Genomic DNA, 230,686 nt, shown 5'->3' on the forward strand with positions numbered 1-230,686 from the left:
ATGCACGAGTCAGGAGACCTGCCTGCCCTCGCTAAAAGTTTCTTTTTCTTCGGGGATTGAGAAGATGAAACGATAGCCTCAGCCGGATGAGCCTGACGTTGGTTCATCTTGTTGTCCTGTCGTTTGATCCGTTTCTCTTTCCCAAATGGAAGAGGAACGGGTTTTTTTATTTTAGAGGAGGTTATCACATGACAATCGTTCAAAAAAGTACGGGGATTTACGCTGTTTTAGAAGAGGCGCATAAAGAGTATCCACATCTTGAAGTAGAGAGATTAGGTAGGCTTGCCGATCAGTTGATCCAAACCAAAAGGATTGAATCCTATCATCAACTTTACAACGAGTTGATCTTAAAAGGGTTGGACCAAATGGATGAAGAAGAGCCGGATTGGACATTTGTATGTGCGCGAATTTATGCTCACTATTTGTATGAACAAGCTGCTCTTCATCGCCACCATACAAAGGAAGAAGACTATCCCGACTTTTATTCTCTTATTCAGTCGCTACATACAAAAGGTATTTACAGTGAACGTCTGTTAACAAGTTATACGAAAGAAGAGGTTGAACAATTAGGAAGTGAAATCGTTCCAGAGCGTGACACGTTCTTCACCTACATTGGGTTGAAAACACTGGCCGACCGGTACTTGGCAACAGATCATGATGGGCGCTTATACGAGCTTCCACAAGAACGATTTATGATTATTGCGATGACGCTCATGGCGGAAGAAGATACGAATCACCGTCTTCCTCTTGTAAAAGAAGCCTATTGGGCGCTCAGTCATTTGTATATGACCGTGGCGACACCGACGCTTGCTAACGCAGGGAAAAGCTACGGGCAGTTATCGAGTTGCTTTATAGATACAGTCGATGATAGTTTGCAAGGCATATTTGACAGTAATACAGACATTGCCAATCTATCGAAAAGTGGAGGAGGACTAGGTGTTTACCTCGGAAAAATTCGCTCTCGAGGCAGTGATATTAAAGGCTTTAAAGGTGTAAGTTCGGGTGTAATCCCTTGGATGAAGCAGCTGAATAATACGGCCGTAAGTGTCGATCAGCTTGGACAACGCCAGGGTGCCATTGCTGTGTACTTAGATATCTGGCACCGTGATATCTTCTCTTTCCTAGATGCCAAGTTGAATAACGGGGACGACCGTCAGCGTACCCACGATTTATTTACGGGCGTCACATTACCCGATTTATTTATGGAGGCGGTAGAGAACCGGGAAGATTGGTATTTGTTCGACCCTCATGAAGTACGGACGGTGATGGGCTATAGTTTAGAAGACTATTATGATGAAAAAGAAGGTGATGGCAGCTTTCGAGAGAAGTATTGGGATTGTGTGAATGAACCTCGTTTAGAGAAAAAGAAGGTTCCGGCAATCGACATTATGAAACGGATTATGGTCTCACAGCTCGAAACAGGTACACCGTTTATGTTTTACCGTGATGAAGTGAACCGTAAGAATGCCAATAGCCATAAAGGAATGGTGTACTGCACGAATCTATGTACGGAAATTACGCAAAATCAAAGTGCAACAACGGTGAAAGAGCACTACACGGAGGATGGTCAAATTATCACTGTGAAAGATGCTGGGGATTTTGTTGTCTGTAATCTATCGAGTATTAACCTTGGTAAATCTGTCCCAGATGAGGCACTTGAACGCTTGATCCCGATTCAGGTGCGTATGCTCGATAACGTCATCGAGCTGAACAACATCCCTGTCTTACAAGCACAGCTCACGAATCAGCGCTATCGGGGGATTGGACTTGGAACCTTCGGATGGCATCACCTTCTCGCTGTACAAGGGATTCGCTGGGAGTCAGAAGAGGCTGTTCAGTACGCTGACTCGTTATATGAAAAGATTGCGTATCTTACCATTCAAGCCAGTCATGAGCTGGCGCGAGAGAAAGGGGCTTATCCTTACTTTGAAGGGTCGAAGTGGCAAACGGGCGATTACTTTACGGAGCGAGGGTATGACAATGAAGAATGGACGGCTTTAAAGGATGGGGTTCAACAAGATGGCGTACGAAATGGGTATCTGATGGCGGTTGCGCCAAACTCCTCGACTTCTTTAATTGCGGGTAGTACAGCGAGTATTGATCCAATCTTCCAGAAATTTTACTCGGAAGAAAAGAAAGATTATAAGATTCCCGTCACGGCACCTGACTTAACACCGACTACTTATTGGTTTTATAAATCTGCGTACGAAATCGATCAGAAATGGAGCATTCGTCAAAACGCTGCCCGACAGCGTCATATTGACCAATCGATTTCGTTTAATATGTACGTGAAGAACACAGTTCAAGCGAAGGAGCTACTAGACATGCATCTAACAGCTTGGAGAGAGAAATGTAAAACGACGTATTATATGCGTTCGACAAGTACAGAGGATCTTGAAGACTGTGAAAGCTGTTCATCTTAAGGAGGGAAAAAGCATGAAGACTCAATTACAGAAGAGAAACCTATATGACATTGATGCTCCCAATCGTTCAACGGGCATTATAAACGGGAGAAGTTCAAACGTATTAAACTGGGATGATGTACGATTCAGCTGGGCCTATCCAATGTATAAAAATATGCTAGCAAATTTCTGGATCCCAAATGAAATCAATATGGCGAACGACCTGAGGCAATGGGACGAACTGAGTGATCAAGAGCAGGATACGTTCAAGAAGATTATTGGACTTCTAGCCTTTTTGGATTCGATTCAGACTGATTACAGCGGGAAAGTAGCTGATTATTTAACAGACTCCAGTTTAACAGCTCTTATGCAGGTGCTCTCCTTTCAGGAAGTTGTTCATAATCAATCCTATTCCTATGTATTATCTTCACTTGTTGATAAGCAAGAACAAGATGCCATCTTTGAATACTGGAAGCATGATGAAGTCCTGCTAGAAAGAAATGCATTCATTGCAGAAGGGTACAGAGACTTTGTCGAAGAGGAATCGGTTGAGTCATTCTTAAAGTCGATTGTGTATGACGTGGTATTAGAAGGCCTGTTCTTCTATGCAGGGTTCGCTTTCTTTTATAATTTAGCTCGTAATCAAAAGATGGTTTCAACGAGTACGATGATTAATTATATTAACCGAGATGAACAGATCCACGTTAATTTATTTGAGCATATATTTAAAGAAGTGATCGCTGAAAATCCTGAATATAATACCGGTGAATTGATGCAGTTTGTGACGGATACATTTAAAGAAGCTGCCGACCTTGAAATTAAATGGGGGCGCTACATTATCGGTGATGACTTTGAAGGTTTATCGATGCAAGAAGTTGAGGACTATATCAAATTCATGGCCAATAAACGGTGCAAAGAACTCGGTGCCGAGAAACCATTTGATGGCTATTCCAAAAATCCTCTTAAATGGATAAAAGCCTATCAAGACGTCAACAGCGGAAAATCAGACTTCTTCGAACAGAAATCACGCCAGTACACCAAAGTTCACTACCAAGACAACGGATTCGATGACCTCTAACATGGTACACTAAACCATAACAAACAAAACCGTGCCAGACATCCTTTAGCAGAATAAAGGGTGTCTGGCACGCGCTGTTGCTTTAGAGCGATGAAGGGTGTCTGGCACCCTTTCACTCTTTAGTGTTGTGCAGTGATGAGGGGGATGTTTATATGGTGGATGAAAAGTTAAGGGAGATTGAGAGGGAGTATGGGGTGAAGGTGTTGTACGCGTGTGAGGCGGGTAGCCGGGCGTATGGGCTTCAGAACGAAGCGAGTGATTATGATGTGCGATTTATTTATGTACATCCGCTTAATTGGTATGTATCTATTGATCAGAAGCGCGACGTCATTGAAAAGCCGATATCAGAGCAATTGGATGTCAGCGGGTGGGAATTACGAAAGGCGCTCAACCTACTCAGAAAGTCAAATCCTTCGGTTCTTGAGTGGCTTCATTCTGACGTTGTTTATGAGGAGGATGGAGCGTTTATGAATGCATTAAGGGACATCACTCAGAAAGCGTTCAACCAGGTATCTGTTCTGCACCATTATCACAAGATGGCAAAGCGGAATTTGAAAGAACTGGGGCAGGGGGAGGAGGTAGCGGTTAAGAAATATCTCAATGTAGTGCGACCCGTTTTGATGTGTTTCATGATTATGAAATCCGGTCAATTTTTTGGGATTAATATCTGGTACGCTGTGGATACGCTGGCTCACAATAAACGTCTAAACGAAGAATTAAGATCTCTATTAGAAACTAAGGTCCATCGTCCGAGTCAAACAAAGTTGCATCGACTTTGTCATGTAGATGCTTTCATTGAAGAACAAATGGAAGAAATAGAAATCTATTTGCAGAATGCCAAAAGAAGAAGTGTAGATGTTACAAAGGATTTAAATGATCTTTTTAGAAGTACAGTTAAAAAGTATGGACAATAAAAGGCGTAAATGAATGGTGTATCCAGCGTGTGTGTACATAAGTTTAACCCTTCAAAAGCTTGAGTATATGGACTAATACTCAAGCTTTTTTATTTAAAGAACTAATTGAAGGAGAGAATAGAAAGCTTGTCACAAATCAAATAACATTTTTCCGGTAATTGTAAACCAAACATTCTCTACAAATCCAACCAGTATCACGGCTGCAAGGAATGCAAATATGGACAAAACGATTTTACTTCGTTTATTGATCTTTATAAAGGGGTTATATATCCTATCTATTTGATTTATAAAAGGAAAGAAAATTAAGGAAGCAACCATTATAGCTATGACGTCCACCTTATTAAATGGTGGGCTAATGTAATGGTTAAGTAGGACATTTAGTACAAAGCCAACGCTAAAGATAAACATCTGAAATAAAAAGAACTTCTTCATAACATAACCCCGATCTTTTATAGATAGGTTCATTATACATAAATGAAAATTTCCAAAAAACCTCTTTACCTTAACGTGACGTTAAGGTTTACGATAGATTTATAAACAAAAGGGGGAATATGTTTTGAAAATAAAAGAAGCCGCTAATCGTTTAAATACGACGCCGAGAACGATTCGTTTTTATGAAGAAAAGGGATTGATTCAGCCTGACAAAGGAGAGAACGATTATCGCTCATACAATGATCACCATCTATGGAAGCTCCAAACGATCTTGTCATTAAGAGAAGTGGGTATGTCCACGCAGCAAATTAAACACACGCTTCAAAATGAAGAGGAAGTAGAGCGCTATTTAAATGTGCAACGCTCTGCTTTGTATGAACAGTGGCTAGAAATCAAAGATATGATAGGAACAATTGATCAAATGCTAAATAAGAGTACGGGTGAAGGATTTAGTGAAGAAGATATCTTCGCCCTAGCTGATCAGTTGAAGAACGTGAAAGAGAAGCGTAAAGGATGGGAGGATCAATGGGATTTTAACAGCAAGGCGCGTGACTATGATAGGAGTCTGAAGATGAATGGCTATCGTTTTAATGTTCATAAACATTATGAAGAAGCTCTAGCAAAGGCCATTGAGGTTGTCCAACCAAAAGAAGGGGAAAAGGGTGTTGATATTGGCGTTGGCACAGGGAATCTTGGTTCACAGTGTATCCCAAAAGGGGCCTCTATCATAGGTGTGGACCAGTCGGATGAAATGCTTAGCGTGTGCAAAGAAAAACACCCGCAGATCGACGTTCGTCATGGACATTTTCTCGCGCTTCCCGTCATGGAGGGTGAGGTTGATTTCATTACGACGAGTTATGCTCTTCATCATGTGACAGAAGAAGAGAAAGAGCTGGCACTCAGGGAGATGGACCGTATTTTAAAGCCTAATGGACGGATTGCAATTGTGGATCTTATGTTTGCTGATCAACATGATCGCGAACGTGTTATTGGTGATTTCAAAGATGCTGGCAACCAGGAAGCGATTTTTGCTATTGAGGATGAATACTATGCGAATCGATCGAATTTGGTGGCTTGGTTTGAACAGCTTGGGTACAAGGTACACACCCATCCATTTAACGACATTTTGCATATGGTGTACGCAGAAAAACAGTAGCTCCTTACTCTAAAAAACACTCAGACTTTAAAATCTGAGTGTTTTGTGGCTTTGCCATGATATTATTCGCAAAAATCCTCCCCATTCGCCGTTCCCCAATCATGCATCGCATGAAGAATAGGCATTAGCGTGGTCCCTTTATCTGTTAATGTATATTCAACTTTCGGAGGCATTTCATCGTATTGTTTTCGATTAATAAATCCGTCAGTTTCTAGTTCTTTCAGCTGCTGCGTTAACACCTTATGTGACACCCCTGGTAACAAACGTCTGAGCGCATTGTATCGATAAGCCCCTTCTGTTCCGAGATGCCAGAGGATCACCGGCTTCCATTTCCCGCCCATTTTCTTTAATGTATATTGAATCGAACATTTTAATTTTCCGTGTTCATCTGTTAAGAGAGTCTCGTCCATTTGTTGCCCTCCTTTTCTTACTTTTAGGTTAGTCTCTAACCTAAAAGTGCATACTTACATACTGAACTATACTTATATACAATAACAATTGTCAAAAGAAAAACAGGAGGGAAAAGATATGCAACCATATCCAAGAAATTTCTCACACATTGGACTATCCGTACCTAACGTTGATGAAGCGGTTAAATTTTATACAGAGGTATTTGGATGGTATGTCATTATGGAGCCATCTCCGGTTTACAATGACGATACACCAGTAGGCCAAATGTGCCGTGATGTTTTCGGCAATGACTGGGAGGAATTCCGTATTGCCCACTTATCTACAGGAGATCGCATTGGAGTTGAGTTATTCGAATTTGGGAACAATGAAACCCCAGAAGACAATTTCGAGTATTGGAAAACGGGAATCTTCCACTTCTGTATTCAAGACCCTAACATTGAAGACATGGTAGAAAAAATTAAATCCTACGGCGGTAAGCAGCGCATGCCAATCCGTGAATACTACCCAGGCGAGAAGCCTTACAAAATGGTATATGTAGAAGATCCATTTGGAAATGTGTTTGAAATTTATACGCACAGCTACGAGTTAACATACTCTGCTGGTGAATATTAATAGTAACAATATCCCCCTAGTTAAAGACTAGGGGGGTTTTTAGTATGGAAAGGAATTTTTAATCCGTATTAAACTATTCATTGACTCTCACGTTACGTCATAGCTTATTGTTTTTATTAGGAAGGAGGTAACAACCTTGCTAAAAGTAAAAGAGGTTGCAGATCTAACAGGAATTAGTGTGCGTACGCTTCATTATTACGACGAGATTGGCCTTTTGCCCCCTAGTAATACGACAGATGCGAGGTACCGGATTTACTCCGATGCTGATCTTGAAATGCTTCAGCAAATTCTCTTCTTTAAAGAGATGGGCTTTCCGTTAAAGAAGATCAAAGAGATTACCCATTCATCTGACTTTGACCGCATCGAAGCACTTGAGTTGCACCGAAACCTTCTGATTGAAAAGCGAAGTCGGTTGGATCAAATGATTAAGACAGTGGATAAAACAATTCAGCACGCCAAAGGAGACACGACTATGACAAATAAAGAGAGATTTGAGGGATTTGATTTCAGTCAAAATCATTATGAACAAGAAGCAAGAGAGAAGTATGGGGATCAAGCAGTTGATACGTCTAAACAAAACATCAAGAATATGGATCCGGAGAAGATTAAAGAAGAAACGGGTACAATCTATACGAAACTCGCTCAATTACGATATGACGCGCCTGATACAGACGAAGCGCAAAGGGCAATTGGCGAGTGGTATCATTTTCTGAACCGAATTGGTGAATATCCCCTAGAAGCTTTCAGAGGACTGGGGCAATTGTATGTTGATGACGAGCGATTCACTAAAAATATTGATCAGTACGGTGAAGGCCTAGCAGTTTTTATGAAAGATGCCATGGCACATTACGCGGACAGAAATAAGGAATAGAAAAACTGCTTCTCTGTACAGAGGAGCAGTTTTTTAGTCTGAGGAAACCTATGTCGTTTATAATGGAAAAAAGAAACAAAAAGGGCCCGTCTATATCTTGAAGCTTTTGTTAACTTAAGGAGGGGAAGTATGAACATAATGGTTGTTACTGTATTTGTATTCATAATCGTCGGTATGGTCGTTATGGGTAACCTGAAACAAGTAGATAAAGAGCATAAACAAGTGAAAAATAAGGTGGATCGAATAAAGAGGGACGTGGATGTGTCAGAACCTGAGGTAAATGAGGAAATTCGAACGCTCATACAAAATGGCGAAGAGATTAAAGCAGTCAAAAGAGCCCGCCAAGCTTTGGGGTTATCTCTCTTAGAAGGAAAGCGCTACGTAGATGTGTTAAATCGAGAAACAGAATGAAAAAAGATCAGAAGTTTATAGAAATTTTATATTTTGTTTATACATTGTAAATAAGTTCTCCTTAAGCTACTGATAAAACGTTTTGAAAGAATGCACTGCTTATGGAGATGTTGAATAGAGACGGGTGATGGTATGAGTTATACAATTTTATTAGCAGAGGACGATGAGAATATTATTGATGTCTGTAAACGTTATTTAGAGAGAGAAAAGTATTCTGTTGTTGTTGCTAGAGACGGTCAAGAAGCTACAGATAAATGGAAAGAATCGAAACCGGATGCTGTTATTTTAGACATTATGATGCCAGTTAAAAGTGGGCTTGATTTAGCAGAAGAAATCCGATTCGAAGAAGAAACGCCGGTTATTCTATTAACAGCCCTAGGACAAGAAAAAGATCGCCTCGCTGGCTTATCCATTGGTGTGGATGATTATATAACAAAGCCATTCAGCCCTCGTGAACTCGTTTTGAGACTCAAAAATGTCATGCGACGTTATGATCTTCACGGCAAGGATCAGGTTCAGCAATTTGGCTCGGTTACAATTGATGCTACAAAAAGAGCAGTATACAGAGCTAATCAACTGATTGATACAACAGCTAAAGAATTTGATTTGCTTTGGTTTCTTGTTCAACACGAAGCCCAAGTTTTTTCGAGATCGCATCTATTAGAGAGGTTATGGGGATTTGATTATGAAGGAGATACCAACACCATTAACGTCCACATTCGAAAGCTTAGAGAAAAAATAGAAGAGGATCCAGCTAAACCTGTCTATATCAAAACGGTCTGGGGCATTGGTTATAAGTTTGAGAGGCAACCTTTATGAAACTTAGGACCATATTAATCTTTTCAAACTTGTTATCGATCTCGATTATTATCATCTTTTTGCTTATTAGCTATGTGCATATGTTCCTTTCCACAGATGTCATCTTACTATTGTCACTGATTACAATTGGAGCCGGCCTTGTCTCAATTGTTTCACACTTGATTGTGACCCATCCCTTACTAAAAGGGGTGAGAGAACTGTCTGAAACATCTAAAAAGCTAGCAGAAGGTGAGTTTAATACTCATATTGAGGAGTCAGGGCCTAAAGAGTTTAAGGAATTAGCAGCAAGTTATAATCGAATGGCCGATGACTTGAATCAAATGTTCCAAAAAGTAAAAGAGTCAGAAGCATTTAAGCAAGAATTAATCGCTAATATGTCGCATGATCTCAAAACTCCTGTTGCTTCTATTAATTCGTATGTAGAAGCTTTGCAAGATGATGTTTTAGAAGATAAAGAAACAAGAGATGCTTATTTAGCTACCATTCATACTGAAACGCAGCGAGTTTCTCAACTTATTCAAGAATTATTGGAATTATCCCAGTTAGATAAGAATGAAGGAGCTTTAAAAGCGGAATGGATTCATCTGGACCAAGTAGTTATCGAAACCCTAGAGGAGTTTGACATTCTGTTACGAAATAAATCTTTACAACTCGATGTAAACTTAGAGGAAGGATTGAAACCTATTCAAGCCATTCCAAATCAGCTAAAGCGTGTGTTGAGTAATTTGGTTGAAAATTCCATCCGTTATACGCAAGATGGGGATCGTATCACGCTGCACATTTCACAAAGCATGAGTGAAACACGTTTCACACTAGATGATACAGGTCCTGGCATAGAAGAAGATGATCAGCAGCATATATTTGAAAGATTTTATCGGGTAGAGAAATCAAGGAATAAAAGTTACGGTGGTTCTGGTCTTGGACTGGCGATTTGTAAAGAAATCGTTGAGCGCCATGGAGGAGAAATTGGTGTGAAAAGTCAGATCCATGAAGGGGCCACATTTTGGTTCACACTACCATTCAACATGAAGGAGGAAGCAAAAGAATGAAATTAAAGTGGATTCTTTCTGCCGTGGTTGTTGCCGTATTGGGGATTATTTTCATTCCGATGGGTTATAAATATGTGTTTGAACGATCAACAGGAAGCGAAGCGGTAAATGCTGATGAATATGAAGCAGTAGCCACATTCGCAGGCGGTTGTTTCTGGTGTATGGAGCCTCCTTTTGAAGAGTTAAATGGAGTAAGCGAGGCCATTTCGGGTTATACAGGTGGAGATATGGAGAATCCATCCTATAACGATGTATCATCAGGTTCTACCGAGCATATTGAGGCGGTGCAAGTGCATTATGATCCGGATGTCATTAGTTACGAAACCCTTCTTCAAGTCTTTTGGAGGCAAATCGATCCAACTGATGATGGAGGTCAGTTCGTAGATCGAGGATATCAATACACGACAGCGATCTTCTATCATAACGAAGAACAAAAGAAAGCAGCCGAAGCTTCTAAGAAGACGTTAGCGGAATCAGATCGATTTGAGAAAGAGATTGTCACCCCGATCCGTGAAGCAAAAACGTTTTATAAAGCAGAAAATTATCACCAGGATTATTATAAGGAAAATTCCGTTCGTTATAAGATTTACCGAAGTAACTCTGGACGGGATGACTATTTAGAAAATACTTGGGGGGAAGACTTAAAGGTTGAAATCCCAGGTAACTATTCAGATGAAGAGTTAAAAGAAATGCTTACAGATATGCAGTATAAAGTAACTCAGGAAGATGGCACAGAGCCGGCGTTTGATAATGCCTATTGGGATAATAAAGAAGAAGGCATTTATGTGGATATAGTTTCTGGGGAACCATTGTTTAGCTCTAAAGATAAATACAAATCAGGCACAGGATGGCCGAGTTTCACAAAACCGCTAGTCGAAGAAAATGTAATAACCAAACCTGATCCAGGCCTATTTGGAACACGCACTGAAGTTCGAAGCAAACAAGCCGATTCCCACTTAGGGCACGTGTTTGAAGATGGCCCTGAACCAACGGGTCTTCGGTATTGTATGAACTCCGCCGCACTAGAATTTATCCCTAAAGAGGAAATGGAAGAAAAAGGGTACGGAGAATTCTTGGATCAATTTGAAGAATAACATGGATAAGGGGCAGTTGGAGTAGTATTTCGGCTGCTCCTATTTGTTTTGTGGATAGGATTTCTTGGTAAGGATAGAGAAGTTATATAGGTAAGGGGATAGACAACGTAAATGCTTTACGGGGAGTGACAACCCCTCTAGATAAGAAGTAAAAAGGTTTAGAGTTCCGCTAAATAAAGTCTGAATATTCGTTCTTTTCGTCGCCTCTTCATTATATTTATAGAGTAAGAGAATAGAAGGAGGGGAAATAGAAGTTATATTACATCGTTAACGATTAGATGATCGTCCATTGTCTTTTGTCCTGAATGTAGAGTAACAATGAGGGAGGAAAAAGATGAAAAAAGTCGAGATCACTGAGCGTGTGGTAGGGAAAGTGAATGGAGATGGCTTTGAACTGTTTTTTAACAAGGATCGTATTGGTGAAATAACGTTTCGAAATAACAAGAAAGAGTATGTGCTTCGATCCGGATTTGTTGCAGAAGGTCATCGCATATATAAAATGGAAGAAGCAGGTGAGCCTGTCACTCAATTCGTTCATGATTGCGACTTAGGTTGGTGCTAATCTAGTGGGGGCTCTAGCGAACGCTGCAGAGCCCCACTTTATTATGCTCTGATGATGTTTAATAGTTTTGTCCATATAAGCCGCCTTATATGGAACAATCGAAACTGAGAGAGTGTTTCCGTTAACTTTAATCGTGCGTAAGGTGGGCCTGGAAACCACTCGCTTTCCTGTGGGGAGCTGGTGAGCCTGCCCACGGGAGTCTCGCAGTTTCCAGGCCCACCTTTTCCATATTGGGGGATACGGAAACAAGGCAAATGTAGAATCAATTAGGCAACAGCAACACTCAAGCAGCGGGGCCGTTCTACTACTTTAATAAGGGGGTGTCTGGGGAACGGGGAGACTCCTACGGGAGAAAGAGGTCGACGAGACCCCGGAATGAGCAAAGCGAATGAGGAGGCTCGACAGCTCGCCCGTGGAAAGCGAGTCGTTCCCCAGACACCCCTAGCTCTCCATAAACGTAACGGCCTCACACAAAATAAAGTGTCTCAGCTTCGAGTCTTCAAGATTACTTCCTTATTATGAAAACTTTGTTCCATTTAACAAACCTAAATGAAAAAGGAGTCTATTCCATCATGAATACATTACATCATGGATTTTGGACGTATGTCGCATTGCGTAAGAAGAAAGAAGCTGTTCCTTATGCGATTGTAGGGAGTGTGTTTCCTGATCTGATTTACTATATTATGTTCTTTTATATCTTAATCTTTGGCGATATTTTTACTGCTAATGCGATAGAAGAGATGGGGTGGGCTGGGGTTGTGCATGATCTGGCTCATGCTTTATTTGCTCATCCGGTTGTGGAAGTATTAAGACAGGCGGGGCATTCAATCTTTATTTGGGGAATTACGTTTGCTTTGGTTGTTTATTACAAAGGATGGAAGTTGAATAAATGGACCGGTTTTATGTATGGTTGGCTTGGTCATGTTGTTATTGATCTACTTACGCATGTTAATGATGCTATACCTATCTTTTATCCAGTTAGTGATTGGATTATAAGAGGACCGATTTCATACTGGGACAAGCGTCATTATGGGGATATCTTCTCTTTAGTAAACGGAACCCTAATTGGTTTGACTATCATTTATTTGACTATAAAAAAAGTGAACGCTAGTAGAAAGCGTTCACTCTAATACCGAATCTTGTTTTTTGGAAGCTTTAGAGTGACTGAGTCGTTCTACAAAGCCTGTTATCTCATAGAAGTATTGGATAATAGGTCCGAGGAATAAGGCAGTAATGACTGTTCCTAGTCCAACTACATCCCAACCACCTAAATAAAGACCTAGGCCAGCAAGGGCGAATTCAAAGAGAATTCGTACTACTCGTTTCGATTGGTTTGTCTTCTCATTTACAATCATCATGAAGTGATCGACAGGAATATGAGGGAATGGAGCGCGTAAATACATTCCAATTCCAAGCCCCATGAATACGACACCAATAACGAATACACCCCATTGGGCCCACAACACATCAATGCGTGTATTGTTTAATACGTTGTACAACCATAGATTTAACGTCCACCCTCTTAAAAGGATAGGTAATAAGGATTCAAAACGAGGTCGTTTCCCTTCAATCTTGGCATTTACAAGGACAAGGGCTATAAATCCAATGATAAGTAAATAACCAATTTTGATATCAAATCGCTTAGATAAACCAAGTGCTACACTATCCCCGGGGGCTACCCCGACAGCTGAGATCACAAGAAGAGCTAATCCTAGGCTAGAGATTACAATACCGAATAAGTAAAGTGAAAATTGTAACCACTTTTGTTTTGAACCTAGGTAATGATGATACATTTCAGAAAGTTTAGACATGTTGAATCTCCTTTTTTCAGATTCGCCTTTTGAAACGTCTATGGAAAGGGTATACATATCAGTATGAGCAATTGATGATGCTTACTGTACTAAGGATAAAGCAAAATCAGTAAAAATTGAACTCAAATGTATAGATTATCCCTATTATACCCAATGAGACTTTTGTTTAGATAGAGAGAATGATTTTCATTTTAGGGTCTTTCAAATGATTTTGTAAACATATAACGGTTGTCCGGTAAGCGGAGATTGGCAGTTGAACGAAACTATTTTGATGAGGGGGAAAAGGGATGTATCCTCGAAATTATCGTTTTTTAGAACTGGCTAAGGAATTTGTTCAAAATGAGCTTGTATATAGCACATACGCCGTTTTAGTTGGTTCTGTTGCTAGAGGGGAAGCAGATAAATACAGCGACATCAACATTATTTGCTATACAGGCAGAGAGCAGTATTTGGGAGATCGCGTTATTTTTTATAGAGGTGAGTATATTCAACTTCATACAAAATCGATCTTAGAATTTCCAAATAAAGAATTGCTGGCATACAATCCGTGGCATTATCGCTTCCTTAGTGAGTCTATTATTTTAAAGGATACAAATGCAGAGTTGAGCAAATTGCAGAACTGGGCCAAGTCTTATTTTTCTTCGATTAAAGGGGAAAAAGGATCGATCCAGGATGTTGAAAGGTTGATTGAAGGGCGTATAAAATATGCAGAAGACCAAGTTGGAGCAGGACGAGCATTTGGGGCGACGCATGCTGCGCTTGCAGCTTTCACGGAAAGCATGTTATTACATCAATTCATCTATGAGAACAATGTAAGCTTAGGCCATATCGTCACGCACTTAAGGAAACTTGATCGATCGTCTGAGATTATGGATGTATTACCATTTTCTCCTACTTCAACAGTTACCTTTGAGAAAGTAGCTCAAGTGATGACTAAGCTTCGTGAACATCTTCGTAAATCTGGTTTTAATCATGTAGGTGGTTTATCAGAACTTGAAGATGATCTCTGGTCAAGAAAGGCTAGAAGAAAAGCGGAAGAGGGCGACGAAGCAAATGTGTTATGGCATGCTTACAATAAGGCTTTCTCTCTCTTACTTGAAACGTCTCAGGATAAGGAATTTGAAGACTATTTCAGAACATTGCCGTCCCAACTTAAGAGGAGTTTAGAGGATATTGGATTTATTTCCTTACCACCTCAAGATATTGAAGGACTACTAACCTATACAAAATACGTTATAGATGATTCTAAGCACAAGCTTAAATTGGAACAAAAATAAAAGGCCGCTAAAAATGCGGCTTTTGTCATTTTCCTGAGAATGATTTGTTTGAGGGAAAGGTCCGTAGGGAAAACGTTCTTAGTCAGAAGAAAATCTCTTGAAAAGGAGATCATTATGAAACCTCAAATACAACTTACTTTACTCGTCTTACTAGGCATCGCTTTTTTAGGTGTATTTTTACTTCCGCTTAGCTTTATGCTTCAACTGATATTCGCTCTTTTTTACATAGGAGCTATTTTAGTCATATCTTTTTATATAATTTTGGAGCGTAGGTCATCGACAAATACACTTGTGTGGATCCTTTTGATTCTCCTTCTCCCGATAATAGGTTATTTCTTTTACATTTATTCAGGGCAACTTTCAAGACAAGGGATTTTATTCCAGGAAAAGAGAAGGAAAGCTCATGAAGTGTTTGATGAAGAAGAGCCGGAAACAGAGAAGAAGGATATTAAACCATTAAATGGTCCGCAAGAGCGCATTCGTAAAATAGTAGAATCCTATGCACAAACGCCTCTCCGTAATGAGAATCACGTCAAGATTCTAACAAACGGTCAAGAAGCTTTCCCTGAAATCATGGAAAAGCTAAAACAAGCGAAATCATTTATTCATATGGAATACTATCTATTTAACAGTGATGAAACAGGGCGTGAAATAAAAGAAATTTTGAAACAGAAGGCGCAAGAAGGAGTTACTGTTCGTCTTCTTTATGATTCCGCTGGTAGTTTAAAACTAAAGAAAAAAGACGTGAAAGATATGCAGGAAGCAGGGATTGAAGTACATGTGTTTCTGCCAATTGCTAGTGGGCTTGCAACTCAAACATTTAACTTCCGAAACCACCGTAAGATTATCGTCATTGATAATGAAGTTGGATTTGTCGGAGGGATGAACGTCGGGGATGAATACCATGGAATCAGTGAGGAATTTCCAGACTGGCGTGACACACACATGGTCCTACGGGGTGCTGCCATCAAGGACCTACACTTAATCTTTCTTGTTGATTGGTGGTATATCACAGACGAGAACTTGGTGAAACAATATAGTACAGAAGCTATACCAGAACCTGAACAATCTAATACAAATACACAAGTGGTTCCAAGTGGTCCTCATAATGAACACCAGATTATGAGAGATGTGTACACAACGCTGATCCACAGTGCCAAAAAATCTGTAAAAATTGCTACACCTTACTTTGTACCTTCAAGAGAGATTCATACAGCCCTTCGAGTTGCAGCTCAGCAAGGTTTAGATGTGAAATTACTCATTCCAAAACCTTCTGATAACTGGCTTACTTATTATGCTGGTCACTCGTATTTTCCTGAACTGCTTGAAGACGGAATTCAAATTTATTTATATGAGAAGGACTTTATGCACCATAAAATTATGATTATCGATGATGAAACAGCTTCTATCGGTACGGCTAATATGGATTTAAGAAGTTTTTACCTAAACTTTGAAGTTAATCTAATTTTATATGACGGAGAACCAGTCGATAAGTTGATTGAGAATTACTATAAAGACTTAGAAGAGTCTAGTGAAGTGATTTACGATGAATTTGCGAAGCGAAAGACTTCAGAGAAATGGAAAGAAGCCTTCGCCCGACTCTTCGCACCTCTCCTATAGAGAAAAAGAGCATCACATTGCCAGCAGCAATGTGATGCTCTATTATGTGGGAGGTTCGATATTGAGAGTAAGGTGGTTCGGGAAAGCGAGTCGTTCCCCAGACATCCCTACCACTCCATAAACGCAAACGGCCCCACCCAACTTAGGTGTCTCACTTCCCTACAGGTAGTGTGTTACTGCTTTCGGGATGGTTGTACTAAAAACGTTAGTACAAAAAACAATGCAAAGCTTACTAATACAAGTGTTCCTCCTACGATGTAGAAGACGGTTGTGAAGCCTTTGGCAAGTTCTAAAGGGTTAACCATGTACAACCACATACCAAGTGTTAGGCCGGATGTGCCGATTATGGCGGTCCAGGCGTGGGTTTTTGCTAATTTTATAAATCGGGTTTCGAATAGTTGGTAAAAGGCGGACCAGGCAAATAGGGATAGCCACCCTACGACTAAGATGTGAGCGTGAATAGGCCGAAGGGCATACGCGCCTCCTTGTGAACCGGCCATGTGTGAGCCGATGAAGGCTCCGATTAAACCAAATAGGCCTGCGAAACGTAGTAACAATAGACTTATAGAATTCATACACCATTCCTCCATATCATCAATCTTCGTGATTCTAACTTTATCATAGTTGTAAAGTCAGAAAATATGCTAGTCTTAATGTTCAAGAATTCGACAAAGGTTTAATAGCCTAGTCAACCAATTGTGAATGAAAGAAGGGATCGAAAGTGAGTGTGTTTATCCAGGTCGTTTTCCCAGTGCTTCTTGTGTTTTTATGTGGGTTTGGCATTCAGAAGTGGAAGCAGTTAGATATTAAATCAGTATCCACCGTTGCCATTTATATTTTAACGCCGTGCTTAGTGTTTGAGACATTTTATGATGCGAAGCTAAATGGGGAATACATCATTATTGTAGTCTTTTCTGCATGTCTTCTTACGGCTATTATAATCATTAATAAAATCACAAAAGTCATAAAGGGGTATGATCAATCTGTTGAAAGCGGTATGATTTTATCTACTGCATTTATGAATTCAGGGAATTATGGGGCTCCCATTGTTCTGTTTGCGTTTGGTGAGGAAGGGTTTGCTTATTCAGTATCCTTTCTTGTCTTACAAGCCATTATCATGAATTTCTTTGGTGTGTACTACGCGGCAAGGGGACAATCCGGCATGAAGTTAGCTGCACAATCGGTTATGAAAATGCCGGCTACCTATGCGGTCATTATTGCATTACTTATGAATGTATTACATATTCCAATGCCAGAGAACCTTTTTTCCCCGATTCACCTTATTGCTGACGCTGCTATTCCTGGAGTTATGATTGTCTTAGGGATGCAGTTGGCTGATATATCAGTGAAATCGATGGAGTGGGGGAAAGTTAGCTATGCATCAAGTCTTAGGCTTCTGGTTTCACCTCTTATTGCTCTACTTCTAGTATGGCTGATGCCAGTGGATCCTCTGCTTGCTAAAGTGTTAATTGTTTCTGCAGCTATGCCTTCTGCAGCAACCACGACGATGTATGCAGTCGAATTTAATGCCAGGCCAGAACTTGTTTCAAGCATTACGCTTGTGACGACATTAGCGAGTATTGTGACGATTTCAACATTGCTAACATTTATTTCGTAAGTGGTTAAAATGCTCGTTATTTTATATAGTGAATATTATTTAACAATAAATTAGAGAAGCGGTACTGGCTATGAAATGCCAGTGCCGTTTATTATTCTAAAACAATAAAAGGGTTACATTTCTAGCAAAAAAGGGAATGGTCTAGGTAAGAATAAGGAGTGAACTAAAATGTTGATATCTTACGTACCTTTTGATGAGACGAGCGGTTATATAGAAGATGTAGTATCTCTGTCTCTTGAAGTGTGTGAAGGTGAGGAAACAAGTGAGTCTATTCGCTCGCAAATTATAAAGGATGCTTATGAAGAAGGTCATAAAGGTTGGATTGCTTTGTGCAAGGGGAAGGTCGTTGGCTATGCGTATGGCTATCATTGTGTAAAGAAGGACGTGAAACGATCTGATTTAGAACCTGCAGGTGAAAATAGAGCCGAAGGCATTTATGATTGCTTCGAATATGTTGAGTTGACCGTATCTCCGAAATATAAACACGCAGGAATTGACTCCACGTTAGAGAAGCGCTTACTAGATGAAACGTTCGCACATAAAAAAGAAGAATCCGTTTAAGTTGATTACAAGAATGTAAATATATCAACCATGCTATTGCCTCCAAAGATGCTTCCCTATAAAATGAGGGAGATGTTTAGTGAAGGAGGCAATTGTGTGAAGACTTACATAGAAATTTTGCTTGTCGCTTTTCGGTTAGGTTTGACCTCGTTCGGTGGCCCTGTTGCTCACTTGGCGTACTTCCAAGATGAGTATGTGAAAAGACGGAAATGGCTTGATGATAAAAGTTATGCAGACCTTATTGCGTTGTGCCAATTTCTACCTGGTCCTGCTAGTAGTCAGGTAGGCATCTCTATAGGGATGGTTCGTGGTGGGATCTTAGGTGGAATTTGTGCGTGGGTTGGGTTTACCCTTCCGTCTATTGTAGCTCTAATTCTCTTCGCGCTTACCGTTCATTCTTTAGGAATCCAAGACGCTTCCTGGGTGAAAGGGTTAAAAGTCGTTGCCGTAGCAGTAGTGGCTCATGCGATTATGAATATGGGCAAGAAGTTAACACCAGATCGTCCTCGTATTACAATTGCGATCCTAGCAGCGATCGCCCTGTTGTTCTATCAAACTGCTTTATTCCAGATTGTTGTCATTCTAGCTGGTGCAATGAGTGGTATTATTCTTTATCGTCATGCTGAGCTACCTGAAGGACAGGATGTAGGGCTCAGGTTTAAAAAACGAACAGGAATTATATCTCTATCGATTTTTGCAGCCTTGCTTGCTGTTATTCCCATAGTGGCGAATGCTAGTTCTTCCATATATGTGACGATTTTTGATATCTTCTATCGAGTTGGTTCGATTGTATTTGGGGGAGGCCATGTGGTTCTGCCTATGTTAGAAGCTGAAGTTGTCTCAGCACTTATTTCTAAGGACCTATTCTTAGCGGGATACGGGGCAACACAAGCTGTACCTGGACCTATGTTCACGTTCTCAAGTTATATCGGAACAGTGGTAAAAGGGGTTCCAGGCGGGATTGTGGCATCTATAGCGATGTTTCTGCCATCATTCTTGCTGTTGATTGGCGTGCTACCGTTTTGGAACTCACTGCGAAAAGTAAAACGAGTACGTGCGGCCTTGCTAGGTGTAAATGCTGCTGTAGTTGGTCTATTGCTTGCAGCATTCTACGATCCGATTTGGACAAGTGCGATCGAAGCACCTAAAGATGTAGCAGTAAGCCTGGGCTCATTTGCGTTATTATATTTCTGGAAGCGCCCAGCTTGGCTCGTTGTAATCCTAACCGTGCTTGCCTACGTGGCTGTATCGGCGATTGTATAAATATTGTTGAATTGAAAAAGATATGGGGGGACCATATCTTTTTTTGTACACGAAGCTGAGATATTTAAAGTGATGGGCCCCTAATTTAATAAAAAATTATCAGACTTGTCAGATAATTAAAAGGTGTGTTATGATGGGTTCACGATATGAAACCGTTTACAAAAGTGGTGATTAGATCTGATGGAAGAGACCAAATTGCGTAAACAGGCCATGGTATCACTCACGGGAAGAGAGCAACAGTTTTCGAAAGAGAATAACTTCTTGTTTAACTATGGAACACTTGTCCTTACATCACTCGCACTTCTTGTACAACATTATTTCATGTAAATCTACATCGTAATCGTTACCCCCTAAAATGATAGCATAAAAAAGATCCCCTGACGCTCAGCGCCAGGGGATCTTTCATTCTTTTAATGGCCAGATGCTTTGGCATTTGGTTTATCATGAACAGCGAGTTTGTTTACTAAAGTAGAACTTGCGTCATTAAGTCCCATAATTTCCACGTTCGTACCTTGTTCTTGGAATTTCATCACGACTTTATCAATCGCTCCAACCGCTGAATCGTCCCAAACGTGTGTGGCACTGAAGTCAATCGCTACTGTGTCCACTTCTTCTTTATAATCAAAGTAATCGGCGAATTCGGAAATAGATGCGAAGAACATTTGACCTGTTACACGGTACATACGCTTACTATGCTCAGCATCTAATGTTTTCTCAACGTGAATATTAGAGATTTTTGCAACGAAGAAGATTGCACTTAAGATAATACCTGCAAATACACCAAGAGATAGGTTGTGTGTGTAAACAACTGTTCCTACGGTTACAATCATAACAGCTGCGTCAGTAACGGGCATACGATGTAGCTTCGTTAGAGAAGACCAATCGAAAGTACCGATTGATACCATAATCATAACACCTACAAGAGCTGCCATTGGGATTTGCACAAGGATATCTTGTAAAACGAGAATCAGGAATAATAAGAACAAGCCTGCTATTAAAGTGGAAAGTCTTCCACGTCCGCCAGATTTTACGTTAATGACAGATTGGCCAATCATCGCACAGCCGGCCATACCGCCAAAAAATCCAGCAACGACGTTAGAAACACCTTGCCCACGAGCTTCTTTGTTCTTGTCACTCGGCGTGTCTGTCATGTCGTCCACAATTTGAGCTGTTAGTAACGATTCAAGTAGTCCCACAATGGATAATGCAAATGCATATGGGAAAATAATTTGAAGCGTTTCGAAATTCAGTGGAATATCAGGAATTAAAAACATTGGTAGTTCACTTGGTAATGTACCCATGTCTCCAACTGTTCGAACTCCTACGCTTGTTGTTAAAGCAATTACTGTCATAACGATAATGGCAACAAGAGGAGCAGGGATCACAGTCGTAAAGCGTGGTAGGATATAAATAATTGCAAGAGACCCTGCAACCATTAGGTACATCGCCATTCCTTCACCTTCAAAGTGTTGAAGCTGAGCGGTAAAGATCAGAATCCCCAAAGCGTTCACAAACCCGATCATAACTGAACGGGGGATGAACTTCATAAATTTGGCGACCTTCAATACACCAAACAAATACTGCAAAACCCCGGTTAAAATCGTAGCGGCTAATAGATATTCTAAGCCATGATCTTTAACCAGTGTCACCATCAAGAGCGCCATAGCACCTGTGGCCGCTGAGATCATACCAGATCGACCGCCAGTAAAAGCAATGACAACCGCAATACAGAAGGATGCGTACAAGCCGACTTTAGGATCTACACCTGCAATGATAGAGAAGGCAATTGCTTCAGGAATCAGAGCAAGAGCAACAACAATACCAGAAAGTACGTCTCCCTTAATGTTTCCAAACCATTGTTGTTTTAGAGATTGTACGTTCAAATCGACACCTCTTTCTTCAATTTTTAATGTTGGCTTTCGACCGCGCCGAAAGCAATCCGATTGCAACGAGAGTGATTATAACACGAAGGGGGCAAAACAAATAACCCCGTGTAAGCGTTTAATTAAGGTTTTTTCTTCAGATATCTCGTATATGCTTGTCTATAGACCCCCGAACCATAAAAATGACATTTTTTTGTCTGAATATTTAATGGTCCTTTAGAGATTAAAACCGTGGTATGATTAGAAGTGTAGCCATATATTAGGGGGGAGTTTTGTTATGTATCAACGAATACTTCTAGCCACAGATGGATCTGAATCTGCTCTGCGAGCTGCTCATAAAGCTGCACATCTTGCTAAGATTGAAGCATGCGCAAGGGTAACCATCGCCTATGTCGTCGATCCAGCCGCCTCAAAACACGACGTTCTTACAGAAGGAAGCAGCATGAGTCTCCTAGAACAAAAAAGGCACGAACGAGTTAAACCGGTTGAAGGTTTATTCGATCGCAAAGAAGTAAGTTACGATTTTAAGCTGTTAAAAGGTGATCCAGGAACAGAACTTACTCGCGTAGCCAATGAAGAGGAATACGATGTCGTCATCATGGGAAGTCGAGGTCTTAACGCACTTCAGGAAGTCGTTTTGGGTAGTGTTTCTCACAAAGTGACCCTTGGAGCTCAATGTCCGGTGATGATTGTGAAATAATAAATAAGGAAGAAAGTAGTATCAAAAAGGCAGAATCCGTAGCGGGTTCTGCCTTTTTTGTAGGTATAGATTACTTGGAATGACGTAACGGTCAACGGAATGTCGTAAGAGTGGGGAGCAGTGACCAAAGTCATGCGTTGAATGACGAAAGCGTAGTCTGGAGTGACGAAACGGTCAACGGAATGTCGTAAGAGTGGAGAGCAGTGACCAAAGTCATGCGCTGAATGACGAAAGCTTAGGCTGAAGTGACGAAACGGCTATAGGAATGACGTAAAAAAGCACGCAGTTCTAAACTGCGTGCTACTCCACTATCTCTTTATACATCAATTCTTCATCTAAATAGTGACCCTCTTTAAGCTTTATAGCACGTGGTTCGTGTCCGTATTTAGTGAAACCGTATTTTCGATAAAGGTCGATCGCTGGTTGGTTCGTGGCGACAACGCTTAGATGGAGTTGTTCAATATGTAGGGATTGGGCTTTTGCTGTGCAGGAATCTAATAAGGCAGTACCTACACCAAGACCTCTTGTTTGCGGGGATACGTACATGGCTAGTATGTGTCCTTTATGTTTGAACTTTGTGTGGGTTTCTGGGTGAAGGGTAACCACTCCACGAAGATGGCCATCTATAAATGCTCCGTATGTGTGTGTGCTTTGGTTGCTTAATTGATCAGCAGTGCGTTCTACAGGACTTGTCCTTTGCTTCGCTTCATCGTAAGTGGTAATAAAGGCTTCTGGGTTTGTGAGTAGAGATTCAAGGCGTAGGTTCCAATAAATTTCTGCGTCAATGGAGCCTAGTCGTTTAATGTCCATATCATACCTCCTCATTAGTAGCAGTTGATCTTATTATACTGTTTTTATTCGAGTGGCGAAATACCAATATAATTTATTCCTTATAAGCCCCCTTATACGGAAGACTTGAAACTGAGATATTTCCTATTTTGTGATAGATAGAGACGTTTCCGTAAGCTTGATTAGAGCGTAAGGTGGGCCTGGAAATCACTCGCTTTCCGCGGGCGAGCTGTCGAGCCTCCTCGGGAAAACCACCCTGCGGGGTCTCGTCGACCTCTTTCTCCCGCAGGAGTCTCGCAATTTCCAGGTCCACCTTCGCCAAATAGGGAGATACGGAAACGCGCTATATTTGTGAAGTAGGGGGCTTAAGAGCAACTTGTATAAGCGGTCCGTTCACCTAATTAATGTCAGGGTAGGCTTGGGGACTGCGAGACTCCCGCGGGAAGAGGAGCCTAGGGGAGACCCCGCAAAGCGCGGAGCGATTGAGGAGGCTTCCCAGCTCCCCGCAGGAAAGCGAGTTGTCCCCAAGCCTGCCCAATCACTCTGCTTGGCAACGGACCTAACCTGACCCAGTGTCTCAGCTTCGAGTCTTCAACAACCCTGCCCTATTCTTAAACACTTTGTTAGATGGAATTGCTTTTTTGGGGTGAGGGAACTTAAAAAGAAAATAGCACCTGGCCAATGCCAGGTGCTTATTGTATATGGTGAAATTCATTTTTAGCGAAAGAGCGTAACAAGCGTTGGGATAGGTAAATGGCGATGGATATTCCTAATAGAAGCAATCCCATGGTGGTTGCTACGCTTGTAAAAGGGAGTTTCCATACGACCACCAAAAATATTCCAAAACCGCATGCTTGTATTAGCATACTCTGTAGTGGTACAAATCTTGCTTTGAATACTTGTTGTTCATCGCTCCAATTAAGCTTAGGCTGTTTAGCGTCTAGGTACACACCAAACAGGTTAGAGAACCAGCTCGTTCCTAAGGCTAAACATAACCACAGGATTATATAAATCCAAGGAATGTTAATGACAAAGGCGAATACGGCCATAAGAATAATGAGTGAGATCCCTTGAATGAGGAAGGCGGAAAATGCCTTGCTGAAAAGAATGGTTTTCGGGTGAACGGGCATGTATAAGTTTGTAAACCAACTTCGACCTTCGCGTGAGATGGCAGTTGTAGCCGTTGGGTTGGTTCCAAGTACAAATAAAGTAAATCCAATCATACCTATTAATATATATTTTCCATCAACGGAACCAATTTCAGCGGTGAGTTCTGAAATTCCATTATCGAGAAAAAGCATGATGGCTAAAAAAATCGGCGCAAACAAATTTTGAACAACGCAATTAATAAAGAAAGAGGGGGTACGAAAAACAAGTTTAACCTCTTTCCTTGTATAGCTCCAAAATGGTGAGAGATTCTTGTTACTTGAATGAATATCAACCGATTTCCGGCTCTTGCTTCCTCCTGAGACTCCTCTAACACCATGGTAGTAAAGCTTCTGTCCGGCTAGTAAGAAGATAGTTACGCTCACCAATGTAATCAGGATAAATCCGATGAAAGCGAGTAGAGATTGCCACAAAGGGAGTTGACCATTTAGCGCTTCTGTAGCTAAGAAGACATTTGGCAGAAATTTAGTGGTATTCCATAACACATGTTCTTGCTCTGCTAGCCACTTTCCGGCATCTTGAGAAACATTGCCTGCATCTTGGTTAAGTCGAATAACCACATTAACTCCAACAATAAACACTAGCGAGAAAACACCGGCAAATACTTTAGTGCGATCTTTATTCTTTGCAATATTGGCATAACGCATAACAATCATCATGAGTAAGCTAGCAAAGATAAAAGGAACAATCGGGAATAAAAGCAACGTTATCAAGGCAGTTAAGTAATAACCGATTGAAGCACCTGAATACATACCATATAGCAAAAACACAGGTCCAAGGCCAAATAATGTAAAACCATATACTGATACAAGAGGCCCGATTGATTTCCCTAATATGATTTGATAAGGGTGCAAAGGGAGTGGAATGTAAGTTTCGATGTCATCAGAGAAATAAAAGGATGTCAGAATTGAAGGAAGACTAGTAAACAGTAATAAAATGCTGACAAGTAATAGAGCGATAGCTATGATCATGTTGGATAGTCCCGCTGGCGATAATATCGTGTGAAGACCAGCAATAATACTATCTAAAAACCAAAACCAAATGACCAACATTATTAACGTCAGGGCGCTAATGATGGCTGCGTTCACTTTCTGACCGCTACTCTTACTAGACCAAGAGAAATGCATCTTCATCATGATCTTACTAAGTTGGATCATTTTATTCATGTTCAGTCAGCTCCAAGAAAATGTGTTCAAGCGTCTCATCTGACTGGTATTTCTCTCGCATAGCATCCATTGTGCCGTAAAATTGAAGTGTACCATCTTGTATAATCGCAACTTCATCACACAGCTGTTCGACAACTTCGAGAACGTGAGTAGAGAAAAACACCGTTTTGCCTTTTGCTGCATGCTCGCGCATCATTTCCTTTACAGCATAAGATGACTTGGGATCGAGTCCTGTAAGAGGTTCATCAAGTATCCATACATCAGGATCGTGAAGGAGGACACCTGTAATAACAATCTTCTGGCGCATCCCATGGGAATAGGTTTGTATGGTGTCATTTAAGACATCATAAATCCCGAAGGTTTTCGTCATCCGCTCAATTTTCTCTTGGCTTATATGTTTTGGAACTTCATACATATCTCCTATGAATTGAAGGTATTCTATTCCTTTTAACCGCAAGAATTGGTCGGGATGGTCTGGCACGTAGCCGAAGGAGCGCTTAGCTTCAATTGGATTTTCTGAAATATTATGTCCATTGATTGTAATGGATCCTTCATCAATCGGAAGAATGCCTGTAATCATTTTGATTGTTGTTGATTTCCCTGCTCCGTTAGGTCCTAGAAAACCAATGATCTTTCCGTCTGGAATGGAAAGATCAAGTTGGCTAACGGCGGTTTTATTTTGATTATACTTTTTAGTAACCTGATTGATTTCAATCATAAAGCCCCACCTTTATAAACTATTACTCGTACATACGAATGAGTGAAGATAATGTTTCGTAATTTATCATAGCAGATAAAGAGGAGGGCTTACTATTAAAGGTTAAATTATTGGTTAAGTGAAAGCTCCGTCATTTCTAGTGTATCTACTGTTGCTTCCTGGTCTCCTGGGGTAATCCGGTAAGCAGCTGCTTCTGGTCGTGATGCAATGGCAACATGGATATCGCTTCCTACAAAATGAATGGCAGCTCCATCATCTAGAGCAAATCCTGTTAGAATATGCTTTTCTTGAATAAAATCGAGATAGTTTTCTTTCCATTTTGGATCTCCGTTATAGTGAGGGCACAGACTCCCGGGTAAGAAATCGAGTCCTTTAACTGTACTCATTCCACCTGGTGTGGAGTCTGAAAGTCCTTCATTAAACCAACATATGGCTCCCGCGCTTAGACCAGCTAGAATGATGTCGTCATTCCAAGCTTTCTCCAAAATTTTATCGAGTTCCCATTCTTTCCAAAGGGCTAGCATGTTTCGCGTATTTCCACCACCTACATAAATGATGTCCTGTGATAGGAGAAATGCCTCATAGTCCGTTACTTCTGGTTTAAGTAAAGATAAATGAGTCGGTTCGCACTCTTCTTGGTTAAAGAAATCATAAAACTTTTGGATATACGCTTCGTCATCTCCGCTCGCCGTTGCTAAAAAGCAAATCTTCGGGCGAAGTTGTTCAGATTGATTTAAAATATATCGGTCTAGCAGGGGGTTACCGTCTTCTGCAGAAAATCCGCCACCGCCCATAGCAATTATATTCATGTTACTTTCCTCCTCTTCGAAGTTCGTGTTTACTACCTTAAATGTTATAATATTAAGAAAAATACTATATGAAGTTCCCTATCTAGTGCAAGCTATATTATTTAATTCTTTTAATCGGTTAACGTTTAAGCTTGTTATTTATTCAAGTACATGTGAATGTTTTTCTCAAGTTTGAGTCTTCTAATTAAGAAGGCTTATAGGCTGGGACCCACATGAATAGAATCTAATTCAAGTAGAAAGGAGAACGATTATGAGATTAATGTCGATCTGTCCGAGTAATACAGAACTTCTTGCTTACCTTGGATTGACCGATCAGTTGGTCGGTGTGGATCAATATTCTGATTGGCCTGAGGGGGTGAGTGAGTTGCCACAACTTGGTCCTGATTTATCGATTGATATGGATCATGTCGAAAGCTTACAACCTGATTTGGTGATTGCTTCTTTAAGTGTGCCAGGAATGGAGCGGAACATTGAAGAGTTAGAAAGGCGGAACGTACCCTATATTATTCTTAATCCAAATTCTCTTGAAGAGATAGCAGAGGATTTGATTAAGGTTGGGGCTCATACGCAAACAGAACAAAGAGCTAAAGAAGTGGTTCATGCTTACCGCACAATCATTGCGCAATACCAACAGTTAACAGACACAATTAAGGATAAACCAACACTATATTGGGAATGGTGGCCGAAGCCTATCTTCTCACCAGGGGGACCAAATTGGTTAACAAAGATCAGTGAATTAGCCGGGGGACAAAATGTATTTTCTCATGAAAAGGAAGCAAGCGTGAAGCGATCGTGGGAAGATGTACGAATGATTGATCCAGAGGTTATATGTATGGCTTGGGTGGGAGTGAAAGAAGAAAAAATGAAGCCAGAGGCTATTCGTAAACGCCCAGGATGGGAAGAGGTGCAAGCTGTAAAAATGAATCGGATTTTTGTGCTGCAAGAAGCATTATACTGTCGCCCGTCTCCTCGTTTGCTATGGGGATTACAGAAATTAGCGTATCTTCTTCATCCAGAAGTGTATCCAGTTCCTGATGATAAAGATCCGTTGCTGAAGATTTTGGTGAATCGTTAAAGGAGAGGTTCTATAATTGAGCATGGGAGAGGGAGTGGGAGAATGGGGCGAGAAGTTGTTATTGTCGAGGCTGTTAGAACACCAGTAGGAAAGAGGAAAGGTGTTTTTCGAGAGGTACACCCTGTTCATATGGCGAGTACCCTATTACATGAACTTGTTCAACGAGCGGGTGTTAATAAAGAACATATTGAGGATATTGTGATGGGATGTGTATCCCCGATTGGGGAGCAGGGATATAACATTGGCCGTCTGGCGGGGCTAGAAGCAGGCTTTCCTGTAGAAGTTCCGGGGGTGCAATTAAACCGAATGTGCGGATCGGGTCAGCAAGCAATTCATTTCGCAGCTCAAGAAATCTTGGCTGGGGATATGGATGTCACGATTGGAGCAGGGGTTGAAAATATGTCGAAGGTTCCTATTTTAAGTGATGGGGATGAACGAACGATTCCTGACTCTCTACAAGATAAATTTGAATTTATTCATCAAGGCCTTTCAGCTGAGCGGATCGCCATGAAATATGGTTTCACAAGAGAGCAGTTAGATGAATACGCCTATGAAAGCCATCAGCGTGCGATTCATGCGATCGATTCTGGCATATTTGATAGGGAGATGATGCCTTTAAACGGATTATCGAGGGAAGGGGAATCGATACTAGTCCAGCAGGATGAGGGCCCTCGTAGAGGTACATCAATCTCAAAGCTTCAAAAGCTGCAACCAGTCTTTAAAGATGATGGACGGATTACAGCAGGAAATGCAAGCCAGATGAGTGACGGGGCAGCAGCAGTTCTATTGATGAATAAAGACAAGGCCAATGAGCTAGGTTTAAAAGCAAGGGCTCGGATTGTTAAGCGAGTTGTAGTCGGGTCTGATCCGACGATGATGTTAGATGGGGTTATTCCTGCTACCAAGAAGGTTCTCCTTCAAGCTGGACTAACGATCGATGATATTGATTTGGTAGAGATCAACGAAGCGTTTGCACCTGTTGTCCTTGCATGGCAAGAAGAGTTACAAGCAGATTTAAAAAAGGTTAACGTCAATGGGGGAGCAATCGCATTAGGCCATCCTCTTGGTGCAACCGGTGCGAAACTTATGACTACGCTTCTTCATGAGTTAGAACGTAGAAATGGTCGTTTCGGACTCTTAACGATCTGCATAGGACACGGTATGGCAACCGCTGCTATTATTGAACGGTTATAATGGTTATGGTGTTCGTTATTCGTAATCCCAGAGATTTCACATAAAAAAACCTGCCAATTCGGCAGGTTTTTTGCTTATTGTTCTAGGGCATCTGTGCAAAGGGCAGATAGAATGGTTTGCTTAAATTGAGGGGTTCGCTCTCGTAAATCTTTAACACTATATATCCCTGTATAGTATTGAACAACTAATCCGTCGACGAACGCTACTAGAAAAGATGCGCCGAGGTTATGGTGAATCATAGGATACTTATTGTCTTGGTCGAGTTCAGTCAATTTAGATTGAAGGTGATCGACCATCTCGTTAAAAGCTCCTGCAAAAGTAGTTTGATAAACCTTACCTTGGGTGTAACGGCTCATTACGGATTTAATCATATCAATGTTCCGGTCATTATAGTCCCAAGAATCGTATAAGAATTGCTCAATAAAGTCTTCGACGTTTTCACATTGGTTATTGTTTAACGCGTGGATATAGTCGTCCTCTAGTTGTTTTAATAGATCATCCATATTTTCATGAGAAATTCGGTGTTCCATGTATAGCCCTCCTTGAGTCTGATGGAGAGAAGATACCCGGAAGTATTGAGAAAGAAACGTAACTTTCATTATCCTACTTCTCATATCCCTTGATCTGGATTATAATGGTTTAAATTTGAAAGGTGAAGAGGGATGAACGTGCAGGCAAATTCAAAGGTTGTAGAAAGGACTAATGCGGGAATTAGCCATTCTTTAAAAAGGGGGGCAATGGCTGGGCTTCCGATAATGTTTGGGTATCTTCCGATTGCAATAACATATGGTGTGTTAGCAAGTGAAGCAGGTTTAAATCTTTTTGAGATTACGATGATGAGTGTGATGGTTTTTGCAGGGGCAAGCCAGTTTGTAGCGACCAATATGATTTTAACTAGTGTAAGTGCAATTGAGATTATACTAGCTACCTTTGTTCTTAACTTCCGTCATTTTGTGATGAGCTTTTCATTTATGAATCAAATTCGCATGTTTTCACTTAAATGGAAAATCCCCCTTTCGTTAGGGTTAACAGATGAAACTTTTGCTGTTGGTTCATTGCATAAGAAAGAGTCCAAAGGTTCTTATGGAGGTTGGTTTTATGCGGCAATGATTCTAGTATCTTATTCTTCATGGGTTGGAGGTTCATTTCTGGGGGGGGTTCTTGGAGAGGTGATCCCAACGGCTTTAAGCCAAAGTATGGTCGTGGCCTTGTATGCGATGTTTATTGCTCTTTTGGTACCATCTATCAGAAGGGAATGGAAGATTGGGATTATTGCTATTATTAGTATGGGTGTAAATTATATACTATCAGCTTTAGGGGTTAGTAATGGATGGTCCATAGTTGTAGCGACTCTTGTCGGTGGAGCGAGTGGTATTGGATTGTTAAAGGAGGAAGAAGCATGATGTTGGTTATCATTGGTATGGCGATTGTTACAATGGTTCCTCGTCTATTGCCTGCGTTTGTTGTAGATCGATGGACGTTCCCTAACTGGGTTTCCCGTTGGCTTAATGCGATTCCATACGCTGCCCTTGGAGCTCTTATTTTTCCTGGTATTACTACTGTCATTGAGGGGGAGCCTCACATTGGCCTCCTAGCAGGCGGTGTAGCAATAGCGCTTGCGTTCTTTGGTGCACACACCATTCTAACCGTGTTGGCGGCGATTGGAACGGTATATGTCCTCACCATTATATAAAAGGCTTCTGTCACGCTGTAGGGCTATGAGCATATAGTATAGTGAGCTTATTACGGAAGGAGCCAGACAGCATGGATTATAGACAGAATAATGGGTTAAGTTGGCTTGTGGGTCAATTACTCCCAGGTCAAGGCGGATTCGGCGGTGGTTTTGGTGGGGGATATCCTCAACAACAGCCACCATTTGGTCCACCACCTGGTCAAGGAGGAGGCGGTCAGCCACCATTTGGTCCACCACCTGGTCAAGGAGGAGGCGGTCAACCGCCATTTGGCCCACCACCAGGTCAGGGTCAGGGACAGTTTAATGGTTACGGAGGTCAGCCGAGTGTCTTTGCAGTAGACCCAGGCTCGTTTTATGGGTGTTTGTACCGTTACACACGTGTTCGTCTAAATAATGGGAGAAGGTTCTGGTACTATCCAACCTACATCGGAAGAACGTCTGTTGGAGGGTATCGCTGGCGTTCAAAACAAAATCGTTGGGTATATTTTGTTATTGATACGGACCGCATTGCCTCATTCTCTTGCTCATAAAATAAAAAAACGTCATCGAAAGGTGGCGTTTTTCTATACATAATAACAAATACCGAATACAATAAAAGTAAGCGCTTGCAAATGTTTGATCAGGGGAGGGGAAGCAGTTGTATACAATTCGAAGAGCGACCCGGGAAGACGCTAGAGCAATAGCTTATGTTCATGTGGAAAGTTGGAGAACGACCTATAAACCGCTTCTCGAAGAAGAGGATATTCAGAGTTTAACACTTGAGAACCGCATAACGTTATGGGAAACAATCTTAAAAACTCCTATTAACAACCAAACCATTTTTGTGGCCACTGATAAAATGGATCGTGTGGTAGGATTTATATCTGGTGGAAAAGAACGTACAAAAGTATACGGATATGATGGAGAGATCTATGCAATTTATTTACTAGATGAAGTGAGGAAGAAAGGGCTTGGTACAGAATTATTAAAAGCGTTCACGAATGATATGGCTCAAAAAGGATACGGGTCGATATTAGTTTGGGTGCTAACGCGTAATCCGAATAAGCGATTTTATGAACGGTACGGAGCTATTGCGGTAGAAGCAGAGAATATAACGATTGGGAAAGGTACTTACGAAGAAACAGCGTACGGATGGAAACACCTCGATCACTTGCTTGAGACGTTACCCGCTTCCTCCTAATAAGATTATTGAGCGTGACAAACGAGTTTGGTCATGCATACGTTAAAAGAGCTTGGGATATCCCAAGCTCTTTTGAATACGAATAAAAAATAATGAAAACGTCCAAAGGGAATTTTAGATCGAATGGATGGGTGTAAGCTTCTATAAATGTAGATGTCTATTTTTCTTCTTCGTGATACGGCTCAATGTGAATATGTGCATAATGAATACCATGTTCATCAGCTAATGAGTTTTCAAGGCGATCTGTAATATCATGACCTTCTTGAACACTTAGCTGTGGATCGACTAAAATCGTTGCATCAACAAGCACTTGGTTTCCATGTAAGCGTGCTTTGACATCTTCTACGACTTTTACCTCGGTATCTTGCTTGAGTGTATCTTTTACTTGATCAAGAAGTTCCTCATCAACACCGTCTGTCAACGTATGGGAAGCATCACGGAATATTTCATAAGCGGTTTTGCAAATAATGAGTCCTACGAAGAAACCAGCTACTGGATCCAGCCAATAGGCTCCAAATTGTGCACCAATAATACCGATGAAAGCACCTATACTAACAAGGGCGTCGGATCGGTTGTCTTGAGCTGCTGCATAGAGGGAATGACTATTAATCCGTTTAGATAAGCGTAGGTTATAGCGATAGACACCGTACATCACCACAGCTGCACCAGCTGCAGTCCAAGCGGTAAGTAAACTGGGTTGTTCGTCGTGACCGGCAACTATTTGTTGAATGGTTTCGTATATAACTTGTAGGCCGACTGTCATCATTATGAAAGCGGCAATGAGTGAGCCGATTGTTTCGGCGCGGAAATGTCCGTAGTGGTGGTCTTTGTCAGGTGGCTTTCTGGAGATTCGTAACCCGATTAAGACGGCTAAAGATGCAATGACATCTGTTACGTTGTTCAAACCATCTGCGCGTAATGCTTCAGATTGACCGACTGAAGCAATAATTAACTTTGTAGCAGACAATATGAGATAAGCACATATGCTAATCCATGCACCCTGCTCACCTTTTTTTAGGTTCTCATATTCATTCATAAATTGATCCTCCGTTCCCTTTCAATAAACCTTATATAGCTTACCAAAAGGGGTTCATATGAGTCTAGAGAAAAAAACGTTGCTATCTTCACTTCTATTGTCACCATAAAATAATGTTTCCTTAACCCAATATTATATCCTGAATCAAACAATGGGTAAAAAGGCCTGATTTTTGTCATATTTGTAATCAAAATGTCGAATAGGGGATTAATCTACTCTCAAAAGGGTACCTGCTTATTAAGATATTATTTATATGTTTTAGATAACAGAAACAAGATCGGTAAACCGCAGATTCGGCTTTTGGAAATTTCAATGACAAAGGAGTGAGGCTATTGGTTAAGGAAACGGTAATCATTGAAGGCTCTGTACGTGGTATGAAGTTCTCAAAGCCTGTGTTATTGCAGTACAATCCTGCTGAGGAGAACATAGAAGAGGCTATTATTAAATTTTTTAACAGTAGTGCCCAATCATTCGAAGAACTAGCCGTGCAACGTGGTTGGAGAGATTCATACTGGACGTTCCCACAATATTACGAACTCGTCATTTAATACATTATTAAGTAAAGGCAACCCTAATAGGGTTGCCTTTACTTATGCTTGTTTTTTAACTCACGCTAATTTTTGATTCTTCCATTGCATTAGTTAGAGGAACGTTTCCGTTAGCTTAAATGGAGCGTAAGGCGGGCCTGGAAACCACTCGCTTTCCTGTGGGGAGCTGGTGAGCCTCCTCAACCGGCAAAGCCGGTCTCCGGGGTCTCACCTAGGCTCTTCTGCCCACGGGAGTCTCGCAGTTTCCAGGCCCGCCTTTGCCAAATAGGGTGAGACGGAAACGTGCCATATTTGGGTGATAGAGGCTTATGAACATCTATAGTAAGCGGGGGCCGTTCAACTAATTAAAGTCAGGGCAGGATAGGGGACTGCGAGACTCCCGCGGGGGAAGGAGCCTATCTAGTTCCGTAGTGGAGGACCTAGCGAGATAAGCCATCTTTTTTACAAAGGCTAATCGCCTTTTCCAAAAAGCTGACTTATCCGTACGGTCCTAGGCACCACTCCTGCACTTTAAATCTAGGGAAGACCCCACAGAGAGCGAAAGCGATCGAGGAGGCTTCCCAGCTCCCCGCAGGAAAGCGAGTTGTCCCCTATCCTGCCCTATCCGCCACATATGGGAACGGCCTAATCTTACTAGGGTATCTAGTAAAAAAAATATCTCGATATTGAAACTCTTTGTTTTGAAGTAAGTGTGTGGTGGGTATATACTATAGGTATCCCAATTATTTCATGATGTGGAAATGATGGGTAGACTATACTGATTGGATAAAAGGAGAGATAAGTTTGACAAACATTGCAGTGATCTACTACAGTTCGACCGGTACGAATTACAAATTAGCTAAGTGGGCTGAAGAGGCAGCTAAGGAAGCTGGTGCTGAGGTGAAGCTTGTTCGTGTTGCAGAAACGGCACCTGAAGAAGCGATTGCTCAAAACCCAGCTTGGAAGCAGCATATAGAAGAAACGAAAGATGTACCTGTCGCTTCAAATGATGATCTTGAATGGGCTGATGGTTTTATTTTTAGTGTACCAACTCGCTTTGGTAACGTTCCAGCTCAAGTGAAATCATTTTTAGATGCAACAGGTGGCCTATGGTTTAACGGGAAACTTGTCAACAAAGTAGTAAGTGCAATGTCTTCCGCTCAAAACCCTCATGGCGGTCAAGAGCAAACAATCACAAATCTTTACACCACGATGTTTCACTGGGGAGCGATTGTAGCTGCACCAGGTTACTCAGATCAGTCTGTCTTTGCGAGTGGCGGAAATCCTTACGGGACTTCCGTAACCGTTGATGGGGATGGCAATATGCAAGAAGATGTAGAAGCGGCTGTAAAACACCAAGCGAAACGCACGGTTGATATTGCGAGCCGTATTCATGGTAAATAAATGAAGCATGCTAGGCCATCCCCTGAGGGTGGTCTTTTTTACATATAATCGCTTACTTTTCCAAAGTAAACATTTCCTCTGTATTGGGGTAAATTACTATTAAATTGAATCCATATAGGAGCTTCAGAGAGGAGTGGATTCATTTCTACTAACCACCGTTCTCCGTAAAAGATCCCTTTAAGAGCCGTCCCCATCTCGCGCATAAAAATTTGATAACGAATGTCTTGTTGAGTTTCTGGAAAGGCTTTTGTCCCCACTAATACGCTTCCTTGAAATAGTACAGAGGTGTTTGGCTGTAATGACCACCAGCCAAACACCTCGTCACGCATTTCGTTGGTCTGATCGACTGCTAGTTCCTTTGAAATTGTCAGAAATAAATCGCCTGTTTGATCCGAGTGGGTGAGTGTGTAAGTGCGTTCAGAAAATGGTGTGAAGTGGGCGATATCAGGCCGATACTGAGTGTAAACTTTGTAAGGAGAGAAACTCATTTATTGTCCCCCTATTCTTTGAGTTGGAATGATTTGAAAGATTGATGTACATTATCTTATTCACGTTACTGTAATAGGGAACAATTTAGAGTGAAAACATACGTATTTCAAAGGTTTAATAGAGAAAATCGTGGGGAAAATAGAATTAATAGTTATTTTATCAGAAAATTGTTTCAATTTAGAAAGATCTATCATATACTACTTAAAAGGGGGAGAGTTCCATGAGAAAGGAAAAAGTGTCGTACGCCCTAACTTGGTTCCCGATGAAAGATCGAGATGTGATTCATGCCAAACGTGATGTGCCTTACGAGATTAGATTAGCAAGCACTTTAGTATTAGATGAGCTTTGCTACAAGTGGAACAAATCAAACCTGGAATCTCAAATCAACGAAGCAATTGACCAAGGTGATCATGAACGACTCGTTGAATTAAGTGAACTCTACAGACCATACACATATGAATAATCATGTATACATGCGAAAAGCGCTTAGAGTTTGGTTCAAACTCTAAGCGCTTTCTTTTGTAGAATATAAACGTTTACTCAGGGTAGAGGTTCCCTTCTTGATCTAGAAGAGCTTTGAAAGAAATGGAATTCAAGTAATTATATTGAGCTTCCTTTTCTTGTGCTGAATATGGACTGATTTGATCGTTCTTTATGACGAAAGGGTGAAACCTCATGGATACACGTTCCTCTTTAAGGGTCACTTCAAGAACTCCTGTTTCTGCTGTTTTCCCAGTTACATAGTTTGGGAACAGGAAATTCCCTAGTGAGTAGGCGATCGGTTTTCCGTTATACACCTCAAAACCTTGGAGTACGTGAGGGTGTGAACCAATTACGGCATCCACTCCATGGTCAACCAACGTGTGAGCAATGTGGGTTTGGTCTTTGTTCGGTAAATGAACCTTCTCATCACCCCAATGGTAATAGACGAGCACATAATCGACTTCTTTTTTCACTTTATCTACGATAGAGAGCACTCGATCAAGTTGATACCCGCTTGCGACCCCGGGAGTATGCTTCCCTGCATACCAGCTTAGGTCAGGTAAAACTTCAGAAAAGGCTAATACGGCAATGGTTTGATTCTTTATTGAGATTCGCTGCTCCTGATAAGCTTCTTTTTGATTGTGACCAGCGCCTATGTAATCGATGTTTTTATCTTCTAGTGCTTTGAAGGTATCTAAAAGTCCTTGTACGTTATAATCCAGTGTATGATTGTTCGCAAGGCTAACCAGATCGACTCCTGCATGTGATAACCCATCTAACAGAAGAGGAGAAGCTTTGAAATTATACAACTTCGGGAAAGGGGTTGTTGCACTTGTGATAGGTGTTTCTAAATTGACCACGGTATAATCGCTCTTTTTAAATAAAGGAGCAACATGTTGGAAAGGGTAATCTGGACCTGAATCTTTCATTGTGGTCACTAGGGAATACTCCATTAATACATCTCCACCAAATGTAATAGAGATCGGGCTTTTTGATTCAGAAGATACATGTAATAAATGACAAAGGGGAGTCCAACTTGATAGGAGCCATCCGTATTCTGCACAAGCTAATTGCAAATCATCGCCATTCTTCGCCTTTGCTTCAGAGAACGTAGGAAGGAAAAGGATAAATAAAAGTAGGGAAAGTATAATGGTAATGTTCGATTTCCGTTTCATAATGATGATAATCCTCTCTTAAGTGATGTAGGAAAAATAAACCAACGAATTGTTCAAATGTATTATAATAAAATTCAAGACTCTGTGGTATGCGGAATTGGACCTATCCATTAGCGCCTATTCTTCCTAATCCACAAGAAATGAGTATAAATGGGAATCTTGATAAACGTATAGAATTTAGCAAATTTAGGTCTATAACCTCTTTATTTCCAGTGCATGCTGTGATGTAATAGATAGTACAAATGAACGATTTAAAAAGGTGAGGTTGTAATTTGAGCGATCACGCTTTCTTTATAGAGTAATAGATTAAGCAAAAGAAAGAGTTTGTTCTCCTTTTGCTTCTTTTTTTTAAAATTAAACCGAACATACGTTCTTGTTTTGGGGGTGGAGAATGAGAGAGGTAGAAGAGAAGTTTTATAAGGAGTTCCCGAATTTACGAGGGAATCGAGCTGTAGAGGCATTTTTGCGGAAGCCGGAACACCAGGAAATGTTAAAGGAATTCGTTGATTCACCTAGTCAAGCTAAGAAAGAACATTTAGATTATGCTTTTAAGGTGTATTACTTTGACCTTCGCTTCACTTCTTATTTAAACACATCCTTATATTTTCAAAGTGTGAATTATGATAAGAGGATGAGGCGATTCGCTAAACATCATGCGCTCACTCTTGATCAGTCGGTGGGCGATGAGGGCGGAACAACTTTTAAGGATCTGCTACTGAATGAAGGGGAGATTTTGTATATGGAATCTCCTACTTCTTTCAAAGATTGTATAGAGGATGATCGATTGCTCGAAGCTTATTTTTCTTTAACGGACAAGCAAAGAAAGGTTCTTGATATGGCGTATCTCTTAGAACTTAAGGATACAGAAATTGCCAAACGAATGAATGCATCTCAACAAGCTGTGTCCAAATCCCGCAAAAAAGCTTTAAAAAAATTGAGGTGCTTATTAACGAAATGATAAGAAAGGGGGGATCTTTTGGTTGCTTTATACAATTGGGTGCAGGAAGCACAAAATGGATATGGGACAGAGGAGAAAATTATTGATACGTTTATACCAAAAATAAAAAAATCTCTCCGGCTGACGAATCCGGGTAACAGGGAGGATCTTGAGCAAGAATTGAAGCTGTGCGTCATCCATTACGTTAAGAGCTATCCATTAGATAAAGTCCCGGGATTAGTGGATTTGAATGAACAAAGGAATTCGTAGAAAGGGGGGATAGTGATGGATTATTTGGTTTTTATTCAGCTACTCGGGAACTTTGGTTTTCCAATTGCAGTGACGATGTTCTTACTAGTAAAGTTTGATAAAAAGCTCGACAAATTAGAAGAGGCCGTGTATTCCCTTCCCCGATCAGCAGATCGATCAGCAGATCGATTTAAAGAAGAGAAAAAGTCATAAACAGAGCGTTCTCCTTAGGGGAGGACGCTTATTTACGATGCACAAAGTGGAGTAATTGTGTTGCTCTTGTTAATATTGTCACATGTTTTGAAAGGAGTGCTTATGGAAGTAAAAGGGGAGAATAAAGGCCTTTATTCTTTTGTCATCTTTTTCTAAAACGTGTTATATTGTATAGTAACTTGATACAGAAAGGAAACACATCATGAGGAGAATATTTCTGATCGGGTTCGTTAGTATGTTAGCTCTGACCGCGTGTCAAACCAGTACAGATGAAACCCAACAAGCAAAAGAAAATGCATCAAAAAATACGACTATAACACAAAAAGAAAACCGTTCTGAAGACGATTCAAACCAAGATCAAGATGATTCAGATGAGAATGAACAAGGTGAGGATCAAGAACAAACACAAAAAGAAAATGAATCGAATGAAGAGAACAATGGATCTGAACAATCGGATGCCAATGAAGATGCTGACTCGGAAGAAGAAACGCCAAAGCAAGATGATTCGAATCAGGAAGGATCCAGTGATTCAAATACAGTGGTTGTTGATAACCCGGAAAGTGTGGAGGTCGTTGTGAACAAACAACGCAAACTTCCTGATGGGTATACCCCTTCTGATTTAACGGTTCCGGAAGTGCCATTTTATTTTGATGAGTTTCATCAAAAAAAGCAAATGCGAGGAGTTGCCGCGAGTGCTCTTGAGGAGTTGTTTGAAGGAGCAGAACAAGCTGGGATTGATTTAGTGGCTGCTTCTGGATATAGAGCTTACGAGAGACAAGAAACCATTTTTGCGAGCAATGTAGAAAAGCACGGGGAAGAACATGCTAGGCAGTTCTCAGCTGTTCCAGGACACAGTGAGCACCAAACAGGACTTGCAATGGATGTTACAGTTGCCAAGCTGTCATTTCAGTTGAGTCAAGACCTTGGAGATATGAAAGAAGGGGAATGGCTGGCGGAGAACGCTCATAAATATGGCTTTGTTATTCGTTATCCGGAAGGAAAGTCGCATATTACAGGATATGAATATGAGCCATGGCATCTGCGTTATATTGGAAAAGATGTAGCGACTAAAGTATATAATCAAGATGTTACACTCGAAGAATTCTATAACATGGTCCCGTAAACGGAAAAAACCAGTCATTCTAGCAGAATGACTGGTTTTTTTAGTCTTCATATTAGTAACAGATGCCCACTCTTTTTTTGAAGAAAGAAGGAGAGTCAAGAACATCGTAGGCAAAACGGGCAGTATCATTTGTGGATATCTTCTTCCCGTCTTTAGGCAGGAGGTCAAACTCGAATCGAACCCCACCTTCTTCTTCTCCATCTGGTAAATAAGTGGGGCATATTATCGTCCAGTTTAAAGATGATGACTGAAGTTCCAAATAAGCTTTAAGATGTTCTTCAGCTGCAAATGTTTTGGTTCGTTTAGATTCTGAGGATTGGAATCGGTATTTCCCTTCTTCCTTACGACTATTAAGAATTCCAGCTGTTCCTATGGTTACAAGTCGGTTGATCCCCTGCTTTTCCATCACGCTTCGAATGAGCGGAATGCTTTCTGATAGCGTGGTTGTCTTGTCTGTTCCTAAACTAGAAAAGACTACATCGCAGCCATTAATAGTAGCTTGAATATCATCTTCTTGAGTGGCATCCCCGATTACATGTGTTGCTTCAGGGATAAGCTCCTGTGCTTTCTCTTGATCGCGAACGAGTGCTTGGATCGTGTGACCTTGATGGACGGCAAAACGGATAAAGGAGCTGCCTACACGTCCTGTGCCTCCGAATACTGCAATTTTCAATATACTCACCTCATGTTCATTAATATTGTGTTAAAATTTAGAAAATAAAGCGTTCTCTTAAAACGGTTTCTGCTAAGCTAGTTTTAAACTATAACGAAAGCGTGGGGGCGGGGCAAAGATGAATCCTAAATTAATCCGAAGCTGGGCTCTTTATGATTGGGCAAACTCAGCATTTGCTACAACGATTATGGCGGCTGTTTTGCCAATTTTTTATCAACAGGTAGCTGCCTCTAATTTAACAGGTAATCAAGCTACGAGCTACTGGGGATATTCCCAGTCTATTGCGGTTTTAATCGTAGCGATCCTAGCTCCTATACTAGGGGCCATCGGTGACTATTCAGCTGCTAAGAAGAAATTCCTGCGTTTCTTCGCTTATATGGGGATGATCGCGAGCGTTATGCTAGCCTTTGTAGATAGCGGTGAGTATATATTCGCATCCCTCCTTTTAATAATAGGTACGATTGGATTTTCAGGGGCAAATATATTTTATGACGCATTTCTCCCTGAAATTTCAAAGGGTACGGACATGGATAAAGTATCATCCCGAGGATTTGCCTTTGGATATATCGGCGGGGGATTGCTCTTAGCTCTAAACTTACTAATGATTCAAAAATATGAATGGTTTGGCTTCCCCTCAGCAGAGTTTGGTACTAAACTAGCCTTTGTTTCTGTTGGAATTTGGTGGTTTGTCTTTTCAATACCTCTCTTTAAAAATGTGAAGGAAGAGAAGAAAGGGGGGCAAGTTAAAAGAGATCAATCTTATGCACGGATAGGCTTTTCTCGCGTAGCAAATACGTTTAGAGAGATTAATCAGTACAAACAACTTTTAGTTTTCTTGCTCGCGTTTTGGCTATACAATGATGGAATTTCTACCATCATTAAAATGGCGACGATTTACGGAAGTGAAATAGGGATAGGCTCTAGTCATTTGATTGCAGCTCTTTTAATTACTCAATTTGTGGGGATTCCTTGTACGTTTTTCTTTGGCTGGCTTGCGACTAAAATCACGGCGAAGAGGGCATTGTCGATTACGCTGTTTGTTTATATAGGGATTGTCATTTTAGGTTATTTCATGAGTTCAGCTGCTCACTTTTATGCATTAGCAATATGTGTAGGCGTCGTGCAGGGGGGAGCTCAGTCTCTGAGCCGATCGATATTCGGTCGAATGGTCCCTGATGATCGGCATGCAGAATTCTTTGGTTTTTATGGTATTTCGGCTAAATTCTCTGCGATTGTTGGCCCTGCTTTATTTGGATTCGTAGGTAGTGTAACGGGGTCTAGTAAGTTTGGGATCTTTAGTCTAGTGGTCTTCTTTGTAGTCGGATTACTATTACTTCAAAAGGTTAATATTACAAAAGGGATGGAAGAAGCGAAGAAGAAGACTGTATCTAATGATAGAGTAGATGTGCATCTATAAAAGGAGCGGGACGACAGACGAAATGTTGTCCCGCATTTTACATAATGATTAGACGATGGGGTTGCTGAACTGGTTAACAGCTTGTGCGTCCAAGTGCTTGCCGGTATCATACGAAATATTATCAAGGAGTGAAGCAATCTTATTAAGTGCTCCATCCGTTGGTTCATCCCAGTAAAGGAGTATTTCAGAGCAGATCTCGAGACCTTCACGTCGTGCTTCTTCATAAAGATCAAGGAAGCTGTCTTTTAGAGGTTCGTTCGTCGCTGAGTGATACCATGTGTTTCGGTCTAAATTTAAGTAGTCCTTATTATACCTCAGAGGTTGGTGAGAAAATGGCGATACAAGGTTACCAAGAAGTGTGTTTTTCCATCCATATGGGTCATATAAAACGTGAAAGGCTCTCTTCATATCTTTGTAGGCTGCGTTCACGAAATTCAGAGGAATACGACTGACCACCGATGGGAAGAAAGATATAATTTTTTTGGTTAGCAATGATGACACTTCTACGTCCAGCGAAGGGCCAACATCAATTTCCTGATAAACGGGTGTTCTCCATGTCTTTAAATGCCGGTAACGTTCCATCATAATCGTATCAAGAATAACTTCAAATTCCTGATGTTTATTGTTCTCATATCCTGAAAAGTAATGGACGAATGGATGAGTATTACGATCTAATATATGGTGAGTTACAAACCCCATTACATAAGCCCTGGCATATTTATTTAAATTTTTAGATGCAGCAATAAGATCTATAAGAAAAGGTCCACAAGCTTCGTGGTGAAGTACGTTCCCTATTTCATTAATGGAAGTGTCTTTTTTCCAAGGCCAAAAATTGTGATAGAAGAATGGATCTGGACCTTGAGCTCCAAGATTTAAATAGTTTCCTGTTGCTTGATATTCTGTCGGAACGTTTATTCCATCTATGATATCCTCAGCGAACAAGATGTGTGTCCATATATTGGGCATGAAGATCCCTCCTTTATAAGCTACTTCCATTATAAGTCATCATTTTAAACCTGTCTTTTGATTGTGTGAACAAAGGAAGGAATTTTACTTCTTGTGGAGAATACGTAAGGGATAGAGTCTATCTCTATGAAAACAAGTTTTAATTATGGACATCTGTGGTATAAACATGGAGTGTGAGAAAGGGAGGATCTTGATGGATTATCGTATTGAAAAGGATACGTTAGGCGAAATTAAAGTACCATCTGATAAATATTGGGGAGCCCAAACACAGCGAAGTAAGCAAAACTTCCCGATTGGCAACGAAAGAATGCCGAAAGAGGTTGTTCATGCGTTTGCTATCCTTAAGAAGAGCACGGCAAAGGCCAATTACGAACTAGGCCTTCTGGAAAAAGAAAAGGCGGATGCGATTGCTCATGCAGCGGATCGTATTACGAATGAAGAGCTTGAAGAGCATTTTCCTCTTGTAGTATGGCAAACCGGAAGCGGCACACAGTCCAATATGAACGTTAATGAAGTGATGGCGTATGTAGGGAATGAATGGCTGCAACAACAAGGGTTTGAAGCACGTCTCCACCCTAATGATGACGTGAACAAATCGCAAAGCTCAAACGATACATATCCAACAGCTATGCACGTTGCTTCAGTACTTAAAGTAAAAGAAGCAGTATTACCTGCGTTGGCAACATTAAAGAAAACCTTAAAAGAAAAAATGGAAGCGTATAACGAAATCGTAAAGATTGGTCGCACGCATCTACAGGATGCCACACCTTTAACACTCGGCCAAGAAATTTCCGGTTGGCATCGTATGCTTGAAAAAACGGAAAAGATGATTGAAGATAGTTTGACGTATGTACGTGAATTAGCGATTGGCGGAACAGCAGTTGGAACAGGTTTGAATGCTCATGTAGACTTTTCAGACAAAGTTTGTAAAGCCATTAGTGAATTTACTTCAGAGGAATTTGTTTCAGCATCCAATAAGTTTCATGCGCTAACAAGCCACGATGAGCTCGTCCACACCCACGGAGCTTTGAAAGCGTTAGCAGCAGATCTGATGAAGATTGCTAATGACGTACGTTGGTTAGCTAGTGGCCCTCGTTGCGGTATTGGTGAAATTACCATTCCAGCAAATGAACCTGGAAGCTCCATTATGCCTGGGAAAGTGAACCCTACTCAAAGTGAAGCTGTTACAATGGTGGCCACTCAAGTGATGGGGAATGATGCTACAATTGGCATTGCCGCGAGCCAAGGGAACTTTGAACTGAATGTCTTCAAGCCAGTTATTGCTTATAACTTCCTGCAATCATGTCAGCTTTTAGCAGACAGTATGGAGTCATTTAACGAACGTTGTGTTGAAGGTTTAGAGCCGAACCAAGAGAAGATTGATCAGTATTTAAAAGATTCACTCATGCTCGTTACGGCGTTAAATCCACACATTGGTTATGAGAAAGCAGCTACGATCGCGAAGCATGCTTTTAAACATGAACAAACGTTGAAAGAAGCAGCAGTAGATACTGGCATTCTTACAGCAGAACAAGTAGATGAGTATATTGATCCAAAAGCGATGACAAAACCTACCCAATAAACACACGAAGGAGCCCTCCGAGATGACTCGGGGGCTCTTTTCCATACTTATTCAATTATTTTCCGCCATACTGTTGTTCAGCCATTTGTACAAGACGTTTAGTGATTTCTCCGCCTACTGAACCGTTTTGACGTGCTGTAGAGTCTGGACCTAAGTTTACGCCGAACTCCTGAGCAATCTCATACTTCATTTGGTCAAGTGCTTGTTGTACACCAGGTACTACAAGTTCGTTAGAGTTGTTATAAGCCATGTGTGTTCACCTCTTATCATCATGTATTGGTGGGCTCTTCTCTGGATGTTTACCATGATGGCCCCTGTTTGAAAGTTGAGGTTTGTGTTTCTGTGTAATCCTATTGTGTGAAAAACGAGGGTTCTTATGAGAGGTAATTATCTCCAATGGTTTTAGAGGAAATTACCATTTCATTTTGTTCATAGTTTTTAGGAGTAGGGTCACAATAGATATCACAGGAGGTGAAAACATCATGGCTTACAACAACTCAAATGAATTAGTAGTACCAGGTGTACAACAAGCATTAGACCAAATGAAAACTGAAATTGCTCAAGAATTTGGCGTTCAACTTGGTCCAGACTCCACTTCCCGTCAAAATGGATCTGTTGGAGGAGAGATCACTAAGCGTCTAGTACAGATGGCTGAACAGCAGTATGGTGGTTCTCAACAACAATAACAACTTCATACTATGGCTGAAGAGGGATGGGCAACCATCCCTCTTTTTATGGTAAGCTTGCACTTCTTTCTTATTATGAATTAAAGCAGGTGAGAACATGTTCATTTGTCCAGCTTGTAATGGATTTGAAGTCCTTTCTTTTTCTTGTCCTGAGTGTGAAGGAGAAATGACGGACCGTGGCAGATTAGTGGATTATTTAGATGAATACAGCCCGTATCTAGATGATGAAGGGCTAAAATTAGTAGATGGTTTAAAGCATTCAACAGATGAGCATACGTGTCTTCATGTACTCTATTGTTCACAATGCGAAACAACAAGTGAGTACGCTATTCAAGAAGAACAACAATAAGTGTAGGTTAGAGGAGTGGGCTTAAGAAAAGCTCACTTTTTTGTGGGAGAGCATCGTTACGCGTATCGAAAGTGTCGGGACGGGCGCCCAAAGCGTCGGGACGCGCGCCCGGAGTGTCGGAACGAGCGCCGGGAGTGTCAGGACGTGCGCCCGGAGTGTCGGAACGAGCGCCCGGAGTGTCAGGACACGCGCCGGGAGTGTCAGGACGTGCGTGGAAAGTGACGGAATGCGCGCCGGGAGTGTCAGGACGTGCGTGGAAAGTGACGGAATGCGCGCCCGGAGTGTCAGGACGCGCGGCCGGAGTGACGGAACGCACGCCCGGAGTGTCAGGACGAGCGCCGGGAGTGTCAGGACGTGCGTGGAAAGTGACGGAATGCGCGCCCGGAGTGTCAGGACGCGCGGCCGGAGTGACGGAACGCGCGCCGGGAGTGTCAGGACACGCGCCCGAAGTGTCGGGACACGCGCCCCAAGTGACGGAATGCGCGCCGGGAGTGTCAGGACGTGCGCCCAAAGCGTCGGGACGCGCGCCCCAAGTGTCGAGACACGCGCCCCAAGTGACGGAATGCGCGCCCGGAGTGTCGGGACACGCGCCCAAAGCGTCGAGACACGCGCCCCAAGTGACGGAACGCGCGCCGGGAGTGTCAGGACACGCGCCGGGAGTGTCAGGACGCGCGCCCAAAGTGACGGGACGCGCGCCCCAAGTGACGAGACACGCGCCCCAAGTGACGAGACGCGCGCCCAAAGTGACGAGACGCGCGCCCCAAGTGACGAGACGCACGCCCCAAGTGCCAGGACACGCGCCCAAAGCGTCGAGACGCGCTTCCTAAGCGTCATAACACCCCCATTACACAACAAACACAAAGAGGCTGCCTCCCAAAAGGGGCAGCCTTTCATGTGTTTACCATTTAGCGAATACGGATTTCAGTGTCTTTGTCGAAGAAGTGTGATTTGTTCATATCTAAAGCAAGATCAATCTTCTGTCCGCCAGTAATGTCAGAACGAGAGTCGACGCGGGCAATGAATTCTTGGCCTTTAACGGAAGAGTATAGGTAGGATTCAGAACCCATAAGTTCAGCTACATCAATCGTTGCGTTAATTTTCGTATCCTGGCTGGATTCGATGAAAACAGGCTCATCGTGAATGTCTTCTGGACGAATTCCAAGAACAACTTCTTGATTCACATATCCACGTTCGCGTAAGATTTTCATTTTCCCTTCAGGTACTTTAATACGATAATCATCAATATAGAAATCGCCATCTTTTAGTGTACCGTGGAAGAAGTTCATGGCTGGAGATCCGATGAATCCACCTACGAATACATTTTCAGGCTCATCGTACACATCTTTTGGACGGCCAACTTGCTGGATGAATCCATCTTTCATAACAACAAGACGTGTAGCCATCGTCATAGCTTCTGTTTGGTCGTGTGTAACGTAGATCGTAGTTGTTTGGAGGCGCTGGTGAAGTTTTTGAATCTCAGCACGCATCTGAACGCGAAGTTTTGCATCAAGGTTTGATAAAGGTTCGTCCATTAGGAATACTTTTGCATCACGAACGATCGCGCGACCTAGTGCCACACGCTGGCGTTGACCGCCTGATAGTGCTTTTGGTTTACGATCTAAGTATCCTTCTAGTCCTAAAATTTTAGCAGCATCTTGAACGCGACGATCGATTTCATCTTTTTTAAATTTACGAAGCTTAAGGCCAAACGCCATGTTATCGTACACGTTCATATGTGGATAAAGCGCGTAGTTCTGGAATACCATCGCGATATCACGATCTTTTGGAGCTACGTCGTTCATTCTTTTATCGTCAATCATGAAGTCGCCACCTGAAATTTCTTCAAGTCCAGCAATCATACGAAGTGTAGTTGATTTCCCGCAACCAGAAGGACCAACGAATACAATAAACTCTTTATCTTTAATATCAAGGTTAAAGTTATCTACTGCTGTGACTTTATTATCATAAACCTTTTGGATACCATTTAATTTTAATTCAGCCATTTGTTCTTCCCCCAATTTATGAAAGCGTTTTATTTACTAACTTAAGTGTAGATAATTCTGTTAAATTGGTAAATGGAAGAAGTGCACAAAGATCGTTTAATCGTTTGTGCACTTTACCGAAGGCTAGTCCTTATGTTGAAGATTAAGAATGGCTAAGTAGGTGATAAGTGCACCTTGGAACTGTTTTACATCAATGCCTGTTTTCTCAATAAACTTATCAACACGGTACTGAAGACTGTTTCGGTGCATGTATAAATTCTTAGCAGCAAGAGTAGTGTTTGAGTTGGATTCAAGAAAGACTTGAATGGTATGTAAAAGATCAGAATCTTCGATGACGGGTTGGAGCAATGTGTATGTAATGTTAGCTGCTTGTTCTTGGCTTAAACCATCTAAATACATATATGTAATCGCATCTTGATACGTAACGACAGGCTTGGGGTGATAGCGTAGCATCTTCTTAAAAAGCGTCTCGCCCCATGAATATGCATGGCGAATATCATTCTTGGAATGATAGTACGGCGTAATATAAAGGGTGAGTTTTGTGTAGAAATCACTCATTAAAACGTCAATCATTTGCTCATATTCGATGTATTCCCTTTCTTTCTGAAATTGTTCTTCAATGATTATTCCCTCGTGTTGATTGTTCCAGATAATAGGCATCTGGTGAGGGAAGAGGCCTTGGATGGCTTCACGAAATACGTCTGAATCAATTTCTTGATTGGTTAATGAGAAATAGACAAATCGAAATGAGGACGGAAATAGAGTGTTTTCATCGGGGTATTCGTTACCAAGAATCCATCCTTGCCAAAGTTTTTCCCTGGTTGTAAGAATTGGATGCTGTTCAACAAAAGGCGTGAGGAATGTATTTAATAGTTCGTATTCTTTTTTAGTTATCGTACTTTTAGGGATGCCAATAATCTCTTGCTCGGTGGCTTTGAACCAGTGGTACCGATCCCAGTCATCATTTGATTGGCTTAGTAAAACGGCTTTGGGGAAGATCGCATGGATTTGTTCAAACATTAGAATCCCTCTTTCTTGTAGTAAGTGGGTAGTGAGTTATCTCTATATAACCCATTATACCAATTGGATTAATAAGGTGACAGGCTATCGCTTTTTTTCCAAGCGATGGTAGTGTATAATATACTTATAAGGGTACTAAACCAATAAGCTTTTTATAGATAGATTTTTGAAAAGGGGGTACTTGACCATGGCAGATCAAGAAGTACAAGACATGAACCAATATACGCAAGATATGAAAAATCGCTTAAAGCGTATAGAAGGACAAGTTCGCGGTGTATTGAAAATGATGGAAGAAGATAAAGAATGTAAAGACGTTATTACTCAATTATCAGCTGCTCGCTCCGCGATCGATCGTTCTATTGGCTATATTGTAGCAAAGAACTTGGAGACGTGCCTGCGAGAATCTCAGGAAAATGGAGAACCAGCAGACGAACTTATTCAAGAGGCCGTTCAAATGATTGTAAAGAGTCGTTAGTATAGGGAAAAGGCGATCCGTTATGGATCGCCTTTTTTGTTGGACGGGAGCTACTGCTTTTGGTTTTAATGTTTTTGGTGTTGGGTTTTATTTGAGAAGGCTTCGTTTTGCTTTGGTAGCTCGCGTGCCTCTTCGATTTGAGCTCGGTTATATCTGGAATTAACCGTTCCACCGGCCATTCCTTCATTAATCATACGGTCGACATCAACCTCATAGTTTTCCCGGCTGTCTCGTTCTCTTTCATTTTTTGGATGTGCCATTTCTTTAATCATCTCCTTTCTGTTTCTAGTTTTCCGTCGTATGAGAAGGGCTATGCATAGCCCTTCTCTTCTGTCATACATTTAGAAGTAGAAGGAGAGGTGATCTGCGTTGGATCAATCTGATTTTATGAAAAACTTAGAAGCTGCCATTGAAGATGAGTGGACAGCTAATGATTTCTATAAACGATTAAAAGAAGAGACACCGAACCCGCTTTTTAAGGAATTTATAGAGCATGCTGAAGACGATGAAGAGAAGCACTACCATAGCTTTCAGAAACTGTATTATCAGCTGACGGGTCGCTATTATGAACATCCAATGAAGCGTATTGAATTTGAGTCTTTTGAAGATGGAGTGGTCGAAGCTCTTAAAGATGAATTAGAAGCTTCGGAATTATATAGGGATATGCTCTTTCATATGCCGGTACAATACGCCTATGAGCCGTTATTTGTAGCTATGACAGATGAAATGGAACACGCAACGAGGTTCTCGACCATATACGGTCGCTTGAGATAAATCGAAAGGTCTGGAGTACGATAAAGGGGTAAAGCGTGCCTGGCACGCTTTACCCCTTTAGTTTGTGAAAGATGCGCTCTTCGTGTGAGGGAGGGCGTATCTTTATGTTTTTGAGATTCGTTGTTGATAAAGAAATTTGGCGTATCGATATGGATAGGAGAGGATTACATTTTGTTCGCGTTTGAAGGTAGGGTGGTCATAAAGAACATACCCCGGCTTAGAGTTCGCTTCAAACATCCAAACTTGGCCCTCCTGATCGATCCCAAAGTCAAAGCCAATCTCTCCGAGTGGTCCTTTAAGGGTACGATCTAGCACTCGACTTATCTCTAGAGCGGATCGTTCGAGCTTCGTGTATACCTGTTGACTTTCATGGTCGTCGAATAACTCCTCTAACGTATGAAGAGATCCTCCTCTACGTACATGAGTGGTTAAGCTGCCTTTACCAGCAAACTTCGTGCAGATTGCTGTCACTACCCATTCGTTTTTTTCGTTTTTATTTGTATGCACTCTGTAGTCCATAGGGGTGGAGCGTTTTGTTTTGAGTTCTATTTCTGGTTGTACAATATACCCATACAGGCCGTTAGGGAACTGCTGATTGATCATAATTTGACCATCTTGGTAGCGCTGATGGACGAGCTTTTCACCTTCGTAGTACTGACATTCAATTTCTCCTGTTTCCTCTCTTAAGCGACAGCGTTTAATCCCAGTCCCCTTACTTCCGTGAATAGGTTTAATATAAAGCTTTTTCTCTTGTTGAAGCATTTCAAGCACACGTTCTGGTGATGGGTGTAATGTTGTTTGAGGAAGGAAGTGAGAGACCTGATAGGTGCGCTTTAATCGATCATAAATTTTCCACTTGTTAAAGAAACCTGAGTTGAACCAAATCGTTCGGCTTTGTAATTGTTTTCTTATACGGATGACGAGGGGGTGATGTTCAATCTTACGGTTCGGGATTCGGTCATAGATAACATAGGGGAAAGGGTAGGTTTTTCGTTCCCATACGCCATTATGAAACACATAGCCATGTATCGTTTCGTCTTCCATGTTTACATGCTGATAGCCAAATACAATGGTTTCAAACCCGTAAGATTGTCCGGTTATAGACATGGCTTCAAAGATAGGTGTCCGATCACCAATGGGGGTCTCTCGATTTTCTGTGAAACCTGCTGTGAATATACCAAGTAGAGGCTGAAGCCATACATTTGCCTCTTCGACAGAACAAGAAAGGGTAGAAAGATCAGGTAACTTTAGTACTTCTTGTAATTGAGATGACAAATAAATGGTGTCGTCATTTTTTTGATGGGTCATCACTTCTATATCGTTTGATCTAACCCCGCACCAGATGGTTTGGACTTTGTGAAAGGCAGGGTACACTTCTTTAGGCACAATGATTCTCATCTTTTGACTTGTATACGTTTTAGCATAAAAATAATAGGTTTCCATGGCTTTCTGGCCTCCTAGATCACCGTTTCCCTATCATTTTATGAGGAGAGAAAACATTTCATGCGAAGGCTTTTCTTACCTTATTGATTTGGGTATACTATACTTTTAGTGAAAAGATGGAAGAAGAAAGGTAGATCTCATGAATACATTTTTATTAATCCTGATGATGGTCGCAATTGGAGCCCTAATTGGTGGGATGACAAACTCCCTTGCGATTCGCATGTTATTTCGCCCGTTTAAGCCGAAATATATCTTTAACAAACGAGTCCCTTTTACACCTGGTTTGATTCCAAAACGCCATGATGAATTGGCGGAGCAATTGGGGAAAATGGTAACGGACCATTTGTTAACACCAGAAGGAATACAGCGAAAACTAGAAGATGATGCGTTCAGGCAGCAAGTTGTAGAGTACGCACAGAAAGAGGTTACATCGTTTTTATCTAGTGATCGGTCCTTGCAACATGTATTAAATGACTTTCACATCCCTGTAAATCAGCAAATGATTGAAAGTAAACTAAAAGACTTTACAGAAGATAAAGTCGAAGCCTATATGAAAGATGCCAGAGCTAAATCAGTTCGGGAATTAATTGGTGACAATGCTTTCTATAAAGGGAAAGCGCAAGTGGGTAAAGCGAGTGAATACATTTTAAAGCAGATTGATGATTTCATCTCCAGTGAAGAGGGCAGAGCTAAGATCGGCGCAATTATTGAAGATTACCTAGAAGGACAAGGGTTCCTTGGTAATATGATCTCGTCCTTCATGGGGAATCAAGGCCTAGCTGATAAAGTGCAACCTGCTGTTTCTGATTTCTTAAACTCAGAAGATGCGCATTACTGGTTAAAAGAAGTGCTTCATACAGAATGGGATAAATGGATGGAAAAACCGTTCTCCGTATATGAAGAGAAACTAGGTATAGAAGGAATTCCTGATAAAATTAGTGAGCAAATTGTATCATCCATCCCCACTGATGTATGGCTTGAGCGTTCAATCGCTGAACATACCAAGAACCTTCAACCTTATATAGTGGAGACTCTCGTACCTCAGCTCGTTGGTCAGTTGGGAGCAGCCCTTTCGTCTCGTCTACCATCCATTATGGAAACCTTACATTTATCAGAAGTTGTTCGTAAAGAAGTGCAAGCTTTCCCGGTAGAGCGTCTAGAAGATATTGTATTAGGGATCTCCAAGCGTGAATTTAAGATGATTACGTATCTTGGAGCGTTACTCGGTGGGCTAATCGGTCTTATCCAGGCTGGAATTATTCTTTTACTAGGATGAATAATGGGAATTGCTATACACAGCTAGTCTCGTTTGTTATAGTGGAAAGGAATGAGAAGAAAAACAATTGTAGGAGGCTTATTCATGGCTAATATCTATGATCACGCTTATGAGCTAGAAACAGCTCTACGCAACAGTGAAGAATTCACACAATTACAAGAAGCATACAATGCAGTAATGGCAGACGAAGCTGCGAAGCAAATGTTCGATAACTTCCGCAACACTCAAATTGAACTTCAGCAGAAACAAATGCAAGGTCAAGAGATCTCTGAGGAAGAAGTTGAGCAAGCTCGTAAAGTAGTTGAGACTGTACAACAACACCCTCAAATTTCTAAACTTATGGAACAAGAGCAACACTTAAACCAAGTGATTAACGATGTTAGTCGCATCATCACGAAGCCTCTTGAAGACCTATACGGCGCTGGAGAAGGCGAACAACAATAAGACTATTAAACCCGCTAACCTTTAAGGTTAGCGGGTTTTTTATGTTGGTTTTGTTCATTTTTATTGTGAGTTTGTTCAAGAATAGGTCAGTAATCTTGAGGTCTCGAATCTGAGAGAATGTTTCCGTTAGCTTTAGTTGAGTGTAAGGTGGGCCTGGAAACTACTCGCTTTCCTGTGGGGAGCTGGTGAGCCTCCTCACCCGGCAAAGCCGGGCTCCGGGTCTCACCTAGGCTCTTCTGCCCACGGGAGTCTCGCAGTTTCCATGCCCACCTTTTCCATACTAGGGTGAACGGAAACATGTTGCCATATAGGACATCAGATCCCCTGACGTGAACCTCAAGCCCAACCACTCACCAAACATACCAGCCCCTCCCGACTCAAACATTCAACTTTAATTCCTCCATAAAAGGTGACTTATATGAAATAAAAAAATTTAACAAGATCAAGCCATTTAGACATCATGACAAGTTCTCGAGAGGCTATTAAGGCATACATACCTCACATACCTCAAAAAAAATACAAAACAGATAATAAACTTAAAAATCAACGCCCCATAGCTCAGCGCCTAGTGATTTCTCATCTAATCTCTTCTTCATAAAAGTTCAAGCAAGGTTGATAGAAATATGGTGAACTTCTTGAACGATTCATTTTCCGCAATATTGCACTAAGTTTAACGAATTCCCATACTATGTAAATTTTTAGATAAAAGCAGGATTTTTTAAGAAGTTCCTCGAATGTTGTTTGTACGATTGTAGCGGTTTATGACTTTATTAAACGAATGGAGGAGCTTTATGAGTTATTTTACGATAGAACGGGCAGATGGGATTACGCATTTGAAATTAAATCGACCGGATAAAATGAATGCTTTAAACCAAGAGAGTCTTAGGGAGCTAAAGCATCAACTGCAAAGTATTGAAGATAACCAGGACTCCATTGTTATCCTTTCTGGTACTGGAAAAGGGTTCTGTGCTGGTGGGGATTTGGCGATGATGCAGGGGACACAGGATAAACAAGCTTATGAGGAAGTGATGGATGACATAGAAGAGGTTATGATGCGCTTATTTTTAATGAAGAAACTGGTTATATCTGCAGTCCATGGTCCTGCTGTTGGATTGGGGCTTAGTTTAGCGTTAGCTTGTGATTATGTGCTTGCTCATAAAGAGGCGAGTCTATCTATGAACTTTATTGGTGTTGGTTTATTACCTGATGGAGGAGGCCATTTTTGGCTTCAAGAGCGGTTGGGTACTCAAAGAGCTAAATTGTTTGCATGGGAAGGAAAGGCTTTGTCTGGAGAAGAAGCTCTTACGCAAGGTTTAGTAGATGAGGTGTGTGAAGGGGAAGTAGAAGATGCTGCTCAAAATCTTGCAGCTTATTGGAGTAGAAGGCCATTACAAGCTATGATTCGTTCGAAGCGTGTGTATCACGGACAGTCGGTTCAACGTTTGAAGCAATTGATGGATCAGGAACGCATCCATCAGTATGAATTACGTCTTACAGATGATCATAAAGAAGCGGTAGCAGCATTTATGGAGCATCGTTCCCCTGTTTTTAAAGGGGAGTAACAATAGAGCGCCTGTCCTGGTTTGATCCAGGCAGGCGCTTTTCGATTTAACGATGGAATAAAACCATACGACCATCTGGAGATACACAACGGTGGGTATGTTCACTATACCCGTTGTCTTCAAGAAGGTTTTGGCCAATTTTCTTAGCATCGTGATCGTCTTGTGCTTCAAAGGACTCTTCTAATAATTGAGTCCCATCTGGAGCGAAGACTGTTAAAATGTATGCTTCCACAATTCATTCCTCCTATCTTCCTAACATATTCGTAATTGGTTGATTTTTTTCCTTCTTCCTAAATCATGAAACCTTTCACAGATTTATACGTATTCATAAAGGAGAAGGGGGAGTACAAGTATGACATTATCATTAGATCAAGTAACAAAGCACTTCGGATCTCATACAGCTGTTGATCATTTGTCTCTAACGATACCAGAGAGCCAAATCTTTGGCTTCTTAGGCGCAAATGGAGCGGGGAAAACCACTACATTCCGAATGATTCTAGGACTAATGGACACGAGTGAAGGGTCCATCCAATGGAACAAGGAGACAATTGACTACAGTAAAAGCCATCTTATTGGCTATTTACCCGAAGAACGTGGATTGTATCCGAAATTAACTGTGAAAGACCAATTGATTTACCTTGGAAAACTAAGGGGCATGTCGAAGCAAGAGGTGTTAAGTGAATTAGATCATTGGTTGGAGCGTTTTCGAGTTCCGGAATACAAAAATAAAAAAATCGAAGAGTTGTCTAAAGGAAATCAGCAAAAAATTCAATTTATATCTGCAGTCATTCATAAGCCGAAACTGCTTATATTAGATGAACCTTTCTCAGGGCTAGATCCTGTTAATGTTGAGCAATTGAAGCAAGCGGTGGTGAACCTTAAAGAAAACGGAACATCGATTGTGTTCTCATCTCATCGTATGGAACACGTTGAAGAACTTTGTGAGCACTTATGTATTTTACATAAAGGGAAACCTGTGGTTCATGGTGGATTAAAAGAGATCAAACGCTCATTTGGAAAGAAAAATCTCGTTGTGCATGCGGATTTCGATTTAAACTATCTACGTGACATTCCAGGTGTTGTATCGTATCGGGCTGTTGGAGAAGGTTGTGAACTGCAGGTAGAAGCAGAAGAGATAGCGGAGCGTGTATTTGAAGCGTTACAAGGAAAAGGATTTGTTCGCACATTCGACCTTGAAGAGCCTTCTTTAAACGATATCTTTATAGAGAAAGTGGGGGCTTCTTATGAATAAGTTCTGGATTGTTATGAGTCATACTTATTTCAGTCGACTAAAGTCTAAGACGTTTCTAATTACTACAGGTATTATTTTATTGCTTATAGTTGCCTTGACAAATTTCCAAAGTATTATGGACTCGGTTGGAAGTAGTGAGGAGGAGAGTACTCAGGCTCCAAAAGTTGCCGTGGTTGATAAAACAGGGGAGTTCATTAATCCTTTAACAGAACAACTAAATGCCCAACAAGCTGAATTAGAACTCGAATCTTACACCGATGGTGAGGAAGAAGCGAAACGAGCTGTTCAAGAAGGCGAATATAGAGGGGTGTTAACGCTTCAATCGAGTGGAGACGGCATTCCTACCGGTACCTATTATACGAAACAAATTGCTGAGAACAGCATTAGTGGACGTCTACAGCAGGCTTTACAACAAGTGAAAATAGCTGTCGCTACAGAAAGAGCAGGTATTGATCAACAAACGGTAAATGGAATATTTGCTCCAGTACCATTTGAGAAAGTTGCTCTTGATAAAGAGGCAAAAACCGAGGAAGAATTAAGTGAAGCTCGTGGTCTTGTATATGTAATGCTATTTCTTCTTTATATGGGAGTTATCATGTATGGAAACATGATTGCGCAGGAAGTAGCGCAGGAAAAGTCTTCTCGTGTAATGGAAATTTTAATTTCAAGTGTGTCGCCTGTTACGCAAATGTTTGGGAAGATCATTGGAATTGCTTTATTAGGGGTCACTCAATTTGGATTGATCTTAGTTGTTGGGGTTCAGGCTGTCACAGCTAATATGGATAACCTACAAGGTGGCATATTCACCTACTTTGGGCTTGGAGATGCCAATACCTCAACGCTGATCTTTGCTGGTGTCTTCTTCTTGCTAGGATATCTATTATACGCAACGCTCGCTGCAATGCTAGGGTCGCTTGTAAGTCGTACAGAAGATGCTCAACAAGTTGTCACTCCGATGATCTTACTTATTGTCGCTGCATTTATGATCGCGATGTATGGATTAAATGCTCCTGAGACTACGTTAGTCACCGTAACATCGTTTATTCCATTCTTTGCACCGATGTTAATGTTTCTTCGCGTAGGAATGCTAGATATTCCTTGGTGGGAAGTAGGAATTTCAATCGGCTTACTTATTGGCACGATTCTCCTTCTGGCTGTTGTTGGAGGACGTATTTATCGTGGTGGTGTATTAATGTATGGAAAAGGAAATATGATGAAAAGTTTCAAGCGTGCTTTCCAGTTATCGAAAAAAGAATCGTAGTCAAAAACATAAAAAACACGGCCGGGGGTTATTCCCCAGCTGTGTTTTCTTTTTTATACTGCATGTTTGTTGTTTGGTGATCAGGATCGTCACGGAAGCGCTCGACTGGACCGCTATTAGGAGATCCTTTAACACTTGCTGCGCTTTTTGCACGCTCTGATGGATTCTTTTTTCGTTTAGCCATTGAAGTCACCTCCTCGATTAGCTTCCCCAACACGTAGTTGAATTATGAGGCGAACGTGCATTCGATGGTTGCCTTTGGTAAAATACAAGCAAGTAGCATAGGAAGGGAGTTTTTTGTTATGAAGCCACCACTGCGTTTTATCCATTGTGCTGATCTTCATTTAGACAGCCCTTTTAAAGGGATCGGTTCAGGACTTTCATCTCGTCTTTCTCAGGATATTATAGAAAGTACTTTTCAAGCCTTTGAACGTGTAATCTCACATGCATTAGAGAATAAAGTTGATTTTGTATTAATGGTTGGAGATTTGTTCGATCAGGACGGTAGAAGTTTAAAGGCGCAAATTCGTCTAAAGAAAGGGTTTGAAACCTTACATAAAGCAGGCATAGAAGTATTTCTATCCCACGGAAACCACGACCATACTGGGGGCAGTTTCTATCCCGTCCAATACCCAGCTAACGTGACGATTTTTAAAGAAGAGTCAGTCTCTACAGTTCCTTTCTATAAAAAAGGCGAGCATGTTGCCAATATTCAAGGATTTAGTTACTCGAGGAGGGCTATTTATGAGGAGAAAGTAGCTGAGTATGAGCGGACTAGTGAAGATGTTTTTCATATCGGTCTTCTTCACGGGAGTATTGCAACAAATACAGATCATGATGTTTATGCGCCCTTTCGAATTTCTCAATTAAATGAAACAGGACACGATTATTGGGCTCTTGGTCATATTCACAAGCGACAGATCTTGCAAGAAGAGCCGCCAGTTGTCTATCCGGGGAACATACAAGGGCGTCATCATAAAGAGGATGGGGCTAAGGGTTGCTACCTCGTTGACCTAGAAGATACGGAGACAACCCTTACATTTTTACCCACGCATTCTGTACTCTTTCAGCAAATTACATTTGATGTAAATCATATCCATACGTTGTCTGAACTTCACGATGAAGTAGATAAATGGAAGGAAGAGAATCGGAAGGTGTATGGTCCAATGATTTTCAAAATAAAGATAGAAGGCCATTTAGATGGAGATGAAATGAGGGAAGAAGCTCTTCGTAGCCTTGTAGATGTTTGGAATGACAAAGAAGAAGAGGAAGAGGCATGGATGTGGCTTCAAGACATTGTCGTCCATTCTATCCCTTTCTGGGACCGGGAAGAATTAAAGCAAGGCTCTCATTTCGTCGCTGATTTAATTCGCCATTTTGATAAGAGTGACGAGATCGAGTCTATGCTGACTGAACTCACAACTCATAAGCAAGGTCGAAGATATGTAGGGTCTTTTTCAGAAGAAGAGAAGAAAGAAATAATAAGCGAAGCTGAATCATATTTGCTCACGTCCTTGTTGCAGGAGGAGCGATCTGAATGAAACTAAAACAAGCATTGATTTATGGTTTTGGCAAATGGCAGCACAAAACCGTGGATTTCCAAGATGATGGGTTAACGGTATTCTATGGGAAGAATGAAGCGGGGAAATCAACTTTTAGGCAATTTATCATGTATGTTCTATTTAATCTTCCACCGAAAAAAGTGAAATCTTATGTGCCAAAAATGGGGGGGACGGTCGGGGGACGTTTAATGATCACCGATTCTCGGTATGGCACGGTATACATTGAACGTGATTTCAATCAGAACAACGGAGAGGCCAAGTGTTACTTTGAGGATGGAACGGAGCAATCTGAAGATTGGCTTCGTCATTACTTAAAAGGAATGGATAAGAACACATTTGAAGCTATTTTTTCTTTTGATTTACATGATATCCAGCACATTCACACAGTAGGTTCTAAAGCTATTGGGGATGTCTTATTTGGGGTAGGGATGACAGGGTCCGAACAGATCTATAAACTTGAGACGAAGCTTGAGAAGGAACTTGAACGTCTCTTTAAGAAACAAGGGAGGAAACCGGTCTTAAATGAGCAGTTTGCACATGTGAAAGAAATGGAGCAGACTCTAGCTCTCCTTAAACAAGAAGAACAAAAGTATGCTGGTTTAAAAGTGGAGGAGCAAGAGGTACAAGAGGAGCTTCATCAATTGAAGGAGAAGCGTCAAATGTACATGGTGAGAAAGGATCTCTTAGAGAAACATCACCAAGCCTCACACATGATCTTTCGTTACCAACAACTCAAAGCTAAGCGTTCTTCCTTACCGGAAACCGTTCCTTTTCCGGAACAAGGATTAGAACGTTACGACAAACTTAAAGAACAAGAAATGCCGATCCGTAGTGAAAAAGAGGTTGTTAAGCAGGAATTGCAAAGAGCAGAGGAAAAGAAAGAAGAAGTACCTTCATACGACATAACGTGTGTTGAAGAACTATCGGAATGGATTGGTCATAAACAGGAGTACGACATCAACCGTGCACGCTTAAACGAGCTCCTGGCTGAATCTGAACAAGAGCAAGAACGACTGGCCAACAAGATAAAGGAACTTGGTATACATCTTACTTTTGAAGATGTATTAGAGCTCTCATTACCGTTCTATATGGAAGAAGAATGGCAACGAATGGGTCGTGAAAAAGAAACACTCGAGGAAGAACGCGCTCGGCTAGAGCAGGAATTGCGGCTTAATCATGAAGAAGAAAATCAGCTCCACGATCAGAGTAAGCGTGTGGAAGACCAAATGCTCTCAGAAGATGATGAAATACACTTGAGAACATCCGCTGAGCGTGCTCGAGAAAAAGAATGGAAAAAAGAATTAGAAGAAGAACAAGTGAAAAATAGCCGCCATATGGTGGATCAGCTATCAAGGTTTGCAAACCAAATCTTTTTAGTTGGGGCCCTACTGGCCTTGGCAGGAGCAGTTGGGGGATGGATTCTATCTGATCCTATATGGTTTATATTTAGTGCTTTGTTATTACTTTCAACATTGTTTCTCGTTCGACAATTTAAACAACCTTCAATGAAAAGCACATCAAATGTAGAACGTACAAACGTGGAGGATTCGATTGGAAGTGCGTGGGAGTGGGAAAGGCAGTTACAAGAACAAGACCAACGAGCTCAAGACCTCAAGCGATATGAACAAAGTATTCAACAGTGTAAAATGCGTGAAATTCAAATTGAAGAACAGTTTCATACCTTAAAGCAGCGTCAACAAAGAATTGATCAAATGATAGAGGAGAACCTCGATCATTACCCATTCCTAAAGCAAGTGTCTGTGTCCTACTGGCCCAAAGTGTATCAACGACTTTCAAGTGTACAAGTAAGGCAACAGGAATGGTTAAAAAAACAAGAACAAATAGAAACATTCGCCGCGCGACAGAAAACGATAGAAAATCAATTATTTTTATTTGCAGACCGTTTACGAATAGAGCGAGAAGGGGAAATAGATTCCATATGGAACAACTGCATAGAAATTGTTAACAAGGTTGAGGAGCATAAGCGGGACCTTCATAAATTAGGTGAGCGTATAAACAATTTACAGAGCCAAATGAATCAATTAGAACAGAAACAGATACCAATTCAAGAAGAGTTACGTCAGCTGTATGAAAAAGCAGATGTTTCAGACTCAGATTCTTTCATTAAGCAAGGTGAACAAGTAAAGCATATAGAAGAAATAGATGAAGAACTATGGCAGCTTCAGAAACAGATTGATGCCGTCTATATGAACGAAGTGACATCCTCCCAAGCCATTCTTTCAAGTATAGATGAGCCCTCTCTAAAACGAGATTTGGCCCTTGCGACAGAAGAATTGGAGAATACAGAGAGAGAACTAGAAGCTAAGCGTCAGCAATTAGCTGACCTCAGATCCAACATCCAGCTACTTGAAAAAGATGAACGCTACTCAATGAAAAGGCATGAAGTGAGGTTAGAGAAAGACAAAAGCAAGCAAATGGGTAAAGAATGGGCAGTATATAAAGTAGCCCACACTTTATTGAAGCAAACGAAAGAAATGTATCAAAAAGAAAGAATGCCTGCAGTAGTTGAATATTGTAGTCACTTTTTCTCCATCCTAACGAGAGATACTTATTTACGTGTATGGCTGCCAGATGAAGAAGAAGACATGACGGTTGAACGAAAGGATGGAATACGTTTCTCTGTAGAGTCCTTGTCTCAAGGGACAAAAGAACAGTTATATGTTGCTTTAAGGCTGGCTTTAAGTCAGACTATTAGAGATGAACATCCTTTACCGTTTATTATTGATGATGCGTTCGTCAATTTTGACGATGAACGAACCTGTGAGGTGCTAGAGCTTTTACAACAAATTTCACAGGATCAACAAGTCATTCTGTTCACTTGTAGTGATACAATTAATCAAAAAATAACAGAACGTAAAAAAATTTTTTTATAAAAATTAAGTTTTTATTTGTCATGACCTCGCACTTTTGGAATAATAGTGATAAAATACTTGAGGACAATGTCGAATAAAGCTAGTGGAGGGTCGTCCATTGGTAGATAAAGAAAGAAGTCAAGAATGGACAGAATATGAAGAAACAATCGAAAAATTTATTCAAGTGATCGCCAAAAATATGAGCCTGTACGGAATCACCTCTTCTGTTGGTCGATTGTACGGAACGCTTTACTTTGCAGATCAGCCAATGACGCTAGATAATATGCGTGATGCGCTTGAAATGAGTAAGACAAGTATGTCGACTGGTGTGAGATCCTTATCAGAGATGAAGATGGTCGAACCAGCCTTTCGAAAGGGTGTGCGAAAAGATCTATACAAATCTGAAGAAGATTGGTATAAGTCTTTCACATCATTATTTGGTAACCGCTGGAGACACCATACTGAAACGAACATCGAAGAAGCTGATGAAGCGATCTCCGAACTTCGTGCCATTATGGATGACACAGACGACGAAGAATTACAAGGCATGATCCAACGCGATATCGACCGATTAGAGTATGCGAAAGAATACTACCGCTGGCTCATGAAGTTTATACGTGTCGTTGAATCAGGCGAAATCTTTAAATACGTACCAAAGGGAGACTAATTCTCCCTTTTGAAGGAGCATGTCTATAAAAGGACATGCTTTTTTTATGGCTACGTTAATGCTTACAGCCTTCCATATAAGCCCCCTTATTTGGAACACTCGAAGCTGAGACACTTATGTGAAGATAGGTCCGTTACGCTTGTTGAGTGGTTGGGGTGTATGGGGAACGACTCGCTTTCCGCGGGCGAGCTGTCGAGCCTCCTCGTTCGCTAGCGCTCTCTGTGGGGTCTCGTCGACCTCTTTCTCCCGCAGGAGTCTCCCCGTTCCCCATACACCCCTGGCTATGTTTATACGAACGGCCCTGCAGCTTGAGAGAGATTGGGGGTGGAGAGCAACTTTATATGGCATGCTTCCGTTACTCCATATATGGCAGAGGTGGTTCGGGAAATTGCGAGACTCCTGCGGCAGTAGGAGCCTAGGGGAGACCCCGGAGGGAGCGAATGCGACTGAGGAGGCTCCCCAGCTCGCCGCGGAAAGCGAGTGATTTCCCGAACCGCCTTACTCTCAAATAACGCAAACGGAAACATTCTCTCATTTTCGAGTCTTCAACAATCCTGCCTTATTCTTGAACAAGCTAGTAGAGTGGGCTGGAATATTCACCTTGAGTTCTGCATAGGCTTGTATTAAAAGGGGACAAGGGGGAGATTCCATGATTGCAGGGATTCCATGGTGGGTGTTAGCAATGGTAGTATTTATTTTATTTAGTGGATATATGGCACTTCGAGCGATGAAGGCGGAACAGGAAATGGAACAAAAGTTTATTGAACAAGAAGGGAAGAAGTATATGGACCGAATTGATGATGCGAAGAAGAGGAAGCAGTCGGTCTCTAGTTAAATATAGATAAAAAAAGGCTGCACCTTAGAAGGTGCAGCCTTTTGAAATGAGATTAGCCTTGGTCAGAATTTGATTCTGTTTCACCGGAAGTAGATTCTTCTTTAGCTTTTTCTAAGATATCCTCTAAACCTTCAGCTTTAACTTCTACCTCAGCTTCTTCAATGAGCTTGTCGATTGTTTTCTTCGCATTTTCTTGGTTAAGCTGGTTTGCTTTAAGATCTTCTTTAATCTGGTCTTTCATTTCTTCTAGAGGTTTTACGTCTTCTTTTTCACGTTTATCCGTAACTTTGATGATGTGGAAGCCGAACTCTGTCTTTACAGGTTCACTTACTTCACCTTTTTCAAGATCATATGCAGCATCTTCAAAGGCAGGCGTCATCTTACCTGGGCCAAAGAAATCAAGGTCGCCGCCGTTTGAAGCAGACGGTCCTTCTGAGTACTCTTCAGCTAGGGCTGCGAAGTCTTTGTTACCTTCTTCAATTTCTTGTTTAACTTCTTTTGCTTTTTCTTCACTACTTACAAGAATGTGGCTCGCACGGATTTCTGTTTTCATACGATCATAGTAGTTCTGTACTTCTTCATCTGAAACGTTGATTTCAGCTTTTGCAGCTTTTTGTTGCATAAGGCTTTGTTCAACTACTTTTCTGAAGTCTTCTTCAGTTTTGAAGCCCATCTGAGATAGAGCTTGATCGAACTGACCGCCAACTTGTTCTTTGTATTTTTCAACTTCTTCTTCAATTTCTTTTTCAGTTACTTCATATTTATCGTCAAGAACTTCTGTCACAACCATTTCATGAAGAACTTGTTCACCATAGCGATCCTTCAGCTCTTGGTAAAATTCATCTTTTGTGATATTTCCGTTCTTGGATTCAACGACTAGTTCTTTGCTCGCCTCATCGTCCCCTTGTGTACCGGAACATGCGGATAAAGCTAATACTCCTGCAGTTAGCGTCGTTGCCAAAGCAATCTTTTTCATCAGGTAAACACTCCTAATCATTTAATTGTGTCAAAAGTTTAGAGCCTAACGTGCTCTTCATGAGGCGTTTGGAAGCTCTTTGAATGTAGCTCCTAGACAACCTAATCCTTGAAATAATATAACATACTGAGGGTATAAAACACTAGGGCTATCGGGAATTGGAGGAAAACTTTTCAAAACCGGGTCATTCGCCTATCCAGACCAAGCCTCCCCTGCATATGATACGGTAGTAAGTTAGAGAAGGGGGTGGCTTCATGAGCAAAGGAGGTTACGGCGGCGGTTTCGCTTTAATCGTCGTTCTATTCATTTTGTTAATCATCGTTGGTGCATCTTGGTTGTACTAATCATCCCTGAGATCGGATATGAACACAAAAAACCTCTGCCATTTGGCAGAGGTTTTTTGTGTTCATATCCAATCTAGGGAGGGTCCGTTGCGGAGAAAGTGCCTGGGCTGGCTGGAGGACCACTCGCTTTCCTGCGGGTAGCTGGGAAGCCTCCTCGTTCGCTATCGCTCTCTGCGGGGTCTTCCCTAGGCTACTTTTCCCGCGGGAGTCTCGCGGTCCTCCAGCCAGCCCTACTTGTAAATGGGTTAACGGACTCGATTTTAGAAATGGATAGGCGACCCTTTAGCATAGCATGTTTCCGTTCCTTCTACATATGGCAAAGGTGGTTCGGGAAATTGCGAGACTCCTGCGGCAGTAGGATCCTAGTAAGTGGAAACAGAAGTTCGACTAAGACCGTCACGTCCTGTGACAACGTCGAACGACCCCACCTCGTGTGGGGCCGCGGAAAGCGAGTGATTTCCCGAGCCACCTTACACCAAACTAAAGCAAACGGAAACTTCTCAGCCAAACAAAAAAACAACGTCTTCTATGCAAGAGACGTTGTTTTAGGTATACAGGATTTCGACGTAAGACGAAATCAGTAGTATGGTGATTAAAATGTTAATCGTTCGAAACACTTTTGGTTGCTTTTCAACGGCCATTTCCGTTTTAAGACAAAGGGAATGGGTTAAAGAGTTAAAGACGAATAATATAAAAAGCGCAAATGGTACAAAGAATACTGACATAAATAGAAACCTCCTTTTGCACCTATGAAATTACTGTATCAAAAAAACAAAAAGTTGAACAGTAAAAATGCTTATATGTATAGAAAAACCCTTTTAAATGCATTAGCAATGAGTACCATTCTGGAATAGTCTTCATTCCCTGCATCTAAAAGGGTTTACTGGGGTTACTTTTTGTATTTGTCAATTAAGATATCATACCCATCTCTTGCATTCTCAATAATGCATTTTTTTGGTGCGCGCATAAATTGGTTAACGCACAAGAAATCTGTAAATGATAGTCCTATATTTACAGCTGTGAACAGAATGATATAAGCGAAATAATTTGGGAATACAAAGCTTGTAATCAAACCTGGTACAGATAATAGGACTGTTGGTGCTAGAGCTACCATAATGGACGTCGTTTTTGATAACGTTGAGCAAGTTCTATAGGAAAACGTCGGCATAACGCCTTTTTTTAATTTCCAGCGAACACGAACACGTTTGTTCAAAAGCACAAGTGGAATCATATGCATCAATTTATGAATCGCTGGCAACAAGAATAGCGAAGCTGCAAGCGGAAATAATCCGTAATCATGAACTTGATGACTTTGATGGACCATAGCCAATGGTACATATAGCAGGATAAAAGAAATGACCCCTAGAATTGAGCTCAATAAATATATACGGTTAGAGCCAAATTCTTTCGTGATGTTAAAGGATTTCCAGCAGTTAAGATTCATAATCAATAACCCCCTTATTTGTGACAAGAATAGTCTTGTATAGTAAAATTTTTATAGTGAATGAATCGCTCAAATAAGATTGGCATATCGAATGATACGATGTTTTATAGAAGAAATCAATAGGCTTTTTGTAAAAAAATAAAAAAGTACTCTAAGCCTTGGGGGATGTGCCCTGAAAAGGGATTGAATGATAGGTGAATAGAGGGGGGAAGTCTTCATGCATGAACTGGATTTAAACATAAAAAAAATAGCCTTTCAAGTGCAGCTGTTAACGAACGCTGAGCAAATGAAAGACTATCCTTTTACACGAATGGTAATTGAACGAGGATTAACAGAAGAAGAATGGCAGGAGGTAATGAAGTTACTAGCTACTTTAGACACTTCTTTTAAAAAAGAAGTAGAAGAAGGTTTGCTAGATTTTACGGACCTCCTGATTCACTTTGCGGGGATGTTAAACATGAAACTTCATCCGGACGAGGCCATTTCAGCCATAAAAAAAGAAGGATATTATACGGATCTCATGACCGCATTTGAAAATGTTCCGAAGGAGGACTAGTTCTCCTCTTGATCTTCTTCACCCTTAACGGATTCAGTGAAATGGCTCTCTTTTTGAAATTCGGATTCGATATTCGTCATAGAACGATCGAGAATTTCCATGTATTCATCTCCGTAAATCTCCCGAACCATTGAGATTAATTCTATTAATTCAGGGTATTTCCCGTAAATGTCTTTTAATGGCATACTGCCACGAATAACGGAATTGTTCTCTGGATTATAGGACTTCATCGTTTCTAAAAGAAGCTCTTCTCCTTCGTCAGTGAGCTGAATGTACGTATTACGCTTATCATTTTCCCGTTTGGAAAATGAAAGTAAACCACGCTCTTCAAGCTTTTTGGAAAAGTTGAAGGCGGTGGAGACGTGCATAACCCCGAACTTAGAGATTTCAGAAACGCTTGCCCCTTTCAGATGATGGGCAATCCACAATATATGATGTTCATTTATATTTAAATGAAACGGTTTGATCCATTGTTGCCAATCTTTTTCAATCATTTTCCATAAGGCCTTGCTAAGCTGGGCCATTTTATGACTATAAAGAATGGCTTCTTGGATTGTAGTATCATCTCTCATAGCCTTCCCCCTCTCTTGATGATTACTAGATTTTTAGCTTTATATGGACAGTATTCACCATTATTATCGCAAGAAAACCCTTATAAGAGAAGATATAATATGCACTCAAAATAGGAAGTTTTACGCAAAAAAGCGTTTAATCCCGTCATAAAGGGGTATTTTAAAGTAAAGTTTTTTTGTGATATAGTTAAAAAATTTTTTTATGATAAAAAAAACCCCGGTTCTACTAGAGAACCGGGGAAGTTTTTAGGAATCAGAAGTAGACGGATCTAGTTCTGAAAAGGCTTTCGAAATCAAACAGTGAAAATCGATCATTTCATGTAATTTTTCCTCTAAATGATCTGCTTCCCCGCTATTAATCTCTTTTCTCTCTTTACTTAATAACAATTTCGTTTCTTCTAATGAATGTTTTTGGCGATTGGCAGCGTCTAGCCATTTGTGGATGTATGAGGACATAAATTTATTGAACAAGTCTGAGTTTGCGGTATAGAGGTCTTTGCGCACGCCCTTTTTCCAGACACGTTCAACTAAGTTGAGGTCAAGCAAGCTTCTAATACCTGTGCTCATCGACGTTTTGCTTTTTGCCAGTGCTTCACTCATTTCATCAAGAGTCATCGGTTCGCCTTCTATATAAAGGGTACTAAACAGTAGCGCTTCTGAAGGTGTAAGACTAAACATCTCAATGGTTTTAGAGAATTCTGTTATTGCATGATACTGAACTTCACTCATTATACTGTTGTTCTCAGTTTCAGACATGAAGGAACCTCCTTCTCGTATACTACCCAACACATTACACTATTGCGATAAAATTTGGAAATAACAGATTGGGTAGCATTTAGGAGCAAAAAGGAGGAATTTAAAGGTTTTATTCGTGTCAGTATGTTCAGTTTAAACTGTACGAAAAATATGTTCTTAAATCAAAGAATTTATCGTTTGTACTAAACAAACAGACAGTATATAGTATAAAAGGTGAGTGATTGAACGAAACACAACAGAAAAATAGTTCATTAGAAATAGTAAAAATGTTTTAGAGGGGTGAAGTTAGGTGCCGATCATCAAGGTAGAAAACTTGTCAAAGATTTTCGGTAAGAATCCTTCTCAAGCACAAGAGCTGCTTGATCAAGGACTAAAGAAAGAAGAAATTTTAAAGAAAACAGGGAATACAGTCGGTGTAAATAGAGCTTCCTTTGAAGTTGAACAAGGCGAAATATTCGTTATTATGGGTCTTTCAGGGAGTGGTAAATCAACACTAGTTCGTTTGATTAATAGATTAATTGAACCGACTGAAGGTAGTGTATACATTAACGAAGAGAACTTAGCTGCAATGGATAGTAAAAACCTACGTCGTGTACGCCGTGAGAAAATGAGTATGGTTTTCCAGCGTTTTGCTTTGTTCCCTTATCGCACAGTGCTTCAAAACACTGAATTTGGTTTAGAAGTGCAGGGCATTGATAAAACAGAACGTTCTAAAAAAGCAAAAGAGTCCTTAGAACTTGTAGGGCTTGGAAGCTTTATTAATCAATTCCCAGGCCAACTATCTGGGGGAATGCAACAACGTGTAGGGCTTGCGCGAGCTCTAGCAAATGATCCTGAAGTTCTATTAATGGACGAAGCGTTCTCTGCTTTAGATCCACTTATTCGTAAAGAAATGCAAGATGAGCTTCTTGATCTCCAAGAACGCATGCAGAAAACAATCCTTTTCATTACACACGATCTTGACGAAGCACTTCGAATTGGTGATCGTATTGCGCTAATGAAAGATGGATCTATTGTACAAATCGGTACCCCGGAAGACATTTTAGTAAACCCGGCAAACGATTATGTAGAGAAATTCGTTGAAGATGTAGATCGTTCGAAGGTTCTAACAGCACAACATATTATGAAACGTCCTGAAACGGTTAACATTGAAAAACACGGTCCTCGCGTAGCCTTAGAGCGTATGCGTGAAGAAGGTCTTTCTAGCATTTATGTGACAGACAGATCCCGTAATCTAAAAGGCTATGTAACAGCTGAGAATGCATCTCAAGCTATAGACGAGAATGTGAAAGATTTAACCAACGTTATTGAAACAAACGTACCAACCTGCGATCTTGATACACCAATGAATGACATCTTTGATATGATTCATAATTCTCCTGTACCGATTGCAGTAGTAGAAGACGGAAAGTTACGAGGTATTATCGTTCGTGGAGCCGTCATTGGAGCCCTAGCAGGAAGCGAGGTGTCGATCAATGAGTAACACATTATTGCCAATGATTCCGGTTAAAACATGGGTCGATCAATCTGTTGAGTGGATTACAGATACATTTGAATTTGTGTTTGATCCGATAAAGAACAATTTAGATACCTTTATTGAGTTTTTAAGTGAAACGTTACAAATGATTAACCCATGGATCTTTATAGCAGTGATTGCGATTATTGCTTTCTTTGTAACAGGAAAGAAAATTGGTCTAGCTGCGTTTTCTATAGTAGGTCTTTGGTTTATTCTCAACCAAGAGATGTGGGAGCAGTTAATGGATACGTTCTCACTTGTCATAACCGCCAGTCTGATTTCAGTCATAATCGGGGTTCCGTTTGGAATTTGGATGGCTAAGAGTAACATTGTGCAGGCCATTCTTACACCTGTTTTAGACTTTATGCAGACAATGCCGGCGTTCGTTTACTTAATTCCTGCCGTAGCGTTCTTTGGTATTGGAATGGTTCCAGGGGTATTCGCATCTGTTATTTTCGCAGTACCACCTACAGTGCGTTTTACAAACTTAGGAATTCGTCAGGTTTCGACTGAGTTAATCGAGGCTGCTGATGCCTTTGGTACAACAGGCATTCAAAAGCTATTTAAAGTTCAATTGCCAATGGCGAAAAAGACGATCATGGCTGGTATTAACCAAACCGTCATGCTAGCTCTTTCCATGGTTGTTATCGCATCCATGATCGGAGCAGAAGGTCTTGGAAAAGAAGTAATCACAGCCTTACAGCGTAATGATGTAGGTCTTGGTTTCGTAGCGGGTGTATCTATTGTAATCCTTGCGATTGTTATTGACCGCTTCACGCAAAGCCTTAATACGCAAAAAGGTGAATAAACAAAGTTTGTCACTTCCTATTCAAGGAAGTTCAATAGAGTTCAATTAGTTATTATTTTATTAAAGGGGAGTTTATTAGTATGTTGAATCTTAATTGGAAACGTCTAGGTATTGCAGCAGGTCTTTCCTTGTCGCTTGTCGCAGCAGGTTGTGGCTCATCAGAGGATGAGTCAGAAGAAAATACATCAGGTGGCGACGGTGAAAGCACAGAACAAGCCGTTAATTATGGTGAAGAGCTTGACTACACTATTACAGGGGTAGACGCAGGAGCAGGCGTTGTAGGCTCTGCTGAAAAAGCCATTGAGACATACGGACTTGATGGCTGGGAAGTTCAAACGTCTTCTGGTGGTGCCATGACACAAGCACTTACACAAGCCATTGAAGATGAAGACCCAATCATTGTAACAGGTTGGACACCACACTGGAAATTTGCTGAGTTTGATTTACACTACCTTGAAGACCCAGAAGGTGTATTTGGTGGGGAAGAACAAATTAAAACAATGGCGAAGCAAGGTTTGAAAGACGAGAAGCCAAACCTTCACAAAATCCTGGACCAATTTAACTGGACAACAGAAGATATGGAATCCGTAATGCTCGAAATCCGCAACGGTACTCCAGAAGAAGAAGCAGCGAAAAACTGGATCGATGAAAACCAAGATAAAGTAGATGAGTGGACAAAAGATACTGAAGAAGTCGACGGTACAACAGCAACTCTTGCATACGTAGCTTGGGACTCTGAAATTGCTTCTACAAACGTTGTCGGTGAAGTTCTTCGTCAGCAAGGATTTGATGTAGAACTGAGCCAATTAGATAACGGTGTTATGTGGAAAGCCGTTGCTGAAGGCGAAGCTGATGGTATGGTAGCTGCTTGGTTACCAGGTACACACGGTGACCTTTATGAGTCTTATGAAGATCAACTAGAAGATCTTGGAGCGAACCTTGAAGGTGCTAAGATTGGTTTAGTTGTTCCTGATTACATGGATATCGACTCAATTGAGGATCTTCAAGCTGAATAAGAAAGCTTCATAAAAATAGCCTGCCTACCTTTGTAGGTGGGCTCTCTTTTTAAACGGTTTACATTAAATATTAACAAAGGGGTTATATCATGAATTGGAAGAAGCTTGGATTAACAGCAGGTCTATCGTTGTCTCTAGCGCTTGCTGCATGTGGTTCAACAGAAGATGATTCTAGCGGAGACTCGGGGGATACAGAAAATTCAGTAGGTGAACAAATTGATTACACTATTACTGGAATCGAATCAGGCGCTGGTATTATGGTCGCAACAGATAATGCGTTAAAGGACTATGAGAACCTGGAAGGATGGGAAGTTTCTTCAAGCTCATCAGCCGTTATGACTGAGCAGCTTGGGAATGCTATTGATAACGAAGAACCGATTATCGTAACAGGGTGGACGCCACACTGGAAATTTGCTGAATATGATTTAAAGTACTTAAAAGATCCGAAGGAAGTATACGGCAGCACTGAACACATTAACACGATTGTACGTAAAGGGTTCGAGGAAGATATGCCCGATGCTGCAAAAATCCTTGATAACTTTAAATGGTCTCCAGAAGACATGCAAAGTGTAATGCTTGAACTTCAAGAAGGTACAGAACCTGTCCAAGCAGCTCAAAACTGGGTTGAAAATAACCAAGATAAAGTAGACGAGTGGACAAAAGGTATAGAAGATGGAAGTGGCACAGTTAGACTTGCTTATGTACCATGGCAATCAGAGATCAGTTCAACCCATGTCATTTCGGAAGTCTTAAAGCAAAAAGGGTTTGAAACTGACCTAACTCAAGCAGGAATCGGACCAATGTTCCAAGCTATTGCTGAAGGGGATTCTGATGCTATGACCTCTGCATGGTTGCCACGTACCCACGGCGATCATTATGAAAGCTTTGAAGACGAATTCGTTGATTTAGGAGAAAATTTAGAAGGCGCAAAAATTGGTTTAGTTGTACCAGATTACATGGATATCGAATCCATTGAAGACCTAGAGCCAAAAGAATAACCTAAACGTAAAGGTGTACTCCCTATATAGGGAGTACACCTTTTTTACGATTAGTAACTATTGTTGTTTAGCTTTGTCCTCAAGCTCTTTTAAGCTTTCTTCAATTTCCTGTAGGTGTTTTTGGATGTTTTTCTGATGGGGTTCAATCGTTTGCTTCCAGCTTTCAATTGATTGTTTTACTTCCGTTGAGAGGTCTCGCAATAACGAAGCACCTTCTTTAGATGTTTTCGCAATTTGTTCAGTTAATTGTTTGCCTTCACCTTGCAAGTTTGCAAGGGTAGTTTTAAGTTGGTCACTAGAATCTTTAACTTGTTGACGTACTCTGTTTCCGGATGAAGGAGCAGACAGTAATGTAGCTGATGCACTTACGACTCCTCCTACGACAAATCCAAGTAGTAATGATTTCCCTTTACCCATAATCACAACTCCTTTCCTTACTATCTCCTATTATATCCGTTTTTCCTTTTTGTGTTGAGGTATAAACTTTATTTCTTACAGAAAAGTCATGACAATTCAGGAACTAAGGTGACTAAAAACGAGCGTGGAGTGACGAAAGAGGGTGTAGAAGTGACTAAACACGAGCGCGGAGTGACGAATGAGAGGATCGAACTGACTACAGAGGAACTTGAACTTACGAACGTCCGTGTGAATGGTCCGAAGGTAAGTTGGTTTTCTGTAATCAAAAAAAGAGTGCGCTCCTTATCAGGAACACACTCTTAACGTTTTTATGCAGTTGCGATGCGCGATCGTTTTGAGATCTTTTCAACGATCGGGTAAATAACCGTCATGGCTACAGTGTTGAAAGCTGCAGTCGGCAGGACGATCGTTGCGTACATAATCATAAAGCTTCCTTCTACAAGTCCAATAATGTTCACAGCTACAAATAGGAATATAGCTCCGCTAATTAGCGTACCTACAAGCGTTACACCAGCAGCAAGAACTTTCTTATTTGTAAATTTACCTGCAGCCAGTACAATTCCGAAAGCGACAAGCGCTGTTAAAGGCTTATCAATTAAGTTTGCAATCTGACCTCCAGGTAATCCCGTAGTTAAAGCAGCAATCGCTCCTGTAACAAGGGATAGAAGCATTACATATTGGAACTTAGGAAATAGAATAATTCCAAGAAACATCATGATCAAGAGCATATCAGGCTTCATCCCATTCACGATAGGGGGAGCGAAGATATGCAATACAGCACCAATCCCAACAATTAACGACAACAATACCAACACACGCGTGTCTAGACGACTCTTCACGTTACATCTCTCCTCTTCTAAACTAGTCTCAACTTACCTTCCAGCTGTGTCCTTTTGACCAACTGCGAAAGTCTGATTCTATTATAACAAAACTCTCTCGAAAGCTAAACATCTCAGATTCTGACAGTTCGAAGTCTAACCGATGTTTGCGGCAATATCCCCAGCAATCGCCTGTAGTTGCTCAGGAGAATATTCCTTAGAATGTTCTTCCCATTTCGCGCCAAATCCATCATTCTTCCCGTAACGAGGAATAAGATGAATATGTAGATGGAATACAGACTGCCCTGCTGCTTCCTCGTTATTATTTAGCACATTTAAGCCAACGGGTTCGTAGGTTGCTTTTATCGCATTGGCGATCTTTGGAACACGAGCGAACACTTTCTCGGCTACGTCAGAAGACGTTTCGTAAACGTTTTTTACGTGCTCTTTAGGGATAACAAGCGTATGGCCTTTTGTAACTTGACTAATGTCTAGAAAAGCATACACGTCTTCATCCTCATACACTTTCGCAGAAGGAATCTCTCCATCACGAATTTTACAAAAGATACAATCTTGGCTCATCTAATCTCCTCCATTTCAGCCCATGGCTATATTGTGTATATATCGTATCAGAAAATAGGACAACTTCCAATTTGCAAGACAGCAAATCAGGCTCCTTATATCATGTTTATGGGAATGGGGCCATTACGTTTGTTGAGTGGAGGGGGTGTCTGGGGAACGACTCGCTTTCCGCGGGCGAGCTGCCGAGCCTCCTCGTTCGCTACGCTCTCTGTGGGGTCTCGTCGACCTCTTTCTCCCGCAGGAGTCTCCCCGTTCCCCAGACACCCCTTGCCATAAGGGATATGAATGGCCCCGTAGCTTTAGCTTCCGGGAAGAATTTCAGATGTGGCTATGTTTCCGTTACTTCTAATATGGATGGGTGGTTCGGGAAATTGCGAGACTCCTGTGGCAGTCGGAGCCTAGGGGAGACCCCGGAGGGAGCGTTAGCGAGAGAGGAGGCTCCCCAGCTCGCCACGGAAAGCGAGTGATTTCCCGAACGACCTTACGCTGAATCAAGCAAACGGAAACATTCTCTGCTATATAAGAGCTAATAAAAACCAAAAAGCAGAGTGCCTCATAAGAGACACCCTGCCTGTAAGAAGGTTTGGGAGACGTTGGTATCCTTAACGGATGTTTGGGAAACACTTTGACACGCGTGGGGCTGCCACTAGTGTACAGAGATCATCGGAATGGACTCTGTAGAATCGTGTCTAAAGCTCGCGAATATACCTGCTGTCAACACCTCATTTAGTGAATGCGTGTTTTTATAAAGCTCTTACCAGATGGTGGAGTTTATCTCAGCTTGGTCTTTCACAGACACCTCATTTCAAATTTTAAGAAGAACTTAAACCTTGAACTTAGTGAACAGTGATTTGCTCCTGGACAACGTCTCCCGTTGCCTTCAAGAGTATTATGAGCAGAATGGACAGGTCTTATACAAAAAAGTAACGATTTTTTTGGCAAAGTGTCAGGGGAATGATAAAATTTGGAGAAGAAGAGAGGGATACAAATGAAATCACTATTACATATTCAAGATCTTGTAGGTGGATACACGCACAAAAATGTTTTACACGGCATTTCATTTGATATACAGCCGGGTGAAATTGTTGGCTTAATTGGATTAAATGGCGCCGGTAAAAGTACAACGATTAAACATATTATTGGATTGATGCAAGCGAAACAAGGAAGTGTTACAGTTAACGGAAAAACGTTTCAGGAGGATCCTGAAGGGTATAGAAGTCAATTTTCCTATATTCCAGAGATGCCGATTCTTTATGAGGAGTTAACACTGCGGGAACACCTTCGTTTAACTGCGATGGCATATGGGTTAACAGAAGAGGTTTTTGAAAAACGCTTACAGCCATTGTTGAAGGAATTTCGTTTGGAGAAAAAATTAGATTTCTTTCCTGTGCATTTCTCTAAAGGGATGCGACAGAAAGTCATGATTATGTGTGCCTTTTTGGTGGAGCCTTCTTTATATATTGTGGATGAGCCTTTTGTTGGGTTGGACCCGTTAGGTATTCAATCGTATTTGCAGTTAATGAACGAGATGAAAGACCAGGGGGCAGGCGTACTCATGTCGACACATATACTAGCCACAGCAGAACGTTATTGTGATCGATTTGTTATTCTTCATGACGGAGAAATTCGTGCAAAAGGAACGCTTGAAGAACTGCGAAAGTCTTTCTCTATGCCAGATGCGACGTTAGATGATCTCTACGTGCAGCTTACAAAGGAAGATGATGATGCTTAAGATTGATCCTCAAAAGCTGTGGCGGGCCAGGCTCGACTCTCATACCAAAGAGATGGGTCGGTATTTACGATTAATGTTCAATGATCATTTTTCATTTGCTATGTTTTTCTTCTTAGCGGGATTGACATACAATTACCAGCAGTGGTTGGCTGCGTTAGACTCAAGTTTTCCAACAGCTCTTGTGATGGGAGTCGTGTTTGCAAGCCTTTTGACGTATAGTCCCATTCGTACATTTTTAAGGGAAGCTGACTTAGTCTTTTTACTTCCTGCTGAACATCGCTTAGCGAGCTTCTTTAGGAGAGGTATTCTTTATAGCTTTTTCTTACAGATCTTTGGATTGTTTTTTGTTGTGGTCGCTTTTGGTCCGCTTTACTTTGAAACGTATTCAGGGAGGGCAACATCTGAATATATTTTATTTGGAATTGTGATTTTGATTCTAAAAGGATGGAACACGCTCTCTCATTGGTGGGAATTGAATAGCCGATTTGGAATGAGTGGAATCATTGATCCAATAGTGCGCTTTTTATTAAACGGTCTGACGATTTTCTTCTTCGTTCGAGGAGACTGGCTATTTGCAGGTGTAACCACCATCCTTTTCTTCGCTGTGATGATGTATGACTACAGCTTAGCTAAGAAGCGTAAGGGAATTGCTTGGGACTTGTTAATTCAAAAGGACCAGCAGCGCATGCAAGTGTTTTACCGAATTGCCAATATGTTCACTGATGTACCACACCTAAAGAATAGTGTGAAGAAGCGACATTGGCTCGTTCGTTTAATTAAGAACCCAATTCCATTTTCAAGTGATAAGACATTTGACTACTTGTATAGAATTACATTTATCAGAAGTAGTGATTATCTTGGGTTATACATTCGTCTTGTCCTCATTGCTGGAGCGTTCGTTTATTTTGTGCCGAACATTTGGATGAAAATTGCGTTTAGCTTCTTGTTTCTTTATTTAAGTGGCTTTCAGATGGTTACGCTTTGGCACCATCATAGAGATGTATTGTGGCTTGATCTTTATCCTTTGCGAATAGAATCGAGAAGGAAAGCTATTACGAAATGGCTATTTCAACTGTTGATGGTGAAGACGTCTTTATTAGGGGTTGTTTTCCTTCTTCAAGGGAACTTAATGGGGTTAGCCATCGTATTAATAGGTGGGGCGCTATTTAGTTACTTTATGTCTCACAAGTATTTAACAAAACGATTAACATAAACGTAGCCGGCCCTTTAGATATGATTGGGTCGGCTTTTTGTATAGGAGGAAGTGTAATGAGAACGCCTTATGAAGAGAGGAAGTACCAGGAAGCCCTTCGGTTTGTAAAAGGGATGGAGAAGCGGAGCTCGATTGTTCAACGGAAATCGAAGGTGATTCAAACTACCATGAACAATTGGGTGCCAGAGCGTATTCATAAAATAGTGTCAGGAAGCGTGAAGCAAATGATTGAGCTTTCGTTAACGGGCTCTCATTATATCTATCCAATTCAGGTGAACGATGCGTGGACATTGAAGGAGCGGGAGGAGCAAGTTGAAGGAAGATTAAAGGATTATAAGCGTACCGCTGCCTTAGAAGGAGCTGGGACAGGAGCTGGTGGCATTGTGTTAGGGGTAGCCGATTTTCCACTGCTCCTTAGTATAAAGATGAAGTTTCTTTTTGATACAGCTCGGATCTATGGGTTTTCGGTTGAGGAGTATGAAGAACGGCTTTTCGTCCTGAATGTGTTTATGCTTGCTTTCTCAAGTGATGAGAAGCGGAAAGAGATTCTTCAGCGTGTGTTAGATTGGGAGCATGAAAAAGAAGCGGTAAAAGATGTGGATTGGAAATGCTTGCAACTGGAATACAGAGACTCAATCGATTTCGTTAAAATGTTACAGTTAATCCCTGGTTTTGGAGCTTTCGTCGGAGCGTGGGCAAATACGAAGCTGTTAGAACAATTAGCGGAGACGGCTCAAAATGTATACCGCCTCCGCATAATGGATTATTGATGATGTTGTTGATAGACGGCGTAAGATTGAAATAGTGTTTTCGCAGCAATAGGAAGGGCGCGTTCATCGATATCAAACTTCGGATGGTGATGAGGGTAAACGTGTCCTTCTTTTTGTGCGCCTGTAAAGAAAAAAGCACCTGGTCGCTCGAGAATATAGTAGGAGAAATCCTCTCCTGTCATGACGGGCTCAACATAATGGGCTTTTTCTACGCCTGGTGTGTTAGAGGCCCCTTCGATCACCATCGCGGCTTCCTCAGGGTGGTTCACGACTGGAGGATACCCTTTCATATAGTTGAATTCGTAACTTGCGTCGTGAGTGGTGCAAACCCCTTTGATGTGTTTTTCCATCTCACGAATAACAAGTTCCTGAACATCAGGACTAAATGTCCGCACGGTTCCTTTTAATGTAGCTGTATCAGCGATCACGTTAAAGGTAGTTCCTGCTTCAAATGTACCGACTGTTACAACGGCTGATTTCAACGGATCGAGTTTACGGCTTACAATTTGCTGGAGAGAAGTTACGAGTTCTGAGCCAATAATTATAGAGTCCTTCGTCTGATGAGGCTGTGCCCCGTGGCCGCCTTGACCTTGAATCGTAATTTCAAAAGCATCTGCTCCGGCAAAGAAAGCTTCAGGAGCAGTTTCAATGGTTCCTACTGGTGTATTACTCCAAAGGTGTGTACCAAATACAGCATCAACGCCTTCAAGAGCACCGGCCTCAACCATTTGTGTGGCGCCACCAGGTGGGGTCTCCTCGGCATGTTGGTGTAAGAAAATGATGGTGCCTGGTATGTCGTCTTGGTGAGACTTTAATGCCTTGGCAAGGCACAGTAATGAAGCCGTATGTCCATCATGTCCGCAAGCGTGCATTACATTTGGTACTGTTGACTTGTAAGGGACATCTTTTTCATCTTGTATAGGAAGCGCATCAAAGTCAGCGCGTAACGCAACCGTCTTACCAGGTTTTCCGCCTTCTAAAGTAGCTAGAATTCCGTTTCCTCCAACTCCTGTTTGGTGAGGAATGCCTAATGTTTGATAAAAATTTGAGATATATTTGGATGTTTCTGTTTCTTGGAATGATAACTCAGGGTGTTGATGCAGGTAACGGCGAATATCGACCATTTCGTCGTATTGAGCATCAATGTCTTGTAAGATTTTCTGTAGGTTCATGGATTTCCCTCCTTGTGTTAGCCATATTATAACAAAGACGAAAAACTATGAATATACAGACAACTCGAGAGCCTGTTTAATGTTTCCGTAGCGCTAGTGGAGAGTAAGGTGTGCCGGGAAACTACTCGCTTTCCGCGGGCGAGCTGACGAGCCTCCTCGGGCAAAAAAACGCCCTGCGGGGTCTTGTTGGCCTCTTCTTCCCGCAGGAGTCTCCTAGTTTCCCGGCACACCTTTTCGATATTAGGAGTCACGGAAACAAGCTACAATAGAGCCTAGGGGTTCTAACTTCATTTCGGTTCTTTTATATACACCCAAAAAAAAGCCGTTCCGCTTTATAAGCGGTACGGCTTTTTTATTATAAAGAATAATCCTTATTGCAAACGTGGATCTGCTAATAGACGGTCCATTTCTTCCATGTGGCCCGTTTCGTCTGCAATCATGTCGTCTAGTTTGACAACTAGTTCTGTGTAACCAAGTTCTTCGGCTTGTTGTTTGCGCTCTTCATAACGACGAATTGTGTCTTGTTCTGCGCGTTTTGCTTCTTCAAGCATATCTTTAACGTCTGATAGTTGTTTAACTTCAGCTGGTTGTGTTGTTGGTGTGCCACCTAGAGTTTTAATCTTTTCAGCTAGGTAAAGTGCATGTCCTTGTTCATCACCAATTTCAGATTCGAAGAATGGTTTTAACACTTGATAGTAAAGTCCTTGAACGGTAGCAGCATTATATGTGTACATAATGCTTGCCGCATATTCATGTGCTAAGTCTTCGTTTAGGCCATCAATTAGATTTTGTACTTTTTGATCCATCATAATCACCCCTGTTTAGATTTGTTGATTGTGTATATCATGTCGCACAATATAAATGTACCCTGGTGAAGAAAATCTAAACATATGGTTAAAAGCTTAGTAAATTAGAGAAGAGTTTTATGTTTGGCTTCATATTTGCGGGGTTATGGATTCTATTGGTCGAATATATTAAAAGGATAGTTAATCTCCGTCTAGAGGCGGAGGGCGGAACCACCCCTGGCATGTTCTTAAAGTAAAGAAAAAGCGCTAAGATAGTTATAGTACTTTCTCTTATTAAGAAAAGGGTGGATACGATGAAACGAGTTAGTTTTACAAAGTTTATCTTCGCACTTCTATTGATTGTTGGTGGAACAGTCATATTATTGGCGAATCTTGACGTTATTTCCCTGGAAATGTGGCAAATATTTTCTTATAGTTACCCGTTTATACTCCTTGTGATAGGGCTTAAGTTTATTTTAGATAGTTTAATCGGAAGAGACGATCGATGGGGGCTAGGTGTTTTCACTTCTGTATTTGCTGGTCTTCTTATTATGGATCGTTTTGAGTGGATGACCTTTACAGCATGGGATATTTGGTTGTTATGGCCGTTACTTCTCATTATTATTGGAATTAGGATGTTTGGTTCTAAAGGAAAAGAAGAGAAGATAGAAGTTCAGTTTGGCCAAGGAGATACACACAAGAAAAAAAGTACGATCGGTGATCTATCCTATACGAAGAATGATTGGACAGTAGAACCGATGAACTTATGGAATGCTATAGGCGATTACAAACTTGATTTCACAAAAGCCTTTATTCCCGAAAAAGATACTCCTATTCGAATCTCCGGTATCATTGGAGATGTTAAAATCATTATGCCAGAGAACGTTGACTTCCGGATCGAAGCCAGGGTTAAGATGGGAGACATTCGAGTTCTTCACGAAAAAACAGATGGGATTAATCGCACGATGAGTTATGAAACGCCTGATTACCAAACAGCTAGTCAAAAGGTTACATTATCTGTTGATTTAAAAGTAGGCGATATTCGCCTGGATCGGGTGTAGGTGATGTTATGTTAAAACGACTAAACAGTATTCGTTATACGTTTGTACGTTCTCATTTATATGGGTTATTTTTGACCGTACTGATTGTGATGTCTGTTCTTTTAGGGATATATGTGCTGAGGGAACCAGAATGGCTTACTTCTCAAGCGATTTTTTTCTTTATTGCTTTGTTTACCATTACCGCTTGTCTTGTGTCAGTCTTTATAGGATTTCAATCGAGTAGATTTATGAGAGAGAAAATGTATGCCCTCTCTATGATGGTACGTGCACTTAAACAGGGCAGTTATGAGGCTTCTGTACACATGCCTACTAACGATGAATTTGGTGATATGGGCGGAGAGCTGAATGAGTTGGCTCAAAAGTTGCAAAATCAGGTGAAGTCTTTGCAGCGTATGGCTGATGAGAAATCTGAATTTGCCAAAACAGCCCATAAGGCAGCTGCTATAGAAGAACGACAGCGTTTAGCAAGAGACCTCCATGATGCTGTGAGCCAACAGTTATTTGCTCTAACCATGATGGCTCAGGCGACTCAGCGCATGTTTGAGCAGGACCCGAGCAGAGCAAAGACTCAGTTGGATGAGATTACATCGATGGCTCTTCAAGCGCAGACAGAAATGAGAGCATTGTTACTACATTTGCGTCCTGTTCATTTATCAGGTGAATCATTACATGAAGGAATTAAGACCCTAATTGATGAACTACAAAAGAAGTGCCAACTAAATTTTTCGGTTGAGTTAGATGAAACAGTCGGACTATCAGATGGGGCAGAGGAACACCTCTTTCGTATTGTTCAGGAGGCACTATCCAATATATTGCGCCATGCAGAAGCAGAAGATGTTCAGTTATCATTAAAAAGAAAGAACGATCAAGTCTTTTTACATATACGGGATAACGGGAAAGGGTTCCATGTGGACCAAAGTAAGAAAACGTCTTATGGCTTAAAAACAATGCATGAACGAACGGATGAGCTTGGTGGAACGTTTGCGATTCATTCAAAGCCAGGAGAAGGGACCTACATTGATATAAGAATTCCAAACCAGGAGGCGGATGAGGATGAGTAAAGCGATCAGATTGGTGGTTGTAGATGACCATGACGTCGTTCGAAAAGGCGTTATTGCCTATTTAATGACAGAACCAATGTTGGATATTGTGGGAGAAGCGTCGAGTGGAAATGATGGCGCCAAACTCGTCCTTAAAGAGAAACCAGATGTCGTGCTTATGGACCTGATGATGGAAAATGGGGATGGTATTGAAGCTACAAAGCAGATCATGGCCGAACACCCTGATTGTAAAATTATTATTCTCACGAGCTATTATGATGATGAGAAAGTGTTCCCGGCCCTTGAAGCTGGAGCATTTAGCTATATGTTGAAAACCTCTTCAGCAGATGAGATTGCTTCAGCGATTAAGAAGGCTGCAAAAGGTGAGACACACATTGAACCTAAAGTTGCCAACAAAATGATGACACGCTTTCGTTCTAAAGAAAAGAAGCTCCATGATGACCTGACTGGCCGGGAGCTAGAAGTGTTGATGTGTATTGGTAATGGATTAACGAACCAAGAAATTAGCGAAAAGCTATTCATTGGAATTAAAACGGTTAAAACACATGTAAGTAATGTTTTAAGTAAGTTAGCTGTACAGGATCGCACTCAAGCGGCTGTATATGCGCATAAGAATGGGCTGATTCGCTCATCTAATGAATAGAGCCTGAGGGTTAGCAATCGAGTATAAAATCGCTGTAATTGTATGCTCTATTTTTTAGTGGAAGGCTCTGTTAACAGAGCCTGGTGGAAAGAAGAAATAATGAAAGGGTAGGATAAGTGGTAAGAATGAACGTCCTCATCTTTTACTAGAATCCGTGATTCACCTTTATTATACTGAAGGGAGAATGTTTTTGAATTGGGGATGTTTTAATGAATGAACGTGTGCAGAAGGTGCTCTTTTTTACCTGGTTAACGTCTGTTTTAGCGACGTTTGGGAGTCTGTTTTTTTCAGAAGTAATGGACTTTATTCCTTGTGAAAAGTGTTGGTACCAACGGATTTTGATGTATCCACTTGTGTTACTGTATGGAATTGCCCTGGCTCGTAAGGATCTTAGATATGGAGCAGCTGGACTTTTTATGAGTGGGTTAGGTGTATTAGTAGCAGCCTATCACTATGGAATGCAGAAGCTACCTTTTTTAAAGGAGGCAGGGGATGGATGTAGCGTCGTTTCTTGCGGAAGTACGTATATTAACTGGGGAGGATTTATTACAATCCCGCTACTATCCTTACTAGCTTTCATGATTGTATTTGTATGCCACCTATGGATGGTACGGAACAGTAAATAAAATGGCCCTGTGCTTTTTTCGAGCACGGGCCGTTTTTTTAGTTTTTATTATTTTTTATGAAAGTCATAGTGCGCCTCGAGCCGCTCTTGGAAAGAGGCGATAATAATACAAATAGGCCAGTAGATAAAGGCTACTAAAAGGTAGAGCGTCATAGCGTCACCTGTTCGGCCGATTACGGTTTGAGCACGTTGAATCATTTCAGGTACGGAAATAACTGCCGCTAGAGAAGTGGCTTTTACAAGGTCAAGCATCACGTTTGTTAGGGGTGGGAGAGCAATGCGTGTCGCTTGTGGAATGATCACGTGGCGAACCGTCTGCCAATAACTAAATCCTAGCGCTCTTGATGCTTCCCATTGTCCTGTTGACACACTTTTTAGTGAAGCTCTAATAATTTCGGCGTTGTAAGCCGCGCTGTTTAAACCAAATCCTACAACAGCTGCTGTTACAGCGGATAACGTCAGTCCGATAAACGGTAGTCCGAAATAAAGCAGGAAGAGGAAAACGAGAATAGGAGTCCCTCTCATAAAGGAAATGTATAACCGAGCTGGCCAACGTAAATAGATTGCTGTTGAGGATCGGCCTAAGGCTAGAAAGAAGCCTAGTAATAAACCAATTGCCATCCCAGCGAGTGAGATGGCAAGGGTATAAGGCAGTCCCTCTAAAACAGTAGGTAAGCTTTCCCACGCAAGGCGCGGGTTAAAGAGCTTATCGTATTCAATGTCTTGGAATAGTGTAGGACTGATCATAGAGTATCAACGCCTTTAAGATTCTATGCCTTCGATTTTAGTGATTTCACCTTCAGGTTGCTTCGATGCATCTTCTCCAAGGAAGAACTTCTTCGACAGCTCAGTTAATGTGCCGTCTTCACGTAACTCTGTTAGTGCTTCATTCATTTTCTTCTGAAGTTCACTGTCTTCTTGTTCAAGAAGAATAGCTTGTTTCGTAGGGTGCACCTTAATCTCTGGGTGAAGAACTAGGTCAAACTGAGGAAAGGCATTAATCCCAAGTTTGGATAGGTAATAGTCGTTAATGATGACATCTGTACGACCGTTGTCAACATCACGAAGGTACACATCGTTCGTTGCGTTATCATACGTGATTACTTCAGCATCGTAATGACGAGCGATGTCACTAAATACAGATGTAGCAGCACCACCGGCTTTCTTTCCTTCAAGATCTTCAAGTGTTTCAATGCCACTTAGTCCGTCTTCACGAACAACTAATGTTGTATAAGAGTATTTATATGGAGTTGTAAACGCATATTTTTCTTCACGTTTATCTGTTACTTCTATGTCGTTAATACCTGCATCGATGCGGCCACTGTTCATAGCTGCAAATATAGCGTCAAACCCCATTTCCTGAAACTTCACATCCACGCCAAGCTTTTCACCAATCGCACGCATAACTTCGACGTCATAGCCTGATAATTCATCAGAATCTTTAGGGTAGTAAGAGGTTGCTACAAGGGTCCCCGATGTCCCGACTACAATCTCCCCTTCTTCTTGAACTTTATCCCATGTAGTTGTTTCTTTTGCCTGATCATTATCTTCTGTTGAACCACAAGCAGCTAAGATGAAAACAAAAGCCAAACTTACTACAAACATAAGTTGTTTTTTCATAGTTGCACGTTCCCTTCATGTTGATATGATATAAAAACCTACCTAACTATAACAACATACTCTCTCAATTTCAAAAGAAAGAAATTTACAATTCTCACAAATTCCTCACCACTGCTCTACAAGACTAAAGCGTGCCAGACACGCTTTCATGCTGTGAAGTAAGGCAGGGTGTCTGACACGCTTCTTTGTTTTAGAGTGGGAAAGTGTTTCGGCATTAGAAAAAGCCAGCTTTTTGCTGGCTTTGTGTATGTTTAGTCTGGTTTTGTCATATGATATTTCGTTAAGTAGGCTGGTCCTGCTGAGAAGGAAGGTTTCTCTTTACTTTGAGGGCCGGAATTTTTGTGAGCCTTTTGGAAGGCTTGTGAATTCTTCCAGTCTTCAAAGCTTGATTCATCTTTCCACTGAGTGAAGACAACATAGGTATTGCCTTCTGCTGGACGTAAGATTCGGATTGCCTGAAACCCAGGGGAATCTTCGATTGCGCCTGCACGGTTTTTGAAGCGATCTTCAAAGAGTGGGCGCCCTTCATCTGTTACAGGGATGTTGTTCATGACAACAAATCCTTCTTCTTGAAGCTCTCCTTGGTGATCAACCGTTTCATAAGAACGCGGCTCTTGGAAGATGTTTTCCCCTTCTGTATAAGCAAGAGCAGAACTTTCACCTTGCATAAGAAAGATCTTTTGGTCGTGCTTTTCAGTTAAAGAAGCCAGGTAATCATAGGTGCCAAGTGTCATATATACATTCATGAAAACGTCTCCTTTCTATTAAGTTTAGTGTAGCAACGAAAGAATTTAAAAAGCAAGCAAGAAGGAAGCCTTTTTCTAAAACTTTGTGTTAGCGTATAATATTGGTAAGTACTCAAGCACTCCAATGTACAATAGGACGAGGTGAACGTTATGAATTGGAGAGAAATAAAAATCCCCGACTGGGTAAAGAGGTGGCGCTGGCTCATCATTGTTGTAGCAAGCATGGTGGTACTAGCTTTCGCGGGCTACCTTACTCTATTAATTGGTGGGAAGAGGATCGTAGATGAGCGTCTGCTTGTGTTAGATGAAGCATCTGTGATTGAAACAAGAAACGGTGATGAATTAACAAAATTATATAAAGAAAATCGGACAGTTGTCCCGATAGGTGAAATACCAGATCATGTGGAGGATGCGTTCATAGCGATTGAAGATGGTCGTTTTTATGAACACGCAGGTGTTGATGTTATCGCTACAGCAAGGGCGTTATACCGTGATTTAATCGCAATGGAAAAGGTGGAAGGCGGGAGTACGATTACTCAGCAACTCTCGAAGAATTTATTCTTAACTCATGACAAGACCTGGACAAGAAAGATCAAAGAAGTGATGGCATCTTTGTACTTAGAACGAAACGTGCCGAAGAAGAAAATTCTAGAATACTACTTAAACACGATCTATTTCGGAAATGGATTATACGGTATTGAATCTGCCTCTCAATACTTTTTTAGTAAACCTGTTTCAGACCTTTCCGTCACAGAAGGAGCGTTACTAGCAGCTTTGCCAAAAGGACCGAATTACTATGACCCGATTGATCACCCAGAACGGGCGAAGGGTCGTCGCGATATCGTCATTAGCCGCATGCATGCTGAAGGTTTCGTAACTTCAGAGGAAGCGGTGCAGCTACAGCGAAAGAACTTGGGTATCAATCATGGCAGTCCTGAAGAGAAACCTTGGCTGAATAGCTATCTTGATTATGTCGTAACAGAAGCTAAAGAAGAATATGGACTCAGTGAAGAAGAATTGTTTCAGGGGGGGTACCGCATCGTTGTGAGCATGGATGACGACATTCAACGTATTTCGCACGAAGTGATGCAAACGGATCAGTACTTCCCTGGATCTACTGAAGGAGTACAAGGAACGTTTCTATTAATGGATCAGGAAACAGGTGAAATTTTGGCTGCTCAAGGGGGGCGTAATAACGAGCGGGGAGACTTAAACCGTTTGTTAGAAAAACGTCAGCCTGGTTCTGTTATGAAGCCCCTAGCTGTATATGGGCCTGCTCTAGACCTAGAACAGTACACACCATACTCCCTTTTAGTAGATCAAAAGCTGTCATACGGAGATTACACTCCTACTAATTATGATGGTACGTATGATGACTATACCTCGATTTACAAGTCACTGATGTTATCTAAGAATGCTTCAGCAGTATGGCTGTTAAATGAGATTGGCATTGATTACTCCAAGAATTATTTAGAAAAGCTAGGCATGGACATTGAAGACAATGGGTTGTCCATTGCACTAGGTGGCCTTAAAAAAGGCGTGACACCGGTAGATCTGGTTCGGTCTTACAGAACATTTATTCACGACGGAGAAATGATAGAGCCTCATTCCATTGTAGAAATTTATGACAAGGACGGGGAATTAGTCAATAAGTATGAACCAAAGCCAGAGCAAATCTTCAACCCACAAACTGCTTGGTCCATAACAAGGATGCTAGAATCTGTAGTGACTGAAGGGACAGGACGAAGCGGTACGTATGAGAAAGCTTTAGCTGGTAAAACCGGTTCCACTCAACACCCTTATGTGGATAAGAAAACAAAAGACGCCTGGTTTGTTGGCTTTACCCCTGAATATGTAGGTTCTGTATGGATGGGCTATGATCAATCTGATGAGAAGCATTATTTAAATGGGGGAAGTGCCTATCCTACAAAAATAATGAAAGAGGTACTCACTCGGGTCGATCAGGTAAAACAACTAGAAGATTCATTTACGCAACCAGATGGAGTAGAAGACGTACCACCACCGATTGATTTGCCTATCATAGATGACTTAGACGGAACCCTTTCATTTGGCTCCTTAACCCTTCTCCAAGCAGAACTGACATGGACCCAAGCACAAGATGACCGTGTCGTCTATCGCATTTACAGAGAAGAGGATGGACAAGACGAACGAATCGGTGAAGTAGAAGGAAAAGGCCGTTATACAATCAAACGCCTAACACTATTCCATGACGAAACCTATTACATCGTTCCATATGACCCCCTAACCAACACAGAAGGATCACCTTCTAACCAAGTAAGAGTTGAATGGTAATATCAAAAGCGCAAGTCACCCGTTTAGCAACGTACAGACTGGACTGAGCCGGCGTGAGATCAAGGAAACACGAAGAGCGAAAGCGAATCGATGTTGACTGATCGATCAGAGGTGAGGGAAGTCTGCTAGTTGCTGGGTGACAGGAGCTAGCCGAATCAAAAGCGCAAGTCACCCGTTTAGCAACGTACAGACTGGACTGAACCGACGTGAGATCAAGGAAACACGAAGAGCGAAAGCGAATCGATGTTGACTGATCGATCAGAGGTGAGGGAAGTCTGCTAGTTGCTGGGTGACAGGAGCTAGCCGAATTAAAAGCGCAAGTCACCCGTTTAGCAACGTACAGACTGGACTGAGCCGGCGTGAGATCAAGGAAACACGAGGAGCGAAAGCGAGTCGAGAAAGCCACATCAGAGGATATTTGCCTCTAGATGTGGCTTCATTTATGAAAACGTTCGACAATATTTTTCATTTCGCATCAATGTTGTGTAAAATAGGAATAGGAAATAATTAAGTAATCGACAAAATCATGACAATCTGCTTCATAATCTATACATAAAAACCGTCAATGGGTATATTGGTAGATAGACAATTGATCACTGTCGACGTGCAAATGATCAATGTGAAAGGTGAGAACGGTATGACAAATTCATTTAATGACACGATTTTAAAAGCCTTCAGAGGCGAACAAACAGATCATGTACCTGTATGGTATATGAGACAGGCGGGACGTTCCCAACCTGAATACAATAAATTAAAAGAGAAATACTCTTTATTTGAGATTACTCATCAACCGGAGTTATGCGCTTACGTGACTCGTTTACCAGTGGAAAACTATAACGTTGATGCGGCAGTTCTTTATAAAGATATCATGTCACCTCTACCGGCGATTGGGGTGGATGTGGAAATTAAAAAAGGAATCGGTCCAGTGATCCATAACCCAATTCGTTCCTTAGCGGATGTGGAGAAACTTGGGGAAATTGACCCGCACTCCGATGTTCCTTACGTCTTAGACACCATTAAACTTCTAACAGAAGAGCAACTAAACGTTCCGTTAATTGGCTTTAGCGGAGCTCCATTTACGCTTGCAAGCTATATGATTGAAGGTGGACCTTCTAAGAATTATCATAAGACAAAAGCGATGATGTACACAGATCCAAGAGCTTGGTTCTTATTAATGGACAAACTTGCTGATCTTGTGATTCGCTATGTAAGAGCTCAGATCCATTCAGGAGCTAAAGCTATCCAAATCTTTGATTCTTGGGTAGGGTCGCTAAGTGTTCGAGACTATAGACAGTTTATTAAACCAGTAATGGAGCGAATCTTTTCAGAACTTCGTGAGGAGAATGTGCCACTAATTATGCATGGTGTTGGAGCCACTCACCTCGCAAAAGACTGGAATGACCTTCCGTTAGATGTTGTAGGTCTTGATTGGCGTACGACTATAAATGAAGCACGTGACATGGGAATAACCAAATCGTTACAAGGCAATCTTGACCCGGCCCTATTGTTAGCCGATTGGGAGACGATAGAAGAACGCACAAAGGCTATACTAGATCAAGGAATGAGTCAGCCAGGTTTTGTGTTTAACCTTGGACATGGTGTTTTCCCTGACGTGAAACCCGAAACACTAAAGCGTTTGACGCAGTTTATTCACGATTACTCTAAGAGATCGTAGGAATCAACAAATTTTTTAAAAGAGGTGTTAACGAATGGCAAAGAAAACAATGGGACTTCTTGTGATGGCATATGGTACACCCTATAAAGAAGACGATTTAGAACGTTATTACACGCATATTCGTCGTGGACGAACTCCTTCTCAGGACATGATTGACGAATTGCGCGAGCGCTATGAAGCCATTGGAGGGATCTCTCCACTTGCCCGGATTACGCAAGAACAAGCAGACGCCTTAACAGCAAAGCTAAACGAAATTCAAGATGACGTTGAATTCAAACTGTACTTAGGGCTTAAGCATATTGATCCATTTATTGAAGACGCTGTGGAGCAAATGGCGAACGACGGAATTGAAGAAGCTGTTTCAATTGTACTTGCTCCTCACTATTCTACGTTTAGCGTGAAATCATATAATGGGCGTGCTCAGGAAGAAGCCGAAAAGCATGGCGTAACAACCATCACCTCTGTTGAGAGCTGGTACGACGAGGAAGGTTTTATCCAATACTGGACAGAATCACTGCGTAAAGTATACGAAGAAATGACGGCAGAAGAGCGTGAGAAAGCGGTTCTGATCGTTTCTGCGCACAGCCTGCCTGAGAAGATTATTCAAAACGGTGATCCATATCCGGACCAACTTAAGAAAACAGCTGATCTAATCGCAGGCCAACTACAAATTCAAGACTATGAAATTGGCTGGCAAAGTGAAGGGAACACACCTGACCCTTGGATTGGACCGGATGTACAAGACTTAACAAGAGACTTATATCACGAAAAAGGCTATCGCACATTTGTCTATGCTCCCGTTGGGTTTGTCTCTGATCACTTAGAGGTACTATATGACAACGATTATGAGTGTAAAGTGGTATGTGATGAGCTAGGAGCATCTTATTACCGTCCAGAAATGCCGAATACTCATCCATTATTTATTAGCACATTAGCGGAAGTCGTTTTAAAACAAGCTAAAAAGTAGGGGATAGCGATGTCTGAACAGAAAAAAGTTGTTGTAATAGGCGGAGGGATCACTGGATTATCAACAGCCTATTATTTGCAAAAAGAAGCAAAAGAGCATAACCTGCCGTTAAACGTGCAGGTACTTGAAGGAAGTAACCGTTTAGGTGGGATGATTGAAACAGAGAAAAGGCAAGGGTTCACGATTGAAAGAGGTCCTGATTCACTCTTGGCACGTAAGCCAAGCGTCTTTAGGTTAATTGATGAAGTTGGATTAACGAGTGATCTTGTGACGGTTTCAACAGGGAAATCATACGTGTTGGCAAAAGAAAAACTTCATGAGATCCCAAGTGGGTCTTATATGGGAATTCCTGTTCAAGTCCGTCCATTTGTCTTCTCTAGTCTTTTCTCTCCAAAAGGGAAGCTGCGCGCGGCGGGGGATTTCATCAAGCCAAAAAGTAAGCCTCAAACGGATCAATCATTAGGGCACTTTTTCCGGAACCGCCTTGGAGACGAAGTGGTTGAAAGTCTAATAGAGCCACTGTTATCAGGGATCTATTCAGGAGACATTGACAATTTAAGCTTAATGGCTACGTTTCCGAACTTCTATCAATTAGAGCAAAAGTATGGTGGAATTGTAAGAGGTCTTCAAAAAACCGTGCCAAAACCTTCTGATAAGAAAACTGGCAAGAAAAAAAGCCCATTCCGTACACTTCAAAATGGATTAGGTTCTCTTGTTGGTGCTGTGTCCGATTCACTAGAGGAAGGATCTGTTCAATTAGAGACAAGCGTCACTCAAATTGAGAAAAAGGCAGAAGGGTATGAGCTAAAGCTCCGTAACGGAGAAGTCATGCACGCCGATAGTGTAGTCATTACTACTCCACACTATGCTGCTCAGTCGATGTTAAGCCAGTACTCCTTTATGGATTCCTTTAAGGATATGCCTGCTACTTCTGTCGCGAACGTAGCAATGGCCTTTGATCAATCCGCTATTCAACAAGACATTAATGGTTCAGGCTTCCTCGTTTCAAGAAATAGTGATTATCGAATTACAGCTTGTACGTGGACCCATAAGAAATGGCCACATACAACACCAGATGGAAAAGCACTCCTGCGCGCTTACGTAGGGAAACCTAGTGACCAAGGAGCGGTGGATCTATCAGATGAAGAGATTGCTGACATCGTTTTACAAGACTTAAATAAAACGATGAACATTACACAAAAGCCAGAGTTTACCGTGGTGACACGCTGGAGAGACTCCCGAGCGCAATATACAGTGGGTCATAAAGATCGCCTGAAACAAATCCAAGCCGACATGGCCGATGAACTACCCGGTGTTTACCTAGCAGGAGCCTCATACGAAGGCCTAGGCATACCGGACTGTATCGACCAAGGTGAAAAAGCTGTAGAAAACGTATTGGACTATTTAAAAGCTAAATAACTTTCATAACAGGGCAACTCATTATAATGAGCTGCCCTGTTTTTAATATGTATAACATTGGAGGATGGGATGGGGCCGTTACCAGATTGCGGAAGGTTCGAAGCTGAAAGAATGTTTCCGTTTGCTTTGATTGAGTATAAGGCGGGCCTGGAAACCACTCGCTTTCCTGTGGGGAGCTGGTGAGCCTCCTCAGACACCCAACCACTCAACAAACGTAACGGCCCTGTCTATACTGAGATGTCTCAGGTTTATGTCTTCGCTTATATCAACTACTAATAGGGACAGAGCTTATAAAATAGAAACCTCATATAAGATTCAAACGGTTGCACTTTATTCCGATGTTGCAAGAACTTCCAAAGACTAGTAGAATCATTAATATGAAAACGATTTCATTTAAATGGAATCGATAGCTCGGATATTATCATCAGGGGGTGTTTACAGTGGCAACTATTGAGGATGTTGCAAAGTTTGCAGGGTTGTCTAGAACAACCGTTTCTCGAGTAATTAATGATCAACCGTATGTATCAGAGGATAAGCGTGTACGAGTAGAGGATGCGATGAAGGCTTTAGGGTATGTACCGAATTCCTCTGCAAGGCGCCTACGTAGTCAAAAGACTGAAACAATCGCCGTGTTACTTCCGAGGATTACGAATCCTTTCTTTAATCATTTAATCGAATCTATGGAAATGAAAGCCTCAGAATGGGGATACCAAGTCATTATTTGTCAGACTCATAACTTACCAGATAAAGAAAAAGATTATTTAGAACTCCTTCGTAAAAAACAGGTGGATGGAATTATTATGACCTCTCTTGAAAACGATTGGGAAGTTGTGGAGGAGTACTTACAGTCTGGGCCTATTGTGTTGTGTAACGAGAATGTAAGTACAGCCCCTGTCCCGGTTGTCCATATTGATCAAGAAAAAGCGGCATACGAGGCAACGATTCATCTTATTGAGAATGGTGCATCAGAGATTGCCTTCTTACAAGGAGGGCAAGATAGTTATGTATTTCGGGATCGTGAAAAGGGTTTTTTGAAAGCGCTTAACGAAAGCGGGTTATCGCCAATTGAGACTGAGTCGTTCAGCTCCGCTGTTGATGTAAAAAGTGGACGAGAGTTGTTTCATCAAATCCAAGCGTATTACCCATCAATTAACGGCGTATTTGCAGGCTCTGACGAGATGGCTGCTGGGTTTATTTATGAAGCTGTTAAGGCGGGGGTTAAGGTACCAGAAGATATCCTTGTCATTGGATTTGATAATCAAGCCATATCTATGTTGATGAACCCTTCGATTACAACGATCGAACAGCCCTTTCAGAAAATGGCCGGGCGTTGTGTAGAGCTTTTAGTACAACAGGTGGAACAAGGGTATAATTTAAAGCATGAAGAGTATGTCTTTCCTCACCGTCTTCAAGCGAGAGTATCGACAAGCCGTCAATCCAATTTAGTACCTCTATAGGGAGGTCGTTCTGTTTTGTTTTAATACATGAGATAATGAAAAAGCATTCCAATATAATTGGGGTGCTTTTTTTATGGAGAAACAGCCCAAATCTGTATTAGTACTGTTTCACATGAAGACAAGAAAAAAGAACAGCGGTTGCTGTTCTCTAGAGTAGAGTTTGTTATTGTTTGTTTAGGTTGTTAATCGTGAGGTACATTAAGTGTAGAAACTGTTGGGGTTAGCGAGCTGGGTCGTCGCATTCTTCACAAACATCGCCATAGCAGTCAGCTTGCTCTTGGATTGCGTTGCCACATGCTGTGCATTTCTTTTCAGGAAGTGTCTTAAAAAACTCGATTGGGCTCATCATCGGAAAATCCCTCCAGTTAGTTTGTGTACCTTTATTGTATTATAACAGAATGGATAATACAACACTTTGTTTTATAACAACTTGTACTTTTTTTACTATCCAATAGGAGGATTAATAAACATGAAAATAACAGTAAATGGATTTTGGGGTGGATACCCTGCTGTAAACAGTGCAACTTCAAGTTATCTCGTAACTTCTGGAGATTTTACACTACTCGTTGATTGTGGGAGTGGGGCGTTAGCGCGCTTGCAATCTAAAGTAAATGTTATGGATATCGATGCTGTTATCTTATCTCATTACCATTTTGACCACGTAGCTGATATCGGTGTGATGCAGTATGCGTGGAAAGTACAGAATATCTTAAGGGAAACTGAAGAAGTGTTACCAATCTATGGACATAAAGAAGATAAGGCAGGATTTGAAGCACTTACACATGAACGTACGGAAGGGATTGGATATGATCCTGACCAAACACTCGAGATAGGGCCCTTCTCGATTCAATTTATGAAGACCGCACACCCTGTGCCGTGTTATGCAATGCGTATATCGGATGGATCGTCTTCGTTTGTTTATACAGCAGATTCAAGCTACTTAGATGAATTTATCTCATTCAGTAAAGGAACGGACCTACTTATTACGGATTGTAACTTTTATAAAGGGATGGATGGAACAAATCCAGGCCATATGACGAGTGAAGAAGTAGGGAAGATTGCTCATGAAGCAGGGGTAGGCAAGCTTTGGCTCAGTCACCTTCCGCACTTTGGTAACGTTCAAGATTTAAAAGATCAGGCTGCTGAACAATACAAAGGAGAGGTTGAGCTAGCACAAGAAGGGTTAACCTTCGAGTCCTAGGCTTAGCTAATAGAATTGAATAGAGGAGAGGAATCTATTACAATAAAGTCGATAGAGACCGATAGGAGGAACAGACTATGATGCTTTTTGTAGACCATGAGGGAATTAACGATCCGCGCATTAACTTAGCGATCGAAGAATATGTACTTAAGAATTTGGAGATTGATGATGAAACAAGCTATCTGCTGTTCTATATCAATGAGCCTTCCATTATCATTGGTAAGAATCAGAATACTATTGAAGAGATTAATACCGATTATGTAGAGAACAATGGTATTCATGTTGTTCGACGCCTTTCTGGTGGTGGTGCGGTGTATCATGACCTTGGAAACCTGAACTTTAGCTTTCTAACGAAAGATGATGGGAACAGCTTTAACGACTTTGCTAAATTTACAAAGCCTGTAACAGATGCGTTACAGAAACTTGGTGTTAAAGCAGAACTATCAGGGCGTAACGATATCCAGCTAGAAGATGGCCGTAAAATTTCAGGGAATGCTCAGTTCTCTACCAAAGGCCGCATGTTTAGCCACGGGACATTAATGTTTGACTCGGAGATCGAAAACGTCGTTTCGGCTTTACGCGTGAAGTCGGAAAAAATCCGTTCTAAAGGAATCAAGTCAATCCGAAGCCGTGTAGCTAACATTTCGGAATACGTAACTGAAGATTTATCAATGGAAGACTTCAAAGCGATGATTCTTCGTTATATCTTTGATGTAGAGAATGTTGAAGATGTCCCTCAATACAAATTAACAGAACAAGATTGGAAGAACATTTACGCTCTTTCAGAAGAACGTTACCAGCAGTGGGATTGGAACTATGGAAAATCCCCAGCATCTAATATCCAGCATTCACATCGGTTCGACGGAGGTACAGTTGATGTACGTCTAGATGTGAAAAAAGGCATGATTGAAAATGCGAAAATTTATGGTGACTTCTTCGGTGTAGGAGATGTAAGTGAAATTGAGAATCGATTAATTGGCACCCGCTATGAGCGTAGTGCAATTGATGAAGCGATTCAGGACTTAGATATCTCACATTATCTTGGTCGTATTTCAAAAGAAGATTTCCTGTCACTCATCTACTAAACATGAAAACCGCTTGAGAACAACGCTCAGGCGGTTTTATTTATACGTGGTGTTATCAAACGGGCTTCATAAGGAAGATTTTGAGTCATGAGAGATCACCTAATTCTTCCAACATAGACTTGCTCAATAATTGTCAGTATTTTATAATAAGTATGACTGTTTTTTTACTTAAAATGAATGATCGTTCATTCATGACGAAGGGGAGTGGGCTTTTTTGAACATAAGTGATCAACTGTCGATAACAGCAAAGGGGAATCCATCAAAGACGGCTTATATTTTTCAGGGTGAGAAAACAAGCTACATGGAGTTAGAAGGTGCAGTTACGAAGTTTGCGTCCAGTTTGAAAGAGTTAGGGTATAAAAAAGGGGATCACATTGCACTTGTATCGGGGAATAGCCCATACTATGTTATTGGCTTGTACGGGGCATTGCGTTTGGGACTTACAGTCATCCCGATTAACCCGATTTATACAGTAGAAGAAACGCGCTATATACTCAAAAATGGTGACGTAAAAGGCGTTATTACAATGGATTTGTTTATGGATAAGTTCGTGGCTTTGGCTTCAGACTTTCCAGAGATTCACCACTATATTGTGGGAGACACAGGAGCAGATGTCTCAAATGCTCAAGAAATGTTAAACGATAAAATGAAATCGTTTACAAACTTAATCCGAACAGCTGAGCTTTCACTGGAGAAACCGGCAATTGACGATGAAGACATTGCGATCATCCTTTATACGTCTGGTACAACAGGAAAGCCAAAAGGAGCAATGCTTACACATAAGAATGTGTTTTCTAACGCAAAAGACGTGGCCGATTACTTGAAGTATAGTCCTGAAGATAAAGTCATTGCGACTCTTCCTATGTTTCATGTTTTTTGTTTCACGGTAGCTTTAAATGCTCCTCTAATGAATGGAGGCACCGTCTTAATCCTTCCAAAGTTCTCTCCTCTGGATGTGTTTAAGGTGACGAAGGAAGAAAGGGCTACCGTATTCGTGGGAGTGCCTACGATGTACAACTATTTGCTTCAGGGAGGAGCGGCACACAAGACAGATTTCGAGAGTATACGTCTGTGTATTTCAGGAGGAGCCTCCATGCCAGTAGCATTGCTAAAGCAATTTGAGCAGGCCTTCCAGGTCATTGTTTCAGAAGGGTATGGCTTATCTGAGGCATCTCCAGTTACATGTTTTAACCCTCTTGACCGTCCTAGAAAAGCCGGTTCCATTGGTCAAAACATATGGAATGTAGAAAATAAGGTAGTAGATGAACTCGGGGATGAGGTTCCAGTCGGAGAAGTAGGGGAACTTGTTGTTCGTGGACCGAACGTTATGAAAGGTTACTACAAGCTCCCAGAAGAAACAGCTGTAACATTACGTGACGGGTGGCTGTATACAGGAGATATGGCCAAAGTTGATGAAGAGGGGTACTTCTACATCGTTGATCGAAAGAAAGATATGATACTCGTTGGAGGCTACAATGTCTACCCACGTGAAGTAGAAGAAGTTCTATATCAGCACCCGAACATAACAGAAGTTGCCGTAGTAGGCGCACCAGACCCAAATCTCGGAGAAGCGGTACAAGCCTTTGTAGTTGTAAATGAAACGATTACAGAGGAACAGTTACTCGACTACTGTAGAGAGCACTTAGCCAAGTATAAACTGCCAACAGTGATTGAATTCTTAGATGAACTACCAAAGAACACCACTGGTAAAATCCTAAGAAAGAACCTACGCGACCGGGTTACGCAATAATGCGGTATCGAAAGAAGCAAATATGTCCTAAACGAGTATGAAATCCATTTTGGGTTTTATACTCGTTTTTTTGTAGTGAACGTTACTATTTACATTCAATCTAAACTGGTATCATTTGAGACTATTGACTCTACATTTGTTCATTCGGGGGCCGGGCTTGAGCCGTTTTTCTTTAATCTTGAGCCTTTCACTCTCATCTTGAGCCTATATCGTATGAACTTGAGCTGTTATTTTAACCACTTGAGCCGATTTTTCAAAAACTTGCGCCAGTATGATTAGTCTTAAGCCGTCAAACTGTATCTTGAGCCGTTCCAGCTCGGTTTTACCCGCGCAGTGTCTGTTATTAGCCAGTGCATTCACAAACCCATAACAGAACGGGGAATAAATCTCATGAACCGAGTAATCTTTGCTATACCAAACGTAATTTGTAAAATTTCGTTCAAAATCGTGCTTGCCCGCGGAAAGCGAGTCGTTCCCCAGACACCCCAATCACTCAATAAGCATAACGGTCCCATCCACATTAGATGTCTAAGCTCCTACCCTTCAGAACCTCAAAAGGGTCATTTTCCAACAAGGAAAATGACCCTTTCGAAGTTAGTTCACTAGGTCCATCACGGTATTGTACACTTGGTCTTTATTAAAGGCTTCTCCCATTGGGAATTTGCCAACGAGGTAATTGTCCTTGTCGAGGAGGTAGGCATAAGATGTGTGGACAAGGTATTCCGTACCGTTATCTTTGAATAAAAACCGGAAAGGTTCTGCTAATTTTTTGGTGTCTTCTATTGAGCCTCTTAAAAAGATCCAGGACGGATCTTCTTCTGCGCCAAAGCTTTTCATATACTGTTGTAGGCGTTCATTTGTATCATTTTCTGGATCGATGGTAACGGTGACAAATTCAACTTGGTCTCCGTAAATCCCGTCGTCTTTAAATTGTTCTTTTAAGTGCATCATGCGTTGTGTGGTTAGTGGACACACGTCTGGACATTTAGTGTACATAAATTCAACTATGCGAACTTTTTCATCCAGAGAACCTAAGTTGTATTCTTCACCTTGGGCGGTGCTCATGCGAACATCTGTGGGTAATTGTATCCCAGCATCGCGCCAGAATTGTAAATATGATATTCCAAGACCAACTCCAATTACTAATAAAGAAATAAAGACAATGTACCATTTCTTATTCATATCCATTCCCCCTGTAACCGTTCTGCTTACTTTTATATTACAAGAGTAAATACGGTGGTAATAGGGCTTTAGGTGAACAACTGGTTACAATATTATGGCAACAATTTGAATTTTTTGGGGTGATATCTGTACAATAGAGTTAAGAATGGGAGAGGATGTTTTGAGGAAGTTACTTGGAGTTTATGCTATCTTTTTAGTTGTGTTATGGATCTATTTTGGCTGGGTTTATGAACTTGATACGTATGCTGATTCACGATACGGAGCTTATCGTCATGCCTATTCTTTTACCCAATTAACGTTCCCGTGGATTGTATTATTGTCATTCATTATAATGGGGTGGCACAAAGGGATATTGAATCGTATAGAAAAGCGGTTTAAGAAAAAGTGGGTTCAGTCTTTTATCTTTGGAGTTGTATTTATGACAGCTCTTCAACTCATCTCATTGCCACTAGATGGGCTCGGCTATTTAATGGCTAAAGCCTATTCCATTAGTCATCAGCCCATAGGGGATTGGCTTGTGGAATGGGGTATTCAAGGTGGACTTTTTATTGCGGTAATGGCGTTATTGATTGCGGTCTTTCGCAGTACGGTCCGCAAATTTTCGCAAAAATGGTGGCTTGTATTGTGGCTGACTTCTCTCCCGGTCGTTTTTTTCATCATTTATGTGCAGCCGATTTGGATTGATCCGTTATTTGAAGATTTCACATCGCTTGAATCAGGGGGCTTAAAAGATTCCATTGTTGAACTGGCTGGTGGAGCCGGTATTGAAGAGAATCACATCTATCAAGTGAATATGAGTGAAAAGACAAGTACCTTTAACGCCTATGTGACCGGAATTGGCGGGCAGGAGAGGATAGTCTTATGGGATACAATGCTGAATGGGATGAGTGAAAGTGAAGTATTGTTTATACTGGCTCATGAAATTGCGCACTATGTGAAACATCATGTTTATATAGGGGTAGCTGGTTATTTATTATTAAGTTTTGTGCTTTTGTGGAGCCTAGCGTGCATTTATTCGTTTATCTATCGAAATGGGAAAGATCGTTTAGGTTTACGTGAACGTTCTGATCTCCGAAGTGTACCGGTCTTATTACTGGTTATTACGCTATTGATGTTTGCTACCCAACCCCTTAGCTTGTATGTTTCGAGGGTGATGGAACACACAGCAGATACTTATGCTATTGAGCATACGGACGATTTGCAACCAGCGCTTGAAAGTTACCAGGCTTTAGCAAGAGAATCAAAAAGTGACCTCTCCCCACATAATTGGATTGTTTGGCTGCGGTATACTCATCCACCGCTTGGACAAAGAATTGAGCGTATTCAAAGTGAAATGGAACAAGGGGGACAAAATAATTGACATTTAAAAATCGTTATACTAATATAATTTGTAAATATTATCACGAAATGATAAACATTTACAGTGTAGAGGCATTCTCTTTTAACCGCCCTAGGTATAGTTGTTGGAATATTATGTTAAAACCGCAAACGGTTGCGTGATACCGCAAATGTTTTTCGGTTACTTTTGACTAAGATTATATTAGAATAGACTCAAGACAAATTAAACGACACCGCACTTTTGTAAGACATTCGCTGTCTGCAAAGCTCGGGGGTTCGTTTATGGAGTCTTGTTGCATGTTTGTTGTTGAGCTTACATGCACTGTGAACGAGGTTTGTCGTCATGGACTAATCGTTCACAAGTAATTCCCTCACTCAAAAGTTAACCAGTCGTCTCTTTTTGGCCAATGCCTCGATCGCATTGGCCCTTTTTTTATGCTTTTTTATGCTTTTTTAAGCTATGCATGCTGGAAGTGGGGCCGTTTCTGTTTATTGGGTGCTTGGGGTGTCTGGGGAACGACTCGCTTTCCGCGGGCGAGCTGTCGAGCCTCCTCGTTCGCTAGCGCTCTCTGCGGGGTCTCGTCGACCTCTTTCTCCCGCAGGAGTCTCCTCGTTCCCCAGACACCCCTGGCTTTATTTGGTTGAACGGCCCCCGATGGCAAGAGTAGAAGCTGGAGCTCAATCAAAACATGAAATAGGAAGTGAGTACATTGTTTCAAGACTTAATCCAAAAGGAGGGTAACTTTTTATGGGGGTTTCTGTTGATGCATTGTTTTATATTTACTTAGGATTGATAGGTGTCATTAGTTTTTTGGGTGGTCTTTTTGTGGTGAAGAAGTGGCGGAGTGATGCGAGTGGGTTTTGGGTAATGGTGGGCACGAGTGTTTTATTTCTGGTGTTTCTTTTTAGGTGGTTCCAAGCGGCTGCGTCAGAGGTGTATATGGGAACTGTTCCCTGGATTTTCAATCAAGGGATTGCGATTACCTTGTACGGTGTATGGATGATTATTGCGTGGATTGCGTTTAAGAGGTTTGGTAAGAAGAGCTTCTTGAACGTAAAATAGCTCCAATTCGTAACGTCGTAGGTTAGTCGGGTACTTGTTTAAGAATAAACAACCCAGACCAGAGCTATAATACGAATGGAGCTAGATGTTATATAGGTTATCCCTTAATGCATGAGTTTATACATAAAAAGTTTTTAGGATATGTTGTGTCGGGCCGTTCATCTATTTTTGGTCAGGGGTGGATGGGGACTGCGAGACTCCCGCGGAAACAAGAGCCTAGGGAAGACCCCTCAGAGAGCGCAGCGAGCGAGGAGGCTTCCCAGCTCTCCGCAGGAAAGCGAGTTGTCCCCAGCCAGCCCAAGCACTTGTGTCGTAACGGACCCTCTCATGACAGAAATTCTATTTCTCCGGGCGCTTGTACGTAATCATGTGCTCGTCATCGGTAATGTAAAAATCTCGGTCTGGTCTTTCATGTATGAGACCGGCTTTTTCGAGTTTAAAGTAATTTACCTTAAAGTACGGGTCGTTATCAATGATGGGCAGTTCTTTGTTCTGAGTAATGTAATGATCGACAGCACGTTGGATATAATCTAGATCGAGCGCGAGTTGTCGGTCTTTCTCTTCAAATAATTCGTACGTTTCTTTAGACATGTAGAACGTTTCTTTGGGGATTCCTTTTAGGTAAGGCGCTAAGAGGTTGTAATCGAGTGTTAGGTCTTCGTTGATAATTGTGCGTAACTCCACACCGTCTGGTAAATGATCAGTGAATTCATGAATCGCTTTTCGAACTTGTGAGAGCGATAAATCTTTTACTTCAAGCTGTTCTTGTTTCTTCTTTTTCTTATTCCACCACATTTTGTGTCACTCCAATTTGGTTAATTGTATTTGGAACGCGCAACCTAAGAGGGAGAAAGGAGGTGCGCAGTATGGGAGAAAGCCCTCTAACGGAACTTGAGATTAACACGGCATTGAATCCGGATTTTGGTATGAACGATGATGGGTACTTATTCCACGTAAAAGATGTAGAAGAGTGGGATGTGCCCGCTGATTCTCATCAAATTGGGGTCTAGTTCTCAGTATAACAGAAATTTTTACCACTTAGGGTCTTACAGAAATTCAATTTCTGTCTGATTTTCATATATCCACTTCTTTAATGGTTAATTTTGGTATAATAAAGAAGCATCTTATTTTAAAAGAGAGGATGAATGTATGGATATGTGGAAAGACAGGTTTGAAGTTTCTCCGTTCACGCAAGCGATTATTGCTGATGAACGGGCAGATGGAAAGATTATCTCACTTGTTATGGAAGAGGAGGAATCTTTTTATGTTAATCAATCTCCAAAGCGCATAATTGATTATGCATGTAAGTACTTTGGATCGAGCTTGAAAGGCCGACAAGCTGGAACAAGAGATGTTACTGGTATTACGCACAAAGCCCCGATTGCCATTGATCCAATGAGTGGCATGTATTTCTTCCCAACGATTTCCCCTCAGAATGTGTATTGTGCCTGGGTCGCCCATTCCCATGTTGATCTAATCGAATCAACAGGGCATCAGCAAACACGCTTAGTCTTCAAAAACCAACGATCTGTTATATTGGATGTTTCAAAGGGAACCATTTGGAACCAAATTCAGCGCACAGCGCAGTTCCGCTATAAATTGAATGAGCGGCTTCAGTACGTGACAAAGCCTAGTTTCGATCATGTAGCTGAATCAGTTACGTTTCATCCAAAATCATAAAAAACGAGAAGGAGACGCCTTTTTGGCCGTCTCCTTTTTTGAGAAGAAATGAGGGGGGGAGGTTATGGTGAGTCTTCCATACCGCTTGAGGCTAATTTCCCTTGGGAAGGTTGAAGCACTTTGCGCATGAGTTCATACATAATGGTTTCTACATGCTTACGAATGGCAGGATTAAAGTAATTTCTTTTTTCTTCATGACCTCCTGATACAAAAAGATAGGAGGAGAAGGATTCGTTTTTTGATAAAAGCATAACGTCCAGTTGGCGTGATTTCATAAGTCCTCTTAAATATCTTCGTTCTGACTTTGCCTTATGGGCCATCTTTCTTAATAATTCCATATAAGGTTCTTTAATTTTGAAAGAACCTTGCTCAATCGTGTGGATGTCTTTTTCAATAACGAGAATGGCCATGGATAAGAATAGAAACCTTGAGGCAAGTTCTCGATCTTCTTCACTTAAGTACCGCATGTTCGTTCCCTCCTGTAATGAGAACATATGTTCTATTATAACGTAATTTTATGTAGAAACAAATAGTTGTATGATGGAAATGGTCTCCATGTTACAAAAAAACATACTAAAAGAACGTGGGAATGGGTTTCTTTTCACAACGATGTGGCTACCATTTATAATAGAAAGATAAGCAGTATGAATGAAGTGGTGTGGAGACGGAAGAGTCGTTGTTTTGAGTTTATATCTCTGTTAGGAGTTAGATGGATGAATATTCAAGACTTAGATTATGAAGCGCTAAAAGAAATGATTAAAAACGATACGTTTGATGATTTTATTATGCAGTTGCTGCAAGAATATGAAGCGTTAGGTCCATTGCCAGGAATATTGCTTCCTTTGTTAGAGGCGATTTTGCCTTTTTTACCTTTATTTATATTTGTGGTAGGGAACTCGATCGCATACGGGTTATTAAAGGGGTTTTTATTTTCCTGGCTTGGTGCAGTTCTTGGGGCGGTGTTTGTCTTTTGGGTAATCCGAAGACTTGGAGAGAAGAAATTCTTTCAATTTATAAGGCGGAATAAGCAGGTGCAGCGGGTAACCTCATGGCTCGAGCGTCACGGATTTGGACCGTTATTCTTGTTAATGTGCTTCCCATTTTCTCCATCAGCGATTATTAATGTGGTCGGGGCGTTGTCGAAAGTAAGCTTTCAGCAGTTTGTGCTAGCTGTCGTCATGGGAAAAGCGGTGATGATTTTTACGATCTCTTACGTAGGTCACAGTATTACGGAGTTTGCTCAGAAACCTTTGAAAACTGTAATTGTAGGGGTCTGTATTGCAGTCTTTTGGGGAATCGGAAAGGTGATTGAACGTAAATTACAACAACGTTCATATGAAAACGTGAGCGCAAACGATTAGGCAAAAACGAATATGGGTAGAATGATAGTAGTACACTTCTGGAGGAGAAATCATGAATATGAAAAGTGCCTGGAGATGGCTTCGGACCATTGTATTTGCTATTGTTCTCGCTCTTATGTTTCGTTCGTTTTTGTTTGCAAGCTATGTGGTTGAAGGGGAATCCATGCAACCGACGCTTTTTGATGGGAATCTATTAATGGTTAATAAAGTGGTTTATGACTTACAAAATGTCAATCATACGGACGTCATTGTATTTCATGCTAATGAAAAAGAAGATTACGTAAAACGTGTAATTGGCTTACCTGGTGACACCATTCGGTATGAAGACGATACATTATATTTAAATGGGCAAAAAGTGGACGAGCCCTATTTAGATCCTTACCGGGTTAACGATGGAAAGCCGTTAACTGAATCCTTCACCCTCGAAGAGATTGAAGGTGGCGCTAAAGAAGTGCCAGAAGGCCATATTTTCGTAATGGGAGATAACCGAAGAGAAAGTTTAGACAGTCGCTATTTCGGCTTTGTGCCTATCGATACGATTGTAGGTAAAGTGGATGTACGCTACTGGCCTATTAATAAGCTAGCTCTTAAATTTTAGAGGGCAGATGAGTCATACACATAATATAGAACGTAGAAGAGCACTCCCATTAGCCCCTGGCTAGAGTGCTCTTTTTGTTGGTTCTTTTCATGTATTTGTAAGGGGGGCACTCTAAGATGAGAGAATGTTTCCGTTAGCGTTAATAGAGCGTGAGGTGGTTCGGGAAATCACTCGCTTTCCGCGGCGAGCTGGGAAGCCTCCTCAATCGCTACGCGCTTTCCGGGGTCTCCCCGAGGCTCCTAATGCCGCAGGAGTCTCGCAATTTCCCGAACCACCTCTGCCATATATGGTGTAACGGAAACATGCCGTCTGGGGGCGTTAGGAACACTGAAGCCAGGGTGTCTGGGGGATGGCGAGACTCCTGCGGGAGAAAGAGGTCGACGAGACCCCACAGAGAACGTTAGCGAACGAGGAGGCTCGACAGCTCGCCCGCGGAAAGCGAGTCATCCCCCAGACACCCTAACCTCTCAATTAAATAACGGCCCCGTCCGCACTTAGTCGAAGGCTGATATAGGCCAATCCGATAAACAACACTGCACAACTGATGAGCACGGCTTGGAAAGGGACAATGGCTGCTCCTAGGCTTCCGATGCTAGCGCCTGTTAATAGTGTGAAAGAGTAGATCGACACTGCACTAGCGCGTGCTTGTTGGCTGCATTGTCCAACAAGCAAGATAACCATGGGGATGGTTAGGGAAGTGGATGCAATCATGAAGATAGAAGCGGCTAGAAGTGTCCATGTATTGAGGATCACTAATGGAAGAGAAAAGCCGACTGTGATAGCAAGAAGGCTCATGCCTAATACGAGCGGTGCTCCGAATCGTTGTTGCAAGGGGCCGGCGAAGAAGGCAGGGAGAATACCGATTAATCCAATTACCCGGAAACCTTGCAGGGAAAAGGGAATATTAATTTCTCCTCGGGCAATTAACCATTCAAAACTTCCGTAAAACAACATGACGGTAAAAAGAAGGAAAAAGGTAATTCCATATAGTTTTTGCAAGGGTCTGAACTGAAAAAATGATAAAATAGGAGATAATGAAAATAACGTTTGAAAGGTTTTTGGTTTTGAGGAAACAAGAAACTGTTTCAATAGCAAAAAGCAGATGCTATAAAGCAAGCAAAAGCCAAAAAAGACCATGCGATACGTTCCGTAACTAGCTAGTTCTACTGCAATCATTTGCCCGAAAATCCCGGCGAATAAGAAGCCCGTATTAATCATCGCGATGACGAAGGCTTGCTCTTTGCCTTTAAAGTGTTCAAATGTATAGGCGAATGCAGTCGGTGCGAAACTTGCAGCAAGGACCCCTTGAGTAGCTCGTAGTATGATAAAAAGCCAAAAGGTCGGCATAAGTCCAACGAGTAAGGTGACGAGAGTAAGAGCCGCCATACCGCAAAGAAGGACCTTTTTGTGAGGAAGTTTATCGGCTAGCATCCCGAAGAAGAACAGTCCAACCGCATAAGGGAAAATAAACATGGAACTGGCTAGAGAGACTACGGAGTCGGAAACACCGTATAACTGTGCGATTTCAGAATGGAGAGGAAGCATGGTGTAGAGGTTGCTTGCAATAAAGATACCGGTAAAAATCAACGCGCCTGCCATTAGCTTTGAGTTTAGCAAGGGATCACTCCTCTATACAATCGTAGTCGTACTGTATGCAAATCTTTCAAAAACGTTCATGGAATGGAGGTAACGAATGAGTATACGATTTTTATTAGGAAGAGCTGGTGCTGGAAAGAGTACTCAGTGTCTTGAAGAAATAAGGGAAAGTTTGAAGGAATCTCCTCAAGGGGCTCCCATTCTCTATATGGTTCCTGATCAGATGACGTTCCAGCAAGAATATGCTCTTTTAAAGCAGGAAGGAATTGAAGGGAGTATTCGCGCTCAAGTATTTAGTTTTTCTCGTCTTGCCTGGCGTGTGCTTCAGGAAACAGGCGGCGGAACGAAGAAGATGATTAGCTCTACGGGTGTCCAGATGATGCTTCGTAAAATCACTGAAGAACGTAAATCAGATTGGAATGTGTTCCAAAAGGCGATTGAAAAGCAAGGGTTTATTGAACAATTAGAAACGATGATTACAGAATTTAAACGGTATCGGATTACGCCTGATTCGTTAAATGAATACATCGGCTCGATGGGAGACTATAAACACCCATACCCTGGAGAAGAAGCCCTGCAGCATAAATTAGAAGACTTATCGTACATATATGAACAGCTAATGATCGCCCTTCGTGAGCAATATATTGATAGTGAGGATCAACTGCAGCTTCTTGCTGAGAAGATTGAGGAAGCTGATTCATTAAATGGGGCTGAAATCTATTTAGATGGCTTCCATAGATTTACGCCTCAAGAACTTGTGGTCTTACAAGCTCTTATGAAGAAAGCGAAACGTGTAACGATTGCTCTTACGCTAGATCAGCCCCGCTACGGAGAGATTGATGAACTTGATCTCTTCCATCAGACCGCTCACACATTCCAAGATTTAGAGCGAACGGCACAGGAAGTAAATGTTCCGGTTGAAGAGGTGAAATATGTATATGGCGGCGAAGGGCGCTTTGAACGTCGTCCGGCCTTTGAACACCTTGAGCATTACTTTACAACAAGACCAGCCCCAGGATATCAGGAGAAGGCTCCGGTTACAGTAGCCCAAGCAGTTCATCCCCGTGCTGAAGTGGAAGGGGTCGCGCAGGAGATTATAGAACTTGTGCGTGATAAAGGGTATCGTTATCAAGATATGGCCGTTTTAATACGTGAGCCTGACGTCTATCATGATTTGATTCAAACCGTGTTTGAGGATTACCGAATTCCGGTTTTTATTGATGAGAAGCGGACGATGTTGAACCATCCGCTCGTTGAATTTGTGAGGTCTGCTCTTGATGTTATTGAAGGAAACTGGCGGTATGAGGCCATCTTCCGTTTGTTAAAAACAGATTTCTTCCCTTTAGGCGACCGAGAACATCCGCTTACTCAGGATGCAATTGATGAACTTGAAAATTATTGCCTCGAGTATGGTGTCCGTACGAAAAAACGCTGGATTAGTGAAGAGCCATGGAGGTTTCAGCGATTCAGAGGCTTTGACCATTTATCTCAAACCGATGAAGAGAAGAAGAAAGAAGAGCGCATTAATCGCCTTCGCGATCAGGTCGTTAAGATTCTTCTGCCTTTCGATGAGCAAATCCGTGAAGCGTCTACCGTTAAAGAACGTTCACAAGTTCTGTTTCAGTGGCTAGAAGAACTGCGGGTACCAAGTACGTTAAATCATTGGCGCGATTGGTATGACGAACGTGGTCAAATTGAGAAGTCTCGCGAACAAGAACAAGTGTGGGATGCGGTCATTGGACTTTTCGATGAGATGGTTGAAATGATTGGAAACGATAAAATCTCATTACAGCTTTACAGAACGACGATGGAGACAGGTCTTGAATCGTTAGACTTCTCCCATGTCCCACCTAGTATGGATCATGTCATTGTCGGAAGCGTAGATCGCTCACGTATTACAGGAATTAAGAGCGCGTTTCTCCTTGGGGTTAATGAAGGCTTATGGCCAATGAAGCCTCAAGCCGAAGGAATGATCTCAGAACAAGAACGGGAATTGCTGTCTGAACATGGCGTCCGGCTTGCCGACAGTAGCAAACGTCAATTGCTCGATGACCATTTTTATGTGTATCTTGCCTTTACAGCAGCTTCTGACTACTTATGGGTTAGTTATCCCCTTAGTAACGAAGAGGGAAAGGCGAAGGTCCCGTCTTCCATGGTTAAACGAATGAAAGAGTTATTCCCATATTGTGAGGAGAAATCGCTCCTTGAAGAGGGCGATGATCATGAGGAAACAGAGCGATTCATTACGACTCCTCAGAAGACACGCTCTGTGTTAACAGCACAGCTTTCGCGTTACCTAAGAGGGTATCCGATGAAGGATGTTTGGTGGGATGTACTTGATTGGTTTATCGCTCATGACACGAATTCGATCGATACAAAACGTGTTCTATTGAGTTTATTCTATAAAAATAAACCGTCAAACCTAGGACGTCATACGACCGATCACTTGTATCCAAAACAAGTGAAGGCAAGTGTCTCTCGTTTAGAGACGTACTATCGCTGTTCGTATCAGCACTTTGCGAAATACGGGCTAGGGTTACAAGAGCGGTCTGTTTATAAGCTTGATGCACCAGATATTGGACAGTTGTTCCACGAAGCTTTAAAACAAATTACCGAGTGGATTCAGGTCGAAGGACGTGAATGGAATAGCATCACGGAGAATGACACGAACCAGTATGCTAAACGAGCTGTTCATGAACTCTCGCCTATTCTGCAGCACCAGATTCTTTATAGCTCCAACCGTTACCAATACATTCAGCAAAAGCTTCAAGACGTAGTAGCTCGAGCAGCATACATGCTGAGTGAACAGGCAAAACAAAGTCAGTTTGCCCCAGTAGGGTTAGAAGTCGGTTTTGGACCTGATGATAAGATCCCGCCGATGACGCTAGATCTTGCGAATGGGTTCGAGTTAATGCTAAGAGGACGAATTGACCGAGTAGACCGTGCACAAGGAGACGAAGGACTTTTACTTCGAATAATTGATTATAAATCCAGTGCAAAGGGGCTTGATCTTGTTGAAGTATACTACGGATTGGCGCTGCAGATGCTTGCCTATTTAGACGTGGTGCTGTCTCATTCAGATACGTGGCTTGGTACACAGGCAACGCCAGCTGGGGTGTTGTATTTCCATGTGCATAATCCAATGATTTCAGGGTCTCAGCTTTTAAAAGATACGGAAATTCAAGACGAGCTCTTTAAGAAATTTAAAATGCAAGGACTCCTTGTAGAAGATGAACAAATTGTGAAGATGATGGATACGAATTTAGATACAGGGATGAGTAAGATTGTACCGGCTGGTTTGAAGAAGGCTGGAGGCTTCCGGAAGGGTTCGCAGACGGCTGAGGAAGCAGCCTTTAAGCACTTGCAAAGTTATGTAAGGGATATGATGAAATCAGCAGGTGAATCGATTACAAACGGGAAAGTCGATTTAAATCCATTTCAGAAGAATCAGCAGGTCGCTTGTACATTTTGTGAGTTCCGTTCAGTATGTCAATTTGACCCAACCCTTGAAGAGAACCAGTATCGAACGATAAAACCGATGAAGGATGAAGATATATTGCAACAAATTGTGAAGCAAGAGGGGGATGATGAGTAATGCCATCCTGGACACCAGAACAAGAACAAGCCATATACACAAGTGGGAAGGACGTCCTCGTATCAGCCGCGGCCGGATCAGGGAAAACCGCCGTTCTCGTTGAACGTATTATTCAAAAACTCTTGAATCAGGACAATCCAACAGACATTGATACCTTGCTTGTTGTGACATTTACAAATGCCGCTGCACAAGAAATGCGCAACCGTGTAGGAGAAGCCTTGGAGAAAGCATTAGAAGAAAACCCAGGTTCCATGCATTTGAAGAAACAACTTTCTCTCTTACAACGCGCCTCCATCTCGACACTTCACTCATTTTGTCTTGATGTTGTGCGTCGTTATGCTTACCAGCTTGATCTCGACCCTCAGTTCCGGATTGCTGATGAAGTAGAGGGTGACCTTATTCGTCAGGAAATTTTAGAAGATCTGTTTGAAGAATGGTATGGAAAGGATGGGGAAGAGCGGGATGCTTTCTTTGAAGTGGTCAACCGCTTCTCAGGTGACAGAAGTGATCAGGAAGTTGAGTCACTCATGCTTTCCGTTTATACCTTCGCGATGCAAAATCCGTGGCCAGAGACGTGGATGGAGAAAGTTTCTGCAATGTATCACGTTTCAGAAGATACACCTGAAGAGGATATCGAGTGGCTCAATATTTTAAAACGGGAAGTAAAGAGTCAGCTTACAGCCATGTTTGCTGATTCAGAACAAGCCTTGAACCTGACTCGCGAGCCTGATGGTCCTTACCATTATGCTGAAGCTATTGATGACGACCGAGAGAAAATGCAAAATGCTCTAGGGCTTGTGGACATTTCTTGGCACGAACTTCAGCAGTTTATGGAGACTAGTGGTGGCTTTAAAGCCCTATCTCGAAAAAAGGTGGAGTGTTCGGATGAGTTAAAGGATCAGGTGAAGGCTCTTCGTGACCGTTATAAGAAACGCTTTGCTTCTCTTAAAGAGGATTGGTTTGCCCGTTCACTTTCGGCACACCTTGGCGATATGCAGACACTTGCGCCTGTTGTCGACCAGCTAATGGTGCTCGTCAAAGAATTCCATGAACGTTTCCAGAAGAAAAAGAAAGAGCAAGCACTTGTTGATTTCGCCGACCTTGAGCACTATTGCTTACAAGTGTTGATGGATGAGGCGTCAACGCCAGGGGATATCAAACCTTCAGAAGTAGCGAAAGGCTATCAAGCTCAGTTTACCGAACTGTTGGTAGACGAATATCAGGATACCAACCTTGTTCAAGAAACCATTTTACGAATGGTGACAGATGGGGAGCATGCAGGGAATCTCTTCATGGTAGGAGACGTAAAACAAAGTATTTATCGCTTCCGTCACGCTGAACCGACGCTTTTCTTACAAAAATATAAAGAATTTGCCGGAGAGGACCATCCCTCAGAGCGTATTGACTTAGCGCGTAACTTCCGAAGTCGAAAAGAAGTTCTCCACGGGACGAACTATATCTTCCGCCAGCTTCTTGATGAAGAAGTGGGAGAGATGACGTATGACAAAGATGCCGAGCTGATTTACAGCAATACGATCTACGACGAACTGACTTCAACGGATGCAGATGCAGAATTAATCATTATTGACCGCCAGGCACCTGAAGATCCATCTGAACTAGAAGCAGCACAAGAAGGCTTTCAGGATCTTGAAAAAGCTCAAATCGAAGCCCGTGCCTATGCCCAAAAGATTAAACAATGGCTTGGCCACGGGGATGAAGATGCGCTTCAGGTTGTGGATAAAGAAACAGGCATGAAGCGAAGTATCCAGTTCCGGGATATTGTAATCCTTATGCGTTCTATGACGTGGGCTCCAACCATTGTGGAAGAACTAAAGCAACAAGGGATCCCCGTTTATGCTGAATTGTCTTCGGGGTATTTTGAAGCGATTGAAATTAAAATCATGATCAGCCTCTTGAAAGTAATCGATAACCCAAGACAAGACATCCCACTAGCTTCTGTTCTCCGCTCTCCGATTGTTGGCTTAAATGAGGATGAGCTTACAAACGTTCGTTTAGCGAAACGAAAAGCATCTTATTATGAAGCTCTAAAAGCTTACAAGCGTGTGGGAGATGACGCTACCTTAATTGAAAAAGTTGAGCACTTCCTGATGAGACTTGAAATATGGCGGGTACGAGCTAGACAAGGGTCCTTATCAGAGCTGATTTGGCAAGTATACAGGGAAACCGGTTATTATGACTTTGTTGGGGGGATTCCGGGCGGGCGTCAACGTCAGGCTAACCTTCGTGCTCTTTATGACCGTTCGCGCAGTTATGAAGCTACATCGTTCAGAGGTTTGTTCCGCTTCCTTCGTTTTATTGAACGAATTGAAGAGCGAGGAGAAGATCTCGGTGCAGCGAAAGCTCTTGGGGAGCAAGAGGACGTCGTCCGTATTATGACCATACACAAGAGTAAAGGTCTTGAGTTCCCAGCTGTTCTGCTTGGAGGTATGGATAAACAGTTCAATCAGCAGGACTTAATGTCGAAGTACTTGTTGCATAAGGATCATGGATTCGGAAGTAAGTTTATCGATCCAGAGAAGCGGATTATGTACCCAACGCTTGCCTACCACGCTTTGAAAAAAGAGAAGCAGCGTGAGCTCCTTGCTGAGGAGATGCGCGTGTTGTATGTAGCGTTAACACGTGCGAAAGAAAAGCTCGTGATGATTGGGAACGTAGCTTCACTTGAGAAGAAGCTTGATAAATGGCGTGAATGGGTTGAACACCCACACTGGGTACTCCCTGCTCATTACAGGTTAGAATCGAAGTCTTATCTAGATTGGGTTGCTCCGGCCCTTATTCGCCACGAGCAGAATGAAGAATTACGAGGTACTGGTTCCATTATGCGCGTACCTGAATCCATTGTGAATGATGAATCCGCATGGCGCGTTCGTCTTCTTCACAGCAGTGCGTATGCGAATCCAAATCGTGTGGAAGAAAAGCAAAGTGAGGCCTTAGAAGAGGCGATTCGAGAGTGGAAGCAAGTAGGTGGAACAAGAGGCGAAGAGGAAGAAGTAAACAGGCGTCTGTCCTTTATGTATCCTCACCAAAATGCCATTCACCATCGTGCCAAGCAGTCGGTTACCGAACTGAAGCGACAGAGGGAAGTGCCTGACGAATATAGTGCCGATTCTTTAATTCGTGAATTCAAGGCACCGATCGTTCAGCGACCTCGCTTTATGCAAGAAAACCGCTCCTTAACAGCAGCAGAAGCAGGTAGTGCCATGCACACGGTCATGCAGCATCTACCGTTTAAGAAGAAATTAACTGCTGAGGAAATTGAAGAGTATGTAGAACGTTTTGTTGAGAAGGAGCATCTCACAAGAGAGGAAGCGGATGCGATTAACGTAGAGGCCATTGAAGCGTTCTATGAAAGTGAAATGGGCGAAATGATTATGAATTCTACAGAAGTCCATCGCGAGGTTCCGTTTACTCTAACATTGCCAGCTCATGAAGTGTATGCTGACTGGAAAGAAGAAACCGACGAGAAAGTATTTGTCCAAGGTGTCATCGACTGTATCATCCCTGGAGAGAGTGGCTGGATCATTCTTGACTATAAAACTGATAAAATTCAAGAAGGACAAAATGAAGAGTCGTTAAAAGAGCGCTACAGAACCCAGCTCTCTCTTTACGCAGAAGCATTAAGTCGCATTTGGCAACGCCCCATCACAGCCCAATATCTTTATTTCTTTGATGCATCGTTGTTAACACGAGTAGACGAGAGGTGATGAAATGGCTCAGCAGGAATCATGTGAGTTATGTGGTCGGGGTCCTATTGAAACAACCGAGCACCACTTAGTCCCGAGGCAATACGGAGGCGCAGAAGGCCCAACAGCTGACTTGTGCAAAGCCTGTCATAAGCAAATTCATGCGCTATTCACAAATGCAGAATTAGCCGGGTTTTACAACACAATTGAGCGCCTACGTGACCATCCTGATATGGAGAAATATATTAAATGGGTAAAGAAACAAGATCCACATAAGAAGATTACGATAAAAAAAGCCAACCGCAAAAAGTAACCAGTAAAACGGCCAAGGAGGAATCTCCTTGGCCGTTTTTTGCTCATATTTGTGGCTGGGGCCGTTATGTTATTGAGAGCAAGGGGTGTCTGGGGAACGACTCGCTTTCCACGGGCGAGCTGTCGAGCCCCCTCACTCACTCCGTTCGCTCCGGGGTCTCGTCGACCTCTTTCTCCCGTAGGAGTCTCCCCGTTCCCCAGACACCCCTTATCAAAAGTTGGAGAAACGACCCCGCAGCTGGAGCTTGAGGTGGGAGGATTAATCCCCTTGGCGTGTTACCTTTTCAAAATTAGAGTGAAAAGAAACGTGCGATTTGTGGAAGAAGAGAGTTCTCCTGCTAAGATTCGCGGTACGTTTATCTTATTTATTACAGGGATTGATGGATACTTTCCCTTGCGATAAGGGGGAGGAACGGACGCCCACAAACGGCCTTAAGTTTTTAGCCCCCATATATGGTGCGTTTCCGTTTCTCCAAATATGGAAAAGGAGGGCCTGGAAACTGCGAGACTCCCGTGGGCAGAAGAGCCTAGGTGAGACCCCGGAGGCCGGCAGAGCCGGCTGAGGAGGCTCACCAGCTCCCCACAGGAAAGCGAGTGGTTTCCAGGCCCTCCTTCCTCTCAACCAAGGTTAACGGAAACGTTCTCCCAGTTTCATTAACAAATAAAGACGAAATTACATGATGTAATTTCGTCTTTACCCATCTAGGTGGCAACTGTTGGCTGGTCAACGCCATCTGGGTCAAATGGGTTCGTTGAGCTAATGCCGTTGTTTGTATTGATAAAGTCACCCGTGTTGGCGCTTCCTGACCCAGTATTTGATTTAGAGGAGCTTTTTGGAGAAATGTAGAATGAGTCCCCAAAGTTAATAACGCCTCCGCCTACGCTGTTAATTTTAATAGGTCCGACAATGGATGGCATGATGATCACCTTCCTTATAAGAGGTCTCTTTTCATAGGGTATGCATTCTTAATCTTATTGTTCGTCATCCTTTTCTTTTAAAATGCGGAAATGTTTAATACGAGTATCGGTTTCGATGTGGTCAAGGTTACCAATCTGGAAAACAGATGCAGAGGAGATCCCTTGGATATGAACTGAATCTACGTGTATATAGGGATCACATGGAACTCTTGTTTGATTAATGACGAGTTGGCGATCAAAGCGGGGTAATTCGGCTGCATAAATGGGGAAGTCGCTGAAAGGAAAATCCTGATCTGTAAATAATGCGCCTTCCTTTTGAACAGCTAGGGCGCGTGAGCGAGGTGTTGCTTCTTCTGCATCCCCGATTTCAAAGATAGAACTTAGCGTTAGCGAATTGATGTTGACTTGGTTAACATGAGAGGTTCTTTTATACATTTTTTTGATCCTTTTGATCTTTACGTTTTCGTTCCGTCAAGGGTACGAGAGGTCCTACGATGACAGATTCAGGTGGAGTATCAAAGATAGAAGACAGAGCAATGGTTTCATTGTCCCCAATTAAAAAAACAGAAGATGAGGAAACCCCCTGAACTCGGATGTTCCCTACATTTAGTCCACAGTTATGCACTTCAAACTTCACTAGGTTCATCTCCTTTGTGGCTTTGGTTTTGGATGAAATGATGGAGAGATTCATAGATCTCTTGTTTAACTTGTTGGGATATCGATTGGATCTGTGCATCGTCAATCATTCCGTTTGAGGCGTTTGATTGTTCAAGATAATACGATACGCGATCATCGAGCTGTTTCTGGATATCTTGCAGAATAAATTGCTGATAGGTTGAATCATATTGACGTCCGTATTGTCCGGCGATTTGTTGGAGGTCACGTGGTCCTTGGTCCGTTAGGTAATTTTGTAAATCAGAAATAATTTTATCTTTCACAGCCTGACTTCCACTTAGTTTAGGTGGAAAGGGCTTTTCATCTATAGCAAGGTCTTCAATACCAAAGTCTTTCCCGTTCTGGGGGGTTAAGCCAATATTAAGCGTCCCTTCTAGGGTTTCGATCTTTAGTTGGTCAAAGTTGTATTCAATTTTTTCGATGTTGGTTGAAGGGCGTTGGTTTTCTTCTGCCTTCTTCTCAAGCTCGCCAACTCGCTTCTCTAATTCTTTCATTTTCTCAGTCTGCGATTCAACGAGCTTATGAAGTTTCTCTAAATACTGGGTCCATGAATCCATATACTGCACTTGATCTCCCCCTTTCTAGGCATTTACCTAGAATACTGTATGCATGGTTCTTGGAAAGTGTGAAGGTTAGGAAATCGATAGAGGCACAAGGGGTCCTCCTTCTCCTCCTGTTCCTTCTTCTCCAAGCGCCTCAGCTTCCTCAGCAGGTTCTGTGTAACCGCCAGTATTGTAAAGGCTAGAACGTGCCTGAATAACGCCTGCACTACCAATTTGGAAAACCGAGGAGTTGGATACAGACCCCACTTTTAAAAAGTGGATATTGATAGACTGATGGATCGTGTAATTCATATGCCGTACCTCCCTATTGTTCAAAATCCTCGATGGTAGATTGATCAACGACATCTTGATCATAAACTGTCGTAGTAGATTGTGATAAATCAATCTGAATGCCGTCACCTGTGTTAAAGGACCCACCCCCAGCAAAGGTTTTCGCGGAACTCTGGGGAGCCATGGCGTAGACATCACCGATATTAAATATAGCAGAGCCTGAAATGTTCACGACCTTAACGGCTCCCACCTGAGCGGGCATAGGCATACCTCCTTTATGATTAGCTTATGAGAGAGATGAGAGAACGTGTTAATCGTCTAAAAAAATTGCTTCTTCTGGCGAGATTAACGTAAAGTTAAGGTATATAGGTGATGAGGAGGTGAAGATTTGTGAAAAATAAACGATTGCCGTGGATTGACGCGGCAAGAGGATTGGCTATTTTTGGAATATTCATGGTGAACATGCCTTCATTTAATGCCCCATACTTTATGTTTGGTGGGGAAGAGGCTTGGACAGGCGAACTGAACCGAGCTGTTCAGTCTGGCATTGATATGTTCTTTCAGGCCAGCTTTTATACGCTTTTTTCGTTCTTATTTGGATTTGGTTTGTATATGATGAAGGAAAGCTTAGAAGATAAGGGACTTCATCATTCAACAGTGCTTACACGTAGATTGAGTGTCTTGATTGTTTTTGGACTCATCCATGGAATCTTGATCTGGTATGGTGATATTTTATTAACTTACGGTGTGTTGGGATTTTTGCTCTTACCCTTGTTGAAATGGTCGGTTAAGATGATGAGCTGGGTGGCTCTTACCATTTTGGTAGTATTCACTACGTATGTCACATTTGGATATTACAGTTTTCGTGATCAGCTTGGGCAGGCGAATCAGTTTCTTATTAATAAAGCATTCACTGCTTATCAGTCAGACAGTTTGCTTTCCATATGGTCAGAAAACTGGGAAACGTGGCAACTCGTGTATGCTTCTGTGTACCAATGGGTCTTTTTGGCGGCATCGATAGGGCCGGTTATGGTACTTGGTGTTATTGCTGCTAAGAAGCGATGGCTGCATGAACCCATAAAGCATGAGAAGACGCTCAAGCAAATAGGGGGAGTCAGTTTCGTTCTATTTGTTGCTTTTAAAATAGGCCCATATTTATATGGAAATCCCGAGTGGTTTAGTACAGCGCAGGATAACATCGGCGGAACAGCTTCAGCCATCTTCTACATGTCGATGACGACGTTACTTTGGAACAAAAAAGGGAAACTCTTACTCCCGTTTCAATATGTTGGGAAACTTTCATTAAGCAATTATATTTTCCAATCTGTTTTATGTTTCCTGCTCTTTTACGGTGTAGGGTTAGGGTTGTATGGAGATGTTTCTCCCGTGTGGAACGTCGTACTTGTCGTTGTCATCTACACACTTCAGGTCTTTGGAAGTTATTTATGGTTGAAAGTCTTTCGGTACGGGGGTTTGGAGTGGATCTGGCGAATATTTACCTACAAACAGATCCAACCTCTTAAACGATCTAAAGAAAAGATGAGGTGAGTGGGTGTGAAACGGTCTTGGTTAGAGAAAGAAGGAAAAGCATGGGTGGAAGAAGGGATTATTTCAAAGGAACAGTATGAACAACTCGTCGCCAGATATCCAAATCGAAACTCGAGAGGATTGTTAACGATTTTTGGTGGTTTGTTTATTGGGCTTGGATTCCTGACTTTTGTAGCTTCAAATTGGTCTTTAATGCCGAATATTTTAAAGATGGGGATTTTACTTGTGTCCTTGCTTGGCTTTTACTTCTTCGGAGACCGTGCTTACCAGAAAGGGTCTAGAGCACTAGGAACATCATTTTATGCCATAGGAGTCCTGTTGTTTGGTGCGGCAATGATCGTGACGGGTCAGATGTATCATTACATGGCTTATAGTGCGACGACTTTTTTCTTGTGGGGCTTGGCTGCCATGTTATTGTATGGAGTCAGAAGAGAACAACCTCTTCTTTATTTGACCTTAGCCATCTTAACGGTAGGGCAACTGTATAGTTGGATGACCTACGGCGAAGCCCATTTATGGATCTTTCTTTTATTCGTAATCGGAGGCGGTTTTGAATTGGTTCGCTTACGCCGTGATTTTCTTGCTTTATTATTTGGTTTTGGGTATATTCTTCAGTCCCTTGTCTTAGTATTCGCAGGGGGACATGACTATGTTTGGTTGCTTTTTCTATGGTTACTGCTTTATGTTGCAACCACTTTCTCATTCTTCAGGTTCTCTTCATGGCAAATTACGAGTATTGGTGCTGCCTTTTTACTAAAGGCCATCGAGGTCTTCCTGCTCGATTCATGGGTGATGGAAAGATTGAACGTCAATGTGCTCTTCCTCATTGCCCACATTGTATTAATCGGGTTACTTGTTTCATTGGTAAAAGACCGTCTTATTGGTGTGCTGAATCTCTTGTTGTTTCTTCCTATTGTGTATGTAGGAGGAGATGGAGGAGTGATCGCGCTCATCCTATTATACGTAGTATCGATTGGATACCTGGTCATTGGGACGAAGCGGGAAGCTATTGGTCTGGTTAATTTCGGCACAGGTGCCTTTTTAGTCAGCACGCTAATTGCATACGTTCAGCTGGCCTGGGATTTCCTTAACAAATCAGTCTTTTTCTTCATTGGAGGCGTTCTTTTATTTGGGCTTAGTTATGTGTTAAACCGGGAACGTCGCCGTTTATCTGGGAATGAAAAAGGGGGCGGAGGTAGATGAAGCGTTGGCTATTTCCATTAATCGTAAGTTTGCAAGTCTTGTATCTAGTTGGGATGGCTGGGGCGTACTACGCCATTGATCTATTTGGAGAAACGATTGATTTAAAAACAGCTCCTGTTGATCCGAGAGACCTCTTTTACGGAGATTATGTAGTGGTGAACTATGAGATCTCTACAATTTCAGATGAAAAATGGGTAGGGGAAGAACCTCAGTACAACGAGAAGGTGTATGTGAAGTTGAAGAAAGACGGAGAGATTTATGCAGCAGAAGCTGTGTCACATCAATCACTGGATACAGAAGATGATGAAGTTGTAATCACGGGCCAATATAAAGGTGGCAATGGAGATGGACTTCGTATTCGCTATGGGATTGAGCGCTTTTATGTGGAAGAAAACACTGGTGAAGCTCTAGAAGGGAACGAGTCTGAAAGGGTTGCCAAAGTAGCAGTTGCTCCCTGGGGTCAGAAGAAAATTGTCAGTTTAGATCATCCATAAACGCTACTCTTGGAAAAACGCCCCTATTTTTCAGTACAATAAAGGTACTAGTATGAAGGAGGGGTTATGGTGGATTTAGGTTTACAAGGGAAGCGGGTTGTTCTATTGGCATCAAGTAAAGGGATTGGGAAAGCAATTGCGACGGAATTTGTACGTGAAGGAGCTACCGTATTGATCTCGAGTCGCAATGCTGAACACCTTCTGCAGGCGGCTGAAGAGATTCACCAGGAAACAAGGGGACGAGGCGCGGCTCCGCATACTGAAGTCTGTGATATTACAGACCCAGCCAGTTTAGAAGCCTTATTTGAATCGGCGGTGGATAAGCTTGGTGGGGTGGACATCCTTGTGAATAATGCAGGGGGGCCTCCGGCAGGGAGTTTTATGGACATGTCTGATGAAGATTGGCAAAAGGCATTTGAGTTGAATTTGCTAAGTTTTATTCGTGCAAGCCGTTTAGCTATTCCTCATATGAAAGACGCAGGGGGAGGACGGATCTTAAACATCGCTTCTTCCTCCATTAAACAGCCAATCGATGGACTGATACTCTCCAACACGTTCCGGACTGGAATCGTGGGCTTAGCGAAATCAATGGCTATGGAGTTTGCCGGTGAAGACATTCTAGTGAATACGCTTGGACCTGGGCGAATTGAAACGGAGCGCGTTGAGGAATTAGATGAGAAGATGGCAACAAAACGAGGGCTCTCCGTTCAGGAAGTGAAGGCCGAGATGGAAACGATGATTCCGGCAGGGCGATATGGTACGCCTGAAGAATTTGCTCGTACAGCTGTTTTCTTATCCTCTTTTGCTAATACGTATGTTACAGGACAAGCGCTTGTGGTGGACGGAGGATACGTGAAGGCGTTGTGATATTGTAAAAGGTGAAACATCGTAGTACCCTGATTCGTAGTATGGATAAAGAATCTTATAGGAGGAACGCTTATGAAAAAACTTTATCGTTCCACAGATGATGTACAAATATCAGGTGTTCTCGGTGGATTGAGTGAGCTTTATAATATTGACGCAAGCCTTTTGCGAATCCTAACGGTGATATTATGTTTTGTTACAAGCGGATTTGTATTGTTGCTTTATATAGTCGCCGCATGCGTCATGCCAACGGATGACGACATCAAGAAGCAATAATAATGGATATAAAAGAGCGCCCGGTGTATTGGACCGAGCGCTCTTTGCCGTTTTAGGTTATACTGTTTCCTTGATCTTGCTGCGGTTCAGTCCAGTCTATATGTTGCTAAGCGGTCGCTTACGCTTTTGGTGACATCTAGCTTCAGCGACCAGCAACTAGTAGACTTCCCTCACCTCCGGTCGATCAGTCAACATCGGTTCGCAAATGCTCACCGTGTTTCCTTGATCTTGCTGCGGTTCAGTCCAGTCTATACGTTGCTGAACGGTCGCTTACGCTTTTGATGACAATACATCTTTAATCTGCTGAATAGCCCAGTCCAGGTCTTCTTTGTTAATGACAAGGGGAGGGGCGAAGCGAATGACGCTTTCGTGGGTTTCTTTACAAAGAAGCCCTTTCGCTTTCAGTTCTTCACAGTATTTACGGGCAGGCTCTGTCATTTCAACACCAATGAAAAGCCCTTTTCCGCGCACTTCTTTAATCTTAGGATTGTCGATAGAACGAAGCTCGCTCATCATATATTCTCCAAGCTCAAGCGAACGGCTTGCAAGATTTTCTTCTTCTAAAACTTCAAGTGAAGCAACGGAAACAGCACATGCTAGAGGGTTTCCACCAAAGGTTGAACCGTGTGAACCAGGGTTGAATACCCCTAGTACTTCTTTATTCGCAACGATACAAGAGATCGGGAAGACTCCTCCACCTAGAGCTTTACCTAGAATGAGCATATCAGGTGATACGTTTTCCCAATCACACGCAAACATCTTCCCCGTACGTCCAAGGCCAGCTTGGATTTCGTCGGCAATATAAAGCACGTTGTTCTCTTTACAAATATCATAAGCTTCTTTTAAGAACCCTTCTGGAGGGATGACAATACCAGCTTCCCCCTGTATTGGTTCGAATAAGAAAGCGGCTGTGTTCTCCGTGATGGCTTCACGCAACGCATCAGCGTCACCGTATGGAATGACTTTAATTCCTGGCAACATAGGTCCAAACCCACGTTTATACTCCGATTCAGAAGACAACGAAACCGCTGTCATCGTACGGCCATGGAAGTTCCCTACACATGCAATAATTTCAGCTTGGTCTTCTGCTACACCTTTTACATCATAAGCCCAGCGACGTGCAGCTTTTATAGCCGTCTCAACGGCTTCTGCCCCTGTATTCATAGGAAGAGCCATCTCTTTATTGGTTAGTTTACAAATCTTCTCATACCAAGGACCGAGCTGATCATTATGAAAAGCACGAGAAGTTAAGGTTACACGGGAGGCCTGATCCGTTAACGCATCAATGATTTTAGGGTGACGGTGGCCTTGGTTAACCGCTGAATAAGCGCTTAACATATCCATATATCGATTACCCTCAGGATCTTCTACCCATACACCGTCTGCTTTAGCGATGACGATTGGAAGGGGGTGATAGTTCTTTGCCCCATACTCCTGTGTTTGTTCAATAATTTGTTCACTTGTATGTGTCATTGTATCCCTCCATCATTTAAAGAATCTACGAATAGTATAACAGTTTTTCAGAATTTTTTGTTATATAGGTTGGGAAAGAGTAAACATTCGCGAATCAGATGTTTTTTTGGTATGATATCGGTGGTAAGTTGTATGTAAAGGAGGGGAAAAAGTATGGATGGACAAACGCACTTACATATTACGTCATGGGTATTAGCGCTAATTCTGCTAGGCCTGACGGTATGGTTTGATCGATTAGGAAAGCCAAAGGTCGGTAAAATCTTTCACATGATTCTACGTTTGGATTACTTATTAATCTTGTACTCTGGTGGTAGCCTTATTGCCGTGTATTTCGCAAACGCAGGAGGCGCCATGCTAGGAGAAGCGATTATTAAAAGCTTAGCTGGCTTATGGGTCATCTTCGCCATGGAGATGATCGCCGTCCGCGCAAAAAAACGCGTATCCGCAAAAAGCGCCTGGATCCAATTCTTCATCGCCATCATTATCGCACTAGTACTAGGATTCGGTCGTCTACCAATGGGAATTTTACCATTAAACTAAACATGTAATCTCGTTTTTAGAAGCGTTGAATTGTAAATCAATTCAACGCTTTTTCTGTATATGTGTATTAGGGAGGAAAGGGTCTTCTCTTTTACTTCAGCAAATCCTAATAATAAGGCGACGTTTTTGTTTAACCCTTTTACGGTGAAGGTGGTTCTTTGAAAATACGAGACTCCCGCGGAAAGACGGGCTTCAGAGATCCCGCAGGGAGTGAAGCGACTGAGGAAGCTCTGGAGTTCGTCCGCAGGAAAGCGAGTGTTTTCAAAGGACCACCTTTCTCTTATCAAAGCAAACAAAATCGTCATACTTTATTGGTAAAATCACATCTTTTTCATCTGGGCATATGTTAGGGAAGGAAGACAATTGAATCGCAAGCTCTAGCATAGAAAGGATGAGTGTAGATGTGTGGCATTAGTGGATGGGTTGATTATAAGAAGGATCTGACGCAGCACGAACGCACCGTTGAAAAAATGGCCAAAACACTTCACTACCGCGGTCCTGATGAATCCAATGCCTGGATTAAGCCTCACGTTGCATTTGGACATCAGCGCTTAATCGTAGTGGATCCTGAAGGTGGCAGACAGCCGATGACCTATCAGAATGGATCCCATGCGTATACCATTTGTTACAACGGAGAGTTATACAATACAGAAGATATCAGGAAAGAGCTGGCTAGTCTCGGGTGGAGCTTTCAGTCTCATTCCGATACAGAAGTTTTACTTAAGAGCTATATGCAGTGGAAAGAAGCGTGCGTGGATCGGCTAAATGGGATTTTCGCTTTTGGAATATGGGACGGTGAAAAAGAAGCCCTCTTTATCGCTCGTGACCGTTTAGGAGTGAAGCCGTTCTTCTATACAGAGAATGCTGGAGGACTTGTGTTTGCTTCAGAGCTAAAAGCCCTTCTTGCTCATCCCGATATTGACTCTGTTCTTGATGAGGAAGGTTTGAGTGAAATTTTGGCGCTCGGGCCATCTCGTACACCTGGTCACGGTGTCTTTAAAGGTGTGAAAGAACTTCGACCAGGGCATGTAGGCATGTATAGTCGTGATGGACTCAAGATCACTCGTTACTGGAACGTAGAGAGTCGCGAACATACGGATTCAGTAGAGAAAACGGCCGCAACAATACGGGAATTGTTTGAAGATGCTGTTACTCGTCAGCTCGTGTCTGACGTGCCAGTCGGAACGTTTTTATCAGGTGGCGTGGATTCAAGTGCGATTACAGCCATCGCCGCGAAACATATGAAAGCAGCAGGAAAAGATCCACTTCAAACATTCTCGATTGATTTTGACGGCAATCAGAAGTATTTCAAAGCAAATACATTCCAACCCAACAGCGACGGGGACTTTATCCAATTGATGTCAGACACGTTCGGTACGAAGCATTCATCTTCTGTCATGAATAACGATGTGTTGGCGGGACTTCTAAAAGAAGCCGTCAATATGCGTGATCTACCAGGTATGGCTGATGTGGACTCTTCGTTATTATGGTTTTGCCGTGAGATTAAGAAGGATGTAACCGTGGCTTTATCTGGGGAATGTGCGGATGAAATTTTTGGAGGATATCCGTGGTTTTATCGTCAGGAAGACTTGTCTCGAGAAGGATTTCCTTGGATTCGCTCTTCTGGTGTGCGAAATGAACTTCTAACAGATGAGTGGAGCCAGAAGCTTGATTTGCATGGATACATGATGGGACGATATCAAGATACAATCGCTGAGACGCCAACGTTTAGCGGTGACTCTAAGGAAGAAGCACAGCGACGCCAACTCTTTTATTTAAATCAGCTGTGGTTTATGACAACGTTACTAGATCGTAAGGATCGTATGAGTATGGGAGCCAGTCTTGAAGTTCGCGTTCCGTTTAGTGACCATCGCTTAGTCGAGTACGTGTGGAACGTACCGTGGGAAATGAAGCGATACGGGGACAGAGAGAAGGGGATCTTGCGGAAGGCCTTAGAAGGCTTATTGCCTGATGACGTCTTGTACCGGAAGAAGAGTCCATATCCGAAGACACACAATCCTGTTTACACAAAAGCTGTAGTAAGCTGGCTCGGAGAAATACTCGATGATCCTAATGCACCGTTGTTTAACCTCTTTAAGAAAGAACGCATCCAACAACTTGTCGACAGTGAAGGGAAGGCAATCGACGCACCATGGTTCGGGCAGCTCATGACAGGACCACAACTTCTCGCTCACCTCGGCCAGATCAACCACTGGCTCAAAGCATACAACGTAAAAATTGAAGTTTAAATGGTACTTTAGTGCTGTAAAGAAGGGCAGGGTGCCAGACACCCTTTGGTGCAGTAGAGCGTGAAAGAAGCTACTCCGGAAAGTTGGAGTAGCTTCTTTGTGTTTCTTATAGGGCTTATGCCTGCCGGGCCTAAGCGGGGCATTTCCGCTTTTGTTATCATCCAGCTGCAATGCCCCAGGCCCTCGGGACATAAGCGGTTGATCTGCATGAAGGGAGGGCACTTCATTCCGATCCTCCGCTTATGCCTGCCGGGCCTAAGCGGGGCATTTTCGCTTTTGTTATCATCCAGCTGCAATGCCCCAGGCCCTCGGGACATAAGCGGTTGATCTGCATGAAGGGAGGGCACTTCATTCCGATCCTCCGCTTATGCCTGCCGGGCCTAAGCGGGGCATTTCCGCTTTTGTTATCATCCAGCTGCAATGCCCCAGGCCCTCGGGACATAAGCGGTTGATCTGCATGAAGGAAGGGCACTTCATTCCGATCCTCCGCTTATGCCTGCCGGGCCTAAGCGGGGCATTTCCGCTTTTGTTATACAAAAGCTTTTTGTTTCCATTTTCTCTTATACCAACGCCTTGTCATAAGGAGGCCGCGGAGCCATTCGTCGGTTATGAATCCGATCCAGATTCCTGCGAGTCCCATGTTTAAGTATAAGCCGAAGAACCAGCCGAATGTGACGCTAATCCCCCACATGGAAAGGATTCCGATGAAGACGGGGAATTGTACATCGCCTGCTGCTCGGAGGGAGCTGATGATGGTGAGGTTGGCAGCTCGTCCTGGTTCTAATAAGATCGTGAGCAAAAGTAAGTATGATCCTTGTTCGATGATAGAATCATTTGATGTGAAGATTCCAAGTAGAGGTTCACTAAAGAAATAGACGATTACAGCCATTCCAACCGAAATACAAATGGCTAGTTTAGCACTGCTGAAGCCTTGTTTATAGGCATCGTCCAACTTTTTGGCTCCAATGTGGTGACCTATTAAAATCTGTGTACCTTGACCAATGGCGATGGCCGCGAGAAAAATAAACATCATAATATTTTGAGCATACACTTTCGTTGTAATAGCCGTTGTCCCCATCTGAGCAATAAAGTAGGTAATGGCTATTTGGCTAGCATTGTAAGAAAGTTGTTCTCCTGCAGAAGGGACACCGATGCGGAGAAGCCCAAAAACATGTTTTTTCTGATATCGGAAAAACGAAATCATGGGGAGCTCACCGTTGCTTCGTTTAATAAGCAATCCTAATAACACGAGAAAACCTAGAAAGCGGCTAATCGCAGTCGAGTAGGCAACTCCTTCAACACCAAGGACCGGAAATCCAAGCGGACCGAAAATGACAAAATAGTTACCGATAACATTAATAATGTTCATTCCGATCGTGACGTACATGGCGTCTTTGGTGAAGCCATAGTTTCTAAGCACTGCTCCTGTTGTCATTATGAGCGCTTGTACAAAAATCAAGCCACCGACAATGCCGAGGTAGAGATTAGCCTCATCCATAAGTTCAGGAGGGAGATCCATAAGTTTGAGGATCGGTTCAGAGAAAACGTACAAGCTCACACTCATAATTAAGGAAAACCACAAGTTTAAGCTTAAAGAACTGATCGCAATCGAGCCTGCTTCTTCTTCTTTCTCAGCTCCTAAGTGTTGGGCGACTAATATGCCGGCTCCTGTAGCCACAAAACCAAACATCACAACAACGACAGACAAAATCTGGTTGGAGACTCCAACTGCAGCAACAGAGTGGTCGGAATATTGACTGAGCATAAGCGTATCGGCATTCCCCATTAACATGTGTAGCATGATTTCAATGAAGATCGGCCATGTTAGGGAGAAAAGCGTCATTTTGGTTTTAGATTGTGCCTTCATGATAGGTGCTCCTTATAAATAGAAGCAAAGAGGCACCCGTAGGGGATACCTCTTTGTCTAACTTAGTATTGAATGATCTGAAACTGGTAAGGTTCTAGTGTACAAGAAGCAGAAGGGTCAAGTGATTCCCCACTCCATAAGTCGGTACCTTTTTGTCCTTGATACGCTTTTGGAAGTGGAATGGACTTAGATGACTCTGTCGGATTCAAAATATATAAAAGCGTGGTGGTTGCATCTGATTTTTTATAAATAAGTGTATTATTATCCGGGTCTGCATGGAGTACGCGGAAGTCTCCGTGATTACCAAAAGCCGGAATGTCTTTGCGGAACTGAATTAACTTTTGAACAAAGGAAAACATCTCACGATCCTGATCTTCCTCTTCCCAAACCATACATTTACGACAACCTGGATCATGGTCACCTGTCATCGCAATTTCATCTCCATAGTAAATACAAGGAGTGCCAATGAAGGAGAGCTGGAAGAGGAAGAGTTGCTTTACTTTCTCCTTATCTTCTTTACTCTCTGTTAGAATGCGCGGGGTGTCATGACTTCCAAGCAAGTTAAATTGAACTTCGTTTACGTTGTCTGGATACATATGAAGCACTTTCGTTAATTCGTCTGAGAATTCACGTGCGTTCATTTTGCCTCGTGCAAAGTAATTTAAGGATGCCTCTGTGAATGGATAATTCATGACAGCATCAAATTGATCCCCTAGTAGCCAAGGCATGGAATCATGCCAGATTTCGCCTAAAATGTACGTATCTTCTTTAGCTGCTTTGACGACTGAACGGAATTCACGCCAGAACTGATGATCCACCTCATTGGCAACATCTAATCGCCATCCATCTATGTTGAATTCTTCTACCCAGTAGCGAGCTACACCGAGAAGGTAATCTTTCACCTCTCTATTCTCCGTATTTAACTTAGGCATAGACTTCTCGAATGCAAACGTATCATAATTCGGATAAGGCTTTTCTTGAAGAGGGAACTCACGCGTATGGAACCAGTCCTGGTAGATTGAGTTCTCTCCATTCTCTAATACATCCTGAAAAGCAGGGAAGTAGTAGCCACTATGGTTGAAAACGGCATCAAGCATCACTCGGATTCCTTTTTCGTGGCATGCATCTACCAATCTCTTAAATGTTTCTTTATCACCAAACTGAGGGTCGATTTCATAGTAATCAATCGTATCGTATTTGTGGTTGGAGTAAGCTTTAAAGATTGGTGTCATGTAAATACCTGTGATTCCTAACTCTACTAAATAATCTAGGTGATTAATCATTCCTTCGAAATCTCCTCCGAAGAAATTATCAACTTTTGGTTCTTCACTCCCCCACGCGACAGTGCCTTTCGGATTAAGGGATACATCTCCATTCCCGAATCGTTCGGGGAATATTTGGTACCAGACTGTATCTTTCACCCATTCAGGTGGGCTGAAGACATCGATGCCATTTAGAAATGGGAAAGCAAAATAGAAACCTATATCTTCTGACGTAGGTTCATCACGAAAGCCTTTTTCTCCATAAATAATAGTTTCGTCTCCATCAGTAAGCTCAAATCCGTACCGAAGACGTCGGTAGGGAGGTTTTACGGTTGTAAACCAGTAATCATAAAGCGCATCTGTTCCAGATAAACGCATAGGAGTCTTTTCATATTGCCATCCACTTTTCTTTTCAAAGTGATAAGGATCTCCATGAATCAATTGGACTTCTTTTGCGTCTCCTTTTTTGGTGCGGACGTATAGATGAAGTTCTTCTTTTGTATAAGCGTAGGCGTAGTTGTTTTTTGGGCGATGGTAAATTGCTTCCAGTAGCATAAAGCCACCCCTCTCCATTAATTTGCTCAGCATAAGCAAGCGCTTGCATAAACTGTAATACTTAAAGGCTATTTTAATCGGATAAAGTTGTCAATTAGAAAGTAAGGGATAACTAGTATGTTTTTTATAGGTAATAAGATTGTCAATGTCTATAGTTCATAAGTTCGACACAAAATTTTAAAAAAATTAAAAAAAGTATTTGTCTCTTTTGAAATTATATGTATAATAAAGGTAAGATAAGTGCAACCGCTTACACAACAAATAATTTACGCTCTGAATCTATATTTTTTTGAAGTTAATGCAAACGGTTGCAATTAGATCATAAGGGGAGGTCAATTGTTATGAAAAAGTTTTTGATGCTTTTGCTTACTATGGTATTAGCTGTTGGAATTCTTGCTGCATGTAGCGGGGACAATAGTTCTGAAAGCGGAGATTCTACAGATGAAACAGCTGAAGGAGGATCCGGGGATGGCGGAGAGTCATCTGATGGAAATTCTGACAAGCCTGACACACTGACGCTTTGGGTTAATGATGAAGACAAGCAGGTTGAAGCTATTGAAAAAATTACTGATAAATACACAGAAGAAACGGGCATTAACGTTGAAATGACTCGTGTTAGTATGACAGACCAGGTTGAGAAGCTAGATTTAGATGGTCCTACTGGTAATGGACCGGACTTATTCTTCCAGCCACATGACCGCTTAGGAAATCTGGTTGTGCGTGGTCTTGCTGAACCAGTTGATCTTGGCGATGCGAAAGACGGTTACACAGACACTTCCATTAGTGCTATGACTTATGATGGGGACATTTGGGGTGCGCCAGCTGTAATCGAAACATATGGTCTTTTCTACAATAAGTCACTAGTGGACAAAGCACCTGAAACAATGGACGAGCTTATGGCTATTGCAGAAGAGCAAACTAGTGGTGGAAATTATGGTTTCTTAGGTGAGTTAAACAACTTCTACTTTGCGTATCCATTCTTTGCAGGTCCTGGTGGATATGTATTTGGTAAAGAAGACGGTACGTATGATGTAAATGATATCGGTTTAGATAACGAAGGTGCTATTGAAGGTGCTGAAACGATTCAGCAGCTCTTCACAGAAGGTTATATTCCTAAGGAAGTTAGCCCTGATATCATGAATGGTTTGTTTAACGATGGGAAAGCAGCTGTTGTTATGACAGGTCCTTGGTCCCGTCCTGGTTACGAAGAGGCGCTTGGTGAAGACCTTGGTGCAGCTCCACTTCCAAAAGTGAACGGTGAGCGTATGCAATCGTTCGTAGGAGTTAAAGCTTGGATGCTTTCTTCCTTCTCTGAAAACAAAGAGTGGGCAACAGACCTTATGAAGTACATTACAAACGAAGAAAATGCAATGACGTACTATGAAATGGCAGGAGAAATTCCTCCACGTACAGCACTACTTGAGGACTCTAAGATCGTTGAGGACCCAATCACAGCTGCATTTGCTGAGCAAACAAACTATGGTGAGCCAATGCCATCCGTACCAGCTATGCAACAAGTTTGGGAACCAGCGGGTAACGCTCTTCAATTCCTAGCACAAGGTGACGATCCGAAAGACGTTATGGAAGAGACTGTACAAATTATTAAAGACCAGATCGCAGCGAGCGGTCAGTAATATAAGGGTGGATAGGAGGGGGCTCCTATCCACTTATTATTCAAATTTTGAGCAAGCGCTTGCACAGCGATAAGCCATTTATCTCCGAGCATAAGGAGACCATGAAGCAATAAAGGGGGAAACGAGTATGCCACAAACATCACCAGCTACTAAAGGTGTAAAGCAAAAGAATCACAACGTCAAACTGGCTACAATCCTCTCGCTTGTATTTGCAGGCTTAGGGCAAATCTATAATAAGAGACTACTAAAAGGTATCATCTTCATGATTGTTGAAGCTGCCTTCCTGATTACCATGTTGAATTTTATCATTCATGGGGTTTGGGGCTTCATCACGCTAGGTGAAGTTAAAGGTGAAGATCACTCCATTATCTTATTAATAGAAGGGCTCGTTAGTTTAATCGTAATTGCATTTGCCGCTACACTTTATGTGTACAACGTCATTGATGCAAAACGTGATGCACGCCTGTTAGCTCGAGGAGAGCCAGTTCCATCTGTTCGTAAACAAATTAAAGATGCCTATGACGCAGGCTTCCCATACATGATGGTTGGACCTGGTCTGATCATGCTTGTATTTATTGTTGTATTGCCACTTGCCTTTATGATTTCATTAGCTTTTACTGACTACAATTTATACAATTCACCACCAAGAAATCTACTTAGTTGGGTAGGATTCCAGAACTTCGTTGATCTTGTTACGCTCTCGATCTGGAAGAAATCCTTCTTAAACGTATTGAGCTGGACAGTTGTGTGGACAGTCGTTGCGACAACATTGCAGATCGCACTTGGGCTATTTTTAGCGCTTCTTGTAAACGATGAGCGAGTAAAGTTTAAGAGAACGATTCGTACCGTCCTCATATTACCTTGGGCAGTACCGGCATTCGTAACGATCTTAATCTTCTCGGCGATGTTTAACGATACATTCGGTGCGATTAACAAAGACATCCTAAGTCAGTTCGGCATGGTAATCCCATGGTTAACAGATCCAACTTGGACGAAAGTTGCTCTTATTATGATTCAAACGTGGCTTGGATTCCCGTTTGTATTCGCCTTATTCACAGGAGTTCTGCAAAGTATTCCAAGAGATATGTACGAAGCGGCTGATGTTGATGGAGGAACGCGCTTACAGAAGTTCCGTTTCATCACATTCCCACACATTATGTTTGCGACCGCACCACTACTTATTATGCAATACGCGCAGAACTTTAATAACTTTAACATTATCTATCTATTTAACGAAGGCGGTCCAGCTGTTCGTGGTCAAAACGCAGGTGGTACCGACATTCTAATTTCGTGGGTTTACAAATTAACGTTCGACACGAACAACTACAACATGGCAGCGGCCATTACGATTATTATGGGGCTTGTTGTTTCCATCTTTGCATTCTATCAGTTCAGGAAAACAGCAGCCTATAAAGAGGAAGGTGAGATGTAATGAATAAAAAGACAAAATCTCGCATTGAGATGGGATTCATATACGCATTTATTTTGTTCATGTTCATCATAATCGCCTATCCGCTATTATGGACAATTGGAATATCTCTGAATCCAGGTACCAACATGTTCTCATCCTCCATGTTTCCTGAGAATATTACATTTGAACACTATAAATGGTTGTTCACCGATCCAAGCAGTGATTACTTGATTTGGTATAAAAATAGTGTGTTTGTAGCCGTAGTAAACTCTGTAGCATCGGTGATTATTACATCGTTCGTAGCGTATGCGTTTTCTCGTTACAAGTTCGTTGGACGAAAAAATGGCTTATACGCATTTCTACTTCTGCAAATGTTCCCAGCTTTAATGGGAATGGTTGCCCTTTATATTCTTTTAAACCTAATTGGATTACTAGATAACCTATGGGGCTTAATCTTGATTTACGTAGGTGGACAAATTCCATTTAACGCATGGCTGGTTAAGGGTTACTTTGACACGATTCCTCGTGAGCTAGATGAAGCAGCACGCATGGATGGCGCAGGCCACTTCCAGGTCTTCTTTAAAATCATGCTTCCGCTTGCGAAGCCGATTTTAGCAGTGGTTGCCTTGTTTAACTTCATGGCACCATTTACAGACTTCTTGTTACCGCGTATCGTTCTCTCAAGTCCTGAGAACTTTACACTAGCTCTTGGGTTGTTTAACTTCATTAACAACCAATTTGCCAACAACTTTACTCGATTTGCAGCTGGGTCCATTTTAATTGCGATTCCAATTGCGCTCGTATTCTTATTCTTACAGCGTTACCTCATCTCCGGATTAACATCTGGTGCAACAAAAGGGTAATGGCAGAAGGCTACTATTTCATGTATTCTAGAGTTTAGGAGAATACGATAATCTAAAGGAGGAGCGGAAAATGAAAAAGCGCGTGTTGACTACGCTCGTCATGATTCCGTTTCTTCTTTTTTACGCCTTCGGAGCCGAAGCTGCGGAAAAAGAAGAAGGAAGCTGGCAAGATGAGTTAATGTATTTTATTATGGTAGACCGATTTAACAATGGGGACGCTTCAAACGATTACAATGTCAATCCAGAAGATCCTAAAGCGTATCACGGTGGTGATCTTGAGGGGATTATAGAAAAGCTTGATTACATTAAAGACATGGGGTTCACCTCGCTTTGGATTACACCAATTATGGAAAACGAACCAAAAGGGTACCACGGGTATTGGATTAGTGATTTTAAAGAAGTTGAAGAACACTTTGGAACGATGGAAGATGCAAAGCGACTTGTAGATGAAGCGCACAAACGCGATATGAAAGTCGTCTTTGATTTCGTTGTGAATCATACAGGATACCAACATGAATGGTTAACGGATCCTTCTAAGGAAGATTGGTTCCATGAAGAGTCACGTATGGTTGGGGATTCAAAGGAACAGCTAGAGAAAGGTTGGCTTGCTGGACTTCCTGATTTAAACACAGAGAACCCGGAAGTAAAAGAGTACTTATTTGATGCAGCTGAATACTGGATTACTGAAACCGGTGTAGATGGCTTTCGTCTAGATACTGTTAAGCACGTACCTAAAGAGTTTTGGAGTGAATTTAGCGATCACGTCAAAAGCGTTGACCCTGATTTCTTCTTAATGGGGGAAGTTTGGAGCGAGGATCCAAGGTACATTGCTGGATATGAAGAGGTAGGGATCGATTCATTTGTTGATTATCCTTTCTTTGAAACCGCTACACAAGTCTTTAAACAACCAGGACAATCTGTAGCTGAACTTAGGAAAGTGTGGCAGCGTAATGAAGCCTTCTACGATGACCCTCATTCGCTTGGAACATTTTTAGATAACCATGATAATAAACGGTTTACAAGACTTGCGAATGAAGCAAAACAAAATCCGATTACACGCTGGAAATTAGCTTTAACGTATATGTATACAGCTCCAGGTATGCCTATTGTGTATTATGGATCTGAAGTTCCCCTTGATGGTGGTGAAGACCCTGATAACCGCCGGATCATGAATTTTAAAGCAGGTGACGATGAGCTTAAGCAACACATTGAGCAACTCGCTGCGATTCGTAAGAAGTTCCCTGTGCTTACTCAGGGAAGCTTTGAGCAAGTCATTGATGACGGTCCATTTGGGGTGTTTAAGCGAACCTATAAGGATGAAGTCGCTTATATTGCGATTAATAATAGTAAAGAGACAAAGTCGGCTGTATTAGGCGAAGTAGTGGAAGGGGAGCAGCTTAGAGGCCTCATTCATGATTCGATTGTTCGAGACAATGGGAAGGGCGAATACGAAATTGGACTCGACCGCGAAACAGCTGATGTGTATATCGTTGAAGACGATACTGGCTTGAACTGGATTTTCTTTGGCGTATTAGCTGTAGTCATGGGAAGCTTCGTTGCTTTTGTTATTGGTGTGAGCCGTAAGAATAAGAAATCGTAAACCAGTGTAATGGTGCAAAGGAGGGAATGGAGTGCTTGAAGATACAAGTTTTGCGATACATCCTGGTCAGAATCAGGCCATAGAGAATGATTCTTACCATGATGTAGGAACAGTGAAATCCATTCAGGAAAGGGATGGGGGCCTGACGTTCATTTGTGATGCAGCGGACATTCACCTTCAGTTTTATCGTTCGGATATTGTGAGGGTGGTTATGAACCAGAAAGGCGTTTCTGATTTAGAATCAACCCCAGCGGTTGTAGCTGCTCTTGAATCTGTGAACCTTGGTATTGAGGAGACGGATGAAAGAGTTTTGGTAAAAAGCGAACGTCTTGTTGTTTCAGTATTTAAACAGCCGTTTCGTTTGTCTGTATTAACTCTTGAAGGTCAAGAAATTGTGTCTGAAGGTGACATGGGAATCGGGTTTAAAGAAAACGGTGAAGTGATTTGCTACAAGAAAATGGAGCCAGAGGATCGCTTTTATGGGTTTGGGGAGAAATCTGGCTTCTTGGATAAGCGCGGAGAGTCTTACACCATGTGGAATACAGATGTGTATGCCCCCCATAATCCAGAAACAGATCCCTTGTATCAGTCCATTCCTTACTTTATGGCATTACGAAACGGGCGCGCCTATGGCATTTATTTTGATAACCCGTCTAAGACGACGTTTGACATGAAAACAGAGCAAGAAGTTTATTCCTTTAAGGGGGAAAGTGGGAAGCTCGATTATTACGTGTTCGCTGGTGGATATCCAAAAGATGTAATCGAACAGTACACGCATATTACAGGAAGAATGCCTCTGCCTCCGAAGTGGGCGATTGGTTATCATCAGTCCCGTTATAGTTATGAGAATGAAGAAGAGGTGCGAGCATTAGCGAATACTTTTAAAGAAAAGGGGATACCTCTTGATGTGATTTACCTTGATATTCATTATATGAATGAATACCGAGTTTTCACATTTGATAAAGATCGATTTCCTAATCCAAAGAAATTGGTTCAAGATCTAAGAGAAGAGGGGGTTCGCGTTGTTCCTATAGTCGATCCTGGTGTTAAGAAAGACCCAGAATATTCGACTTATCAAGAGGGCGTAAGGAATGATCATTTCTGTAAGTACCTTGAAGGCGATATTTACTTTGGAGATGTTTGGCCGGGGACGAGTGCTTTTCCTGATTTTACAGATGAGCGGACACAGAAGTGGTGGGGAGAAATGCATGAGTTCTATACGGAGCTAGGGATAGAAGGCATTTGGAATGATATGAACGAACCGGCCGTATTTAATGAGACTAAAACGATGGATACAAATGTCATTCACAAGAATGACGGAGATCCTAAAACGCATAGACAGCTTCATAATTTATACGGCCTGCTAATGGGGAAAGCGACCTATGAAGGGATGGAGAGAAACCTACATGGCAAACGACCATTCCTTTTAACGAGAGCTGGATTTGCAGGCGTGCAGCGGTATGCATCAGTATGGACGGGTGATAATCGAAGTTTCTGGGAGCATTTGCAGATGTCGCTACCGATGTGTATGAATCTTGGCTTATCGGGAGTTGCTTTTACAGGACCAGATGTAGGTGGGTTCGCACATGATACAAATGGGGAATTACTCACCCGCTGGACGCAAGTAGGAGCATTTACTCCTTATTTCCGTAATCATTCTGCAATTGGCACGTTGTACCAGGAGCCTTGGCAATTTGGAGAAGAATACGAAGCGATTATTAAACGATACATTGAGCTTCGCTATGAATGGCTTCCTCAGCTTTATTCGTTATTCCATGAAGCTCATTCGAAAGGGCTCCCCATCATGAGGCCACTCATGCTAGAATATCCAAAGGATGCGAAAACGTATGCTATACATGATCAATTTATGATCGGAGATAATACGTTAATTGCTCCGATTATGCAGCCTGAAGTTACAGACCGTGCTGTTTATTTTCCTGAAGGAGATTGGATTGATTACTTTAGTGGCAAGGTTTATGAAGGTGGAACAACACACTTAGTTCATGCAGAGCTAGATACGTTGCCGCTATTTATTAAAAGAGGCACTCTAATTGCTCACAGTCCAATAAAGACGAAGGCAGAGCTAGAGCTTCATGTTTACGCTCATACACAAGGCAGTTATCACACAAGCCTTTATGATGATGATGGAGAGACGACAAATTATTACTCAGGTGAAGCGATGCAGCTTGATCTATCCATACAATGTAAAGAGTATCAAATAGCCATAACCTATCGTAATGATCATGAAATGGAATGGCCTTTACCATATAAGAAGTGCTCCTTTATCCTACATGGTCTAGTAGATAATCAAAAAGTATGGGTGAACGGAGAAAGACAATCAGGAGTTTGGACCGAGCAGGGTTTGAGAGTAGAAGTTACGATCTAATCCTGAATCGATGTTAAGAAGGTGAGAATAATGGGAATTACAATCAAAGATGTAGCAAAAGCAGCAAACGTTGCTCCTTCGACCGTTTCGAGAGTCATAGCTGACCATCCGAGAATAAGTTTGGATACAAAGAAGCGCGTGCGAAGAGCGATGAAGGACCTAGGGTATCACCCCAATGTGAATGCAAGAAGTTTAGCCAATCGTTCAACACAAGCGCTTGGAATTGTAATGAAGTCATCAGCCGATAAAGCGCTTCAAAACCCATTCTTTCCGGAAGTGTTACGAGGAATTAGTGCTGTTGCGCATGAGTTAGATTATTCGTTATACATCTCCACTGGCGAAACGGAAGAAGAAGTCTATGAGGGTGTACAACGTATGGTTTATGGCAATCGTGTAGATGGTATTATTCTGCTTTATTCTAGAGTCGACGACGATGTGATTAACTTTTTACTAGAAAAAGATTTCCCATTTGTGCTAGTTGGGAAACCGTGTGAGCACATTGACCGAATCACACATGTAGATAACGATAATGTGAACGCATCGATTGATATTACGAATGAACTTATAACCCAAGGGCACGAACGGATTGCGTTTATCGGCGGTGAGACAGATTTAGTTGTCACACAAGACCGCATGCGCGGTTATGAAATGGCCTTAGAGAAGGCGGGACTTTCGGTTCGGGAAGATTATCAAATTCATAAGGAATTCTTGAAGTCAGGAGGACGTGAGGCGGTTCATCAATTATTCCAGCTAGATGAACCTCCTACAGGTCTAGTTATTGTCGATGATTTAATGAGTATCGGTGTTGTCACAATGCTAGAAGAAAACGGTATCCGTGTACCTGATGATGTATCTATTGTTAGCTTTAACAATCTGTATATTTCAGAGATCACGCGTCCTTCCCTGACTACGGTAGATATACAAATCTATAATCTAGGAAATCAGGCAGCCAAATGTTTAATTGAAAAAGTAAACAATCAAGATGAGCCAGCGAAGCGGATCATTGTTCCTTACGAGCTAGTTCGTCGTCAATCAAGTCAACACGTAAATCTTAATGGAGCTTCTACCTCATAGAGATTCTATCGCTACAAGAAATACCGTTCCATATATACTAAGAAGGGCAGAGGTGAGCCAATATGAAACGTATTATTGAAGTAGATCCATGGAAAGTCGTTGAAACAAGTCTCCATCCAGAAGAAAATCGTTTAGCTGAAAGTTTAATGAGTATCGGGAATGGCCACATGGGAATGCGCGGTAACTTTGAAGAAACGTACACGGGTCAAACGCACGAAGGTACTTATATCGGTGGGGTGTACTATCCTGATAAAACGCGGGTAGGCTGGTGGAAGAATGGCTATCCTGAGTATTTCGCAAAAGTACTGAATGCTCCTAATGTGACAGGTATTCGGGTTGTCGTTCAGAATGAAGAACTTGATTTAAACACATGGAACGTAATGGAATTTAAGAGAGAGCTTGATATGCGCCATGGCCTTTTGCGCCGTTCTTTTACAGCTGAAAATGGAAACGGGGAACATGTGCAAGTGAATGTTACACGTTTCTTCTCTATTGCTCAGCCTGAACTTGTAGCGATTCAATATGAAGTTACTCCGATTAACTTTAGTGGTACGATCTCTTTCCAACCATTTTTGAACGGAGATGTACGAAACGAAGATGCGAACTATGATGAAGATTTCTGGGAGCCTGTCCATCATGAGGTAGGAGAACATGCGGGTGTGTTAACGATGAAAACCCGTAAGACTGAATTTGAAGTTTCAGCTGCTATGCGAACAGCATTGGAAGGGGCAGACGTTACCATTCAGGCGATGGATGACCAGGAAGAATACATCGATAATGTCATGGATGTAGCCGTGACAGAAGGACAACCTGTTACGTTTTATAAATATGTAGCGGTTACTCAAAGCAGAGACTATGCTTCTGCTGAATTAGCTGACAAAGCTCAAGCGTTTGTAACAGAAGCCTTTGAAAAAGGATTCGACCGATTGCTTCAAGAACATCAAGGAGCTTGGGAGAAGCGTTGGAAAAAAGCTGATGTAACAGTAGGCGGAGACGCGGAAGCACAGCAAGGCATCCGCTATAACATCTTCCAACTGTATAACACCTACACAGGGGACGATCCACGCTTAAATATCGGTCCGAAAGGGTTTACGGGTGAAAAGTATGGAGGAAGTACCTACTGGGACACAGAGGCGTACTGTTTACCATTTTATTTAGGAACGGCTGATCCGGCCATTGCTAGAAACCTTTTAATCTATCGGTATAACCATTTAGATCAGGCTCGTGCGAATGCTCGTAAGCTTGGTTTAGAAGGCGCTCTATACCCAATGGTCACGATGAACGGTGAAGAGTCTCATAATGAGTGGGAAATTACATTTGAGGAGATCCATCGTAACGGAGCCATTGCTCATGCGATTTGGAACTATACGAATTACACCGGGGACACGGCTTATTTGGCTGATTATGGATTTGAAGTGCTAGCTGAGCTCAGTCGTTTCTGGGCAAGCCGCGTCAACTATAACCCTCGCAAAGATCGGTATATGATCCTTGGTGTGACAGGGCCGAATGAATATGAGAACAACGTAAATAACAACTGGTATACCAACCGTATTGCAGCGTGGACACTGGAGTATACACTAGGTGTAGGGCTATTTATCGAACGTCAACACGGTGCTCGTTACTATGAACTGTTGGATCAGTTAGGATTATCTTCTAGTGAGCTCGATCAATGGAAAGATATCATTTCAAAAATGTATTATCCATATGATGAGGAGGCAGGTGTCTTCCTGCAGCAGGATGGCTTCTTAGATAAAGAGATCATGCCCGTTGCAGACCTTGAAGAGAAGCACCTTCCGCTAAACCAGAATTGGTCCTGGGACCGCATTCTTCGCTCTTGCTTTATTAAGCAGGCGGATGTTCTTCAAGGATTGTACTTCTTAAATCATAAATTCTCTAAGGAAGAGAAGAAGCGCAACTATAATTTCTATGAACCTATGACGGTTCATGAGTCTAGTCTCTCACCTTGTGTGCACTCGATTTTAGCAGCAGAGCTTGGATATGAGGAAAAAGCGTATGAAATGTATGTACGCACCGCACGTTTGGATCTGGATAACTATAACAACGATACAGAGGACGGCCTTCACATTACGAGTATGGCCGGCTCCTGGTTATCCATCGTACACGGCTTCGCCGGCATGCGTGTCGTTGACGGCATCCTTCACTTTAACCCAATGATTCCAGAAGCATGGAAGGATTACTCGTTCAAGATTAACTTCCGTGGTCACCTTCTTAAAATCACAGTTAATCACGATGAAACCCTCATCGAACAAGAAGAAGGAACACCACTTCAACTCGTTCTAAACGAAGAAACACGCACCATCGAAGCACCAAAAGTCGCAACCCCTTAATGAACGATACAAGCAAAAGCCCCCTCAAATCATGAGGGGGCTTTTGTGCTTTAGTGAGATGCAGGGTGCCAGGTTCGGTTTAGAGCTTTAGTGAGGTGCAGTGTGCCTGGCACCCTTTAGTGCTTTAGCGTGTGTGGGGGTGATGGAGACGGCTCAAGATTTAGAAAAAGTGACTCAAGTGGTCAAAATTACGGCTCAAGATGAGGTGGAGCGGCTCAAGATTAAAGAGAATGGCTCAAGCTTGATAGGAACTGGCTCAAGAACTGCGAAAAGTGACTCAAGATGATGAGTTTGTGCTTTGGGAAGTGGAAATAGAGAGGTTTTTAAAAGTGGAATTGGCTCAAGTCTTAACAGAACTGGCTCAAGCACAGCAGAAAACAATTCAAGAAAAAACGCTCAGATTAGAGGTCTGAGCGTTTTGTTCTATCATTAAAATGCATCCATTACTTTTTGGTTTGAATATCTAGAGATAGTTCCTGGTCTTTAATATAAGCCTCTGGGAACAAAATGGATTCGGCATCAAATTCTCGTAGATCTTTACCGCTAGAGACAAGGTTTGGCGTGTCAGGATTAGCAAGCGCCCCTGTACCAAGGGTAACAAACTCTGCTTTCTCATCTGTGACAGCTTTTAAAGCTTGGTCTGGATGGCCTAGCTTACCGTTAGCCATAACAGGAAGGTTCGATTCTTCGCTAGCTGCTTTTGCCATGGAACGGGTCCCTTCACCGAATCCTGGAGTGGTGCCATCTCCGTCTGTAACGTGAATATAATCAAGAGGCAGATCACCTAGTGTTGAAAAGATGTGTTTTGCATCTTTTTCACCACCTGGCCAGCGATATTCTTGGTCTGCGACTTTTCCTTGTGATAAGCGAATACCCACCATAAAGTCTGATCCGACCGCATCGCGCACGGCATTTACGATTTCTTGAATGAAGGTTAATCCACCTTCTAGACTACCATAACGATCGGTACGCTGATTCATGTAGGTGGTTAAGAATTCATCAAGTAGGTAGCCGTTAGCGCCATGGATTTCCACACCATCGAAACCGGCTTTCTTTGCCTGGGTTGCTGTTAGAGCAAATGCTTCCTGAACTTGTGCGAAATCATGGTCTGTCATCTCTTTAGGAGTCTTGAAAGGGCCTGACCCACCATAAAACCCTAGCTGTTCACCTTTTGGAGCGACTGCTGAAGGAGCAATCGTTTCATCTGTATAAGCGTTGCCTTGGGTTTGAGCACCAGCATGCATGAGCTGGGCAATAAAGGCTGTTCCGTGGTTATGCAATGTATCTACAATCGGTTTCCACGCTTCTACATGAGCATCTGTAGCTAAGCCTGGTTGATTAAAGTAGCCTTGGCTATGCTTCTCATCAATATAGATGCCTTCAGATATAATCGCACCAAACCCACCTTTGGCATAGCGTTCATAATAATCACGCATACGATCATTGGCGCGACCGTCACTTTCTGCTGAGACGCGAGTCATGGGAGCAACGATATATCGGTTTGAAGTTGCCACATTTCCTAGCTTCCCGGAGTCAAATAATGGACTATATTGGTTCATGTAATCATCCCTCACTTTAACAAAATTATGATGTCTCTAACCTAAATTTACAGAGTTACCACTATAGACTTTAACCGCCATCTCCCAAAACCAAACCCATCAGTCGGTTTTAACGTTTAACACTGTAGAGAAAGAAAGCGTGCCAGACACCCTTTGGTACTTTAGAGCGAAGAAGGGTGTCTGGCACGCTTTAGTGTGGTGAAGTTTTATCCATTGATGATAATGCCGCCGTTTATGTGAATCATTTGACCGCTAATGTAAGAGGAGTCTTGGCTTGCTAAATAAACATAGGCGGGTGCGACTTCTCTTGGTTGACCAGCGCGTTTCATAGGGGTGTTGGACCCGAATTGAGAGACTTTTTGAGCATCAAATGAGGCGGGGATTAAAGGTGTCCAGATTGGCCCTGGTGCTACTCCGTTCACCCTGATTCCTTTTCCTACAAGTTGCTCAGATAATGAACGTGTAAGAGCTGTGATCGCCCCTTTTGTTGCTGAGTAATCCACTAAATCTTTTGACCCTTGATACGCCGTAATAGAAGAGGTATTAATAATTGTACTTCCCTTTTTCATATGGGGAAGGGCAGCTTTCGTCATATGGAAATAACCAAATACGTTTGTGCGGAACGTTTTTTCCAATTGCTCAGCTGTGATGTCTTCAAAGTTTTGCTGGGGGTGTTGTTCAGCAGAGTTATTCACAAGGATATCAATTTGGTTGTAAGATTGCATAACTTCATTTATTGCTGTTTGGCAAAAGGATTCGTTTCCGATATCTCCTCCGATTAATAGACAACCCCTGCCTTCTCGTTCAATGATGGTCTTTGTGTCATTTGCGTCTTGCTTTTCGTCAAGAAAGATGATCGCCACATCCGCGCCTTCTTTCGCATAATGAACAGCTATGGATCTGCCTATCCCGCTGTCTCCGCCTGTAATAACAGCTACTTTTCCTTTTAGCTTTTCGCTTGGTTTATATTCAGGGTCAACAAATTCAGGTAGAGGCTTCATTTCGTATTCATAACCTGGCTGGTGATTTTGATGTTGAGGGGGATGTTGCTGAGCTTGTTGATTTTGTTGTTGTTGTGACATCGTCATTCCTCCTGGTGTGCATTTTCTTTTATCATGTCCAGAGGTTCCTTAATGAATGATAAGCAAAAGGAGATATCAGGTTGGAAGTATGTGGTGAAATGCGGTGAGGGAATTAGAGGCAATAAAAAAACCGATGCAAAAGCATCGGTTAGACCGTTTCGATTTCATTATGTGAGGATGTAGCACCTTCTTCGTGTAAGTGTTGAAACAATTGACGATACGAGTGAAAGTCCAGTTCTCCATTTACATACATGCGTTGACAATAGTCCAATAACTCATTGGGTGAATCAGGCTGTTGGTTGAACTCCTTAACATACGATTGAAGCAGTTCTTCCAGGTGCATATCATATTCCTCCTCATGTGTTGTTACAGTATATGGTAACACACATTTCAGGAGATAAAAGAGGTCTGAACAAAGTATAAATATTCAGAAAAATACCTTTACCATACTGCAGAACAAAAGGGTGCCAGACACCCTTCAGTTCTGCAGTGCGATAAAGGGTGTCAGACACGCTTCAGTCCTGCAGTGCAATAAAGAGGGACAGACCCGCTTCGTTCACTGGTGTGAGGAAGGGTGTTTGTCCCTTTTGGTTTAGATTTTTGTGTTTTTGGTTTTGGCTCTTTGTTGTAGTTCTGTTTTAGGTTGTTGATCCGCTTTGTCTTCTGTATCGTGACGATGATAACGCCTCGTTCATTTGTTTCAAGCCCCGCCAGTGTAGCTAGCATTATGGTTTTGATGGAGGTTGTGACATTTTAAAGGATGGTAATAGTAACTCTAAACAGTCTTCGTTCTTTGATACTTTTAGCAATAAAAAAAGCCCCGAGACTACTCGGAGCTTAAGCACCTTTATTCATTCACGTGTTGTTTAGGGAAGGTGATGGTTTTCACTTCTTCCATGGTATTTAAATCAACGGCCTTCAATCCTTCATGAGAAAGAGTGTATAACGTGTCATTGATGGATATCATCCGAGTAATACGGGACTCCCAGCTACGTTCTGTATTATTATCTTCTTTTGTGATCGTCGTCTGAAGCTCAAATCCATTCTCTGGTGTGATTTTATAAAGATAAGCTCCCTGGTATTTTCGTTCATATTCTTCTGAGACTTGAACTGGGAGACCAAATAAGTTTTCTTCTGGGTGGGTGTATAGGGCCTTGTGATTGTGGCTGACATCTGTGTGGCTGCCCTTTCCTCCGATAATTGCTACATCTTTCTCAGTTGGATTTGAGACGTCACTCACATCAAATAGTGAAAGCTTTACCCCTTTTGTCTCAACCCGTTCGCGATCATCTGACGTAACAACTTCAGTATCTTGACCAATACCAATCAAATGATCGTCTCCAAGGGGATGGAGGTAATCACTGAAGCCTGGGATCTTTAGTTCTCCGAGTACTTCAGGTGAAGAAGGTTCTTGAAGATCAATCACAAATAGTGGATCAACTTGTTTAAATGTAACCATATAAGCTCGATCTTGCATAAAGCGGACGCTATAAATTCGTTCTCCTTTTGCCAATCCTTCAACCTTACCGATTGGAGTCATGGATAAATCAAACGTATACAAGTTATTAAACGACGGATTCTCATCTCCCCAAAATTGTCCAGTGGTTGTTGCGACGCGGAAGGAGTCATCGCGTTCATCCATAGCAAATTGATTAATTAAATGGCCTGGTACATCAGCTTCGCTGTTGTAGATAAGGTCACCATCTTTTACATTGAATTGATAAATCCTTGTGCTTTGTTCAATTTCTTGTGGGGTTGAAGATGTTGCAAAAAATGGCTCGACTTGAAAGTTTCTAGAGTGTGTAGCTACGTACAAGTTATCTTTAGACATATAAACGGTATCACCGGCACCGAGATAGGTCTTTATATTAAGAGGTGTACTGTCGTCTGTAACATCAAAGCTTGCAATCGTTAGAAACGAAGAGTCTTTACTTCCTGGAAGCTGATGCATCTTCCCATATGGAATCGGTTGGAAGTCTTCACTTACCGCGGAATCTTTAAAGAGCGGGCGGACTTCCTGATCGTTTTGTTCCTTTTCCTCTAAATGGTGGATGGATGTGTACTCGTTGGATAGGACATAGACTTGACCGTCAATCATTCTAGAAGTCAAATAGTTCCCCTCAAGGGTAAGTTCCCGCACCTTTTCAGGAGAGGTAGGATCTGAAACGTCATAAACACGGACGGCCATGCGACTTCTAAAGTTTGGCATAATCATAGACTCTGCTGCTGATGCTTCTTCTTTTGAATTTCGGGGAAGCGATTGCTGTTGATGCCCAATTGCGACGAGTCGATCGTTGTATAAAAAGAGTTGATTTGGTATGAAATCTTCATCATCAATTTTAGAGAGAACTTTGGCTTCCTCAATAGGTGAGCCTTTTGCAATGACAATGTCATGGTTTCTGGCATAGTAAATGTGTTCATCGTCATTCTTAACGAGATCTGCTTCATCGACGCCATTGACTTGAACATTTGTCTCAGATGAACTGTTTGCAGAACTCTCTGAAGAAGCACTAACATCCGCGCTTTCTTCAACAGTTTTCAATTCCATAGACGATCGTTCATTTTGGAATTCCTTTAGAATTGCCTTTAATTCTTCTTCAGAACCAATCGTAGGTAGTTCTTTTGAAGTGGTGAAGGAGTACGTGAAATCTTTAGACAATTCAACGTCTCGAACAGATGTTACACCTTTTGAGATGGTTAGGGTATAGTCCTGATTGACTTCGTACCCATCTTTAGGTGCAAAAATAGTTAACGATTCCTTGTTCCCGCTGAATTTAAAGGTTGTAGGTACTTTTTCTTTTGTCTTCTTATTTATCACTTGAATTGTTTCATCTGTGAAACTTTCTTTGTTCATTTCTTTAGAGAAAACAACCGTCCAGTCTTTGTGTACAGGAACGACTTCACTTTCTTCTTTTACCTCTGCAGAAACGCCCCAGTTTGCGACACCGTATACGATGATAAATAGAGACACCACCAAAGCTATCCCTGCTATAATGAATCGTTTCATCGTCATTCACCCTCTTTACTTGGTTTCTTACTTAGTCGCCTTAAGTAGGAAAAAGTTTCATGTGAGAAGAAGTTTGGGCGAATAAAACGCCTGAGGAGCTATTCCTCAGGCGTTTACCACTGTTACTTATGATCTGTTTTCTTTGAGAACTGGCGCTCACCGTTTTGACGAGCCGCTTCTCGTTGTTCGTTTTTGCGAGCTCTTTTTGCATTATTATCTAATGCCTTCTTGTTGTTGTCGCCAGTATTCCTTGTTGCCATATCAGACACCTCTTTTTTCTAATGGTAAGAACACATCATTAGATTGTGTGAAAAGAGGGTAGATTATTTATAAGGAGCATTTAAGAAAAATAAAGCAATTGTGCCAGGGCCAGCGTGCGCGCCAACAGAGGCACCTACTTGATGAATATGAATATCTTTCGTTCCGAACTGTTCACGAATCATATCGGCTAGTTGTTCAGCTCGTTCTAAATCATCTCCGTGACTGATGGCGATAGGCTGGCTTGCCAAATCGACGCCTCTTTCTTCCATAACTTCAGTCATTCGCTTAAGTACTTTCTTAGCGCCACGTATCTTCTCAAGTGGAATGAGCTGACCGTTTTCAACATGAAGAAGTGGCTTAATCTTTAACATAGTACCAAAGAATGCTGCTGCTTTACTTACGCGGCCTCCGCGTTTTAAGTATTCTAGATCATCAACCGTAAAAATGTGCTCCATATGTTCTAAATGATAGGTAGAGACTTCTTTAACTTCTTCAAGCGATTTACCTTCTTTGGCAAGCTCAGCAGCACGGAGTACAACAAGTCCGTACCCAAGTGAAGCACAATGTGTATCAACGACGTGAAGGTTGAAATCTGGGTACGTTTCTTGTACTTCTTGTTGCATCATCTTAGCTGTTTGGTACGTACCTGATAATTCGGAAGAGAACGCAAGATAAAGGCAGTCTTGTCCTTCCCTCGCAAAGTGCTCGAACAGTTCTTTGAAACTTTGAGGGGAAACTTGGGACGTTTTAGGAGCTTTCCCGTTCCGCATCGCGTCATAGACTTCTTTAGGCTGAATCGTTTCGCCATCTTTATAGTCTTGGTCGTCTAAGTGCACTGTTAGGGAAAGGCGTGTTATACCATGTTCCTCTAAAACAGATGTAGGCAAGTCGCAAGCAGAATCAGCAATAATTCGTACAGACATACTTTCACCCTTTTCTATAATATATAATGAATGCTAGATTAATGTAGTTTAGACCGTGGTCCTATTGTCATAAGTGTAATCGTAGCAGAGAGGATAGTCAAAGCATTTAGAAAAAAGTGGTTTAAAGGGTGGGGGTTTTATGATATACAGAGAAGAGAGAATCATCATAGTATTCATCTTATACGAAACAGAACAGAAATTTAAGGCTTAGGAGGGCGTCATGTTTCTTCCAGAAATCAAACGAATAATTATTGTTATACTAGGGGCTATATTAAATTCCATCTCACTAAACTTCTTCCTTATCAAGGCAAATGTTTATGCAAGTGGGTTTACTGGAGTTGCCCAGCTGCTCTCAAGTGCTATGCAGGATTATATAGGTATTGGGATTACGACCGGTGTGCTACTGTTTATTTTAAATATACCGGTTATTATTTTAGGATGGTATAAAGTAGGGAAAGGGTTTACAATTTATAGTGTTATTTCAGTTGTATTTACCACCTTCTTCCTCGAAGTGATTCCTGTTAAACAACTATCAACTGATATTTTATTAAATTCAGTATTTGGTGGTGTGATTGGAGCATTAGGTGTCGGTCTTACATTGAAGTGGGGTGCTTCAACAGGTGGTATGGATATTGTGGCGATGGTGTTATCTCGTATTAAGGATCGTCCGATAGGAACTTATTTCTTTCTTTTAAATGGATTGATTATCATACTAGCAGGCTTGCTATATGATGAAGAAAAAGCTCTCTATACCATTGTGACGCTTTATGTATCAACGCGTGTTATTGATGCGGTTCATACGCGACATGAGAAGCTGACAGCTATGATAATTACAACCGAGGCAGAAGCCTTGCAACGAGCCATTCACTCTAAAATGGTTCGAGGCATTACTAAAGTTCCAGCGCGAGGCGCGTTCACCAATCAAGAAAAGGACATGCTGATTATGGTTATAACGCGTTATGAATTGTACGATCTTGAACATACGATTAAAGATGTTGATCCACATGCCTTCACGAATATCGTGCAAACAACAGGTATATTCGGTTTCTTCAGAAGAGATGGCTAGATTGTGTAACGAAATGAAACGGTAGAACGACTAATCAATAGGTTGGAATTCAATTGAAAGGGAAGTGACAAGGATGAAGAAATTTCTTGTTATCATGATGGCAATGCTGTTTGTTGCTGCCGGTTGTGCTAGCTCAGAGGAGTCAAAAGCGAATGACAACGAGGAGACAGAAAGCGTAAACAGCGAGGAAGCAAACGAGGAAACAAAAGAAGAAACAGAATCAGAAGAACCAAAAGAGGATTCTGAGCAAGATTCTGCTGAAGAGGTCGACTTACAGACGCTTTTAGAACAAGTTGAAATGACAGCTAACGTAAACCCAGAAACCGAGAAAGTGACCTTTGACTTTAGTCTGAAGAACAATGGTGAAAAGGGTGTTAACCTGAACTTCTCCTCTGGACAACAGTATGAGATTATCGTCAAAAATGAACAAGATGAGGAAGTTTACCGATATTCAAAAGGAAAGTCATTTACAGACGCAGTGGTTTCAGAAGAGATCAAACCTTCTGATGAGTTAACGTTTGCATCATCATGGAACTATGACCAAGCTGGTGAACGTGTGCAACCTGGTACGTATAGTGCTGAGATTACGTTATTGCCAATGAAGATGAATGGTCAAACCATTGAGGCGAAGCCGTTTCAAGTAGAAAAAGCCTTTGACATTCCTTCAGAAAACCAAGCATTTCGTAATGTGAAGGTAGAGGGCGAAAAGGGTCAGTATACAGTTTCTGGTGAAGCTCGTGTATTCGAAGGAAGTTTTATGTATAATGTCGAGGACGGGCATCAAGTGTTAGTGATGGAAACACCCGTACAAGTCAGTGAAGGCGCACCAAGTTGGGGGAAATTTGAGTTTAACGTCGAGATTTCCGAAGATCAACTTCCAACGAGTGGTACATTAACGTTAATGTTATATGAACTCAGCGCTAAAGATGGTTCAGTAACGAATCAAAAATTTGTTAAACTAGAATCGTTTAATAATTAGTACTTAAAAAAGGCTGCCCCTCAAGGGACAGCCTTTTTAGTATCTCATCCTAGAGGATCAGATTTAATACCCATGGTTTTCAATAGTATCGATGACTTGTTGTTTAAGTTCATCCCATGAAGCATCATTTTTCTTGTTCACTGTGATAAAGTTTTGGAATCCAAATACATTATCAACACCACTTAGTGACATTAGGTCATTTAGAATGCTGTGGTCACTCGTTTGACCGGGCATAACCGATACACTTCCATTTCCTTCAAAGATCATTCGGTCGCTGTCAAATTTAATCGCATTTGGGTTAGGGGTTTCTTTTGCCTGTACAGTCATAAGGAATACCTCCTCTTGTATAGTATCCATACTCATATTAGCACGAAACATTCTCTTCGCACAAAAGGAAGACCTATTCGTCATGGAACGCTCACAACTATTGTGAAAAGTGAGGGGAAGGAATTGCTACAATAAAACTAGTTGAATGGGCTGACAGAACCGATTGTTTGAAGTAGAAAGGGTATATTTCTCATATAATGAATGTATTCAAGTAATAGAGATATGGGGGGATAGAAATGATTAAGAAGGGGATCTGGCTAGGGACGGCAACAGGATTTATTTTAGGCTTTGTGTTATGGATCTTTGAGTATGGTACAGGCAAGAAGGTGTATACACTGCTTTTAAATGTGGATTTCATACCGGTCATGGGGGACATTGATTGGCCGATCTATATGGAATGGTTCTTCCACCTCCTCATAGCCTGGTCGATCGCGATTGTCTATTTAGCTTGGATTAAATATCAAACAGATGGAAGAGCTGCTTCTAGATGGGCGACAGCTTTAGTACTAACCGCTTTTGCAGCGTTAACATATTTTCCGCTCACAGACCTTGCCATTAAAGAAACCCCAGCCTTCGATGATTTGACTGCTATATCCTATTGGTTAGTTGGGCATCTTGCTTTTGGAGTATCACTTGTTAAACTAGATGAGTGGACAAAACGAACAAAGTAGGTGCAAGATGAATCAAAAAAATATAGTGGTATGGGATCTGATTTGTTATATCGTATTCCCTCTTGTTGTGTGGAACTTTATTCGGGATCACATTGGAGATTACTACGCGATGCTTTTATCATCTGTTCCAGGGATTGTTTACACCTTTATTCGATTTAAAGCAGTGAAGAAGGTACAGTTCTTCGGGATTTTCATGCTGGCTAACTTGGTAGTTGGAACCTTATTCGACGTATTGGCAGGTTCGGCTATACAGCTCCTATGGAACCGGGTATATTTTGCTTTACTAGGGGGCGGAATCTTCTTAGGGAGTATGTTGATTCGAAAGCCAATTGCGCTTTACTTGATGCTAGACGTCATGGAAATGCAAGGGCAAGATCGAAAAGGGTTGAAAGCGAAATTCATGCAGAAGAAAGTGTTCGTTGTGTTTCAGCTCATTACGTTTGTCTTTGTCTTTCGTGAGCTCGTTTTCGCTGGATGGAAGGCTTGGCTAGTAACGCAATATGGTGTGGAAGCATTTGATCAAGCACTTGTATTAAGGCAAGTGATGAGTTGGATATTAACAGGAGTGACTGTAATTGGCTACGTGTATGTCTTTAAGCTCCTTCAGATGACACCACCCACAAATGAGACCACCAAATACTCCACCTAAAAAGGAGCCCCTAAAACCCAGGCGGCTCCTTTTAATGCTTCATTGAAGTGAAGCGTGCCAGACACGCTTCTATGCTTTAGTATACTGCAGGGTGTCTGGCACGCTGTATTGCTTCTCCGCGTTAAAGAGCCTGCCTTCTGTTTGGAGGGCAGGCTCTTCTTGAGCTGTGTTATTTTAATCCTTGGTGACGCTCGATTTCTGATTCGAGCTGCTGAAGTTGAGCTTGTTCTTCTTGGGAAGCGTTAGCGCGAGCTGAGTTGATACAGTTCTTCGCTGTTTGGATGTTTTTCTCCTTCGCTTCACCATTGCGGTTAGTGATGTTGTTTACGGCACTTTTTGCTTGCTGGAATAAGTTATTCTGCATCATTAAAGACCTCCCACAGAGTTATGATCGTCTTCTTCACTCTCGCGTTCTATATCGGCAAATGTTTGTCGATATGGAAAACGCTCATCGTGCTTTTTAACAGAATCTCTTCCTTGCTGAACAAATCGTTTCGATTTACTTTTCTTGCTCACACTCATCACCTCGCGGATTAAAAAAGCTCGAACACAACGTGTTGCTGTGTTCAAGCTTAGTATGAGCAAATGCCTTGAGTACATGTATTGAAAAATTTGGAGAAAGTCCTATTTTAAATTCAAATAGTTTTCTAAAAAGACGGCAACACCATCTTGCTCATTTGAACTTGTGACTTCATTAGAAACGTCCTTAAGTTCGCTTAAGGCATTATCCATGGCTACTCCAACTCCGGCATATTCAAGCATTTCTAAATCATTATCCTCATCGCCAAAGGCAATGATCCGCTCTTTAGGAACGTGATAATAGTGAGCAATCTTATTAAGACCTACAGCTTTATTTAGTCCTGCACGTACAATTTCAATAACATGCCAAGGCGCTCCCCATTTGCGATGCTCAATCATCGTAGCATGCTTTTCGTCGAGATGATCCCGAATATGTTTGACCTGTTCAACACTTGGATGGATCAGTATAGAGGTAGGATCCTCTTTTAAATGATTCTTAATGCTTCCGATTGTGATAGGTGTATCTGTAGTGTGGAAGATATCCAAGATTTCCTGATCATATTGATCCAAGTACACTTCATCACGTACTTCAGCAAGAATATTTCGAACACCAACCTCATGACACGTATGTATAATTTCCCGAGCCGTTCGAATGGACATTGGCGAATGAATCGAGTCCCAATTATGGTTTAAGGGATGGTGAATTAAGGCGCCGTTAAAGTTCACCATTGGTGTGTCTAGATCCATCTCGTGATAATAATCAATACTGGCCCTGTGTGGACGTCCGGTTGCGATACACACGATATGACCTGCATCTCGAGCTTTTTGGATCGCTTGTTTGTTTCGTTCACTAATTGTCTTCTGATCGCTTAGCAGTGTTCCGTCTAAGTCTAGAGCGATTAAATGTTTTTCCATTGCTTTCACCACCTCATCTTAAATTTAAGTGTATATCTTGTTTCTATCATCTGTAAAGAACTATAGGGTCCGTTTTTCTTTTCAATCAAAAAGGAAAGTGTTACGATAAACCATATAAATTAGTAAAATACGGAAAGAAATGCTATACATATTTTATGCACAAAGGAAGGGAAAAACATCGTGATTGGCATATACAGAAAGAAATTTGAACACATACCTGCATTAGTTGTCGTGGACTCTGAGAAAGAAAACAAGCCATTGCCTGTCGTAACGTATATTCATGGCATTACGAGTCGGAAAGAACAAAACCTATCCTTCGCTTACTTCTTAGCTGAAAAAGGCTTTCGCGTTGTACTTCCGGATTGTATGCTACACGGAGAGCGAGAGGAAGGCTTGAGCAATCAACAAATTACGTATCGTTTATGGGAAGTGGTGGCAGAAAACCTTAAAGAACTTCCTCTTATTAAAGAAAGCCTTGATCAAGAAGGGTTACTTCTCGATGGACGCTTTGGTTTAGCTGGTACGAGTATGGGAGGTATCACAACAAGTGCTGCTCTTACACAGTACGATTGGATTAAGGTTGCTGCAGTATTAATGGGTTCTCCGCAGCCTGTACGATTTGCAGAAGAGCAAGTAGCAACGTTAAAAGAAATGAATATAGACCTACCATTCTCTGAGGAAGATCAACAGAAGCTAATAAGGGATCTCGCTTCTATTGACTTAAGCAAACAAGTCGATAAGTTATATGGTCGTCCTTTATTCTTCTGGCACGGGGAAGAAGATCGTGTTGTTCCATTTGACCATTCCTATAGTTTCTATAACGACGCAATTGCTCATTATAAGAATCCAGAAAACATTCGTTTTCGCAGGGAAATAGGCCGCGATCATAAAGTTTCTATATATGCCATTACAGAAACCGTTAATTGGTTCGACATGCATCTGTAAACGGTCCTGGTTTCAAAATGGTTCGTTTTTCGTTATAATAAGAATAGATTAGATGAAAGGGGAACGAGTATTCATGGATCAGACTTTGCACGATAACATGATGGGTGCACTTGAAAATGTAATTGACCCCGAGCTTGGCATTGATATTGTCAACCTTGGCTTGATATATGGCGTTGATATTGACGATGAAGGCGTTGGACAAGTTACGATGACACTAACAGCTATGGGGTGCCCGCTTGCTGGAACAATTGAAGCTGACGTTAAACGCGTATTAGCAGATCTTCCAGAACTTAAAGACGTAAATGTTAATATTGTATGGAGTCCACCGTGGACGAAAGATAAAATGTCCCGCTACGCGAAAATTGCGCTAGGCATTCCAGATTGATTTAATGAGAAAGAACCTTTTGCAACAGCAGAGGGTTCTTTTTTTATAGTTCAGTCCAGTCTATACGTTGCTAAACGGGCGCTTCTAGCTTTTGATCCATCCAGCTCCAGCGCCCAGCAACTAGTAGACTTCCCTCACCTCCGGTCAATCAGTCATCATCAATTCGCCTGTGGCTCATTGTGATTCCTTGATCTCTACTTAGGTTCAGTCCAGTCTATACGTTGCTAAACGGGCGCATGCGCTTTTGATGGTTTACGTGTTGGAACAAAGTGGTACATAGAATTGTAAGTTAACCTTTCACTTAAAGGTGATGGGATATACACAATTAAAGCCATTCAATAAATATAAGTGGAGAATCAATCTCCCTTTTAAGGAGGACTCATTATGGTAAAAGTATTACTATTCGCTCAATTCCAAGAAGCAGCTGGTCGTGAAAGTGTAGAGATTGAAGCAGGCGGGCAAACGGTGTCTCATGTAAAATCCACGTTAAAAGAAAACTACAACGTGCTTGACCTGGATCACGCACAGGTAACGGTAAATGATGAATATAAAGACATGGATACGCAACTTAGCGACGGCGACACAGTCGCATTTATCCCACCACAATCGTAAGCGTAATTAAGTCTTCCTCTAGATATAGAGGGAGACTTTTTTGTGGGTAAATGGGAGGGATATCTCCATGCGGCTATTTACAGACTGTGCTTGGCTCTCGAATCGAAACGGATAGTTACATTTTCAAACGAAAAGGGTGAACCCATAATGGAGTTCACCCTCGTTGTGTATATAGTGAAAGGTTAAGGTTTTCGCCCTTTAATTAATCGATAAATCAGTACAACAAGAGCGACAACTAACAGAATATGAATAATACCGCCAGCAATTTCGAATAAGAAACCGAATAACCAAAGTATTAGCAAGATTACTAAGATTGTCCAGAGCATGTGTTATCCCTCCTTTTAATTGTAATTTGCCCTGAAATCTTATATTTCAAACACATTACCTTAGTTTCAATCGGGTTGTAAGGTGAGAGCATGTTACGTATCATGAACGGTAAAATAATAAAGGAGGAAGTTTCATGAAGGAAGGACGAGTTATCATCATAGGTGGAGGGCCAGCTGGGATCGAAGCTGCTCTTACCGCAAGCTCTCGTTTTGAGGAAGTTTATCTTGTATCAGACCAGCCAGCTGGTGCGTGGAAAATGAACGATACGGCGGTGTGGCAATCACTATTAGGCAAGAACAAAGAAACTACTCCTCAAGAGTTAAATGCTTATGCACAGTCTGTACATACCAGGTGGATGTCAGAACAAATTGATCTCTTACAGAATTCAGGTGTGCGAACGAAGCTAGGTAAGGTGACGTTCCTGTCACCGTATAAGATTAATATAGAGAACGCCGAAACGAGTGAAACCATTGAAGGAGATTATTTCATTATAGCTGTTGGATCACGCCCAGCTTTTCCGCACCCTCTTCATCCATACGGGGACAAAATGATGTCCTTTCATTCCATACATCAATTGAAGAGATGGCCTGAATCAATCGCTGTCATAGGTGATGGGCCTATTGGATTTGAAGCGGTAAATGTATTCAGCTTGGCTCAAGTAAAGGTAAATTGGATTGTGCCAGAAGATGGACCAAGCGCGAGGATTTTTGAAGAGGATCTCTCAGATTCTTTATTGAGCCATTATGACAAGAGGGGCGTCCGTATTTATCGGGGACCGGCTGCCACAGGGGTAAAGGAAGAAAGAGGTCAAATGCACATTTCAAGAGAAGATGGCTCCCATGTTACAGCACAATGCGCTTATATTGTCCCATCATTCCTCTCTAATCTAGATCTGTTGACATTAGCCAATGCAGAGGTGGATGAGCAGTCAATAAATGATTCCACAGGCCAAACCAACCAAAGTCATATATATGTTGTCGGTGATGCAGCTCTTAGTGTAGCGGCGGTCTATGCCCAAGCTAAAGCAAGGCAGGCTGTTTTACATATTCATGAAAAGCAAGTCACACCTCTATTAATGGAAGACTTGCCGTTGTCTTTTCATCAATGGCCAGAAATAGCGCGAATTGGATTAAGTAAGCCGGAAAGCTCTACATTAAAGGTTCGGACTTTTTCCATGAAAAGCAGAAGTTATATCCGCATGATTGATGGAGGAAGCGAAGGTTGGGTCAAAGTTGTCTACAACGAGCAAGGAATTTTGTTTGGAGCTTCTGCAGTGGGAGAAGGAGCTAAGGATATCATTTCTATGCTTGCCATTCCCATCAGGCTGAAGCAGTCAGTAAGCAATTTACAAACATTATTTGCCGCTCACCCTTCTCAAAATGAAATGGCTGCTCATATTATACGAACCATTGCGGACGAGATATAAATATTGGTTGAAATATAATGAAAAAGAGACCGTCTCATACTTGAGACGGTCTCTTTTTCTCGGGGTCATTGGATTCCGTTAGGGGGGGTAACGGAAAATGATAATCATTATCAATGAGAATTATTTTCAGTATATCTTTAAAGTCCGTAAGCGTCAACTCTTTTTGTAAATTATCATAGAAAAAAGCAATCCCGTAGAAGGAGCATAACTTCAGTTGTACTCCTTTAAAACGAGACTGCTTTCCACTCTCTTATAAGAATAAAATCGCTAGTGCTCCTACAATGAAACAATAGAACGCAAAGTATTTGAGATTATTGTTCTTCATAACGTTAATAAACCATTTCAGCGCAAAATAAGAGGCTACAATAGAACCTAGGAAAGCGAGAGCATATGGAATATAAAGCTCAGATGCTGTATCCATAATCTCTCCTCCTTTTAGAATCACAGTCCCTAGACTAACCGGAATATAAAGTAAAAAGGAAAAGCGAAGCGCTGTCGTTTGCTTTAAACCAAGTAACATAGCAGCGACAACCGTTGCTCCAGAGCGGCTAATGCCTGGCATTAAAGCAACAGACTGAGCTAGTCCAATAATGAGCGCATCTTTAATGGTCATATCCCCGTCACCGCGACTACCGCGCAAGTTACGGATGATCCAAAGAGCTATACCCGTTACGATTAGTGTAATTCCAACCATGCTGGCACTTTCTCCAAATGTACCTTCAATTGCATCTCCGTATAAGACGCCAATGACACCAGCAGGAATGGTTCCGATAATTAGATAAATGATAAATCGGAAATCCTGTGTGGTTGCGTCATCTCGTTTCTTTTGGAACAAAAAGCCAAATCCGCTTACAATTAACCGAGCTAAATCGTTTCTGTAAACAATAAAGACAGCAAGAAGAGAGCCGAAGTTAACAAGCACCTCAAACGTTAAGCCTTGTCCTATGATGTTAAATAAATCTTTGACCATAATCAGATGGCCACTTGATGAAATCGGAATCGGTTCTGTGAACCCTTGGAAGATCCCTAAAAATAAGTATTGAATAAGCGTCCATAATTGATCAAGCATGTTCATAATCCTCCCTAAAGGAAATACATAAATCTATTCTCGCTCTTCACACTTTTTATGTGGGTGAATATCCTACTAGTAAAGAGGAGGTGGCCCGGGTGAAGAAGCGAAATAAAAAAAATCCATCCACGAATTATCACCATATGTATTCACTGTGCAATCAACATATGAATCAATATGTCTTAGCAGAGCTGGTGGATGGTCAGAATATTGATGGAATTGTCACAGGTGTTGATGGAGATTACGTTTATTTAGCTGTCCCATTGTCTGACAGTGACACCTTAGAAGATGGTTCTCCACAACAATTATCAGCGACTACTCAGCGACAGTATGGGTATGGTCCTCCATATGCAGGTGGTTATGGAACTGGTGCGCCATATGGATATGGTTACACGCCACCTCCGAGATTTCGTCGCCTTATTCTTCCTCTTGCAGCACTTGTTGCGATCAGTGCATTGCCGTGGTATTAGATGTATAAAACCATTTGTCTGTGCCAAACTATCCTTATCACTCGTGTAAAGGAGTTAAGCACATGGGACAAAGACATCAATTTAAACACGGTGACAAAGCACCGAATAATGGAATCTATGTAGAAATTGGGGAAACAGGCAGCATGGTGAAAGAACCTAAACAAATTCGTTTGAATGCTGGCGATAAGTTTCCGTCCAATTCGAACCAAGACCGCGTATGGGCTCCGAAACGTAAACCGTAAAATAAACGTGAAAATCCCCCTTCCTTAACGTGGAAGGAGGATTTTTTTTATTCCTTATCTTCGGCTAATGCACCTTCGCCTAATAAAACAACAGCTACGGTGAATACGATCGTAAGGACAACGGCTTGAGTCATGTTAAAAGCTAGTCCGTCCATACTGTTTACAACATATACAGTCATGCAACTCAGTAGGAACGCCCAGAAAATAGACCAAATTAAACGCATGTTCTTCACCTCAACTTTGACATTCTGATCTTAGTTTATCAAACGTTTCCAATAAAATAAATATAAAACGCAATCTTCCTGAAAGAACTTGTAAAATGAAGGCATCTAACTATACAAATTAAATGTTCTTACATACATTATAGTGGATATGACCCTGAAACAAAGGATGAGAACACATGCAAAATGCAATTACGCGTTCTTTCCAACTAGATCGAGAACATTGTTTACTGCACATACCAGAGCAGCCTAATGGCTATCTAATACTGTATTTAGGGGATGCGGGACATTACGTGGAGGAAGATCGTTCTTTTTGGGGGGAGCATAAAGGGAGAGCAACCTTGATGCAAGCGTTATTAGACAAAGGATACACCTTATATACAAGTAGAATTTACGGGAATCACTGGGGAAGTGAGCAGGCTGTTAATTTATTAAATCGGGTTTACCATCATGTCATTCGCCAAGAGATATTAAACCCAAATGTTCATGTCGTAGCAGAAGGAATGGGCGCCCTCGCTGCGCTAAGGTGGCAAGAGAAATATGAAGTACCCATACGTTCACTTGTTCTCGTTACACCGTGCGTAGATTTGAAAGCCTTATATGCTCAAGAACGCACAAACCAGCTATATTTTAAACGATTAAAAAAAGAGATTTCCAGTGCATACATGTGTAAGGAGAATGAAGTAGATCAAATCATTACGAATGAACTCCCTAATGTTCAAGCACCAATTCTTGTTTTTCATGATATGGCTAACCCGCATTATAGCGTACATGAACATTCAAGGCGCTTAGAGGAAAAACAACAGGCACAAAACCGCCATTTAGAATTAAAGCTAGTCATCCAGCCGATTTTTCCTAGGATTAATAAGAGTATCATTCAATTCATGAACAACCACGAAAAAAGCCTTACAGATTCTTATTAATTGTAAGGCTCCCCTCTATTGGGGGCCTAATATAGAATATAAAGAAAACGCTTAAACAATGACCCATTTACACTGAAAGGCTGCAGTTTCAAATATTTTAAAGAGCCTGCCATCACTGACTTTTTAAAACGAAATAGTTTAAAATCACATGAACCCTTTACCTCTTCATAAACTGTAGTAGAGGAGGGAGATGAAGATGATTTATATTATTTCGGGGTGTTTTGAATGGATTGGTTTTCATTTAACAGAGAAGTGGTTAAACGCTGGTCATACTGTAATAGGGATCGACAATGATTGGAACGAACAAAAGGATTGGTTATCTCTATATGTGGGGAGGAATTCTTCCTTTCATTTTGTTGACTCCATCGACCAAGTAAAAGAGGAAGTAGAAGGGGAGGAATTGATCCTTATTAATATAGAAGACCGGTTAAGTAAAGAAGAGGCTAAGATCCCTATAAAGGGGGAGTGGACAATAAAGATCGGAGATGACAAACCCGTTCAAGGCTCCGTTATTTATGCCTCTGAAGTGTACGGTCCATGGATGTCTAGACTAGTTAAACCAACCACTGAACAAGCGCTCTATATTAATGATTTTGTGAAAGGAGTTCAGGAGATCATTGATCATAACGTTAAGAAAGAGTGGATTGAAATTAAACCTTCATATGACCAAACGGGGCACCACCAAGATACGTGGTACGTAAATGAGAGCATGGATGTAAATAAGGGATGGAAGACAGTTATGGACCATGAGAATAATTTTTCAACTTATTATAAATTATAGAGTTTTCATGAACATTGAGCCCATGTCGTTTACGTATTAAAGGATTAAAGGTACAATATCACTAAATATAAATGGAATGGTAAGCAGACATAAATGAGGTGCTCGATGTGAAGTTACGGTGGTTGGCCTTTATGGGTATCCTTGTCCTTGCGCTAACTGGTTGTACCCAAACATTTGGGCAAGGAAAGGTCCAAAAAGTAGGGATGCTAGTTGAAAACACAGTTCACGACCAAGCCTGGGGGCAGAAGGGGTATGAAGGACTTCTGGAGATCAAGGAAGAACTGAATGTAGACGTTTATTTTAAAGAAAGTGTCCAGTCTCAATTAGAAACCCAGCAAGCTATTGAAGAGTTTGCAGAAAAAGGTGTTAACTTAATATTTGGACATGGGAGTCGTTACGGACAATATTTTCAAGAGCTACGACAGGAGTACCCGGATATACGTTTTGTTTATTTTAATGGAAGTGTAAAAGGAAAGAATATAACGAGTTTAAACTTCAATGCGCATGCGATGGGGTTCTTTGGGGGGATGCTGTCTGCTAAGATGACCGAATCTAACCAAGTCGGCATCATAGCTGCGTTTGAATGGCAGCCTGAAATAGAAGGCTTTTATGAAGGTGTAAATTATGTGAATCCAGATGCAGAGGTAAACATTCAATATGTGAATAGTTGGAATGATACAGACAGAGCTCTCTATTATTATGAACGTATGCAGAGGATGGGAGTCGATGTATTCTACCCGGCTGGTGATGGATTTAGTGTCCCTATTATTGAAGAGGCCAAATCGAATAATGTAAATGCGATTGGCTACGTATCAGACCAATCAAATATTGGATCTTCCACTGTTCTTACAAGTACAGTTCAACATGTGGACAAGTTATACGTATTAGCGGCTGAAAAATATAACAAAGGGAATTTACCAGACGGTATTCTTAACTTTGATTTTCAAGATAACGTGATTACACTTGGTGAATTTGGTGATGAAGTTCCTGAGAACATCAAGGACCATATTACATCTGCAGTAGAAGAGTATAAGGAAACGGGTCTTTTGCCAAATGAAATCAGCAATCCGGATGAATCTTAAAAAAGCTATCACTCATAGGGGGCTCGAGCATAGCCCTCTCATGTAGATAGCTTTTTTTGTTCTTTATTTTGTTTTTTTGAATAAAGCGGATAGTTCCTTGATATATGGTGAAAGCTGTCGATAAGTTTGCATAAGAGTTTCGGTTGTGTCGATGAGGTCAAATGATGTGTCTGCTTGTTTCTCTTCAGTTGTTTCTTCTTCTTGCTTTGGGCGGGGCTGCCTTCCAAACATGAATGCCTCAAAGTTTCCTTGTTCGTGCGAAGTTTTCTTCGTCATAGGTTAATCACCTCCTATTCTTACCATATGGAATGGAGGGTTGTTTTGGGAGGGCTTCTGTCTAAATGTGACGAGGGGTTGTGCTTGCATGTAAAGGTGAGATGTCTTATTATTAGTACCAAGTCATAAGAATAGATATTATTACTACCTTTAAGGGGATGAATATATGAAGAGTGCAGGTATTCTAGGGATTGGACACTACGTCCCTGAGCGCGTACTAACCAACTTTGATATGGAGAAGATCGTTGATACGAACGACGAATGGATTCGTACTCGAACTGGTATTGAAGAGCGTCGTATTGCCTCAGATGATATGGACACAACGGATCTTGCGTATGAAGCCGCAGTGAACGCATTAGAAGATGCTAACGTGAGTGCGGAGGACCTTGATTTAATTCTAATCGCTACAGTAACAGGAGAAACGTTGTTCCCTTCTGTAGGAAACCGTCTGCAAGCTCGTTTAGGAGCTACAAATGCAGCTTCTATGGACTTGGCAGCAGCTTGTGCTGGCTTCATGTATGGCATGATTAATGCTTCACAGTTCATTCAAACAGGTGCCTATAAAAACATCCTTATTGTTGGAGTTGAGAAGCTATCTAAGATCACCGACTGGGAAGACCGTAACACATGTGTGTTATTCGGCGACGGTGCAGGGGCAGCTGTCATGGGGCCTGTAAGTGAAGGAAAAGGTGTTCTTTCATTTGAACTTGGATCGGACGGTTCCGGCGCATCTTACCTTTACCAAAACCAGGGTGAATTCTTGCAAATGAACGGACGAGAAGTATTTAAATTTGCGGTCCGTCAAATGCCTGAATCTTCTATGAAGGTGCTTGAGAAAGCAGGGCTGACGAAAGAGGAAGTTGATTTCCTAGTTCCTCACCAGGCAAATATTCGCATTATGGAAGCAGCGCGCCAACGATTAGAGATTCCTGAAGAAAAAATGGCGACTTCAGTGAAGCGTTACGGAAATACTTCCTCAGCTTCTATTCCAATTGCCTTATCAGAGAACGTAAAAAACGGTAAAATAAAAGATAACGATGTAGTTGTACTTGTCGGATTTGGTGGCGGCCTTACATGGGGCGCTGTTGCACTAAGATACGGAGTTTAATTCAAGGAGGACATGTTTATGGATTCAAGACGAGTTGTCATTACAGGGATGGGAGTCGTCTCCCCTGTAGGAAATGATGTAGAAACGATGTGGAATAATATTGTCGAAGGAAATTCGGGTATTGCACCGATTACAAAGGTAGACGCTAGCGAATTTAACGCAAATGTTGCAGGAGAACTGAAAGATTTCGAACCTGGTAACTACTTTGACAAGAAAGAAGCAAAACGGATGGACCCATTCACGCAATATGCGTTAGCTGCTTCACTAATGGCCGTGAAAGATGCTGGTTTAGACATTAACGAAGAGATCGCTCATCGTACAGGTGTATGGATCGGTTCTGGTATTGGTGGCATGACCACATATGATGAACAGTTCCGTAAGTATATGGACAAAGGGGCACGCCGCGTGAGTCCATTCTTCGTTCCTATGTTAATTCCGGATATGGCAGCTGGCCAGGTTTCCATTGCTACTGGAGCGAAAGGAATTAACTCTTGTACCGTAACAGCTTGTGCGTCTGGTGCTAACTCAATTGGTGATGCCTTTAAAGTGATTCAACGCGGAGATGCTGATTACATGATTGCAGGTGGGGCAGAAGCACCTCTAACTCCAATGTCATTTGCAGGATTCTCCTCCATGAAAGCACTGTCTCCGGTTGAAGACCCGAACAAAGCAAGTCGACCGTTTGATAAAGAACGCTCTGGGTTTGTAATGGGGGAAGGTTCTGGAATACTGGTGATGGAAACATTAGAATCAGCGAAGAAACGTGGAGCCAAAATCTATGCAGAAATCGTGGGTTATGGATCTACTGGAGATGCGCACCATATCACAGCACCTGCTCCTAATGGAGAAGGCGCTACTCGCGCAATGAATCAGGCGTTAGAAGATGCGGGTTTAACTCCGGATGCTGTTGATTATGTCAACGCTCACGGTACAGGTACGGCTCTTAATGATAAGTTTGAAACTGAAGCGGTCAAAAATGTATTTGGGGACCATGCTTATAAGCTAGCAATGAGTTCTACCAAATCCATGACCGGTCATCTTCTGGGAGCAGCTGGAGCTGTTGAAGCGGTTATTTCCATCAAGAGTATTTTGAATAATATCTTGCCTCCAACAACCAACTATGAGAATGAAGATCCAGATTGTGATCTTGATATCGTGCCAAACCAATCACGTGAGAGTGATGTGAATACGGTAGTAAGTAACTCTCTAGGTTTTGGTGGCCATAACGCTACATTAATCTTTAAACAATACCAAGATTAATCAAAAAGAAAGCCTGTCTCTCTATATTAGAGGGACAGGCTTTTTGTATGCTTAAAACTATTAAGAAGGTTCTTCTGTATTAGTATTCTCAGCTGATTGTGAGGACTCTTGTTCACCATTGAAGAATTCTTGAACAGTCTCACGCGTTTGTTCTTCATCATGGCCTAATACTTCTGCACCCGCTTGGGTCGTCATAGGATGCCAATCAGTTGGAATTCTTATCGTTTCAATGTTTTGAGGTGTATCAAGTAAGAACTTACGTCCGTAATTTAGAACTAATTCGTTTGTGGACATGCTCGTATTGACATATTGGGTGAGGGCACCTACTGTTTTAGGAAGCTTTGTCACGCTAGTCATCGATACAAGCTCTTCCTTCAGTGCAGAAATCACTTTTTGTTGACGTAATACTCGGTTGAAGTCACCTTTGGCATCATTTCTGAAGCGAGCATAGCCTAGTAATTCTTCACCATTTAATTTCTGAACACCTGGCTGAATATCAATGCTAACTGTGCCGGCGTTATCTTCATAATACAACCGTTTCTCTACATCAATTTCAACACCATCAGGCGCTACAATATCTACGATTTCTTTAAAACCATCGAAATTGACTACAGCATAATCGTCGATGTGTAATCCGAAATTCTTTTCAATTGTTTCGGTTAGTAAGGCTACACCGCCCTCTGAATAAGAGGCGTTGATGCGATTATATCCCATACCAGGAATGTCGACCCATAGGTCACGCATAATGGAAGCAAGCTTCATTGTTCCTTTCCCGGTATCATATTGGGCGACCATAATCGTATCGGTACGAGCGGTATCTCCTTCTCCTCTCGAATCACTTCCAACAAGGAGAACATTTACTTTTTCATCTGCTTGTTTTTCTTCGCTGTTTTCAGGTTGATCACGTTTTTCGAATTCTTCTTTTGTCTTTTCGGCTTCATCTTTATCGAACCCACCCCCAGCTTCACTGCCAAGATCTTGCCCTGCAATGTACTGAGAAGTAGTGTAGGCAACCGTACTTAAGAAAAGTATCACAACGATGGAAGACAGAATTCTTCTTTTGCGTTTTTTCTTTTTACGTCTTCTGATAATTCGACGAGTTTCTGCCAACCTCGTACCTCCTCTCCAAAAACCACTTATTTATTAATGTACTCTTTCTTTAATGTGAAGTAAAGAGAGTATTTTATGCCACAATATTCGACAGGACAAGCTGGAATGAGGGGGTAGGTGACTGCATATATATAGTAGAAAAAGATGGGGACGGGCTATGGAGGCGATGAGATGGTACCGTTATTTCTGTTTTTAGTTGGCTTTGGATTTGCTGTTTCTGGTGGTGTGACCATCATTGCATATTTGAATTTCTTGCCCGCAGGATTTAGTTGGATGGATTATTTGTTTTTCATTAAAGAACGACCTGAATGTTATCTTTTACCCTTTGGTATTCTCTTCATCACGATAGCCGTTTACCTATTCCCACAAGATTCTTGTTAAATGTTGGGGTTTTTCGAATAAAACGGTGGTGCTTGGTTCATACTGATTTCTACAGAAGAAAACGTTAATAAAGTGAGGGTTTCGTATGCTATATCTACACGATGTATGGGTTAATTGGTTTGAAGGTGAAGAGAATGGGTATAACGTTTGTCCATTCCATGAATGGCGTAAAGAAGACGGAATCGAGCTCTTGGACCAGGTACCTTTGTTGTATGTACATCAAGCACTTTACCACTATGTAGAAAACGACCTCCAAGACCTACCTAAAGACTTGCTAGACGCAGTATACAAACGAGCGTACCTACGCAAAAACCAAGAACGAATTTCCGTAGAATATGCCTTCGTAGTTACAGATGGTTCATCAGTACTTGCTGTTGATACAATGGGATACAACCTACCCGTTCGTAAAAGTAGACTCATCCCACGCCAAGAACGTCTTGTCTATGATATGATTGATCAGCAAAAGCCAGAATCGTATAACTTTGCTTGTAATGACGATAAAGAATACCACATTCTTTCCCCGCACCCTGTCACAATGGTTGGACTTACTCGGAAAGAACGTCAACTAAAGCAATTGTTAATGATGGCACTTGATCAATTACAAACAACTCAGAACTTATCAGAAGTTCGCTACTGGTTAACAGAATGGGACCCAGGTCAATACGGTGTCATGCAAAATCTTAGCTTCGACCAAACATGGCAACTCCTTTATAACGGCTTAAGTGAAGGCTGGTCGAAGAACCATGAAGACATTTGCCGTAAGCTTGTTAAAGGACAACCATTCTTTGAGAAGTTATGGGAACTAGAACAGAACCAAGAAGTGAATAAAGGCGTCTAATGAAAGTATCCGGTCCTCAATAGTAGGAGCGGATACTTTTTTGTGGAGGGGATTTAACTGAGCGGACGGCCGTAAAGAGTGTAGGCACCGCCAGAAGGCCACACCCACCCATTCTACAAAAAAAGAGAGCCCACCAAAGTGAGCCCTCTCTCCTATTATTTCTTCTTTTTAACTCTGCCTAATCCCATTGCTTTCTTCGCTTTACGAATCATCTTAGATGCTTCGTAATTCGCTTTGTCAGCACCATGGTCTAAGATTTCATCTAATTCGTCTGATTCAATTAACTCATAGTAACGTGCTTGGATTGGACGCATCCCTTCGATTACGGCATTTGCGCAGCCTTGTTTGAAGTCACCGTATCCTTTCCCATCATATTTAGCTTCTAGAGCTTCAATACTTTCTCCAGTGAAGCTTGAATAAATGGTTAGAAGGTTTGAGATGCCAGGTTTGTTTTCTTTATCGTATTTAACGATACCTTCTGAGTCTGTAACAGCACTTTTAATTTTCTTTTCCATTTGTTTCTCCGTATCAAGCATAGAGATAAATCCTTTTGTATTTTCATCGGATTTACTCATCTTTTTCGTTGGGTCTTGAAGAGACATAATACGAGCGCCTACTTCTGAAATGCTTACTTCAGGAACTGTAAAGATATCATTGTATTTATTGTTAAAGCGCTGGGCTAAATTACGCGTTAGCTCAAGGTGTTGCTTTTGGTCTTCTCCGACAGGGACGATATCTGTTCCATAAAGCAAAATGTCTGAAGCCATAAGAGGTGGGTACGTAAGAAGACCTGCAGACACACCTTCACGGCTTGCCTTTTGAGACTTGTCTTTAAACTGAGTCATACGCTCAAGTTCGCCAATATAAGCAACGCACTGTAACATCCAGCCTAGCTGAGTATGCGCTGGTACTTCGGATTGAATAAATAAAGTAGACTTCTCTGGATCAATCCCCACTGCAATGTAAATCGCAGCAAGGGATCGGATGTTTTCACGTAATTTCAAGCGATCCTGAGGTACTGTGATGGCATGTGCATCAACGATACAAAAGTATGCGTTATTTTCCTCCTGAAGCTCTGGGAAGTGTTTTAAAGCACCCAGATAGTTTCCGATAGTAAGTGTGCCGCTTGGCTGAATTCCTGAAAAGATTGTTTTCATCATTGTTCACCTCATCTGATTTTTTTCTGACAATAAAAAAAGGTCCATTCGTCTACGTCTAATCACGTAGGGACGAATGAACCGTGGTGCCACCCTAATGATCTTAAAGATAATCTTTAAGACCTCTTAAACCTGTTATCGCCAAGGCTACGGTGTTTCGTACTAGTGTTCTGAAACACAGCTCGAAAGTCCACTTCCAATTCAACGTGCTGCCTGCTCTCACCGTTACAGACTCTCTGTATGCAGAGGGGGAATTGTACTCTCTTTCTCATCGCTTCATATACATTGTGTAAGAATTATAGTTAAAAATCGCACGAAATGCAAGCTTCTTTATAAAAGTTCATAATAAACAGCTAAGAAAATAGCCATCGTAAAACCTAACATGGCTCCTTGAAATAGGAAGGAACGAATAAAGACCGTAGATGGTGATAAAGCGTTGGTTGTAGAATGACTTTCTTCTTTATTTCTTCTGAAGATACCATCTAATAAACGACCACGAACCACAATTAGGATCGTTGCTATTACGATGTAAATAAAAGAAAAGTAAAACAACACATTAATGTAATGAAAAAGGGTTTGCTTAGGAGATAGGGATTGCCAAAGGAAAAAGCTAAGTAGGATGTTAAGAGCTAAGAACACCCATTTGTTTCTTAAAAGTGAAAGCATATCGTTCATCCTTTTCATAAGTTAGTCATAGTATAGCAGAAAGAAAAAGACTGTTGAATTTGAAATATATAGGTTTGATGGATTAAATAAATGGGAAAATTTTCTTTGTTGTTAATGAAATGGAGGGAAGTTCCATGACAAAAAAGGAAAAATTTAAAAAAGGCTCCCAAAAGATGCGAGATCTCTTTTATAATAGGGATAACTACACATTTAGGAGTCGATGTTGATGGAGAACAAACAACTTAAGATTTTATCCCTCATTGGTATTCTCCTGCTCAGTTTCATTCCAACTGCCATGGCGCATGCTGAAGGCGAAGAGGAAAGCGGACAAAAAGCTAAGTTCCATACCGAGCGAGAAATGACCATGAAGACACTAGAATTACCAGAAAGGTTGCCGCGTTTTGTATATGATTCAGGTTTAGATTTTACATACCCAGATGCTGTTCGCGGCATCTATGTAACAGGACCAAGTGCTGGAGGAGCTCGTTTTGATAATCTAGTTAACTTAATTCAAACGACGGACTTAAACAGTATGGTTATTGATATTAAGGAGGACGCTGGTATTATTACATATCAGCCAGAAGAAGGAACTCCTTATGAAGATGTAGGAACGAATTACATTGATGATCCACGTAAACTATTAGAAACACTAGAAGAAGAAGAAATTTATCCAATTGCACGTATTGTAGTTTTCAAAGATTCAAAGCTAGCCAAGAAGCGACCTGACTTATCCTTTACGGAAAATGGTCAGGTGTGGAAAAACGGAAAAGGGGAATCTTTCGTAAATCCATTCATGAAAGAAGTTTGGGATTATAACGTTGAACTTGCGAAGAAAGCAGCAGAGATGGGCTTTCAGGAAATACAGTTTGACTATGTACGATTCCCAGAAGGATTTGAACGTAGGGATGATATTCTCTCTTATGATCAAGGAGACTATGCCGAACTTGAAGGAGACAATGTGCAAAAGCGTGTAACGGCTGTTACAGACTTTGTAGAATATGCACGTGAAGAATTGAGTGGGTATGATGTTGACGTATCCGTCGATATCTTCGGTTATTCTGCTACGATTAAAGAAGCTCCTGGAATTGGTCAGAACTTCTCTAAGATCGCATCAAATGTTGATGTGATTTCATCTATGATCTATCCATCACACTGGACATCTTATTTCGGTATTTCCTTCCCGGACAAAGAACCGTATAAGTTAGTATCAGAGTATGCAAAAGTAGAAAATGAAGTATTAGGAAAACTTGAAGACCCTCCAACTTCACGCCCTTGGATTCAAGATTTTGAAGCACCATGGTTGTACAGTGGGCCTACGAAGCAATATGGGAAAGCGGAAGTGGAAGCACAAATCAGAGCATTAAATGAAAATGGCATTAATGAGTTCCTTCTTTGGAACGCAGGTAATTCCTATACAGAAAATGTAGACTATACGCCATAAAAAGGAGAAGCGACCCAGTTCATCATGGGGTCGCTTTTTTTTGTTCCGTGTAAGTTCATTTACAAAAGAACTACCCAAGCTTCGTGTTTTCTGCGTTGCATATAAAGAGCGATTGATAGCAAAATACTCAATTCGCATAATTTTTTGCGAATTTCGAAAGCGCATTTTTCTACAAATAACGACATTGGTAGCGCTTACATAAAGCTGTGAGTTAAGGTTAGGATCAAAAAATCTATTGAAACTATCAGAAAAATGTGTGTATAATGAAAACAGTCAAAATTGTTAACAAATCGTAAATAAATTGTTAACTTCTTACGTAAATCGCAGGGGAATGATCGGATTGCTTAAATTAGACCAAACAGATTTGCGAATTTTGCAATCATTGCAAGCAGACGGCCGTAGACCATACACAGAGATTGCTAAACAATACGGTATTAGTGAAGGGAAGGTTCGCTTTCGCATAAACCGTATGATGGAAAGTGGAGTGTTTGAATTTGTAATCCACACGAATCCAAGTAAAATTGGTCTGCATGTACAAGCAATTATCGGGATTGTGACAAAGGTTGGTTATAGGGACAAAGTTGCAATGGAATTGGCAGATTGTAAAGAGGTGCGATTCGTCGGCGCCTTCGCTGGAAAGTACGAAATTATGATTCAAGCCTATTTTCCTAGTAATGAAAGGTTAATAGAGTTCACAGATTTGTACTTATCTAAGGTGGATGGAATTGAAGCCACAGACGTGTTTCTTGAACTAAAAGACTATAAGGATTCGTTCTCTTACATAGACCTAGCAGACGAACACTTTTAATTTTCTTGCAATTCAAATTGTCAGAAGATTTACCATTATCGGGTGATTGTGAATGTGAGAAAACGTAGAATTTTAAGGAGGTGGTTCTTCAACTGCGGATCCGACCTAGCGGATCTAAAAATCTGGAATGAAATTTAAAACGCAATAGGGGGAGAAAACATTATGAAGAAAAAGCTATTATTGTTTAGTATCTTGCTTGTCTTCTCAGTGATCCTTGCTGCATGTGGCGGCGATGATGACGGCGGTGAAGAAGGTACAAGCGACAACTCCGGTGATAACGGTGAATCAACAAGTGATAACGGTGGCGAAAGCTCCGCAGAACAAGTGTTTAAAGCAAACATCGCGAGTGAGCCATTCTCACTTAACCCAAGTTTAGCAAACGATGCAACTTCTTCAGCTGTCCTACTTCAAACATTTGAAGGTTTAACTCGTATCGGACCTGAAGGCGAACCTCAAGAAGCAATGGCTTCTGAGATCGAAACTTCTGAAGACCTGAAGAAATACACATTCACAATTCGTGAAGATGCAAAATGGTCAAACGGAGACCCTGTAACAGCACAAGACTTCGAATATGCTTGGAAATGGGCTCTTGATCCAAATAATAACTCTCAATATGCATACCAACTTTACTATGTTAAAAACGCTGAAGCAGCGAACACTGGTGAAGGTAATCTAGAAGATGTTGGAGTTACTGCAGTTGACGACCAAACTCTAGAGGTTGAGCTTGAAAACCCAACTCCATACTTCCTAGAGCTTACAGCTTTCTATACTTACTTCCCGGTAAACAGCAAAATTGCTAAAGAAAATGAAGAATGGTACTCAGATGCTGGTGAGAACTACGTATCTAACGGACCTTTCAAAATGACAGAATGGAGTCACAATGACTCAATCACACTTGAACCAAACGAAGAGTATTGGGACAAGGATACAGTTAAATTAGATCGTATTGAATTTGCTATGATTAACGACTTCAACACAGAGCTAAACAGCTTTAAACAAGGTGAGTTTGACTGGGCAGGTTCTCCATTCGGTAACCTTCCAACAGAAGCGATTCCTTCTCTTAAAGAAGATGGTAGCCTGAACGTTGAACCAATTGCTGGTACGTACTGGTATAAGTTCCACACTGAAAAAGAACCATTTAACAATGTAAACATCCGTAAAGCATTCGCTTATGCGATTGATCGTCAAGGTATCGTAGAGAACATCACTAAAGCAGGTCAGGTTCCAGCGATGGCTGCTGTACCTCCAACAATGTTCTCTGATAACGAAGAAGGTTACTTCGATGCTGTAAACATTGAAAAAGCGAAAGAACACCTTCAAAAAGGTGTTGAAGAGCTTGGTTATGACAGCGTAGAAGACATGCCTGCAGTAACACTTTCTTACAACACTAGTGAGTCTCACGCTAAAATTGCACAAGCAATTCAAGACATGTGGAAAGAGAATTTAGGTGTTGATGTTGAACTTAGCAACTCTGAGTGGGCCGTTTACATCGACCAACTTCACTCGGGTGACTATCAGATTGGCCGTATGGGTTGGTTAGGTGACTTTAACGACCCAATTAACTTCCTTGAGCTTTACAAAGAAAAAGGCGGTAACAACGATACACGCTGGCACAGTGAAGAATTCGCTTCTCTTCTAGAAGAGTCTCAAACAGAAACGGATTCTGAGAAACGTTCTGAAATGCTTAAAGAAGCTGAAGGTATCCTAATGGATGAAATGCCAATTGCACCGATTTACTTCTACACAAACGCTTGGGTTCAAGATGAGAACCTTAAAGATGTAGTTATGTCTGGTCTTGGTGATGTTCAGCTGAAATGGGCTCACTTCGAGTAATTTTTTGAAAGATTTGTAAGGTATATGAGGGCTCTTCCTCATATACCTTCTCTTCTTATAAGAGGTTTATGTAATATTTTGGAGGTGTATCCAACGTGTTAAAGTATATCGGCAAGCGGCTCCTATACATGGTGCTTACGCTTTGGGTAATTGTTACCGTGACATTCTTCCTTATGAGAGCGGCGCCAGGTTCGCCATTTTCAGGTGAGAAGGAATTACCGCCAGCCATTCAAGCAAACTTAGAGGCATACTACGGACTGGATAAATCATTATTTATGCAGTATGTCGATTATCTTGTTTCCGTTATTAAATGGGATTTCGGTCCGTCTTTAAAGTATAAAGGGCAGTCCGTAAATGATTTGATTAGTGAAGGCTTTCCAGTATCATTCGCGCTAGGTATGGAAGCTATTTTCTTAGCGCTAGCTTTAGGTGTTCTATTAGGTGCTGTTGCAGCTTTACGACACAACAAATGGCAAGACTATACAGCAATGATTATTGCGGTATTAGGAATCTCTGTACCAAGCTTTATTATGGCTTCAGGCCTACAGTATGTTTTAGCTATTAAGTGGAGTGTATTACCGGTTGCTCGTTGGGAGTCTTTCGCTCACACCATCTTACCTGCTCTTGCACTTGCGTCCACTCCAATGGCATTTATCGCCCGGTTAACTCGTTCAAGTATGTTAGAAGTAATAAGCAATGATTACATTAAGACTGCAAAATCGAAAGGATTAAATTCGACTGAGATTACAGTGCGACACACGATTCGAAACGCCATGATGCCTGTTGTTTCTTATATGGGACCATTAATCTCTGCGATCTTAACAGGAAGTTTCGTAATTGAGAAGATCTTCGGTATTCCAGGACTTGGAATGCACTTTGTAACTAGTATTACAAACCGTGACTACTCCGTTATTATGGGAGTTACTGTATTCTTTAGTGTGCTTTTACTAGTATCCATCCTTCTTGTCGATATTGCATACAGCTTAATTGATCCGCGCATCAAGTTAGCGGATAAGAAGGGAGAGTAATCGATGCAACAACAAAAGATACCAAAGGAACTCTTTGAGCAAGTTGGTGGAAATACTACTGATTCTGAAAAGATATCGCGCCCAAGCATTTCATTCTGGAAAGACGTTTGGATGCGATTTAAGAAAAATAAATTAGCGATGACTGGTGTTGTGCTTTTAGTTATTTTGGCTATTATGTCAATCGCTGGACCGCATTTGACACCTTATAATTATTACGAGAATGATCTAATGAGTGCCAACCAACCCCCGTCTGGAGAACACTGGTTTGGAACAGATGAACTTGGACGTGATGTGTTTACACGTATATGGAATGGTGCTCAAATCTCTTTATTCATCGGTATAGCAGCAGCATTGATTGACTTAGCTATCGGTGTAATCTGGGGCGGACTTAGTGGTTACATCGGTGGACGTACAGATGAATATATGATGCGTTTTGCAGATATTCTTTGGGCAATCCCTTACCTACTAATGGTAATCTTACTTATGGTTGTATTTGAGCCGGGTCTTGGAACGATGATTGCAGCTATGACGATTACAGGTTGGATTAACATGGCACGTATTGTACGTGGACAAGTTCTTCAATTAAAGAGTCAAGAATATGTCATGGCCGCTCAGACTCTTGGAGCTAACACGTCCCGAATTATGGCGAAACACTTAATCCCGAACACGATGGGACCAATCTTAATTACCATGACACTAACAGTTCCAAACGCAATCTTTACAGAGGCGTTCTTGAGCTACCTTGGTCTTGGTGTACCTCAGCCACTAGCAAGTTGGGGAACAATGGCAAGTGATGGTGTAGCAGCACTTCAATATTACCCATGGCGTCTATTCTTCCCGGCATTGTTTATCAGTTTAACGATTTTTGCATTTAACGTTATTGGAGACGGTTTGCGTGATGCGCTAGATCCGCGACTTCGTAAGTAGAAGGAGTGAAAGATAATTTATGGAAAATATCCTAGAAGTAAACGATTTGAAAGTTTCATTTAATACGTTCGCAGGAGAAGTGCAGGCGGTTCGCGGAGTAAACTTTCACGTGAAAAAAGGTGAAACCCTTGCTATCGTAGGAGAGTCGGGTTCTGGTAAGAGTGTAACGACTCAATCGATTATGCGTCTTATTCCGATGCCACCAGGCGAAATTAAAGGTGGAGAAATTTTGTTTGAAGGAACAGATCTTGTGAAAAAGTCTGACAAACAAATGGAGAAAGTCCGCGGTAAAGATATTGCGATGATCTTCCAAGATCCAATGACTTCTCTGAACCCCACTATGAAAATTGGGCGTCAGATTATGGAGAGCATGATTAAGCACCGTAAAATTGCGAAGACTGATGCAAAAAAACGTGCGATTGAACTTCTTGATCTTGTTGGGATTCCAAAGCCAGAGCAACGTGTCGATCAATACCCACATGAGTTCTCAGGTGGTATGAGGCAGCGTGCTATGATTGCTGTCGCTCTAGCATCTGATCCGAAATTATTGATTGCCGATGAACCAACAACAGCTCTTGATGTAACAATCCAAGCTCAAATATTAGAATTATTGAAAGATATCCAGAAGAAGACCAATACGTCCATTATCTTTATTACACACGATCTTGGTGTTGTAGCTAACGTAGCTGACCGTGTTGCGGTAATGTACGGTGGGAAGATCGTTGAAACAGGTTCTGTTGATGAAGTGTTCTATAATCCTCAACATCCTTATACATGGGGGCTCCTTGCTTCTATGCCAAGCTTAGATGCTGAAGAAGGAGAGCTTCAAGCAATCCCTGGTTCACCACCAGATTTGACGAACCCTCCTAAAGGAGATGCATTTGCTGCTCGTAACAGCTATGCAATGAAGGTAGATTTTGAAATGGAGCCACCGATGTTTAAAGTAAGTGATACGCACTATGCTGCAACATGGCTTCTTCACGAAGATGCACCTAAAGTTGAGCCACCTGCCGTGGTTAGAAAGCGTATTGAGCATTTTAAGGAAAAGGCTGGTGAACGTTAATGGCCAATAACCAAGAAGTATTAGTAGACATTAAAAATCTAAAACAACACTTCGGTAGAGGAGATCATAAGGTCAAAGCTGTAGATGGACTGAACTTCCATATTTATCGTGGTGAAACATTTGGACTTGTTGGCGAGTCCGGTTGTGGTAAGTCTACGACTGGTAGAACGATTATTCGCCTTTATGATGCTACAGATGGTGAAGTTATTTTCGATGGTGAGAACGTTCATGGAAAGAAATCGAAAGCTGACTTGAAAAAGTTCAACCGTAAAATGCAGATGATTTTCCAGGACCCTTACGCATCATTAAACCCGCGTATGACCGTATCTGATATTATTGCAGAAGGAATTGATATCCATGGGCTAACAAAGGATAAAAAAGAGCGAAAAGAGCGTGTTGTAGAACTTCTTGAAACAGTTGGTTTAAACCGTGAACACGCAAACCGTTATCCGCACGAGTTCTCCGGAGGACAGCGTCAACGTATCGGAATTGCAAGGGCTCTTGCAGTGGACCCTGATTTTATTATTGCTGATGAGCCGATTTCTGCACTTGACGTTTCTATTCAGGCCCAGGTTGTAAACTTGTTAAAAGAACTTCAAGAAGAGAAGAATTTAACGTATTTGTTTATTGCTCACGATTTATCGATGGTTAAATACATCAGTGACCGAATTGGGGTTATGTATTTCGGTAAGCTAGTGGAAGTAGCTAGCAGTGACGATTTATACCGAAATGCATTCCATCCTTACACGAAATCACTTATGTCTGCAATCCCTCACCCTGACCCAGACTATGAACGTAACCGTAAGCGTGTTACGTACGATTTACAAGAGCATCTTAGAGAGATGGACGGGGAGGAACCAGAATGGCGTGAAGTAAGCCCAGGCCACTGGGTTTCTTGTACTAAGAAAGAATTTGAAGCCTACCAACAACAACTTCAAACACAATAATGTGGGAGCTCATCTTTTGAAGAGATGGGCTTTTTTAGGTTTAATAACTTAGCACATTAAAGTGAAAAAGGATTTTAATAAAAGAAAAGCGACATTCGATAAGCAGACGAACATCGTACGATTAATCTTGTTCTCTTAATTGTTAGAAAATTAAATCATTTGAGCATTATACTAGCACAAAATTCTAATGAAATAAAGCTAATCTTTTACCTTTTTAAGTGAAAACGGTTTGTTATTGAGTGATCCATACCATTCACATGAATGTTACAAAACGTCATGTTTCATAATAATAAGCAAAGGGTACCCAGTTTCGTGGGGCATGACCAAGATAAATTTAACAAATTGGAGAATATTCGTTATAATAAAGAAGACTACAAAATAAGGAGTAGATCAATGAATTGGTATGAAAAGCTTAATAAGTATTTTCCTATCGAAGAAATGAAGTCAAGAGAGCACATGGAAAGACTTTTGAAAGAACAAGGCGAAGTATATAAAAAGGACGAGAGTGATGAACATGTCCTTATGTATGCAGAGTTTAATTCTTTCATCTTTATTGATTATGTCTGGGTTTCCGCAAAAACGCGCGGGAAAGGAATAGGGCATAAGTTAATTCAGAAACTGAAAGATAAAGGTAAGCCGATCATCCTTGAGGTTGAACCGGTCGATTATGAAGACACTGACACCGAAAAACGCCTCCGCTTTTATCAAAAAGAAGGATTCGAACACGCAAAATCCATCGGTTATGCTCGTCGTTCCCTAGCGACAAATGAGTTAAACGAAATGGAAATCCTCTTCTGGTCCCCTGAGCACGAATCCGAAGCTTCCATTTACGAAAAAATGAGAGAAATGTACCAAAAAATCCACACGTATAAAGACAAAGAATTGTATGGTAAGTCTTATCAGCATGTAGACGAAGTCCTAACACTGGATGAAGACCGAGATATGGACAACATTCTTAATGCTTTGAAAAAGCCTGAAAACGCTTAATTTTTAAAAAGTGAAGCAAGCAGAGAATGATTGAATCTGCTTGCTTTATTTATGATTAATGAGGATCGGTGCGTACCCACTAAAAAAATATCCACGAACTTTAATTTTTTTGAAACTTTTCTTCTCTTAAAACGTTTAATACTAATAAAGAGGTGGAATATCTCCTATAGAAGAGGACATTGTATAAGTTTTGTGGAATTTAATAAACATTTCTATACAGCATCTATCCAATTTAAAACATATGTAGTATACTTAGACTAGATACTTATTTAAACTAATTTTAATTTAATAAACGATTAAAAGTACTTTTTTTCGTAATAAATCTATTGAGGAGTGAAGCTTGTATGGTAACACTTTATACTTCTCCAAGCTGTACATCATGTCGTAAAGCGAAAGCATGGTTAGAGGAGCATGAAATTCCGTTTCAAGAACGTAACATTTTCTCAGAACCTTTGACAATTGATGAGATTAAAGAAGTTTTACGAATGACTGAAGACGGCACGGATGAAATTATCTCAACTCGCTCTAAAGTTTTCCAAAAGATGAATGTGGATCTGGATCAGCTTCCAATGAAAAATCTGTTTGATATGATTGCAGATCATCCGGGATTACTTAGAAGACCTATTATTGTAGATGAGAAACGTCTCCAAGTTGGATACAATGAAGATGAAATCCGTCGTTTCCTTCCAAGAAAAGTACGTACCTTTCAATTGCAAGAAGCACAGCGCTTAGTTAATTAAACAAAAACCTGCAGTCCTCATAAATAGGGAATGCAGGTTTATTTTTTTAAGAAGAACGTTCCTTTAAGAGGTTGTACCAAAGCCCTGTAACTATAACGATTGCAATGGTGAGGGGAGGTATAACCCAGTGAAGGATTGGTAAACCGCTGTAGAAGTGCTGTAAGGTCGCTTCACCTAATATCATTTCAGCAGCTGTATAGGCCAATACGGCTGCCCCTATGTATATAAGTAAAGGAAATCTTTCCATTAGGGCGAGAATTAATTTACTTCCCCAAATAATAATAGGTACCGAAATAAGCAACCCAAATACAACTAAGTATACTTCTCCTCTAGCCGCTCCGGCGATTGCCAATACGTTATCAAATCCCATGACGAGATCAGCAAATACAATGGTTTTGACAGCTGCCATCAGACTCGTGTGGGCTTGAATTTCAGGGCCATCTTCTTGGTCTGTGACTAGGGTCATAGCGATATAAACGAGTAGGACACCACCGACAAATTGTAGGAATGGAATTTGAAGCAAAAAGACTGCTACACCTGTCATGATAATCCTTAATCCTACTGCAAGGCCTGTACCTAGTAAGATTGCTTTGTTACGCTGACTAGTAGGTAAATTTCGGCTTGCAAGGGCAATGACAATGGCGTTATCTCCTCCAAGAACCAAATCAATTCCAACGATAATAAGAATAGATTGAATAATCTCAAAATCCACAAAAAAACCTCCCGCTTCTAGTGACAAAGATGACCAAATAAGCTACAATGTTAAATTAACTAACCCTCTATTAGTACTTATATGTACAACCATCGAAGATCATGAATAAGGATCTCGTCTAGGTCATTCGTTTGTTTTTAATTTTATGAGCAATTCTGTTTTCAATTAGCAGGGTAGTATCATAAAATGGTATTAAACGTAGCAAGAACACATCAAATGATTGAGAATAGTCATATGAGGGTAAGGTAAAGTAATAGCAATATTGAAAGGGTGAAGTTTTCCCTTCCACCTTTAACTAATCAACAGAAGGGAGCGAGTTCCATGGAAATCGAACGCATTAATGAAAACACAGTTAAGTTCTATGTTTCCTACATTGATATTGAAGATCGAGGTTTTGACCGCGAAGAGATTTGGTACAATAGAGATAGAAGTGAACAGCTCTTCTGGCAAATGATGGACGAAGTAAACGATGAAGCAGACTTTAATATAGACGGTCCGTTGTGGATTCAAGTACAGGCCATGGATAAAGGGTTAGAGATTGTTGTAACAAAAGCTCAGGTATCAAAAGATGGTCACAAACTTGAATTGCCAACAGAAGATGGTAAGACATTAGATATGCCTGTCGATGAGAAGCTTGAATCACTTCTTGATCAAGAAGTGAACGCTAATCAAGAATCCGAACAGGATGGAGAAGACGAAGCAGTGGAATCTGACAATTTATCATTTGTCATTGGCTTTCGTGACTTTGAAGATGTCATCCAGTTAAGTCATTACTTCTTGAATGAACAATATGTAGAAGATCAATTGTATCATTTTGATGGATCTTATTATTTATACGTTCAATTTGCGGATGGGCAATTAAGTGACGAATCTCAAGAAAATATTTTGAGTCAACTACTAGAATTTGGTCATGAATCAGCACTTACTGTTCATCGCTTAGAAGAATACGGTAAAACGATCTTCAGTGAAAATGCATTAGAGCAAATTAGTAGTTACTTTCCTGCAAAGTAAACAATGAGCGGCACCTTTTATAAGGAGCCGCTCTTTTATACGTTATACAACATTCTTTTGGATGAAGGTTTGCTATTAGTAAAAAATAAAAGGATGACCTTCATTTTATGTACATATATTTGAAACAAGAGAAGGAGAACCTTCGTATATAAAAGGGCAAAGGGATTTCAGTTGGAGAAAGGAATCGAAGCTTATGTTCAAACGGATTCAGGTTCTCGTATTTATGGGGATACTAATTGGAGTATTTTATGTAACTAAAGAGCTTTGGCAAGGGTGGCTGATTGGAGCCGTTTCTATTTTGTTTACTATTTCAGCCATCTTTATTGGTTTACTTATTTTCTTTGAAAATCGGCATCCCACCCAAACTCTAACTTGGTTGCTCGTTTTAGCAGCCTTGCCCATTGTCGGTTTTTTCTTTTACATCCTATTTGGGCAAAATTATCGGAAGAAGAAAATGTTTCGTAAAAAGGGAGCTTTGGATGAAGAAGCCTTTCGTAAGATTGAAGGCGAAAGTGATATTATGCCATATCAGGTTGAACAGATGGGGGATCACCAGAAACTGTTGGTTCGCCTCGCCCAACGATTAGGGCATTCACCTATTACATTTAGAACGGAAACGAAAGTACTAACAAATGGAGATGAAACCTTTGATGAGATTCTTAAGGAATTAAAGAAGGCTACTCATCATATACACATCGAGTATTACATTGTCAGGCATGACCACATTGGGAATGAAATTAAGCAAATTCTGATGGATAAAGCTCGAAGTGGCGTGAAAGTCCGTTTCTTATACGATGCTGTAGGAAGCTGGAAGCTTTCAAGTCAGTATAAAGAGGAGTTGAAAGAAGCGGGTGTGGAAATGAAGCCGTTTCTTCCTGTTAAGTTACCATTTTTGAACAATAAGATTAACTTCCGCAACCATCGTAAAATAATTGTGGTAGATGGCAATACCGCTTTTGTAGGTGGTTTGAATATTGGTGATGAATATTTAGGCCGTCATGAATACTATGGCTTCTGGCGTGATACCCACTTATTTGTTCAAGGGGAATCAGTACGAAGTTTGCAGTTGATCTTCCTGCAAGATTGGTACTACATGACGGATGAAGCGCTTCTTACGAATGAATACTTATCGCCGCAGCTTGTTGAGCGTGAGAATTTAGGCGGTGTGCAAATGCTCGCCAGTGGCCCAGATAATGAGTGGGAAGTGATTAAGCACGTGTTCTTCTCCATGATCGTCTCGGCTAAGCATTCCATCTGGATCGCCTCACCTTACTTTATACCAGATGAAGATATTCTCACAGCACTAAAAGCTGCCGCGTTAAGTGGTATAGATGTAAAGATTCTAATGCCAAGCCGACCAGATAAGCGTATTGTTTTCCACGCTTCTCGTTCCTATTTCCCTGAACTACTAGAAGCAGGGGTGAATATATACGAATATCATAAAGGGTTCATGCACAGTAAGCTTATGATTATCGACCAGGAACTTGCCTCAATCGGTACGTCAAACATGGATATGAGAAGCTTCCATTTGAATTTCGAGGTAAATGCATTCTTATATCGCACAAAGAGTACGAAAACCTTAGTGGACGATTACGAGTTAGATATTGAATCATCTAATCAAATTATTCTAGAGGATTTCCGTAAACGAGCCTTAGCTAAACGCTTCATGGAATCCACCGCACGCCTCTTGTCGCCACTTCTATAACGAGTATAACCCTGATTCTCATCGAGGATCAGGGTTTCTTTATACTGATTATGGAAGACTTGAAGCTGAGACATTTTAGTATGGAATGGGCCGTTACGATTATGAGTGCTTGGGCTTGCTCGGGGACAACTCGCTTTCCTGCGGGGAGCTGGGAAGCCTCCTCGTTCGCTAACGCTCTCTGTGGGGTCTTCCCTAGGCTCCTTTTCCCGCGGGAGTCTCGCAGTCCCCGAGCAAGCCCTGACATTAAAGGGTGAACGGCCCCGCAGTTAACAGCAGGTGGTCTGATGTCACCCTACATGGCATGTTTTCGTTCATCTTTATATGGAAAAGGTGGGCCTGGAAACTGCGAGACTCCCGTGGGGGGAAGAGCCTAGTCTAGTTCTGGCGTGGAGGACCTAGCGAGACAAGTCATCTTTTTTCCAAAGGCTTAACCCCTTTTCCAAAAAGCTGTCTTGTCCGTACAGTCCTAGGCACCACGCCTGCACTTTTTAATCTAGGTGAGACCCCGGAAGCCGGCGTGCCGGATGAGGAGGCTCACCAGCTCCCCACAGGAAAGCGAGTGATTTCCCCAACCGCTTTAGTCTCAATTAAAGCCAACCGATACCCATCACTTTGGAGTATCCGGCTTTCTTAGAAGGATTCTGAGAATAAGTGAAGAATAGAATAACCTGGAGGTGATTTATGTTAAGTGCCATTACAAAAAGTGGTGTATCACATGTATTAGCAAAATATACAAAGGAGGAGATTCATGAATTAAGGCGTCAGCCGTTTTATTGCCCGGCTTGTTCTGAGGAAGTGATTCTGAAGGCTGGTGCTAAAATGATTCCCCATTATGCACACAAACCTCGATCGGAATGTAGTGTTTATGATGTAGGAGAGGGGGCTTATCATGAAGCGGGGAAGTGGCAATTGTATGAGTGGCTTCGCTTGCAGGGTTATCATGTAGAGCTCGAGTCTTATCTCCCCTCTATACAACAGCGGCCTGATCTATTGTTAACGATTGGCGAGAAACGTGTCGCAATTGAGTATCAATGTTGTCGTATTTCCCCGGAAATAATCAAATTACGTACAGAAGGTTATAAATCTGAAGGTATAATTCCACTCTGGATTTTAGGTGGAAATCGACTTAAACGGGCACACACTAATATGCTCTCGTTAACCACATTTGAGAAAGTCTTCTTCCAACAATTTAAGACATCCCCGCACCCTATGCTATTGTTTTATTGCTCCACTACAAAACAGTTTGCACGTTTCTCACACCCTATACTGCTGACCAACCGAAAAACGATAGGAAAGCTCTCTTTCTTCACTAATACTACTTGTACATTAGCTTCTATCTTATCTTCTCCTAAACCTGTTACGCCCTCGTATGTTTATCAATCTTGGTTAAAAGAAAAGAAGAAATTCAGAAAACAAATACCAGGAAAGATAAAAAGCAACATGGATTTTTCTTGGAGACAATGGCTTTATCTCAGACGCTTACACCCAAGCACATTACCCTCTCTTATCCATCTACCTGTACCCTTTGCCTTCTTATACGACCTCCCACCCTATCAGTGGCAAGCGAAGGTTATAATCGACGAGATCGAGCCTCAAGCCATAGGCGAACCCTTCTCCTTACCTGCTTACCCTTTCAACCAACCCCCAGAACTAAAAGCCCCTTTATTAAGAAACGAACCAAACCCAATCCAACACTATATAGATGTATTATGCGTAATAGGTTACTTGAAGAAACTAAATAATGGACAGTATGTAAAGCAAGTGAACCTTCTAATACCCCAAAATGCTCATGAGGCCATAGAACAAGATGAGTGGGTCTTGAAAGAACTCTTAAATCACTCGCTTCTTTAAACTATGATTGCAAACTCATAAGAAATGTGAAGGACGAAGCCATTGTTTCGTCCTTCTCTTTTTGTATGAAGACTCAAAGCTTGGATGATATTTATGTCCGTAGGTCCGTTAACCCATTTATGATCAGGGCTGGCTGGAGGACTGCGAGACTCCCGCGGGGAAAGGAGCCTAGGGAAGACCCCGCAGTGAGCGTAGCGAATGAGGAGGCTTCCCAGCTCCCCGCAGGAAAGCGAGTGGTCCTCCAGCCAGCCCAAGCACTTTTATCGTAACGGGCCATCCTATTAATATCCCCCTATTATACGCAACATCTTGGCATGATCAAAAAGGTTTCGGGTATAATGGTAGTAGGAAAAACAATAATTTTTCTGAATATTTAAAGGTTTTTCGAGACGCGAAAAAGAAATGTAACATAGACGAAGAATTGAAGGAGGAATACCATTGGCTAAAGAACTACCAAAGAGAGATGAAATACCAGAGGAACGGACCTGGAAACTTGAAGATATCTTCTCAACTGATGAAGCATGGAATGAAGAATTTGAAGCGGTTAAACAATTAACACCACAAATTAAAGAATATAAAGGAAAATTACATGAGTCTGCGGACACATTATATAACTTACTAAAGCTACAGGATGAAGTGGCGAATCGTGTAGGGAAATTATTTACATATGCGCACATGCGTTATGATCAAGACACGACGAACTCTCATTATCAAGATATGAACACACGTGCAGAGAGTCTCCTTACACAAGTAGGCAGTGCGATGAGTTATATTGATCCTGAAATCCTAGCAATGGAAGAGGGAACTGTAGAGAAGTTCCTTAATGAAAAAGAAGAACTGAAGCTGTATGAGCACGCGTTAAATGAAATTACGCGCTCTCGTCCGCACACACTCTCTGAGAAAGAAGAAGAGTTGCTCGCACAAGCATCTGAGGTTATGTCTAACCCTCAACAAACATTTGGGATGCTTAACAATGCTGACCTTACATTCCCAACGCTTACAGACGAGGAAGGAAATGAAGTAGATCTTACACAAGGTCGCTATCTTCGTTTCTTGAAGTCTAAAGATCGTTCTGTCCGTAAGCAGGCATTTGAAGCCATGTACGATACGTATGGCAATTTTAAGAATACGTTCTCCTCAACGTTAAGTGGTGTAGTCAAAAAGCATAATTTCAATGCTAAAGTTCGTAACTACGATTCTGCACGACAGGCTGCATTGGATTCCAACAATATCCCTGAGAAAGTGTATGATAACCTAGTAGAAGCTGTTAACGATCGTTTACCAGCTTTACACCGTTATGTTGAGCTCCGTAAAGAGGTATTAGATCTTGAAGATGTTCATATGTATGATCTATATGCTGATCTTGTTCAGGATGTGGATATGGATATTCCATATGAAGAAGCACAAGAAATGGTATTAAAAGGATTAGCTCCTCTTGGTGAAGAATATACCAATATCATTCAAGAAGGCTACAAGAATCGTTGGATCGATGTGGATGAGAACAAAGGGAAGCGTAGTGGCGCTTATTCTTCTGGTACCTATGGAACGAATCCATACATTTTGATGAACTGGCAAAATAATTTAAACAACTTGTTCACACTTGCTCACGAATTAGGCCACTCTATGCATAGTTACTATACAACAAGTACTCAGCCATATCGCTATGGAAACTATTCCATTTTCGTAGCTGAAGTGGCTTCAACAGCGAATGAAGCGTTGTTAAATGATTATTTATTACAAAATACAAGTGATGAGAAGCGTAAGCTATACTTACTAAATCACTTCCTAGAAGGATTCCGTGGTACAGTCTTCAGACAAACGCAATTTGCTGAGTTTGAACATGACATTCATGAACGTGCACAGAACGGTGAGGCCTTAACGGCTGATCGTTTAACTGAACTGTATCATGACTTAAATGAAAAGTACTTCGGCAAGAATGTAGTCGTTGACGACGAAATCGGATTAGAATGGGCACGTATCCCTCACTTCTACTACAACTATTACGTTTATCAATATGCAACAGGCTACTCAGCAGCCACAGCCCTAGCCTCTCAGATCCAAAAAGAAGGCGAACCAGCTGTTGAACGTTTCAAAGGCTTCCTAAAAGCCGGAAGCAGCGACTTCCCAATAGAAGTCCTAAAACAAGCAGGCGTTGACATGACCTCAAAAGAACCAATCGAAGCAGCACTAGACGTCTTCGAAGAAAAACTAGACGAGTTCGAAAAACTAATCAAGCAAAAATAACAAATAAAGGCGACTCCCCACAGGAGTCGCCTTTTGTTCTTATATAATTGTTTTTGTTTGCTTGGGAGGAGAGTAAGGTGGGGGAGAACACTCGCTTTTCTGTGGCTTCACGATGTGGATTCGTTCGACGTTTTCATAGGACGTGACGGGCTTAGTCGAACTTCCTATTTTGGTTAAAATGCGGGGCCGTTTGTACAATTTATGGCCAGGGGGTGTCTGGGGAACGGGGAGACTCCTGCGGGAGAAAGAGGTCGACGAGACCCCACAGAGAGCAAAGCGAACGAGGAGGCTCGACAGCTCGCCCGCGGAAAGCGAGTCGTTCCCCAGACACCCCCAAGCACTGCCTAACGTAACGGCCCCAAACTATTTAAACCCTCTAAAAGACCGGCGGTGGGTGAAGCTGAAGATGGTGAAGTAGATTGCTATAAACAACAGCGGCATAGATATGAGTATAGGAACGAGGCGCATAAGGCCTAATAAATTGAACCCAAAAGCAAGCAGAGTAACAATAATCCAAAATAAAGGGAATAAGTTCACGAGTGCACCTCCAGTTACGTATTATTCTAGTCTATGTAAGGAATGTCCCATACTTTCCAAACAATAGGGGACAGATGTGACGTTTTTGTGAAGGTGATAAAAAAATATTGATATCGAGAGAAATACTTGATATATTTATCTGTGAAAAGGATCACATTCAGACAATAACCCCTTTGTTTGACCGTGAAACTTTCTCCCATCCCCCTTTGTCTTAAAGATAAAGACATAGATCAAGCCAGGCCTACCCCGCCTGGCTTATTTTTTTATGAGAAAGGAAAATTGTGGATTTGTTGTGAGGTATTGTTTATTAGTTAAATATTTTAATATAAATAGATATTGGAACATATAGGACATAAAAAACCTTCTTTCTATTAATAGAAAGAAGGTTTTTGGTTTATTTTATATAGCGCCAAAACGTACCGTATTTTACGGGATGTTTTTCGACTTTTTGTTTGAGTTGGAGCTTCTTCATTTCGCACTCGGTTTTCGACTCACTCCAGTCGAAAACGACGGCTATTTCGTGTGTACCTACGAAGCGATACTGTTTTAAGAACTCTTCAAGAGCCGGTTTCGTCGCGGCAGGAGGTTCTTTTTGCATCATCTCTTGTAGTACATTCACGTACACGTTGTAAGGATATAGACCTGTAATCTTGATGCCTTCTTCTTCCTCTTCCTGATTGAAGAGGACAATGGCTGGTATTTCCTCCACTTCCATCTCACGCGTTAGTTTAAGATCACATTGAAGGGCGCGCTTGGCAGAGTCAGAGTGAAGGTCTTGTTTGAATTCTTCAACGTCAAGGTTGCTTTCCTTAGCACAGCGAAGCAGGACCTCTTCGTTTGAGACGTTTTGTTTATTTAAGAACAAGTTCTCTTGTATCTTGCGTAAGAAACGCATGCCTGCTTTCTTGCCTTGGAGCTCTGCGGCTTTAATGGATAAAGCGGCCATCCAAGGAGAGGAGACAGGGTTTTCGAACCATAAATCACCGTCGCAGCTCATCCCGGTTCTAGAAGCGACCTTTTCCCAAACTTTTGCTAGGTCTTCAGGTTTTTGAAAGGCTTCTGCATTAAGAGAAGTTAGCTTACCACTAATAATAGGTCGAATGGTAAAGTATCTCCCATATTCAAGCGTAAGTTTTTTCAGAAATGGCTCTAAAGACCAGCATTGAGGGCATAGTGGATCGATGAAAACATAGATCTCAACTGGCTTCTTTAAAAGGTCGACAAAACCATACTGGGATTGTGGTGTTTGGTTCGTGTTGTTGTGGTCCCCAGTTGCCTTAAAACTCACGTCGATTCTCCTTTCCTTGTTTCTGGTGTGTTCATCATATGATTTGCTGTGTGTGATAAGCGTTCAAAGATAACACTTCTATAAGGTTCTTCAATCTCAGCTTCTTCTAGCGCACCATCCATACAATACAACCACGCATCTTTTCTTGTTGGTGTAATTTCAAAAGGTAGGTGGCGGGCTCTTAACATAGGGTGCCCGTGTTCTTCCGTATAGTATGCAGGTCCACCGAGAAACTGGGATAAAAATTGTTCCTGTTTGCGGATCGTTTCTGTGAAGTCATCAGGAAAAATGGGTTGTAAATCTGGATGTTTGGCAACTCTACTGTAAAAGGCTTCTACAAGCTTGCTAATCGCAGAAGGGCCACCAATAGCTTCATAAAGCGTACCAGGATTATCATTCATAAGAATGCCTCATTTACTTTTATTTTAGCGGCATCATTCGCCACTTTCATAACATAGGCGATCCGTCCCCCTTTGAATAAGGGGAACCGCCTCTTTGTTTGATTTTATTGTAGCAACGGGTTGTTTAAACAATCAACAAATCTGTTTATAGTAGAGATTGGAAAAAACGTTGAATTTTGTTAGGAGTCTCTCGTGATGGGATGCCGTGCTGTTGTAACAGTTGCTCAAATATAGTTTTACCGTGGCCTGCATCTTTTGCCTCAAGCTCTAATTCGTAGTCCGTAACATTATTGAAATGACTTCGGTCAAGGACGACTAGCGTATCGTTATACTCTTTCTCCATACGTTCAGTCGTTAATGCTCCCTTGAACTTTAAGTTGTTGAATGGGATACCAAGAGATGCTAATTGCTTCTCTATATTAGGAGCGGTTGTCGGCTGTTCATTCATCCACTGATAAGCTTCCTCTTCAGTCAGCGTATCATGCGTTTCGAGAAGACCGTCAACATGTGGTTCTTTTAAAGTTGCCGTCCAGGTATCTCCTTTTTTACGAATACGAAGAGCAGCAAGTTTGTCTCTAAGATCAAACTGATCGGTTTCAAAGTAATAGTTCGTTTGGGTAAAGCGATCTTCAGTGGAAAAGGCTAAAGCATGAACAAGCGCTTCATATTCCTCTTCTGTAAGCAAATTCTTAAATTCGATTTCGATTTCTTGTGACATACAAATTCCTCCATTAATGCGGCTTATTTGCCATTTCTATTATTGATGAATGGGATAAAGATTGCAAATATTAATCATGAAATCATTTATGATACAATAGATCACAGGCCAATATCGTGACCCATTTACATAGACGATGATTGGATAAAGGTGGTGCAAGAATTGAATTGGGAAACGTTTTTAGCTCCGTACAGGCAGGCAATTGATGAGCTGAAGGTGAAATTAAAGGGAATGAGAGCACAGTATGAATATGGTGCGATGCATTCCCCGATTGAGTTCGTCACAGGTAGGGTAAAACCTATAACAAGTATTCTTGATAAAGCAAGAAAAAAGGATATACCATACTCCAATCTTGAGGATGAAATTCAAGATATAGCAGGCATTCGTGTCGTTTGTCAGTTTGTAGATGACATTTACACGGTTGTGAATATGATTCGAATGCGCAATGACTTTGATATTTTAGAGGAAAAAGACTATATTACAAAGAAAAAAGAAAGTGGCTACAGATCCTACCACATTATTATCGAATACCCTGTTGAAACCATTGAGGGAGAGAAGAAACTGCTTGCTGAGATTCAAATTCGCACGCTAGCTATGAATTTTTGGGCGACAAATGAACATTCTTTAAACTATAAATATAGTGGCCAAATTCCGGCTGAGGTAAAAAGTCGTTTAAAGAACGCTTCTGAGGCCGCTTTTCGTTTAGATGAAGAAATGTCAAAAATAAAAAGTGAGATTCAAGAAGCACAAGCAATCTTCCGTCAGAAGCATGATCAGAAGGATACAGACGATGATTCCTAATTTTAAAGGGGGAGAACTCAAGTGAAATTTGCGATTTTGTCAAAAGGGGACAGTGCTTCAGATGAATTCCTGTCCAAAATGAAAAATTACTTAACGGAATTTAACCTGGAATTGGACCATGATGAGCCAGATCTTGTTATATCAATCGGGGGAGACGGTACTTTACTTGAAGCATTCCATACATATATACATCGTTTAGAGGAGACAGCCTTTATCGGGGTGCACACAGGCCACTTAGGATTTTATGCAGACTGGATGCCTAAAGAGTTAGAGAAGTTAATTATTGAAATTGCGAGAACGCCGTTTCAAGTTGTGGAATACCCTTTACTAGAGATTATCATTCGACCAAAAGGTGATGAGCCAGAAGATAAGTACCTTGCGTTAAATGAGTGTTCAGTTAAGACAGCTGAAGGTTCCGTGGTACTTGATGTGGAAATTAAGGGTGAGCATTTTGAAACTTTCCGAGGCGATGGATTGTGTATCTCAACGCCATCAGGAAGTACAGCATACAACAAAGCACTCGGAGGAGCGATTATTCATCCATCTCTTGAAGCCATTCAAATCGCCGAGATGGCATCGATTAATAATCGCGTATTCCGTACAGTAGGTTCTCCGCTGATCTTACCAAAGCATCATACAGCCATGCTCAAGCCGCAAAATGATAAGAGTTTTATGATCACACTTGATCACATTACACGAAAGTATTCAGACGTGAAATCCATACAATGTCGTGTAGCGAAAGAGAAAGTGCGCTTCGCTCGTTTTCGTCCGTTCCCATTCTGGAAGCGGGTTCATGATTCCTTCATAGCAGATGAGCGATAAAAGTAGAGGTGTTATGAAATGAGATTCAAAATCGACCCGGAACACGACGGAATGCTCGTACGAGATTATTTATATCACGTACGAGCTTTTTCACGTCGTATGGTGAAAGTGATTAAGTACGATGAAGGGATTTTAATCAACGGTTCTCCTGTTACAGTAAGGGCTAAGGTGTCAGGGGGAGACGAGTTATGTATTCAATTCCCTGCTGAAGAGCGCGGGAGACACCTTGCACCAGTCCATAAGCCGGTTTCTGTTCTCTATGAAGATGATGATGTCATTATCTTGAATAAGCCCCCATTCCTTGCGACCATTCCCTCTGTGCATCATTTAGAGGACACGTTGGGCAACAGGCTCATGGCGTATTACGATCACCATGGTATTCCTTTCACCTTACACGTTGTAACACGCCTTGATGCAGATACTTCGGGCGTTGTTCTTGTGGGAAAAAATCGGTATGCTCACTCCTTGTTAGCAATGAAGCAAGAGGAAGGGGAGATCTACCAAACCTATCAAGCCGTAGTAGAAGGTCATCTGGAGAAGAAGAAGGGGACAATCAATGCTCCTATTGACCGAGCGCCTGGTTCGATTATTGAACGACGTGTTGATCCAAAAGGGAAAACCGCAGTCACTCATTATGAGGTGGTTAAAGAAACGCGCGAAACAAGCCTGGTTCATATACGCTTAGAAACGGGCAGGACCCATCAGATTAGAGTTCACTTTAACGATGTAGGCCACAGCTTACGTGGTGATTCTTTATATGGTGGGATTAAAAAAGGAATCATTAGGCAGGCGTTACACTGCAGCTCCATACGGTTTCCTCATCCGATTAGCGGACATGAGGTATATGTGGAGGCTCCTTTACCTGAAGATATGGAAAACCTTATTACAAAATAGAAAGGGGTTGAGCGTACTAATGGCTCAACCTCTCTTTTATTCTTCAAAGGTACGGAATTTCTCAGGTACTTCTGGTTGTTTAGAAGGAACGCTTGCGATTTCTTCTTCTGGTAAACGAAAGCACGATAAAGCTCCGCCGAAAATACATCCTGTATCTATATTTACGGTTTTATGTTTGAAACGAGGCTCTCTAACAGGTGTGTGACCATACACAACCCACCGATCTCCTCCGTAATCATAGGCCCAGTCACGTCTCACCGGTCGTCCTAACTCATCGAACTCACCTGTTACATCACCATATAAGACAAAGGTATGGACCTTTTTGTTCTTAAACGACTTCCCAATCATATCTTCACGAATCCCAGCATGAGCCACAACCGCATTCGCTTCAGGCTCCACAAGATACAATGGCGCTTCTTCATAAAGTGTCATGAACTGCTTCTTTATACTTTCCTGTTCTTCCTTAGATAAAGCTTCATACTCCGCCACCGTTGTTTCTAGCCCGTGCTTCTGTTTGACTGGATTTCCGTGAAAGAAGCGGTACAACTTATTGCAATGATTTCCTGGGACATATTTCGCCATTTTGTTCTCTACAACCATCTTATACACAAGACGAATCACATCCAATGAAGCAGGCCCTCTGTCAGTCAGATCTCCTACAAATACAGGAATACGACCCTCAGGATGACGAGGGATGTCACCTGTGGTGCTATATCCTAGTTTCTCAAACAGTTCGATAAGTTCATCATAACAACCGTGCACATCTCCAATACAATCGATCTTTTTCATGTAATAACACTCCTGTATGATTAAATTTTTAAGGATAATGATGAATGGATAGCCGAGCTGATAGAATAGAAATGAAGAGATGTTTCCATTAGCTTTGGTTGAGGTTAAGGTGGGCCTGGAAACCACTCGCTTTCCTGCGGGGTCTCACCTAGATTAAAAAGTGCAGGCGTGGTGCCTAGGACTGTACGGACAAGACATCTTTTTGTAAAAGGCGTTAAGCCTTTTACAAAAAGATGTCTTGTCTCGCTAGGTCCTCCACGCCAGAACTAGACTAGGCTCTTTACCCCACGGGAGTCTCGCAGTTTCCAGGCCCACCTTTTCCGTATTGTGAGAAATGGAAACATAGTTTATGTGGAATCATTAATTTATATATCTCAAGGCTAGAGATACGGGGCCGTTAGTGCAATATACAGCAAGGGGTGTCTGGGGAACGGGGAGACTCCTGCGGGAGAAAGAGGTCGACGAGACCCCACAGAGAGCGTAGCGAACGAGGAGGCTCGACAGCTCGCCCGCGGAAAGCGAGTCGTTCCCCAGACACCCCAAGCACTTTTAAATGTATCGGCCCCATTTTTATTCATCGTCTCAGCTCCCCCTTCACTTAACTCCTTATATTCCCAGAGCGAAAAAAGGTGGGAACGCTTGTTTAGCGTTTCCACCTTTTTTACGAATCAAACATATAGGTTCTTGTACGAGAGCGAATGTTTAGCACAATCCCAATGGCAAGCATATAGGTGATTAAAGAACTACCACCATAGCTAATGAACGGAAGAGGCAAACCTGTGATGGGTAGAAGCTGAATCGACATGCCGATGTTCTGGAAGATTTGGAACGTGAACATTCCGATCAGTCCAACCGTTAGATAGCTTCCAAAAGGTTCATTACTCTCAAGGGCTGTTGTAATCATGCGGTAAATTAATAGGAAGAAAAGCGTGACAACGACACTTGAACCAATAAATCCAAATTGCTCGGCAATCGCTGTGAAGATCATATCCGTGTGGCGCTCTGGGATATAAACTTGCATTTCGTTAATTCCTTTACCCATTAATTGTCCTGATCCAATGGCCATCATAGCACGAACGAGCTGATAGCCGTAGTCTTCGTATTCTTCAGGTTGAAGCCAGCCATAAAAGCGTCCGGTTACGTGACCGAAGTCAGATTCCACAAGTAATTTTTCCATCGCCACAGGGAAAAATTGGAACAAGCCTACTAGGACAAGGGTGACCATACTAATGATGCCGATAATACTTAGCAATATTCTCCACCGAATTCCTGATACAAGAATGAGTGCAGCTGTAATAGCAGCTAACACAAGGAATGTTCCTAAGTCCGGTTGTTTAGCAATGAGGGCCATCGGAGGCAGGGCAACACCTACGAGTTTGACAAGAAGCCATAGGTCATACTTCAGGCTTCGTTCAGTTGGGCGTTTTTCATTGTGTCGAACAATAAGATGACTTTGTAAAATAATAAGAAACACTTTCATAAATTCACCAGGTTGAATCGTGTTCCCAGCAATTTTAAACCAACTTCGTGCCCCGTTATTTTCATGAACAAGGCTTGAAGGAACATTGAATTCAAGCATAAGTAACATCAAAACGCCAATGCCATAGAAAACCCAGGCAAGCTGTCGGAAACGGTCGTAATCAAATAACATTACTACTCCAATAACAATGGTCCCTAGTGCATACCATTGCAGTTGTTTCGTAAAGAAATTGGTGTAGTCATACTTAGAAGGAAGCGTCGGCTGAATAGTATAAAGCGTGAAGCAACTAACAGCAGCGATCGCGACTAAAATCATGATGAGTGAAAAGTCTATTTTAAGACCTTGATTGTTGTTCATGAAGGATCCCTTTCTTCTTTCCGTAGATTCCGAATTAATATATGTTCCCATATGAAAGTTTACACTATTCTGAGCTGTTTTTTAAGAACTTCTTCCATCGGATTGGTTTTGTGCCTTTAGAGGGATGCTAGTAGGACATTGACAAAAAAAGATGTGGAACTTACGATAAAACGGTCAATTGACTAGGGAACGTGGAAAAGACTGTATAATATAGACATTGAACCACTTCTGGTTAAACGGCGAAAAGGAGGGGTTATCCATGGAATATCTTGAGGACCATGAACGACGTGAACTATGGGACACCATTCAAGATGCATTATTTAATGACCAAATTGACCAATTCCGAGCTGAATTCCTTGAAATGCACCCTTATGATCAGGCGAAGATCTTTGAAGAGCAAACGCAAGATGTGCGTATGCAAATCTATACGTATTTATCACCTGATGAGATTGCTGAAGTCATGGAACATATTGATGTGGATGATATTGAAGAGTACTTCACAGAGATGGACCCACGATTCGCCGCGCAGATCTTGGCTGAGATTTCAACGGATGATGCTGCTGACATTTTAAATGAACTGGATAAAAACCAAGTCGCTAGCTTCCTGACCATAATGGATAAGGAATCAGCTTCTGATATTAAAGAACTTCTATACTACGAAGAGAAAACAGCTGGTAGTATTATGACCACAGAATTCGTTGTGGTCCGCGCGAATCAAACCGTGCGAGAAGCCATGCTTCATTTAAAAAGGGAGGCACCTGATGCTGAGACAATCTACTATGTGTTCGTTATTGATGAGGACAAGCATTTAGTTGGAGTTATCTCCCTGAGAGATCTTATTATTGCAGAAGAAGATTGGTATATTTCTGAAGTGATGAGTGAACGGGTCGTATCGGTGCAAGTTGGCGAAGACCAGGAAGATGTTGCTCAATTAATGCGTGACTATGACTTCCTAGCACTTCCTGTAGTAGATTTTCAGGATCACATGCTTGGTATTATTACGGTCGATGACATCATGGATGTTATGGAAGAAGAAGCAAGTGATGACTATTCTAAACTTGCTGGTGTATCTGATCTGGATCGACCGGATGAGAATGCATTCCAAGCAGCGAAGAAAAGGTTGCCCTGGCTTGTGATACTACTGTTTTTAGGAATGATGACTGCAAGCTTGATCGGCCGATTTGAAGAGACGCTGAATCAAGTCGCTATACTTGCTGTCTTTATTCCGCTTATTGCTGGAATGGCTGGTAATACAGGAACACAAGCGTTAGCGGTAGCCGTACGAGGTCTTGCAACGGGTGAACATGAGAAGGAAGGTATACTTAAGCTTGTGTTTAGAGAAGCTGGGACAGGTCTGATCACCGGCCTCACGTGCGGCGTGCTTGTTACGTTTATCGTGTACTTTTGGCAGGGTGATTTTTATCTTGGAGTACTCGTTGGAATTTCCATTATGTCTACCCTCATTGTGGCGACACTTGCGGGTGCATTAGTTCCTTTACTCATGCACAAATTAAATGTAGACCCAGCTGTAGCTTCGGGTCCATTTATTACAACTATTAACGATATTATTTCAATTTTAATCTATTTCGGTATGGCAACGACGTTTTTACGTTTACACCTATTGATTTCCTAGAAGTAAGGAGGGCGAGTGGAATGGAGCACGGTTCTGCATCTGTTACATCACTTGTGATTGTTGTCATCGCAGCATTCTTGACGCCCATCATCCTTCATCGTTTTCGTTTAAAGACCATCCCTGTTGTGGTGGCGGAAATTATCGTTGGACTGATTATTGGTCAGAGTGGCTTTGACTTAGTAAACGAAGGCATGTGGCTTGAAACCTTGTCTACTTTAGGTTTTATTTTCTTAATGTTCCTTAGTGGACTTGAGATTGATTTCTCTGCCTTCGCAGGAAAGAAGAAGAAAGAAACCCTCCCAAGCGGTGGGGAAGCACCGAACACATTAGTTGTGGCTTCTGGTATGTTCTTATTCATTCTTGTGTTGTCACTTGGACTATCCTATTTATTTGTTCTGGCTGGTTTTATCGACAATGTCTTTCTTATGACATTGATTATCTCGACGATTTCCTTAGGAGTCGTTGTACCAACGCTAAAAGATGCGCAAATGCTACGGAGTAACATTGGACAAATTGTGTTACTCGTAACGGTAATTGCTGACTTAACAACGATGATTTTGCTCGCTGTTTTTGTATCGATCTATGGAGGAGAGGAAAGCTCTAGTATGTGGCTTCTTCTCATTCTGTTCGGAGCTGGTGTAGCGATTTACTTTGTCGGAAAATACTTTCAAAATCGCTCTTTCGTGGAGACGATGTCGAAAGGGACCATTCAAATTGATACCCGTGCCGTGTTCACGATCATTCTTATTTTAGTAGGAATTTCAGAAACGGTCGGTGCTGAGAATATTCTCGGTGCTTTCTTAGCGGGTGTTGTTGTCGCTTTATTATCTCCGAATCAGGAAATGGTCAAGCGGCTTGATAGTTTCGGGTATGGCTTCTTAATTCCGATTTTCTTCGTTATGGTCGGAGTAGGAATCAATATTCCTAAACTGTTCCAAGATCCTAAGATTCTACTGCTTATGCCATTACTGTTCGTGGCGCTTGTCATTGCTAAAATGATTCCAGCGCTTATCCTAAGAAAGTGGTATTCCTGGAAAGAAGTCTTTGCGACGGGGTCGATTCTAACTGCCAAGCTATCCTTAGTCATCGCGGCTGCGACAATCGGTGAGAAGATGGGGCTTATCAGTACGAGAATGGAAGGAGCGCTCATCCTTGTCTCTGTTGTATCCTGTCTAATAGCACCTGTTATCTTCAAGAAGCTTTATTCTCACGAAGAAGAAACAGAGCATGTCCAGCAAGTAGCTTTTATCGGCTCGAACCGAATGACTTTACCGGTTGTGCGTGAGCTTGATCCAAAGCTATACAAAACGCATCTTTATCATACGAAAGTAGATAAGATCGATGAAAAGGTAAGCCGGTCTTGCTTTGATATTAATGAAGTAGAAGCATACGACTCCGCGTTATTGGCGAAACAAGGGGTATTCAATGTGGACCTTCTTGTTGCCTCAATTGGGGATGAACAACTGAACACAGATATTGCCCTTTATGCTAAAGAACAGGGAGTTGAACGTGTCATTGCACGAGCGGAATCCCCTGAACTTGATCAGAAGCTTCGTGAAAATGGAGTCGAAGTATTCTCTGTCTTTTTATCATCAAAAGCATTGTTAAAAGCACTTATTACCGCACCAAACGTTGTGGACATTCTAACTAATCAAGAGAGTTACTTGTATCAAATCGAGATGAATAACGAAGATTATGACGGCATGTATATCCGAAACTTCCCGTTCACAGGAGATGTTATTATGGTCCGCATATTCCGCGATAATGAATCCATCATTCCCCACGGAGATACAGAGCTGAAGACCGGTGACCAACTCGTTGTCACAGGATCTTCTGAATACGTTGAAGAACTTCGCTTTGACCTTGAATTCTCTTAAACATTCCAAAAAGCTTCGGTCCGTTAGGGACCGAAGCTTTTTTGTGTTTTAGTGCAGTGCAGTGCGGTACGGAGAGAGTGACGAGACGAGAGCGGCAGGTGTCGGGACGCGCGGAGAGAGTCTCGGGACGAGAGCGGGAAGAGTCCGGACGCGTGGGGAGAGTGTCGGGACGGGAGCGGGAAGAGTCCGGACGTGGGGTGAGAGTGTCGAGACGGGAGCGGGAAGAGTCCGGACGCGTGGGGAGAGTGTCGGGACGAGAGCAGGAAGTGTCTGGATGGGCGGAGAGAGTGTCGGGACGAGAGCGGGAATAGTCCGGACGCGGGGTGAGAGTGTCGAGACGGGAGCGGGAAGAGTCCGGACGCGGGGTGAGAGTGTCGAGACGGGAGCGGGAAGAGTCCGGACGCGTGGAGAGAGTGTCGGGACGGGAGCGGGAAGAGTCCGGACGCGTGGAGAGAGTGTCGGGACGGTAGCGGGAAGAGTCCGGACGCGTGGAGAGAGTGTCGAGACGGGAGCGGGAAGAGTCCGGACGCGTGGTGAGAGTGTCGAGACGGGAGCGGGAAGAGTCCGGACGTGGGGTGAGAGTGTCGAGACGGGAGCGGGAAGAGTCCGGACGCGTGGGGAGAGTGTCGAGACGAGCGGGGGAAGAGTCCGGACGCGTGGAGAGAGTGTCGAGACGAGAGCAGGAAGAGTCCGGACGCGTGGAGAGAGTGTCGAGATGAGAGCAGGAAGTGTCCAGACGCCCAGTAAAAGCGCCAGGACGAGCGCCAAAAGCACCAGGACAAACACCAAAAGCGTCGCAACACCCAGCTGAAAACTCAAGCCCCCCAAAAAAACAGTGTAATAATAACGCTTTTGTACTTTAGTGAAGTAACGGGTGCCAGACACCCGTTCGTGCTTTAATGCATAAAAACATCCCAGAGGACTTTTTTTCATTTTTTTATATTGGTTTTATGTAAGCGGTTAACATATTGGGGGTGTTCGTTTTTTGAGACTAATTAGATGGGAGAGAGATTCATAGTTAATTATGAATTTTCCGATAATGGTTGTGTTTAGTGGGGAGCCTCTTTATAATGTCTTTAACGGAAGTACATATGTACGTTTTGTATAGACAATAAGGAGGGGAAAGCGATGCAAGATAACAAATTAAACGTAGGATTATGTGGACTAGGAACAGTAGGGACAGGGGTTGTGGAGATTCTACAAAACCACCAGGAAGACATTGTACACCAGGTGGGATGCTCGATTGATGTAAAGCGCATTCTTGTAAGTAATCTTAGCAAACCACGTGGGGCATCGGTTGATCCTTCTTTGTTAACTGATCAAGTAGATGAACTGGTAAATGACCCTGAGATCGACATTATTGTAGAGGTTATGGGTGGAATAGAAGATACGTATCACGTTCTTGAGCGTGCTGTTCAGAACGGAAAACATATTGTTACAGCCAATAAAGATATGATGGCTGTACACGGTGGTAAGTTAATGGAACTTGCCAGGGAGAAACATTGTGATATTCGCTACGAAGCTAGTGTAGCAGGGGGTATCCCTATTATCGGTTCCCTTACAAATGGGCTTGCTTCAGACCGCATCAATAAAATGATGGGGATTGTGAATGGAACAACGAACTACATCTTAACGAAAATGGTTGACGAGAAGCGCACGTTCGATGACGTTTTGAAAGAAGCTCAGGATCTTGGATTCGCGGAAGCAGACCCCACTTCAGATGTAGACGGATTAGATGCTGCGCGTAAGATCAGTCTTTTATCAACGCTCGCATTTAAAATGCAAACGGTTCTCGATGATGTTGAAGTGAGCGGTATCCGTGGTATTTCTTCTGAAGATCTTGCATACGCAGGCCAACTTGGCTATACGATGAAGCTATTAGGTATTGCAAGCCGTGAGAATGGAAAGGTAGAAATGAGTGTGCAGCCAACACTTGTTCCAAATGCCCATCCTCTTGCGGGTATTAAAGATGAATATAACGCCGTATATGTTTACGGGGACGCTGTTGGAGAGACGATGTTCTATGGACCCGGTGCTGGTAAACTGCCAACTGCAACAGCTGTAGTCTCTGATTTAATGGATGTCGTGAAAAACGTTCGCCTTGGTGTAACGGGTGAGTCATCTGTTTCTCCGCATTATGAGAAGCAAATGAAAACAAAGGATGAGATCTTCTCGAAATTCTTTGTTCGTTTAGAAGGGGAAGATGAAGCTGGTACATTCCTTGCCATTACACAAGAATTTGCGAAAAGTGGTGTTTCCTTAGATAAAATTTTGCAAATGCCTGTAGAAGGACATGACGCAGCTGACATTATTTTAATTACACATAATGCGAGTCGATTCCAAATGGATGCCATACTACATGCCTTAGAAGAAATCGATGCAGTTCGATCTATCCATAGCGTATATCGAGTTGAAGGAGAGGGGAATTAACCATGGCTTGGAAAGGACTTCTATCACATTATGAATCTCTATTACCTGTAACAGAAGAAACACCAAAGCTTACGTTACTAGAGGGGAATACCCCTTTACTTCCACTTGAAAAGCTGTCAAAAGAATATGGCATTGAGGCCTATGTGAAGATTGAAGGCGCCAATCCTACTGGTTCTTTTAAAGATCGTGGCATGGTTATGGCCATGGCAAAAGCTGTTGAAGAAGGAGCTGAAGCTGTTATCTGTGCCTCAACAGGAAACACGTCAGCAGCGGCGGCTGCCTACGCAGCGCGGGCAGGGTTACGTTGTATCATCGTCATCCCAGACGGCAAGATTGCTCAAGGAAAACTTGCTCAAGCCGTGATGTATGGGGCTGAAGTGTATGCGATTGAAGGGAATTTCGACGAAGCTTTGAAAATCGTAAAGCACCTGGCTGAAACAGATAACTTCACACTGGTGAACTCGATTAATCCATACCGTATTGAAGGACAAAAGACAGCCGCTTTTGAAGTGTGTGATATGTTAGGTAAGGCGCCTGACCATCTGCTTATTCCAGTCGGCAACGCTGGTAATATTACAGCGTATTGGAAAGGGTTCAAGGAGTACCATGAAGCCTATCATACAGGTTTACCGAACATGCGAGGTTTTGAAGCGAGTGGCTCTGCAGCCATTGTTCGCGGGGAGGTCATTGAACAGCCAGAAACCCTTGCCACAGCTATTCGAATCGGAAATCCTGCAAGCTGGGGTCAGGCATTACAGGCAACGAGTGAATCCAAAGGTGCCATAGGCGAGGTTACGGATGAAGAAATCGTAGAAGCTTATCAATGGTTAGCTGAGAACGAAGGGGTATTTGCTGAACCGGCTTCCTGTGCCTCCATCGCTGGATTATTTAAGTCGCTGAAACAAGGGGACGTTGAAAAAGGTTCACAAGTCGTCTGCGTGCTAACTGGGAATGGACTGAAGGACCCGACAACCGCAATCGAGAAAAGTACCATACAACCAATCGTTCTTCCAAACGATCTTGGGAAAGTGACGGATGCTATCCAAAACGGAGTGTTATCATGATACACATTCGCGTGCCGGCCAGTAGTGCCAATTTAGGGCCTGGCTTTGACTCCATTGGCGTTGCTTTAAACTTGTACCTTGAAGTAAAAGCAGAGCCTTCAAAAGCGTGGTATTTTGAAGCAACTTCTGAGTTTGTTAAAGGGATGCCTGAAGGTCAGGAAAACGTCATCTATCAAGCGGCTCAATTTGTGGCTATGAAACGAGGGTTTGAACACTTGCCCCCTCATAAGGTTGAAGTAGCAAGTGAAATCCCTGTAGCCAGAGGGCTTGGTAGTAGTGCCTCTGCGATTGTGGCGGGGATTGAATTAGCTGATCATATACTAGATCTACATCTTTCTGAAACAGAAAAGATTTCGTACGCTTCTCAGATAGAAGGGCACCCGGATAACGTTGTGCCCTCTGTCACAGGGAGCGGGGTTATCGCCTATCAGGACGGAGTTGATGTCAGTTGGACGACTGTTCCGTTTCAAAATGTATGCTTTTTAGCTGCCATTCCGGCATATGATCTGAAAACAAGTAAAGCGAGAGATGCTCTGCCATCCAAACTTTCGTATAAAGAAGCTGTTGAAGGAAGTGCTGTCGCTAATGTTCTTGTCGCTGCTTTAGCGAAGGGGGACTGGGCACTTGCTGGGAAAATGATGGAGAAAGATCGCTATCATCAGCCATATCGTGGAGCGTTAATGCCACATTATGACGAACTGCGAAACTACTTAAATCGTCAAGGTGTTTACGGTACGTTTATGAGTGGAGCAGGGCCAACGATTATGAGTCTGATTCCAACTGATCAGGGGGCATTCATTACAGAAACCTCTAAAAGAGATTATCCAACGTTTGAATGGAAGCGGCTCTCTGTCGATTATAGCGGTTCCGTAGTAACGAAAGAAGAGATTGAGACCACATCATAAACAGGGTGCTCCGATTATTGGAGCACCTTTTTTCATGAAAAGGTTTTGAATGGGTCTAAGGATGGGGATACTAGAAAGGAATTGTGTTTTTGTTTAATTTTGTTTAGAATAGTAGCAGGTACTAATAACAAGTGATAACTATAGACACATTTTCTCCGAGGAGGACGAAAGAATGAATATGTCATTACAAGGTCGTACATATGTTGTGATGGGAGTGGCAAACAAGCGAAGCATCGCCTGGGGTATTGCTCAATCACTACACAATGCAGGAGCACGCTTGATTTTCACATACGCCGCAGAGCGTTTTGAGAAATCAGTACGTGACCTGGCTGCCACATTAGAAGGTGGAGAAGAATCTCTTTTCTATCAGTGTGATGTAACAGATGATGAGAACATTATGGAAACGTTCCAACAGATTCAAAACGATGTTGGTGTCATCCACGGATTAGCACACTGCATCGCTTTTGCAAACAAAGAGGAACTAAAAGGTGACTTCTTAAATACAAGCCGTGATGGCTTCTTGACAGCTCACAATATCAGCTCTTACTCCTTAACAGCTGTATCCCGTGCTGTACAACCCCTTATGTCAGAAGGTGGCGGGATTGTAACCTTAACCTACCTAGGCGGCGAGCGCGTTGTACCGAACTACAACGTTATGGGTGTTGCTAAAGCAAGCCTTGATGCAAGCGTGAAATACCTTGCTGAAAGTCTTGGTAAACACGGCATTCGCGTTAACGCGATTTCTGCTGGACCAATTCGTACGCTATCTGCTAAAGGTGTAGGCGACTTCAATTCGATCCTAAAAGACATTGAAGATCGCGCGCCACTACGTCGTCCAACGACTCAAGAAGAAGTTGGCGACACAGCTTACTTCCTACTAAGTGACTTCTCCCGTGGTGTAACAGGCGAGATGATCCACGTAGACTCTGGTTTCCACATTATCGGACGCTAAACTGTTTTTTAAGCCCAAGGCTCTGCCTTGGGCTTTTTTGTGTATTTGGGAGAGCTTACGAAAGCAGGCCGAGGAGTTCCTGAAACAAACATGAATTTACTAAAACAGTGAAGAACTTACGAAAAAGAGCACAGCAGGTATTGATTCTAAAACGGCTCATCAAATATCCCTTCCCATACAAAAAATGGGTCTTAAAAACTAGGCACATCCCCCATGTCTTTTGCATAGGCTATAGTGTAGATTAATGATTATATAGGGGGAGTGTGTATATATGGCTAAGAAGAAAAAGGAACGTGTGAAGCAACCGATGTTGTATATTACACAGCCTGATTTCGAGAAGGCATCGCCGAATATGCAGTCTGTGTATCGTACGGAGAGGAAGCCATTAACAAAGAAAAGGGAAGACGCACAAGAATCAGAGAAGCAACTTGAGGCGAAAGCAGAAGCAGGAGAAACAGAAAATGCGACTAACTCAAATGAGACCCCTACTCATGAGAGAACGAAGCGGGGGCCACAGCGTCGTAGACGTTATTCGCTGGGGCTCGGGGAACCTGATCAATCTAGACCAGCAGGGTATGATCCATTTTTAGGTCGTCCGGATCCATTTAAAGTAGCTAATGAAGACCATGTCAAGAGGCAGCAAGAAAACGAGATTGATCTTCAAGAGCCTCAGAATGATCAGGAGTCAGGATGGGCATCGCCAGACGAAGTGGAAGAAAAACTAGCTAAGCAGTTAGATGATTTCTCAGAACCCGAATCACACAATGGAGACACTCAACCTATGGAAACAAATGAACGCGAGGAGAAGCGGCGCGTTTCCTTTACGAACAGGAATCGTCGTAGCAGGTTTAAAGATATGAGTCTAGAAGATAAAGTCGATTACTTCGTCCATTTGCCTTCACAAGTTCCGAGAATGAAGTGCGAAGTCATTACAGAAGAAGAACGTTTTAAGGGATGGATTGAGGATTACGATGAAGGAATTGTATATATGAAAATTCTTCAGAGGCCGTTCCGGGTAGAAGTTCCGTTTGATGACATACAGGATATTGTACTAAGAGGGTTTTAGAGGGCTGCGTATTGCAGCTCTTTTTTTATTGATATGTCGCTGACTTATTTAAACAAGATCTCCTGCTTCTCACACAAAAAGCCAGGCTCCTAAATAGGAACCTGGCTTTTGTTCACTACGCTCTTGCGTTGATCGCAGGAAGGCAAGTGATGTGACAGAAGCAGTTTAGGTCAACTGTGATGCAGATACCAGTTGCGCGTAGGTTACTTGTGTCTTGGTCACTAGGTGATTTGATGTGGCACTCTTCAGAAGAATGTGGTGTAACTAGTAGTTCAAGTAGTGCGCATTCGCAATCTTCGTCTACCTCTTTAACGCGGAAGATGAAGCTTTCACGAATCTTATCGATTTCATTGCGACGAGCGCCGAAACCTTTGAATGGTTTGCAATCTTTGCAATAAAGAATGACAGGTACCGTATCTTTATTTGTTCCACGGTCCCCCATTAATTCGTTTATTGACTCTTCGCAGCTGGAATTGCAATCATCTGTTACGTCGTTTTGTGCGTCAACAATCTCTTTAAGGATGTCGCATACACAACCTTCAGAAGCTGACTCGACTCTGTTTTTTCCACAACCCATGTGTCATTTCCCCTTTCTGGACGTTTTGACTTATTGTCTTTAATAGAATATGTCGCGAGCCTCCATGTGTGTGGGCAAAAGCCTGTATTTTTCTGAAAGGGTTGATGAAAAAATCCAAGGCGCTTTTCTTAAGAAACAAGGCGAAAGCCCAAACACACCCATTCATTCATACATAGGATACTAGCGAGTAAAGATTTATAAAGGAGTGGACCAACTGTGTCAGAGAAACGAAAAAAAGTCATCCATGTAGATGAAGTGATCATTAAAGCAGAAAACGTGGTTATTGAACCACAACGTCCTCATCGTAGAGATCGCCACGATGAAGATCGTTACGACCCATTCTTCGGCCCTCGTCGTGCGCAGCTTGAAAGCGAAACAGAAGAAGAGCATGTGGAGTTAGAAGAAGTAGAAGAAGTCCATGAAGAGGAAGAAGAAGGCGAAGATCGTCGTCCTCCGTTTTCTTGGATTTAACTTTTTAAAACGTCCTTTGCCTTTCTCAAGGCAGAGGGCTTTTTATTTTGGTATACAAATGGACAACCCTTATTTCATATACTTCATTAAAGGACGTGATGCATATGGGGTTAACGTGGATGGAATTAGTCATTCTCGTACTAGCCAGTTTTCGGGTTACAAGATTGCTTGTTTATGACACGATTACAGATTGGATCAGGAAGCCATTTCATAAGGAAGTCGAACAAGTAAACGAGAATGGAGAGGCTGAGATTTTTATTGAAGTGAAAGGAAAAGGATTACAAAGGTTTGTTGGCGAATTACTTAGTTGTCACTGGTGTACAGGTGTCTGGGTATCTGCCCTCGTGTACGGCACTTTTTTATTTTTTCCTATACTGATTCCTTTGTGGATACTATTTGCCATAAGTGGCGGAGCGGCCCTGTTATTTAAACTTTTTGACTAGATAGAGGTACTTACCCATACGAATGAATCGCTTCTTTCATACAATGAAGACGAGGGCATAGTTTATCTGAAAGGGTGGTGGAGAAGTTGAAGATTAAAAAAACAGCTTCACAAAATGCCTCATTGAAACCAAAACCCGTACCCCCGAAGAAAAAGAAAGGCTGCGGTTGTGGAAAGAAGAAGTCGAAATAAATGCCTAGAATTCGAATTTTTGAACCTCGTTGGATGAAACCTTTCCACGATCTTAATAAGCATATGGATCTAAAGGAGTCGTGGTTTCAGTTTCCAGAGAAGAAAAAAACAAAATTCGATCAACAATTCCAGTCTTTTCATACATCACATGACGAATGGCATAAATCGTTTCAAGAAGGAATAAGTGAGATTGAAAAGGCGATGAACGAATTAGAGAAGAAGATGGAAGGCTAGGTCTCTGGAAAGGGACCTTTTTTATATCTTTCTTTCTTACAACTTAGTAATCATGAAATATCGCAATCAGGACAATGCTTCCACGAGCTTGTATTTCCCGAACCACCTTGCCATATATGGGGATAACGGAATCATACCATATTTGGAAATCCCGCAACTCTTACCACCCTGAAGATGCAGGGCCGTTCCCCAGACACCCCCTAACTCTCACAAACGTGACGGCCCTATTCATAAATGGAAACAACTAGTTAAACAGGCATATTATATGGAAGAAACGGGTAGAGTAACGTAAGGATCTAAAAAGGAGTGATAGGAAATGGGATACATTTTACCAATACCGCACTACCAATATAGCGATTATCGTGAGCGAGTCGAACGCACGAAGCGTGATCCATTCCCGATTGAACGCGTCTTTAAATTAGATTTAGAGCAACAATTAGATAATCCAGAACCAAGAGAAGAGGACCGAAAAGATTACCAGTTTTATAATGAACAAATCACAAAGCAGCATAAGCCTGATTTATATGCGCCCTCTTCTGTACATGTGGGGAAGTCGCACAGAATTTACTCTGATTTAACAGGAATTGGGCGGCATTTTAACGAAAGTATTTAGAAATGCCGAAGGAGTCGAAATTATGCAGCTGATTCAAATCAATTCAAACTGCTATTATTTTAGCGGATCTGTCAACATAGGATACATCTATCAAGGGGAGTCAGGAATGATTGTGGATGCTGGTATTGACTCCCAAACGATGAAGAAAGTGTTAAAGAAACTGGATCACGAAGAGCTACCTGTAACGCACCTATTTATTACCCATGCGCACTCCGATCATTATGGAGGAGGGTCGTATTTGCAACAGGACAGGGCCATTTATACGTTTGCTCCTTATTATGAAGAAGCCATTCTGCGTAATCCCTCTCTTGAACCTTTATACTTATTTGGAGGGAATGATCCTCTGCCAGAACTGCGAAATAAATTTTTAGAGGGAAACTCCATTTTTGTAGATGAGGTATTACAAGAAGGTGTTTATGAGCGAGATGGTTTTAATTTTACAACGTATTTGCTCCCGGGGCATAGCTATTATCAGCTTGGTATTAAGATTTATGATTGTTTATATGCAGGAGACGCTTACTTTAGCGAAGAGCAACTGCATAAGCATAAGATTCCCTTCCTAACGGATGCACACCTGGCTATTCAATCGTTGTACAAGCTTAAGGAGATACAGACACAAGGGGCCGTCCCTGGTCATGGGGAATATGAAGAAGATTTTCATGATACGGTTGATGCCAATATTGCTTATCATCACGAACTTATTCATATGTTATGGGCTTATATTGATTCTCGGAAGCTTGTCTCACATGAAGCACTTATTGCGTATATGTGTAATACGTATCAAGTGAAGGTAGATCAACTTCCGCAATGGCTGTTATTCCGGACAGCTGTGACGTCATACTTAATTGCTTTATTGAAACAAGATCAAGTTGACTACAAGATTGAAGATTATCGATGGGTCTTCTATACAAAAGGAGGAGAAGCTTAGTATGGGACAACATACAATGCTTCTCCTTCTTTATATTCTGCATACATTAATTCTTTAGGTGACTGAATGTTTTGCTTTTGTATTTCTTGATTTAACCATTCCTCTGTCAAACCGGCTTCCTTAAGGTTATCCCATAATATTTCGCCGTCGCTAACGAGTGTTCGTGGCAAGTATACGCTCTGTGGTTTTAAATTGAGATCTCCGCGACTTGGGGATTGGTCAAGGGATTTCTTTAATACGGACACTGTTCCATCTGTTTCAAGTATAGCGTATTCCACTTCTTGTATGGAGAATACATCTTTTGAGCGTAGCAAATGTTGTAGCTGATTAATATCTAGCTTTCCTTTGTTCATAAGCTCTTTCTGAATTTTTCCTTCATATATAATAATCGTAGGTCGCCCTTCGAGCAACGAGCGCGAACTTTTGAATTTCTCTGTGATCCATTCTGTCACGTAAATGAGAATCCCCCAGCAGAGTACAGCGAAGAGGACTTCAGATATGCCGACCTCTTTATCGTAAAGAGCGTTTCCTACTAGCTCTCCGAGAACAAGTGCAGCGATGAAATCGAAAGCAGTAATTTGGGTAATCTGAGATTTTCCTAGAACCTTAGTTAAGACAAATAAGCACAAGAAACCGATGACGGTTTCAATTAGTATGGAACTATACATCAATCTCCCCTCATCCTTTCTTTATTCCTCTAACCATTTTTGCCAAAAGAGGAGGAGGGTATACAAAGAACTTGACTCCCGTTAAGATGGACTTGTACACGTATAAGAGGAGAGAGGCCTCATTGATATCTAAATTATTCTTGATCATTAGCATGGCAGCACTCGCCCTTTATGCTTGGACGGGTAACCAATTGGTGGATGAGGATGTGTTACTCACCCTTGCAATTGGTGGGTTTATAGCTTCCATCTTACTTACCTTCCTTATTAAGATAGGGAAGTTTCTGCTTACGGTAACGGTTATGTTAGTACTCGGCGTGCTCGTTTTTCAGTATGTACTGCCTGCACTTTAAAGGAACGAAAAAAAGCTCAAGAAGGGTTTACCCTTTTTGAGCTTTTTTGCATGCTAGACTTTTATAACTCTTTAATCATAGTAACGTGGGGGATACCAGCGTCCATAAATTCCTCTGAAACCACTTTGTACCCAAGGGATTCATAGAACCCAAGTGCTTGAGTTTGTGCATTTAGCTTACTCTTTTGGTACCCCTCGTCTTTCGCGTGACCTTCCATGTGAAGAATCATCTGTTTGCCAAGTCCTTGTCCTCTAGAAGATTTGACCATACAAATGCGCTCAAGTTTGGCATACTCATCGACAAAGCGTAGGCGACTTGCCGATATGGGGTGCCCTTCTTCGTATCCAACGAAGTGAGTTGCTACTTCATCAAATTGATCCATTTCCTCTTCCATAGACACGTTTTGCTCTTCAACGAAGACAATCTTTCGGACAGAATAGGCGTCTTCTAACTGCTGATCGGTCGTAACTTGTTCAATTTTCATGTGTGACTTATCCTTTCCCGAGGCGGAACGTCTCATAAACGGTCCAAGATCCATTTTCTAACTGATAGAGCAACTGGAAGCGATCAATTGTCTCTTCAAATTCATGACTAATCATACGTAAGCTCCCGTACACATCAGAATGTTCATCATCTGAAAGCTTCTGGGCAATCGTGATGTGAGGGACAAAGGAAAACGTCTGTCCATTTGGGATATCGCTTTGATGTAACTTCTGATGAAGATCCATTAGCCCCTCAGCCGGTTCTACCTTCATATAGATGGTGTTTGTTACCGGTGAGAAGGTACTTAATTTGTTGATCATCAGAGAAAAAGGTTGTGTTTCTTTTGCTACCTTCGAGAGTTCCTGTACCACTTCTTCGATATGATCTTCGTCTGCTTCGAAAGCTTCTTTCAATGTAACGTGTGGTGGAATTAACGCATAGTGTGGGTCGTAACGTTTTCTGTAAGAATTTGCAATGTCTTGAATTTGCTTGGATGGAAATAAAGCGATACCGTACTTCATGATTGAACCTCCTATTTCATATTAAATAAAAAAGATGAATGGTTTCATCCTGATAGAATGATCGTGTCATTCATTATATCAAATTTTCTGAAATTATTCTTGAGGTAGTTTAAGGATTTTCGCTTCCGAACATAGTAGGGAGCGCTCGTTTTAAATCTTTCTGCCAATACTTCCAGGTATGGTCGCCATCAAGTTCATAATAGGTGTACGAATGGCAATTCTTTTCTAAAATGTCACGAAGCTTCCGATTTGGTGTAAGGAAGTCTTGAACTTTCCCATCTGTTGTGGAAACATCGGTCTCCTGTGTTCCAATCGTATGATAGATTTCCATAGTTGATAAGGCCTTATGATCCTGTGCCTCTTCTAGAACTGTTTCATCAACATAAGGGGACTGCATAATTACTTTCCCGAACGTGTGGGGATATTTGAGTGCTGTCATGAGTGCCATCGTGCCACCTAATGAATCTCCCATAAGAGCGCGACAGCCACCCATGTGATATGTAGGAAGTTCTTCATCTAATAAGGGTACGACTTCCATCGCAAGAAACTTCATATAAGATGTGAATTTCTTGCCCTCTGGATGATACTTGTTGCGGCGATCATACTTATCGTTGTAATGGATGCCAACGAAAATCGTGTTCTCGATTGTTTGGTCACCGTGGAACCGATCACTCAATGTGGCGACTCTGCCAAGCTGCATATAATCATCTCCGTCTTGCATTATACAAATGTTGTATTTGTATAATGGAGAGAACGTTTCTGGTTTGTAGATCTTTACAGTTAATGTTTCATTCAAATATTGGCTATCAATCGTTTGTTCTGTCATGGTTCCATTTCTACCCATTTTAACACCTCCTATAATGATGAAAGAGGAAACTATCCTCATCAATTCCCTCGTGTGGGAAGAAATAAACAACAATGCATTAAGTGTATCATATTTGTTGAAAAAATCGGATTTATTGAATTGACATCGGGGAAAAGAAGAGAATGGACCAATCATCACCGGGACTAAAGACTTATTTTGACTAATGGAAGAAAACACTATTTCGAAATACAGCAAAAAAGATGGTATAATGATGTAAGGAAAGCTAACTTATAACGTAAAGAACGTAATTCTTTACATAAATTATTGTCAAAAAATTAATGATTGTCTTTCCAATCAAATACTGCTAAAATACAGTTAGCAAATTATAATCATTTTTAGGGGGTAAATAAAAATGACAAAGAAAAGAAGTTTATTAGCTTTCATCCTTATGTTAGCGCTTTCTATGGTGCTCGCTGCTTGTGGTGGCGGGAGTGCTGACGGAGGCGACTCTGGTGACGAAGGTAGTGAAGGTGACGATGGTGGTAAGAAGTTCATTTCCTTACTAACTGGTGGGACAACTGGTACATACTACCCGCTAGGTGGTACGTTCGCAAATGTTATGAATGAAAATATTGATGGCGTAGAAGTTTCTGCTCAATCAGCTGGTGCTTCAGTTGAAAACATGAAGTCCTTGTCTAAAGGTGATGCAGAGTTAGCTTTTGTTCAAACAGATATCGCAGCTTATGCGGCTGAAGGAAAGCTAATGTTTGAAGACAATCAAGTAGATAACGTTCAAGCAATCGGAACGCTTTATCCTGAAACGATTCAAATCGTTACGACGAAAGGTTCTGGTATTGAATCAGTAGAAGATCTAAAAGGGAAAACTGTTTCAATCGGTGCTCTTGGTTCTGGTACAGCAGCAAATGCTGAGAACATTCTAGATATTCATGGAATTTCTCTAGAGGATATTAAGAAACGTGACCTTGCATTCGGTGAATCTACAAGCGGGATCCAAGATGGTTCAATCGATGCTGCCTTCATTACTTCTGGGACACCAACAGGAGCAGTTGAAAGCTTAGCGGCTACAGCAGACGTTAAGATTGTACCTGTTGCAGAAGATAAGATTGAAGAGTTAATTAGTGAGTATCCGTACTACGCTAAGGACGAAATTAAAGCAGAAACATACAGCAAAGTAGACGAAGCTGTTACAACAGTAGCTGTTCAAGCGATGCTTGTTGCTTCTAAAGATCTAAGTGAAGATGTTGTATATGATATGACGAAAGCATTATTCGAAAATACAGATGCTATTTCTCATGCTAAAGGTGAATTCATCACAGCTGAAAGTGCTCTAGATGGTGTTGGAATTGACGTTCATCCAGGTGCTCAGAAGTACTTTGATGAAAAAGGTGTTAGCAAGTAAGTAACCATAGTCACCACTGAGATAAGATAGACCGGCTTGCTCGGTCTATCTTTCTTCATGAAAAGAAGGGATAGACTTGAAGATTCGACGTTTTCAACTCGTAGTAGGCATTTCCCTCATCGCGGTTGCGGCACTAGCCGTTCTTATCTTTTATCCAAACCGCACGGTTATCACCTTCCAACATATAAAATCGGGAGAAGAGTTAGCTTATCTTCCGATTCATCAGAACAAACACTTTCAGATCAGATACATTCATTCTGTTCACCTTTCAGAGGTAATTGAAGAATTTGAGCTTCAAGACGACCATTCGATTCAACCAAAAAAGCTCATTTATGAAGATACGGCTATTGGCATGCCTTCAAATGCCTATGGGGAAGATACGTTTGAAATGAAAGACGAAAAGTATATCATCACTAAGGGTCCAAACACTGAAACATTACCTTCTATCAATTTGTCTGTTGGGCAAGTCCGATCGGAGCATACAATTGTATACGCTGGAGAATCGTACTTATTGAAGGAGTTTGTGGGTGCCGGGACGAGTATAAAGATCGAAGCCCGTGACATGAGTATTTGGCAGATGTGGAAAGGAGTGAAGATGAGTGAGTGATAACAACAACCAAGATCATACACTCTCAAAAGAAGACCAGGACGCGCTTGTAAAGAAATACGATGTTGAATCAAGCGTCCGAGATTTATCAGGATTTGTAGGAAAATTTGTATTTTTTAGCTTGTTAGCTTTTTCTCTTTATCAAGTTTATTTTACTGTCATCTATCAAATACCAGCACAAATGCATCGATCGATCCACTTAGGATTTGCGTTAATGCTTATCTTCTTGCTGTTCCCGGCAAGAAAGAAGAACTTAGAACGAGGAAAGCTTGGTTGGTATGATTATGTATTAGCTATATTGAGTGTTGGAATGGGAGCCTATTGGCCTCTTAATTATGACCAAATTATTGCTCGTGCCGGGGAAATGACCCAAATTGACTTCTATGTAGGCGGCCTTGCGATTTTGCTTGTTCTTGAAGCGACAAGACGTGCTGTGGGACTTCCGATTACGATAATCGCAAGTTTATTCCTTGCTTACGCGTATTGGGGACGTCAGATGCCTGATTTCCTAATTCACCGCGGGCTGGATGTAGATACAATCGTACAAACGATGTTCTTTACAACAGAAGGAATTTTTGGAACACCGCTTGCGGTATCATCCACTTTTATCTTCTTATTCTTACTATTTGGTGCCTTCCTTGTGAAAACAGGCGTAGGTCAATACTTTAATGACTTGGCAGTAGCCTTGGCGGGTAAACGTACAGGTGGTCCGGCGAAGGTAGCGATCTTCTCTAGTGCTCTTCAAGGAACAATTAGCGGAAGTTCTGTTGCGAACGTTGTAACGTCAGGTTCTTTTACAATTCCGATGATGAAACGTCTCGGTTATCGTAAGGAGTTCTCTGGTGCTGTTGAGGCAGCGGCTTCAACAGGTGGGCAGCTTATGCCGCCAATTATGGGTGCAGCAGCTTTCTTAATGATTGAGTTTATCGGAATTGATTACTGGTCTATTGCGAAAGCAGCAGCCATTCCAGCTGTCCTTTACTTTACAGGAATCTGGATTATGACACACTTTGAGGCAAAGCGTATTGGACTTCGTGGCCTTGAAGATGAAGAGATTCCAGATAAGAAAGAAGTTCTGAAGAAGATTTATCTTCTTCTTCCGATTGTAGCGATTGTCTTCTTCTTAGCTTCTGGTTTAAGTATTATTTTATCTGCTCTTTATGGAATCTTTACAACGATATTAGTTGGTCTATTGCGAGAAGAGAAGTTCCGCAAGATCTATCCAATTGCCTTTGTAGGTGGTGGAATTGCTTATATCATTTATAAAGCGGTCGTAAACGGGGGACTTGCAGACGGATGGTTTGTTGGCGGTCTTATTGCGGGTACGATTGCTACGATTGTAGTGAGTTACTTCTTTGACGGAAACTTTGCTGATACAATTGATGCCCTTGTGCAAGGTGCTAGAACAGCCCTTGGCGTTGTAGCGGCTACAGCTGCTGCGGGTATGATTGTAGGAGTCGTAACGAAAACAGGTCTTGGCCTGAAATTGGCGAACAGCTTAGTATCGTTAGCAAACGAGCAAATTCTATTAACCTTGTTCTTTACTATGGTAGCAGCAATTATATTAGGAATGGGTTCTCCGACCACGGCGAACTACGTTATCACCTCAACGATTGCAGCGCCGGCGATTATTGCGTTAGGTGTTATGGAATTACCAGCTCACTTGTTTGTATTCTACTTTGGTATTATTGCAGACATCACACCTCCAGTTGCACTTGCAGCCTTTGCAGCATCCGGGGTGTCAGGGGGCGAACCGATACGAACGGGGGTCAACGCGGCAAAGCTTGCCATTGCGGCCTTTATTATTCCGTATATGTTTGTCCTGCAACCTGAACTATTGATGATCGACGCCACGTTCTGGGGTCTGATCTGGATCTTGTTCACAGCGATTGCTGGTATGATTGCAATCGGTGCAGGTATGATTGGATATTGGTTCCGTAAAGTGTATTGGGTAGAGCGGGTTCTTGCTGTTGGTGGCGGACTTGCACTCATCTATCCAGGAGGCTTCTCGGATACGATTGGACTTGTGGTTTTCGGCGCTCTCTTAGGAGCTCAATTCTTAATTAAGCGCGAGCTAATTGGGAAACCAATGCCACAAAGAAGTCGTGCCTAATTGAATAGTTAGACACCTTAAGGGGCGAAATCATTTAATGATTTCGCTCTTTTTTTGTGAGATTAACTTAGGTTTATATCTATTGGTCTCCCTATAAAAATACATAATTTATTCTTAAGAAGCATGTAAAGATTTGTGACTATTGACCGATATAAAAACTATATATATGAAAGGGTTTACATGTGCGGTTTAGTTCTAATTAGGGGTGGTTGAGGGTGTTTAAATGGAGAAATATGAGTATTGGCCGAAAATATATGTCCGCTTTTTTAGCAAGTGTAGTCTTGTTTATTATTTCAGGCGTGATCATTTTACAAGAGATGCAACAGGCTCAAGAAAACGTGTCAGCCATTGAGAGAAGGGGAGATCGGGCGCTTGCTATTGCCGAGATGGGATCCTTGATCCGTTCAATGGATATTAGTGTTACAGATTATCTTGACTTGCCAAACGGAGAGTCTTTAGAAGAATTTGAAGCAAGTCGTAAAAAATTTGATGCGTTAAAAGAAGAAGTGAAGCCTAAGATGGGGACGCTTTTTCAAGAAAAATTATTTGAACGAATAGTTGAAAACCAAAAAGATATGGGAGAACGCTTAGTTAATGAAATAGTTCCCGCAGTTGAAGCGGGGGAATTGAATGTGGCGAATCGGTCGAGAAGGTATGTAAGTAATTCTCGGTTATCTGCTATTGAATCCATTGTGCAACTAGAAGAGGTTGTGAATGAGGAACGGGCGCAGGCAATGAAGAGTACTAAAGAGAATTTAGCTCGCAGTGTAATTGTCTTATTTGCATCGATTTTTGGAGCGGGTGTTCTTGGGACTGTTCTCATTTCACTTGTGAATAGAAAAATTCGTAGAGGATTGACCAGGGTCGTTCAAACAGCAGACGAAATATCAGAAGGTAACTTAAATGTGCAAGACCTTTCCTTTAAACGAAATGATGAGGTAGGAAAACTTGCAACTTCAGTAAATAACATGAAGCATCATTTGCGTCACGTCATTCAAAACGTTACGAGCGCCACAGATTCCGTCTCGAATAAGAGCGATGAATTGCAACAAGCATCGAATGAAGTTCAAGAAGGAAGTAAGCAAATCGCTTCTACGATGCAGGACCTTTCTTACGGTTCAGAAACGCAAGCCCATAGCTCTCAGGCGTTAGCGGAGATGACAGAATCCTTTACTGCGAAAGTGCAAGAGGCAAGCGCCAGCGCTGAAGTGATATCCTCTACCTCAGGAGAAGTTCTCTCAATGACCGAAAGTGGCGCGCGTTTAATGAAAGAGTCCGTCGATCAAATGGGAAGGATTGATGCGATCGTCAAAAGCTCTGTAGAAAAGGTGCGGGGGCTAGATGCCCAATCTAAAGAAATCTCTGAATTGGTACGCGTTATTAGAGACATTGCAGATCAAACCAATCTTCTCTCGTTAAACGCAGCTATTGAAGCGGCAAGGGCTGGTGAGCATGGTAAAGGATTTGCCGTGGTGGCTGATGAAGTACGAAAGCTATCAGACCAAGTTTCTCAATCAGTCAAAGATATTACAACGATTGTTACAAGCATTCAAACAGAGTCAGGATCAGTAGTAACCTCTTTAGAGAAAGGGTACAAGCAAGTTGGGGAAGGATCGAAACAAATTGAAGTCACAGGTGAAACGTTCGATACTATTAACGCTTGGGTATCTGATATGGTTATGAAAATTCAGGGCATATCTGGAAACATGAGGGATATAGCTAACCAAAACAATCAAATGAACGAGTCGATTGAGGGAATCGCCTCGGTGTCAGAAGAAGCTGCAGCAGGTGTCGAACAAGCAGCTGCCTCTTCACAACAATCAAGCAGTGCAATGGAAGAAGTGTCTAGAAGTGCTAGTGAATTGGCTAACTTAGCAGAGGGCTTGTCTGAGGAAATTAGGAAGTTTAGGTTGTGAGAACACATCTGGTTTGAAAATCTACGAGTTCATTAGTTAATAACTCACTAAAAAAATCGTCTACTTAGACGATTTTTTCTTTTGAGAAAAGATTACAATGATTTAAGCCAAATTAGATATTGTTTCGTCTAATGAGTGTAAAACCATAAACAAGGAGAGGGGGATAACAATTATTCGCTTAGTGAAAAAAGCTCAAAAAGGTAATGAAACAGCTTTTGTTGAACTCTTTAGTCAGTATCAAGAAGACATATACCGGATTTCTTATACTTATGTGAAGAACCAAAATGATGCTTTGGATGTGGTGCAAGAGGTAGCGTATCGTTCGTTTAAGAAAATGGACACTTTAAAGCATCCTGAATATTTCAAGACATGGCTAATCAAAATGGCTATTTCATGTTCAATTGACCTTATACGAAAAAATAAAAAAGTCATTACGATAGACACAAGCTATGAAAACTATTTAGTGACTGAGGATCAAGATACAGCTTTATCAATCACCCTGCATGAATTACTAGATAAGTTAAATGAAGAGGAAAAAAGTATTATTATTTTAAAATTTTATCAAGGTTATACCTTTAAGGAAATTGCAGGTATATTGGAGATTCCTTTAGGGACAGCAAAATCTAATATGTATAGGGCTTTGCAGAAACTACGAAATGATTTAGGGGAGGTTGGTAGGTGTGAATAACATTCGTGAGGAATTTGAAAAAATAGAGATACCTGATGAACTAAACAGCAGGGTTGCTTCAGGAGTTCAGCAAGCTAAGAGGGAGAAGAAAAGAAAAAGTAAATATCCGAGCTGGGTTTTGGGGGCAGTGGCTTCCATTATGATTGTTGGGATAGGTTCCACAATGGGTGGTCCATATATTGTGGATGCGGCAGAGTCTTTGTTTAACCAGCTTTTTGGTTCCAAAGAAAAATTAGAGGAAGCATATCCGGACGAAAGTTCTGGAGAGATTAGCTTTATGGAACAACACTTAGCATTCGCAGAAAAGAATTTAACTGGAGAAGAGTTCACCAAAATAAGTGACTTATATAAAGAACAGGCTGAGATCTGGAGGGAAGTACGAGCGGAGGATAGGAGTCCGGATGTAGAAGAAGCCGCTAGGTTACACGAAATTAAAGAATTACAGTTTTCTTATGAAAATCAATTTGCGTTGAAGGAGGCTCAGCACTTCTCTAGTTACACAGTTACCCAACCAACATATGTTCCAAAAGGGTATCAACAAACCGGGGAAACCTTCTTTATTCAAGGAGAAGGAGATGAACCAGTGGTTACTTTCGATTATAAAAAGGGGGATGTTGGATATACGATATATCAACAGGAAATTAACCAAATAGATGATTTCGAGTATATTTGGGGTAATTTCGAAAATACAAAGTCCTATTCTTTAAGCGGGTATGAAGCTATCTTTAAATTCTCAGAGGGAAATAAGGAAATCGGGTTGAGGGTGAAGGTTCCGGATGAGGGATATAAAATCACATTATTAGCTGACAAATTATCAAAAGAAGAAGCGGAAAAGGTAATCCTGTCTATGCTTGAGTAGGAAAATGAGCTTCCAAATGAGAAGTAAAGGCTTGAACGGTAAACAGCAAAGTACACTAAAGAAATCCTGCTCTTGTATATGATTGCAAAAAGATAGAAGCTCAAGGTATAGTAGGTACGTTGAGCTTCTTTTAGTATTTTACGAATAGATTGCAAACAATGCTGCTCGGCGCTCAGTTATTCCTTCCTACCTAATGAAGCATTCGATGAAGTGTCTCAACATGACCCCGATCCTCATCAATTACTTGTTCAATAAGTTCCTTTGTTTCTGGATCAAGTTCCCCTTTTACAATTTCCTCAGAAAGTTCAACAGCATAGTAACTCTCAGCCCGTGCGGCACTATCGATAATTTTATGGGTTTCATCTGGCATCATAAATTTACCGATAAATCCTTGGACGGACCCTATTAAGCCTTCATCGTCAACGGGTGTACCGTTGAGGTCCTGAATTCGTGTAGCTACTTGCTGAGCGTGTTGTTTATGATCTTGTTGGATTTTTTGAAATTCCTTTTTAATCATGGGGTCATCTAGTTTCTTTATATAATGTTCGTAGGCGTGTACTCCCATGTATTGCCCCTTTAAAAAGGTGTTTAGCGTCTTGATTACTTTACTTTCATTCATTTGGTTCCATCCTTTTTAGCATAGTTTCTCTTTAAGTAACTTTAGGTATGTATACGGTTTTCCTTCTGCTCAACATTTAGATCATAAAATTTCATATCATGTGATGCGGCTGGGGGGGGAGGAGTCCGGGGCAATAACAAACAAATAGATCCGCGAATAGCGCTTTTGAGTTGTCATACTCAAGAGCGCTATTTGTGGATCTTCTTTCTCATTAGAGATATTTTTGTGTGAATTACTTTCTGTTCTTTTTAACATCTTGTAAAGTTTCTCTTAAATTGTTTACCGAGAATTCTATCATTTTTTCGTAAATGTTTAAGATTAATTGTCCATAATTATCTCCTGGAACAGCCCATTTTCCATTAAGAGCTTCCCATGTAGTGGCTGAGCTTCTTGTAACCAAATGGAAACGAGGATCTTTTATAGGGTATTGATTTGGTAGTGGATTGGAGGAAGCGTAAGCATATAAATGCTGTATTTGAGCGAGTACGCCTTGTTCTGGATTTTCAAAGGTTGCCCCCGGGTTGTCTGAACTAGTTGCACCGATTCCACTGAAATTGTTTTGGTCTGGTTTCACTACCCCTGTAAAACGAAGGTAATCCGTTTCAAGCATAGCCTGAGCAAATGCGATGTCCCCCCGAATGCCGTAATATTCACCGTATAGGAGATAATACAAAGCGATTTCAGTAGCCTTAGGATTGACACTTTTGGCAAACTGGTTCATTTGTTCTGGAGATAGTAAGGTTCTACCTAAAATAGGAACTCCACCTACTTCAGGAACTTCAACTTCTGCTTGTGGTTTAGCGAGATAAGCATCATTAATCCCTGCTTTTTTCACTTGTTCTAATTGTTGTTCGGCATTTTCCTCTGTTGAAAAGGCTCCAGCTTGGACGCGGTAAAATTGGGTACCATTTATTAATGCCGTAGCCATGAACGCAGGGATTCCTTTTGATTTAAGGAAGGTTATCCGATCTTCTGCGTTATCTTTTGATTTGAATGAGCCGGCAATTACTTTGTACAATGGTGTATCTTTTGCTGGTTTTAGCTGAAGGTTAAAAGCCTTTGCCAGTCCTTTAACATGCCCTTTAGCTACCTTTTCACGCCATGATGCTTGTTTTATTAAGGCAGCATCTCCCTTGTTATCTACAAATCCATTTTCAGTTAACAGGGCAGGCATAGTGGATTCGCGTAAAACATGGAAGTTGGCCTTTTTTTGTCCACGATCTTTTAGTCCATTAGTTCTCATAATTTCTTCATGCATAATATCTTGATATCGAGCTGTAATGGAAGAATTAGATAAGGTGGTATAAATAAAGTCTTCATACCCATTTGCACTGCCATCAAGTGCGTTGCAATGAATGGATAAATAATAATCAGCATCCCAGGCGTTAGCCTCGTTGGTTCTCTCGGTTAAGCTTTTAGTACGATCATCAGTACGACTCATGCGGACTTCAACATCTTTATAATTACTTAATAAGATAGAACGGATTCTTAATGCTATGTCTAGATTAATATCTTTTTCCTCAATTCCATTCCCAACGCCACCAGGGTCTTTACCTCCATGACCTGGGTCTAGATAAAGCTTCATTTCATAACCTCCATTTCATAGAAAAGCTTGTGTTACATTCTTAAGATATGTTCAAATGAAAAAATTGATTGGGGTTGTATCACTAGTATGGCTTATATAGACTAATCTTTTAAAACTGCCTATCCTTTGATAGAAGCGGTAGGAGATATGAATTGCTTAGTGTATCTGAAGCGCATTCAATAAGCCGTTTTGCACTAAATGTGGTGGAATATTATGTTAAGATCAATACGTACACAGTCGAAAAGGAGTGGGGCAGTATGATCTTTGAAACAGAGCGTATACGATTCCGGAAGCTTGAGAAGGATGATATGGAATTACTTCATCGTTGGCAGAATGATACGACGGTTCATACAAATATGAGTACGTCGATTGATTTATATAGTATGGAAGACGTGGAGAAGTTCTATGAAAGAATGAAAGAATCAAGGAGTTACATCATCATAGAGAAAAATGGGGGCAAAGAAGTCGGGAGCATCACGCTCGTCAGAGAAAACAACCAACAACAAAACGCGGAATTCCTACTGATGATTGGAGAAAAGGATTATTGGGGCGAAGGCTACGGGAAAGAGGCCCTTTTATTATTCTTAAATTTTGTCTTTATGGAACTGAATTTACACAAAATCAGTCTTAAAGTATTCTCCTTTAATGAGAAAGCCAAGAGCATGTACGAGCGGATGGGCTTTAAAGTAGAGGGACAATTGCGCGAGGTCTTCTTCCGAAATGGAGAGTGGCAAGACATGTTTATTATGGGGATGCTTCAGAATGAATATAGGGCACTATACACATAACAGTCTTTGCACTTTCGTTTTATAGAACGGAGGTGCTTTTTCTTTATGGAAAATAGATGGATTGGTTGGATATTTATGCTAAACTAATGAGATACATCACGCTCCTTAGTGATACAATACGAGCGTGCCTGCAATGAAGATTAGAAATTCATTTCAACTACATAGGAGATGAAGGGTATGAGGGCAGATCGATTATCACCAATGAAAGCAGCGCAATTGTTTGTCGATGCATTTTTTCCACAATGTAGTGGGGCTTTGCTAGCTGGAAGCACGGTTCGAGGAGAGGCGACAGAGAAGTCAGATTTAGACATCGTCATATTTGATCAGAATCGTTGCTCCTCATATAGGGAGTCGCTTATCGCTTACGAGTGGCCTGTAGAGGTCTTTGTTCACAGTCTGGAATCTTACAAAGCGTTCTTTAAGAGTGATGTGGAACGAGCGCGTCCTTCTTTACCTCGTATGGTCTCAGAAGGAAAGATTATAAAGGGATGGGACGTTGTCATGCCGATAAAAGCCGAAGCGGATCATTTGCTGAATCGGGGACCACAGAAGTGGGCGAACGACACAATCCAGATGAAACGATATTTCCTTACCGATACGCTTGAAGATTTCATCGGAAGTGATAACAGGTCTGAAACGCTATGTATCACTTATACGCTGGCGGAACAGATTAGTGAATTTGTCTTGCGGACAAACAGAAGATGGGTGGGATCTTCTAAGTGGGTTATCCGGTCCTTGAAGGAGTATGACCCTGAGTTTGCGACGCGCTACAGTGATGCATTTGATCATTTTTATACATATGGAAGCAAGGACAGAATCGTTCACCTCACTGATGAAGTGTTAAAGCCTTATGGAGGACGGTTTTTTGATGGATTTTTGTTAGGGGAGAAATAGAGGAGGTCGAGTATGTTTTATCAGGAGTATCGTGAAGAAGGTGAGCATGAACGTCATTTTCCGATCCGTCATCGAAAGGCAGTACGGGCGGTAATCTGGGATTCCGGGAAAATCTTATTAGTCTATACCAAACAAGGCATCTATACGTTCCCTGGTGGAGGTGTAGAAGTGGGTGAGAGTGATGAGGATGGTGTCATTCGTGAAGTAGCTGAAGAGACGGGATATGTGAATAGTCTTGTACACGAGAAAATCGGTGAAGTTGTCGAAAGCAATCCTGACCATAAAAATCCGGGGATGGTTTTTGAAATGGTATCTCATTACTACAACTGTGAGTTAAAAAATAATCAACAGGTTCCTTTGCAGCTAGAAGGATATGAGCGCACGGAAGAATACGATCCTCACTGGGTAACGCTTGAAGAAGCGATTGAGCAAAATGAAGCAGCAAGAGGGTACGGGGAAGCACGTTGGTTGCGGCGTGAAACGTATGTACTGAAAGAATTACAGAAGCAATTGCAGCAGGAGGGGAGTCGTTGAGAAGTTATGATGAGATGATGGACCTCATTCTAGGGAGAGCAAAACAGGATGAAACGATTCGAATCGTCGAGCTTAACGGCTCAAGAGCGAATCCTCGTGCGGTGGAAGACCGATTCCAAGATTACGACATTATCTACTATGTAGAAGATCTGCAACCTTTTTTAGATGATCATACCTGGATTGATGTTTTCGGTGATCGGCTCATTATGCAAATGCCTGATGCAAATGATGGACTTCCTGAAGATGGGGAGTGGAAGCGTTTCGCGTACTTAATGTTGTTTGAGGACGGCAATCGAATTGACTTAACGCTCGTTCCTCTCAAATACCTCGTGGAGTCCCTTCAAGCCCGGGATTATCGTACTATTTTATTGGATAAAGATAATAGGATTGAAAGGTCAGTGAAAACCGTTAAGGATCCTTTTCTTATACAAAAACCAACAGCGAGAGATTATGAGAGATGCGTAAATGAATTCTGGTGGGTGACTACATATGTGGCAAAGGCATTATGGAGAGAAGAACTCACGCTTGCGAAATCTATTATGGAAGAACCAGTTCGTGACATGTTCATCCGCATGCTGTCGTGGGAAGTTGGGATTCGAACGAATTTTGCTGTAAGTATTGGCAAGGGTGGGAAGAATCTTGAGAAGTATTTAGGCGAGGCAGAGTGGAAGCGGGTGGTGGAAACGTACCCTGATGGACAATACGAACAGATGTGGAGCAGCTTGTTCACAATGTGTGATTTATTTGAGGAAACGTCTGAACATGTAGCTCATTTCTTTGGTTATGAAAAGTCAGATGAAGGAAATCGGGTGAAACCTTATTTACACCACGTAAAAGATTTACCGGTTAGGTAGTCAGCATAAGGCTGGCTACCTTTTTTGTTAAGGTTATTTAATCTCTGTTGTGACGTTATATAACTTGTTCTTATAAAGGTAACGTGCACCGTCCATAGGTTCCGTGTAATATCCGACCGTTAGGACGACCGCTTCATCATCGACGAAATCAAGATAGAAGTCGGGGCTCGCCATATCAACATTTGAAACATCGTTCGTACGAGCCCTTCTTAAGTCAACGAGTAAGTCGTTAATCGTATCTTGGTCCTTAATCGTGAATTGCAACTTCCCTGTTCCGGAACCCAGTTGGTTTTCATAAACGTTAATGGATGTCGCCTCAATATCGAAAGCCTCATTCTGGCAAGCGCTCAGTACAATCAAGCTAAGTACAAGAGTAAGAATAGCATATCCTCTCATAACAACCTCTCCCTTCGTATTCCTCACTTAGTTCAGACGAAAAGAAGAAGAGAAACGTTTCACCCTAATGCACCCTTTTACTTAATCAAAAGAAGCTCACTTTACCACGCTAGAGCAATAAACGGTGCCAGACACGCTTTAGTTTGCTAAAGCGTGTCTGGTGTTGTTATGAATGGCTTTGAGCGTCTTGTATGATCCACTGGGCTGCGTCGTAGAGGGTGGGGAAGGTGGCGTTTGCAAGCCCGTAGTCTTCACCTAGGAAGACGGTTTTCGTGCCGGCGTTTTGTCCAGCTTCAATATCCGGCTCTCGATCACCAACCATATAAGAAGTAGACAAATTAATACCGTGTTCCTTAGCGATGTCTTCAATCATTTTACTACCTGGCTTCCGACAATCGCAGCCTTCTTTTGGCTTGTGAGGGCAATAGCATACCTCATCAACCACTGCACCTAACTTCTTTAGTTCATCTATCATATATGTGTGAATATCCTGAAGCTCTTCTTCTTTCATATATCCTAATCCAACGCCGCCCTGGTTCGTAATCACAGCGATTAAGTCAAAAAGGCCTGACTCATTCAGCATCTGAATAGCCTCAGGAACACGTGGGAGGAAGAACAAGTCCTCACGTTTATTGACGAATTTGACACGGTCGGTCAGAACTTCGTTGATGACCCCGTCCCGGTCAAGAAATACTGCTCGCTTTGTCATTAGGTATCCCTCCATCGATCTTCTAACAGGTAGTATACCCAAGAAGTCTGTATATATGGTGAGGTTTCCGTTTGCGTTATTGGAGCGAAAGGTGGTTCGGGAAATCACTCGCTTTCCGCGGCGAGCTGGGGAGCCTCCTCAATCGCTACGCGCTTTCCGGGGTCTCCCCTAGGCTCCTACTGCCGCAGGAGTCTCGCAATTTCCCGAACCACCTTTACCGTATTAGGGGGGGAACGGAAACATGTCGCATGTGGATACCCTTATTTTCAACACCATCCGCATTTAACTACTTCAGCTAAAAGTTCTCATAAAAAAGCAAAGCCAGTAAGGCTTTGCTTAAGGGGTGGAGATTGCTGATGGGTATTGGTCTTTCAGACGTTCTCCTAGGTAGGTAGCGAGTTGGAGCATACCATATATGCCTGATACGGATTCGGCGTCTGAGTTGTAGTTGGTGTTTGTGTTTACATCGTACGTGTATACATTACCATTATGGTCCTGAATCGCTTCGATTCCGGCTACTTTAATGTTATTAGATGCAAGGAAAGCTTCGTAGGACTCAATGAGTGGATCTGAGTAGCCTTCTAGAATCTCAAATTTCGCACCGCCTGTTTCTTCTGTGCCGGTTGGGCAGTGTAGGTCATCAATGGTGCAGGCGTCTGCGGGGCATAGTTCAAAGCCTTCTGAGGTATCGACTTTCACGGCGTATAAGAACTTGCCGCCTACGAATTCGTGACGGACGATATATGGTTTTGGTGCTTCGATATACTGCTGGACAAGTGTGATGCCATCGACGGGTTCTTCAAAGGATTCGCCGTATACATATTCTTCAAGGGCTTTAATGGAGTGGAAGAGCTGTACGCCTTGCCCTTTACCAGCGCGGTTGTGTTTTGTAATAAATGGAGCAAGGTCAAGCTTTTTAGCTGCTTCTATTATTTGATCTTTACCAACAGCTGTAATCGTCTTTGGCGTGGTGATGCCTTCTTGATTTAATGCCATATACTGATTTACTTTACTGAGCTCAAGGCGTAGGGCGCGGCTGCCGTTCACAACGGTTCGACCGTGGCGTTCGAGCCAAGCTAGCACGGCTTCTGTGAATTCAGGTGCGAAGCGGTGATCTCTTGTGTGAGAAGAAGCGCTCATTCGGTTGTAGAAAATTCCTTCCGGTGGCTCTTCTGTTAGATCGACCGTTCCCTGGTCTAAGTGCCATAATTCAAACGGTAAGCCGAGCTCCTCCAGGCGTCCTGTTAAGTGATCGGTCCATTCGTCATTTTCATGTAATACATAAATCTTTGTCATTGTGGTACCTCCTTGAAGTGTGTGCGTTTTTCCTCTACGAGTGGCATAACGTCCCGGCTGAAGCGCTCCATCTCTTCTAGCTGCGGAGAGCATTGAAGGAGGAGTAGGTCGAGCCCAGCTTGTTCGTATTGTAAAATGCGATCAGCAATTTGATCTGGTGTGCCAATCAGTTTTGGACGCAGTCCCCGGTTTGAGACGGAGTAATCCTGCAGATCAACTTGCTGTTCAAGCTGTGACTTACTTGTGAAATCACTGTATCCAGCGTAAGCTCCAGAATCTTTTACATCTGTAATCCGGTTTAATTCCTGAAATGCTTCTTCTTCTGTATTGCGGCAAATGACGTAAGCGGCCATTCCGAAAGATTGGAACGGTTCTTGCCCGGCTTCACTGCGTCTTTCTTTCATATCATTGATCTTCGTCTTAATTTCATCGACCGTACCGCCATGCATGACATAGGCATCGCAATGATTGACGATCGTTTCTTTTCCACGTGGACTTTCACCACCTGCGTAAAGCTTAGGGTACGGTTTTTGAATAGGCTTCGGATGAAGGTGGGTGTTCTCGATGGAATAGAATTTACCGTTGTAGCTGACAGGTTCTTCTTCAGTCCAAAGGGATTTTAACACTCTTAGAAACTCATCGGTTCGATCATAGCGTTCATCGTGTGCCGTGAACGAGCCGCCGTATTGTTTGGCTTCTTCTTGCCACCAAGCGGATACGACATTTAAGGTGAAGCGGCCTCCTGAGATTTGATCAATATTCGCGGCCATTTTCGCTGTGACTGCTGCATTATGAAAATTAGGTCTGACTGCGGCCATAATCTCGGTTGTCTCCGTCACGGCAGCAAGCCCTGCCGCTGTTGTCCAGGCTTCTAAGGAATCCTGATCGGTTCCTTTTATATCATTTAAATACAACTCCGCAATAAGCGTTGTATCAAATCCTAACTGTTCCCCTCGTTGAATGACTTTCTTGGCATAGTCAAATGTTGGTGGCATGTTTTCATCCTCCACATTTCTAAGCCATCCTCCGAAAATCGGTAACCAATATCCATACCTCACCTGACTCAGCTCCTCTTTATAATAGTATATCAGATTAAACAACCCAAGTTACTTGGAATTAAACGTTACGCGTCCAATTTCCTTCTATATATATGAAGGAAGGTACTAAAAAACCCCCTCAACTTGTCCTTGAGACGAGATGAGAGGGTTCTGTGTACGAGTCCCGCTCTCTCATCTTTCAGGCTTTCACCTGCTTGGAATTGGCACGGTATTCGCATTAGAACCCGTTGCCGAGGTTTCAAAGGGCCAGTCCCTCCACCTCTCTTGATAAGAAGAGTTAATTTTCTAACTTTTTGTTGATCATTATTTTACGCTCTTATGATGGGAATGTCAACGAAATGTAATTCAAACCTTTCACCTTAAAATGACGTGTTCACATTTGGTGAATACCTATGATGATTCTAATGACCTAGGTCAAAAGGGGTCTTCCGTCCTGATTCGGGATGAGGGAATGTTTGCTAAACTAATACTAAGGAAATATTTTTGAATTTTCAGCATCTTTGTTAAGCACATACAACTAGTTCACTACGGTATGGGGGAATCAGGGTGCACATTGGGAGAAGAATTAAATACGTACGGCAATTACGAGGGTTATCACAGAGTGAACTTAGTGTTGGGGTAGTTTCATCTACTCACCTTAGCAATATCGAGTCAGGTAAGTACGTCCCATCTCAAGATATTCTTGTTCTTTTTGCAGACAAGCTTGAGGTAAATAAGGACTACTTGTGTGAATATGAAAAGCACGATCAGGCTTTCATTGATCAAATTATTGAGCTAAGAGATGCGGTTATTAAAGGGGACGGCTCTAGAGTAGAGAACCTGATACATCAATTGGAATCTCAGGAGGACAAAGTTGTTCAAGGTATGTACAGTGAACTCTTATATACGCTCATTAAAGGTGCCCATTTTATGAAAAAGGGGAGCCAATCAGAACAATTGATCTCGATTCATCTATTAGTAAACCTTTATATAAAAGAAGGGGAGAAGCTAGACGACCCAATACTCCTATCATTCTATGACTACTATTATGGGTTGTATCACTTTCAACACAACCATATTCAACAGAGCTTAAAGCACTATTATAGGCTTGTCGCACACACACAGGATGAATTAGAGAAGGGGTTGTTCTTCTATAATATCTCTTTGCTACATAAGCAGAACAGAGAGTACTATAAAGCGATTGAAGTAGCTAAAGAGTGTCTTGATGTGTTTCAGCAAAAGCTTGAATGGAATCAATTAGGCGAGACGTATAATATGATAGGAGTCATTCATTGGGATATGAATGAGTGTGAAACAGCGATGGAGTACCTTCTAAAGGGAGAGAAAATTGTCTCCATGACAAATAATGAGAAGTTGAAAAGTCGCATTCAGCATAATTGTGGGCTCATTAATAAACAACTTGGTGATTATGAGGCAGCTATCTATTATTTTAGGAAGTCCATAGAAACCAAGGTAGCGAATGGAGAAACGCATAATATTGTTCTCCCATACCGCTCTTTAATAGGAAGTTTAATAGATCGGGATAAAATTGATGAAGCGAAAATTGTACTCGATCACGCAAGGCAGCATTGCCAAACCAAACAGGACCAGCACTATTTGAAAGAATTAGAAGCTTTTATTTTTGAGAAGGAGGGGAGGTTTAAAGAATTTGAAAGCGGCATGAATGACTTAATACAAGAATTGGAAGAATCAGCCTGCCATTATAAGTTGAAAGGTCTCTATGAACGTTTAGGTGATTATTATTATAAGAATAGGAAATATAAATTAGCTGCTTATTATATGAAGAAAGAAATACAATTAGGTTCAGGCTAAGGGCAAAGATTTTAGTGTAACAATTCCTAAATAGTGAGTTTGACAAAACTATTAAACAATCCGAAGAATTTTCGCTCGATTTTTTGTAATGTTTTGTATTACCTCAATAGTATTCAAAAAAATCCGAAAATTAAGTATGATAAATTTAAATGAACCAAGGAGGGCTTACCGTGAAAAAGTTAATGACTGTACTAGCAGCTGTTCTATTAACGCTAGGTGTTAGTATGTTCCAAGGCGGATTTGATATAGCAGGTGAAGAAGGAGACGTTAAAGGATTAAATGATGAAGAGATTGTTCTCTAAGTTCTCTCTTTTAGATTAAGTTCCATTATAAATTTGTCAAAAAGGGCAATGGCTCATGAGCAGGGTGAGATCTGTGATAGGAAGCCAGGCCCTTTTTATATGTAAACCTAGAGTCTATCATTGCTGGTTTTCCAGTTGTGGTAGACTCATTTATTTTTTAGAGGAAATGAGGGGGTCAGAATAGTAAATTTAGTGATCATTTTTCGTCCGAATCTTTGTCTTTGAACAAAAGTTTTAAAAATAAAGAGGAATTAATAGCTATAAATCTGTAATATTTCGTTAAGTAGTAAAACTATTCAAAAAAGTATGAATATTTTGTATGATTAATTCAGATCAAAAGTACAGCCCCTTACATATGAGGTTGCTACTTGAAAGGAGGAGTTCTATTGAAGATTGAAGTAAAAAAGACTGAAAAGCTTAAGCCAACATTCATTCCATACGGTGGTTAAGGAATTAGAAAAATAGCTTTACTAAACTATACGAAGGAGGAATACTCATGAAAATTGAAGTGAAAAAGACTGAAAAGCTTAAGCCGACACACATTCCATACTCTGGGTAAGGAATTCGATTAACTAGCTTTACTATACTACACGGTAGGGAGGTCATCTTCATGAAAATCGAAGTGAAAAAGACGGAAAAACTTAAGCCGACATACGTACAAAATTATGCTGGCTAAGGCCTGCAATGTATGAAGGATACTTAGTTAATTCAATTTAAGTAGATTACAAGGGCCGTAGATCGTGTACGGCCCTATTTCTATAAGAGGAGGGTGTTTCATGAATGTCGCATTTAAGAATACGTTAAGGCCTGTTATTCAGTTAGATGAAGCGATTGAGGTAGGGATGAATGAGCAGCGAACCGTAATAAATGATCCAGATGGGTTAGTGTATAGGCTTACTGAGCTGTTAGATGGGACCCGAACGAATGGTGAGGTTGCTTCAATACTTGGGATTTCGGAAGAGGAAGTAAATGACGCTGTTGCTTCTCTTGATGGGTTAGGTTTCCTGGAGTACGCGGAATCTCCGAAATCTTTCCTTGATTCTGAGTTAGAGCGGTATGAAGCCAACCTGAACTATTTCTCTAATTTTGCTTCTCTTTCAAAGAGCAAATTCAGCTATCAGCAAAGCTTGAAAGATGCTAAAGTAGCTGTCATTGGTCTTGGGGGCGGTTGTTTGACGACGGCTTACTTTGCTGGTCTTGGAGTCGGAGAAATTCGTGGTGTGGATTTCGATACGGTAGGACGCAGTAATTTGAATCGCCAATTTATCTTTAATGAAGACGACGTAGGCCGACTGAAATCAGAAGTTGCTCAAGAGAAAGTGGAGAAGATTAATCCAGACGTGAAAGTGAAAATGTATAACCGTGAGATTACCTCCCACACGGATTTATTAGACATTATTGATGGCTGTGATATCGTGGTGAGTATGATCGACACCCCGGCTATTGTCGCCAATAGATGGGTCAATGCTGCTTGTTACATAAAGAGAGTTCCATTTTATCAGGGAGGTTTCATGAATAAAGTGGTGGTATGGGAACGCTTTGATCCAGCGGCTGGGTCATGTTATGACTGCCGCCTTATAAATGGTCTTTCAGAAGGAGAGTCTGAAGAGGATCGCTTGAAGGCGGTTTATAACATGGTCTTCTCAAGAAGAAATACAGGCTTTGCCCCGCATGTCTCAATGCTAACAGGCTTCTTCGCATCTGAAGTGGTGAAATACATTACGGGATACGCGGAATTGTCAAAGCCCTATTCGCTACTGAACACAGAAACTATGGAATTGACTCAAAGCCCATTTGAATTTAGACGAGTGTCTACATGCCCAACTTGTAGCAAAGAACACCTGGACGAAATCTCTTCTTTAGAGGAACTGGTCCAATGTGCACAAGGGATGAGGGCTGTCCATGGGTAACCTTACAAAAGAACATATTCCTGATTGCAGTCACTTGTCCATTCAGCAAGATGGGGAGGAGTTTACGATCGGTGATCCCGCTATGGGTGAGTTTATTCGAGTGCCTGAGGTAGCGGCTGATGTGGTGAGGGGGTTCGATGGGGATAAGACGATTGAAGAGGTGAAGCAACTCGTTGAAGCTCAGTACGGGGAGGAAGTCGACGTTCTCGATTTTACCGAGACATTACTTGAGATGGGGCTGATTCTAAAAATTAATGGTGTTTTATTAAACGAGGATATAGACCGAGAGGCTAATCCTCATTTGCAAAAAGCGGGAAAGGTTCTCTTTAGTAAACCATTGTTAACCATGTATGGCCTCTCAGCAATCGCAGCTGTTTTCCTCCTTCTATTCAATCCAGTTCTTTTCCCTAGTTTCAGGGATGTCTTCTTATTTGAATCTGTCGGTTTCAGCGCGCTTGTCATTTTATTTACAATAACAACGGTGACCATTATACATGAATTTGCCCATGTGCTAGCAGCAAATAGGCTAGGGGTGAAGACAAAGGTACAGCTGAACTTGCGTATGATTTTCCTCGTCGCAGAAACTGATATGTCCGGGTTGTGGTCAAGAGCCAAGAATGAGCGATATACTCCGTATTTAGCTGGAATGGCGTGGGATAGCGTAATGATCTTAGCTTGCTTATTGATTCAACTGCTAGCACCCGTTGCTTTCATCGTGGCAGTTGCTAAAATGGTCACTTTCTTCCTTTTATTTGGTGTGATCAGCCAATTTGTTATTTTCTTGCGAACAGATATGTATTTCGTGCTTATTAACTGGGTAAACACTTCCGCCCTTCATGAGCATAGCCTAGTTTTCTTGCAAAAAGTTTTTAGGAATAAACGCCAAGAAGAATGGCAACGATTAGCTCCACATGAGCAGAAGCATGCCAAGTGGTTCTCGTTTCTTTATATGGTCGGAGGAATCGTTGCAATCTTTTTATTTGTCTATTTTCAAATCCTCCCATCATTATACGGACTTCAGCAAGCTTATCAAAATATCACGCAAAACGCGCTATCGAACATCTATTTTTGGGATGGCGTGCTCGTCATCGCAGTTCTATTGGTTCAAGTGGTCGTGTGGTTAATCGGCTTACGAACCGCAAGACAAGAACGACAATCGAACCAACCTGTAAGTGCTTAAAGGGACAAGGGGACAGGTACATTGTCCCTTCGAGTTGCGAAATACTTTTCTGGATCAATCGTGTTTACTCTAAATCAGATTTTATAAAATCTAGACATGCTAATTAGAGAATATGAGCCTGCCTTTAAGCAGGTTCTTTTTGTTTAATGGGGTTCTAATACAGCCACATATAGTGAAAAGTACGATCCAATGGCTTGAATCCAGTTACCGATGGAGTCGAGTGTTTGTGCGCTTCTCCCCCTTAGCTCCTGCCCTTCTGCAATGGCTTGGAGGCTGTTGCCGATCATTTGGAGGAGGTTTCCGTAAACAGAATAGAGGTTGAGGAGTGTCCTTTCTTCTGTTAAGGATTCCGATAGAGAGGCACCGCTTCCTAATGCTTGGAGGATGTTTCCTTGGATGAGGAGAGTCAGCCGCGTCTGTTCTTCCACGGGCAACAACAGTCCGCTTACTACTGTTGAATTTCCGGTAGCTTGAATCATATTCCCTACTTTACTTAATGTGAACGATTCTGCCGCATCGGCCATGAGTGCACTCCCTGTGCCTTGAAACATGTTTCCAAGCAGGTCCAGTTCTTTGGACAGATTAGCAGGCAGACGAAGGGACGAGGTACTTGCAAGACTGGA

238 protein-coding genes, 2 riboswitches and 1 other annotated feature (2 of these 241 running past the window's edge) are annotated in these 230,686 nt (G+C 41.8%); of the genes, 153 read left to right on the forward strand and 85 right to left on the reverse strand.

The genetic code is table 11. The features are described 5' to 3' along the window. A riboswitch (cobalamin riboswitch) is annotated at positions 1-40 on the forward strand (it extends 144 nt beyond the left edge of the window). 148 nt (positions 41-188) lie between these two features. The 3 genes from ACYX4O_RS03785 to ACYX4O_RS03795 all read left to right on the forward strand — a co-directional run bounded on the left by ACYX4O_RS03785 (position 189) and on the right by ACYX4O_RS03795 (position 4,394). Continuing rightward, a complete protein-coding gene (locus tag ACYX4O_RS03785; RefSeq protein WP_476354716.1) occupies positions 189-2,423 on the forward strand; it encodes a ribonucleoside-diphosphate reductase subunit alpha in 2,235 nt (744 codons plus the stop codon). Positions 2,424-2,436: 13 nt separating this feature from the next. Continuing rightward, positions 2,437-3,480, forward strand: a complete 1,044-nt coding sequence (locus ACYX4O_RS03790) for a ribonucleotide-diphosphate reductase subunit beta (RefSeq protein ID WP_476354718.1) — start codon at positions 2,437-2,439, stop codon at positions 3,478-3,480. 152 nt (positions 3,481-3,632) lie between these two features. Further along, positions 3,633-4,394, forward strand: coding sequence for a nucleotidyltransferase domain-containing protein (locus tag ACYX4O_RS03795; protein WP_476354720.1), 762 nt, complete (start codon positions 3,633-3,635; stop codon positions 4,392-4,394). Between the two features lie 129 nt (positions 4,395-4,523). On the opposite strand, the gene ACYX4O_RS03800 is transcribed toward ACYX4O_RS03795, so the two are convergent. After that, a complete protein-coding gene (locus ACYX4O_RS03800) occupies positions 4,524-4,859 on the reverse strand; it encodes a hypothetical protein (RefSeq protein WP_476354722.1) in 336 nt (111 codons plus the stop codon). A gap of 91 nt (positions 4,860-4,950) precedes the next feature. Between ACYX4O_RS03800 and ACYX4O_RS03805 the strand changes: the two genes are divergently transcribed. Next, positions 4,951-5,982, forward strand: coding sequence for a MerR family transcriptional regulator (locus ACYX4O_RS03805; RefSeq protein ID WP_476354724.1), 1,032 nt, complete (start codon positions 4,951-4,953; stop codon positions 5,980-5,982). A 62-nt stretch (positions 5,983-6,044) separates the two neighbouring features. Here the strand turns inward: ACYX4O_RS03805 and ACYX4O_RS03810 are convergent, their stop codons facing one another. Continuing rightward, positions 6,045-6,392: a winged helix-turn-helix transcriptional regulator gene (locus ACYX4O_RS03810; protein WP_476354725.1), complete on the reverse strand. Its 348-nt coding sequence runs from the start codon at positions 6,390-6,392 to the stop codon at positions 6,045-6,047. Between the two features lie 118 nt (positions 6,393-6,510). Between ACYX4O_RS03810 and ACYX4O_RS03815 the strand changes: the two genes are divergently transcribed. From ACYX4O_RS03815 to ACYX4O_RS03850, 8 genes are all read left to right on the forward strand, one after another. Continuing rightward, positions 6,511-7,005, forward strand: a complete 495-nt coding sequence (locus ACYX4O_RS03815; protein WP_476354727.1) for a lactoylglutathione lyase family protein — start codon at positions 6,511-6,513, stop codon at positions 7,003-7,005. A gap of 115 nt (positions 7,006-7,120) precedes the next feature. Further along, positions 7,121-7,876, forward strand: a complete 756-nt coding sequence (locus ACYX4O_RS03820) for a MerR family transcriptional regulator (RefSeq protein ID WP_476357005.1) — start codon at positions 7,121-7,123, stop codon at positions 7,874-7,876. Between the two features lie 129 nt (positions 7,877-8,005). Beyond that, positions 8,006-8,287 carry a hypothetical protein gene (locus tag ACYX4O_RS03825; protein WP_476354729.1) on the forward strand — a complete coding sequence of 94 codons (282 nt, stop codon included), beginning with the start codon at positions 8,006-8,008 and terminating at the stop codon, positions 8,285-8,287. A 132-nt stretch (positions 8,288-8,419) separates the two neighbouring features. Beyond that, a complete protein-coding gene (locus ACYX4O_RS03830) occupies positions 8,420-9,106 on the forward strand; it encodes a response regulator transcription factor (RefSeq protein WP_476354731.1) in 687 nt (228 codons plus the stop codon). Next, positions 9,103-10,155 (forward strand): sensor histidine kinase, encoded by a 1,053-nt coding sequence (locus tag ACYX4O_RS03835; RefSeq protein WP_476354733.1) that lies wholly within the window; start codon positions 9,103-9,105, stop codon positions 10,153-10,155. Before ACYX4O_RS03830 ends, ACYX4O_RS03835 begins: the two co-directional genes overlap by 4 nt. Next, a complete protein-coding gene (msrB, locus tag ACYX4O_RS03840) occupies positions 10,152-11,249 on the forward strand; it encodes a peptide-methionine (R)-S-oxide reductase MsrB (protein WP_476354735.1) in 1,098 nt (365 codons plus the stop codon). Before ACYX4O_RS03835 ends, msrB begins: the two co-directional genes overlap by 4 nt. A 334-nt stretch (positions 11,250-11,583) precedes the next feature. Next, the gene (locus tag ACYX4O_RS03845) at positions 11,584-11,811 is read left to right on the forward strand and encodes a DUF2553 family protein (RefSeq protein WP_476354737.1); all 228 of its coding nucleotides are present in this window, start codon (positions 11,584-11,586) and stop codon (positions 11,809-11,811) included. Between the two features lie 572 nt (positions 11,812-12,383). Beyond that, on the forward strand, positions 12,384-12,941 hold the full coding sequence (locus tag ACYX4O_RS03850; protein WP_476354739.1) for a metal-dependent hydrolase: 558 nt from the start codon (positions 12,384-12,386) through the stop codon (positions 12,939-12,941). On the opposite strand, the gene ACYX4O_RS03855 is transcribed toward ACYX4O_RS03850, so the two are convergent. Further along, positions 12,933-13,622 (reverse strand): YczE/YyaS/YitT family protein, encoded by a 690-nt coding sequence (locus tag ACYX4O_RS03855; protein WP_188654102.1) that lies wholly within the window; start codon positions 13,620-13,622, stop codon positions 12,933-12,935. The genes ACYX4O_RS03850 and ACYX4O_RS03855 overlap by 9 nt on opposite strands. Before the next feature lie 287 nt (positions 13,623-13,909). Here ACYX4O_RS03855 and ACYX4O_RS03860 point away from each other — a divergent pair, with 287 nt between their 5' ends. Beyond that, on the forward strand, positions 13,910-14,899 hold the full coding sequence (locus tag ACYX4O_RS03860; protein WP_476354741.1) for a nucleotidyltransferase domain-containing protein: 990 nt from the start codon (positions 13,910-13,912) through the stop codon (positions 14,897-14,899). 114 nt (positions 14,900-15,013) lie between these two features. Continuing rightward, positions 15,014-16,519: a cardiolipin synthase gene (gene cls, locus ACYX4O_RS03865; RefSeq protein ID WP_476354743.1), complete on the forward strand. Its 1,506-nt coding sequence runs from the start codon at positions 15,014-15,016 to the stop codon at positions 16,517-16,519. Positions 16,520-16,692: 173 nt separating this feature from the next. On the opposite strand, the gene ACYX4O_RS03870 is transcribed toward cls (ACYX4O_RS03865), so the two are convergent. Next, the gene (locus ACYX4O_RS03870; RefSeq protein ID WP_188654096.1) at positions 16,693-17,094 is read right to left on the reverse strand and encodes a hypothetical protein; all 402 of its coding nucleotides are present in this window, start codon (positions 17,092-17,094) and stop codon (positions 16,693-16,695) included. A gap of 146 nt (positions 17,095-17,240) precedes the next feature. Here ACYX4O_RS03870 and ACYX4O_RS03875 point away from each other — a divergent pair, with 146 nt between their 5' ends. The 4 genes from ACYX4O_RS03875 to ACYX4O_RS03890 all read left to right on the forward strand — a co-directional run bounded on the left by ACYX4O_RS03875 (position 17,241) and on the right by ACYX4O_RS03890 (position 20,288). Further along, entirely contained in the window at positions 17,241-18,137 is an 897-nt protein-coding gene (locus tag ACYX4O_RS03875) for an AEC family transporter (protein WP_476354745.1), read from the forward strand. Between the two features lie 168 nt (positions 18,138-18,305). After that, on the forward strand, positions 18,306-18,698 hold the full coding sequence (locus ACYX4O_RS03880) for a GNAT family N-acetyltransferase (RefSeq protein WP_476354747.1): 393 nt from the start codon (positions 18,306-18,308) through the stop codon (positions 18,696-18,698). Between the two features lie 96 nt (positions 18,699-18,794). Next, positions 18,795-19,961 carry a chromate efflux transporter gene (gene chrA / locus ACYX4O_RS03885; protein WP_476354749.1) on the forward strand — a complete coding sequence of 389 codons (1,167 nt, stop codon included), beginning with the start codon at positions 18,795-18,797 and terminating at the stop codon, positions 19,959-19,961. Positions 19,962-20,141: 180 nt separating this feature from the next. Continuing rightward, positions 20,142-20,288 carry a hypothetical protein gene (locus ACYX4O_RS03890; RefSeq protein WP_188654075.1) on the forward strand — a complete coding sequence of 49 codons (147 nt, stop codon included), beginning with the start codon at positions 20,142-20,144 and terminating at the stop codon, positions 20,286-20,288. Between the two features lie 83 nt (positions 20,289-20,371). Here the strand turns inward: ACYX4O_RS03890 and ACYX4O_RS03895 are convergent, their stop codons facing one another. Continuing rightward, on the reverse strand, positions 20,372-21,844 hold the full coding sequence (locus ACYX4O_RS03895; protein WP_476354751.1) for a SulP family inorganic anion transporter: 1,473 nt from the start codon (positions 21,842-21,844) through the stop codon (positions 20,372-20,374). 277 nt (positions 21,845-22,121) lie between these two features. Here ACYX4O_RS03895 and ACYX4O_RS03900 point away from each other — a divergent pair, with 277 nt between their 5' ends. Then, positions 22,122-22,544 carry a universal stress protein gene (locus tag ACYX4O_RS03900; protein WP_476354753.1) on the forward strand — a complete coding sequence of 141 codons (423 nt, stop codon included), beginning with the start codon at positions 22,122-22,124 and terminating at the stop codon, positions 22,542-22,544. 300 nt (positions 22,545-22,844) lie between these two features. On the opposite strand, the gene ACYX4O_RS03905 is transcribed toward ACYX4O_RS03900, so the two are convergent. The 4 genes from ACYX4O_RS03905 to ACYX4O_RS03920 form a co-directional block, all read right to left on the reverse strand. After that, positions 22,845-23,354: an N-acetyltransferase family protein gene (locus tag ACYX4O_RS03905; RefSeq protein WP_476354755.1), complete on the reverse strand. Its 510-nt coding sequence runs from the start codon at positions 23,352-23,354 to the stop codon at positions 22,845-22,847. Positions 23,355-24,025: 671 nt separating this feature from the next. Then, on the reverse strand, positions 24,026-25,666 hold the full coding sequence (locus ACYX4O_RS03910; RefSeq protein WP_476354757.1) for a putative ABC transporter permease subunit: 1,641 nt from the start codon (positions 25,664-25,666) through the stop codon (positions 24,026-24,028). Beyond that, positions 25,659-26,384: an ABC transporter ATP-binding protein gene (locus tag ACYX4O_RS03915; protein WP_476354759.1), complete on the reverse strand. Its 726-nt coding sequence runs from the start codon at positions 26,382-26,384 to the stop codon at positions 25,659-25,661. Before ACYX4O_RS03915 ends, ACYX4O_RS03910 begins: the two co-directional genes overlap by 8 nt. Before the next feature lie 107 nt (positions 26,385-26,491). Then, on the reverse strand, positions 26,492-27,193 hold the full coding sequence (locus ACYX4O_RS03920) for a Type 1 glutamine amidotransferase-like domain-containing protein (protein WP_476354761.1): 702 nt from the start codon (positions 27,191-27,193) through the stop codon (positions 26,492-26,494). Positions 27,194-27,443: 250 nt separating this feature from the next. Here ACYX4O_RS03920 and ACYX4O_RS03925 point away from each other — a divergent pair, with 250 nt between their 5' ends. Together ACYX4O_RS03925 and ACYX4O_RS03930 are read left to right on the forward strand one after the other, a co-directional pair. Further along, positions 27,444-28,268, forward strand: a complete 825-nt coding sequence (locus ACYX4O_RS03925; RefSeq protein WP_476354763.1) for a cobalamin-binding protein — start codon at positions 27,444-27,446, stop codon at positions 28,266-28,268. Between the two features lie 42 nt (positions 28,269-28,310). Beyond that, a complete protein-coding gene (locus ACYX4O_RS03930; protein WP_476354765.1) occupies positions 28,311-29,462 on the forward strand; it encodes a thiolase family protein in 1,152 nt (383 codons plus the stop codon). 74 nt (positions 29,463-29,536) lie between these two features. Here ACYX4O_RS03930 and ACYX4O_RS03935 read toward each other — a convergent pair whose 3' ends face one another. Beyond that, the gene (locus tag ACYX4O_RS03935; RefSeq protein ID WP_476354767.1) at positions 29,537-29,992 is read right to left on the reverse strand and encodes a hypothetical protein; all 456 of its coding nucleotides are present in this window, start codon (positions 29,990-29,992) and stop codon (positions 29,537-29,539) included. A 132-nt stretch (positions 29,993-30,124) separates the two neighbouring features. On the opposite strand from ACYX4O_RS03935, the gene ACYX4O_RS03940 reads away from it, so the two are divergent. The 4 genes from ACYX4O_RS03940 to ACYX4O_RS03955 all read left to right on the forward strand — a co-directional run bounded on the left by ACYX4O_RS03940 (position 30,125) and on the right by ACYX4O_RS03955 (position 32,335). After that, positions 30,125-30,865: an AzlC family ABC transporter permease gene (locus ACYX4O_RS03940; protein WP_476354769.1), complete on the forward strand. Its 741-nt coding sequence runs from the start codon at positions 30,125-30,127 to the stop codon at positions 30,863-30,865. Then, complete coding sequence (locus ACYX4O_RS03945) at positions 30,862-31,155, forward strand: AzlD domain-containing protein (protein WP_476354771.1); 294 nt, start codon at positions 30,862-30,864, stop codon at positions 31,153-31,155. Before ACYX4O_RS03940 ends, ACYX4O_RS03945 begins: the two co-directional genes overlap by 4 nt. A gap of 71 nt (positions 31,156-31,226) precedes the next feature. Next, on the forward strand, positions 31,227-31,685 hold the full coding sequence (locus tag ACYX4O_RS03950; protein WP_476354772.1) for a hypothetical protein: 459 nt from the start codon (positions 31,227-31,229) through the stop codon (positions 31,683-31,685). 107 nt (positions 31,686-31,792) lie between these two features. Continuing rightward, on the forward strand, positions 31,793-32,335 hold the full coding sequence (locus ACYX4O_RS03955) for an N-acetyltransferase family protein (RefSeq protein WP_476354773.1): 543 nt from the start codon (positions 31,793-31,795) through the stop codon (positions 32,333-32,335). Between the two features lie 157 nt (positions 32,336-32,492). Here ACYX4O_RS03955 and ACYX4O_RS03960 read toward each other — a convergent pair whose 3' ends face one another. Beyond that, positions 32,493-33,371: a cation diffusion facilitator family transporter gene (locus ACYX4O_RS03960; RefSeq protein WP_476354774.1), complete on the reverse strand. Its 879-nt coding sequence runs from the start codon at positions 33,369-33,371 to the stop codon at positions 32,493-32,495. 332 nt (positions 33,372-33,703) lie between these two features. Between ACYX4O_RS03960 and ACYX4O_RS03965 the strand changes: the two genes are divergently transcribed. Both ACYX4O_RS03965 and wrbA read left to right on the forward strand, forming a co-directional pair. Next, entirely contained in the window at positions 33,704-33,919 is a 216-nt protein-coding gene (locus ACYX4O_RS03965; protein WP_476354775.1) for a hypothetical protein, read from the forward strand. Positions 33,920-34,702: 783 nt separating this feature from the next. After that, positions 34,703-35,302: an NAD(P)H:quinone oxidoreductase gene (wrbA, locus tag ACYX4O_RS03970; RefSeq protein WP_476354776.1), complete on the forward strand. Its 600-nt coding sequence runs from the start codon at positions 34,703-34,705 to the stop codon at positions 35,300-35,302. 38 nt (positions 35,303-35,340) lie between these two features. On the opposite strand, the gene ACYX4O_RS03975 is transcribed toward wrbA, so the two are convergent. Continuing rightward, positions 35,341-35,790, reverse strand: coding sequence for a staygreen family protein (locus ACYX4O_RS03975; protein WP_476354777.1), 450 nt, complete (start codon positions 35,788-35,790; stop codon positions 35,341-35,343). Between the two features lie 221 nt (positions 35,791-36,011). Between ACYX4O_RS03975 and ACYX4O_RS03980 the strand changes: the two genes are divergently transcribed. Further along, positions 36,012-36,254, forward strand: coding sequence for a hypothetical protein (locus ACYX4O_RS03980; RefSeq protein WP_476354778.1), 243 nt, complete (start codon positions 36,012-36,014; stop codon positions 36,252-36,254). Positions 36,255-36,327: 73 nt separating this feature from the next. Here ACYX4O_RS03980 and ACYX4O_RS03985 read toward each other — a convergent pair whose 3' ends face one another. Then, entirely contained in the window at positions 36,328-37,449 is a 1,122-nt protein-coding gene (locus tag ACYX4O_RS03985) for a CapA family protein (protein ID WP_476354779.1), read from the reverse strand. A gap of 391 nt (positions 37,450-37,840) precedes the next feature. On the opposite strand from ACYX4O_RS03985, the gene ACYX4O_RS03990 reads away from it, so the two are divergent. The 4 genes from ACYX4O_RS03990 (at position 37,841) to ACYX4O_RS04005 (ending at position 39,971) form a co-directional block, all read left to right on the forward strand. Next, a complete protein-coding gene (locus ACYX4O_RS03990; RefSeq protein ID WP_476354780.1) occupies positions 37,841-38,407 on the forward strand; it encodes a sigma factor-like helix-turn-helix DNA-binding protein in 567 nt (188 codons plus the stop codon). Between the two features lie 39 nt (positions 38,408-38,446). Beyond that, positions 38,447-38,656, forward strand: a complete 210-nt coding sequence (locus tag ACYX4O_RS03995) for a hypothetical protein (protein ID WP_476354781.1) — start codon at positions 38,447-38,449, stop codon at positions 38,654-38,656. A gap of 15 nt (positions 38,657-38,671) precedes the next feature. Continuing rightward, positions 38,672-38,848, forward strand: coding sequence for a YvrJ family protein (locus ACYX4O_RS04000; RefSeq protein WP_476354782.1), 177 nt, complete (start codon positions 38,672-38,674; stop codon positions 38,846-38,848). Positions 38,849-39,050: 202 nt separating this feature from the next. Further along, positions 39,051-39,971 (forward strand): M15 family metallopeptidase, encoded by a 921-nt coding sequence (locus ACYX4O_RS04005; protein ID WP_476354783.1) that lies wholly within the window; start codon positions 39,051-39,053, stop codon positions 39,969-39,971. Positions 39,972-40,023: 52 nt separating this feature from the next. On the opposite strand, the gene ACYX4O_RS04010 is transcribed toward ACYX4O_RS04005, so the two are convergent. Further along, complete coding sequence (locus ACYX4O_RS04010) at positions 40,024-40,644, reverse strand: NAD(P)-dependent oxidoreductase (RefSeq protein WP_476354785.1); 621 nt, start codon at positions 40,642-40,644, stop codon at positions 40,024-40,026. 118 nt (positions 40,645-40,762) lie between these two features. On the opposite strand from ACYX4O_RS04010, the gene ACYX4O_RS04015 reads away from it, so the two are divergent. Further along, positions 40,763-42,061, forward strand: a complete 1,299-nt coding sequence (locus ACYX4O_RS04015; RefSeq protein ID WP_476354787.1) for an MFS transporter — start codon at positions 40,763-40,765, stop codon at positions 42,059-42,061. 48 nt (positions 42,062-42,109) lie between these two features. Here ACYX4O_RS04015 and ACYX4O_RS04020 read toward each other — a convergent pair whose 3' ends face one another. Further along, entirely contained in the window at positions 42,110-43,027 is a 918-nt protein-coding gene (locus ACYX4O_RS04020) for a zinc dependent phospholipase C family protein (RefSeq protein WP_476354789.1), read from the reverse strand. A gap of 193 nt (positions 43,028-43,220) precedes the next feature. On the opposite strand from ACYX4O_RS04020, the gene fumC reads away from it, so the two are divergent. Further along, the gene (gene fumC / locus ACYX4O_RS04025; RefSeq protein ID WP_476354791.1) at positions 43,221-44,609 is read left to right on the forward strand and encodes a class II fumarate hydratase; all 1,389 of its coding nucleotides are present in this window, start codon (positions 43,221-43,223) and stop codon (positions 44,607-44,609) included. A 55-nt stretch (positions 44,610-44,664) separates the two neighbouring features. On the opposite strand, the gene ACYX4O_RS04030 is transcribed toward fumC, so the two are convergent. Then, positions 44,665-44,859, reverse strand: coding sequence for an alpha/beta-type small acid-soluble spore protein (locus ACYX4O_RS04030; protein WP_036786799.1), 195 nt, complete (start codon positions 44,857-44,859; stop codon positions 44,665-44,667). 232 nt (positions 44,860-45,091) lie between these two features. Here ACYX4O_RS04030 and ACYX4O_RS04035 point away from each other — a divergent pair, with 232 nt between their 5' ends. After that, positions 45,092-45,295 (forward strand): alpha/beta-type small acid-soluble spore protein, encoded by a 204-nt coding sequence (locus tag ACYX4O_RS04035; protein WP_036786801.1) that lies wholly within the window; start codon positions 45,092-45,094, stop codon positions 45,293-45,295. Positions 45,296-45,392: 97 nt separating this feature from the next. Further along, complete coding sequence (locus tag ACYX4O_RS04040; protein WP_476354793.1) at positions 45,393-45,644, forward strand: hypothetical protein; 252 nt, start codon at positions 45,393-45,395, stop codon at positions 45,642-45,644. Between the two features lie 905 nt (positions 45,645-46,549). On the opposite strand, the gene ACYX4O_RS04045 is transcribed toward ACYX4O_RS04040, so the two are convergent. Continuing rightward, complete coding sequence (locus tag ACYX4O_RS04045; protein WP_476354795.1) at positions 46,550-47,647, reverse strand: ABC transporter ATP-binding protein; 1,098 nt, start codon at positions 47,645-47,647, stop codon at positions 46,550-46,552. 123 nt (positions 47,648-47,770) lie between these two features. Beyond that, on the reverse strand, positions 47,771-48,667 hold the full coding sequence (locus tag ACYX4O_RS04050; protein ID WP_476354797.1) for a PucR family transcriptional regulator: 897 nt from the start codon (positions 48,665-48,667) through the stop codon (positions 47,771-47,773). Between the two features lie 187 nt (positions 48,668-48,854). On the opposite strand from ACYX4O_RS04050, the gene ACYX4O_RS04055 reads away from it, so the two are divergent. After that, entirely contained in the window at positions 48,855-49,142 is a 288-nt protein-coding gene (locus ACYX4O_RS04055; RefSeq protein WP_229721282.1) for a metal-sensitive transcriptional regulator, read from the forward strand. Positions 49,143-49,207: 65 nt separating this feature from the next. Here the strand turns inward: ACYX4O_RS04055 and ACYX4O_RS04060 are convergent, their stop codons facing one another. After that, positions 49,208-49,402, reverse strand: coding sequence for a hypothetical protein (locus ACYX4O_RS04060; protein ID WP_036786810.1), 195 nt, complete (start codon positions 49,400-49,402; stop codon positions 49,208-49,210). A 109-nt stretch (positions 49,403-49,511) separates the two neighbouring features. On the opposite strand from ACYX4O_RS04060, the gene ACYX4O_RS04065 reads away from it, so the two are divergent. Then, a complete protein-coding gene (locus tag ACYX4O_RS04065; protein WP_476354800.1) occupies positions 49,512-49,916 on the forward strand; it encodes a ferritin-like domain-containing protein in 405 nt (134 codons plus the stop codon). Between the two features lie 102 nt (positions 49,917-50,018). Here the strand turns inward: ACYX4O_RS04065 and ACYX4O_RS04070 are convergent, their stop codons facing one another. Next, complete coding sequence (locus tag ACYX4O_RS04070) at positions 50,019-51,359, reverse strand: YheC/YheD family endospore coat-associated protein (protein ID WP_476354802.1); 1,341 nt, start codon at positions 51,357-51,359, stop codon at positions 50,019-50,021. A 139-nt stretch (positions 51,360-51,498) separates the two neighbouring features. On the opposite strand from ACYX4O_RS04070, the gene ACYX4O_RS04075 reads away from it, so the two are divergent. The 3 genes from ACYX4O_RS04075 to ACYX4O_RS04085 all read left to right on the forward strand — a co-directional run bounded on the left by ACYX4O_RS04075 (position 51,499) and on the right by ACYX4O_RS04085 (position 54,641). After that, on the forward strand, positions 51,499-52,635 hold the full coding sequence (locus tag ACYX4O_RS04075) for a DUF445 domain-containing protein (RefSeq protein WP_476354804.1): 1,137 nt from the start codon (positions 51,499-51,501) through the stop codon (positions 52,633-52,635). An 84-nt stretch (positions 52,636-52,719) separates the two neighbouring features. Continuing rightward, positions 52,720-53,079 (forward strand): YlbF/YmcA family competence regulator, encoded by a 360-nt coding sequence (locus tag ACYX4O_RS04080; RefSeq protein ID WP_188655610.1) that lies wholly within the window; start codon positions 52,720-52,722, stop codon positions 53,077-53,079. A gap of 791 nt (positions 53,080-53,870) precedes the next feature. Further along, positions 53,871-54,641: an enoyl-CoA hydratase gene (locus ACYX4O_RS04085; RefSeq protein ID WP_476354806.1), complete on the forward strand. Its 771-nt coding sequence runs from the start codon at positions 53,871-53,873 to the stop codon at positions 54,639-54,641. 46 nt (positions 54,642-54,687) lie between these two features. On the opposite strand, the gene ACYX4O_RS04090 is transcribed toward ACYX4O_RS04085, so the two are convergent. Beyond that, positions 54,688-54,873: a YhzD family protein gene (locus tag ACYX4O_RS04090; protein WP_207529283.1), complete on the reverse strand. Its 186-nt coding sequence runs from the start codon at positions 54,871-54,873 to the stop codon at positions 54,688-54,690. 120 nt (positions 54,874-54,993) lie between these two features. On the opposite strand from ACYX4O_RS04090, the gene ACYX4O_RS04095 reads away from it, so the two are divergent. Further along, positions 54,994-55,893, forward strand: a complete 900-nt coding sequence (locus ACYX4O_RS04095; RefSeq protein WP_476354809.1) for an ABC transporter ATP-binding protein — start codon at positions 54,994-54,996, stop codon at positions 55,891-55,893. Further along, on the forward strand, positions 55,886-57,154 hold the full coding sequence (locus ACYX4O_RS04100; protein ID WP_476354811.1) for an ABC transporter permease: 1,269 nt from the start codon (positions 55,886-55,888) through the stop codon (positions 57,152-57,154). The genes ACYX4O_RS04095 and ACYX4O_RS04100 overlap by 8 nt, the downstream gene beginning before the upstream one ends. Positions 57,155-57,182: 28 nt before the next feature. Here ACYX4O_RS04100 and ACYX4O_RS04105 read toward each other — a convergent pair whose 3' ends face one another. Beyond that, positions 57,183-57,338, reverse strand: a complete 156-nt coding sequence (locus ACYX4O_RS04105; RefSeq protein WP_156969222.1) for a YuzL family protein — start codon at positions 57,336-57,338, stop codon at positions 57,183-57,185. A 118-nt stretch (positions 57,339-57,456) separates the two neighbouring features. Between ACYX4O_RS04105 and ACYX4O_RS04110 the strand changes: the two genes are divergently transcribed. From ACYX4O_RS04110 to ACYX4O_RS04125, 4 genes are all read left to right on the forward strand, one after another. Then, the gene (locus ACYX4O_RS04110) at positions 57,457-58,695 is read left to right on the forward strand and encodes a metallophosphoesterase family protein (protein ID WP_476354813.1); all 1,239 of its coding nucleotides are present in this window, start codon (positions 57,457-57,459) and stop codon (positions 58,693-58,695) included. After that, a complete protein-coding gene (locus tag ACYX4O_RS04115) occupies positions 58,692-61,610 on the forward strand; it encodes an ATP-binding protein (protein WP_476354815.1) in 2,919 nt (972 codons plus the stop codon). Before ACYX4O_RS04110 ends, ACYX4O_RS04115 begins: the two co-directional genes overlap by 4 nt. 97 nt (positions 61,611-61,707) lie before the next feature. Further along, positions 61,708-62,256, forward strand: a complete 549-nt coding sequence (locus tag ACYX4O_RS04120) for a GbsR/MarR family transcriptional regulator (protein WP_188655618.1) — start codon at positions 61,708-61,710, stop codon at positions 62,254-62,256. Between the two features lie 649 nt (positions 62,257-62,905). Next, a complete protein-coding gene (locus ACYX4O_RS04125) occupies positions 62,906-63,091 on the forward strand; it encodes a sporulation YhaL family protein (RefSeq protein ID WP_476354818.1) in 186 nt (61 codons plus the stop codon). A gap of 52 nt (positions 63,092-63,143) precedes the next feature. On the opposite strand, the gene ACYX4O_RS04130 is transcribed toward ACYX4O_RS04125, so the two are convergent. Further along, positions 63,144-64,067, reverse strand: coding sequence for a peptidylprolyl isomerase (locus ACYX4O_RS04130; protein ID WP_476354820.1), 924 nt, complete (start codon positions 64,065-64,067; stop codon positions 63,144-63,146). Positions 64,068-64,321: 254 nt separating this feature from the next. On the opposite strand from ACYX4O_RS04130, the gene ACYX4O_RS04135 reads away from it, so the two are divergent. After that, positions 64,322-64,411, forward strand: a complete 90-nt coding sequence (locus tag ACYX4O_RS04135; RefSeq protein ID WP_036786834.1) for a YjcZ family sporulation protein — start codon at positions 64,322-64,324, stop codon at positions 64,409-64,411. Between the two features lie 545 nt (positions 64,412-64,956). Here ACYX4O_RS04135 and ACYX4O_RS04140 read toward each other — a convergent pair. Both ACYX4O_RS04140 and ACYX4O_RS04145 read right to left on the reverse strand, forming a co-directional pair. Beyond that, entirely contained in the window at positions 64,957-65,136 is a 180-nt protein-coding gene (locus ACYX4O_RS04140) for a hypothetical protein (protein ID WP_036786836.1), read from the reverse strand. Positions 65,137-65,300: 164 nt separating this feature from the next. Then, positions 65,301-65,855, reverse strand: coding sequence for a DUF3267 domain-containing protein (locus ACYX4O_RS04145; protein WP_476354823.1), 555 nt, complete (start codon positions 65,853-65,855; stop codon positions 65,301-65,303). Positions 65,856-66,072: 217 nt separating this feature from the next. Here ACYX4O_RS04145 and ACYX4O_RS04150 point away from each other — a divergent pair, with 217 nt between their 5' ends. Continuing rightward, a complete protein-coding gene (locus ACYX4O_RS04150) occupies positions 66,073-66,411 on the forward strand; it encodes a DUF1878 family protein (protein ID WP_476354825.1) in 339 nt (112 codons plus the stop codon). On the opposite strand, the gene ACYX4O_RS04155 is transcribed toward ACYX4O_RS04150, so the two are convergent. Both ACYX4O_RS04155 and ACYX4O_RS04160 read right to left on the reverse strand, forming a co-directional pair. Continuing rightward, on the reverse strand, positions 66,408-66,983 hold the full coding sequence (locus tag ACYX4O_RS04155) for an HTH-type transcriptional regulator Hpr (protein ID WP_476354827.1): 576 nt from the start codon (positions 66,981-66,983) through the stop codon (positions 66,408-66,410). The genes ACYX4O_RS04150 and ACYX4O_RS04155 overlap by 4 nt on opposite strands. Before the next feature lie 246 nt (positions 66,984-67,229). Beyond that, a complete protein-coding gene (locus ACYX4O_RS04160; protein WP_476354829.1) occupies positions 67,230-67,739 on the reverse strand; it encodes a GbsR/MarR family transcriptional regulator in 510 nt (169 codons plus the stop codon). A 289-nt stretch (positions 67,740-68,028) separates the two neighbouring features. Between ACYX4O_RS04160 and ACYX4O_RS04165 the strand changes: the two genes are divergently transcribed. The 4 genes from ACYX4O_RS04165 to ACYX4O_RS04180 all read left to right on the forward strand — a co-directional run bounded on the left by ACYX4O_RS04165 (position 68,029) and on the right by ACYX4O_RS04180 (position 72,077). Then, positions 68,029-69,222 (forward strand): quaternary amine ABC transporter ATP-binding protein, encoded by a 1,194-nt coding sequence (locus ACYX4O_RS04165; protein WP_476354831.1) that lies wholly within the window; start codon positions 68,029-68,031, stop codon positions 69,220-69,222. Further along, positions 69,215-70,063, forward strand: a complete 849-nt coding sequence (locus ACYX4O_RS04170; RefSeq protein WP_476354833.1) for an ABC transporter permease — start codon at positions 69,215-69,217, stop codon at positions 70,061-70,063. Before ACYX4O_RS04165 ends, ACYX4O_RS04170 begins: the two co-directional genes overlap by 8 nt. An 80-nt stretch (positions 70,064-70,143) precedes the next feature. Further along, complete coding sequence (locus ACYX4O_RS04175; RefSeq protein ID WP_476354835.1) at positions 70,144-71,079, forward strand: glycine betaine ABC transporter substrate-binding protein; 936 nt, start codon at positions 70,144-70,146, stop codon at positions 71,077-71,079. A gap of 89 nt (positions 71,080-71,168) precedes the next feature. After that, entirely contained in the window at positions 71,169-72,077 is a 909-nt protein-coding gene (locus ACYX4O_RS04180; RefSeq protein WP_476354837.1) for a glycine betaine ABC transporter substrate-binding protein, read from the forward strand. A 57-nt stretch (positions 72,078-72,134) separates the two neighbouring features. Here the strand turns inward: ACYX4O_RS04180 and ACYX4O_RS04185 are convergent, their stop codons facing one another. Beyond that, positions 72,135-72,494 carry a YtxH domain-containing protein gene (locus tag ACYX4O_RS04185; protein WP_476354839.1) on the reverse strand — a complete coding sequence of 120 codons (360 nt, stop codon included), beginning with the start codon at positions 72,492-72,494 and terminating at the stop codon, positions 72,135-72,137. 108 nt (positions 72,495-72,602) lie between these two features. On the opposite strand from ACYX4O_RS04185, the gene ACYX4O_RS04190 reads away from it, so the two are divergent. Then, entirely contained in the window at positions 72,603-72,797 is a 195-nt protein-coding gene (locus tag ACYX4O_RS04190) for a hypothetical protein (protein WP_476354841.1), read from the forward strand. A 5-nt stretch (positions 72,798-72,802) separates the two neighbouring features. On the opposite strand, the gene ACYX4O_RS04195 is transcribed toward ACYX4O_RS04190, so the two are convergent. Both ACYX4O_RS04195 and ACYX4O_RS04200 read right to left on the reverse strand, forming a co-directional pair. Further along, on the reverse strand, positions 72,803-73,333 hold the full coding sequence (locus ACYX4O_RS04195) for a tryptophan transporter (RefSeq protein ID WP_476354843.1): 531 nt from the start codon (positions 73,331-73,333) through the stop codon (positions 72,803-72,805). Positions 73,334-73,468: 135 nt separating this feature from the next. Then, the gene (locus ACYX4O_RS04200; RefSeq protein WP_476354845.1) at positions 73,469-73,894 is read right to left on the reverse strand and encodes an HIT family protein; all 426 of its coding nucleotides are present in this window, start codon (positions 73,892-73,894) and stop codon (positions 73,469-73,471) included. Positions 73,895-74,882: 988 nt separating this feature from the next. On the opposite strand from ACYX4O_RS04200, the gene ACYX4O_RS04205 reads away from it, so the two are divergent. Genes ACYX4O_RS04205 through ACYX4O_RS04215 form a run of 3 tightly spaced genes read left to right on the forward strand, consistent with a single transcriptional unit; the run spans position 74,883 to position 77,609 of the window. Then, complete coding sequence (locus ACYX4O_RS04205) at positions 74,883-75,626, forward strand: ABC transporter ATP-binding protein (protein WP_188655631.1); 744 nt, start codon at positions 74,883-74,885, stop codon at positions 75,624-75,626. Then, positions 75,619-76,839 (forward strand): ABC transporter permease, encoded by a 1,221-nt coding sequence (locus tag ACYX4O_RS04210; protein WP_476354847.1) that lies wholly within the window; start codon positions 75,619-75,621, stop codon positions 76,837-76,839. Before ACYX4O_RS04205 ends, ACYX4O_RS04210 begins: the two co-directional genes overlap by 8 nt. Positions 76,840-76,895: 56 nt before the next feature. Then, entirely contained in the window at positions 76,896-77,609 is a 714-nt protein-coding gene (locus tag ACYX4O_RS04215; RefSeq protein WP_476354849.1) for an EcsC family protein, read from the forward strand. On the opposite strand, the gene ACYX4O_RS04220 is transcribed toward ACYX4O_RS04215, so the two are convergent. Next, positions 77,603-78,781, reverse strand: a complete 1,179-nt coding sequence (locus ACYX4O_RS04220; RefSeq protein WP_476354851.1) for a M20 family metallopeptidase — start codon at positions 78,779-78,781, stop codon at positions 77,603-77,605. The two genes, ACYX4O_RS04215 and ACYX4O_RS04220, sit on opposite strands and share 7 nt — an antisense overlap. Before the next feature lie 371 nt (positions 78,782-79,152). Continuing rightward, positions 79,153-79,587, reverse strand: coding sequence for a ferritin-like domain-containing protein (locus tag ACYX4O_RS04225; RefSeq protein WP_476354853.1), 435 nt, complete (start codon positions 79,585-79,587; stop codon positions 79,153-79,155). Positions 79,588-79,880: 293 nt separating this feature from the next. Between ACYX4O_RS04225 and liaF the strand changes: the two genes are divergently transcribed. The 4 genes from liaF to ACYX4O_RS04245 all read left to right on the forward strand — a co-directional run bounded on the left by liaF (position 79,881) and on the right by ACYX4O_RS04245 (position 82,957). Then, positions 79,881-80,627: a cell wall-active antibiotics response protein LiaF gene (liaF, locus tag ACYX4O_RS04230; protein WP_476354855.1), complete on the forward strand. Its 747-nt coding sequence runs from the start codon at positions 79,881-79,883 to the stop codon at positions 80,625-80,627. Between the two features lie 8 nt (positions 80,628-80,635). Beyond that, entirely contained in the window at positions 80,636-81,688 is a 1,053-nt protein-coding gene (locus tag ACYX4O_RS04235; protein ID WP_476354857.1) for a sensor histidine kinase, read from the forward strand. Next, complete coding sequence (locus ACYX4O_RS04240) at positions 81,681-82,331, forward strand: response regulator (RefSeq protein WP_476354859.1); 651 nt, start codon at positions 81,681-81,683, stop codon at positions 82,329-82,331. Before ACYX4O_RS04235 ends, ACYX4O_RS04240 begins: the two co-directional genes overlap by 8 nt. Positions 82,332-82,540: 209 nt before the next feature. Next, entirely contained in the window at positions 82,541-82,957 is a 417-nt protein-coding gene (locus ACYX4O_RS04245; RefSeq protein ID WP_476354861.1) for a disulfide oxidoreductase, read from the forward strand. Positions 82,958-83,004: 47 nt separating this feature from the next. On the opposite strand, the gene ACYX4O_RS04250 is transcribed toward ACYX4O_RS04245, so the two are convergent. The 3 genes from ACYX4O_RS04250 to ACYX4O_RS04260 form a co-directional block, all read right to left on the reverse strand. Then, on the reverse strand, positions 83,005-83,703 hold the full coding sequence (locus tag ACYX4O_RS04250; protein ID WP_476354863.1) for an amino acid ABC transporter permease: 699 nt from the start codon (positions 83,701-83,703) through the stop codon (positions 83,005-83,007). A gap of 15 nt (positions 83,704-83,718) precedes the next feature. Then, positions 83,719-84,576: a transporter substrate-binding domain-containing protein gene (locus ACYX4O_RS04255; RefSeq protein ID WP_476354864.1), complete on the reverse strand. Its 858-nt coding sequence runs from the start codon at positions 84,574-84,576 to the stop codon at positions 83,719-83,721. A gap of 251 nt (positions 84,577-84,827) precedes the next feature. Next, positions 84,828-85,322: an antibiotic biosynthesis monooxygenase family protein gene (locus tag ACYX4O_RS04260; protein WP_476354866.1), complete on the reverse strand. Its 495-nt coding sequence runs from the start codon at positions 85,320-85,322 to the stop codon at positions 84,828-84,830. 150 nt (positions 85,323-85,472) lie between these two features. Between ACYX4O_RS04260 and ACYX4O_RS04265 the strand changes: the two genes are divergently transcribed. The 5 genes from ACYX4O_RS04265 (at position 85,473) to ACYX4O_RS04285 (ending at position 93,153) form a co-directional block, all read left to right on the forward strand. Continuing rightward, positions 85,473-87,635, forward strand: coding sequence for a transglycosylase domain-containing protein (locus tag ACYX4O_RS04265; RefSeq protein ID WP_476354868.1), 2,163 nt, complete (start codon positions 85,473-85,475; stop codon positions 87,633-87,635). Between the two features lie 637 nt (positions 87,636-88,272). Next, the gene (gene hemE, locus ACYX4O_RS04270; RefSeq protein ID WP_476357007.1) at positions 88,273-89,310 is read left to right on the forward strand and encodes a uroporphyrinogen decarboxylase; all 1,038 of its coding nucleotides are present in this window, start codon (positions 88,273-88,275) and stop codon (positions 89,308-89,310) included. Positions 89,311-89,344: 34 nt separating this feature from the next. Beyond that, positions 89,345-90,277, forward strand: a complete 933-nt coding sequence (hemH, locus tag ACYX4O_RS04275; protein WP_476354870.1) for a ferrochelatase — start codon at positions 89,345-89,347, stop codon at positions 90,275-90,277. Positions 90,278-90,286: 9 nt separating this feature from the next. Continuing rightward, positions 90,287-91,696, forward strand: a complete 1,410-nt coding sequence (gene hemY / locus ACYX4O_RS04280; RefSeq protein WP_476354872.1) for a protoporphyrinogen oxidase — start codon at positions 90,287-90,289, stop codon at positions 91,694-91,696. A gap of 440 nt (positions 91,697-92,136) precedes the next feature. Then, positions 92,137-93,153, forward strand: a complete 1,017-nt coding sequence (locus ACYX4O_RS04285; protein WP_476354874.1) for a LacI family DNA-binding transcriptional regulator — start codon at positions 92,137-92,139, stop codon at positions 93,151-93,153. A gap of 220 nt (positions 93,154-93,373) precedes the next feature. Here ACYX4O_RS04285 and yhfH read toward each other — a convergent pair whose 3' ends face one another. Then, complete coding sequence (gene yhfH / locus ACYX4O_RS04290; RefSeq protein WP_084599712.1) at positions 93,374-93,502, reverse strand: protein YhfH; 129 nt, start codon at positions 93,500-93,502, stop codon at positions 93,374-93,376. 120 nt (positions 93,503-93,622) lie between these two features. Here yhfH and ACYX4O_RS04295 point away from each other — a divergent pair, with 120 nt between their 5' ends. The 3 genes from ACYX4O_RS04295 (at position 93,623) to ACYX4O_RS04305 (ending at position 97,189) form a co-directional block, all read left to right on the forward strand. Next, on the forward strand, positions 93,623-94,354 hold the full coding sequence (locus ACYX4O_RS04295; protein WP_476354876.1) for an MBL fold metallo-hydrolase: 732 nt from the start codon (positions 93,623-93,625) through the stop codon (positions 94,352-94,354). Between the two features lie 80 nt (positions 94,355-94,434). After that, positions 94,435-95,439: a lipoate--protein ligase gene (locus ACYX4O_RS04300; protein WP_345241409.1), complete on the forward strand. Its 1,005-nt coding sequence runs from the start codon at positions 94,435-94,437 to the stop codon at positions 95,437-95,439. 214 nt (positions 95,440-95,653) lie between these two features. Next, positions 95,654-97,189 carry a fatty acid--CoA ligase family protein gene (locus ACYX4O_RS04305; RefSeq protein WP_476354878.1) on the forward strand — a complete coding sequence of 512 codons (1,536 nt, stop codon included), beginning with the start codon at positions 95,654-95,656 and terminating at the stop codon, positions 97,187-97,189. Between the two features lie 594 nt (positions 97,190-97,783). Here the strand turns inward: ACYX4O_RS04305 and ACYX4O_RS04310 are convergent. Further along, positions 97,784-98,371: an SCO family protein gene (locus ACYX4O_RS04310; protein WP_476354880.1), complete on the reverse strand. Its 588-nt coding sequence runs from the start codon at positions 98,369-98,371 to the stop codon at positions 97,784-97,786. A gap of 160 nt (positions 98,372-98,531) precedes the next feature. On the opposite strand from ACYX4O_RS04310, the gene ACYX4O_RS04315 reads away from it, so the two are divergent. Together ACYX4O_RS04315 and ACYX4O_RS04320 are read left to right on the forward strand one after the other, a co-directional pair. Then, the gene (locus ACYX4O_RS04315; RefSeq protein WP_476354882.1) at positions 98,532-99,731 is read left to right on the forward strand and encodes a M48 family metallopeptidase; all 1,200 of its coding nucleotides are present in this window, start codon (positions 98,532-98,534) and stop codon (positions 99,729-99,731) included. Positions 99,732-100,457: 726 nt separating this feature from the next. Continuing rightward, on the forward strand, positions 100,458-100,772 hold the full coding sequence (locus ACYX4O_RS04320; protein WP_476354884.1) for a hypothetical protein: 315 nt from the start codon (positions 100,458-100,460) through the stop codon (positions 100,770-100,772). 339 nt (positions 100,773-101,111) lie between these two features. Here the strand turns inward: ACYX4O_RS04320 and ACYX4O_RS04325 are convergent, their stop codons facing one another. Continuing rightward, positions 101,112-101,567, reverse strand: a complete 456-nt coding sequence (locus tag ACYX4O_RS04325; RefSeq protein WP_476354885.1) for a DUF3939 domain-containing protein — start codon at positions 101,565-101,567, stop codon at positions 101,112-101,114. Positions 101,568-101,638: 71 nt separating this feature from the next. Between ACYX4O_RS04325 and ACYX4O_RS04330 the strand changes: the two genes are divergently transcribed. After that, a complete protein-coding gene (locus tag ACYX4O_RS04330) occupies positions 101,639-101,782 on the forward strand; it encodes a hypothetical protein (protein ID WP_476354887.1) in 144 nt (47 codons plus the stop codon). A gap of 139 nt (positions 101,783-101,921) precedes the next feature. After that, entirely contained in the window at positions 101,922-102,452 is a 531-nt protein-coding gene (locus tag ACYX4O_RS04335; RefSeq protein WP_476354889.1) for a competence protein ComK, read from the forward strand. Positions 102,453-102,514: 62 nt separating this feature from the next. On the opposite strand, the gene ACYX4O_RS04340 is transcribed toward ACYX4O_RS04335, so the two are convergent. After that, positions 102,515-102,919, reverse strand: a complete 405-nt coding sequence (locus ACYX4O_RS04340; protein WP_476354891.1) for a YhjD family protein — start codon at positions 102,917-102,919, stop codon at positions 102,515-102,517. Between the two features lie 246 nt (positions 102,920-103,165). Between ACYX4O_RS04340 and ACYX4O_RS04345 the strand changes: the two genes are divergently transcribed. Both ACYX4O_RS04345 and lepB read left to right on the forward strand, forming a co-directional pair. After that, on the forward strand, positions 103,166-103,813 hold the full coding sequence (locus ACYX4O_RS04345) for a TVP38/TMEM64 family protein (protein ID WP_476354893.1): 648 nt from the start codon (positions 103,166-103,168) through the stop codon (positions 103,811-103,813). Positions 103,814-103,865: 52 nt separating this feature from the next. Continuing rightward, positions 103,866-104,411: a signal peptidase I gene (lepB, locus tag ACYX4O_RS04350; protein ID WP_476354895.1), complete on the forward strand. Its 546-nt coding sequence runs from the start codon at positions 103,866-103,868 to the stop codon at positions 104,409-104,411. A 471-nt stretch (positions 104,412-104,882) separates the two neighbouring features. Here the strand turns inward: lepB and ACYX4O_RS04355 are convergent, their stop codons facing one another. Continuing rightward, positions 104,883-106,028: an MFS transporter gene (locus tag ACYX4O_RS04355; protein WP_476354897.1), complete on the reverse strand. Its 1,146-nt coding sequence runs from the start codon at positions 106,026-106,028 to the stop codon at positions 104,883-104,885. Positions 106,029-106,104: 76 nt separating this feature from the next. Between ACYX4O_RS04355 and addB the strand changes: the two genes are divergently transcribed. From addB to ACYX4O_RS04370, 3 genes are read left to right on the forward strand one after another with little or no spacing between them, the layout of a single operon-like run. After that, positions 106,105-109,602: a helicase-exonuclease AddAB subunit AddB gene (addB, locus tag ACYX4O_RS04360; protein WP_476354899.1), complete on the forward strand. Its 3,498-nt coding sequence runs from the start codon at positions 106,105-106,107 to the stop codon at positions 109,600-109,602. Next, entirely contained in the window at positions 109,602-113,327 is a 3,726-nt protein-coding gene (addA, locus tag ACYX4O_RS04365; RefSeq protein WP_476354901.1) for a helicase-exonuclease AddAB subunit AddA, read from the forward strand. The genes addB and addA overlap by 1 nt, the downstream gene beginning before the upstream one ends. 4 nt (positions 113,328-113,331) lie before the next feature. Further along, a complete protein-coding gene (locus tag ACYX4O_RS04370; protein ID WP_476354903.1) occupies positions 113,332-113,619 on the forward strand; it encodes an HNH endonuclease in 288 nt (95 codons plus the stop codon). 701 nt (positions 113,620-114,320) lie between these two features. Here the strand turns inward: ACYX4O_RS04370 and ACYX4O_RS04375 are convergent. The 6 genes from ACYX4O_RS04375 to ACYX4O_RS04400 form a co-directional block, all read right to left on the reverse strand. Further along, positions 114,321-114,536: a spore germination protein gene (locus ACYX4O_RS04375; protein WP_036785040.1), complete on the reverse strand. Its 216-nt coding sequence runs from the start codon at positions 114,534-114,536 to the stop codon at positions 114,321-114,323. A gap of 54 nt (positions 114,537-114,590) precedes the next feature. After that, entirely contained in the window at positions 114,591-114,971 is a 381-nt protein-coding gene (locus ACYX4O_RS04380; RefSeq protein WP_476354905.1) for a spore germination protein GerPE, read from the reverse strand. Then, positions 114,964-115,173 carry a spore gernimation protein GerPD gene (locus ACYX4O_RS04385; RefSeq protein WP_476354907.1) on the reverse strand — a complete coding sequence of 70 codons (210 nt, stop codon included), beginning with the start codon at positions 115,171-115,173 and terminating at the stop codon, positions 114,964-114,966. The genes ACYX4O_RS04380 and ACYX4O_RS04385 overlap by 8 nt, the downstream gene beginning before the upstream one ends. Next, complete coding sequence (gene gerPC, locus ACYX4O_RS04390) at positions 115,163-115,768, reverse strand: spore germination protein GerPC (protein ID WP_476357010.1); 606 nt, start codon at positions 115,766-115,768, stop codon at positions 115,163-115,165. The genes ACYX4O_RS04385 and gerPC overlap by 11 nt, the downstream gene beginning before the upstream one ends. A 75-nt stretch (positions 115,769-115,843) precedes the next feature. Then, the gene (locus ACYX4O_RS04395; RefSeq protein ID WP_476354909.1) at positions 115,844-116,065 is read right to left on the reverse strand and encodes a spore germination protein GerPB; all 222 of its coding nucleotides are present in this window, start codon (positions 116,063-116,065) and stop codon (positions 115,844-115,846) included. 13 nt (positions 116,066-116,078) lie between these two features. Continuing rightward, positions 116,079-116,306 (reverse strand): spore germination protein, encoded by a 228-nt coding sequence (locus ACYX4O_RS04400; protein WP_188654588.1) that lies wholly within the window; start codon positions 116,304-116,306, stop codon positions 116,079-116,081. A 128-nt stretch (positions 116,307-116,434) separates the two neighbouring features. On the opposite strand from ACYX4O_RS04400, the gene ACYX4O_RS04405 reads away from it, so the two are divergent. From ACYX4O_RS04405 to ACYX4O_RS04425, 5 genes are all read left to right on the forward strand, one after another. Further along, positions 116,435-117,592 carry a DUF418 domain-containing protein gene (locus ACYX4O_RS04405; RefSeq protein WP_476354911.1) on the forward strand — a complete coding sequence of 386 codons (1,158 nt, stop codon included), beginning with the start codon at positions 116,435-116,437 and terminating at the stop codon, positions 117,590-117,592. Positions 117,593-117,598: 6 nt separating this feature from the next. After that, a complete protein-coding gene (locus ACYX4O_RS04410) occupies positions 117,599-118,795 on the forward strand; it encodes a DUF2157 domain-containing protein (protein ID WP_476354913.1) in 1,197 nt (398 codons plus the stop codon). After that, positions 118,792-119,289, forward strand: coding sequence for a GDYXXLXY domain-containing protein (locus ACYX4O_RS04415; RefSeq protein ID WP_476354915.1), 498 nt, complete (start codon positions 118,792-118,794; stop codon positions 119,287-119,289). The genes ACYX4O_RS04410 and ACYX4O_RS04415 overlap by 4 nt, the downstream gene beginning before the upstream one ends. A 69-nt stretch (positions 119,290-119,358) precedes the next feature. Beyond that, positions 119,359-120,156, forward strand: coding sequence for an SDR family oxidoreductase (locus ACYX4O_RS04420; protein ID WP_476354917.1), 798 nt, complete (start codon positions 119,359-119,361; stop codon positions 120,154-120,156). A gap of 72 nt (positions 120,157-120,228) precedes the next feature. Next, positions 120,229-120,429, forward strand: coding sequence for a PspC domain-containing protein (locus tag ACYX4O_RS04425; protein ID WP_476354919.1), 201 nt, complete (start codon positions 120,229-120,231; stop codon positions 120,427-120,429). Between the two features lie 270 nt (positions 120,430-120,699). On the opposite strand, the gene ACYX4O_RS04430 is transcribed toward ACYX4O_RS04425, so the two are convergent. Next, complete coding sequence (locus ACYX4O_RS04430) at positions 120,700-121,902, reverse strand: ornithine--oxo-acid transaminase (RefSeq protein WP_476354921.1); 1,203 nt, start codon at positions 121,900-121,902, stop codon at positions 120,700-120,702. Between the two features lie 153 nt (positions 121,903-122,055). Between ACYX4O_RS04430 and ACYX4O_RS04435 the strand changes: the two genes are divergently transcribed. Next, positions 122,056-122,442, forward strand: a complete 387-nt coding sequence (locus ACYX4O_RS04435; protein WP_476354923.1) for a YisL family protein — start codon at positions 122,056-122,058, stop codon at positions 122,440-122,442. 401 nt (positions 122,443-122,843) lie between these two features. Continuing rightward, positions 122,844-124,691, forward strand: coding sequence for an asparagine synthase (glutamine-hydrolyzing) (gene asnB, locus ACYX4O_RS04440; protein ID WP_476354925.1), 1,848 nt, complete (start codon positions 122,844-122,846; stop codon positions 124,689-124,691). 529 nt (positions 124,692-125,220) lie between these two features. On the opposite strand, the gene ACYX4O_RS04445 is transcribed toward asnB, so the two are convergent. Continuing rightward, positions 125,221-126,558 carry an MATE family efflux transporter gene (locus tag ACYX4O_RS04445; protein ID WP_476354927.1) on the reverse strand — a complete coding sequence of 446 codons (1,338 nt, stop codon included), beginning with the start codon at positions 126,556-126,558 and terminating at the stop codon, positions 125,221-125,223. A gap of 62 nt (positions 126,559-126,620) precedes the next feature. Further along, complete coding sequence (locus tag ACYX4O_RS04450) at positions 126,621-128,375, reverse strand: alpha-glycosidase (RefSeq protein ID WP_476354929.1); 1,755 nt, start codon at positions 128,373-128,375, stop codon at positions 126,621-126,623. Between the two features lie 341 nt (positions 128,376-128,716). Between ACYX4O_RS04450 and ACYX4O_RS04455 the strand changes: the two genes are divergently transcribed. The 8 genes from ACYX4O_RS04455 to ACYX4O_RS04490 all read left to right on the forward strand — a co-directional run bounded on the left by ACYX4O_RS04455 (position 128,717) and on the right by ACYX4O_RS04490 (position 140,104). Next, positions 128,717-130,009, forward strand: coding sequence for a sugar ABC transporter substrate-binding protein (locus ACYX4O_RS04455; RefSeq protein WP_476354930.1), 1,293 nt, complete (start codon positions 128,717-128,719; stop codon positions 130,007-130,009). A 127-nt stretch (positions 130,010-130,136) separates the two neighbouring features. Next, positions 130,137-131,441 carry a sugar ABC transporter permease gene (locus tag ACYX4O_RS04460; protein WP_476354932.1) on the forward strand — a complete coding sequence of 435 codons (1,305 nt, stop codon included), beginning with the start codon at positions 130,137-130,139 and terminating at the stop codon, positions 131,439-131,441. Next, a complete protein-coding gene (locus ACYX4O_RS04465) occupies positions 131,441-132,283 on the forward strand; it encodes a sugar ABC transporter permease (protein WP_476354934.1) in 843 nt (280 codons plus the stop codon). The genes ACYX4O_RS04460 and ACYX4O_RS04465 overlap by 1 nt, the downstream gene beginning before the upstream one ends. A gap of 70 nt (positions 132,284-132,353) precedes the next feature. Continuing rightward, positions 132,354-133,883, forward strand: a complete 1,530-nt coding sequence (locus tag ACYX4O_RS04470) for an alpha-amylase family glycosyl hydrolase (protein ID WP_476354936.1) — start codon at positions 132,354-132,356, stop codon at positions 133,881-133,883. A gap of 31 nt (positions 133,884-133,914) precedes the next feature. Next, a complete protein-coding gene (locus tag ACYX4O_RS04475) occupies positions 133,915-136,269 on the forward strand; it encodes a glycoside hydrolase family 31 protein (RefSeq protein WP_476354938.1) in 2,355 nt (784 codons plus the stop codon). Positions 136,270-136,299: 30 nt separating this feature from the next. Beyond that, positions 136,300-137,343 carry a LacI family DNA-binding transcriptional regulator gene (locus ACYX4O_RS04480; protein ID WP_476354940.1) on the forward strand — a complete coding sequence of 348 codons (1,044 nt, stop codon included), beginning with the start codon at positions 136,300-136,302 and terminating at the stop codon, positions 137,341-137,343. Positions 137,344-137,405: 62 nt separating this feature from the next. Continuing rightward, positions 137,406-139,691 carry a glycoside hydrolase family 65 protein gene (locus tag ACYX4O_RS04485; RefSeq protein ID WP_476354942.1) on the forward strand — a complete coding sequence of 762 codons (2,286 nt, stop codon included), beginning with the start codon at positions 137,406-137,408 and terminating at the stop codon, positions 139,689-139,691. A 272-nt stretch (positions 139,692-139,963) separates the two neighbouring features. Beyond that, complete coding sequence (locus ACYX4O_RS04490; RefSeq protein WP_476354944.1) at positions 139,964-140,104, forward strand: hypothetical protein; 141 nt, start codon at positions 139,964-139,966, stop codon at positions 140,102-140,104. A 30-nt stretch (positions 140,105-140,134) separates the two neighbouring features. Here ACYX4O_RS04490 and ACYX4O_RS04495 read toward each other — a convergent pair whose 3' ends face one another. The 7 genes from ACYX4O_RS04495 to ACYX4O_RS04525 form a co-directional block, all read right to left on the reverse strand. Continuing rightward, the gene (locus ACYX4O_RS04495; RefSeq protein ID WP_476354946.1) at positions 140,135-141,250 is read right to left on the reverse strand and encodes an oxidoreductase; all 1,116 of its coding nucleotides are present in this window, start codon (positions 141,248-141,250) and stop codon (positions 140,135-140,137) included. Between the two features lie 206 nt (positions 141,251-141,456). After that, the gene (locus ACYX4O_RS04500) at positions 141,457-142,332 is read right to left on the reverse strand and encodes an SDR family oxidoreductase (protein ID WP_476354948.1); all 876 of its coding nucleotides are present in this window, start codon (positions 142,330-142,332) and stop codon (positions 141,457-141,459) included. Between the two features lie 148 nt (positions 142,333-142,480). After that, complete coding sequence (gene yppF / locus ACYX4O_RS04505; RefSeq protein ID WP_036784979.1) at positions 142,481-142,675, reverse strand: YppF family protein; 195 nt, start codon at positions 142,673-142,675, stop codon at positions 142,481-142,483. 161 nt (positions 142,676-142,836) lie between these two features. After that, positions 142,837-143,058 (reverse strand): hypothetical protein, encoded by a 222-nt coding sequence (locus ACYX4O_RS04510; protein ID WP_476354950.1) that lies wholly within the window; start codon positions 143,056-143,058, stop codon positions 142,837-142,839. 121 nt (positions 143,059-143,179) lie between these two features. Beyond that, positions 143,180-145,339, reverse strand: coding sequence for a beta-propeller domain-containing protein (locus ACYX4O_RS04515; RefSeq protein WP_476354952.1), 2,160 nt, complete (start codon positions 145,337-145,339; stop codon positions 143,180-143,182). Between the two features lie 122 nt (positions 145,340-145,461). After that, positions 145,462-145,599: a DUF3941 domain-containing protein gene (locus ACYX4O_RS04520; protein ID WP_207529357.1), complete on the reverse strand. Its 138-nt coding sequence runs from the start codon at positions 145,597-145,599 to the stop codon at positions 145,462-145,464. 63 nt (positions 145,600-145,662) lie between these two features. Further along, entirely contained in the window at positions 145,663-146,523 is an 861-nt protein-coding gene (locus tag ACYX4O_RS04525) for a DegV family protein (protein ID WP_476354954.1), read from the reverse strand. A gap of 220 nt (positions 146,524-146,743) precedes the next feature. Here ACYX4O_RS04525 and ACYX4O_RS04530 point away from each other — a divergent pair, with 220 nt between their 5' ends. Both ACYX4O_RS04530 and ACYX4O_RS04535 read left to right on the forward strand, forming a co-directional pair. Next, positions 146,744-147,589 (forward strand): YitT family protein, encoded by an 846-nt coding sequence (locus ACYX4O_RS04530; RefSeq protein WP_476354956.1) that lies wholly within the window; start codon positions 146,744-146,746, stop codon positions 147,587-147,589. Between the two features lie 73 nt (positions 147,590-147,662). Next, positions 147,663-148,568: a BsuPI-related putative proteinase inhibitor gene (locus ACYX4O_RS04535; RefSeq protein WP_476354958.1), complete on the forward strand. Its 906-nt coding sequence runs from the start codon at positions 147,663-147,665 to the stop codon at positions 148,566-148,568. 63 nt (positions 148,569-148,631) lie between these two features. On the opposite strand, the gene ACYX4O_RS04540 is transcribed toward ACYX4O_RS04535, so the two are convergent. Continuing rightward, a complete protein-coding gene (locus tag ACYX4O_RS04540) occupies positions 148,632-148,895 on the reverse strand; it encodes a NifU N-terminal domain-containing protein (RefSeq protein ID WP_476354960.1) in 264 nt (87 codons plus the stop codon). A gap of 236 nt (positions 148,896-149,131) precedes the next feature. Between ACYX4O_RS04540 and ACYX4O_RS04545 the strand changes: the two genes are divergently transcribed. Further along, the gene (locus ACYX4O_RS04545) at positions 149,132-149,566 is read left to right on the forward strand and encodes a hypothetical protein (RefSeq protein WP_476354962.1); all 435 of its coding nucleotides are present in this window, start codon (positions 149,132-149,134) and stop codon (positions 149,564-149,566) included. 7 nt (positions 149,567-149,573) lie between these two features. Next, positions 149,574-150,215, forward strand: a complete 642-nt coding sequence (locus ACYX4O_RS04550) for a VC0807 family protein (RefSeq protein ID WP_476354964.1) — start codon at positions 149,574-149,576, stop codon at positions 150,213-150,215. Between the two features lie 169 nt (positions 150,216-150,384). On the opposite strand, the gene ACYX4O_RS04555 is transcribed toward ACYX4O_RS04550, so the two are convergent. The 3 genes from ACYX4O_RS04555 to ACYX4O_RS04565 all read right to left on the reverse strand — a co-directional run bounded on the left by ACYX4O_RS04555 (position 150,385) and on the right by ACYX4O_RS04565 (position 151,649). Next, a complete protein-coding gene (locus tag ACYX4O_RS04555; protein WP_052115069.1) occupies positions 150,385-150,582 on the reverse strand; it encodes a DUF3813 domain-containing protein in 198 nt (65 codons plus the stop codon). Beyond that, positions 150,582-150,731 (reverse strand): hypothetical protein, encoded by a 150-nt coding sequence (locus ACYX4O_RS04560; RefSeq protein WP_476354966.1) that lies wholly within the window; start codon positions 150,729-150,731, stop codon positions 150,582-150,584. Before ACYX4O_RS04560 ends, ACYX4O_RS04555 begins: the two co-directional genes overlap by 1 nt. Positions 150,732-150,839: 108 nt before the next feature. Next, positions 150,840-151,649: a Cof-type HAD-IIB family hydrolase gene (locus ACYX4O_RS04565; protein ID WP_476354968.1), complete on the reverse strand. Its 810-nt coding sequence runs from the start codon at positions 151,647-151,649 to the stop codon at positions 150,840-150,842. Positions 151,650-151,829: 180 nt separating this feature from the next. Between ACYX4O_RS04565 and ACYX4O_RS04570 the strand changes: the two genes are divergently transcribed. The 3 genes from ACYX4O_RS04570 (at position 151,830) to ACYX4O_RS04580 (ending at position 153,591) form a co-directional block, all read left to right on the forward strand. Then, a complete protein-coding gene (locus tag ACYX4O_RS04570; RefSeq protein WP_476354970.1) occupies positions 151,830-152,594 on the forward strand; it encodes a prolyl oligopeptidase family serine peptidase in 765 nt (254 codons plus the stop codon). Between the two features lie 73 nt (positions 152,595-152,667). Beyond that, positions 152,668-152,979, forward strand: a complete 312-nt coding sequence (locus tag ACYX4O_RS04575) for a metal-sulfur cluster assembly factor (protein WP_036784950.1) — start codon at positions 152,668-152,670, stop codon at positions 152,977-152,979. A gap of 384 nt (positions 152,980-153,363) precedes the next feature. Beyond that, a complete protein-coding gene (locus ACYX4O_RS04580) occupies positions 153,364-153,591 on the forward strand; it encodes a MoaD/ThiS family protein (protein ID WP_036784948.1) in 228 nt (75 codons plus the stop codon). Positions 153,592-153,773: 182 nt separating this feature from the next. Here the strand turns inward: ACYX4O_RS04580 and ACYX4O_RS04585 are convergent, their stop codons facing one another. Continuing rightward, on the reverse strand, positions 153,774-153,917 hold the full coding sequence (locus tag ACYX4O_RS04585; protein WP_156969177.1) for a lmo0937 family membrane protein: 144 nt from the start codon (positions 153,915-153,917) through the stop codon (positions 153,774-153,776). Between the two features lie 134 nt (positions 153,918-154,051). On the opposite strand from ACYX4O_RS04585, the gene ACYX4O_RS04590 reads away from it, so the two are divergent. Beyond that, positions 154,052-155,344 (forward strand): FAD-dependent oxidoreductase, encoded by a 1,293-nt coding sequence (locus ACYX4O_RS04590; RefSeq protein WP_476354973.1) that lies wholly within the window; start codon positions 154,052-154,054, stop codon positions 155,342-155,344. Positions 155,345-155,594: 250 nt separating this feature from the next. Here the strand turns inward: ACYX4O_RS04590 and ACYX4O_RS04595 are convergent, their stop codons facing one another. Continuing rightward, the gene (locus ACYX4O_RS04595; protein WP_476354975.1) at positions 155,595-156,419 is read right to left on the reverse strand and encodes an undecaprenyl-diphosphate phosphatase; all 825 of its coding nucleotides are present in this window, start codon (positions 156,417-156,419) and stop codon (positions 155,595-155,597) included. Positions 156,420-156,511: 92 nt separating this feature from the next. Here ACYX4O_RS04595 and ACYX4O_RS04600 point away from each other — a divergent pair, with 92 nt between their 5' ends. Next, on the forward strand, positions 156,512-156,883 hold the full coding sequence (locus tag ACYX4O_RS04600) for a hypothetical protein (protein ID WP_476354977.1): 372 nt from the start codon (positions 156,512-156,514) through the stop codon (positions 156,881-156,883). 62 nt (positions 156,884-156,945) lie between these two features. Next, positions 156,946-157,125, forward strand: coding sequence for a YjzC family protein (locus ACYX4O_RS04605; RefSeq protein WP_476354979.1), 180 nt, complete (start codon positions 156,946-156,948; stop codon positions 157,123-157,125). Between the two features lie 47 nt (positions 157,126-157,172). Here ACYX4O_RS04605 and ACYX4O_RS04610 read toward each other — a convergent pair whose 3' ends face one another. After that, the gene (locus tag ACYX4O_RS04610; protein WP_207529368.1) at positions 157,173-157,349 is read right to left on the reverse strand and encodes a YjzD family protein; all 177 of its coding nucleotides are present in this window, start codon (positions 157,347-157,349) and stop codon (positions 157,173-157,175) included. A 176-nt stretch (positions 157,350-157,525) separates the two neighbouring features. Between ACYX4O_RS04610 and ACYX4O_RS04615 the strand changes: the two genes are divergently transcribed. The 3 genes from ACYX4O_RS04615 to ACYX4O_RS04625 all read left to right on the forward strand — a co-directional run bounded on the left by ACYX4O_RS04615 (position 157,526) and on the right by ACYX4O_RS04625 (position 160,132). Further along, positions 157,526-158,269, forward strand: coding sequence for an alpha/beta hydrolase (locus ACYX4O_RS04615; RefSeq protein WP_476354981.1), 744 nt, complete (start codon positions 157,526-157,528; stop codon positions 158,267-158,269). A gap of 196 nt (positions 158,270-158,465) precedes the next feature. After that, positions 158,466-159,050, forward strand: a complete 585-nt coding sequence (locus ACYX4O_RS04620) for a hypothetical protein (protein WP_476354983.1) — start codon at positions 158,466-158,468, stop codon at positions 159,048-159,050. Between the two features lie 107 nt (positions 159,051-159,157). Continuing rightward, a complete protein-coding gene (locus ACYX4O_RS04625; protein ID WP_476354985.1) occupies positions 159,158-160,132 on the forward strand; it encodes a BMP family ABC transporter substrate-binding protein in 975 nt (324 codons plus the stop codon). Between the two features lie 63 nt (positions 160,133-160,195). On the opposite strand, the gene ACYX4O_RS04630 is transcribed toward ACYX4O_RS04625, so the two are convergent. Continuing rightward, positions 160,196-160,408, reverse strand: a complete 213-nt coding sequence (locus ACYX4O_RS04630; protein WP_476354987.1) for a hypothetical protein — start codon at positions 160,406-160,408, stop codon at positions 160,196-160,198. Between the two features lie 166 nt (positions 160,409-160,574). Here ACYX4O_RS04630 and ACYX4O_RS04635 point away from each other — a divergent pair, with 166 nt between their 5' ends. Further along, positions 160,575-161,516: a beta-ketoacyl-ACP synthase III gene (locus ACYX4O_RS04635; RefSeq protein WP_476354988.1), complete on the forward strand. Its 942-nt coding sequence runs from the start codon at positions 160,575-160,577 to the stop codon at positions 161,514-161,516. A gap of 18 nt (positions 161,517-161,534) precedes the next feature. Beyond that, complete coding sequence (fabF, locus tag ACYX4O_RS04640; RefSeq protein WP_476354990.1) at positions 161,535-162,776, forward strand: beta-ketoacyl-ACP synthase II; 1,242 nt, start codon at positions 161,535-161,537, stop codon at positions 162,774-162,776. Between the two features lie 60 nt (positions 162,777-162,836). Here the strand turns inward: fabF and ACYX4O_RS04645 are convergent, their stop codons facing one another. Next, positions 162,837-163,886 (reverse strand): LCP family protein, encoded by a 1,050-nt coding sequence (locus tag ACYX4O_RS04645; RefSeq protein ID WP_476354992.1) that lies wholly within the window; start codon positions 163,884-163,886, stop codon positions 162,837-162,839. A gap of 144 nt (positions 163,887-164,030) precedes the next feature. Between ACYX4O_RS04645 and ACYX4O_RS04650 the strand changes: the two genes are divergently transcribed. Both ACYX4O_RS04650 and ACYX4O_RS04655 read left to right on the forward strand, forming a co-directional pair. Continuing rightward, positions 164,031-164,267 carry a YuzI family membrane protein gene (locus ACYX4O_RS04650; RefSeq protein ID WP_476354994.1) on the forward strand — a complete coding sequence of 79 codons (237 nt, stop codon included), beginning with the start codon at positions 164,031-164,033 and terminating at the stop codon, positions 164,265-164,267. An 85-nt stretch (positions 164,268-164,352) separates the two neighbouring features. Further along, entirely contained in the window at positions 164,353-165,105 is a 753-nt protein-coding gene (locus tag ACYX4O_RS04655; protein WP_476354996.1) for a DUF3603 family protein, read from the forward strand. Positions 165,106-165,260: 155 nt separating this feature from the next. Here ACYX4O_RS04655 and trpS read toward each other — a convergent pair whose 3' ends face one another. Together trpS and ACYX4O_RS04665 are read right to left on the reverse strand one after the other, a co-directional pair. Beyond that, the gene (gene trpS, locus ACYX4O_RS04660) at positions 165,261-166,262 is read right to left on the reverse strand and encodes a tryptophan--tRNA ligase (RefSeq protein ID WP_476357012.1); all 1,002 of its coding nucleotides are present in this window, start codon (positions 166,260-166,262) and stop codon (positions 165,261-165,263) included. 65 nt (positions 166,263-166,327) lie between these two features. Next, positions 166,328-166,543 (reverse strand) — a binding site (T-box leader). 49 nt (positions 166,544-166,592) lie between these two features. Further along, positions 166,593-166,928, reverse strand: coding sequence for a hypothetical protein (locus ACYX4O_RS04665; protein WP_476354998.1), 336 nt, complete (start codon positions 166,926-166,928; stop codon positions 166,593-166,595). 226 nt (positions 166,929-167,154) lie between these two features. Here ACYX4O_RS04665 and ACYX4O_RS04670 point away from each other — a divergent pair, with 226 nt between their 5' ends. From ACYX4O_RS04670 to spxA, 9 genes are all read left to right on the forward strand, one after another. Beyond that, positions 167,155-168,369: a putative glycoside hydrolase gene (locus ACYX4O_RS04670; RefSeq protein WP_476355000.1), complete on the forward strand. Its 1,215-nt coding sequence runs from the start codon at positions 167,155-167,157 to the stop codon at positions 168,367-168,369. A gap of 340 nt (positions 168,370-168,709) precedes the next feature. Continuing rightward, a complete protein-coding gene (locus tag ACYX4O_RS04675) occupies positions 168,710-169,177 on the forward strand; it encodes an Lrp/AsnC family transcriptional regulator (RefSeq protein WP_188654660.1) in 468 nt (155 codons plus the stop codon). 162 nt (positions 169,178-169,339) lie between these two features. Beyond that, a complete protein-coding gene (locus tag ACYX4O_RS04680; protein ID WP_476355002.1) occupies positions 169,340-171,010 on the forward strand; it encodes a peptide ABC transporter substrate-binding protein in 1,671 nt (556 codons plus the stop codon). A gap of 95 nt (positions 171,011-171,105) precedes the next feature. Then, positions 171,106-172,038, forward strand: a complete 933-nt coding sequence (locus ACYX4O_RS04685) for an ABC transporter permease (RefSeq protein ID WP_476355004.1) — start codon at positions 171,106-171,108, stop codon at positions 172,036-172,038. Positions 172,039-172,041: 3 nt separating this feature from the next. After that, positions 172,042-172,965, forward strand: coding sequence for an ABC transporter permease (locus tag ACYX4O_RS04690; RefSeq protein ID WP_476355006.1), 924 nt, complete (start codon positions 172,042-172,044; stop codon positions 172,963-172,965). Positions 172,966-172,984: 19 nt separating this feature from the next. Further along, a complete protein-coding gene (locus tag ACYX4O_RS04695) occupies positions 172,985-174,028 on the forward strand; it encodes an ABC transporter ATP-binding protein (RefSeq protein WP_188654664.1) in 1,044 nt (347 codons plus the stop codon). After that, positions 174,028-174,975 carry an ABC transporter ATP-binding protein gene (locus tag ACYX4O_RS04700; RefSeq protein ID WP_476355009.1) on the forward strand — a complete coding sequence of 316 codons (948 nt, stop codon included), beginning with the start codon at positions 174,028-174,030 and terminating at the stop codon, positions 174,973-174,975. The genes ACYX4O_RS04695 and ACYX4O_RS04700 overlap by 1 nt, the downstream gene beginning before the upstream one ends. A 393-nt stretch (positions 174,976-175,368) precedes the next feature. Beyond that, entirely contained in the window at positions 175,369-175,962 is a 594-nt protein-coding gene (locus ACYX4O_RS04705; RefSeq protein WP_188654667.1) for a GNAT family N-acetyltransferase, read from the forward strand. 344 nt (positions 175,963-176,306) lie between these two features. After that, a complete protein-coding gene (gene spxA / locus ACYX4O_RS04710; RefSeq protein ID WP_476355011.1) occupies positions 176,307-176,702 on the forward strand; it encodes a transcriptional regulator SpxA in 396 nt (131 codons plus the stop codon). A gap of 46 nt (positions 176,703-176,748) precedes the next feature. On the opposite strand, the gene ACYX4O_RS04715 is transcribed toward spxA, so the two are convergent. Continuing rightward, the gene (locus tag ACYX4O_RS04715) at positions 176,749-177,414 is read right to left on the reverse strand and encodes a TerC family protein (protein ID WP_476355013.1); all 666 of its coding nucleotides are present in this window, start codon (positions 177,412-177,414) and stop codon (positions 176,749-176,751) included. A 321-nt stretch (positions 177,415-177,735) separates the two neighbouring features. Between ACYX4O_RS04715 and mecA the strand changes: the two genes are divergently transcribed. From mecA to pepF, 4 genes are all read left to right on the forward strand, one after another. After that, positions 177,736-178,425 (forward strand): adaptor protein MecA, encoded by a 690-nt coding sequence (gene mecA, locus ACYX4O_RS04720; RefSeq protein ID WP_476355015.1) that lies wholly within the window; start codon positions 177,736-177,738, stop codon positions 178,423-178,425. Between the two features lie 193 nt (positions 178,426-178,618). Continuing rightward, the gene (gene cls, locus ACYX4O_RS04725) at positions 178,619-180,130 is read left to right on the forward strand and encodes a cardiolipin synthase (protein WP_476355017.1); all 1,512 of its coding nucleotides are present in this window, start codon (positions 178,619-178,621) and stop codon (positions 180,128-180,130) included. Positions 180,131-180,811: 681 nt separating this feature from the next. Next, positions 180,812-181,981, forward strand: coding sequence for a competence protein CoiA (locus ACYX4O_RS04730; protein WP_476355019.1), 1,170 nt, complete (start codon positions 180,812-180,814; stop codon positions 181,979-181,981). A gap of 438 nt (positions 181,982-182,419) precedes the next feature. After that, on the forward strand, positions 182,420-184,225 hold the full coding sequence (gene pepF / locus ACYX4O_RS04735; protein ID WP_476355021.1) for an oligoendopeptidase F: 1,806 nt from the start codon (positions 182,420-182,422) through the stop codon (positions 184,223-184,225). Positions 184,226-185,156: 931 nt separating this feature from the next. On the opposite strand, the gene ACYX4O_RS04740 is transcribed toward pepF, so the two are convergent. The 3 genes from ACYX4O_RS04740 to ACYX4O_RS04750 form a co-directional block, all read right to left on the reverse strand. Continuing rightward, positions 185,157-186,050: a ClpXP adapter SpxH family protein gene (locus ACYX4O_RS04740; RefSeq protein WP_476355023.1), complete on the reverse strand. Its 894-nt coding sequence runs from the start codon at positions 186,048-186,050 to the stop codon at positions 185,157-185,159. Then, complete coding sequence (locus tag ACYX4O_RS04745; protein ID WP_188654677.1) at positions 186,047-186,451, reverse strand: globin domain-containing protein; 405 nt, start codon at positions 186,449-186,451, stop codon at positions 186,047-186,049. Before ACYX4O_RS04745 ends, ACYX4O_RS04740 begins: the two co-directional genes overlap by 4 nt. A gap of 145 nt (positions 186,452-186,596) precedes the next feature. Then, positions 186,597-187,169, reverse strand: a complete 573-nt coding sequence (locus ACYX4O_RS04750; protein ID WP_476355025.1) for a CYTH domain-containing protein — start codon at positions 187,167-187,169, stop codon at positions 186,597-186,599. 162 nt (positions 187,170-187,331) lie between these two features. Between ACYX4O_RS04750 and yjbM the strand changes: the two genes are divergently transcribed. The 3 genes from yjbM to ACYX4O_RS04765 are packed head-to-tail and all read left to right on the forward strand — an operon-like array spanning position 187,332 to position 189,686. Continuing rightward, positions 187,332-187,970, forward strand: a complete 639-nt coding sequence (gene yjbM / locus ACYX4O_RS04755) for a GTP diphosphokinase (RefSeq protein ID WP_476355027.1) — start codon at positions 187,332-187,334, stop codon at positions 187,968-187,970. A 21-nt stretch (positions 187,971-187,991) separates the two neighbouring features. Then, a complete protein-coding gene (locus ACYX4O_RS04760; protein WP_036784872.1) occupies positions 187,992-188,792 on the forward strand; it encodes an NAD kinase in 801 nt (266 codons plus the stop codon). 18 nt (positions 188,793-188,810) lie between these two features. After that, the gene (locus ACYX4O_RS04765) at positions 188,811-189,686 is read left to right on the forward strand and encodes an RluA family pseudouridine synthase (protein WP_476355029.1); all 876 of its coding nucleotides are present in this window, start codon (positions 188,811-188,813) and stop codon (positions 189,684-189,686) included. A 36-nt stretch (positions 189,687-189,722) separates the two neighbouring features. Here the strand turns inward: ACYX4O_RS04765 and prpE are convergent, their stop codons facing one another. Further along, a complete protein-coding gene (prpE, locus tag ACYX4O_RS04770; RefSeq protein WP_476355031.1) occupies positions 189,723-190,475 on the reverse strand; it encodes a bis(5'-nucleosyl)-tetraphosphatase PrpE in 753 nt (250 codons plus the stop codon). Positions 190,476-191,136: 661 nt separating this feature from the next. Beyond that, complete coding sequence (locus ACYX4O_RS04775; protein ID WP_476355033.1) at positions 191,137-192,312, reverse strand: FtsW/RodA/SpoVE family cell cycle protein; 1,176 nt, start codon at positions 192,310-192,312, stop codon at positions 191,137-191,139. Positions 192,313-192,571: 259 nt separating this feature from the next. On the opposite strand from ACYX4O_RS04775, the gene mgtE reads away from it, so the two are divergent. The 7 genes from mgtE (at position 192,572) to ACYX4O_RS04810 (ending at position 202,239) form a co-directional block, all read left to right on the forward strand. Beyond that, positions 192,572-193,945, forward strand: a complete 1,374-nt coding sequence (gene mgtE, locus ACYX4O_RS04780) for a magnesium transporter (RefSeq protein WP_476355035.1) — start codon at positions 192,572-192,574, stop codon at positions 193,943-193,945. Between the two features lie 20 nt (positions 193,946-193,965). Further along, positions 193,966-195,822 (forward strand): monovalent cation:proton antiporter family protein, encoded by a 1,857-nt coding sequence (locus ACYX4O_RS04785; RefSeq protein ID WP_476355037.1) that lies wholly within the window; start codon positions 193,966-193,968, stop codon positions 195,820-195,822. Positions 195,823-196,950: 1,128 nt separating this feature from the next. Beyond that, a complete protein-coding gene (locus ACYX4O_RS04790; protein WP_476355039.1) occupies positions 196,951-198,252 on the forward strand; it encodes a homoserine dehydrogenase in 1,302 nt (433 codons plus the stop codon). Positions 198,253-198,254: 2 nt separating this feature from the next. Continuing rightward, entirely contained in the window at positions 198,255-199,316 is a 1,062-nt protein-coding gene (gene thrC / locus ACYX4O_RS04795; RefSeq protein WP_476355041.1) for a threonine synthase, read from the forward strand. Then, complete coding sequence (gene thrB / locus ACYX4O_RS04800; RefSeq protein WP_476355043.1) at positions 199,313-200,221, forward strand: homoserine kinase; 909 nt, start codon at positions 199,313-199,315, stop codon at positions 200,219-200,221. The genes thrC and thrB overlap by 4 nt, the downstream gene beginning before the upstream one ends. Positions 200,222-200,393: 172 nt before the next feature. Further along, complete coding sequence (gene fabI, locus ACYX4O_RS04805; RefSeq protein ID WP_476355045.1) at positions 200,394-201,173, forward strand: enoyl-ACP reductase FabI; 780 nt, start codon at positions 200,394-200,396, stop codon at positions 201,171-201,173. A 271-nt stretch (positions 201,174-201,444) separates the two neighbouring features. Further along, positions 201,445-202,239, forward strand: a complete 795-nt coding sequence (locus ACYX4O_RS04810) for a CotO family spore coat protein (protein WP_476355047.1) — start codon at positions 201,445-201,447, stop codon at positions 202,237-202,239. A gap of 115 nt (positions 202,240-202,354) precedes the next feature. Here ACYX4O_RS04810 and ACYX4O_RS04815 read toward each other — a convergent pair whose 3' ends face one another. After that, positions 202,355-202,816, reverse strand: a complete 462-nt coding sequence (locus ACYX4O_RS04815; protein ID WP_345240271.1) for a CotY/CotZ family spore coat protein — start codon at positions 202,814-202,816, stop codon at positions 202,355-202,357. 216 nt (positions 202,817-203,032) lie between these two features. On the opposite strand from ACYX4O_RS04815, the gene ACYX4O_RS04820 reads away from it, so the two are divergent. The 5 genes from ACYX4O_RS04820 to ACYX4O_RS04840 all read left to right on the forward strand — a co-directional run bounded on the left by ACYX4O_RS04820 (position 203,033) and on the right by ACYX4O_RS04840 (position 205,696). Further along, positions 203,033-203,287, forward strand: a complete 255-nt coding sequence (locus tag ACYX4O_RS04820; RefSeq protein ID WP_476355049.1) for a hypothetical protein — start codon at positions 203,033-203,035, stop codon at positions 203,285-203,287. A gap of 104 nt (positions 203,288-203,391) precedes the next feature. Further along, positions 203,392-203,730: a DUF1360 domain-containing protein gene (locus ACYX4O_RS04825; protein WP_476355051.1), complete on the forward strand. Its 339-nt coding sequence runs from the start codon at positions 203,392-203,394 to the stop codon at positions 203,728-203,730. Positions 203,731-203,921: 191 nt separating this feature from the next. Then, positions 203,922-204,155, forward strand: coding sequence for a hypothetical protein (locus tag ACYX4O_RS04830; protein WP_476355053.1), 234 nt, complete (start codon positions 203,922-203,924; stop codon positions 204,153-204,155). Positions 204,156-204,471: 316 nt separating this feature from the next. Continuing rightward, positions 204,472-204,768, forward strand: a complete 297-nt coding sequence (locus ACYX4O_RS04835) for a hypothetical protein (RefSeq protein WP_476355055.1) — start codon at positions 204,472-204,474, stop codon at positions 204,766-204,768. Positions 204,769-204,790: 22 nt separating this feature from the next. Continuing rightward, positions 204,791-205,696, forward strand: coding sequence for an MBL fold metallo-hydrolase (locus ACYX4O_RS04840; RefSeq protein ID WP_476355057.1), 906 nt, complete (start codon positions 204,791-204,793; stop codon positions 205,694-205,696). Here ACYX4O_RS04840 and ACYX4O_RS04845 read toward each other — a convergent pair. Then, on the reverse strand, positions 205,693-206,367 hold the full coding sequence (locus ACYX4O_RS04845) for a DUF421 domain-containing protein (RefSeq protein WP_476355059.1): 675 nt from the start codon (positions 206,365-206,367) through the stop codon (positions 205,693-205,695). The genes ACYX4O_RS04840 and ACYX4O_RS04845 overlap by 4 nt on opposite strands. Before the next feature lie 119 nt (positions 206,368-206,486). On the opposite strand from ACYX4O_RS04845, the gene ACYX4O_RS04850 reads away from it, so the two are divergent. Then, entirely contained in the window at positions 206,487-206,714 is a 228-nt protein-coding gene (locus ACYX4O_RS04850; protein WP_476355061.1) for a hypothetical protein, read from the forward strand. 61 nt (positions 206,715-206,775) lie between these two features. On the opposite strand, the gene ACYX4O_RS04855 is transcribed toward ACYX4O_RS04850, so the two are convergent. The 3 genes from ACYX4O_RS04855 to ACYX4O_RS04865 form a co-directional block, all read right to left on the reverse strand. Beyond that, positions 206,776-207,198: a GNAT family N-acetyltransferase gene (locus ACYX4O_RS04855; protein ID WP_476355063.1), complete on the reverse strand. Its 423-nt coding sequence runs from the start codon at positions 207,196-207,198 to the stop codon at positions 206,776-206,778. Positions 207,199-207,205: 7 nt separating this feature from the next. Next, positions 207,206-207,718 (reverse strand): YjcG family protein, encoded by a 513-nt coding sequence (locus ACYX4O_RS04860; RefSeq protein ID WP_476355065.1) that lies wholly within the window; start codon positions 207,716-207,718, stop codon positions 207,206-207,208. 109 nt (positions 207,719-207,827) lie between these two features. After that, entirely contained in the window at positions 207,828-208,562 is a 735-nt protein-coding gene (locus tag ACYX4O_RS04865; protein ID WP_476355067.1) for an alpha/beta hydrolase, read from the reverse strand. Positions 208,563-208,935: 373 nt separating this feature from the next. Between ACYX4O_RS04865 and ACYX4O_RS04870 the strand changes: the two genes are divergently transcribed. The 6 genes from ACYX4O_RS04870 to ACYX4O_RS04895 all read left to right on the forward strand — a co-directional run bounded on the left by ACYX4O_RS04870 (position 208,936) and on the right by ACYX4O_RS04895 (position 216,126). Further along, positions 208,936-209,943, forward strand: coding sequence for a TAXI family TRAP transporter solute-binding subunit (locus tag ACYX4O_RS04870; RefSeq protein ID WP_476355069.1), 1,008 nt, complete (start codon positions 208,936-208,938; stop codon positions 209,941-209,943). A gap of 76 nt (positions 209,944-210,019) precedes the next feature. Continuing rightward, on the forward strand, positions 210,020-210,550 hold the full coding sequence (locus tag ACYX4O_RS04875) for a DUF1850 domain-containing protein (protein WP_476355071.1): 531 nt from the start codon (positions 210,020-210,022) through the stop codon (positions 210,548-210,550). Next, positions 210,543-212,663, forward strand: a complete 2,121-nt coding sequence (locus ACYX4O_RS04880; protein WP_476355073.1) for a TRAP transporter permease — start codon at positions 210,543-210,545, stop codon at positions 212,661-212,663. Before ACYX4O_RS04875 ends, ACYX4O_RS04880 begins: the two co-directional genes overlap by 8 nt. Positions 212,664-212,896: 233 nt before the next feature. Then, on the forward strand, positions 212,897-214,579 hold the full coding sequence (locus ACYX4O_RS04885; RefSeq protein WP_476355075.1) for a methyl-accepting chemotaxis protein: 1,683 nt from the start codon (positions 212,897-212,899) through the stop codon (positions 214,577-214,579). Between the two features lie 181 nt (positions 214,580-214,760). Next, entirely contained in the window at positions 214,761-215,267 is a 507-nt protein-coding gene (locus tag ACYX4O_RS04890) for a sigma-70 family RNA polymerase sigma factor (protein ID WP_476355077.1), read from the forward strand. Then, complete coding sequence (locus tag ACYX4O_RS04895; RefSeq protein ID WP_476355079.1) at positions 215,260-216,126, forward strand: hypothetical protein; 867 nt, start codon at positions 215,260-215,262, stop codon at positions 216,124-216,126. The genes ACYX4O_RS04890 and ACYX4O_RS04895 overlap by 8 nt, the downstream gene beginning before the upstream one ends. Positions 216,127-216,316: 190 nt before the next feature. Here the strand turns inward: ACYX4O_RS04895 and ACYX4O_RS04900 are convergent, their stop codons facing one another. Both ACYX4O_RS04900 and ACYX4O_RS04905 read right to left on the reverse strand, forming a co-directional pair. Further along, a complete protein-coding gene (locus ACYX4O_RS04900; protein ID WP_476355081.1) occupies positions 216,317-216,745 on the reverse strand; it encodes a ferritin-like domain-containing protein in 429 nt (142 codons plus the stop codon). A gap of 232 nt (positions 216,746-216,977) precedes the next feature. After that, positions 216,978-218,330, reverse strand: coding sequence for an N-acetylmuramoyl-L-alanine amidase (locus ACYX4O_RS04905; protein WP_476355083.1), 1,353 nt, complete (start codon positions 218,328-218,330; stop codon positions 216,978-216,980). Positions 218,331-218,482: 152 nt separating this feature from the next. Between ACYX4O_RS04905 and ACYX4O_RS04910 the strand changes: the two genes are divergently transcribed. The 4 genes from ACYX4O_RS04910 (at position 218,483) to ACYX4O_RS04925 (ending at position 221,400) form a co-directional block, all read left to right on the forward strand. Continuing rightward, positions 218,483-219,118, forward strand: a complete 636-nt coding sequence (locus ACYX4O_RS04910; RefSeq protein WP_476355085.1) for a GNAT family N-acetyltransferase — start codon at positions 218,483-218,485, stop codon at positions 219,116-219,118. A gap of 177 nt (positions 219,119-219,295) precedes the next feature. After that, positions 219,296-220,012 (forward strand): nucleotidyltransferase domain-containing protein, encoded by a 717-nt coding sequence (locus tag ACYX4O_RS04915; RefSeq protein WP_476355087.1) that lies wholly within the window; start codon positions 219,296-219,298, stop codon positions 220,010-220,012. A 12-nt stretch (positions 220,013-220,024) separates the two neighbouring features. Further along, positions 220,025-220,546, forward strand: coding sequence for an NUDIX hydrolase (locus ACYX4O_RS04920; protein ID WP_476355089.1), 522 nt, complete (start codon positions 220,025-220,027; stop codon positions 220,544-220,546). After that, positions 220,543-221,400, forward strand: coding sequence for an aminoglycoside 6-adenylyltransferase (locus ACYX4O_RS04925; protein WP_476355091.1), 858 nt, complete (start codon positions 220,543-220,545; stop codon positions 221,398-221,400). Before ACYX4O_RS04920 ends, ACYX4O_RS04925 begins: the two co-directional genes overlap by 4 nt. Positions 221,401-221,433: 33 nt before the next feature. On the opposite strand, the gene ACYX4O_RS04930 is transcribed toward ACYX4O_RS04925, so the two are convergent. The 4 genes from ACYX4O_RS04930 to ACYX4O_RS04945 all read right to left on the reverse strand — a co-directional run bounded on the left by ACYX4O_RS04930 (position 221,434) and on the right by ACYX4O_RS04945 (position 224,859). Beyond that, positions 221,434-221,796: a hypothetical protein gene (locus ACYX4O_RS04930; RefSeq protein WP_476355093.1), complete on the reverse strand. Its 363-nt coding sequence runs from the start codon at positions 221,794-221,796 to the stop codon at positions 221,434-221,436. A gap of 166 nt (positions 221,797-221,962) precedes the next feature. Then, positions 221,963-222,505: a D-glycero-alpha-D-manno-heptose-1,7-bisphosphate 7-phosphatase gene (locus tag ACYX4O_RS04935; RefSeq protein WP_476355095.1), complete on the reverse strand. Its 543-nt coding sequence runs from the start codon at positions 222,503-222,505 to the stop codon at positions 221,963-221,965. Positions 222,506-222,841: 336 nt separating this feature from the next. After that, a complete protein-coding gene (locus ACYX4O_RS04940; protein ID WP_476355097.1) occupies positions 222,842-223,801 on the reverse strand; it encodes an ATP-grasp domain-containing protein in 960 nt (319 codons plus the stop codon). Next, positions 223,798-224,859, reverse strand: coding sequence for an LLM class flavin-dependent oxidoreductase (locus ACYX4O_RS04945; protein ID WP_476355099.1), 1,062 nt, complete (start codon positions 224,857-224,859; stop codon positions 223,798-223,800). The genes ACYX4O_RS04940 and ACYX4O_RS04945 overlap by 4 nt, the downstream gene beginning before the upstream one ends. 168 nt (positions 224,860-225,027) lie before the next feature. Then, a riboswitch (SAM riboswitch) is annotated at positions 225,028-225,133 on the reverse strand. A gap of 272 nt (positions 225,134-225,405) precedes the next feature. Between ACYX4O_RS04945 and ACYX4O_RS04950 the strand changes: the two genes are divergently transcribed. From ACYX4O_RS04950 to ACYX4O_RS04965, 4 genes are all read left to right on the forward strand, one after another. Next, a complete protein-coding gene (locus ACYX4O_RS04950; protein ID WP_476355101.1) occupies positions 225,406-226,671 on the forward strand; it encodes a helix-turn-helix domain-containing protein in 1,266 nt (421 codons plus the stop codon). Positions 226,672-226,841: 170 nt separating this feature from the next. Then, a complete protein-coding gene (locus tag ACYX4O_RS04955) occupies positions 226,842-226,973 on the forward strand; it encodes a hypothetical protein (protein WP_476355103.1) in 132 nt (43 codons plus the stop codon). Positions 226,974-227,749: 776 nt separating this feature from the next. Further along, on the forward strand, positions 227,750-228,883 hold the full coding sequence (locus ACYX4O_RS04960; protein ID WP_476355105.1) for a HesA/MoeB/ThiF family protein: 1,134 nt from the start codon (positions 227,750-227,752) through the stop codon (positions 228,881-228,883). Continuing rightward, on the forward strand, positions 228,876-230,063 hold the full coding sequence (locus ACYX4O_RS04965; protein WP_476355107.1) for a hypothetical protein: 1,188 nt from the start codon (positions 228,876-228,878) through the stop codon (positions 230,061-230,063). The genes ACYX4O_RS04960 and ACYX4O_RS04965 overlap by 8 nt, the downstream gene beginning before the upstream one ends. 143 nt (positions 230,064-230,206) lie before the next feature. On the opposite strand, the gene ACYX4O_RS04970 is transcribed toward ACYX4O_RS04965, so the two are convergent. Continuing rightward, positions 230,207-230,686 carry the 3' portion of a DUF6944 family repetitive protein gene (locus ACYX4O_RS04970; protein WP_476355109.1) on the reverse strand. The gene runs 51 nt beyond the window's last position, so the window shows 480 of its 531 coding nt (coding positions 52-531); its start codon lies off the right edge, out of view; the stop codon is at positions 230,207-230,209.

The sequence above is a fragment of the Pontibacillus sp. ABV4_188 genome, from assembly GCF_056311905.1.

Bases quoted from the DNA above. Each gene is read 5' to 3' on its own strand.
- ACYX4O_RS04200 (WP_476354845.1), bottom strand. From the start codon at position 73,894: ATGAGCCAAGATTGTATCTTTTGTAAAATTCGTGATGGAGAGATTCCT.
- ACYX4O_RS04940 (WP_476355097.1), bottom strand. From the start codon at position 223,801: ATGACAAAGATTTATGTATTACATGAAAATGACGAATGGACCGATCAC.
- hemH (WP_476354870.1), top strand. From the start codon at position 89,345: ATGGCAAAGAAAACAATGGGACTTCTTGTGATGGCATATGGTACACCC.
- cls (WP_476354743.1), top strand. From the start codon at position 15,014: ATGAAACCTCAAATACAACTTACTTTACTCGTCTTACTAGGCATCGCT.
- ACYX4O_RS04745 (WP_188654677.1), bottom strand. From the start codon at position 186,451: ATGAATGATAATCCTGGTACGCTTTATGAAGCTATTGGTGGCCCTTCT.
- ACYX4O_RS03930 (WP_476354765.1), top strand. From the start codon at position 28,311: ATGGGGCGAGAAGTTGTTATTGTCGAGGCTGTTAGAACACCAGTAGGA.
- ACYX4O_RS03880 (WP_476354747.1), top strand. From the start codon at position 18,306: ATGTTGATATCTTACGTACCTTTTGATGAGACGAGCGGTTATATAGAA.
- ACYX4O_RS04575 (WP_036784950.1), top strand. From the start codon at position 152,668: ATGGATCAGACTTTGCACGATAACATGATGGGTGCACTTGAAAATGTA.
- ACYX4O_RS03960 (WP_476354774.1), bottom strand. From the start codon at position 33,371: ATGAATGAATATGAGAACCTAAAAAAAGGTGAGCAGGGTGCATGGATT.
- ACYX4O_RS04265 (WP_476354868.1), top strand. From the start codon at position 85,473: ATGAATTGGAGAGAAATAAAAATCCCCGACTGGGTAAAGAGGTGGCGC.
- ACYX4O_RS03785 (WP_476354716.1), top strand. From the start codon at position 189: ATGACAATCGTTCAAAAAAGTACGGGGATTTACGCTGTTTTAGAAGAG.
- ACYX4O_RS03845 (WP_476354737.1), top strand. From the start codon at position 11,584: ATGAAAAAAGTCGAGATCACTGAGCGTGTGGTAGGGAAAGTGAATGGA.
- ACYX4O_RS04100 (WP_476354811.1), top strand. From the start codon at position 55,886: ATGAATAAGTTCTGGATTGTTATGAGTCATACTTATTTCAGTCGACTA.
- ACYX4O_RS04400 (WP_188654588.1), bottom strand. From the start codon at position 116,306: ATGCCCGCTCAGGTGGGAGCCGTTAAGGTCGTGAACATTTCAGGCTCT.
- ACYX4O_RS04750 (WP_476355025.1), bottom strand. From the start codon at position 187,169: ATGTCACAAGAAATCGAAATCGAATTTAAGAATTTGCTTACAGAAGAG.
- cls (WP_476355017.1), top strand. From the start codon at position 178,619: ATGTTCAAACGGATTCAGGTTCTCGTATTTATGGGGATACTAATTGGA.
- liaF (WP_476354855.1), top strand. From the start codon at position 79,881: ATGAAACGAGTTAGTTTTACAAAGTTTATCTTCGCACTTCTATTGATT.
- ACYX4O_RS04545 (WP_476354962.1), top strand. From the start codon at position 149,132: ATGATTAAGAAGGGGATCTGGCTAGGGACGGCAACAGGATTTATTTTA.
- ACYX4O_RS04860 (WP_476355065.1), bottom strand. From the start codon at position 207,718: ATGAAGTACGGTATCGCTTTATTTCCATCCAAGCAAATTCAAGACATT.
- ACYX4O_RS04005 (WP_476354783.1), top strand. From the start codon at position 39,051: ATGAGGAGAATATTTCTGATCGGGTTCGTTAGTATGTTAGCTCTGACC.
- fabI (WP_476355045.1), top strand. From the start codon at position 200,394: ATGAATATGTCATTACAAGGTCGTACATATGTTGTGATGGGAGTGGCA.
- ACYX4O_RS04340 (WP_476354891.1), bottom strand. From the start codon at position 102,919: ATGCGGTACTTAAGTGAAGAAGATCGAGAACTTGCCTCAAGGTTTCTA.
- ACYX4O_RS04960 (WP_476355105.1), top strand. From the start codon at position 227,750: ATGAATGTCGCATTTAAGAATACGTTAAGGCCTGTTATTCAGTTAGAT.
- ACYX4O_RS04930 (WP_476355093.1), bottom strand. From the start codon at position 221,796: ATGAGAGGATATGCTATTCTTACTCTTGTACTTAGCTTGATTGTACTG.
- ACYX4O_RS04140 (WP_036786836.1), bottom strand. From the start codon at position 65,136: ATGTCAGTATTCTTTGTACCATTTGCGCTTTTTATATTATTCGTCTTT.
- ACYX4O_RS04695 (WP_188654664.1), top strand. From the start codon at position 172,985: ATGGAAAATATCCTAGAAGTAAACGATTTGAAAGTTTCATTTAATACG.
- addA (WP_476354901.1), top strand. From the start codon at position 109,602: ATGCCATCCTGGACACCAGAACAAGAACAAGCCATATACACAAGTGGG.
- asnB (WP_476354925.1), top strand. From the start codon at position 122,844: ATGTGTGGCATTAGTGGATGGGTTGATTATAAGAAGGATCTGACGCAG.
- ACYX4O_RS03790 (WP_476354718.1), top strand. From the start codon at position 2,437: ATGAAGACTCAATTACAGAAGAGAAACCTATATGACATTGATGCTCCC.
- hemY (WP_476354872.1), top strand. From the start codon at position 90,287: ATGTCTGAACAGAAAAAAGTTGTTGTAATAGGCGGAGGGATCACTGGA.
- ACYX4O_RS04255 (WP_476354864.1), bottom strand. From the start codon at position 84,576: ATGAAAAAACAACTTATGTTTGTAGTAAGTTTGGCTTTTGTTTTCATC.
- ACYX4O_RS04810 (WP_476355047.1), top strand. From the start codon at position 201,445: ATGGCTAAGAAGAAAAAGGAACGTGTGAAGCAACCGATGTTGTATATT.
- ACYX4O_RS04480 (WP_476354940.1), top strand. From the start codon at position 136,300: ATGGGAATTACAATCAAAGATGTAGCAAAAGCAGCAAACGTTGCTCCT.
- ACYX4O_RS04245 (WP_476354861.1), top strand. From the start codon at position 82,541: ATGAATGAACGTGTGCAGAAGGTGCTCTTTTTTACCTGGTTAACGTCT.
- ACYX4O_RS04885 (WP_476355075.1), top strand. From the start codon at position 212,897: ATGAGTATTGGCCGAAAATATATGTCCGCTTTTTTAGCAAGTGTAGTC.
- ACYX4O_RS04610 (WP_207529368.1), bottom strand. From the start codon at position 157,349: ATGCGTTTAATTTGGTCTATTTTCTGGGCGTTCCTACTGAGTTGCATG.
- msrB (WP_476354735.1), top strand. From the start codon at position 10,152: ATGAAATTAAAGTGGATTCTTTCTGCCGTGGTTGTTGCCGTATTGGGG.
- lepB (WP_476354895.1), top strand. From the start codon at position 103,866: ATGAATATGAAAAGTGCCTGGAGATGGCTTCGGACCATTGTATTTGCT.
- fabF (WP_476354990.1), top strand. From the start codon at position 161,535: ATGGATTCAAGACGAGTTGTCATTACAGGGATGGGAGTCGTCTCCCCT.
- ACYX4O_RS04295 (WP_476354876.1), top strand. From the start codon at position 93,623: ATGAAAATAACAGTAAATGGATTTTGGGGTGGATACCCTGCTGTAAAC.
- addB (WP_476354899.1), top strand. From the start codon at position 106,105: ATGAGTATACGATTTTTATTAGGAAGAGCTGGTGCTGGAAAGAGTACT.
- ACYX4O_RS04000 (WP_476354782.1), top strand. From the start codon at position 38,672: ATGGATTATTTGGTTTTTATTCAGCTACTCGGGAACTTTGGTTTTCCA.
- ACYX4O_RS04630 (WP_476354987.1), bottom strand. From the start codon at position 160,408: ATGACGAAGAAAACTTCGCACGAACAAGGAAACTTTGAGGCATTCATG.
- ACYX4O_RS04030 (WP_036786799.1), bottom strand. From the start codon at position 44,859: ATGGCTTATAACAACTCTAACGAACTTGTAGTACCTGGTGTACAACAA.
- ACYX4O_RS04095 (WP_476354809.1), top strand. From the start codon at position 54,994: ATGACATTATCATTAGATCAAGTAACAAAGCACTTCGGATCTCATACA.
- ACYX4O_RS03800 (WP_476354722.1), bottom strand. From the start codon at position 4,859: ATGAACCTATCTATAAAAGATCGGGGTTATGTTATGAAGAAGTTCTTT.
- ACYX4O_RS03990 (WP_476354780.1), top strand. From the start codon at position 37,841: ATGAGAGAGGTAGAAGAGAAGTTTTATAAGGAGTTCCCGAATTTACGA.
- ACYX4O_RS03825 (WP_476354729.1), top strand. From the start codon at position 8,006: ATGAACATAATGGTTGTTACTGTATTTGTATTCATAATCGTCGGTATG.
- ACYX4O_RS03830 (WP_476354731.1), top strand. From the start codon at position 8,420: ATGAGTTATACAATTTTATTAGCAGAGGACGATGAGAATATTATTGAT.
- thrB (WP_476355043.1), top strand. From the start codon at position 199,313: ATGATACACATTCGCGTGCCGGCCAGTAGTGCCAATTTAGGGCCTGGC.
- ACYX4O_RS04635 (WP_476354988.1), top strand. From the start codon at position 160,575: ATGAAGAGTGCAGGTATTCTAGGGATTGGACACTACGTCCCTGAGCGC.
- mgtE (WP_476355035.1), top strand. From the start codon at position 192,572: ATGGAATATCTTGAGGACCATGAACGACGTGAACTATGGGACACCATT.
- ACYX4O_RS04650 (WP_476354994.1), top strand. From the start codon at position 164,031: ATGGGGACGGGCTATGGAGGCGATGAGATGGTACCGTTATTTCTGTTT.
- ACYX4O_RS04525 (WP_476354954.1), bottom strand. From the start codon at position 146,523: ATGTCTGTACGAATTATTGCTGATTCTGCTTGCGACTTGCCTACATCT.
- ACYX4O_RS04115 (WP_476354815.1), top strand. From the start codon at position 58,692: ATGAAACTAAAACAAGCATTGATTTATGGTTTTGGCAAATGGCAGCAC.
- ACYX4O_RS04815 (WP_345240271.1), bottom strand. From the start codon at position 202,816: ATGGGTTGTGGAAAAAACAGAGTCGAGTCAGCTTCTGAAGGTTGTGTA.
- ACYX4O_RS04130 (WP_476354820.1), bottom strand. From the start codon at position 64,067: ATGAAAAAGATTGCTTTGGCAACGACGCTAACTGCAGGAGTATTAGCT.
- ACYX4O_RS04500 (WP_476354948.1), bottom strand. From the start codon at position 142,332: ATGTCACAACAACAACAAAATCAACAAGCTCAGCAACATCCCCCTCAA.
- mecA (WP_476355015.1), top strand. From the start codon at position 177,736: ATGGAAATCGAACGCATTAATGAAAACACAGTTAAGTTCTATGTTTCC.
- ACYX4O_RS04865 (WP_476355067.1), bottom strand. From the start codon at position 208,562: ATGGGTAGAAATGGAACCATGACAGAACAAACGATTGATAGCCAATAT.
- prpE (WP_476355031.1), bottom strand. From the start codon at position 190,475: ATGAAAAAGATCGATTGTATTGGAGATGTGCACGGTTGTTATGATGAA.
- ACYX4O_RS04335 (WP_476354889.1), top strand. From the start codon at position 101,922: ATGGATATGTGGAAAGACAGGTTTGAAGTTTCTCCGTTCACGCAAGCG.
- ACYX4O_RS04790 (WP_476355039.1), top strand. From the start codon at position 196,951: ATGCAAGATAACAAATTAAACGTAGGATTATGTGGACTAGGAACAGTA.
- ACYX4O_RS03920 (WP_476354761.1), bottom strand. From the start codon at position 27,193: ATGAATATAATTGCTATGGGCGGTGGCGGATTTTCTGCAGAAGACGGT.
- spxA (WP_476355011.1), top strand. From the start codon at position 176,307: ATGGTAACACTTTATACTTCTCCAAGCTGTACATCATGTCGTAAAGCG.
- ACYX4O_RS03815 (WP_476354727.1), top strand. From the start codon at position 6,511: ATGCAACCATATCCAAGAAATTTCTCACACATTGGACTATCCGTACCT.
- ACYX4O_RS04785 (WP_476355037.1), top strand. From the start codon at position 193,966: ATGGAGCACGGTTCTGCATCTGTTACATCACTTGTGATTGTTGTCATC.
- ACYX4O_RS04040 (WP_476354793.1), top strand. From the start codon at position 45,393: ATGTTCATTTGTCCAGCTTGTAATGGATTTGAAGTCCTTTCTTTTTCT.
- ACYX4O_RS04320 (WP_476354884.1), top strand. From the start codon at position 100,458: ATGGGGGTTTCTGTTGATGCATTGTTTTATATTTACTTAGGATTGATA.
- ACYX4O_RS04370 (WP_476354903.1), top strand. From the start codon at position 113,332: ATGGCTCAGCAGGAATCATGTGAGTTATGTGGTCGGGGTCCTATTGAA.
- ACYX4O_RS04425 (WP_476354919.1), top strand. From the start codon at position 120,229: ATGAAAAAACTTTATCGTTCCACAGATGATGTACAAATATCAGGTGTT.
- ACYX4O_RS04225 (WP_476354853.1), bottom strand. From the start codon at position 79,587: ATGGATCAAAAAGTACAAAATCTAATTGATGGCCTAAACGAAGACTTA.
- ACYX4O_RS04450 (WP_476354929.1), bottom strand. From the start codon at position 128,375: ATGCTACTGGAAGCAATTTACCATCGCCCAAAAAACAACTACGCCTAC.
- ACYX4O_RS03925 (WP_476354763.1), top strand. From the start codon at position 27,444: ATGAGATTAATGTCGATCTGTCCGAGTAATACAGAACTTCTTGCTTAC.
- ACYX4O_RS04085 (WP_476354806.1), top strand. From the start codon at position 53,871: ATGAGTTATTTTACGATAGAACGGGCAGATGGGATTACGCATTTGAAA.
- ACYX4O_RS04380 (WP_476354905.1), bottom strand. From the start codon at position 114,971: ATGTATAAAAGAACCTCTCATGTTAACCAAGTCAACATCAATTCGCTA.
- hemE (WP_476357007.1), top strand. From the start codon at position 88,273: ATGACAAATTCATTTAATGACACGATTTTAAAAGCCTTCAGAGGCGAA.
- ACYX4O_RS04205 (WP_188655631.1), top strand. From the start codon at position 74,883: ATGAAATCACTATTACATATTCAAGATCTTGTAGGTGGATACACGCAC.
- ACYX4O_RS04330 (WP_476354887.1), top strand. From the start codon at position 101,639: ATGGGAGAAAGCCCTCTAACGGAACTTGAGATTAACACGGCATTGAAT.
- ACYX4O_RS03910 (WP_476354757.1), bottom strand. From the start codon at position 25,666: ATGAATAAAATGATCCAACTTAGTAAGATCATGATGAAGATGCATTTC.
- ACYX4O_RS04460 (WP_476354932.1), top strand. From the start codon at position 130,137: ATGCCACAAACATCACCAGCTACTAAAGGTGTAAAGCAAAAGAATCAC.
- ACYX4O_RS04515 (WP_476354952.1), bottom strand. From the start codon at position 145,339: ATGAAACGATTCATTATAGCAGGGATAGCTTTGGTGGTGTCTCTATTT.
- ACYX4O_RS04345 (WP_476354893.1), top strand. From the start codon at position 103,166: ATGAATATTCAAGACTTAGATTATGAAGCGCTAAAAGAAATGATTAAA.
- ACYX4O_RS03795 (WP_476354720.1), top strand. From the start codon at position 3,633: ATGGTGGATGAAAAGTTAAGGGAGATTGAGAGGGAGTATGGGGTGAAG.
- ACYX4O_RS04250 (WP_476354863.1), bottom strand. From the start codon at position 83,703: ATGATCAGTCCTACACTATTCCAAGACATTGAATACGATAAGCTCTTT.
- thrC (WP_476355041.1), top strand. From the start codon at position 198,255: ATGGCTTGGAAAGGACTTCTATCACATTATGAATCTCTATTACCTGTA.
- ACYX4O_RS04060 (WP_036786810.1), bottom strand. From the start codon at position 49,402: ATGGCACATCCAAAAAATGAAAGAGAACGAGACAGCCGGGAAAACTAT.
- ACYX4O_RS04835 (WP_476355055.1), top strand. From the start codon at position 204,472: ATGGGATACATTTTACCAATACCGCACTACCAATATAGCGATTATCGT.
- ACYX4O_RS03945 (WP_476354771.1), top strand. From the start codon at position 30,862: ATGATGTTGGTTATCATTGGTATGGCGATTGTTACAATGGTTCCTCGT.
- ACYX4O_RS04155 (WP_476354827.1), bottom strand. From the start codon at position 66,983: ATGAGAGATGATACTACAATCCAAGAAGCCATTCTTTATAGTCATAAA.
- ACYX4O_RS04540 (WP_476354960.1), bottom strand. From the start codon at position 148,895: ATGACTGTACAGGCAAAAGAAACCCCTAACCCAAATGCGATTAAATTT.
- ACYX4O_RS04665 (WP_476354998.1), bottom strand. From the start codon at position 166,928: ATGCTTTCACTTTTAAGAAACAAATGGGTGTTCTTAGCTCTTAACATC.
- ACYX4O_RS04105 (WP_156969222.1), bottom strand. From the start codon at position 57,338: ATGGCTAAACGAAAAAAGAATCCATCAGAGCGTGCAAAAAGCGCAGCA.
- ACYX4O_RS04470 (WP_476354936.1), top strand. From the start codon at position 132,354: ATGAAAAAGCGCGTGTTGACTACGCTCGTCATGATTCCGTTTCTTCTT.
- ACYX4O_RS04240 (WP_476354859.1), top strand. From the start codon at position 81,681: ATGAGTAAAGCGATCAGATTGGTGGTTGTAGATGACCATGACGTCGTT.
- ACYX4O_RS04055 (WP_229721282.1), top strand. From the start codon at position 48,855: ATGGCAGATCAAGAAGTACAAGACATGAACCAATATACGCAAGATATG.
- yppF (WP_036784979.1), bottom strand. From the start codon at position 142,675: ATGCACCTGGAAGAACTGCTTCAATCGTATGTTAAGGAGTTCAACCAA.
- ACYX4O_RS04965 (WP_476355107.1), top strand. From the start codon at position 228,876: ATGGGTAACCTTACAAAAGAACATATTCCTGATTGCAGTCACTTGTCC.
- ACYX4O_RS04655 (WP_476354996.1), top strand. From the start codon at position 164,353: ATGCTATATCTACACGATGTATGGGTTAATTGGTTTGAAGGTGAAGAG.
- ACYX4O_RS04705 (WP_188654667.1), top strand. From the start codon at position 175,369: ATGAATTGGTATGAAAAGCTTAATAAGTATTTTCCTATCGAAGAAATG.
- ACYX4O_RS03870 (WP_188654096.1), bottom strand. From the start codon at position 17,094: ATGAATTCTATAAGTCTATTGTTACTACGTTTCGCAGGCCTATTTGGT.
- ACYX4O_RS04050 (WP_476354797.1), bottom strand. From the start codon at position 48,667: ATGTTTGAACAAATCCATGCGATCTTCCCCAAAGCCGTTTTACTAAGC.
- ACYX4O_RS04830 (WP_476355053.1), top strand. From the start codon at position 203,922: ATGCCTAGAATTCGAATTTTTGAACCTCGTTGGATGAAACCTTTCCAC.
- ACYX4O_RS04220 (WP_476354851.1), bottom strand. From the start codon at position 78,781: ATGAACCTACAGAAAATCTTACAAGACATTGATGCTCAATACGACGAA.
- ACYX4O_RS03850 (WP_476354739.1), top strand. From the start codon at position 12,384: ATGAATACATTACATCATGGATTTTGGACGTATGTCGCATTGCGTAAG.
- ACYX4O_RS04855 (WP_476355063.1), bottom strand. From the start codon at position 207,198: ATGAAAATTGAACAAGTTACGACCGATCAGCAGTTAGAAGACGCCTAT.
- gerPC (WP_476357010.1), bottom strand. From the start codon at position 115,768: ATGGATTCATGGACCCAGTATTTAGAGAAACTTCATAAGCTCGTTGAA.
- ACYX4O_RS04550 (WP_476354964.1), top strand. From the start codon at position 149,574: ATGAATCAAAAAAATATAGTGGTATGGGATCTGATTTGTTATATCGTA.
- ACYX4O_RS04260 (WP_476354866.1), bottom strand. From the start codon at position 85,322: ATGAATGTATATATGACACTTGGCACCTATGATTACCTGGCTTCTTTA.
- ACYX4O_RS04175 (WP_476354835.1), top strand. From the start codon at position 70,144: ATGTTGAATCTTAATTGGAAACGTCTAGGTATTGCAGCAGGTCTTTCC.
- ACYX4O_RS04135 (WP_036786834.1), top strand. From the start codon at position 64,322: ATGAGCAAAGGAGGTTACGGCGGCGGTTTCGCTTTAATCGTCGTTCTA.
- ACYX4O_RS04185 (WP_476354839.1), bottom strand. From the start codon at position 72,494: ATGGGTAAAGGGAAATCATTACTACTTGGATTTGTCGTAGGAGGAGTC.
- ACYX4O_RS03890 (WP_188654075.1), top strand. From the start codon at position 20,142: ATGGAAGAGACCAAATTGCGTAAACAGGCCATGGTATCACTCACGGGA.
- ACYX4O_RS04595 (WP_476354975.1), bottom strand. From the start codon at position 156,419: ATGAACATGCTTGATCAATTATGGACGCTTATTCAATACTTATTTTTA.
- ACYX4O_RS04935 (WP_476355095.1), bottom strand. From the start codon at position 222,505: ATGACAAAGCGAGCAGTATTTCTTGACCGGGACGGGGTCATCAACGAA.
- ACYX4O_RS03900 (WP_476354753.1), top strand. From the start codon at position 22,122: ATGTATCAACGAATACTTCTAGCCACAGATGGATCTGAATCTGCTCTG.
- ACYX4O_RS03935 (WP_476354767.1), bottom strand. From the start codon at position 29,992: ATGGAACACCGAATTTCTCATGAAAATATGGATGATCTATTAAAACAA.
- ACYX4O_RS04020 (WP_476354789.1), bottom strand. From the start codon at position 43,027: ATGCCCAATATATGGACACACATCTTGTTCGCTGAGGATATCATAGAT.
- ACYX4O_RS03980 (WP_476354778.1), top strand. From the start codon at position 36,012: ATGAGAAAGGAAAAAGTGTCGTACGCCCTAACTTGGTTCCCGATGAAA.
- ACYX4O_RS04555 (WP_052115069.1), bottom strand. From the start codon at position 150,582: ATGATGCAGAATAACTTATTCCAGCAAGCAAAAAGTGCCGTAAACAAC.
- ACYX4O_RS03855 (WP_188654102.1), bottom strand. From the start codon at position 13,622: ATGTCTAAACTTTCTGAAATGTATCATCATTACCTAGGTTCAAAACAA.
- ACYX4O_RS04015 (WP_476354787.1), top strand. From the start codon at position 40,763: ATGAATCCTAAATTAATCCGAAGCTGGGCTCTTTATGATTGGGCAAAC.
- ACYX4O_RS04375 (WP_036785040.1), bottom strand. From the start codon at position 114,536: ATGCCATCCATTGTCGGACCTATTAAAATTAACAGCGTAGGCGGAGGC.
- ACYX4O_RS04170 (WP_476354833.1), top strand. From the start codon at position 69,215: ATGAGTAACACATTATTGCCAATGATTCCGGTTAAAACATGGGTCGAT.
- ACYX4O_RS04900 (WP_476355081.1), bottom strand. From the start codon at position 216,745: ATGAATGAAAGTAAAGTAATCAAGACGCTAAACACCTTTTTAAAGGGG.
- ACYX4O_RS04145 (WP_476354823.1), bottom strand. From the start codon at position 65,855: ATGAATCTTAACTGCTGGAAATCCTTTAACATCACGAAAGAATTTGGC.
- ACYX4O_RS04905 (WP_476355083.1), bottom strand. From the start codon at position 218,330: ATGAAGCTTTATCTAGACCCAGGTCATGGAGGTAAAGACCCTGGTGGC.
- ACYX4O_RS04485 (WP_476354942.1), top strand. From the start codon at position 137,406: ATGAAACGTATTATTGAAGTAGATCCATGGAAAGTCGTTGAAACAAGT.
- ACYX4O_RS04680 (WP_476355002.1), top strand. From the start codon at position 169,340: ATGAAGAAAAAGCTATTATTGTTTAGTATCTTGCTTGTCTTCTCAGTG.
- ACYX4O_RS04775 (WP_476355033.1), bottom strand. From the start codon at position 192,312: ATGAACAACAATCAAGGTCTTAAAATAGACTTTTCACTCATCATGATT.
- ACYX4O_RS04080 (WP_188655610.1), top strand. From the start codon at position 52,720: ATGGCTAATATCTATGATCACGCTTATGAGCTAGAAACAGCTCTACGC.
- ACYX4O_RS03975 (WP_476354777.1), bottom strand. From the start codon at position 35,790: ATGAGTTTCTCTCCTTACAAAGTTTACACTCAGTATCGGCCTGATATC.
- ACYX4O_RS04160 (WP_476354829.1), bottom strand. From the start codon at position 67,739: ATGTCTGAAACTGAGAACAACAGTATAATGAGTGAAGTTCAGTATCAT.
- ACYX4O_RS04730 (WP_476355019.1), top strand. From the start codon at position 180,812: ATGTTAAGTGCCATTACAAAAAGTGGTGTATCACATGTATTAGCAAAA.
- ACYX4O_RS04590 (WP_476354973.1), top strand. From the start codon at position 154,052: ATGAAGGAAGGACGAGTTATCATCATAGGTGGAGGGCCAGCTGGGATC.
- ACYX4O_RS04585 (WP_156969177.1), bottom strand. From the start codon at position 153,917: ATGCTCTGGACAATCTTAGTAATCTTGCTAATACTTTGGTTATTCGGT.
- ACYX4O_RS04605 (WP_476354979.1), top strand. From the start codon at position 156,946: ATGGGACAAAGACATCAATTTAAACACGGTGACAAAGCACCGAATAAT.
- ACYX4O_RS03860 (WP_476354741.1), top strand. From the start codon at position 13,910: ATGTATCCTCGAAATTATCGTTTTTTAGAACTGGCTAAGGAATTTGTT.
- ACYX4O_RS04045 (WP_476354795.1), bottom strand. From the start codon at position 47,647: ATGGCTGAATTAAAATTAAATGGTATCCAAAAGGTTTATGATAATAAA.
- ACYX4O_RS04150 (WP_476354825.1), top strand. From the start codon at position 66,073: ATGCATGAACTGGATTTAAACATAAAAAAAATAGCCTTTCAAGTGCAG.
- ACYX4O_RS03950 (WP_476354772.1), top strand. From the start codon at position 31,227: ATGGATTATAGACAGAATAATGGGTTAAGTTGGCTTGTGGGTCAATTA.
- ACYX4O_RS04690 (WP_476355006.1), top strand. From the start codon at position 172,042: ATGCAACAACAAAAGATACCAAAGGAACTCTTTGAGCAAGTTGGTGGA.
- ACYX4O_RS03905 (WP_476354755.1), bottom strand. From the start codon at position 23,354: ATGGACATTAAACGACTAGGCTCCATTGACGCAGAAATTTATTGGAAC.
- ACYX4O_RS04300 (WP_345241409.1), top strand. From the start codon at position 94,435: ATGCTTTTTGTAGACCATGAGGGAATTAACGATCCGCGCATTAACTTA.
- ACYX4O_RS04180 (WP_476354837.1), top strand. From the start codon at position 71,169: ATGAATTGGAAGAAGCTTGGATTAACAGCAGGTCTATCGTTGTCTCTA.
- ACYX4O_RS04215 (WP_476354849.1), top strand. From the start codon at position 76,896: ATGAGAACGCCTTATGAAGAGAGGAAGTACCAGGAAGCCCTTCGGTTT.
- ACYX4O_RS04325 (WP_476354885.1), bottom strand. From the start codon at position 101,567: ATGTGGTGGAATAAGAAAAAGAAGAAACAAGAACAGCTTGAAGTAAAA.
- ACYX4O_RS04310 (WP_476354880.1), bottom strand. From the start codon at position 98,371: ATGAATAAGAAATGGTACATTGTCTTTATTTCTTTATTAGTAATTGGA.
- ACYX4O_RS04415 (WP_476354915.1), top strand. From the start codon at position 118,792: ATGAAGCGTTGGCTATTTCCATTAATCGTAAGTTTGCAAGTCTTGTAT.
- ACYX4O_RS03985 (WP_476354779.1), bottom strand. From the start codon at position 37,449: ATGAAACGGAAATCGAACATTACCATTATACTTTCCCTACTTTTATTT.
- ACYX4O_RS04070 (WP_476354802.1), bottom strand. From the start codon at position 51,359: ATGGAAACCTATTATTTTTATGCTAAAACGTATACAAGTCAAAAGATG.
- ACYX4O_RS04110 (WP_476354813.1), top strand. From the start codon at position 57,457: ATGAAGCCACCACTGCGTTTTATCCATTGTGCTGATCTTCATTTAGAC.
- ACYX4O_RS04430 (WP_476354921.1), bottom strand. From the start codon at position 121,902: ATGACACATACAAGTGAACAAATTATTGAACAAACACAGGAGTATGGG.
- ACYX4O_RS04395 (WP_476354909.1), bottom strand. From the start codon at position 116,065: ATGAATTACACGATCCATCAGTCTATCAATATCCACTTTTTAAAAGTG.
- ACYX4O_RS04565 (WP_476354968.1), bottom strand. From the start codon at position 151,649: ATGGAAAAACATTTAATCGCTCTAGACTTAGACGGAACACTGCTAAGC.
- ACYX4O_RS04840 (WP_476355057.1), top strand. From the start codon at position 204,791: ATGCAGCTGATTCAAATCAATTCAAACTGCTATTATTTTAGCGGATCT.
- ACYX4O_RS04510 (WP_476354950.1), bottom strand. From the start codon at position 143,058: ATGCTAGCTACACTGGCGGGGCTTGAAACAAATGAACGAGGCGTTATC.
- ACYX4O_RS04435 (WP_476354923.1), top strand. From the start codon at position 122,056: ATGGATGGACAAACGCACTTACATATTACGTCATGGGTATTAGCGCTA.
- ACYX4O_RS04700 (WP_476355009.1), top strand. From the start codon at position 174,028: ATGGCCAATAACCAAGAAGTATTAGTAGACATTAAAAATCTAAAACAA.
- ACYX4O_RS03940 (WP_476354769.1), top strand. From the start codon at position 30,125: ATGAACGTGCAGGCAAATTCAAAGGTTGTAGAAAGGACTAATGCGGGA.
- ACYX4O_RS04870 (WP_476355069.1), top strand. From the start codon at position 208,936: ATGACAAAGAAAAGAAGTTTATTAGCTTTCATCCTTATGTTAGCGCTT.
- ACYX4O_RS04075 (WP_476354804.1), top strand. From the start codon at position 51,499: ATGAATACATTTTTATTAATCCTGATGATGGTCGCAATTGGAGCCCTA.
- ACYX4O_RS04455 (WP_476354930.1), top strand. From the start codon at position 128,717: ATGAAAAAGTTTTTGATGCTTTTGCTTACTATGGTATTAGCTGTTGGA.
- ACYX4O_RS04495 (WP_476354946.1), bottom strand. From the start codon at position 141,250: ATGAACCAATATAGTCCATTATTTGACTCCGGGAAGCTAGGAAATGTG.
- ACYX4O_RS04235 (WP_476354857.1), top strand. From the start codon at position 80,636: ATGTTAAAACGACTAAACAGTATTCGTTATACGTTTGTACGTTCTCAT.
- ACYX4O_RS04765 (WP_476355029.1), top strand. From the start codon at position 188,811: ATGAGATTCAAAATCGACCCGGAACACGACGGAATGCTCGTACGAGAT.
- yhfH (WP_084599712.1), bottom strand. From the start codon at position 93,502: ATGATGAGCCCAATCGAGTTTTTTAAGACACTTCCTGAAAAGAAATGC.
- ACYX4O_RS04670 (WP_476355000.1), top strand. From the start codon at position 167,155: ATGGAGAACAAACAACTTAAGATTTTATCCCTCATTGGTATTCTCCTG.
- ACYX4O_RS04825 (WP_476355051.1), top strand. From the start codon at position 203,392: ATGGGGTTAACGTGGATGGAATTAGTCATTCTCGTACTAGCCAGTTTT.
- ACYX4O_RS03915 (WP_476354759.1), bottom strand. From the start codon at position 26,384: ATGATTGAAATCAATCAGGTTACTAAAAAGTATAATCAAAATAAAACC.
- ACYX4O_RS04530 (WP_476354956.1), top strand. From the start codon at position 146,744: ATGTTTCTTCCAGAAATCAAACGAATAATTATTGTTATACTAGGGGCT.
- trpS (WP_476357012.1), bottom strand. From the start codon at position 166,262: ATGAAAACAATCTTTTCAGGAATTCAGCCAAGCGGCACACTTACTATC.
- ACYX4O_RS04920 (WP_476355089.1), top strand. From the start codon at position 220,025: ATGTTTTATCAGGAGTATCGTGAAGAAGGTGAGCATGAACGTCATTTT.
- ACYX4O_RS04615 (WP_476354981.1), top strand. From the start codon at position 157,526: ATGCAAAATGCAATTACGCGTTCTTTCCAACTAGATCGAGAACATTGT.
- ACYX4O_RS04520 (WP_207529357.1), bottom strand. From the start codon at position 145,599: ATGGCAACAAGGAATACTGGCGACAACAACAAGAAGGCATTAGATAAT.
- ACYX4O_RS04035 (WP_036786801.1), top strand. From the start codon at position 45,092: ATGGCTTACAACAACTCAAATGAATTAGTAGTACCAGGTGTACAACAA.
- ACYX4O_RS04535 (WP_476354958.1), top strand. From the start codon at position 147,663: ATGAAGAAATTTCTTGTTATCATGATGGCAATGCTGTTTGTTGCTGCC.
- fumC (WP_476354791.1), top strand. From the start codon at position 43,221: ATGGATTATCGTATTGAAAAGGATACGTTAGGCGAAATTAAAGTACCA.
- ACYX4O_RS04915 (WP_476355087.1), top strand. From the start codon at position 219,296: ATGAGGGCAGATCGATTATCACCAATGAAAGCAGCGCAATTGTTTGTC.
- ACYX4O_RS04465 (WP_476354934.1), top strand. From the start codon at position 131,441: ATGAATAAAAAGACAAAATCTCGCATTGAGATGGGATTCATATACGCA.
- ACYX4O_RS03835 (WP_476354733.1), top strand. From the start codon at position 9,103: ATGAAACTTAGGACCATATTAATCTTTTCAAACTTGTTATCGATCTCG.
- ACYX4O_RS04620 (WP_476354983.1), top strand. From the start codon at position 158,466: ATGATTTATATTATTTCGGGGTGTTTTGAATGGATTGGTTTTCATTTA.
- ACYX4O_RS04125 (WP_476354818.1), top strand. From the start codon at position 62,906: ATGATTGCAGGGATTCCATGGTGGGTGTTAGCAATGGTAGTATTTATT.
- ACYX4O_RS04580 (WP_036784948.1), top strand. From the start codon at position 153,364: ATGGTAAAAGTATTACTATTCGCTCAATTCCAAGAAGCAGCTGGTCGT.
- ACYX4O_RS03810 (WP_476354725.1), bottom strand. From the start codon at position 6,392: ATGGACGAGACTCTCTTAACAGATGAACACGGAAAATTAAAATGTTCG.
- ACYX4O_RS04210 (WP_476354847.1), top strand. From the start codon at position 75,619: ATGCTTAAGATTGATCCTCAAAAGCTGTGGCGGGCCAGGCTCGACTCT.
- ACYX4O_RS04445 (WP_476354927.1), bottom strand. From the start codon at position 126,558: ATGAAGGCACAATCTAAAACCAAAATGACGCTTTTCTCCCTAACATGG.